Here is a 225,130-nt window from a genome sequence, read left to right on the forward strand (position 1 = left end):
CAGCACGCCGAGCCACAGGCCGCGGCGCGCGTCAGCGGCAGGGTTGGGCGGGCTGGCGTGTTGCATGCGGCCAGTGTAGGCTTCGCACCAGTACAGAAGCAGTACAGATTAGCGGTTCAGCCGTGTTGCTGTACTGCCGAAACCAGTGCCACAGATGGCCGACCCAGGCGACGATGAAGACCCACCTCGCCCCCCTCTCCCGCCACGCCGGCAGCACCCTCACCGAACAGCTCGCGGCGCGCTTTGCGCAGCACATCCGCGAGCGGCTGATGGCGCCCGGCGCGCGCCTGCCCTCGGTGCGCGAATGCGCGCAACAGCATGGCGTGAGCCCGCACACCGTGGTGGCGGCCTACGACCAGCTGCTGGCGCAGGGCCTGGTGGAGGCGCGCGCGCAGCGCGGCTTTTATGTGCGCGCGCCAGCCACGCCAACGCGGCGCGCGGCCGCACCCGCAAGTTCACCTGCCGCCACGCGCCCTCCCATCGACGCCACCGCGCTGATCCGCGGCATGTTCCAGCGCGAAGGTGCCAAGCCCTCGCCCGGCCTCGGCATCCTGCCGCCCGACTGGCTGGACCTGCCCGCGCTGGCCGGCGCGCTGCGCAAGGCCAGCAGCATCACCAACCTGGGCGCGCTCTCGCTGCAATACGGCGACCCGGCCGGTGACCTGCGCCTGCGCGAGGCGCTGACCCACAAGCTGCGCGAGTTCGGCGTGCAGGCCGCTGCCTCGCAGATCATCAGCTCGGTCGGTGCCACACACGGGCTGGACATCGTCTCGCGCACCCTGCTGCAGCCCGGCGACGCGGTGCTGGTGGACGAGCCCGGCTGGGCGGTGGAGTTTGCGCGGCTGCAGCGGCTGGGCATGCGCATCCTGCCGGTGCCGCGCGACGCCGAAGGCCCCGACCTGGCGGTGATGCAGCGCCTGATCGAGGCGCACAAGCCGCGCATGTACGTGACCGTCTCGGTGCTGCACAACCCCACCGGCGGCCACCTCAGCCTGGCGCGCGCGCACCGCCTGCTGACGCTGGCGCAGGAGGCCGACCTGTGGATCGTCGAAGACGACACCTACGCCTGGCTCGCACCGCCGCACCTGCCGCGGCTGGCGGCGCTGGACGGATTGCAGCGCACGCTCTATGTGAGCGGCTTTTCCAAGGTCCTGGCGCCGAGCTGGCGCGTGGGTTTCATCGCCGCGCCGCCGGCGCTGGTGGATGCGCTGGTCGATACCAAACTGCTCGGCACCCTCAGCAGCCCCGCACTGCTGGAGCACGCGGTGGCCATCCTGCTCGAGCAAGGCGCGCTGCGCCGCCACGCCGAGCGCCTGCGCGAACGGCTCGATGGCGCGCGCGCCCGCACGCTGCATCTGCTGGAAGCGGCGGGCTGCCGCGCGGTGACGCCGCCACAAGGGCTGTTCGCGTGGATCGACGTGGGCGCCGACACCGATCGCCTCGCGCCGACGCTGCTGGATGCCGGCTGGCTGACCGCACCCGGATCACTCTTTCACGCCGATCGACGAGCGACGACGCTGATGCGGGTGAATGTGGCGAGCTCGGGGGAGGTGGGGTTCTGGAGGGCGTTGGAGAAGGCGCGGCTGGCCCAACGACGATGAGCGGCAGCAATCGGCCCGGGAGCAGTCATCTACGGGCGACCGCTTTCCCGCCCAAGAGTCAAATGGACCGACGGATGGCAAGCGCTTGCCGAGCGCTGAAGAGTGTCTTGATGCGTTGTGCGCGGTTCGGCATATGGCAAGCTCGTGACCATGTTCCACCGCCTGTTCCCGGTCCGGCGCGACGGATCCGACACCTCTCTCGTAGGCAGGCGGCAATTGCCGCGCGCCGCTCTGGCAGCGATCTTGCTGCCGACGATGTGCCTGCCGGCGCGGCCGGCGCGTGCCGGTCTCAACCTCCTCTTGAACGAGTTCACCGCCACGCGCGATGAACTGCAAGCCGAACTGGCCAGGCGCTTCCCGATCACGCGCCGCTATGGCGAGCTGGCCTCGGTGTCGCTGCACAACCCACAACTGGCGCTGGACGGCAGTGCCAACCGTGCCACGCTGACGTCACGATTGGTGATCGTCAGCCCCTTGCTGCGAACTTCCTCCATGGGCGGGCAGGTGGCTGTGAGCAGTGGCCTGCGCTGGGATGCCTCGGGCCTGTCCGTGCGCCTCCAGGACCCGCGCGCGGAGCAACTGCGCATCGACGGCGTCACCGGGAGCGACGCACAGAACCTGGAGCGCATCAGCGCGGCCGTCGTGCAGGAAGCGCTGCAAGGCTATCCGTTGCACACCTTCCGCCCGGACGAGCTTCGCTTCGGGCTCAAGGTCCGGGGCATCACCATCGGCGTTGACGCGATCAAGGTGCAGTTCGAGTAGCGGCCGGGGAGACCGTGCACGACGGCGCACTTGCTAGCGTTCGGCCTGGTCGCTGACGCCTGTTCATCAGGACGCTACTTGGATGCAGCTGATTCGCTCGTCACGAACGGCGCGTTCGCTCCCGGCCGGGCAGGCCATGTCGATTTGCCTACCTGTCGTTCGTCGATGGGATACGAGGCGCCCTCAGGCGGGCGCGCCGACCGGTCAACCCAACAGGAGTGAAGACATGTCTTACATCGATGGTTTCGTGATCGCGGTCCCCACCGCCAACAAGCAGAAGTTCATCGAGCACGCGCGCCATTTCGACTCGATGTTCATCGAGCTGGGCGCAATTCGCGTGATCGAGGGCTGGGGCGACGATGTGCCCGACGGCAAAGTCACCGATTTCCGCCGCGCCGTCCAGGCCACGGCCGAGGAGACGGTGGCCTTTTCGTGGGTCGAATGGCCGGACAAGGCGACGCGCGACGCCGGCATGAAAAAGATGATGGAAGACCCGCGCATGGATCCGTCCACACCCGGCAACCCGCCCATGCCCTTCGACGGCAAACGCATGATCTTCGGCGGCTTCGAACAGGTGGTCGAAGTGAAGGCTTGAGCGGCGGGGGCGACGCCGCCCCTGGACGTGCCACGCGTCACGGCGGGCGTCTGGCGCAAACTGTCGGCCCGCAGGCAGGTGGCCCCGGGCCGTCGCGCAGGGCGCCCGCCCCGGGGAGCAGCAAGACGCCGCGCGCCTCCCCCGCTACAGTCGCCGCGTGTCGGCTCTCGGGAACCCGCATGGCTTCACACTTGCGGCCAACAGCGGGCATTTGCGACCGGCGGGTCTGGGGTCGTCCAGGGTCAAGCCGAGGGCGACCGACGTGCGGTCGCCCCGTTGTGGCGAGTGGCCCATCACGACCCTCTGCGCCTCATCATGCGTGCGTCGGGCTGTAGCCGAACCGCCGACCAACCGGCTTGCATCTCTCGCGCCGTTCAATCGACTGGTGGCAGGCGCTGCAGTGTCCGGCAGCCCGGGATCTCTACCAGTTCTCTGTCCAGGGGCGCAGCACCACTTCGAACGCCCAGGTCGATCTGTGCTGCCGATGAAGATGCCAATACAGCTCGGCGATTCGATCCGGGTGCGCCATGTTGTCATCCACGGCCTCGCCGGCAAGGCGATGCGCACGCGACCCATCCGGTTGTTCCCAGCCGATCGCAGCATCGATCGGCACGTGGGCCACGTGGATACCCTGCGGCATCAGTTCCCGGGCCATGCTCTGGGCAAGGCCCGCCTTGCCGTGGGAGGCCGCGGCAAACGCACCGCTGCGCGGATAACCCTTCAGGGCAGCGCTGGCATTGGTGAACACGATCGTGCCTCTGTGACCGTCCCTGCCTTCAAGTGACAGCATCGCTTTCGCCGCCTGCTGGCCAACGAGGAACGCGCTGAACGTGGAGTTCGTCAGCGTTGTCAGCACCGCGGCTGGATCGACTTCGATGATCGACTTGCGAAACACATCCCGCGGGCGGCCGTCGATGTTGTGCACCACGAGCCTCGGCGGGCCAAGCGTGCGCGACACCTCGTCGAACATCGCGGCAACCGACTCGGGGACCGAGGCGTCGCATGCAATGAGGGTGATGCCGTGATCTCGAGCGAGCGCCTTCAAGGCGGGCTTGTTCGCGTCCCGCGCCGCGACCGCCACTTTCACCCCCTGCTGCGAGAACAGCCGGGCACAGCTGGCGCTGATGCCAGGCCCAGCGCCCACGATGAGCGCAACTTCTGCTTCGTCCATGCTCGTCCCCTCGAAATGATCCTTCGCCCGGCGTGCATCTATCGCGTCCAGCTGCCGAACTTGATCGCGCCGGCGATGATCAAGCCATAGACAGCCAGGCTGATCGCGACCACGATGAACAAGCCGCTCGCCGAGGTCTGCAGCACGTGCACGCAGAGCCATCCGCCCAGTGCCACGATTGCCAGCCTGGCAACGCTGCCGACCAGCGGCCAGAACATGCGCCCGGCGCCCTGGGAGGCAAAGAACAGTGCCAGTCCAAGGCCATACAGACCGTAGAAGGCACCGACGATGCGCAGGTACGAAGCGCCGAACTCGCGTACCGCCGCATCTTGCGTGAACAGGTTCATCCACAGCGCCGGGGCAATCGCCGTGGCGAGGCCGATGCTGCCGGTGATGGCGGCGACGATCGCCGCGCCCAGCCAGGCAACGCGCAGCGCGCGCGCCGGGTTGCCCGCGCCCATGTTGGTCGCGACCATCGCCGTCAGCGCCGTGCCGAAGCCGAAGGCGATGGGCACCAGGATGTATTCCAGCCGCGCCGCCACGCCATAGCCGGCCAGCGCGGCGGTGCCGAAGCTGCCGACGAAGGCGGTGGTCACCGCGATCGACGCATTGCTGACGATCGGGCTCATCGATGCGGGCACGCCCACGCGCAGGATGTCGCGCACCAGCGCCGTGTGCAGCCGCCAGGGGGATCGGTTCAGCGGCGCCGCCGCGTCACGGCGCAGCAGGTGCGCGGTCAGCACCACCGCGGCGGCGCCGTTGGCGACGAGCAGGCTGACGGCGGCGCCGGGCACGCCCAGGCCGGGTATCGGACCCCAACCGAACACCAGCGCCGGACTGAGCGCCAGATGGATCAGGGCCGTCAGCACCAGCATCAGCGCCGGCAGAATCATGTTGCCCGCGCCGCGCACGACGGCGCCGAGCACGTTGGTGGCCCAGATCACGATGGCGCCGCCGAACAGCACGTTGGAATAGGCCAGCGCCGCGTCGAGCGCCGCGCCGCGACCGCCCATGGCCGCGTACACGCCGCGGCCGAAGCCGAGCAGCACGAGCGTGAACGCTGCCGCCAGCACGCAGGCGATGAACAGCGACTGTTGCGCCAGGCGGCCGGCGTCGTCGTCACGCCCCGCGCCAAGCGCGCGTGCGACGGCGGCGGTGACGGCACCGCCGATACCGCCGCCCGACATCTGCATCATCAGCATCGACAGCGGAAAGACCAGCGCGATGCCGGCCAGCGCGTCGGCGCCCAGCTGGCCGAGGATGTAGCCGTCGTAGCCGATGACGACCGTCATCGCGAACAGGCCCACGACATTGGGTGTGGCCAGGCGCAGCAGCGTCGGCAACAGCGGGCCGTGCAGCATCTGCTGCGTGCGCGACGCGGCAGGCGTAGCGGCGCTTGCGCCGACGGGTGTGATCAGGGCACTCATGCGGGCCTCAGCCAGCGGCTGCTGCCGTGCGCGCGCAGCTCGTGGCGCAGGCCGTTGGTCAGCGCCCAGGCCGCCGACTTGCTGGCGCCATACATCGCCAGCAAGGGAGAGTTGATCCAGCTTGCCGCCGACAGCACGTTCAGGATCGCACCGCCGCCGTTGGCGCCCAGCACCGGTGCAAGGGCCTGGCTCAGGCGCAGCGGACCGAAGAAGTTGGTCCCCAGCTGCGCGCGCGCAGACTGGATGCTGTCGGCGGACAGGAAACCCCCGACGGTGGCGATGCCGGCGTTGTTGATCAGCAGCGCTACGTCGGTGCAGCGGCTGGCCGCTGCGGCAACACCCTCGGGGCGGGTGACGTCGAGCCGGATGGCCTCGACCCCGGCCAGCCTGAGCTTCGAGGGGTCGCGCACGCCTGCGTAGACCTTGCGCGCGCCGCGGCCGAGCGCTTCGCGGGCGAAGGCCAGGCCGAGGCCGGTGGCGTTGTGAAGCTTCATGGTTCAGGGCCTCGTCAGTCGTGAGGGGTGGGAGGAAGGCTGACCCATGATGGTCGTCATATTTTTGTACGAGCTCACAACGACGCGGCAAGCGGTCGTCGTTCAGTCGGACGATTCGCGGTCGTACTGCGCCAGCAGCGCCCGGCGCGATGCCTTCAGCAGCGCCTGGCCTTCGGCGTTGTCGCCAAGAGCACGGGCCAGTTGCAGCGCACCAACCAGCTGGCTGGCGATCGCAGGCCCGCTGTCGGCCGGTGCGTCTTTCGGCAGCGCGCGGCGCACCGCGGCGACCAGGCCACGCACCCGTTGCGCAGCGGCCTCGCGCACCTCGGGGGACTGGCGTGGCATCTCCGAAGCCAGCGCCGCCACCGGGCAACCGGTCTCGATGTCGCCGAGGTGGCGATCGGACAGGTAGCCTTCCACCAGGGCACGCAAGGCACTGGCGCCGCGCGCCTGGCGTGTGGCCGTGGCCTGAATGACGCGGGCCGCACTGTCGTGGCCGGCACGCTCGAGTGCTTCGGCCAGCAAGGCATTGCGTGAGCTGAAGTGGGCGTAGAAGCCGCCGTGGGTCAGCCCGGCTTCTTTCATGATGTCGGCAACGCCCACGCCCTGGAATCCGCCTCGGCGGATCGCACGCGCGGCGGTTGCGACGATGCGCTCATGGCTGAGTTCCTTGCGGCTGGGCGGGCTGTTCATGCTGAACTCTAGCACGCAATATGACGACCGTCATAATCAATGGCGGCCTCAGGGGCGAGTCCAAGCCATGCCGACTCGGAACCGCATAGCAGCCGCCAACCCGACTGGGTCCAGGAGGCGGTCATCTATGTCAGCTTTACCGCCAAGCATTTCGACAGCCCCACCGGCAGCTGCGGGTTGCAAGCAGCCGCGCGATCACGCCCGCAACGTCGCCGAGGTCCCGCCACCCTGCAAGACCGATAGAAATGGGTCAGTGAAAGGCGGCGCCGGCATCTACACCTGCCCCTACGAGTCGGCTGCCGCGTGGCTGAGCTTGGGCGATCGCGAGCGCGCGCTCGATCTGCTGAACGAGGCCGTGGCCAAGCGCTCGAACTGCCTGATCTTCCTGCGCAACGACCCGCGCCTGAAGGTGCTGCACGAGGACGCGCGCTTCGCGGCGCTGCTGACCCGGGTCGGGTTGGACGACACGGCGCTGGCGTCCTACAAGCGCTGAGGCGGTCACGGCCCCTTCCCCGGACGCCGCACCGCGCGCACCGTGCCACTCGGCCCGCCGCCGCAATAGAAGAGCTCGGCGCCGTCGGACTCCATGCCGCTGACGCCGGTGCCGGGCGGCATCTCGAGTCGCTCGAGCACGGCGCCGCTGTCGGGGTCGACGCGACGGATCTCGCTCTCGTCGCCGTCCCAGGTGCCGTGCCAGAGCTCGCCATCGACCCAGGTCACGCCGGTGACGAAACGGTTGGACTCGATGCTTCGCAGGATCGCGCCCGTGGCAGGGTCGATGCGGTGAATCCTGCGGTCGCGATACTGCCCTACCCACAGGCTGCCTTCGGCCCACGCAAGCCCCGAGTCGCGACCGTGGCCGGGCGCAGGGATCGATGCGACGACCCGGCCGCTGGCGGGGTCGATCTTGTCGATCCGTGCTTCGGCGATCTGGTACAGATGCGTTCCGTCGAACGCGCTGCCCGCGTCACAGGCCACCTCCAGCGTGCGCGCGATGGTGCCGCTTGCGGGATCGATCGCGAGCAGCTTCGCGCCCGTGGCGGCCCAGAAGCGCTCGCCGTCGTGCGTAACACCATGGATGTGATCGGCGCCGGCAAAGGGGCCGTACTCGCGGACGACTTCGGCGAGAGCAGCCTGCGCAGGGGCGGGGTGCTTCGTGTTCACGCTGCAGCCTAATGCCAGTTGCTGATCTTCAGGTCATCGGGCGACGGTTGGCCCTGGCCGGTCTCGACGAGGTCGCGCAGGCTCAGCAGGAAAGTCGCCCACTTCGTGCTGCAGTGGGCCATGAACTCACCCTTGTCGCGCCAGTTGCGGTGACCGAACGTCACGATCGTGAAGCCGTCCTGTTGCGACAGCAGGAACTCGATGTCGGTGCCGACCCACTCCGCCGGTCCGTCCAACACGCGCCAGTGCACCCTCTGGTCCGGCGTCAGTTCGAGCACGTCCATGCCGAAGCCGCCGATCTCGTCGCCGGCGGCGGTGTGGAAGCGAAAGTCGACATGGCCGCCGGGCTTCGAGGTGCCGGTCGTATCGCGGGTCCACCAGCCCGCCAGCCCGTCGATGGTCGCGAGCGCCGTGTAGACATTCGATGTCGGTGCCTTGATGCCGATCCTGTGAACGATATCCATCATGCTGAACTCCGGGTGTTGGCGTTGCGGCGCCAGCATTGGCGCCGTGAGGTCACTCTAGGCAAGCGGCAGCGAAGGCGGGAGTAACAAGATCGTCGTGAATCCAGCGAGCGGGACGCTGAGCCAGCGCTGCGAGCGCGCGCGGCCGATGGCGCGCACCTTGCCCGCGGCCTCCAGATCCGCGAGCGCACGCTGCACCGTGCGCTGGCTCTCGCCCAGCGCGAGCGCGAGCGCCGAGGTGGACCACGCCGCGCCGTCGGCCAGCAAGGCCTGCAGCGATGCCTCCTCGCCCTCGATCGGCGGCACGAGCACGACAACGCCCCGCTCGCCACCTGGCACAGGCGCGCAGCCGCTCCTGCCCAACGGGACGAGCGCGTACCCGCGCTCGGTGGCCTCGATGCGCGCTTGCGGCGCAATGAGCGCGCGCAGGCGGCCGATCTCCACGCGCAGTCGAGCGCGGTGCGTCTCGTCGGGCCGCTGAGTGCGGAACGCGCGCGCGATCAGCGCGTCACGATCGACATCGCCGGGCCAACCCTCGGCGAGCGCACGCGCCAGCGAGAAGAGCACCGGCCGGCGCGCCAGCGACCACCAGGCACCGCCGCTGCGCAGGCCGCGCCGGCAGGCGTCGACCACCAGCGCACCCGAGGCGAACAGCGCTTCGACTTCGGCCAGGCGCAGCGGCGCTTCGTCGCCCGCCTGCCAGCGCCGCGCGGCGGGGCGATCGAGCACGGACTGCATCTCGGCCACCTCGGCCATCAGCGCCGGCACGCGGGCGCGTTCGGCCGCCGCCTGTGCGCGCAGCAGCGCCGCATTGGCCGGCCCCGTGCACAGCTTGCGCAACGCGATCTCGGCCGCGGCCAGTTCGGCCACCGCGGTCAGCGACGGCGAGGCGAGGCGGCGTGTATCGAGGCCGGCGAGCGCAGCGGCAGCCTCGTCGATGCGCCCGAGCAGCAGCAGCCGGCGCACCGCGATCAGGCGGGCGTGCGTGGCATTGACGCTGTCGGCGCGCGCGTCGAGCGCGGCCGCCGCGGCGGCCAGCGTACGGGGCGCACCGCCCAGGTCGCGCATCGCGAGCGCCACCTCCGCCTCGGCGACCACGCAGCGCGCGCGCGCCAGCGCCTCGTGGCTGCCGAAGCCGCGCGCCGCACGCCGCAAGAGCTCCCGCGCGCGGGCGAGCTCGCCGAGCTGCGCCATCGCGATGCCGCGCAAGGCCAGGGCCGGTGGGTCGTTGCGCAGCGCCACGCGCTTGAGCGCGCTCAGCGCGTCGCCCGCGGCCAGCGCGCGCCCGGCCGCGGCGATGAGTGAGTCCATGGACGCAGGTTAATGCGTGGCGCGCAGAGGTCGTGGCTTGCGGCTGTGGTGCGAAAGGACGAACCCGGAAGTGATGCCCTTCATCAGCCCGTCGCTGACTGGCCAGTCAAAGCAGCCAACTGCGCGTCGAAGGCACGCTCGTCCGCAGGGCGCGCTTCGCGGCGCTGCTGACCCGGGTCGGGCCGGACGACACGGCGCTGGCGTCCTGCAAGCGCTGAAGCGGGCGCTTCGCTCAGTGCGCGCCGCCGCCTTGGCAGCTCACGAGGTCGGTGTGCCCGAATCCCTTCGTGTAGTCGAGCACGGAGACGATTTCCGGAACGACGCGAAAGAGCGCGACCTCCTCCGGCTCAGGCATCTTCATCTGAGCGGTCAGGGGCGAAGCGTCGGGGTACTTCAGCGGCAGCATCCCGATCACCTTCTGCGCCTCGGCACGGTCGCTCACGCGGTGGGCTCGCGCCGCCATCGACAGGCCGGTGATCGACATGAGGTCCGGCGTGTCATGGTCGATCGTGATCGACACGCGATTGTCGTGCGCGAGGTTCCTGGCCTTCTGGCTGTCCAGGCCGCAGAGGAACCAGAGCGTGAGGCCCTCGTTCACGTAGCCAACCGTCGTTGCCTGCGGCCAGCCGTCCGGCCGCAGGGTCGCAATCGTCATGATCCTGTGAGCCTCGAGCAGAGACAGGATCTTCTGCTTCATCAGATCGTCCATGAGGATCTCCACAGTCGCCAATCGACTGAATGCGGGCCGATCGTGCCGCCGCATCGCATGCCCCACATTGATTGACGTCAACCGAGGGCTCGGCCCGCGCGGGAGCCCGCGCGCTTAGGATGCACGTCCCGGTCACGAGCTGGAGAACGAACATGGTCCCCAAGAACACGATCTGTCTCTGGTACGACGGCACCGCCCTGGAGGCCGCGCAGTTCTACGCCAAGACCTTCCCGGACAGCGCGGTGGGAGCGGTCCTCCGCGCGCCCGGCGACTATCCATCGGGCAAGCAGGGCGACGTGTTGACGGTCGAGTTCACCGTGCTCGGCATCCCTTGTCTGGGCCTGAACGGTGGCCCGGCGTTCAAGCACAGCGAGGCCTTTTCGTTCCAGGTCGCGACCGACGACCAGGCCGAAACCGACCGCCTGTGGAAGGCGATCGTGGGCAACGGCGGCCAGGAAAGCGCCTGCGGCTGGTGCCGGGACAAGTGGGGCCTGTCGTGGCAGATCACGCCACGCGCCCTCACTGCCGCGATCACCGATCCCGATCGCGCCGCTGCCAAGCGCGCTTTCGAGGCGATGATGGAAATGGGAAAGATCGACATCGCGGCGATCGAGGCCGCCCGCCGCGGCTGAGGCTCAGTCAGCGCGCGTTTGCTCAGCCAGCGGCTCAGCTCGCGCTCGACGTCCGCCAGCTACCGCTCACGCGGCGGGTGGGTAGCCCGCCTCGGTGAGCGCCGCGGCCAGCACCGCGCGCGGCTGCGCGCTGCGGATGCTCACGTGCTTGCGCGCGAGGTCGGCCTCGACTTGGGCCTGCGCGTCGAGCGCCTGCGCCACGGCGGTCACGCTCTTCACGCAATGCCCGCAGCTCAGGTCGGGCAGGTCGAATTCATGCTGCTGGGTGGCTGCGCTCATGGTGTCGTCGGCATCGATTGAACAGGGCTCGCAGATGGGGTCGGACCCGCTCGATCACAAGCCCAGAGGCGTCGTGCGCGCGTCGACCAGCGGGATCGCGGTGACCTGCTGCAGCGCCTCGAAACCCAGGCCTTCGACGATGTCGATCACACGCGAGCCGGCGGGGTCGAGGTCGATCACCGCAAGGTCGGTGTAGACACGGCTGACGCAGCCGACGCCGGTGAGCGGGTAGCTGCAGGCCGGCACCAGCTTCGAGGCGCTGGCGTCGACGCCGCCCTTGGTGAGGTGGTCCATCATGATCCAGGTGCGCTTGGCGCCGATGGCGAGGTCCATCGCGCCGCCGACGGCGGGGATCGCATCGGGCGCGCCGGTGTGCCAGTTGGCGAGGTCGCCGTTGGCCGCGACCTGGAAGGCACCGAGCACGCAGACGTCGAGATGGCCGCCGCGCATCATCGCGAAGCTGTCGGCGTGGTGGAAGAAACTGCCGCCGGGCAGCAGCGTCACCGGTTGCTTGCCGGCGTTGATGAGGTCGTAGTCCTCGGCGCCCGCGGCCGGTGCCGGGCCCATGCCGAGCACGCCGTTTTCGCTGTGCAGGATCACTTCCCGGTCGGCCGGCAGGTGGTTGGCCACCAGCGTCGGCAGGCCGATGCCGAGGTTGACGACCATGCCGTCCTCGATGTCGCGCGCCACGCGCCGCGCCATCTGCTCACGCGTCCAGCGATTCATGCTGCACCTCCGGCCTGGGTGATGCGGCGCTCGACCTGCACCACCGCGTGCACGAAGACGCCGGGCGTGACGATCGCCTCGGGGTCGAGCGCGCCGAGCGGCACGATCTCGGGCACCTCGACCACGGTGCGCCGCGCGGCGCTGGCCATGATCGGGCCGAAGTTGCGCGCGGTCATGCGGTAGGTGAGGTTGCCCCAGCGGTCGGCGCGCTCGGCCTTGATCAGCGCCAGGTCGGCGTGGATCGGATGCTCGAGCACGTACATGCGGCCGTCGATCTCGCGCGTCTCCTTGCCCCTGGCGAGTTCGGTGCCGTAGCCGGTGGGCGTGAAGAAGGCGCCGATGCCGGCGCCGGCGGCGCGGATGCGCTCGGCGAGGTTGCCCTGCGGCACCAGTTCGAGCTCGAGCTTGCCGGCGCGGTAGAGGCCGTCGAAGACCTGCGAGTCGACCTGGCGCGGGAAGCTGCAGATGATCTTGCGCACCCGGCCGGCCTTGAGCAGCGCGGCCAGGCCGGTCTCGCCGTTGCCGGCGTTGTTGTTGACGACGGTGAGCTCGCGCGCGCCCTGCTCGATCAGGCCGTCGATCAGGCTCTCGGGGATGCCGGCGGTGCCGAAGCCGCCGATCAGCACGGTGGCACCGTCCTGCACGCCGGCCAGCGCGGCGGCGACCGTTGGGGCGATCTTGTCGATCATCGGTTGGCTCCTAGCTCGCGATCCACGCCAGCACGAAGGTGAGAATCATCGCCAGCACCAGCATCAGCTTGACGACGATGCCGGCCAGCAGGCCGAGCCAGGTGGCGATGCCGACCTTGACCGCCTGCTGCTCGGCGTTCGGTGAGGCGGCCGCGCCCTTGCGGTGCTGGGCGTACCACTCGCCCGCCACCGCGCCGACGAAGGGCATGAACAGCAGGCCGACGAAGCCGGTGAAGATGCCGAGCAGGGTGCCGATCGCGGCGCCGACCAGTGCCTCGCGGCTGGCGCCGACCTGGCGCGCGCCCATGATCGCGGCCACGTAGTCGGTGACCCAGGCCAGCAGCGCGAAGATTGCGATCAGCGTGATCGCCAGCGGCCCGACGCGTGCAAAGCCGTCGATCCACGCCGCGAGCACCAGGCCGGCCAGCACGAAGGCGGTGCCGGGCAGCAGCGGCAGCACTGTGCCGACCAGGCCGATCAGCACCAGCGTCGCCGCGAGCAGCCACCATACAACTGGCGCGACCTGCGGAAACAGCGTGAGCAGCGATTGGGACATTCACTCTCCTGATGGCAGCGACCTCGTCGGCCGCCTAGATTGATCTGGACGACCCCGGTTCAGCCCGATTTGGCCCGAACCCTGCCGGGTCTGGAAGGCCGGCGGTGCCTTCCACTCGCAGCACCGGCTTGTCGACCGCCCGAGGAGCAATTCATGGCTACTTTCGTCGTTCTGATGAACTTCACCGAACAAGGTATCAAGAGCGTGAAGCAGTCGCCGGACCGCGCCGAGGCCTTCACCGCGGTCGCCACCAAGATGGGCGTGACGATCAAGAGCATTCTCTGGACGGTGGGCCACTACGACTTGGTGACCACGGTCGAGGGCAGCGACGAGGCCGTGACCACCTTGCTGCTGACGCTGGGCATGGCCGGCAATGTGCGCACCGAGACGCTGCGCGCCTACACGGCCGGCGAGATGAAGGCCATCATCGGCAAGCTCGGCTAGCGCGGCCATCACAGCCGTTCGACGAACGGCCGCAGGGCGGCCTCGAAGGCAACCGGGTCCTCGAGCACCGAGAGGTGCGAGAGGCCCGGCAGCACCACCAGTGAGCTGCCGGCGATGTGCTGGACGATCGTCTTGCTCATCGCCACCGGGGTGCCGGGATCGATCTCGCCGGCGATCACCAGCGTCGGCAGCCGGATCGCGCCAAGGCGCCCGGTCAGGTCCAGCAGGCGCAGCGCCTCGCAGGTGGCGATGTAGCCCTCGGGTTCGTTGCTGACCACGCGCCGGCGCCAGCGCGCCACGGTGGCCGGCTGGCTGCGGCGGAATTCCTCGCCGAACCAGCGCTGCATCGCGCCGTCGGCGATCGCCTCCAGGCCCTGGGCCCGGATCAGGTCGATGCGCTGCTGCCAGGCCTCGCGCCCGGCGGCGTCGTAGGCGGAGCTGCTGTTGGCGATCACCAGCGCCTTGAGCAGTTCGGGGCGGGCCAGCGCCAGCGCCTGGCCGACCATGCCGCCCATCGACAGGCCGACCCAGACCACCTGGCCGCAGCCGGTGCTTGCCTGCAGTTCCTCGATCAGGCGCGCGGCATCGGCCGCCAGCTGCTCGACCGTGTAGGGCCCGGGCGGCGACTCGGAGCCGCCGTGGCCGCGGTGGTCGTAGCAGATCACGCGATGGCCCTGCGCCACCAGCGAGTTGGCGAGCCGGTCCCACATGCTCACGTCACAACCGAGCGCGTGGCTGAGCACGAAAGTGTGGCGACCCGCGCCCTCGGCTTCGCTCAGCGCGCCCGGCTCGCGCAGCGTGTAGTGCAGGTGCGGCCGGCTCGTCGTGCGATGGCTGCTGCCGCTGCCCGGATGCGCCGCCTGCGCGGCGTCGGCCGGCGGCAGCTCGATGCCGAGCTCGCGCAGCAGCTTGTTGGTGATGCTCATCGCGGTGTTGGCGGCCGGCACGCCGGCGTAGATCGCGGTCTGCATCAGCACCTCGCGCACTTCTTCTGGAGTGAGGCGCGACGCGGGATCGCCGCCCGGTCCACCGCCCGTGAGCGCCGCGCGGGTGTGCAGCTCGAACTCCTCCCAGCGCGAGAGCGCGGCGGTGATCGCCAGCACGATCACGCGCCGGGTGCGCAGCTCCAGCCCCGGCCGGCCCCAGATCTCGTGCCAGGCGTAGCGGGTGATGAAGTTCTGGAAGTCGGCGTTGAAGGCGTTGGCGTTGCTGACCGACTTGTCGACCCAGGCGTCGCCGAGGATCGCGCGGCGGTTGCGCATGCCGCGCTCGATGTCGTGGTCGAAGGGATCGAAGCTCATGATTCGTTCGTTGCAGCCAGCGAGAGGTCGATGGCCGAATTCTGCGCGCGCAGCTCGGCCACGCGCCGGCGCGCCAGCGTCGCGGCGGCCTGCAGGTGGGCCGGCGGCGGCGGCTCCTCGAGCGGGCCGTGCTCGGCCAGGTTGCGCAGCATGCGCACCGGGTCGACCTGCAGCCCGCGCATCGCCTCGAGCAGCGCGGCGAGCGCGCCATGGGCCGAGGTCCACAGCGCCGGCCATTCGGCGATCTCGGCCTGCCAGTCGCCCAGGCCGCGCTCATGGGCCTGGCCCATCGCACCGAGCAGCGCGGCGGCACGCGCCGGTGCGCGCTGCGCGGCGGCCAGCGCCGTCATCGCCGCCACCGGGTTGCGCTTGTGCGGCATCGCGCTCGAGCCGCCGCGACCGGGCGCGCTCGGCTCGGCCAGTTCGGCGACCTCAGCCTGGCTCATCAGCGCGAGGTCGGCGCCGATCTTGCCGAGGCTGCCCGTGAGCACCGCGACTTCGAGGCCGAGCCGCAACCATTCGTCGCGCTGCGTGTGCCAGGGTGCCGGCGGCAGCGCGAGGCCCAGGTCGGCCGCCATGCGCTGCGCCACCGCGCCGGCACGCGGGCCCATCACCGCCAGCGTGCCGACCGCGCCGCCGAGCTGCAGCGCGAGCGAGCCACGCGCCAGCTCATGCAGCCGGGCGCGCGAGCGCACCAGCGGCGCCGCCCAGTTGGCGCATTTCAGGCCGAAGCTGGTCGGCAGCGCCGGCTGCATCAGCGTGCGGGCCAGCAGCGGGGTATCGACATGGGTCTCGGCCAGCGCGAGCAGCGCGTCGATCAGGCCGGCCAGGTCGCGCCCGACCGGCACCAGCGCCCGCTTCGTGCACAGCGCGAGCGCGCTGTCGATCGCGTCCTGGCTGGTGCTGCCGTGGTGCACGTGGCGCGCGGCCTCGGGATCGAACAGCGCCACGCTGCGGCGCAGCTGGTCGACCAGCGGGATCGCCAGGCTGCCGGCGCGGCCGCTGGCGCCGATGATCGCCTCGGCGTCGAAGAGCTCGACCTTGCAGACGCCGGCGATCGCGGTCGCCGCCGAGGCCGGGATCAGGCCCTCGGCCGCCTGCGCCCGCGCCAGCGCGGCCTCGAAGTCGAACATCGCCTGCAACAGCGCGACATCGGAAAAGGCGGCCGCGATCTCGGGCGTGCTCAGGAAGCGATCAAGCGCGGGCAAGGTCATCGGGTCCCCAAGGCGCTGCGGCCTTCATTCGAAATCCAGGAACACGGTCTCGTGCTCGCCCTGGAGGTGGATGTCCCAGCGGTAGCCATTGACGCCGTCGCGGCGCGCGATCAGCGTGGCGCGCCGTTCTTCGGGCAGTTGCGCGAGCAGCGGCGCGGTGGCCAGCGTCGGCGCGTCGCCGAGGAAGACGGCGCTGAACTGGTGCTGCAGCAGGCCGCGCGCGAAGACCGTGATCCACGCGGCCGGCTCGCCGGCCCCGCCCGCCGTGGCCGGCAGCGCCAGGCTGAACTCGCCCTGCGCGCCGGTGGCGCAGCGCACGAAGGCGGGCGCCGCCGCGCCGGGCACGAAGGCCTCGACCCAGCCGTCGTCCACGGGCTGGCCGGCGCCGTCCAGCAGGCGGCCCTGGATGCGCAGCGGGCCGCTGGCGGAGGCCTCGATCGCCCATTGCCACGCCTCGTGCGGGAAGGGGCCGATGGTCTGGGTGGGGGTCAATGCAGGCATCGCGTGCTCCTCACAGGCCGAAGGGCGTGGCGCCACGCCCGCGCAGCACGATGTCGAAACGGTAGCCGAGCATCTCGGCGCCGACCGTCTCGTCCATGTCCAGGTGGGCCGAGAGCCGCAGCCGCGCGGCCGGGTCGGGAATGCTCTGATAGATCGGGTCGTAGTCGAACAGCGGGTCGCCGGCGAAGTACATCTGGGTCACCAGGCGCTGCGCCAGCACGTTGCCGAACAGGCTGAAGTGGATGTGGGCCGGGCGCCAGGCCTTGTCCTGGTTGCCCCAGGGGTACGGGCCGGGCTTGATGCTGACGAAGCGGTAGCGGCCCTCGGCGTCGGTGAAGAACTTGCCGAGGCCGTGGAAGTTGGGGTCGAGCGGCGCGTCGTGGCGGTCCTTCTTGTGCCAGTAGCGGCCGGCGGCGTTGCACTGCCAGACCTCGACCAGCGAGTTGCGCACCGGCCGTCCGTCCTCGTCGCTGACGCGGCCGGTGACGACGATCTTCTCGCCGAGCGGTGCGCCGCGGCCGTGGACGGTGAGGTCGGCGTCATGCGGGCCGAGCAACGTCGGCGCGAATCGCATCCCGTGCTCGGCGGCGGCCGGCGCGTGCACCCGCAGCGGCAACGCCTGCGGGCCGCGCAGCCGGGTCGACTTGTAGGCGGCGTGCAGCAGCTCGGGGTAGCTGCCCGGGGCAACGGGGTCGAATCGCATGCGGTCTCCTCGATCGGCTCTGGCACGCCAATTTGTGCGATTAGCGCGCCATCTTCTAGTAGCCACCCTTGTGGCGCCCGAAAACTAAGCGATATCCTGCCTTGCATCAAGAATGCATGCAGCGAAGTGCGCGAGGAGCGCGCATCTTGCGCGATTAGCGCATCAGGGAGAGCAACTTGTTGGAAGCCCCGCAACCCGCAGACGAGCCCGGTGCCGAGTCGGCCACGGCGAACGACGGCCCGCTCAAGCGCGACCTCATCGCCGGCCTCGAGAAGGGCCTGGCGGTGATCGAAGCCTTCGACCAGGACCGGCCACGGCTGTCGATCACCGAGGTCGCCGAGCGCACCGGCCTGACCCGCGCGGCGGCGCGGCGCTACCTGATCACGCTCGCCTACCTCGGCTACGTGCAGCAGGACCGCAAGCTCTACGGCCTGAGTCCGAAGGTGCTGCGCCTGGGCCAGAGCTACATGCATTCGGCGCGCCTGCCGCGCGTGATGCAGCCGCAGCTGCAGAAGCTGGCCTACGCGCTGCAGGAGGCCAGTTCGGCCGGCGTGCTCGACCACGACGACGTGATCGCGGTCGCCGCGGCCAGCGCCGGGCGGGTGGTCTCGGCCACGCTGCAACCGGGCACCCGGGTGCCGGCCTACTGCACCAGCAACGGCCGGGTGCTGGTGGCGGCGCTGCCCGATGCCCAGCGCGACGCCTGGCTCGCGCGCCAGCCGCTGACGGCGCTAACCTCGCACACCATCACCAATCCCGAGCGGCTCAGGCTCGAGCTGCTGCGCACCCGCGCGCAGGGCTATGCGATGGTCGACCAGGAGCTCGAGCTCGGGCTGCGCACGATCGCGGTGCCGCTGCGCAACTATCGCGGCGACGTCGTCGCGGCGATGAACGTCAGCGTGCATGCCAGCCGCATGCGCATGGAGCAGCTGGTCGAGCAATGCCTGCCGCCGCTGCTGCACGCGCAGGAACAGTTGCGCACGCTGCTCTGACCGATCCGGGGGACCCGACCGCCATGGCCACGCTGCGTACCCAGGTTGCGATCATCGGTGCCGGGCCTTCGGGCCTGCTGCTGGGCCAGCTGCTGCACCGGCATGGCATCGACAACGTCATCGTCGAGCGCTCGGCGGCCGAGCATGTGGCGGCGCGCATCCGCGCCGGCGTGATCGAGCAGACCACGATCGAGCTGCTCGACGAGGCCGGCGTCGGCGCCCGCATGCACCGCGAAGGCCTGCCGCACGAGGGCTTCGACCTCGCCTTCCTCGGTCGTCACCTGCGCATCGACCTGCCCGGCCTGACCGACGGCAAGCATGTGATGGTCTACGGCCAGACCGAGATCACGCGCGACCTGATGGAGGCGCGCCAGGCCGCCGGCCTGCCGAGCTTCTACAGCGCCGCCAACGTGAGCCTGCACGACATCGACGGCAACGCGCCGAGCCTGCGCTTCACCGACGCCGAGGGCCGCGCGCAGGAACTGCACTGCGACTTCATCGCCGGCTGCGACGGCTACCACGGCGCCAGCCGCGCCAGCATCCAGGCCGATCGGCTGCGCAGCTTCGAACGGCTCTATCCCTTCGGCTGGCTCGGCATCCTGGCCGACGTGGCGCCGGTCTCGCACGAGCTGATCTACGCCAACAGCGAGCGCGGCTTCGCGCTGGCCAGCATGCGATCGAGCACGCGCAGCCGCTACTACGTGCAGGTGGGCGCCGAGGAAAAGGTCGAGCAGTGGAGCGACGCGGCCTTCTGGGACGAGTTGCGGCGGCGGCTGCCGCCCGAGACCGCGGCGAAGGTGCAGACCGGCCCGAGCATCGAGAAGAGCATCGCGCCGTTGCGCAGTTTCGTGGCCGAGCCGATGCGCTTCGGCCGCCTGTTCCTGGCCGGCGACGCGGCCCACATCGTGCCGCCGACCGGCGCCAAGGGACTCAACCTCGCTGCGTCTGACGTGCGCTACCTCAGCCGGGCGCTGGTCGAGCATTACCGCGAGCGCAGCGACGTGGGCATAGACCGCTACAGCGAGCGCTGCCTGCGCCGGGTCTGGAAGGCCGAGCGCTTCTCGTGGTGGTTCACCTCGCTGATGCATCGCTTTCCCGAGCCGGGCGGCTTCGGCCAGCGGATCCAGGAGGCCGAGCTGAGCTATCTGGAAGGCTCGGTGGCGGCGCAGACCGCGCTCGCCGAGAACTACGTCGGGCTACCGTTCGAAGCCTGAATGCCGCCTCCGTGCCAGCACGGAGGCGGCATGTCAGAACTTCTGCGCAACCTCACTTGGCGTCGCGGCGCGCGATGCGCATCTCGCTCGCGCTCACCTGGCCGCGTTGCGGCAGGGTGCCGTTGAGCTCGGCATAGGCGAAGTCCATTTCGCCTGCGTTGCGGGCTCGAGCCAGTTCGGCGGTGACTGCCGCTCGCCCGACCGAGCTCGACGCCGGCTTGGCGGTCACGTTCGCCGGCACCGAGGGACCGTAGATCTCGCTTTCGGCATTGCTCATCGTGGCCGTCTGGGCTTCGGCCGGCAGGCTGAGCAGGACCGCCGAGGCGGCGAGGGCGGAGAGAACCAGGTAGGACTTCATCGCGGGCTCCTTTTGGTTGATGACTGCGATGGAGTGAATCTAGGCTGCTGGAATCAAGCGATAAACCCTTGACTTCGAGATGAACCATTTCCAAATTCGAAGCAATGCATCTGAAAGTATTCTCGTCAACCCGCGACAAACACTGCTGTGCCGATCAGGCAGCGCCACGGCGCCGCGGTACAACGCCGGCATGAGCGCCGCCCGGCCGCCCGAAGGGGCGAATTCCCTCTCGGAGGGACGGTGCGCAGCGCCAAGGGTCCACCAATGACCGACGAGTACCAGATCGAGATCCCGCCGTCCTTCTACGCGCTCTACAGCGACGCGCGGCGCCGCCTGACGGCGCCGATGGCGCTGGTGCGCGAGCGCTACGAGGCCTGCGAAGACCTGGCGCAGTTGCTGGTCGACCGGGCCGATGCCAAGCTCTTCGAGCTGGGCTCGGTGGCGCACGAGGACGTGCTGCTGCGCTTTCATGCCGGGCTGTGCGCACCGGGCTCGATGGTGTCGGCACCCGAGGCCGAGTGGGTGATCCGCCGCCTGGCGGAGTTGCTGGGCTGGGCATGCCCGCCGCTGGCGGCGAGCGAATGAAGCCTAGGCCCGGCGCAGCCGGCCCACCTTCTGCAGCAGCTCGATCAGCATCGCCTTCTCGGCCTCGCTGAGCTGGCGGCTCCATTCGCGCTCCATCTCGTGCGACGAGGCCAGCGCCTTGCGCGCGGTGGCGGCGCCGTCGCGCGTCAGGCGCACATGCTGCACGCGACGATCGGCCGCGCTGCGCTCGCGCAGGATCAGGTCGCGCTCGACCAGCTTGTCGAGCAGCAGCGTCAGGTTCGGCGGCGACAGCGCCAGCGCGTTGGCAAGCTGCTTCTGCGTCACGTCGCGGTTGGCCTGCACCAGCACCAGCAGCGAGAACTCCACCGGTCGCAGGCCGAGCGGCTCGCCGATGTGACGGAAGTAGAGCTTCTTGCTCGGTACGTCGGCGACCGAGATGTGGTGGCCGAGCACATGGCGCAGCGCGCTCTGGTCGAGCGGCGCATGGGCGCCCTGCCCTGCCGCCGCGGGCTCCTCGACTTCCGTCTCAGGCGTCTTGCGTGGTGCCATTGCTTCTACCGCTGGCACCGAGGTAGGTCTCGACGATGCGCGCGTCGCCGGCCAGCTCGCGCGCCGGGCCCTGCAGCACGACCTCGCCGGTCTCGAGCACGTAGCCGTGGTCGGCCACCGCCAGCGCGGCGCGCGCGTTCTGCTCGACCAGCAGGATCGTCACGCCGGTCTGGCGCAGCTGCTCGATGGTGCGGAAGATCTCCTTGACCACCAGCGGCGCGAGGCCGAGGCTGGGCTCGTCGAGCATCAGCAGGCGCGGCTGGCTCATCAACGCGCGCCCGAGTGCGAGCATCTGGCGCTCGCCGCCGCTGAGCGTACCGGCCAGCTGCGTGCGCCGTTCGAGCAGGCGCGGGAACAGCGCGTAGACCCGGTCGAGCTCGCCGCGCCAGCCGCGATTGCGCAGCCGCATCTGGCGATAGGCGCCGAGCACCAGGTTGTCCTCGACCGCCATCGAGCCGAACAGCTCGCGCTTCTCGGGCACCAGCGCGATGCCGCGCATCACGCGCTGCTCCAGGCTCAGGCGGCCGATGTCCTCGCCGCCGAAGCGCAGCGCACCGCGCGCCGGCAGCACGCCCATCAGCGCCGCCAGCAGCGTGCTCTTGCCGGCGCCGTTGGGGCCGATCACCGTGACCACGCTGCCGCCGGCGGCCTTCAGCGCAAGGCCGCTGAGCACCTCGGCCTTGCCGTAGCCGGCATGCAGGTCGCTGACGTCGAGGAGGAGTTCTTGACTCATGACGGGCCTAGTGCTCGGTGCCGAGATAGGCAGCGCGCACCGCCGGACTGGCTTGCACCTCGGCCGGCGTGCCGTCCATCAGGCGGGTGCCGAACTCCATCACGACGATGCGGTCGGTCAGGCCCATCACGAAGTCCATGTCGTGCTCGACCAGCAGGATCGACAGGCCCTGGCCCTTCAGCTGGCGCAACACCGCGGCCAGCGCCTGCTTCTCCTTGAGGCGCAGGCCGGCGGCCGGCTCGTCGAGCAGCAGCAGCGCCGGGTCGGTGGCCAGCGCGCGTGCGATCTCGACCATGCGCTGCGGGCCGAGTGCGAGGTTGCCGGCCGGCTCGAACATGCGATCGGCCAGGCCGATGCGCTCGAGCTGCTTGTGGGCCTCGGCAAAGAGCTGGCGCTCCTCGGCCCGGTTGCGACGCAGCATCGCGCTCAGCGTGCCCTTGCCGGAGCGCAGGTAGCCGCCGATCGCGACGTTCTCGAGCACCGTCATCTCGGGAATCAGCTTGACATGCTGGAAGGTGCGCGAGAGCCCGCGCCGCGCGATCTGGCGCGAGGGCAGGCCGTCGACGCGCTGGCCGCGAAAGTGCACCTCGCCGCCGCTCAGGCCCAGCACGCCGGAGACGAGGTTGAAGGTCGTGCTCTTGCCGGCGCCGTTGGGGCCGATCAGGCCGATGATCTCGCCAGCGTGGACCGAGAAGCTCACGTCGTTGACGGCAACCAGGCCGCCGAAGGTCTTGCGCACCGCCTTGGCCTCGAGCAGCAACTCGCCGGCGGCCGGCTTGTCGCGCGCCGGCAGCGCCAGCGCGCCCTGCCAGTCGGCGCGCGGCACCGGCGTCGGCAGCAGGCGCGCGAACAGGCCGCGCAGCCCCGGCCACAGGCCGTCGGGTGCGTACTTCAGCGCCAGCACCAGCGCGATGCCGAAGACGATGATCTCGTAGTTGCCGCTGGTGCCGATCAGCTTGGGCAGCCAGACCTGGAGCTGGTCCTCGACCACCTTGACGACCGCGCTGCCGGTGAACGCGCCCCACACATGGCCGACGCCGCCGACCACCGCCATGAACAGGTACTCGATGCCCATCTTGATGCCGAAGGGCGATGGGTTCACGGTGCGCTGGAAGTGGGCGAACAGCCAGCCCGAGACCGCCGCGTAGAGCGCCGCGATGACGAAGATGATGACCTTGTAGCGGTAGGTGCTGATGCCCATCGCCTCGGCCATCACGCTGCCGCTCTTGAGGGCGCGGATCGCGCGGCCGGCGCGCGAGTCGAGCAGGTTGACCAGCGCCCAGGCGCCGAGCAGCGCCAGTGCCCAGATCAGGTAGTAGATGCTGCGGCCCTGGTTGAGGTCGATGCCGAAAAAGTTGAGCGCCGGCACGCCGAGCAGGCCGTCGTACTTGCCCAGCGCCTCGGTGTTGGCCATCGTGTAGTTGATCGACAGGCACCAGGCGATCGTCGCCAGCGGCAGGTAGTGGCCGCTCATGCGCAGCGTGAGCCAGCCCAGCACCAGCGCTGCCACCAGCGTCAGCGCGAGGCCGACCCACAGGTTGATCCACGGCGACCAGCCGAGCTTGGTGCTGAGGTAGGCCGTGGCGTAGGCACCGATGCCGACGAAGGCCGCCTGGCCGAAGGAGGTGAGCCCGCCGACGCCGGTCAGCAGCACCAGGCCGAGCACGACGATCGAGTACAGCCCGATGTAGTTGAGCTGCGTGATCCAGAACTCGGGCACCGGCAGCAGTGGCAGCGCGGCGAGCAGCGCAAGAAGGAGCCAGGCGGGCTTCTTCATCTCATTCCTCGTCCGAGTGCGGATCGCGCAGCGAGCGCCACAGCAGCACCGGCAGGATCGAGGTGAAGACGATCACCTCCTTCCACGCGCTGGCCCAGAAGGAACCGAAGCTCTCCAGCAAACCGACGCCGATCGCGCCTACCGCCGCCAGCGGATAGCTGGCCAGCCCGGCGAAGACCGCGGCGACGAAGCCCTTGAGGCCGATCAGGAAGCCCGAGTCGTAGAACACCGTGGTCGAAGGCCCGATCAGCAGGCCCGAGAGCGCGCCGATGAAGGCCGCCATCGTGAACGAGAGCTTGCCGGCGCTTTCGCTGGAGATGCCCATCAACCGCGCGCCGAGCCGGTTGACCGCGGTGGCGCGCAGCGCCTTGCCGGCCAGCGAGCGCTCGAAGAAGAGGTAGAGGCTGACGATCAGCGCGCTCGACGCGGCCAGGATGATGAAGGTCTGGCCGCTGATCGTGAGCGGGCCGAGCGAGAAGCGCGCGTCCCAGAAGCTCGGGTTGCGAAAGCCCTCGGCGCCGAAGGCCAGCAACGCCAGGCCGGTGAGCGCGAAGTGCACGCCGACCGAGACGATCAGCAGCACCAGCACGCTGGCACCGGCCAGCGACTGGTAGGCCAGGCGATAGACCAGCGGGCCCATCGGCGTGACCAGCGCCAGCGTGACCAGCGCCTGCACGATCAGGCCGCTGTTGCGCGGCGCGATCCACCAGGCGGCGGCACTGGCCAGCAGCGGCAGCGCCAGCGTGCGCAGCAACTGCCTGAACAGCGCCGACGGCAACTGGCGGGCGCGCAGGCCGTCGAGCAGGTCGAGCAGCGCCACCAGCAGCGCCATTGCCAGCAGCAGCCACACGGTGCCGGGCAGGCGGCCGAGCTGGAACATGCCGACGGTGAGCGCGCCGAAGGCGACGAACTCGCCCTGCGGGATGAAGATCACCCGCGTCACGGTGAACACCAGCACCGTGGCCAGGGCCAGCAGCGCGTAGATCGCGCCGTTGGTCAGGCCGTCGAGCGCGAGGATGCTCGCGATGCTGAGGTCCATGAATCGGGTCGGGAGGATGTGTGAGGAACGAGACGATCATGCCGGCGCCCAGGCGGCGCCGGCAGAGGACTCACCCGCAGCGTTCTTACTCGACCTTCCAGTCGCCGTTCACGACCTTCAGCATGACGCCGGTGTCGGGCGTGAAGCCCCAGTGGTCGTTGGGCTTGTAGTCGAGCACGCCCTGCGAGACCGGCAGCCGCGCGAGCGACTCGAGCTCGTCGCGCAGCGCGGCGCGGAAGGCCGGCGTGCCGGGCTTGCCCTTCTTCAGCGCGCCCGGCACCGCGGCCTCGAGCAGCAGGTAGGCATCGAAGCTGTGGGCACCGAACTGGTTGCGGCTGCCGGGGCCGAAGGCCTTGTCGTAGGCGGCGGCGTAGGTCATGGCCTGCTTCTTGGACGGGTTGCTGTCGGGCAGCGCCTCGGCCACGATCGCCGGACCGGCCGAGACGAAGGTGCCCTCGACCGTCTTGCCGCCGATGCGCATCAGGTCCTTGGTGGCGGCGGCATGGGTCTGGTAGATCTTGCCCTTGTAGCCACGCTCGGCCAGCGCCAGCTGCGGCATCGCGGCACCGCTGCCGGAGGCGACGACCAGGATCGCGTCGGGGTTGGCCGCGGTGAGCTTGAGCGCCTGCGCGGTGACGCCGGTGTCGGAGCGCGCAAAGCGCTCCGTCGCCACCATCTTGATGCCGGCCGCGTCGAGCAGCGGCGTGATGTCGCGCAGCCAGCTCTCGCCGTAGGCGTCGTTGTAGCCGATGAAGCCGATCGTCTTGACGCCCTGCTTCTTCATGTGCTCGACCATCGCCTGGCCCATCACGCCAGCCGAATGGGCGAGCCGGAAGCTCCAGTGGTCCTTGCCCGCCGGCAGCGGGATCGGCGACAGCGCCAGCTGCACCGTCTGCGCCTCGGCCGCGACCTCGGCGATCGGGATCGCCACCGGCGTCGCGATCGAGCCGAGGATCAGGTCGGCCTTGTCCTCGGTGACGAAGCGGCGCGCGTTCTTGACGCCGAGCGTGGGATCGGTGGCGTCGTCGAGCACGATCAGGTTGATCTTCTCGCCGGCCACCGTGGCCGGCCACAGCGTCAGGCCGTTCTTGGCCGGGATGCCCAGGCCCGAGGCCGGGCCGGTGAGCGGCAGCGATACGCCGATCGTGATGTCGGCGCGCGCGGTGCCGACCAGCGTCGCGAGGATCGCGGCGCACAGGAGTTGGATCTTCATCGTCTTCATGCGGCTGTCTCCGGTTTTGTTGTGGTGGTGGGTCAGGAAACCGTGTCTTGCGGTGCGATGCGGTTTGGTGCCGAACCGTCGTAGAGCGCCTCGACCAGCGCCGCGCGATGGGCAAGCACCGCGCGCTGGTTGATCGAGCCCTTGTCGGTCACTTCGCCGCGGTCGATCGACGGCGGCTCGCGCAGCGCGTGCAGCCAGGCCGGGCGCGTCGCGCCGCCGGTGGCCATCGCGCGCAAGCGTTCGAGCAGTTCAGCGAGGAAAGCCTCCACCAACGGGTGCGACAGCACCTGCTCGGCCGAGGCGCCGGCGTCGAGCCCGGCCAGGCGCCGGCACTCGTCGAGGCGCGGGAACAGCAGCAGGCCGAGCGCGTCGCGGTTGAGGCCGGTGACGACCACGTCCTGCACGCAGGGTGCGCCGGCGGCGATGACTCGCGCGCGCAGCGGGCCGACGCTGACGAAGGTGCCGCTGCCGAGCTTGAAGTCCTCGGCGATGCGACCATCGAACAGCAGGCCGCGGCTCGGATCGGCGGGGTCGACCCACTTGCCGGCATCGCCGCTGCAGAGAAAGCCCTCGTCGTCGAAGGCGGCCGCGCTGAGCGCGGGCTCGCGCCAGTAGCCCGGCATCAGGTTCGGACCGCGAAAGCGGATCTCGTGCTTGTCGCCGGAGGGCACCAGCTTGATCTCGACCCCGGGCAGCGGCAGGCCGACGTGGCCGGCCTTGATGTCGGGCCGCCAGGCCAGCGTGCAGGCCGGCGCGGTCTCGGTCATGCCGAGGCTCGAGAGCATGCGGATGCGCTCGCCGACGGTGGCCTCGGCATGCCGGTCGAGCCGGTCCCAGACCGCCTGCGACAGGCCGGCACCGGCGAAGAAGAAAGCCCGCACCCGGCTGAACAGGCGCTCGCGCAGCGCGGCGTCGCTCTCCATCGCGGCAACGATCTCCTCGTAGCCCTTGGGCACGTTGAAGTAGATCGTCGGCGCGATCTCGCGCAGGTTGCGCAGCGTGGTGGCGATGCCGGCAGGCGTGGGCTTGCCGTCGTCGATGTAGAGCGTGCCGCCGTTGAACAGCACCAGGTTCAGGTTGTGGTTGCCGCCGAAGGTGTGGTTCCACGGCAGCCAGTCGAGCAGCACCGGACCTTCGGCGTCGTCGGCGAGGAAGGCGAAGCTCTGCGCCAGCATCTGCTGGTTGGCGCACAACATGCGGTGGGTGTTGACCACGCCCTTGGGCGACTGGGTCGAGCCGGAGGTGAACAGCAGCTTGACGATGGTGTCGGGGCCGACGCTGGCGTGAGCCGCGTCGACCTCAGGACCGGCCGGCTGGGCCAGCAGGTGGTCGAGCGCGTTAGCGCCGAGCAGCACCTCGGTGCGGTCGTCGAACACCGCCTCGATGGCCCGCGCGAAGGCCGGGCCGGCGGCGTAGACCAGGCCCGGCGTGGCCTTGGCAGCGATGTGGCGCAGCTTGCCGAAGTCCTGCGACAGCAGCGAGTAGGCCGGCGAGACCGGCACCACCGGCACCCCGGCCCACATCGCGCCCATCGCCAGCGTCAGGTGCTCGAGGTCGTTGTCGGACAGGATCGCCAGCGGCCGCTCGGGGCCGAGGCCGCGCGCCAGCAGCGCGCCGGCCACGCGCCGGGCGCGATCGAGCATCTGGGCGTAGGAGATGCGGATCCAGTCGCCACCGCCGGGAACACTCGGGTCGCGGCGGGCGGCGAAGACGCGATCCGGCGCCGCCGAGGCCCAATGCGCGAGGCGGTCGCTGAGGCGCGTCGGTGGCGCAGCCAGCGCGTCGGTCGAGCGCAGCCGCTGCACGGCGCCGTGAGCACCCTCGACCACCACCGCGTCGACGCCGCGGATGCTGATCGGGCGGTAGCGCGGCTCCATGCTCAAGCTGCCCCGCCGGGGCGCGCGACCTTGTCGGCGCGCTTGTCGAGGAAGGCCCGCACGCGCTGCTTGGCGGCGTCGTCGCCCTGGGCGATCGCGGCCATCAGCGACTCAAGGAACAGGCCGTCGGACTGCGACATGCCGGCGATGCGCGGCAGCGCCTGCATCACCGCGTAGTTCGACAGCGGCGCGTTGCTGGCGACGCGCGTAGCCAGCGCGATCGCCTTGGCCAGGCCCTCGCCGGGGCCGACCAGATAGTTCGAGATGCCGCGCTGCTGGCCCTCGGTGGCGTCGAGCGAGCGGCCGGTCAGCATCATGTCGGTCATGCAGGCCACGCCGACCAGGCGCGGGATGCGCGCCGCGCCGCCACCGCCGACGAAGATGCCGCGCTGGCCCTCGGGCAGTGCGTAGAAGGTGCCGCTCTCCGCGACCCGCACATGGGCGCTGGCGGCGATCTCGAGGCCGCCGCCGACCACCGCGCCATGCAGCGCCGCGACCACCGGCACCCGGCCGAACTGGATCTGGTCCATCGCCGCATGCCACATGCGCGAGTGCAGCACGCCCTCGGCGACGCTGCGCTCACCGAGCTCCGACAGGTCGAGCCCGGCGCAGAAATGCTCGCCGGCGCCATGCAGTACCACCGCGCCGACCTCGGCCGGCAGGTTGAGGAAGCAGGTCTGCAGTTGCAGCACCAGCGCATCGTTGATCGCGTTGCGCTTGGCCGGGCGCTCCAGGCGCACCAGCGCCACGGCGCCGGAGCGACTGATGCGCAGCAGGTCGAGACTGGCCAGCAGGCCACTGACGGGTTGGAAGTCGGCAGGCTCCAAGGCGGGGCTCCTGGCTGAATTAGTTATTGATATTAAGTGTTATTCGCCACTTCGCACCCGGGCTTTCCCTTAGTGAAGTAGTGGCCGATGGCCTCTACGTTCATTTGGATGATTTAATGAAATCAGCGCAACAGGAGAGACCCTTGGACATCGACGCACTGCTCGCCATCGACATGCACACCCATGCCGAGGTCTCCTGCTGGAACCCCTTCGACAACTACGGCGAGGAGTTCGACCGCGCCGCCGACAAGTACTTCCGTTCGAACCGGCGGCCGACCATCGAGGAGAGCGTGGCGCACTACCGCGAGCAGCGCATCGCGATGGTGATGTTCTGCGTCGACGCCGAGGCCCAGATGGGGCGCCGCCGCATCCCCAACGAGGAGATCGCCGAGGCCGCACGCAAGCACCCCGACGTGCTGATCCCCTTTGCCTCGATCGACCCGCACAAGGGCCGCATGGGCGCGCGCGAGGCGCGCCGGCTGATCGAGGAGCATGGCGTGCGCGGCTTCAAGTTCCACCCCACGGTGCAGGGCTTCCACCCCTACGACCGCATGGCCTGGCCGATCTACGAGGTGATCAACGAGCACAGGCTGCCGGCGGTGTTCCACAGCGGCCATTCGGGCATCGGCTCGGGCATGCGCTGTGGCGGCGGCTTGCGGCTGGAGTACAGCAACCCGATCCACCTCGACGAGGTCGCGGTGAACTTCGGCGACATGCAGATCGTCATCGCGCACCCCTCGTGGCCCTGGCAGGACGAGGCGCTGAGCGTGGCGATGCACAAGCCCAACGTCTGGATCGACCTCTCGGGCTGGAGCCCGAAGTACTTTCCGCCGCAGCTGGTGCAGTACGCCAACACGCTGCTCAAGGACCGCGTGCTGTTCGGCAGCGACTACCCGCTGATCACGCCGGAGCGCTGGATGAAGGACTTCCTCGAGGCCGGCTTCCGCCCCGAGGTGCACCAGGCGATCCTGAAGGACAACGCGGTCAGGCTGCTCGGGCTGCGTTGAGGCTGGCGGCGAGGGAGCCGTCGAACAGCGCATTGCCGGCGATCGGCTCGCCGTCGCGCACGGCGCGTTCGACCAGTGCCGGCTCGTCGAGCGCCGGGTCGGCGCCGCGCAGCGCGATCAGCGCCGGCACGCCGCCAAAACCGAACTCGCGCATCAGGCGCTGGCCGCGCGCGATGCGCTCGCGCGAGCGAGCGGCCAGCGCGGCGTCGGCAAGACCAGCAGCGCCGAACTCGCCGGCCAGCGCCTCGGCCAGCACCGCGGCATCGGCAATGTCGCGCCCGTCGACCCAGCGCGCGCGCTGGATCGCGGCCAGCGCGGCGCGCTCGCGGCTCGGGGCGCGTTCGGCAACGGCAGTGAGCGCGGCGGTCGCCGGCCCCGAGTCGAAGGGCATCGCCGGATTGCGCAGCACGCGCTCCCGATAGGCCTCGCTGAAGGGCTGGCCGGAAAGGTGCGCGATGCGCTGGTCGGCCTGCCAGATATGGGCCTCCATCGCCGGGTCGAGCCGGCGCCGCGGGTCGCCGGCAAAGAGGCCGGTCGGCAGCGGGCGCACGGCCCATTCCTCGCCTTCCAGGCCCGCGAGCGCGGCACCGGCGCCGTAGCACCAGCCGCACAGCGGGTCGTAGAGGTAGATCAGCGTGTCCATGCGCTCAGTAGCCTACGGTGAAGCGACGCCGGATGTGGCGCGGCTGTTCGATCTCGTCGACGATCGCGACGGCGAGGTCGGCCACCGAGATGTCGGAGGGCTTGCCGTCGAGCATCACCGGCTCGTCGGCGCCGAGCCGGTAGCTGCCGCGCCGCTCGCCCGGCACGACGTGCACGGCCGGCGACAGGAAGCTCCAGTCGAGCGTGCCGTCCTTCTGGATCGCCACGAGCGCATCGCGCGCGGCCAGCGCGCCCTGCTTCCACGGCGCCGGGAACTCGGGCGTGTCGACGATCTGCAGGCCCGGCGCGGCATACAGGCTGCCGGCGCCACCGACGATCAGAAGACGCTTCAGGCCCGCCTGCCGGACCCCGTCGACGATGGCCTGGGTGCCCTGCAGGAACAGGCGATAGATCTCGGGCTCCTGCCAGCCCGGGTTGTAGGCGCTGATCACGGCGTCGTGGCCGGCGACGGCGCGCGCGACCTGGCTGGCGTCGAGCACGTCGGCCTGGACGACCGCCAGTCCCGGCTGGGCGGCGATCTTGGACGGCGTGCGCGCCAGCGCGGTGACGGCGTGGCCGCGAGCCAGGGCTTCGGCGAGCACGGCGCTGCCGACGAATCCGGTGGCACCGATCAGGGCGATCTTCATGAGCTGTCTCGTTCAGTGGATTGGGATGAGCAATGATCGACGCTACACAGTCGTCCGACTAGACTGGCTGAATCGCTATCTATGTTTAGCCTGACTTCAGAATGGATCGATACCGGCGCATGGCGGTGTTTGCCGAGGTGGTCGCCCGCGGCTCGCTGACGGGCGCCGCGCGCGGGCTCGGGCTGACGCCGTCGGCGGTCAGCCAGCAGTTGCGCCAGCTCGAGACCGAACTCGGCGTGAGCCTGCTGCACCGCTCGACGCGCCGGCTCGCGCTGACCGAAGCCGGGGCCAGTTTTCACGAGGGCTGCGCGGCGATGGTGGCCGCGGCGCAGTCCGCCGAACAGGCGCTGGCGCGGCTGCGCGACGCACCAGAGGGCGAGCTGCGGCTGGCGGCGCCGGTCGGGCTGGCGCGGCTGATCGCGCCGGCGCTGGCGCCGCTGATGAGCGCCCATCCGGGCTTGAGCCTGCGGCTGCTGGTGGACGACACGCCGATCGACCTGATCGAGCAGCGGGTGGATCTGGCGCTGCGGGTCGGCAGCTTTGCCGACTCGAGCCTGGTCGCGCGCCTGATCGGCCGCTTGCCGGTGCTGCTGGTGGCCGCGCCGGCCTACCTCGCACGGCGCGGCGTGCCAGCGACGCCGGGCGATCTGCTGCAGCATGATTGGCTGCTGATGCAGCCGCGCGCCGGCGGCGTCAACGCGGTCGAACTCGAGCGCGAGGGCTCCGGCGGCACGCCGGGCTCCGAGCGGCTGCGCCCGGTGCCGCGCGCACTCAGCAGCAACCAGCTCGCGCTGCAGCACCTGTGCCTGGCCGGCCTCGGCCTGGCGGTGATGGTGCTGCCCGACATCGCCGAGGACCTGCAGGCCGGGCGCCTGGTGCGGGTGCTGCCGAGCTGGCGCCTGGCCGACTACGGCGTGCACGCGGTGACGCCGACCCGCGACGCGCAGCCGGCCAAGGTGCGCCATGCGATCGAGGCGCTGCGCTTGCATCTGGGCACCGAGGCCGGCGCCGGCCTCGTGTAAGTTAGCGCCCGATGCAGAAGTCGCTCCTCAACCGCCTCCTCGCACCGGCCGCACTGCTGGCGCTGCTGGTGCTGGCCGGCTGCGCCTCGGCGCCCAAGTCCGGCGGCGACGGCGCCCCTTCGAGTCCGCCGGCCGACCTGGCGGCAACCCCCGATGCCGAGCCGCGCGTCGAGACCATCAAGCCCGGCGGCGCCAACAAGCCCTACGAGGTGCTCGGCCGCAGCTACACGCCGCAGACGCGCGACGTGCCGATCAGCGAGAAGGGCCTGGCCAGCTGGTACGGCCGCAAGTTCCACGGCCGGCGCACCGCCAGCGGCGAGGTCTACAACATGTACGCGATGACGGCCGCGCATCCGACCATGCCGCTGCCGAGCTACGCCCGGGTGCGCAACCCGGCCAACGGCAAGGAAGTGGTGGTGCGCGTCAACGACCGCGGCCCGTTCCACCCGGGCCGCGTCATCGACCTGAGCTACACGGCGGCCGTCAAGCTCGGCGCGCAGCGCGGCGTGGCGCCGGTGGAGGTCGAGCGCATCACGAACGACGAAATCCGCAGCGGCTCCTGGAAGCGCGCGGGCGCGGCCGACACGGCCGTGGCGTCGACCCCGGCCCTTGGCGCCGGCGACGCCGAAGCCGCCCCCGTGGCTCTCGCACCGCCGCCCGGCAGCACCGTGCGCGGGGGCACCAGCGCCGAACCCGGCCGCGCCTACACGGTGCCGGCGCGCGGCTACTGGGTGCAGCTGGGCGCCTTCCGCGAACGCGACGGTGCCGAGAACTTCCAGCAGCGCGTCGGCGCTGAACTCGACTGGCTGGCGCCGCTGATGGCGGTGTTTGCCGACGCCTCGCTGTTCCGCCTCCAGGCCGGGCCCTACCCCACGCGCGACGAGGCGCAGGGCGCGGCGCAGCGGGTGCGCGAGGCGCTGTCGCTGGTGCCGGTGGTGGTCGAACGCCGCTAGGCGCTCAGAACGACGCGCGATAGACCAGCGAGACGCCCCTGCGCGAGGTGCGCAGCCCGACGTAGGCGTCCGAGCCGAGGTCCATGCGCAGCATGCGCTGGCGCAGCATCTGCTCGCCGGAGGAACGCGTGCGGAACTCGAAGCCGAGCCGCGGCCGCAGTTCGTCGAAGGGTCGCGCTAGGCCGGCGGCATCGAGCGGCTGCACGTCGAGCACCAGGCTCGAGTCGCCGGACAAGCGGTAGCGCATCGCCAGCACCATCGTCGAGCGCTGCGCGGCGAGCGCGGGCGGCGCGTCGGGCCGGAGGTGCCAGTCGCTGCGGGTGTCGAGGCCCAGGCCGATGCCGGTGCGGCCCGGACCGTCGGCCCAGAGCCGGTAGCTGATGTCGGTGCTGGTCGTGCCCACCCCGGGGACCGGCGGTGAGGCGGCCGGAAGCGCCTGGTTGAGCTCCATCGCGAAACTCAGTTGTGGCGGCGATTCGGTGCGTGCTTCCAGTTCGGTGGCGAGCAGCGGATCGCCGACGCTCGCCAGCAACAGCGCGAGCGACCCGCCCGCGCGGCGGACGCCGTCCGCCAGAACCGCTCGCCGCCGACATGACCGTCGCCTCGACATGACAGGCCTCCGTTGGGCATTCGATCGGCGCCGGCGCCGATCGTTCTGCGCCCACCGAGCATCGCGCGACCAATGCGCGGCGGCGATGCCGCGATCGGGGGAGCAAGCGGCCCCATGGCGCCGCTTGCAGGGCGCGTCCTTGGTCGCGACCTAGGGGGCTCAGCGACCGCCGGCCACGTCGAGCATCGCTCCCGTCACGTAGCTGGCCTCGTCGGACAGCAGCCAGAGGATGGCCTGCGCCACCTCCTCGGCCGTGCCGGCGCGTTGCATCGGCAGCGTTGGCGACATCTCGCGCACGCGATCGGCCAGGCCGGCCGCCGCGTGGATCTCGGTGTCGATGATGCCGGGGCGCACCCCGTTGACGCGCACGCCCTCGGCGGCGACCTCGAGCGCGAGGTCGACGGTGAAGCGATCGATCGCGGCCTTGCTGGCTGCGTAGTCGGCGTAGATGCCGGCCGAGCCGCGCTCGGCGGCACGCGAGGAGAGGTTGACGATCGCGCCGCCGGCGCCGCCGTGGCGGGTGCTCATGCGCAGCACCGCCTCGCGCGCGCAGGCAAAGCTGCCGACGACGTTGACCGCGAAGATGCGTGCCACACGCTCGGCGCTCATCTGCTCGATGCGCGCCGCGACATCGACGATGCCGGCGTTGTTGACCAGGCCGCGCAGCCGGCCGTGGCCGAAGCGCGCATCGACGGCGGCGAACAGCGCATGCACCTGGGCCTCGTCGGCCACGTCGGCGCGGAAGGCCGCGGCCTCGCCGCCGCCGGCCTCGATCTCGCGCACTAAGGCCTCGGCCGCGGTCGCGGCGCTGGCGTAGTTGATCGCCACGGCCCAGCCGCGCCCGGCGGCCAGGCGCACCGTGGCGGCGCCGATGCCACGGCTGCCGCCCGTGACCAGCAACAGCTGTCGGTTTCTGCCTGTGTTCATTGCATCGTCTCCCCGTCGGGCCAAGTATTGCCGAGCGCGCGGCGTGCCGACGTTCCGCGCACGGCCCCCATTCATCGGCCCAGGGCGGCTTTGGTGCCGTCGATCCCGCCTCTCATCTCAAGTGCGTAGGCAACGAATGCCGGCATCACCTAGCCTGAATCCAGGTCGATCAGGTCTCGACCCGCCGAGCGAAGCCGGTCGTCGCTTCGCCGATCCGAACAGGAGCCTCACATGGAAGCCAAGTTCCGCCACCTCGCCGTCGCGACCCTGTGCGCCGCCTTCGGCGCCGGCCCGGTGCTCGCCGCCGACCAGGCCTCGTCCTCGTGCACGCCGCTCAGCACGGTGCAGAAGCGCGTGGTCGAGAAGGCCGACCAGAGCGTCGACGCGCTGCGCAACTACGTGTACATCACGCGCGGCATCCACCAGCTGTACATGGGCGACATCGCCGAATCGCTCGACGGCTGGCGTGCCGATGCGCGCTGCCAGCAACAGCAGAAGGTCGCCAGCGCAACGATTCCGAAGGAATGAGCGGCCAACGCCGCCCAGCCTGATGGCCGGCGCCTCCGGGCTGCGCTCGCGGCCCGGAGGCAGCGGGCAGGTCCGCTACTTCGAGGTCGGCATCACGAACTCGGCGCCCTTGGGCGTGCTCTCGGGCCAGCGCTGCATCACCGACTTCTGGCGGGTGTAGAAGCGCACGCCCTCCTCGCCGTAGGCGTGCATGTCGCCGAACAGGCTGCGCTTCCAGCCGCCGAAGCCGTGCCAGGCCATCGGCACCGGGATCGGCACGTTGATGCCGACCATGCCGACCTCGATGCGGCGGCTGAACTCGCGCGCCACATGACCGTCGCGGGTGAAGCAGGCGACGCCGTTGGCGAACTCGTGCGCGTTGACCAGCTCGACCGCGCTCGCGAAGTCGGGCACCCGCACGCAGCCCAGCACCGGGCCGAAGATCTCTTCCTTGTAGATGCGCATCTGCGGCGTCACGTGATCGAACAGCGTGCCGCCGGTGAAGAAGCCCTTCTCGTGGCCGGGCACCTTCAGGCCGCGGCCGTCGGCCACCAGCGTCGCGCCTTCCTCGACGCCGGTCGCGATGTAGCCCTCGATGCGCTCGAGCGCCTGCCTGGTGACGATCGGCCCCATCTCGGCATCGAGTTCCATGCCGTTCTTGACCTTGAGCGCGCGGGCGCGCTCGGCCAGCTTGGGCACGATCTTGTCGGCCACGTCGCCGACCAGCACCGCGACCGAGATCGCCATGCAGCGCTCGCCGGCGGAGCCATAGGCGGCGCCGATCAGCGCGTCGACCGCCTGCTCGAGATCGGCATCGGGCATCACGACCATGTGGTTCTTGGCACCGCCGAGCGCCTGCACCCGCTTGCCATGCTTGGCGCCGGTCTCGTAGATGTACTGGGCGATCGGCGTCGAGCCGACGAAGCTGATGGCCTTGACGTCGGGGTGGGTCAGCAGCGTGTCGACCGCGAGCTTGTCGCCCTGCACCACGTTGAACACGCCGTCCGGCAGACCGGCCTGCTTGAGCAGGTCGGCGATGAACAGGCTGGCGCTCGGGTCGCGCTCGCTGGGCTTGAGCACGAAGCAGTTGCCGCAGGCGAGCGCCACCGGGAACATCCACATCGGCACCATCACCGGGAAGTTGAACGGCGTGATGCCGGCCACCACGCCGAGCGGCTGGCGCAGCGCCCAGTTGTCGATGCCGGTGCCGACCTGGTCGGTGAAGTCGGTCTTGAGCAGTTGCGGCGCGCCACAGGCGAACTCGACGATCTCGATGCCGCGCGTGACCTCGCCCTGGGCGTCGGTGAAGACCTTGCCATGCTCGGCGGTGATCAGCGCGGCCAGCGTGTCGCGATGCTGGTTGAGCAGCTCGAGGAACTTGTTGAGCACCCGCGCGCGACGCAGCGGGGGCGTCTCGGCCCAAGCCGGAAAAGCCGCCTTGGCGGCGGCAACCGCGGCCTCGACCTCGGCCGCCGAGGCCAGCGCCACTTCGCGCGCCGCGGCGCCGGTCGCCGGGTTGAACACCGGCTGGCTGCGACCGCTGGTCGACACGACGCGGCGGCCGTTGATGTGGTGCGCGACGGTAGTCGAAGTCAGTACGCTGAGGTCGGGTGCGCCCATGCTGTGCTCCTGATGAGATCTCTACAGCTTAGGCAGTGCGGCACGGGCTGAACAGCCCGTCCGGCCGAATGCTTTGTTCGCCATGATGAACAATAGGAAGCCACCAAGCCGGACGATCGCCATGAGCACCGTTGCCGTCTCCGAACTCCGCCCCGACCTGCTGTGGAGCCATGTGCATGCGCTGGGCATGCTGGCCGCGCAGGGCAGCTTCACTGCGGCCGCGCAGCGGCTCGGCCTGTCGAAGGCGGCGATGAGCCAGCGCATCGCCGAGCTCGAGCGCGTAGCCGGCGTGCCGCTGGTGCAGCGCACCACGCGCAGCGTGCGGCTGACCGAGGCCGGCCAGCAGCTGGTCGACGCCACGGCGCCGGCCTATGCCCAGATCGAGCGCGGCTTCCATGGCGTGCGCGAGCGCGCCGAGGCGCCGCGCGGCCTGGTGCGGCTGACGGCGCCGGTGGCGCTCGGCCGCCAGCAGGTGGTCCCGCACCTCGCCAGCTTCCTGCGCGCCCATCCAGAGGTGCGCATCGAGCTCGATCTCAGCGACCGCCTGCTGCCGCTGGCACAGGAGGGCGTCGATCTGGCGATCCGCCACACCGCGCAGCCGCCGGACACCCATGTGGCCTGGCTGCTGTGCGAGACCCGCACGGTGCTGGTCGGGGCCCCGGCCTACCTGCGGCGGGCCGGCACACCGACGCATCCGGCCGAGTTGGCCGAGCATGCGTGCCTGCCCTACCCGCGACCCGGCGCCGCTCCGGTCTGGAGCTTCGAGAGCCGCAAGGGCGAGCGCATCGCCGTGCCGGTACGTGGGCCCTTTGCCGCCAACAACAGCGAAGTGCTGCGCGAGGCGGTGGAGAGTGGCCTCGGCCTGGCGCTGCTGCCCGACTTCAGCGCGCAGGCCGCGCTGCGGGCGCGCAAGCTGTCGGCGCTGTTGCCGCAGTGGCGCGCCCAGGGCAGCTTCGGCGAGCGCATCTACGCGATTCGACCCTACAGCCCGGTGGTGCCGAAGGCGGTGCGGGCGCTCGTCGAGCACCTGCGCACGGCGCTGGCAGCGGGATTCGGAACCTGAGTGAAAAAAAACGCCCGGGCCTTGCGACTCGGGCGTTGGAAGTCCTTGGAAAGGACGTCGTTGGGAGCTGTAGGGCGTGGCAGTGGGCGTCTGTGATGCGCCTGGATCGGTTGCCGGCCCGAATTCGGGATCCATGTCGTGGACTGCGTTCGACTGTAGGTGGCGGCGCAGAGGCCACGAATCCCCCGATCGAGGGAAACCGCGCCGCCCGCCTCAGGCCGGCACCGATCGCCGACCCACCACGCTCGAGGCTTGCGTGCTTGCATCGCCGGCGAAGCCGAACTCCAGCCCCGGCCGCTTGCCACTGAGCAGCAGCGCCAGCGCGCGCCCGGAGCCGGCACCGTGGGTCCAGCCGAGCGTGCCGTGGCCGGCGTTGATCCACAGATTCGCGATCTTGCTGCTGCGGCCGATGACCGGGATGTTGCTCGGCGTGCTCGGTCGCAGGCCGGTCCAGAAGTTGGGTTCGCTGGCGTCGGCGACGCCGGGGAACAGCTCCTCGTAGCGGCGCACCAGCGCCTGGCAGCGCACGCGCGCGGTCGGCGTGTCGAGCGAATGGTCGTAGCCCGCCAGCTCGGCGGTGCCGGCGATGCGGATCTGGTCGCCCAGGCGCGAGATCGCGATCTTGCGCGAGTCGTCGAGCAGGCTCACCGTGCTGGCGTCTTCGGGGCGCTTCAGGCGCAGCGTGGCCGAGTAGCCCTTGGCCGGATAGATGTTGAGATTGACGCCAAGCGGGCGCAGCAACGGCGCCGTGTAGCTGCCGCACGCAGCCACCACCGCGTCGCCACGCAGGGTGCGGCCGACGCCGCTGGCGAGTTCGCGCACGCGCACCGCCTCGATGCGCCCACCCGCCTGCACCAGACCGTCGATCGCGTGGCCATAGATGAAGCTCGCGCCACGCTCGATGCAGCGCTGCGCAAGCCGCTGCGTGAACACGCGCGCGTCACCCGACTCGTCACTTGGCGTGTAGGTGCCTCCGGCCACTTGTTGGCCATACGCGGCCAGCGCCGGCTCGACCGCCAGCACCTGCTCGCGCGACAGCACGCGGCGATCGACGCCGTAGCGCCGCATCAACGCGGCGCCCTGGGCGCCGGCGTCGAGATCAGCCTGGCTGGAGAAGAAGTGCAGGATGCCGCGTTCGAGCCGCTCGTACTCGATGCCGGTCTGCGCGACCAGGCTCTTCAGCGACTCATGGCTGTAGCGACCGAGCGCGACCAGCTGGCGCACGTTGCGCTCGAAGGCGGCATCGCTGCACTGGCCGAGGAAGCTCAGGCCCCAGCGCCACTGGTGGTGATCGAGCCGCGGCCGGAACAGCAGCGGCGAGTCGTCGCGCAGCAGCCACCGGGCGACCTTAAAGGGCGCGGCGGCATTGGCCCAGGGCTCGCAGAAACTGACCGAGATCTGCGCGCCGTTGGCGAAGCTGGTCTCCAGCGCCGCGTCGGGCTGTCGATCGACCAGCGTGACCTCGTGCCCTTCCTCGAGCAGATACCAGGCGGTGCTGACGCCGATGATGCCGGCGCCGAGGACGATGACTTTCATGCGAGCTTCTCCGGAAGACTTCGGTTCAGGCCGGCGGCGCCCACAGCAGCTGGGCGGCGACCCCCAACATCACCAGCGCGATGCCGGCGTCGATCGCCCGCCACGTCGCCGGATGTCGCAGCCAGCGCGAGGCGGCCATCGCGCCGGCGCCGAGCAGCGCGAACCACAGCGCCGAGGCCGCGCAGGCGCCGGCCAGGAAGGCCCAGCGCGCCGCGCCCGCGTGGCGCGCGCCGACGCCGCCGAGCAGCACCACGGTGTCGAGATAGACATGCGGGTTGAGCCAGGTGACCGCGAGCGTGGCGACCAGCGTTGCGCCGAGCGTGGCGGTCGGACGCGCCGTGGCCATTAGCGCGCCCTCGCCCTGCGACGCGCGCCGCGCCGCCTGCAGCGCGCACCAGAGCAGGAACAGGGCGCCGCCGAAGCGAAAGGCCTCCATCAGCGTCGGCTGGCGCGCGATCCAGGCGCCGAAGCCGAACACGCCGGCCGCACTCAGCAGCCAGTCCGACACGATGCACAGCGCCACCACCGGCACCACATGCTGGCGCGCCAGCCCCTGGCGCAGCACCAGCGCGTTCTGCGCGCCGATCGCGAGGATCAGGCCGGCCATCAGCAGCAGCCCCTGCATGGCAGCGGCCGCCAGCATGGCGTGGCTGGCGGTGGCGGCAGGCAACAGGGCTTCCATCGGGTGGCTGGGCATCGCCGCGGATTGTTCGCGCGGGCTCGCCGGACGTGAAGCGTGATTCAACTTGATCCGACTACATTAGCCATGCTGATGTAGAAGCCGCCTCCCGGAGCCCCGATGAGAGACCTAGACCCCGCCGCCCTCGACTGCCTGGCCGCACTCGCCGACGACGGCAGCTTCGAGCGCGCGGCGCAGCGCCTGTCGATCACACAGTCGGCCGTCTCGCAGCGGCTGCGGGCGCTGGAGGCGCAGGTCGGGCAGCTGCTGGTGGTGCGTGCGCGCCCGTTGCGGCTGACCGAGCCGGGCAAGGTGCTGCTGCGCTTCGCGCGCCAGTTGCAGGCGATGCGGGCCGATGTCGCGCGTGAACTGGGCGAGACGGTACTGACGCAGACCCGCCTGCCGATCGCCGTCAACGCCGACAGCCTGGCGACCTGGGTGCTGCCGGCGCTCGACGCGCTGGTACAGCAGGGTCGCGGCGACGGCTTCGGCCTCGAGTTGATCGTCGACGACCAGGACTTCACGCACGAGTGGCTGCGCCAGGGCCAGGTGCTGGGCTGCGTCTCGACGGTGCCCACCGCGCTGCGCGGTTGCCGCATCACGCCGCTGGGCGTGATGCGCTATGCGGCGGTCGCGAGTCCCGGCTTCGTCGAGGCGGCGATGGGTGGTGACGCCGAGGCGGGGCTGCATCGCGGCAACTTCACCCAGCTGCCATTCCTGGTGTTCAACCGCAAGGACGACATGCAGGCGCAGTGGGTCACGCAGGCCTTCGGCGTCAGGGAGCCGCGGCTGGTCGAGCGCTTCGTGCCTTCATCGGAGGCCTACGCGCGGGCCGCGGCGCTGGGCTGGGGCATCGGCGTGCTGCCCGAGTTGCAGGTGCGCGAGGCCATCGGGCGCGGCGAACTGATCGTGCTGCATCCCCAGGTGGCGATCGAGGTTGCGCTCTACTGGCACCAGTGGAAGCTGGGCGACGAGTTCACGGCCGGCGCGCCGCGCGCGGCCCGGCTCGACGAAGTCGGCGCGGCATTGGTGGCCGGCGCCGCGGCGGCGCTGGACCAGCGCCCGGCAGCCGGCCCGGCTCAGCGCCGCACGACAGTGCGCGCGGCTGGCAGCCAGCGCGCCGCGCGGCCGGGCTCGGCGGCGGCCTGAGACGACGACGCCCAGGACGACTCCGGCGACACGGCGGCGGCGAAGAAATCAGCGAGCCAGTCGCTCGGGTAGTCGTCGTCGCCCGCAGCGAGCCACAGCGCGCTCGACAGGGCCGCACTGAGCGTGCCCCAGGTCAGCGCCTTGGTCAGGACGGCAGTTCCGCACAGGCTCATGAACAGACATTAGGTGCCTTCGAAGCCGGCTCCTACCCCTAGGCTATTGCACTGCAACATCCGCTTTCGCAGCGGCGTCGAACCGGGTCGCGCATCGAGGCTGCGCGCGTCGCGAGAATGCCCGGCATGAACAGACGCCGCTTCCTCCAGCAGGGCGCCACCGGCATGACCTGCGGCGTGCTCGGCCGGCGCGCCGCGGCCATGGCGATGAGCCTGCTGTTCGCACCGCGCGGCTTGGCCGAGGACACCGGCGCGACGACACGACCGCGCCTGGATGCCGACCCCTTCACGCTCGGCGTGGCCAGCGGCCTCGCCGGCGGCGCGCGCGTGGTGCTGTGGACCCGCCTGGCGCCCAGTCCGCGCGAACCCTGGGGCGGCATGGCGCCGGAGCCGGTGGCGTTGCACTGGCAGTTGGCCGACGACGAGGGCTTCACGCGCATCGTGCGCGAAGGCCAGGCCCTGGCGCGCCCCGAGCACGCGCACAGCGTGCATGTCGCGCTCGATGCGCTGGCAACCGACCGCTTCTACTACTACCGCTTCCTGGTCGGCGATGCGGTGAGCCCGGTAGGCCGCACGCGCACGCCGCCGGCGCCGGATGCCGATGTCGCGCGACTGCGCGTCGCCCTCGCCTCCTGCCAGCACTACGAGCAGGGCGCCTACGCGGCCCATGCCGACCTCGCGCGACGCGACGTGGACCTGGTGCTCTTCGCCGGCGACTACATCTACGAGGGCAGCAACCCGCGCTTCGTCGTGCGGCCGCACGAGGCCGGCCTGCCGCGTGACCTCGAGGCCTACCGCCAGCGCCACGTCACCTACCGGCTCGACCCCAACCTGCAGGCCGTGCACGCGGCCCACCCCTGGCTGCTGGTCTGGGACGACCATGAGGTCGAGAACGACTACGCCGGGCTGGCCGGCAGCCGCGGCGAGGTGGTCGACGAGGCCAGCTTCCTGGCCCTGCGCACCGCGGCCTACAAGGCCTACTTCGAACACCTACCGGTGGCGCCCGACCTGCTGACGATCGGTGCACCGGGTGGCCTGCGCGGCCAACTGCCCTGGGGCCAGCTGGCCGATCTGTGGACGCTCGACGGTCGCCAGTTCCGCTCGGTGCAGGCCTGCAACCCGCCGGGCCGCGCCGGCGGCCGCGCGTTGGTCAACTGCGGCGAGCTCAACGACGAGCGGCGCACCGTCTTCGGTGCCGAGCAGGAGCGCTGGATCGCCGAGGAGCTGGCGGCCAGCCGGCGCGGCTGGCGCGTCGTCGCCCAGGGCACGCAACTGGCGCCGGCCGGCATCGAGGCACCGATGCTCGGCCGCAGCATCTACAGCGACGGCTGGGATGGCTACCCGCGAGCGCGCGAGCGGCTGCTGCAGGCCTTCGCCGGCGCGCCCGGCGGCGATGTGGTCTGCCTCGGCGGCGATGTGCATCGCCATGTCGCGGCGCGGTTGCGACTCGATCCGGCCGACACCCGCTCGCCGGTCATCGCCAGCGAGTTCTGCTGCAGCTCGATCAGCTCGCGCGGCCTGCCCGAGGCCGCGGCAGCGCTGATGCGTCGCAGCAATCCCGACCTGCTGCACGCGCGCGGCGACGAGCGCGGCTACGCCTTGCTGGAGTTCACGCCGCGCGAACTGCGTTGCGACTTCATGGCGACCGCGTTCCCGGCGGTCGAGGGCGCGACGCTGCACCGGCAGGCGCGCTATGTGGTCGAGCGCGGGCTGGCCGGCCCGCAGCGCGACGCCTAGAAGCGGTAGGTCAGGCCCAGGAGCAGCTGCGTCGCGCCCTTGCTCCTCATGATCGGGCTGTCGTCGATCGCGCTGCCGAAGCGGATCGCGCTGAAGCTGCCGAACGCCGACCACTGCCGCGTGATCGGCCTGAAGCCACCGATGCCAAGCCGGTATTCGCGCCAGCCCGAGGACGGCTCGAACACCGGCAAGCCGGTCTGCACACTCTGCGCCGCGTTGACGCCGAAGTAGCTTTGCAGGTGCTCGCGATTGGCCCATTGCAGCGAGGCCTCGGTGTTCCAGAAGACGCCGAGCCACTCGCCCAGGTGGTAGTTGGCGCCGAGGTCCAGCGTCAGGCCGTCGCGGCTCAGCCCCGAGCCATAGCGCAGCGCCGAGCGCAGCTGCAGTTGCGGGCCGACGCGCAGGTTGGCGAAGGCGCCGGCGACCGCGCGCAGCGGAATGTCGTCGAGGCCGGCGATCTCGTCCTCGGCCTTGCGCGGCAGCAGGCCACCGACGCGCAGGCCAAGGTCCCAGTCCGGGTCGCGCGAGAAGTTGTAGCCAACGCCCTGCACGATGCTCCCGAACCATCCGTTGGCGAAGCGCGCGTCGATGCTGGGCGCGGCAAAGACGCGGTAGCGGTCGCTGCCGTCATAGCGCGGGCCGCCGATGATCACCGCCGAGGCACTGAGCGCGGTCTGCTTCGGTGGCTCGCCGAAGGTGTAGAACGGCACGATCTGGGCCGCGGCAGGCAGCGCCGCCGTCAACGCGGCAAGGGCCAGAAGGGAACGAAGCATTCGGCGCATGGAGCGGGTTGTTGTTCGGACATGCAAAGGGCGGCCCTCAGGGCCGCCCCGCGACACCGGGCTCGAAGGCCCGCACTACTTGGGCATCACGACCGAGTCGATCACGTGGATCACGCCGTTGTCGGCGACGATGTCGGTCTTGAGGACCTTGGCCTGGTCGACCATGACGCCGCCACCGGCGGTGGCGATTGTCAGCTCGCCGCCCTGCACGGTCTTGACCTTGCCGGGCTTGACGTCGGCCGCCATCACCTTGCCCGGCACCACGTGGTAGGTCAGCACCTTGGTCAGCGCCGCCTTGTCCTTCAGCAGCGCATCGAGCTGGTCCTTGGGCACCTTGGCGAAGGCCGCGTCGGTGGGCGCGAAGACCGTGAACGGTCCCTTGCCCTTGAGCGTGTCGACCAGGCCCGCAGCCTGCAACGCGGCAGCCAGGGTCTTGAAGTCGCCGGCGGCGACCGCGGTATCGACGATGTCCTTGGCGTGGGCAGCCATCGTCAGGCCGAGCGTCAGGGCGGCGGCAATCAGGCTCTTCTTCATCGCAGTACTCCTTGGGGCGGTTGGGAAATCGGCCTGGTTCAGAGTGTGGGGATCAGCACCTTGTCGATCACGTGCACCACGCCGTTGCTGGCCTCGATGTCGGTCGCGACGATGCGCGCGGCGGCGGCGGTGGTATCGGCAATCGTCGGCGGCGTGCCGGCGCTGATCGTGATGTTCTGGCCCGCCAGCGTGCCCACCGGCGTGCCGAACGGAATGTCGGCCGCCAGCACCTTGGCGCCGACCACGTGGTAGGTCAGCACAGTGGTGAGCTGCTCCTTGCTCAGCGTCGGGACCACCGAGGCGATCGCGTCGAAGGCGGTGTCGACCGGCGCGAAGACGGTCAGCGGACCGGCGCCCGACAACGCCCCGGCCAGATCGGCCGCGACCACCGCGGCCACGAGCTTGGAGAACACCGGGTTGGCCTGCGCGGTCTGCACGATGTTGAGCACGCCCTCGGGCAGCAGCACGCTGTCGACGACGTGGATCACGCCATTGCTGGCCGCCACGTCGGTGGCGGTGATCCTGCTGTCGCGCAGCAACTCGTCGGCGATCAGCAGATCGGCGCCCGAGGCCCTGACCTGGAACTTGCCGGTCTCCAGCGTCGTGATGTCCGTGGCCAGCGGCACCTGGGCCTTCTTCACCTCGCCGGCGACGACGTGGTAGCTGAGGATCTTGGTCAACTGGTCCTTGCTGAGCGCGGCCACCAGCGCGTTGGCGTCGGCCAGGCCGAGCCGGGTGGCGAGCGCGCCGAAGGCGGCGTCGGTGGGCGCAAACACGGTCAGCTTGTCGGAGCCGGCCAGCACCGAGCCGAGCTCGGCCTTGGCGACGGCGGCCAGCAGCGCATTGAAGCCGTTGGCCCGCGCGACCTCGGCGAGGTTGCCGACGGGCACGGGCGGCGCCACTTCATCATCATCACCGAACGAACAGCCGGCCAGCAGCGCGGCGGCGCCCAGTGCAGCAAACCACTTCATCCAACGGGTCATGGCAATCTCCTGGTCGATGTGGAACAAGATCGTGCCGAAGTTTGAACTGAACAGTTCACCAAGACTACCGTATGGTCTTTTTATAGCCTTTTCAGTCTGATCATTCACTGAACCGTCTGCGTCGCGCGCCCAGCGGCTTACACTTGCGCCATGGCCAAGGTTTCCTTCCGCGAACAGGTTTTGCGCGCCCGCGAGGACGCGCTCATCGAATCCGTCAATCGTCTGCTGGCCGAGAAGGGTTTCGACGCGATGACCGTCGACGAGGTCGCGGCCGATGTCGGCATCGCCAAGGCCAGCCTCTACAAGCACTTCGCGTCCAAGGAGGATCTGGCCGCCGCGGCGATGGTTCGCGTGCTCGACCGGGCGCTGGCCTTCCTGGCGGAGCTCGACGGCCGGCTGGCGGCCGGCGCGACGCCGCTCGACCGGCTCAAGGCAGTGGCACGCTGGACGATGGAGGTGCAGCTGGCCGGCGAGATGCCCGCGCTACCGGCGCAGAACTCGAGCCTGCGCGCGGCGCTGATGGCCAATCGCGCCTACCTCGACCGCCTGTTCGAGGTCAGCGACCGGCTCGGCGCCCTGATCGAGGCCGCGCAGCGCGACGGCCTGATCAGCCGGACGCTGCCGCCCGAGGTGGTGCTCTATACGCTCTACGCGCGCGCCTGCGATCCGGTGCTGGCCCTGCTCAAGGCGGGAGGCCAGCACACCGACGCGCAGATCATCGACTGGCTGCTCGGCACCTGCTTCTCGGGGCTGCAGGGCGCCTGAGTCAGCGCACCAGCAGCACCGGCACCGAGCACTTTGCCAACACGCCGGTGGCGACCGAGCCGAGCACCAGGTTGCCCAGCGCCGAGTGGCCCTGCGAGCCCATCACCACCAGGCCGAAACGGCCGGCAGCGGCGGTCTTGGCAAGGGTCTCGGCCGCCGGACCGACCTTGTGCACGAAGTCGAGCTTCAGGTCTTCGCGCGCCAGGAAGCGGCGCACCGGCTTGAGCACCTTCTCGGCCTCGTCGGCGTAGTACTCGAGCAGCTGCGCGCGCTCGATCACCGCGGCCGCGCGCGCCGGCACGGCCGGCACCACGGTCAGCACCGTGATTTCATGGCCGGCCCCCAGCCATTCGGCGTTGGCGGCGAAGTAGGCCAGCATGCGCTTGGTGAAGGCGCTGCCATCGACGGCCAGAAGGATCTTCATGCTGTGGTTCTCCCGAGGCTGGAGCACAAGAGGTGGCGAACTGCAGTCTTGCACAGCAGGCCGCGCGGCGGCCGGATCAGCGCCTGACGCGGATCAAGGCTCCACGCAAAAAAGTGGGTCGTGCCCCTCGGCCTCGCCGCGCGGCGCGTGGCCGCGCGCGTTGCTGAACACGCGCGTGGTGCCGATCCGGTAGTCGTGCCGGCAATGCAGGTGGCCGTGCAGCCAGAGGTCGGCGCGCGGCAGCAGGTCGTCGTCGGCGTTGCAGAAGCTGGCGGTGCCCGGCTGGCGGCCATAGCGCGGATCGGCGCTGCGCAGGCTGGGCGCGAAATGGGTGATGACCACGGTCTGGTCCCAGCCCGCGGCCGGGCGCGCCAGTTCGGACTCGAGCCAGGCGCGGCAGGCCAGGCCCTCCTCGCGCACCGCGGCGGCATCGAAGACCGCGCCACCGCGCGTGGCGCGCATCACCGCGACGTAGTAGCGCGCGGCGCGCATCGCACGCTCGCGCTGCGATTCGCCGAAGACATCGAAGTCGCTCCAGCGGGTGGTACCGACGAAGCGCACGCGGCGACCGTCGCGCGCCTCGACGATGCAGGTCTCGCGCTGGAGCAGACGGATGCCGAGCGCCTCGCAGCGCGCGCGCAGCGCCGGCCAGGCAAGCTCCAAGTCGCGCCGATCGAACTCGTGATTGCCGGCGACGAACAGCACCGGCACGGGCCAGTTCGCGAAGAGCTCGAGTCCGCGCCAGCTGCTGTCGATGTCGCCGGCCAGCACCAGCAACTCGGCCTGCGGCGCGGGTCGCGGCTCGAAGGCCTCGGTCTCGAGGTGCAGGTCCGACAGCAGTTGCAGGCGCATGCCGGCGCCTCAGTGCCGAAGCCGGCTCAGCGCCCGTGGCACTGCTTGAACTTCTTGCCGCTGCCGCAGGGGCAGGGGTCGTTGCGGCCGACCTTGGGCTCGACGCGGCGCACGGTGTCGACGCTGAACAGCTGGGCCCGGCCGAGGTCGGCCAGCGCGACCACGTTGGCCACCAGGTCCTCGATGCCAGCGTCCAGGCTCTTGAGCGGATGCTCGGCGTCGAGCGCCTTGGCAAAAGCCTGCTCGTCCTCGTCCTCGAGCGGCAGGTGGCGCCGCACGCAGGCCAGCAGGTCGGGCAGGTCCTCGTGGCTCATCGCCTCCAGGCCCGGGAACTGCGTCAGCGCATGCTCGAAACCGGCCACCCACGGCGCCAGCGCCGGCTGCACCGCGGCGGCTCCGGTGATCGGATTGCCGGCCTCGTCTTGCGGCTCCATCACCAGCGGATCGAACCAGGCGTCCTCGCGCAGCTGGCGCTCGAGCGTGGCGTGGTGGCTCATCAGCAGGGCGACCAGCCGCTCGTGCTTGGCGGCATGCCAGCCCTCGCTGTCTGGCCCGAGCGGCTCCTTCGGCGCTTCGCCGTCGGGGTCGCCCCAGTGCCAGTCGAAGACCGGCGGCAGCCACTGCTCGGGCGCCAGCACCTGCGGCTGCGCCAGCACGCCGCAGAGGTAGCCGTCGAGCATCACCGCATCGAGTGATTCACGGGGCGCCGGGATGGCAGCGAGCAGGTCGTCCATCTCGCCGATCTCGGCATCGGACAGCGGGGCGCCGCTGAGGGCTGGAGGATGAGATTTGGCCATTTCCGAATTGTCCTTCGCCAAGCCACCGGCTGGCATCCAGCAGCTCATGCCGGCAAAGCATGACCAAATGAGGGTTTTCCCTGAACTCTGGCAGAATACGGGGATCGGAGGTTCTATGACCACCACCAGCTTCCACCTCGTTCCGGTCGCAACTCCGCGTGCCGCCGGCTTCTTCGGTCGATTGTTTGCGAACGCTTACATCGGCGTCAGATCTTTGTTTTCCAGTGCGCACCGAGATTGATCGCTCAGTCGGACCGCGCCACCACGTCAACCCAGAGTCCACCATGCCTCGCATGAATCCCCTGCGCCAGTCGATCGCCGACTCGGTCAACGCCGTCGGGCGCGCCTTCCGTGAGCTTCACCGGCGCGAGCCGACCGCCGCATCGGTCGGCCCCTGGCTCGGCCAGTTCCCGGTCGCGCCACGACGCGAGCCGCACTCGACGATCGGCTCGGTCGGTCGCTACTGCGCCGCGCAGACCCTCGACTGAGAGCTCGCCGCACAAGTGCCAAGGGCCACCCTCGGGTGGCCCTTGTCGTTTCAGCGGCGCACAGCCGCCTCGATCAGGCCGCCAGCCGTTGCTCGATGCCGGCCTTGGTTGCCGTCAGCGCGGGCGGCAGATGCCAGGCGAGTTGCGTGAACAGCTCGGCGTGCAGCTTGAGTTCCTGCTGCCAGGCCGCCTTGTCGATGCCGATCACGGTCTGATACTGCTCGGCGCTGAAGTTCAGGCCGTTCCAGTTCAGGTCTTCGTAGCGCGGGCTCACGCCGAAGACATGGTCGACACCGGTGGTGCCGCCTTCGACGCGCTCCAGCATCCACTTCAGCACCCGCATGTTCTCGCCGTAGCCGGGCCAGACGAACTTGCCGTCCTCGCCCTTGCGGAACCAGTTGACGCAGTAGATCTTCGGTTGCCTGGCACCCGAGGCCGCGAGCTTCTCGCCGAGTTGCAGCCAGTGCCCGAAATAGTCGCTCATGTTGTAGCCCATGAACGGCAGCATCGCGAATGGGTCGCGCCGGACCACGCCCTGTGCGCCGGCGGCGGCGGCGGTGGTTTCCGAGCCCATGGTCGCGGCCATGTAGACGCCCTCGACCCAGTTGCGGGCCTCGGTCACCAGCGGTACGGTGGTCGAGCGACGGCCGCCGAAGATGAAGGCATCGATCGCCACGCCGGCCGGGTTGTCCCAGTTGGGGTCGAGCGCCGGGTTGTTGGTTGCCGCCACGGTGAAGCGCGCATTCGGATGTGCGGCCTTGGCGCCGCTCTCCTTGGCGATCGCCGGCGTCCAGTCCTTGCCCTGCCAGTCGACCAGGTGCGCCGGCGGCGCGTCGGTCATGCCCTCCCACCAGACATCGCCATCGTCGGTGAGTGCGACGTTCGTGAAGATCACGTCGCGCTTCAGCGAGGCCATGCAGTTGGGGTTGGTCTTCTCGTTGGTGCCTGGCGCCACGCCGAAGTAGCCGGCCTCGGGGTTGATCGCGTAGAGGCGGCCATCGGCGCCCGGCTTGATCCAGGCGATGTCGTCGCCGATCGTCGTGACCTCCCAGCCGGGCAGGCCGGCGGGCGGGATCAACATCGCGAAGTTGGTCTTGCCGCAGGCGCTCGGGAAGGCGGCTGCCACATGGTGCTTCGTGCCCTCGGGACTCTTCACGCCCAAGATCAGCATGTGCTCGGCGAGCCAGCCCTGGTCGCGACCCATGGTGCTGGCGATGCGCAGCGCGAAGCATTTCTTGCCGAGCAGCGCGTTGCCGCCGTAGCCCGAGCCATAGCTCCAGATCTCGCGCGTCTCGGGGTAGTGGACGATGTACTTGGTGGCGTTGCACGGCCAACTCACGTCGGCCTCGCCGGCGGCCAGCGGCTTGCCGACCGTGTGCATGCAGGGCACGAACTCGCCGTCGCTGCCGAGCACGTCGTAGACCGCCTTGCCCATGCGCGTCATCAGGCGCATGTTGACCGCGACGTAGGCGCTGTCGGAGAGCTCGACGCCAATGTGGGCGATCGGCGAGCCGAGCGGACCCATCGAGAACGGCACCACGTACATGGTGCGGCCGCGCATGCAACCGGCAAACAGCGCCGGCGTGCCATCGGCCTGGCCGGTTTGCAGCAGGCGCCGCATCTCGGCCGGCGCCATCCAGTTGTTGGTCGGACCCGCGTCGTCCTTGCTCTGGCTGCAGATGAAGGTGCGGTCCTCGACGCGCGCGACGTCGCTCGGGTCGCTCCAGGCGAGGTAGCTGTTGGGCCGCGTGGCCTCGCTCAGCTTGCGGAAGGTGCCGGCTTCCACCAGTTGCGCGCACAGGCGGTCGTACTCGGCCTCGCTGCCGTCGCACCAGTGGATGCGCTCGGGCTGGGCCAGCGCGGCCATCTCGGCGACCCAGGCGATGAGCCGGGCGTTCTTCACGAAGGTCGGTGCGGCGATGCGCAGCCCTTCCATCACGGGTTGGTTCATGGTTGAAAGCTCCAAAGGGACAAGATCCCGTGGGCGCCGCACGCGACGCCCACGGGATCCGGCCCGGACCACGCCGGGGGACAGGCAGTGTAGGAGTGTGACCCCGGCGTGAAAATGCGGCCTTATGCACGTTGTGCATCGAGCAATGCGCCCGCTGGAGCAAACGGGCGCAAGGCGCGCGAAGCTCTGCGTAAGATGCCCCGCGATGACCGAAGACCCCCAAAACCGGTGCCCGTCACCCCTGCTCCACCGCCGCGACTGGCTGATCCTGAACCTTGGCGTCGCCGCCGGCTTCGGCGCGGTGTCCGCGCCCTCCGCGGCCCAGGCGCCGCCGGCGTCGCGCGCGGCCGAGCGCATGCCGCGCGTCGGCGTCGAAGCCGCGCTGGTGGCCTCGGGCCTGGCCGGCCACCTACGCGAGGCGCTCAAGCGTGACACCGGCCTGCTGCTGCAATGGGTCGCCGACCCTGGCGGCATGCTGCTGCCGGTGCTGGAGCGCGGCGAGCTCGATGCAGCGTTCACCGGGACCCCCGATACCGAGTCCGCGCTCGAGCGCAAGGGCCTGGTCCACGACCGCCGGTTGATCGCCAGCAACGACCACGTACTGGTCGGCCCGACGCCGGTGCGCGCGACCAAGAAGACCGCCGCCAGTGGCGACCCGGCCGGCGTTGCCGGTGGCCGCGACATCGCCGCCGCGCTGGCGCGCATCGCCGAGGCTGGTAGCCGCGGCGAGGCCGGCTACGTCGCCACCGGCGAGGCGAGCGGCACCCGCGGCGTCGAGCAGGCGGCCTGGAAACTCGCCGGGCCGCTGGCGCTCGGCCCCTGGCTGCGCACTGCGGGCGCCGGGCCGCTGGCGGCGCTGCAGCTGGCGCGCGAGAGCGGTTCCTACACGCTGGTCGAGCGCGGCGTCTGGCTTGCCGCCGGCGCCGGTAGCGGCCTGGCGCCGCTGGTCGAGGACCCGGCGCGGCTGGCGGTGCCCTATCACGCGATGCGACCGTTCCGTTCGCAGCATCCGGCGGCGAAGCTGGCCCTGAACTGGCTCGCCGGGCCGAATGGCCAGCGCGCCGTCGCCGGCTTCGGCCGCGGCTACCGGCGCGCAGCCGGCCGATGAAGGTGCCGCGTCGGCACTGTCGTTCCTATCGACGCGGCTGCGCCGGCACGGGGAAGATGGCCGCATGTCGCCTGCCCGATGGCGACGACCGGAGCATCTGAACATGACTTTTCCCGGCGCCTCGCGCGCTCGTCGACTTCTGCTGACCGCGGTCCTGGCCACCGGCGCCTGGCTCGGCGCGGGCTCGCCGGCGGCACATGCGGCCGACGACGAGGTCGTCGTCTTCGCCGCCGCCAGCCTGACCGACGTGCTGCAGGCCATCGCCCGCCGCGGCGGCTTCGAGAAAGTGAAGTTCTCGTTCGCCTCGAGCTCGACGCTGGCGCGCCAGATCGAGCAGGGCGCGCCGGCCCAGCTCTTCATCAGCGCCGACGAGCCGTGGATGGACGCGGTGCAGAAGGCCGGGCTGGTGCAAGCCGGCAGTCGGCGCGACTGGGTCACGAACCGGCTCGCCGTGGTGCGCCCCGGCGCCCAGGAACCCGGCACGCCACCCGAGACTGCCGAGGCGGTGCAGGTGCTGCTGCGATCGGTGCTCAAGCAGCCCGAGGCCCGCATCGCCACCGGCGACCCGGCCCATGTGCCGGTCGGCCGCTACGCGCAGGCCGCACTCACCGGCCTCGGCCTGTGGGACGCGGTCGCGCCCCGCCTGGCGCGCGCCGACAACGTGCGCAACGCGCTGGCGCTGGTCGAGCGCGGCGAGGCGCCGCTCGGCATCGTCTACCGCACCGATGCGCTGGCCTCGCCCAAGGTCCAGGTCGCGGCGCTGTTCCCGGCCGCCAGCCATGCGCCGATCCGCTACCCCTTGGCGCTGCTCAAGGGGGCGACGCCCGAGGCGCAGCGCTTCGCCGCCTACCTGTTCGGCCCCGAGGCCCAGGCGCTGTTGCGCGAGGCCGGCTTCGGCGTCGCGCCCTGAGGCACCATCGGGCCTGCATGACCGAAGTCGAACGCCAAGCCCTGTGGTTGAGCTTCCAGGTGGCGAGCGCCGCCACACTGGCCGCGCTGCCGCTGGCGCTCGGCCTGGCCTTCGCGCTCGGTCGCGGCCGCTGGCCCGGCAAGGCGCTGGTCGAGGTGCTGGTCAACCTGCCGCTGGTGCTGCCGCCGGTGGTGATCGGCTATGCGCTGCTGATCAGCTTCGGCCGCCAGGGCTGGCTCGGGCGCTGGCTCTACGAGACGCTGGGCATCACCTTCGTCTTCAGCTTTCGCGGCGCGGTGCTGGCGGCGGCGGTGATGGCGCTGCCGTTGATGGTGCGCGCGCTGCGCCAGTCGATCGAGGCCATCGACCGCGGCCTCGAGGCGGCGGCGCGCTCGCTCGGCGCCTCGCGCCTCGACGCCTTTCTCAGCGTCACGCTGCCGCTGGCCGCGCCGGGCCTGCTGTCGGCGCTGGTGCTGGGCTTTGCCGCCTCGCTCGGCGAGTTCGGCGCGACCATCACCTTCGTCTCCAACGTGCCGGGCCAGACCCAGACGCTGCCGCTGGCGATCTACAGCGCGCTGCAGAGCCCCGACGGCGAGGCGCTGGCGCTGCGGCTGGTGATGTATTCGGCGCTGCTCGCCTTTGTCGCGCTCGGCTTTGCGCAGTGGAGCCACCGCCGGCTGCAGCGCTGGCTCGGCCAGTCGACCTGAGCGGCGCGCCGTGACGCTGGAGATCGATCTGCAGCTCGCGCGCGGCGAAGCCGTGGTGCAAGCGCGCTTCGAGGTGCCGGCGCATGGCGTGACGGCATTGGTCGGCCGCAGCGGTGCCGGCAAGTCGAGCGTGCTGCTGGCCGCGGCGGGCCTGCTGCGACCACGCAGCGGGCGGGTCGCGCTCAACGGCACGGCGCTGTTCGACGCCGCGCGCGGCATCGACCTGCCGCCGCACGCACGCCGGCTTGGCCTCGTGTTCCAGGACGGCCGCCTGCTGCCACACCGCTCGGTGCGCGCCAACCTGCTCTATGGCGCCGTGCGCGCGCCGCGCGATGCCAGCGGCCCGGAGCTCGACGAGGTGGTCGCGCTGCTCGGCATCGAGCCGCTGCTCGGCCGCCGGCCGTTCCAGCTCTCGGGCGGCGAGCGCCAGCGCGTCGCGATCGGTCGCGCGCTGCTGAGCCGGCCGCGCGCCTTGCTGATGGACGAGCCGCTGGCCTCGCTCGACCCGCCGCGCCGCCACGAACTGCTCGGCTACCTGGCGGCGCTGCCGGCGCGCTGGCAGTTGCCGATCCTGTACGTCACGCACCAGATGGACGAGGTGCTGCGCCTGGCCGACCACGTGGTGCTGATGAGCGAGCACAAGGTGGCCGCCCAGGGCCCGGCGCTGGCGCTGCTGTCCGACCTCAGCCTCGGCCCGCTGGTCGGACGCTTCGAGGCCGGCGCGGTGCTCGAGGGCCGGGTCGTCGAGCAACTCGCCGACTGGCAGCTCAGCGTGGTGCAGGTCGCCGGCCAGGCCGTGACGGTGCCGATGATCGAAGCGCCGCTCGGTGCCGCGGTGCGGCTGCGCATCCGCGCGCGCGACGTGGCACTGCAACGCGCGGTGCTGCCATCGAGCGCGAGCAACCAGCTCAGCGGCACCGTGACGCGCATCGTCGAGCGCGAGGCACCCTATGCCGCCGTCGAGATCGCACTCGGCGCCGCGACCGCGCCCGGCGAATGCCTGTGGGCGCTCGTCACGCGGCGCTCGGTGCAGTCGCTCGGGCTGGCGCCCGGCCAGCCGGCGGTCGCCAGCTTCAAGGCGGTGGCGGTCGAAGGACGGGCAACCTCGCTGCGGCCCTAGCCAGCAAGGCCCTGCGCGCCGCTGCCGGGCCGGCATTGGCGACACTGCCGGCCATGAACGCGCCCGCCAGCAGCACCCAAGGAGCGGCCGCCACCCGCGGCCGCATCGTCAGCCTCAACCTCGCGCGTGCCCAGCCGCTTAGGGCCGGGTCGCGCACCGTGCTCAGCGGCATAGCCAAGCGCCCGGCCGCGGGCCGGGTGCCGGTGCATGCGCTCGGCCTCGACGGCGACGAGCAGGCCGACCCGACGGTGCATGGCGGGCTGGCCAAGGCGGTCTACGCCTACCCGCACGAGCACTACCCGCTCTGGCGCACCATGCGCGCCCAGGCCCGGGTGTCGCTGTGGGACGAAGAGGCAGTGCCCGGCCTGATGGGCGAGAACCTCACCCTCACCGGCCTGCTCGAGGCCGATGCCTGGATCGGCGACGTGCTGCGCTTCGCCGACTGCGCGCTGGCGATCAGCGAGCCGCGCTATCCCTGCTTCAAATTCGAGGCGGTGATGGGCTTCAAGCAGGCCGCCAAGATGATGGTTGCTTCCGGCACCTGCGGCTTCTACCTCGCGGTGCGCGAGCCCGGCAGCCTGGCTGTGGGTGACGAGTACCGGCTCGAGCCGGGGTCGCGCGAGGTGAGCATCGACCAGTTGTTCCGCGCCCGGACCACTGCCCGGCGCTAGCCGAAGCCCGCAGCCGGCGCAGTTCGCGCAACGCCAGAAACGGCGTTGCATGACGCCAACGATGCCCCGCGGCCGGCCTCGGCTTCACGTCGGCGCGCCGTGAGCTTAGTCACGCCGGGATACCGGTTGCGGCCCGTCGCCGCGAGGTGCCGATCGGCGCCGCATGCACCGCGGCGGTGCCGCACCTCGTGGCCGGGCCACGCGCCCGATCCGCGCAATAGCGCCAGACGCGAGAGCGGACGGGCCGCGCGCGCAGCGCCCGATGCCGGTGCGCCTGTCACATCGCTTACCGGTCTACACGCTTCGCGCCGCTTTGACCAGTCGCACCTGCCGGCATGCGTGACGGTTGCGTGACACGCGACGATGACGGCCACAAGTCGCGCGCGGATCCCATCCGATCCGTGCGCCTTGCTCGGGCAGAACGGCGCGGCAACCCCGCGCCGTTCTTTTGCAATTGGCCAGATTGGGCTGGCTTTCAGGAAGAAACAAGAAATGAGCCTTCGATTGAAACAGGTGAGTCTGGCCGTCCTGGCCGTCTGCGCGGGCGGCTTTGCCGCGGGCGCGATGGCGCAGCAGCAGCCACCGCAAAAGCTCGATCGCGTCGAGGTGACGGGTTCCAACATCAAGCGCATCGACGCCGAGACGGTCGCACCGGTCGAGGTGATCACGCGCGACCAGATCCAGCGCTCGGGCCAGCCCAACGTGGCCGAGCTGATCCGCAACCTGCCCGCCAACACCGGCGGCAGCTTCGGCGAGAGCTTCAGCAACAGCTTCGCGCCCGGCGCGGCCGGCGTCTCGCTGCGCGGCCTCGGCCAGAAGACCACGCTGGTGCTGCTCAACAGCCGCCGCGTCGCGGGCTACGGCTTCGCGCAGAACCTCAACGAAAGCTTCGTCGACCTCAACTCGATCCCGACCAGCATGGTCGAGCGCATCGAGATCCTGAAGGACGGTGCCTCGGCGATCTACGGCTCGGACGCGATCGCCGGCGTCGTCAACATCATCCTGCGCAAGGAATACGCCGGCATCGAGGCGAACCTCAGCGGCGGCACCTTCGAAGGCAAGAAGGACTACGGCTTCAACCTGACCGGCGGCTTCGGCGACCTCGCCAAAGACCGCTTCAACGTCTTCGGTGACCTCAGCTACTACAGCCGCGACCTGCTGCAGCTGGCCGACACCGAGTACGGCGCCACGCGCGACATGCGTCGCTTCTCGGGTGGCCGCAACTTCGTCAGCCTGACCGGCGGCGGCACCTGGCGCCAGCTCACGCCGGCCGGTGGCCTGACCAACAACTACCGCGCGATCACCGACTGCGCCGCCGGTGGTGGCACCGTGATGACCGGCCCGCAGGCCGCCGCGGCCGGCCTGATCAACCTGACCCCGCCGACACCCGGCGTTCCCGGCGGCCAGACCGCCGCGGCCTACGCGACCAACGTCGCAATGGCAGCGGCCACCAACTCCTACTGCGCGCGCGACTTCAACGACCAGTTCACCGCCCTGCCGGGTACCGAGCGCCTGGGCCTGCTGACGCGCGGCACCTTCGAGTTCTCGCCGACCACCAGCGCCTACGCCGAACTCGGCCTGAGCCGCAACAAGACCGAGCAGAAGTTCCAGGCTCCGTTCTTCGCCGGCACCACCGGCCTGACGCCGACGGCCGCCGGCCTCAGCCCCTTCACCTACAACATCAACTTCGCACCGGGCTCGGCCGGCAACCCGTACACGAGCAATGCCCGCTATGTCGGCGTGCTCCAGGACATGGGCACGCGCGACAACGAGATCACCTCGGACACGGTTCGCCTGCTCACCGGCCTGCGGTACGAGCTTGCAAGCTGGGAGTTCGACACCGGCCTCGGCTACTCCTACAACGAGGTCACGGCGTTCAACAGCAACCGCCTGACCCTGGCCGGCACCAGCGCGAACTTCAACGTTCCGACCAGCCCGCAGCCGCCGATCCCGGTCTCGAACAGCTCGCAGTACAACCTCGACCAGTTCACGACCAACAGCGCCGCGGCACGCGACGCAATGCGCGCCAACTTCGATCGCAAGTCGAAGTCGGAGCTCGCGTTCTTCGACACCAGGGCCAGCACCCAGTTCCAGTCGCTGCAGCTGCCCGGCGGCGCGCTCGGCGCGGCGGTGGGCGTCGAGTTCCGCCGCGAGACGCTGAAGGACGAGCCGGCACCGATCGCCGCCAGCGGCGGCATCCTCGGCCAGGGCGTCACCGCCACCGACGGCAGCCGCACCAGCAGCGCGCTGTACGGCGAACTGGCGCTGCCGATCACCAAGCAGATCGAGGCCCAGCTCGCGGCTCGCTACGACCGCTACAGCGACTTCGGCGGCAAGACGACGCCGAAGGTCGGCATCCGCTACACGCCGATGGAGACGCTGCTGCTGCGCGCCAACTGGGGCAAGGGCTTCCGCGCGCCGACGCTGCCGGAAATCTCGCCCTCGGTCGCGACCTTCTTCACCACGGTCGTCGACCCCGAGGACGATGCCTCGCGCCAAGTGTCCGGCGTCTACGCCGGCAACCCGAACCTGAAGGCCGAGACCTCCACCAGCACCACGGTGGGCTTCGTCTTCGAGCCGATCAAGAACGTCAGCGCCAGCGTCGACTGGTATCGCATCGACTGGCGCAACGTGGTCGCGTCGCCCTCGTTCCAGGACATCATCGATGCCTCCTGCCCGAGCGGCGCGCCGTGCCCGTCGACGCCGCAGGTGCAGCGTGACCCGCAGACCAACTTCGCGACGACGATCTCGAGCAACTACGAGAACCTCGACCAGCGCCTGACCAGCGGTGTCGACGTCGACCTGCGCTGGATCATCCCGACCGCCGAACAGGGCAAGTGGACGCTGCGCGGCAACGGCACCTACGTCGACTCCTTCAAGGAGAACGGCGTCGAGTACGCGGGCACCAACGGCGGCTCGAACACGATTCCGCGCTTCAAGGGCGCGGCCGTGATCGACTGGGACTACGGCCCGTGGGCGCTGACCTCGCGCCTGAACTACACCCGTGGCTTCGAGCAGACGGCACTGGGCGCTTCGTACTACGCGGTGCAGGATCCGCGCTTCCAGACCGGTGTCTACAAGGCCGACGTGCCGAGCTTCTCGACGGTGGACTTCTCGGCCCGCTACAACGTGAACAAGAACTTCACGATCAGCGGCGCGGTGCTCAACGTGTTCGACCGCCTGCCGAACTACGACCCGGGCTTCACGACGACGTACTTCTACGACTTCAGCCTGTTCGACATCCGTGGTCGTCAGCTGCGCCTGAACCTCAACTACAAGATGTAATTCCTGCGCTCCGCGCAAGACCTCAACGGGCCCTTCGGGGCCCGTTTTTTCTTGTGCCTCGACAATGGCGCCATGCTCGCCTACCGCCACGCCTTCCATGCCGGCAACCACGCCGACGTGCTCAAGCACGTCGTCTTCGCCCAGGTGCTCCAGCACATGGGACAGAAGGACAAGCCCTACTGGCTCATCGACACCCACGCCGGCGGCGGCGGCTATGCGCTCGGCGGCCGCGAGGCACAGACCAAGGCCGAGTACCTCAACGGCATCGCCCGCATCTGGCAGCGCCAGGACGCCCCGCCCGCCGTGGCCGAGTACCTGGCGCTGGTGCGCGACTTCAACCCCGCCGGTGCGTTGATCCACTACCCCGGCTCGCCCGAGATCGCGCGCCGCCTGCTGCGCCCGCAGGATCGACTGCGGCTCTACGAGCTGCACCCGACCGAGGTCAAGATCCTGGCCTCGCACCAGGGCGGCTTCGCCCACACCGAGGTGCACCATGGCGACGGCTTCGAGGGCCTCAAGGCGCAGCTGCCGCCGCCGTCGCGACGCGGCGTGCTGCTGATCGACCCGTCCTACGAACTAAAGACCGACTACGCCAAGGTCATCACCGCGGTGCGCGAGGCGCTGCAGCGCTTTGCCGAATGCGTGATCGTGGTCTGGTACCCGCAGCTCAACCGGCTCGAGGCAGCCCAGTTGCCCAAGCGGCTGCAGGCGCTCGCTCCCAAGAGCTGGCTGCACGCGCGGCTGACCGTGCAGCAGCCCGACGCGCAGGGCTTCGGCCTGGTCGGCAGCGGCATGTTCGTGATCAACCCGCCATGGACGCTGCACGAGTCGCTGAAGCCGGCGCTGCCCTGGCTGCGCGATGCGCTGGCGCAGTACCCCGGCGCGCAGTGCCTGCTGACGCAGCACGCGGTATGACCTCCACGTCGAACGCCGGCCCGCTCGCCGGACTCAAGGTGGTCGAGCTCGGCCAGCTGATCGCCGGCCCCTTTGCCGGCAAGACGCTCGGAGACTTCGGCGCCGAGGTGATCAAGGTCGAGCCCCCCGGCGGCGACCCGCTACGCCAGTGGCGCATGCTGCACGGCAGCACCAGCGTCTGGTGGCAGGTGTCCTCGCGCAACAAGCACAGCGTGGTGCTCGACCTGCGCACCGCCGAGGGCCGGGCCGACGTGCGCACTCTGATCGACGAGGCCGACGTGCTGATCGAGAACTTCAAGCCCGGCACCATGGAGGCCTGGGGCCTCTCCTACGAGGAGCTCGCTCGCAACAACCCCGGCCTGATCATGCTGCGCGTCAGCGGCTACGGCCAGGACGGTCCCTATCGCGACCGGCCCGGCTTCGCGGTGGTCGCCGAGGCCATGGGCGGGCTGCGCCACCTGATGGGCGAGCCGGGCCGGATGCCGGTGCGCGCCGGCATCAGCCTGGGCGACACGCTGGCCGCGCTGCATGGCGTGATCGGCGTGCTGCTGGCGCTGAACCACCGGCACGCGACGATCTCGCCCGAGGCACCCAGGGGCCGCGGCCAGGTGGTCGACGTCGCGCTCTACGAGGCGGTCTTCAACTGCATGGAAAGCCTGCTGCCCGAGTACAGCGCCTTCGGCGCGGTACGCCAGCCCGCCGGCTCGGCGCTGCCGGGCATCGCACCGAGCAACGCCTACGCCTGCAGCGATGGCAAGGTGGTGATCGGCGGCAACGGTGACTCGATCTTCCAGCGCCTGATGCGCGCGATCGGGCGCGATGACCTCGCGGCCGATCCGCAACTCGCCGGCAATGCCGGGCGCGTGGCGCGCGTGGCCGAGCTCGACGCCGCGATCGCAGACTGGACCGCAGCTCTCACGGTCGACCATGTGCTCGCCACCTTGCAGGCGGCGCAGGTGCCGGTCGGGCGCATCTACACCGCCAAGGACATCGCCGAGGACCCGCATTACCGGGCCCGCGGGATGCTCGAGGAACTCCGCATCGAAGGCGGGCTCGCACTCACGGTCCCGGGCGCCGTCCCCAAGCTGAGCGCGACGCCGGGCTCGATTCGCAGCCTCGCACCGAGCCTCGGCCAGCGCGGCGCGAGCACGACGCCCGAACCCCCCGAAGCCCTCGACAGCGAAGGCTGAGCCGATCGGCACCAAGCCTCCTCGCACGCAAGCACGATGCCCAAAGACTTCAGTTTGATGGAAGACAGCAACCGCTCAGCCAACCCGAGCCTGCACCAAGTTTCCGACCCTGCCCGCCGCGTGCTGCTGCGAGGCGCTGCCGGCGCCTCGGCCGCCGCCCTGCTGGCACCTGCCGCCGGCGCGCTCGGCGGCTGCGCCACGCCGACCGACCCGGCCATCGCCTCGCTCGGCCGTCGCATCGGCTTTGCCAGCGTGCCGATGCCAGCCAGCGCGACCGACACCCTGACGGTGCCGCCCGGCTACACCGCCAGCGTGCTCTACCGCTGGGGCGACCCGGTCGGCGTGCCGGGCGCGATGCCGGCCTTCGCCCCCGACGCCTCCAACAGCGCCGCCGAGCAGGCGCTGCAGGCCGGCATGCATCACGACGGCATGCACTACTTCGCCATCGAAGGCTCGTCGCGGCGCGGCCTGCTGGCGCTCAACCACGAGTACACCGACGACGGCCTGCTTCATCCGCAGGGCATGGCGATCTGGGGCCCGGAGCAGGTTGCCAAGTCGATCGCGGCGCATGGGGTCTCGATCGCCGAGGTCGAACGCAAGGCGCCGGGCAACGGCTGGCAGCTGGCGCGCGCCTCGCGCTACGCGCGCCGCATCACGGCCGCCACGCCCTGCACGATCGCCGGGCCGGCGGCCGGCCACCCGCTGCTGCGCACCAACGCCGATCCGGGCGGCACCCGCGTGCTGGGCACGCTCAACAACTGCGCCCACGGCGTCACGCCCTGGGGCACCTATCTCAGCTGCGAGGAGAACTTCGTCTTCTACTTCGAAGGCCCCGTGCGTCCCGACACCCACCAGCGGCGCTGGGGCCTGCAAGCCGGCGGCGGCTTCTTCCGCTGGCACGAGCACGAGAAGCGCTTCGACGCGCGCCTCGAACCCAACGAGTTCAACCGCTTCGGCTGGGTGGTCGAGATCGACCCCTTCGACCCGCAGAGCACGCCGATCAAGCGCACCGCGCTCGGCCGCGCCGCGCACGAGGGTGCCGCGACCGGCCAGACCGACGACGGCCGGGTCGTGGTCTACATGGGCGAGGACGCGCGCTTCGAGTACATCTACAAGTTCGTCTCGCGCGACGCGGTGCGCCGCGGCGGCTTCAAGGCCAACCGCGAACTGCTCAACCACGGCACGCTGTACGTGGCGAAGTTCGAGGCCGACGGCAGCGGCCGCTGGCTGCCGCTGGTACACGGCCAGGGGCCGCTGACAGCCGCCCACGGCTTTGCCGACCAGGGCGAGGTGCTCGTCAAGACGCGCCAGGCGAGCGACCTGCTCGGCGCCACCAAGATGGATCGCGCCGAGTGGACCGCGATCGACCCGATCAACAAGGAGATCTACGTCACGCTGACCAACAACAGCCAGCGCGGCGCCAGCGGCCAGCCGGCGGTCGACGCCGCCAACCCGCGCGCCTACAACACCATGGGCCACATCCTGCGCTGGCGCGAGGACGGCGACCTCGACGCGACTCGCTTCGCCTGGACCCACTTCGTGCTGGCCGGCGACCCGGCCAACGCCCGGCCCGGGGCGCGCGGCAACATCCGCGGCGACATCTTCGGCAGCCCCGACGGCCTCTGGGTCGACCCGCGTGGCGTGCTATGGATCGGCACGGACGTCTCGCCGACCGCGCTCGGCAAGGGCGACTACGCGCGACTGCCGAACAACCAGATGCTGGCCTGCGACCCGAGCACGGCGGCCGCCGAGGGTGGCCCCGACATCCGCCGCTTCCTGGTCGGACCCGCCGGCAGCGAGGTGACCGGCAGCGTCATGACGCCCGACCTGCGCACGCTGTTCGTGAACATCCAGCACCCTGGCGAGTCGCCGAGCGAGCGCGCCGACCCGGCCAACCCGAGCAGGATCTCGAACTGGCCCGACGGCGGCCGGCCGCGCTCGGCGACGGTGGTGATCACCAAGGACGACGGCGGCGTGATCGGCAGCTGAGCCGCCACCGCATCCGCCTACAGGTCCTCGCGTACGGCCACGAAGCTGGCAAAGCGCGGCAGCCCGGCGGGAGTCAGTGCACGGTAGGCGTAGGTCACGGTGGCGCCGAGTGGCGGCGGCTCGCGCCGGAGCGCATCCGGCAGGCCGCTGCCCAGGCGAAAGCGCAGCCCCTGCGGCGTCTGCAGCTCGAGCGCTCCGAGCTGTCCGGCCAGTCGGCCCCGGCCGCCGACGTGGGCCACGATTTGCGCCTCGGCGTCCAGCACCGGCTTGAGCTTGAGCAGGGCGTCGCTGCGGCCGTGGAGCAGCGGCGCGTCGTTGCGATGCAGCATCAGGCCCTCGCCGCCAGCCGCGAGCACGCGGCGCAGCTCGCGCTGCAGTGCCGCGCGATCGGCGACCCGCGTTTGCTCGACCGCGTACAACTGCGGGTGCCGGGCCGCGCCGACCCACTGCTGCAGCTGCGCGTGGCGCTGCGCGAAGTCACCGGCCGCAGCGGGTGCCTCGAACACCATGTAGCGCAGCGCCTGCCACTCGGCAGCGACCGGCACGGCCTTGCGCACGATGGCGGCCAGCGCGTCGAAGCGGCCACGGCCGAGCCACAGCTCGCCATCGAGCGGCTGCGGCGGCAGGCGCGCGACAAGGGCCTCCGGCGCGGGGATGGTGCGGCCGCTGCGAAAGCGCAGTTCGCGCCCGTCCCACAGAGCCCGCACGCCATCGAGCTTCTCGCTGACCAGATAGGGCGCGGGATCGATGTCAGGCGCGGCCACGCGCGCCAGCAGGATCGCGGGTGGCGCGGCGCGAAGGCTCGACGGGGGCAGGCCGAGGCCGGCGGCGGCAACGAGAAGCTGGCGGCGATGAAGAGGCATGGTGGCTACTCCGCAGTTGGCAAGAACCAATCTACGCCGGCGTCGTCGCCGACTGCGCGCGCGACGGGTGGTTCGGCGGGGGCGCCCGAAAGTCGGACGCCGACCTGGCCTGATGGGGTCAAACGCTGAACGGTCAACGCGATGGACTACGGGCCTAGGCGATGGATTGCCACGCTGAGGGCGGCGGGCGTGGCTGGTGCGATGGCGGCGAATCTGGGACCGACCAGCGGAGCGGCGCCACCGCGACTCCATTTGACAACTCGAAGGGCGCCCGAACAGGGGGGCGCCGCCCGGCACCGGCTGCCTGGCAGCGGTCACCCCGAGCATCTCCGGTCGACATCGCGCATCGGTGCGTCGAGCACCGAACCCCTGCGGGCAATCCCGAGTGCGGTTTGCGCCCACTAGCCAGCGAAGGCGGCCGGACCGCTCTTCTTCGTGCAGTTGTTCACGAACGACGATCGCCGGAGCAACGCCACCAGCGCGCGGGCAACCCTGCGGCCTGGCGACGGCAACCCTCCGATGCCGCATCCGGCGACCCGTGGACGCCCACGTGCAGCGCCTCGGCGCCACCCCGATAAGTGATTGACGCTCGCGAGCCCAAATCTAGAGTCGCCGCATGAATACGTTCTGCCAAGCCCGCGGACGCCGAGTGGCGGCTGGCGGATTGCGTTGAGGGCCGCGCATGACATCAATCTCCGATGTTGCTCGACGCCGTCTGCAATCAGCCGGGATGCTGCTCGCCTGCGTGACACTGCTGGCCTGCGGCGGTGGCGAGGAGGACGCAGTCGACGCCCCGCCATCGTCCGGCGTGGCGTCGAGGATCGACACCGGCGTGGACACCGCGACGAAAGCCGCGACGACGCAGCGCAGGGCCAAGCCCTATTCGAGACGGGGAGTCACGGCGCTCGCCATCGCCCCGGAGGGTTCGACGATCGCCGTCGTCAGCCATGACGGCGGGGTTCGCCTGTTCGATGCCGCGACAGTCGAGTTGCGCACGACCTTGCGCGGCCATGGAGCAGACCCAGCCACCGGCGTGCTGTTCAGCGCCGACGGCCGCAAGCTGGCGAGCGTGGGCCGCGATAGCGTGGTGCGCGTCTGGGACGTGGCGTCCGGTCGTGCGGGCGCTGCACTGCACGGCAGCGAGGGCGCGATTCGTGCAGTCGCGGCAACTGCAGATGGCGCGCTCGTTGCCAGCGCGGGCGAGAGCACGCGAGTGATGCTCTGGGATGCCAGGAGCGGCAAGCTCAAGCGAGCCCTCGGCGGCGCCACCGACTTCATCAATGCGCTGGCGTTCAGTCCTGACGGCCGATGGGTCGCCGCCGGAAGCGCCGATGCACGCGTATTGGTGTGGGATGTCATGACCGGTCGACTCGTCCACGCGCTTCGTGGTCATACCGATGAAGTCAACGCGCTCGCCTTCAGCCCGGACGGGCGACTGCTTGCCAGCGCCGGCGAAGATGCCCGCGTATTGATCCGGGACGTCGCCCAGGGCCGGCAGGTGCAGGCACTCGACACGCATCGCTCGGCGGTGCGGGCCCTCGGCTTCAATCGCGACGGCAGCCGGCTCGCGAGCGGCGGCGAGCGCGGAACGCTCCTGCTGTGGGATGCGACGAACTGGCAACTCAGTCGGGGCCTGGTCGGCAGCACGGCCGCGATCAACGCCGTGGTGTTCGATCCGAAGCGCACCGAGTTGCTGTTCGCGGGCGACGAGGACGATCGCGTTGCTCGTTGGGACGTGGTCGCGGGCGCGAAGCAGTAGTCACACAAACAGACCCAGACCCCAGGCGCCACGCAGCGACCTCGGGGCGTCAAGAGAGGCAGAGTCGATGAAGTCGCTATCGCAGAGTGCATGGCCCGACGTCGTCGTGTGCGCCGCCATCGCGGGACTGCGCGTCCTTGCCGCAACGCTGATCGGGCTTGCTGCGCTGATCGGACCGGCGAGTGCGGCGCTGCCTCCAGCACCGGGCGGCCCGGTCCTCGTGATCACTTCGGCCAGTTCAGGCTTCGGGAGCTTCTACCCCGAAATCCTGCGCAACGAAGGTCTCAACCACTTCGCGGTGGCTGACATCGGTGCCGTCAACGCATCGACGCTGTCCGGGTACGACCTCGTCATCCTCGCCAAGATGCCGGTCTCGGCCGCCCAGGCCGATCTGCTTGCGACATGGGTCAGCGGTGGCGGCAACCTGATCGCCATGCAGCCGGACGCGACGCTGTCTGCGCTGCTCGGCATCACGCCCAATGGCAGCACACTGTCGAACGCGTACCTGCGCGTCGACACGTCAAAGCTGCCGGGCAATGGCATCGTCGGCCAGACCATTCAATTCCATGGCAGCGCCGATCGCTATAGCCTGAGCGGCGCAGCAAGCCTTGCAACGCTCTACAGCAACGACTCGGCCGCGACGTCGAATCCGGCGATCACGCTACGTGCGGTAGGTGCCGGCCAGGCCGCAGCCTTTACCTACGACCTCGCAACCTCGATCGTCTACACGCGCCAGGGCAACCCGGCCTGGGCCGCTCAAGAGCGCGACGGCTATGCCCCGATTCGCTCGAGCGACAAGTTCTACGGCGCCGCCAGTGGCGACCCGCAACCGGACTGGATCGACCTCGGCAAGGTCGCCATTCCGCAGGCCGACGAGCAGCAACGCCTGCTGGCCAACCTGGTCATCCAGATGAACGTGGCGCGCAAGCCGCTGCCACGCTTCTGGTACTTCCCGAACGGCAAGAAGGCCGTCGTGATCATGACCGGAGACGATCACGGCAACGGCGGCACCGCGGGCCGCTTCGACCAGTTCAAGGCGCGCAGCGCCAGCGGCTGCTCGGTCACCGACTGGGAGTGCATTCGCGGCACCTCGTACATCTACACCTCGACACCGATGTCGGACGCGCAAGCGGCGACGTACGCCGCTGACGGCTTCGAGGTCGGCATCCACATAAGTACGGGCTGCGCCGACTACACGCCGAGTTCGCTGCAGGACAACTACAGCCAGCAGATACTGGAGTGGCAGGCCAAGTACGGCAGCATCCCCGCGCCGGCGACCCAGCGCCACCACTGCATCGTCTGGAGCGACTGGAGCACCGGTGCCACGGTGCAATTGAGCCACGGCATCCGGCTGGATACCTCGTACTACTACTGGCCCCCGGGCTGGGTCAGCAACACGCCAGGGCTGTTCACCGGCTCGGCGATGCCGATGCGCTTCAGCGCGCTCGATGGCTCGCTGATCGATGTCTACAACGCGGCGACGCAAATGACCGACGAGTCCGGGCAGGCCTACCCGTACACCGTCGACACGCTGCTGGACCGGGCGCTCGGCGCCGAGGGCTACTACGGCGCCTTCGTCGTCAACGCCCACACCGATGCGGTCAGCTCGGATGTCGCCGACGCGGTGGTCGCCTCGGCACAGGCGCGATCGGTGTCGGTGATCTCGAGCCGGCAAATGCTCGACTGGCTGGATGCGCGCAACAGTTCTTCCTTCGGCGCTCTTGCGTGGAACGGCAGCGCACTGAGCTTCAGCTTGACGCGTGCCCCGGGTGCGAACGGGCTGCAAGGCATGCTGCCCAACCGATCGAGCAATGGCGTGCTCGGATCGCTCAGCCGAGGCGGCAACACGGTTTCGTTCACCGTGAGCACGATCAAGGGCATCGAGTACGCGATCTTTGCTGCCGACACCGGCACCTATCTGGCGACCTACGCTGCGGACTCGGCGGCGCCGGCAGTGACCGCATCGACGCCCGGCGGCGGTGCGACAGATGTCGACCTGAACACGACGCCGAGCGCGACGTTCAGCGAGGCCATGAATCCGGCGAGCCTCAACGCCTCGACCTTCGAGTTGCGCGTGGCCGGGGGCTCACTGGTCACGGCCGCAGTGAGCTACGACGCCGCAACACGGCGCGCGACGCTGGTTCCAGGCACCGCCTTGACCGCATCGACCGCCTACACGGTTACCGTCAAGGGCGGCTCCGGTGGTGTCAAGGACTTGGCCGGCAACGCGCTGGTCGCCGACTTCAACTGGTCGTTCACAACGGGCACCGGCGGCGGCTCCTCGAACTGCCCATGCAGCGCCTGGACTCCTGCCTCGGCGCCGGTGATCTCGTCGGTCGACGATTCAGGATCGGTCGAGCTGGGCGTGAAGTTCCGCGCCAACGTCAACGGCTTCATCACCGGCATCCGCTTCTACAAGGGCAGCGGCAACACCGGCACCCACGTTGGATCGCTGTGGACCACCGGTGGCACGAGGCTGGCGACCGCGACCTTCACCGGCGAGACGGCCAGCGGCTGGCAGCAGGTGAACTTCGCCACGCCGGTGGCGATCGTCGCCAACACCGTCTACGTCGCCTCCTACTTCGCGCCCAACGGCCACTACGCCGGTGACAACGGCTTCTTTGCCGCCGCCGGCGTCGACAACGGCCCGATCCGCTTGCTGAGCAACAGCGAGAGCGGCGGCAACGGCGTCTATGCCTACAGCTCGAGCAGCAGCTTCCCGAACTCGACCTACGCCTCGAGCAACTACTGGGTCGACGTGGTGTTCACCACCTCGACCGGCCCGGACACGACGCCACCGACGGTGAGCTCGACAACGCCGGCGGCCGGCGCCAGCGGCGTGGCCACGGCCACCGCGGTCAGCGCGAGCTTCAGCGAGCCGATCGATCCGGCAACGCTTGGCGCCTCGAGCTTCGAGCTGCGCGGGCCGGGCAACGTACTGGTGGCAACCACCCTGAGCTATGACGCCGCGGCCAGTCGTGCGACGCTCTCGCCGTCGGCCGCGCTGAGTGCAGCGACCCTCTACACCGCCACCGTCAAGGGTGGCGCCAACGGTGTCAAGGACTTCGCCGGCAACGCGATCGCCAGCGACGTCGTCTGGTCGTTCACGACCGCCGCCGACGTTGGCTCGGGCTGCCCATGCAGCGCCTGGCCGCCCTCGGCAACGCCGGCCAACCCCACCGATCCGGATACCGGGTCGGTCGAACTGGGCGTGAAGTTCCGCGCCAACGTCAACGGCTTCATCACCGGCATCCGCTTCTACAAGGGCAGCGGCAACACCGGCACCCACGTTGGATCGCTGTGGACCACCGGTGGCACGAGGCTGGCGACCGCGACCTTCACCGGCGAGACGGCCAGCGGCTGGCAGCAGGTGAACTTCGCCACGCCGGTGGCGATCGTCGCCAACACCGTCTACGTCGCCTCCTACTTCGCGCCCAACGGCCACTACGCCGGTGACAACGGCTTCTTTGCCGCCGCCGGCGTCGACAACGGCCCGATCCGCTTGCTGAGCAACAGCGAGAGCGGCGGCAACGGCGTCTATGCCTACAGCTCGAGCAGCAGCTTCCCGAACTCGACCTACGCCTCGAGCAACTACTGGGTCGACGTGGTGTTCACCACCTCGACCGGCCCGGACACGACGCCACCGACGGTGAGCTCGACAACGCCGGCGGCCGGCGCCAGCGGCGTGGCCACGGCCACCGCGGTCAGCGCGAGCTTCAGCGAGCCGATCGATCCGGCAACGCTTGGCGCCTCGAGCTTCGAGCTGCGCGGGCCGGGCAACGTACTGGTGGCAACCACCCTGAGCTATGACGCCGCGGCCAGTCGTGCGACGCTCTCGCCGTCGGCCGCGCTGAGTGCAGCGACCCTCTACACCGCCACCGTCAAGGGTGGCGCCAACGGTGTCAAGGACTTCGCCGGCAACGCGATCGCCAGCGACGTCGTCTGGTCGTTCACGACCGGCACGCCAACCGGCGCCTGTGCGGCACCGGCAAACGCGATCGTCGCCGAGAACTGCCTGGCCGGTGCGCCGGCCAGCGAGTGGGACGTATCCGGGGCCGGCGATGCCAGCATCCAGGGCTTCGCGACCCAGATCAGCGTCAACCGCGGCGAGACGGTGAACTTCAAGGTCGACACCTCTGCGGCCAGCTACCGCTTCGACATTTACCGCATGGGCTACTACGGCGGCCAGGGAGCACGCAAGGTCGCGACCGTGCTACCGAGCGCGACGCTGCCGCAGGCGCAGCCGAGCTGCCTGTACGAGACCGCCACCGGCCTGCTCGACTGTGGCAACTGGGGCGCTTCCGGCTCCTGGAACGTTCCCGCCAACGCCGTCTCGGGCATCTACTTCGCCAAGCTCGTTCGCAACGACACCGGTGGTGCGAGCCACGTGTTCTTTGTCGTGCGTGACGATGCCAGCACCTCCGACCTGCTGTTCCAGACCTCGGACACGACCTGGCAGGCCTACAACGAGTACGGCGGCAACAGTCTCTATGTCGGCGCGCCGGCCGGCCGCGCCTACAAGGTCAGCTACAACCGCCCCTTCACGACCCGAGCGGTCGCCGGCGGCCAGGACTGGGTCTTCAATGCCGAGTACCCGATGGTGCGCTGGCTGGAATCGAACGGCTACGACCTGAGCTACACCAGCGGCGTCGACAGCGACCGCTACGGCAGCCTGCTACTCAACCACAAGGTGTTCCTGTCGGTCGGCCACGACGAGTACTGGTCCGGTGCCCAGCGAGCCAACGTGGAAGCCGCGCGCAACGCCGGCGTCAACCTCGCCTTCTTCAGCGGCAACGAGGCGTTCTGGAAGACACGCTGGGAGCCGAGCATCGACGGCTCCGGAGCGGCCCATCGCACGCTGGTCTCCTACAAGGAGACTCATGCCAACGCGAAGATCGATCCGGATAGCGCGTGGACCGGCACCTGGCGCGACCCGCGCTTCAGCCCGCCGGCCGACGGTGGACGGCCCGAGAACGCGCTGACGGGCACGATCTTCCTCGTCAACAGTGGCACCACATCCATCAAGGTTCCACAGGCCGACGGCAGGATGCGTCTGTGGCGCAACACCAGCGTCGCAACGCTGGCCAGTGGCGCGACTGCGACGATGCCGGATGGAACGCTCGGCTACGAGTGGGATACCGACGCCGACAACGGCTTCCGCCCACCCGGCCTGATTCGCCTGTCGACCACCAGTCTCAGCGGGGCTGACGTATTGCTCGACTACGGATCGACCTACGGCTCTGGCACGGCAACCCACGCCCTGACCCTCTACAAGCACAGCAGCGGCGCGCTGGTCTTCGGCGCCGGAACCATCCAATGGGCCTGGGGCCTCGACAGCTCGCATGACCGCGGCAGCAACCCGGCGGATGCGCGGATGCAGCAGGCCACCGTCAACCTGCTGGCCGACATGCGCGCCCAGCCGGCAACCTTGCAGGCGGGCCTCGTACCCGCCGCTGCGTCGACCGACTCGACGCCACCGTCATCTGCGATCACCTCGCCCGTCGCGGGTGCCGTGCTGCCGGTCAACACGGCAGTGACGATCTCCGGTACCGCAAGCGACACCGGTGGCGGCGTGGTCGGTGGCGTCGAGGTTTCCGTGGACGGTGGCCTCACCTGGCGCCGCGCCAACGGCCGCGCGACATGGACCTACAGCTGGACACCAACGGCCGCCGGACCCGTCACGATCCGCAGCCGTGCCGCCGACGACAGTGCCAACGTGCAATCGCCAGGGGCAGGAACAGCGATCACGATCGGCTCAGATGTCACAGCGCCGACCATCACCGCACGCACTCCCGCCAGCAGTGCCACCGGCGTCAGCCGGTCGACCACGGTGACCGCGACCTTCAGCGAGGCGATGACCGCGTCGACGATCGACACCACCAGCTTCGAGTTGCGAGACGCGTCGAACGCCCTCGTCCCCGCCACGGTCGCGTACAACAGCACCAATCGTCGGGCCACGCTGACACCGAGCAGCACCCTACTCTACGCTCAGACCTACACCGCCACCGTCAAGGGCGGATCGACCGATCCGCGCGTCAAGGACACGGCTGGCAACGCACTGGCTGCGAGTTCGAGCTGGTCGTTCACGACCATCCCGGACATCACTGCGCCGACCGTCTCCTCGATCTCGCCAGCGAGCGGGGCAACCGGGGTCGCGGTCACGGCTGCTCCTTACGCGAACTTCAGCGAGGCGATGGACGTGGCGACGATCAACGCCAGCACTGTCGAACTGCGCGGACCCGGTGGCACGCCGGTGGCCGCCACCGTGACCTATACGACATCGAATCGTCGGGCAACCTTGAGACCGACCGTCAGCCTGGCGCGCTTGACGACATACACGATGGTCGTACGCGGAGGCGGCACCGATCCGAGAGTCAAGGATCTCGCCGGCAACGCGCTTGCGGTCGATCGGGTCTGGTCCTTCACGACCCGTTAAGAAGCGCCCGCCGAACCTGACCTGAGATGCCGATCCGCGCCCCAAGGGGGCGCGTTCCATTGCGAATGACCCGGAGCCCAAGGCTGCAACGAGCGTCCATGTACGAAGCCCAGTTCGCCCTCAGCGGCGCCCCATTCAGGATCAGCCCCGATCCCGCGTTCTACTTCGACGGTCGCGCACATCGCAAGGCCCTTGAGGTCTTGCGTCAAGCGCTCGCCGCCGACTCCGGGTTCGCAGTGCTCGGCGGCGAAGTCGGCGCCGGCAAGACGACGATCGTGCGCAAGTTGCTTCAGGAGCGCTCGCCCGAACTCGGTCCGATCGTGCAACTCTGCAGTACGCAACTGAGTGCAGACGAGTTGCTGTGTAGCGCGGGAATCGGCCTCGGCGTGATCGAGGCCAAGGCAGGTGCCGACGCCGCCCGTCGCGGCCTCGAAGAGCTGTTCGAGGCCCTGGCAGCGCAGGGCCGCCGAGCGCTGCTGGTCGTCGACGAAGCACAGCATCTGCGGCCCGATGCGCTCGCCGCGCTGCGGGCGCTGGCCGGTCGCCGCCCCCAGGCGCCCAGTGCCTTCCAAGCCCTGCTCGTCGGTCAGGGCTCCCTGCACCATCTGCTGGCGGCAGGATTGCCCGGCGCCTCTCCGTCGAAGCTCGGGGTGATGCATCAACTCGGGCCGCTGCAGCAAGACGAGACGACTGCCTACATCCGCCATCGGCTGAGTTGCGTCGGTTGGTCTGGTCAACCGGGTCTTGCCGCCGACGCGGCCGACGAAGTCTTTCGCAGTTCGGGCGGCGTGCCTCGACGGATCAACGTGTTGTTCAGTCGTTTGCTGCTGGCCTGTGCACTCGAGTCGAGGTCGTCGATCGACGCAGCGCTCGTCAGCCGCGTGGCCGCCGAGTTGCAAGCCGAGCTGACGGGGCTCGACATGGTGAGTGCGCCCCAGGCGCCGCGCCCGAGGAAGCGTACTCGTGCGCTCGCGGCGGAGGCCTTGCCGCTGGTTCGGTACACACGGGCCAGGACGAGCAGCCCTCCCGCGTGGCCGCAGACTGCACCAAAGGCGACGGCCGGGCCGCTGTGGTGCGCCGTGGCGTCGGCGGATGACTATGTGCTCGCCGCCCCGCTGCTCCGTGCCCTGCGAGGGCGCGCCGGCCTGCCCCCGGCGCGTCTGCTTCACCTGGGCGCCAAGGCTGCAATGACGCTGCACGCCGGCCTGTTTGCCGACGTCGATCGCGTCGAGAAGCACATCGATCTAGGCGCCGAGGCGGCGCCTGGCGACGACGCCGCACTCGACATCGCCGAGCTTGCTCGTCGATTCGCGGCGGCAGCGGAGCGCCACGAACCCAGCGGGCTGATCGTCTTCGGCGGCCACGAGCCTGGCGTCGTCGCATGCGTCGAGTCCGCGCGTCAGCTCGGGGTGCCCGTCATCGGCATCGGCACCGTTGGCTTCGACAGCGGTGCGAGTGCCGGCGGCGTCCACGCCGAATCCGCACCCGGACCAGGCGAGTTCGCCGACCTGCACTTCGCACCAGACTCCGCGGCAACCGTGGAACTGCGACTGCGCGGTGTGGCGCCGTCTCGCGTCGTCTGCGTCGGCAGCCTGCGGGTCGATGCGGTTCGACTTGCGCTGCAGGCAAATGGCGTGGACTGGGCCGAGTCGGCAGCCGGCGGTCGCCGGGGTGCGGCGTTCGGTGTCCAGCCGGGCTTCGGTCTGGTGGCAATGCACGACCTTGCGAGCTTGAACGACGCGCACGCGTTCATCGAACGGGTTGCGATCCTGCGCGAGATCAGCCGCGACATCGCCATGCTGTGGCCGATCGACCGTCGGCTCGCGCGCCGGCTGGTCGAGCTCGATCTGCAAAGAGCCATCGATAAGGAGCGCATCGTCTGCATGCCGATGCTCGGCTACCCGGCCTTCATCGAGTTGCTTCGGACCGCGCGCTGCGTGCTGACCGACTCGGTCGCCGTCGAGCAGGCGGCGCGAGTGCTTGGCACGGCCAGCGCGCGCCTTGCCGTACCCCCTTCCAGCGCACGCGGGCGCAGCCCGAGCAGTTCCAGCCTTTACCGAGCAACCCGCGACATCTGGAACCTGCTGTTCAACGGTGGTTCGGCAGCAGACCTGCCGCCGTTGTGGGACGGCAAGTCTGCCGAGCGGATCGCAGCCGACCTCGCCCGACGGCCCCTCAGTGGACGTCATCTGCTGTTGCAGCCGACCGGGGCCAGCGGGCAAGGCTTGTCGGCTCAGGGTGTGCCCGTAGCCGTTGGCAACGAAGCAACGCATGGGCACGCTTGACCCCTGCCTGCAGGGGTCGGGAGCCCGCACCTCAAAGGTAGAGTGCTTCGAGGGTGAGCCGCCTTTGCCGCGGCAGTGCTCGATCAGAACGCCGTCGCTCCAGGCCAGGTTCAGGGTCGGTGCCCAAGTCAACAACATCGTTGTCGGGCTCCGTCGGACTTGCTCGGAGACGACGTGCCCGATGCAGCGGAGGCGCACATGACAGCACCATCGATTCAAGACCGGGTGGCGACGAACACCGTTGCGAGATGCATGCTGCGAAGCCTGTGCGCTCTCGCGATCGGAGTTGCACTCGTCGCCTGCGGAACGACCAGCACCTATCCGCCCGCGCCGAAGCTGGTTGACCAGCCGAACCCGCGCTACAAGATCGGGCCGTTGGACACGCTCAACATCGTTGTCTGGCGTCACCCCGAATTGTCGACGACGGTCACCGTGCGGCCCGACGGCTATGCATCGATGCCGCTGGTCGAAGACATCCAGGCGGCCGGGAGGTCGCCTGCCGAGCTGTCGCGTGACGTCGAGGCGCAACTGGCCAAGCTGATCCGTGAACCCGTGGTCAGCATCATCGTCGGTGGCTTCCAAGGTGTGTATTCGGATCAGATCAGGATCGTCGGCGAGGCCGCCAAGCCTCAGTCGGTGCCGTACCGGCAGAACATGACGATCCTCGACGTGCTGATCCAGGTCGGCGGTCTGACCGACTTCGCCGACGGCAACAAGGCGGTGCTTGTGCGCGGCTCCGAAGGGGGCAAGCAGTACACGATCCGACTCGCGGATCTGTTGCGACGAGGCGATATTTCCGCCAATGCCGCGGTACTTCCCGGCGATATCGTGATCATTCCGCAGGGCTGGTTCTGAACACGATCGTCGAGCGATGCCACGAGCGTCGAAGAGCGCCATGATTGGGCTGGTCGAGGCTGCGGTGATGGCCAAGGAAGCAGAGAGGGAGTTGAGGTGACGACCACCAGCCATGACGGTCTGCTCGGCGCCGGCCGTGCCTTGCTGCACGGCGTGTGGCAGCGGCGCTGGCTTGCCGTCGCAGTCGCGTGGAGCGTTGCGCTGCTTGCCGCGATCATCATCCCCCTGGTGCCGCAGCGCTACGAGGCCAGTGCGCGCTTCTATGTCGACACGCAGACCGTGCTCAAGCCGTTGATGGCGGGGCTCGCGCTGCAGCCCGACTTTGACCAACAGCTGCGCATGATGGCTCGAACGCTGATCACGCGGCCTAACGTGGAGCGTGTGCTGCAACGTCCGGAGTTCGCACTCCTCGGCGCCGAAGCGGCAGACCGGGAGCGTGTGATCGACCGCGTGATGTCGCAGCTGAAACTGACACCGGCCGACTCCGGCAACATCTACACGATCAGCTACCGGGATGCAGATCCGCAGCGCGCGCAGCGGGTCGTCTCAGCGATCATCGATCTCTTCCTCGAGCAAAGCTCCGGCGAGAAGAAGCGTGACTCCGAGGATGCGAGCCGTTTCATCGACGAGCAGATCCGCGCACATGAGCTGAAGTTGATCGAAGCGGAGAGCCGACTCAAGGAGTTCAAGCTTCGCAACTTCGGCATGTCCGGCGTTTCCGACAAGGACTATTTCACCCGAATCTCGGCAATGCAGGATTCGCTCAACAAGCTGCGAGCCGACCTGCGCGCCGCCGAGCAGGCACGCGACGCCTATCGCCGCGAGCTGGCGGCAGAGAACCCGCAGTTGCCAACAGCGTCCGACGCTGACGGCGCAATCGCTGCCCAACGCAAGCAACTCGACGATCTGCTGCGCCGCTACACCGATCAGCACCCGGATGTGGTCTTCGCACGCCAGACGCTCGTGGAGCTCGAAGCCAAGCAGCGTGCGGAGCTTGGGCGCGACGGCCTCTCCAGCAAGGGCGCCGCAGCGACCAGCCCGGTCTACCAGCGGATTCGGGTTGCCTTGGCCGAAACCGAAGCCGCAGTTGCCAATCTGCGTGGACGGGTTGGCGCCGAGCAACAACTCCTCGACCAGGTGCGTGCTGCGGCCGGCCGCGTGCCGCAGATCGAAGCCGACTTTGCCCAACTCAATCGGGACTACGAGGTGATCCGCAAGAACTACGAGCAGCTGGTTGCCAGGCGTGAATCGGCCTCGCTTGGCGCCAAGCTCGAGCAGTCGAGTCGACTGGCGGACTTCCGTGTCGTCGAACCGCCCAAGGTGTCTCGTTCGGCGGTGGCGCCCAACCGACTTCAGCTGGCACTGCTAGCGCTGGCGGCAACGCTCGTGGCGGCATTGCTGGCCCCTCATATCCTTGAACGCTTGCGTCCGTCATTCGGCGATGCCAGAAGTTTGCGGGAGGCCACGGGACGGCCAGTGGTTGGCAACCTCCCGCTGGTCATGGCTGCCGGCGACGAGCAGCTCCTGCGACGCGAAAAGTTCAAGCTGGGCGGCATAGCCCTGTTGCTCCTGGCGCTGCAGGCCAGTTGGGTGATATGGATCGCGGCCCGGTCAAGCATGACATGAGTGGCGGACGATGAGCCTGATCGAGCAAGCAACCAAGCGGCTGGAGGAGTTGAGCCGGGCCGGCGTGGCTGTCCCCTGGGCACAGACCGGCCTCACGGCTCCAACGTCCAAGGCAAGGGTCGCCCAGGAGACGGGCGCCAACGGCGTCCACCGTGGCGTTGCCGACGATGCGCAACCTCCCGCGTCACCCGAAGGCGTCCACGTCCTTCCCGGCGCAGCACGACGACTGGCACCGCTCGAGCCCGCACCGACGATCGAGATCGATCTTGAGGCACTCCAGCGCGGCGGCTTCCTGACACCCGACGCCAAGCGCTCGGTCTTGGCCGAGGAAATGCGGCACGTGAAGCGCGCATTGCTGCGCAACATGACGCAGCCGCCGCAGCCAACGGAAATCAGTCCCGCGCTGATCCTCGTCACCAGCGCCGTGCCCGGAGAAGGCAAGACCTTCAGCGCCATCAATCTGGCGCTCAGCCTTGCGGTGGAGATCGACACTTCGGTCGTTCTGGTCGATGCCGACTTCCTGCGCCCCAACGTGCTCGACCGGCTCGGTGTGAGGCGCGAAGCGAGGGGCCTGCTCGATGCCTTGGCCGATCCCGATCTGGATCCCGCGCAACTGGTGCTCGCCACCAACCTGCCGAAGCTCTCGATCCTGCCCACCGGCACCGCCCATCCGCGCGCAGCGGAGTTGCTGTCAAGCACCGGGATGGATCGATTGCTGTTGGCGCTGACCGAGGCCCATCCAGGCCGCGTCGTGATCTTCGACGCTCCGCCGCTGCTGGTGACAGCCGCCGGTGCAGCCTTGGCCGCGCGCATGGGGCAGGTACTGATGGTGGTCGAGGCCGGGCGCACGTCGCGGCACCTGGTGGCGCAGGCCTTCGCGGCAGTTGAGCACTGCCCGATCGTGCTGGCGGTACTCAACAAGACCAGTGGCGGAGGCATCGGCGGCTATGGCTACGGCGACTACTACGGTTGAGCTCGTCGGCTACGCCGGCCCCCGCCCTGGCCCCTGCCGAAACTGCGGCGGTTGTCCAACGCCCGTAGGGCCGTAGATGCGCCGGCGCACCGGGGCCGCTTCTTTCCAGCTGAGTCGCCGCCCCTGCGCGACGGCGGCGCTACTTGCCTTGCTGGGCGGCGTCACAGCGCTGGGGTCAGCCAATGCGACCGCGCAGACCTGGTCAGCCGAGGCGGCCGTCAGTGCCAACCTCACGGCAAGCAGCAATGCCGCGCTGGCGCCCGAGGGCGCCGAGCAGAACGACCTGATCGGGTGGCTCCAGCCGCGATTGCGGCTCGTCGGACGCGGACCGCGCTTTGATCTCAATCTCGATGCCCGGGTAGACCTGCTCGGCTATGCCAGGGACACCCAACCCAATCGCGCGCTGCCCGGGGTCAACGCCGACGTGCAAGCCACGCTGGTTGAACGTCTGCTGTTCATCGACGCAGGGCTTGGCGTGAACCAGGTCGAGTCGAACCCCTATGGCGGCCGGGTCGTCGAAGGCAGCACCGGCAATGAATCCACCGCCGGCTCTTACCGCATCAAGCCGTACCTCGACTACGAGATCTCCTCGCGCGCCTCGGTGCTGGCACTCTACGAAGAGTCCGGCACACGGTCATTCGACGACGACCTCGTCGACGCCAGGTCACGCCTCGCCTTGGTGAGTTACGAATCCAAGCCGCTGCCGCTCGGCTGGGGCATCGAGGCATCACGGCTCGAGAACCTCGGCCAAGTGGGCGACAACCAAGCCTTGTCGAACGATGCGCTGCGAGTGCGTGCCAGCGCCACCTTCGACGGCGAACTGATCGTCGGCGCGGTGATCGGCCGCGAGCACAGCAAGTTCCTCTCGACCGACACCCGCGACACGATCTACGGCCTGCGCGTCGACTGGGCCCCCGGACCCCGTACCCGATTGCTCGCGGTCGTCGAACATCGCTTCTTCGGCGTCGGCGGCGAACTCGGGGTGAGCTATCGCACTCCGCTGATGGCACTGTCGCTCAAGGGTTCTCGCGGGCCGACCACGGCCGCGACGCTGTCCACGCCAATCTCTGGTCGCGCCGATCTCGGGGCATTTCTCGACTCCATCCTGAAGGCACGCTACCCGGAACCAGCCGATCGGGCGCCGATCGTCGGCGATACGGCTGCGCAACGCGGATTCGAGTCGCAGCCCCCGAGCTCGATCTACATCATTGCCGACTACCCGCAACTGCAAACCGGTGGCAATGGCACCCTGGTGCTTCACGGCACACGTACCACGGTGGCACTGACGGCCTACTACCAGCAACTGCGACTGCTCCAGACCAGCGACCAGGCATCGACCGCGCCGACCCTTGTGGCCGACGCCGACAGCCGCCAGGCGGGCGCGAGCATCGAATTCGTGCGGCGCCTGAATCGCCAGATGTCGGCCAGTGCTCTGTTGCGCTGGTCCCAGATCAACGGCCTCGAGGCGCGCTCGGGCGACGAAACGAGTGATCTGAATCTGCGTCTGGCACTCACGCGTCAACTGGCTCCGCGGACCTGGGGCTCGATAGGTGTACAGCAGCGGCTCATCCGGAGCAACATTGGCGGCGAGAATCGCTTCGCCGAGACGGCTGCGCTCATCGGCCTCAACCATCGCTTCTAGGACACGGATGTTCGAGCCGCATTTCGGCTTCAGTGGCCCGCCGTTCCAGCTCAGCCCCGCCCCCGACTGCTACTACGCGAGCCGAGGGCACAGCAGGGCGCTGGCCTACCTCAAGTTTGGCGTCTACCAGGCCGAAGGCTTCATCGTCATCACCGGCGAGGTCGGCGCCGGCAAGACCACCCTCGTGCGCACCCTGCTGCAGGGGCTCGACCAGGCCCAGATCGTTGCGGCCCAGATCGTCAACACCCAGCTCAACTCGGGCGAACTGCTGCAGGCGATCGCGACCGCATTCGGCGTCCCGCTGCAGGGCAGCTCCAAGGCGCAGATGATCGCGACGCTGGAAGCCTTCCTGACTGCGCTCACCGTCGCCGGCAAGCGCGCGCTGCTGGTGATCGACGAGGCCCAGAACCTCGGCGCCCAGGAGATCGAGGAACTGCGGATGCTGTCGAACTTCCAGTTCGGCAGCCAAGCGCTGCTGCAGAGCTTCCTGGTCGGCCAGCCGGAGCTACGTCTGATGCTCCAGTCGAGCGTGATGGAGCAGTTGCGCCAGCGCGTGATTGCGTCGACCCACCTCGGCCCCCTGTCGGCCGCCGAGACACGCGCCTACGTCGAGTACCGGCTTCGACGCGTTGGCTGGGACCAGTTTCCGCAGTTTGAGAGTGCCGCCTTCGCGCAGATCCATGCGCTCACCGGCGGCATTCCGCGTCGGATCAACCTGCTGTGCACTCGGCTGCTGCTGGCTGCCTACCTGGAATCGCTGACGGTGATCGACGATCGGCAGGTGCACACAGTCGCGCGCGAACTCGAGGCCGAACTCGGCACCGCGGCGACCGTACCGACCTGAGCGCGGCCAAGACCAGCTCTGCAGCTGGCGGTCGACCAGGGCCGACTCAAAGCCGCCAGACGCACAGCCCGGCGTCGCGCAGTGCGTCGGCAGGGAAGCGAGACTTGACGTCGGCGAAGACACCGCCCTTGACGATCTTGCGCGAGATGTCTTCGACCGTGAGCTTCTGCAGGCTCTTGTGGGCGACCGCAGCAACGATGGCGTCGGCACGTGGCAGCTCATTCCACGGCAGCAGGCGCAGGCCGTATTCGTGCATCGCCTCGACGGGGTCTGCCTCGTCGTCGTGGACGAACACCTCGACCCCGTAGTTGCGCAGCTCGGCAATGATGTCGACCACCTTGCTGTTGCGCAGGTCGGCGCAGTCCTCCTTGAAGGTCAGGCCAAGGACGTTGACCCTTGAGCCCTTGACGTAGCCACCGCAGGCGATCATCTGCTTGACGGTCTGCTCCGCAACGAACTTGCCCATGCCGTCATTGATGCGGCGCCCGGCGAGGATCACCTCCGGGTGATAGCCGAGCATCACCGCCTTGTGCGTCAGGTAGTAGGGGTCGACGCCGATGCAGTGGCCACCCACCAAGCCTGGCCGGTACTTCAGGAAGTTCCACTTGGTGCCAGCCGCATCGAGGACCTCGGTGGTGTCGATACCGACCTTCTCGAAGATGATGGCCAGTTCGTTCATCAGCGCGATGTTGAGGTCACGCTGAGTGTTTTCGATCACTTTGCAGGCTTCGGCCGTCTTGATGCAACTGACCCGGTGGACGCCAGGCTTGACGATGCGCTCGTACAGCGCGGCGACCCGCTCGAGCGTCTCTGGCCCGTCGCCGGCCACCACCTTGACTACCGTCGTCAGCGTGTGCTCGCGATCACCCGGATTGATGCGCTCGGGGCTGTAGCCCACAAAGAAGTCCTGCCGCCATTTCATGCCCGAGGCCTGCTCCAGCACGGGAATGCAGACCTCTTCGGTAGCTCCGGGGTAGACGGTCGATTCGTAGACAACCGTCGTGCCCTTCTTCATGTGCGCGCCGATCGCGCGACTGGCCGAAACGAGCGGTCCGAAATCAGGGATGTGCGCTCCATCGACCGGGGTCGGCACGGCGACGATGATGATGTCGGCCTCGCCGAGCAGCATCGGATCGTCGGTGTACAGCGCGTGCGTCGCGAGCTGCATCTCCGCGTCCGGAATCTCGCGCGACGGGTCGGTGCCGGCCCGGCACTTCTCGACCTTGTGCTTCAGGATGTCGAAGCCGATGGTTCGACCCAGCTTGCCGAACTCCACAACGAGCGGCAGGCCGATGTAGCCCAGCCCGACAACAGCGACGATTGGCATGATCCACCTCCCCCATGTGGTGCCATCCGCGGCACTCTCTCGCAGAGGATAGGGGCTCGAACATGCTGTCGCGTTTGCCGTAGGCCACACTTGCCCCCCGCGACCGAAGGGCGCCGATGCCTGATTCCATCAAGGCCCGGCAGGGGCTGATGCAACACGCTCGCCAAGCTGACTGGTGTGAATTGGCAACAGGAGGCGCTGAGCGCGTTTCGAGTTACGCCACCTGCCGCTCGCCCTCAGGTGCAGCGCAGCATTGAGCATTAAGTCGCAGTTCGGCCCGGCTTCTTGGCCGGCCGGCAAGTCGGGCAATCGCCAACACCGGAAACACACGGTTACCAGCGGGGGCGGGCACTTACAGCCCTGGAGCACTGCACGGCAATACTGCGACCGGTAGCCCTCAAGTTGGGGGCGACCGTATGCCAGTTCCGCATCACGTCCACCGCTCCGCGCACTTCTTCCGATCATGACCTTTGAGTCTCGTTCGTCCTCCGCCGTGGCAGCACTGCTGTCGACGGTCGCGTTGCTGAGCGGATGCGGCGGCGGCGACGAAAGCACGGACGTCGTTGGCAGCGAGCAGGTCGTGACCCCGGCTCCGGCACCCGCTCCGGCACCCGCTCCGGCACCTGCTCCGGCACCTGCTCCGGCACCTGCTCCGGCACCTGCTCCGGCACCCGCTCCGGCTCCGGCTCCGGCTCCGGCTCCGGCTCCGGCTCCGGCTCCGGCTCCGGCTCCGGCTCCGGCTCCGGCTCCGGCTCCGGCACCTGCTCCGGCACCCGCTCCGGCTCCGGCACCTGCTCCGGCACCTGCTCCGGCACCTGCTCCGGCACCTGCTCCGGCACCTGCTCCGGCACCTGCTCCGGCACCTGCTCCGGCACCCGCTCCGGCACCTGCTCCGGCACCTGCTCCGGCACCTGCTCCGGCACCTGCTCCGGCACCCGCTCCGGCACCCGCTCCGGCACCCGCTCCGGCTCCGGCTCCGGCTCCGGCTCCGGCTGTTTCGACTGCGGCTCTGACATGGAACGCCGCGACTGGCGCGCCCGTCACCGGCTACCGTGTGTACTACGGTGCGACATCAGGGGCCTACGTGCAAGCACGAGGAGCAGGCATCGCAGTGGGCAATGTCACCCAGTACACGGTGACCGCACTTCAGGGCGGTCGTACCTACTACTTCACCGTTACCGCAGTCGACTCCGCTGGTAACGAAAGTCCCTATTCCAACGAAGCGACCAAGCTGATTCCGTAGTCTGGGTCTTGAACGTGAAGCAACTAACCATGAACCGAACTCTCTATCCGTTGCTGATGGCTGCGGTGACCCTGACTGCCGGCGCCGCTGAGGCAGCGACGAAGTACGTCCGCCCGGGCGCGACGGGAAGCAACAACGGAAGCGACTGGACCAATGCCTACACCGCGTTGCCTTCGAGCCTCACGCGCGGTGACGTCTACTACCTGGCGGATGGGAGTTACGGCTCCCGTACGTTCTCCGACGCCAACAGCGGCACAACGGCCATCACGATCAGAAAAGCGACCGAGACCGACCACGGCACGGACACGGGCTGGTCGAGCACCTATGGCGACGGCCAGGCCATCTTCAGCAACTGGCAGATCTACACGGACTACTACGTGTTCGACGGGCAGCGCCGCAACGGCGACTGGCACCTTGGCACCACCTCGCAGTACGGCATTCGTGTTGCCGGTCGCTCTCCCGTGCGCTTGGACAACGGTAGCGGCACTGGCGGCGACAGCCTCACGTTCCGCTATATCGACATCCAGGGCGGCGGTCGCGACACCGGGAGCGGCGACGACGTGATCTACGGCTTGGCCGGTAACAGCAACATCACATTCCAATACTGCGCGCTGCACGACTCCGACCGCACGATCTTCTTGATGCGCGGCAACTGGAAGAACCTGCTGGTCGATCACAGCTACATCGCGCGCAACACAAGCACGCCGGCAATCCATGGCGAGATGCTGTCGATGACAGAGAGCACCGACGTCACGTGGAGCAACAACGTGATGGAGGACATCGAGGGAACGGCGTTCATTGCCGGCCTCAACGGTGGCACCGTTGCGAACTGGAAGATTTTTGGCAACGTCGCGTTCCACTCGGCCGCGTACGCAGCGGATACCGGCCGCAAGTCGGGCCACAACTTCGGAGTCGCCGGCTTCATCTTCATTGCCAACGACGCCAGCAACAACAACACAGGCAACAACTTCCTCGTCTACAACAACACCTTCATGAACCTGAAGGGCAGTTACAGCGGGGTTGTCATTCAGAAGGGCTCCGGGCACGAGGTCAAGAACAACATCTGGTACGGGAGCGTTCGCACGAACAACTCGTTCAGTGGCACGATGAGCCACAACTGGTACTACAACACCCAGCAGGACGGGGATTCGACATCGACCAAGACCGTCTGCACGTCCAACTGCGACGTGTTCAAGTCGATCACGGGCAAGGACTTCCGCCTGAAGAGTGCGACGCCCGCCGGTACCGCACTCGCGGCGACCCCCTACGGCAAGGACGGTGACGGCATCGTGCGCGGCGCCGACGGCACCTGGGATCGTGGTGCCTACGAGTACGGCGGCGCGGTCGTGACGCTGCCGGCCCCGACCAGCCTCACGGTCAAGTGACACATTGAGGCTCGGACCGCAGCAGCTACCTGCCGCGGCCTCGATCGACAAGCAAGGAGGGTCATGCGGTCGTCGCCAAGCGACGACTGCAGGACCCTCCAGTCATTTGCGCGCGCACCACGACCACATCGCGCAACGCCGGCTCAGCGCTGCACAGGCGGAACCTGGACACCCAGCGTCGGAGCCTCGCTGCGCAGCCAGGGGCTGCCCAGCGGCCGGTGGTAGCGGCGCGTGATCACACGACGCGCCGTGCCGATCACGGAGCGCAGCTTGTGGCGCCACGGGATCGCCAGCCAGTTGCGGAACAGCGCGAAGCCTTCAAAGCGCGGCGCCGGTACGGCGAGCGCTCGCATCGTCCAGATACGCCCCCAGATGGCGCCGCGCTTGAGTTGCAGTTCGCGCTGCGACATCTGCAACAGCTCGGGCCGGACCGGCTCGAGTCGCACGTAGCCAGCCTCGATCGCCGCACGCACGATCTCGCGCCCGCGCTGCGTGCGCACGACGACGAGCGACTGACCCGGCTCATCGTCCTCGAGTTCGCGATACCAGGGGTCGCCGCATGCGATGTCGGCGAACTCGCTGGTGCCATCGGGGCAAAGGTGGCAGCGGTAGGGCCGGTACTTCTGAAGAAAGCCCCAAGCCTCGGCATAGGTCGCGAGATCCCGCCAGGCCTCCGGCTCCCGCTTGAGGCGAACTGCGAAGCTTCCGGGCCAGCCACGCCCGCGATAGCGCACATCCTCGACCTCGGCCGGGTCGAGCCCATGCTCATGCAACAGGTCGAGCGTGCCCTGCGTGCTGGGAGTTCCGGCGCAGAAGATCCCGATCGCGAGACCGAGATTGCGCTCCAGGCGCGGCCGGATTGCTCCGGCCTTTCGCACGGCTTCGACGTCGCAGGGCTTGCCGATGAAGACACAAGGTGCCGGTGCATCCTCGATCCACTCGAGGTGGTCGCAGGGCGACGCCGGCGCGTAGCGCGATCCGGTCGCGGCAAGAACTTCATCGCGCGTGCGACTGAGCTGCGTCCGGTTGCGCCAGCGCGCCTTCTCGTCACTGCCGATATGCACCAGGCCGTGCATGCCACCGCGTTCGACGCAGTACAGCGCAAGTGCGCTGGCAAGTCCGCCCGACGAGCCGTCGCGGCGTAGCGCCGCATCGGCGGCGTGCCCCTCCCAGACTTCCAGCACCGGCCCCCAACTCGGCGCCAACGCCTTGTTGAACCCCGCCGTCGCCGGCTGGCTGGCATGTGAGATGCCAATACCCGGGCAGACCGTCAGGCAGTCCGTGCAGTCGCCGCATCCGTTGCCGGTCGACACCGGCCGCAGTCCATCGTCGAGAAGATCAACCATCTGCAGCTTCTTCTCCGGGCAGACCGACACGCACGCGCCGCAACCGATGCACATGCGATGGCGCGCGACATCGGTCGCGTCATTCAACGTCGGAAGAATCGCGATCGAGTGGTTCATGCAACGGAGTCCAGCAGGCCAAGCACGCGTGCGCGCACGGCAGGTATCGCCAGCTCGAGTTGAGCGGCAAGCGTCTCGCGCTCATCGAAGCAGCGTGTGGCGAGTTCCTCGATTGCGGACAACGACTGCCGGCGCGGATCAGCAACGAAGGCGCCGGCGCCAACGCTGTCGAACACGCCGGCGAACTTGTCGCTGTAGGCGATCCCGACGGTCGGCACCGCCTGCGACAAAGCCGCGATGCAGGCGTGCATCCGGGCGCCGACGAACATGTCGCACAACCCGATCACATGCTTGATCTCGCTCTGGTCATACACGCCTCGCGCACGGAACAGCCGCCCCGGATACCTCGCACAGAGGCGTGAGTAGATTTCCTCGATGGCGGCGGTGTCGCACTCGTCGTGCGCGCCGAATACATGCGGGACGAGCAACACGCGCGCCTGCCTGCGTTCGATAAACAGGGCGATCAGCCGTTCGACCAGCGTTGCGTAGTCGACGCCGAGACCGAACATGTTGCTGCCGCTGTAGCCGCCGATCATCAGCAGCCCGCTGACGTTGAGACCGACCAGCGGGCCATCCTCGCTCGAGCGCTCGCAAGCGAGACCATCGAGGTCGAGCGCGACTGGCGCCCGAGGCTCGAGAACGAAGCCCATGTCGGGACAGAAGCGTGCGTGGTCTGTGATCTGGCCGATCTCGGTGACTCCGCCCTCGTCACGCGTATAGACCAGTTGCGCCCGACGCAGCAACGAACGCGCCATCATTCGGACCATGGGCCGCTGAAACGGTCCGATGGTCTGCGGCAACAGCACCAGCGGCTTTCCGAGCAGGAGAATCAGCCACTGCGGCAGCGTCACGTAGAAGAATCGGCCCAGGCCGTAGATGTCGCTGAAGCTGTCGCCGCCCGAGACGGCCAGCGCCAGATCGCAATCGTCGATCAACGCCAGCCAGCGGTTGCGGCCGATCAGGCGCGCACGCATCTTCGGACCGAACCAGCGCGCAATCACCGCTACCAGCAACAGGCGCGCGATGTTGTTGCGGAGATGCGGCTTCCAGGAGAAGCGCAGATTGATCAGCGGCACCTCGACGACGCGGCCACCGATCTGAGGGCGATCCACGGTGGCCTCGCGCCCGTAGTCCAGCAGCAGGACCTCGGCCCGCGGGAAGCGCTGCGCGACGATCGTCAATGCGCCGGCAGCAAGCGCGCCGACGCCCATGTTGCCGGTCCCGAAGCCGGCACCAAGGAGCAGCACTCTCTTGCGGCGCATGGAGCTGCCGGCGACGGCGCCGGTCCGGGGACTCGGCACGACCGTATCCGCCAGTGGAGTTGCAATGTGAGAGGCGTTCATTCGACCTCAGCGCGCCGGAGTACCCCTGAGGCCAAGCGACCAGAGCAGCAGGTCGCCGTGCCTCGCCATGAAGTCGCGCGCCCGCGGCGAGTTCTCGCTCCTGCGCCAGACCCAGAGCGGCAGGCTGGCGGCGCCGACCACGAGGCGCGCGCCGGCGCCGATCGACACCGCGCCGCGGTAGGCGAGCGCGCGCACCGGTCCGAAGTTCTTGCGCAGGAAGTAGTAGTTCGAGGCGCGCTGGAACAGCGGTGCGAAGCTGCGTCCCTTCTTGCGGCTGGCTGCGCCTTCGTGGTGATAGATCACCTCGGTCGCCAGGTAGTAGAGCTGCAATTGAAGACGGCCAAGACGGCAGCAGAGATCGAGATCCTCGCCATACATGAAGAGCTGCTCGTCAAAGCCACCCAACTGCTCGACGAGTTCGCGCCGAACCATCATGCAGGCTCCCGACAGGCAGTCGACCACGCGGCTGTCTTCGTGGTCCCAGTAGCCCAGTTCACGCGCACTGAACAGACGGCTGCTCGGGAACACGCGGTCGAGCAGCAGCATCGAGGACAGCTCGTTGCGCGGCGACGGGAAGGCGCTCGCGCAAGTCAGTTGGATCGAGCCATCGGAGTTCAGGATCCGGCATCCGACTGCGCCGCTCGCGGGGTCGCGCTGCAAGAACTGCCACATGCCGGCCACCGCGTTGGTCACCAGCTCGGTGTCAGGGTTGAGATAGAGAACGAAGTCGCCGGTCGCGTGCCGCGCCGCGAGATTGCTGCCGCGCGCAAAGCCGAGATTGGCCCCCGCCGCCACCAGCTTCACCTGCGGGAACTGTTGGCCCACCATTGCCGCGCTGCCATCGGAGGATTCGTTGTCGACGACGATCACTTCGTAGTCGATGCCCTCGGTGCAGCTCGCGATCGAACGCAGGCACGCGCGCAACAACTCGCGGGTGTTCCAGTTGACGATGCAGATCGAGACGTCCATCACGCGCCCCTCATGAAGCGACGGTGCCACATCTCGAAGGACACCAGCAGATAGATGTGCCGCATGTAGTTTTCTCGACCCTGGCCATGCAGGTCGACCAGCCGACGGACATAGTCGACATCGAAGTACTGGCGGATCGACGAGTCGGCGCTGAACAGCGCCGACTCGACATGCTGAAGCAGCTTCGAGCGCAGCCACTGCTGCACCGGATTGTCGAAACCCTTCTTCTTGCGATGCACGACGGCCGGCGGTAGCCAGCGCTCGAGCGCTTTCTTGTGCAGGTACTTGCCGCTGGAGGAGCGCAACTTGTAGCGCGTCGGCAGCGTCTCGACGAACTCGACCAGGCGGCGGTCGAGGAACGGCACGCGCGACTCGATCGAGTTGGCCATCGACATCTTGTCGTTCACCATCAGCAGGTCGTCCGGCAGGCTCGCTCTGGTGTCCATGTAGAGCATCTGGCTCACCGGGTCCATCGACGCGACATCGCGCTGCAGGTGGGCCAGCGCCTCGCGCGCCTCGTAGGCCTGGTAGCCGATCTCGGCACGCATGTCCTGGCTGAACAGCCGCGAGCGCATTTCCGGCGTGAAGAAGGAGTAGATCTTGGTGAAGCGCGTGAGGTCGTCTGGCTCATCGAGCGTCGCCACGCCGCGCTTGAGCCGCTCGTTGCGCGGCAGCGCCTGCACCGCCGGCTTGATCAGCCCGCCGGTCAGCCAGCGCGGCAGTCGCCGGTAGCTCTCCGACAACTGGACGCCCAGGTGGCGCTGGTATCCGGCCCAGGGCTCGTCGGCTCCTTGGCCGGTGAGTACGACCTTCACCCGGCGGCTCGCGATCAGGCTGACAAAGTAGAACGCCGCCGCGCTCTCGTTGCCGACCGGTTCCTCGAGATCCCACATGTAGCGCTCGAAGTACTGCTCGTAGTCCGAGGCGCCGACGATCATCTGCTCGTGATCGGTGCCGAAGTGCCGGGCGAGGTCGCTCGCATCGTCCGTCTCGTTGCTCTTCTCCCCACCTTCGAAGCCGATCGTGAAGGTGTGGATCCGGCCGGTGAGCTGGCGGCGCATGGCCGACAGCAGCGAGGCCGAGTCGACGCCGGAACTGAGGAACAGACCCACCGGCACGTCGCTGCGCAGTTGCAGGCGCACGGCACTGTCGACCAGCTCGAGGTACTCCTCGATCAGCGCGCCCTCGTTGGGGTCGCTAAGGTGCTTCGGCACCCAGTTCCAAAAGCGCCGGATCGATATGCCGGCCTGGTCGGCGACCATGAAGTGGCCCGGAGGCAGCTTGCTGATGCCCGAGAACAGCGTGCGCGGCGATGGCACGTAGCGGAAAGTGAAAAGTTCGCCGAGCGCACGCAGGTCGACATCGCGCGTGCAGTCCGGGTAGGACAGAAGCGACTTGACCTCTGAGCCGAACAGCAGCGTGTTGCCGGTGCGGTGGTAGTAAAGCGGCTTGACGCCGAGATGATCGCGCGCAAGAAAGAGGCGCCGCTCGCGGCCATCCCACAGCGCGAAGGAGAACATCCCGTTGAACCGGTTCAGGCAGTCCGTTCCCCACTGCTCGTAGGCATGGACGATGACCTCGGTATCGGACCTGGTCTTGAAGCGATGGCCGGCGGCGATGAGCTCGTCGCGGAGTTCGATGAAGTTGTAGATCTCGCCGTTGAAGACGACCTGGATGCTGTCGTCTTCGTTGCCTATCGGCTGGCTCCCGCCTTCGAGATCGATGATGCTGAGCCGCCGGTGGCCGAGCCCGATTGCGCCGTCGACGAACAGGCCCGAACCGTCGGGGCCGCGGTGATGCAGGGTGTCGGTCATCGACTGCAGACGGTCGCGATCGACCGGAGCACCGTCCAGATTGAAGATTCCGCTGATTCCGCACATTGCTTCGCTGCCCTGTCGATTAGCTAGGTTCCTGGGCGCGCGTGCGACCACCCAGCAGCCGACGGTTGAGCATCGACCGGTAGTAGCGCGCTTCGGCATCGCTGACCAGCCGCTGGCGGCGCGCGACGAGCGGCACCAGGTAGCCGGTCAGCATCGCAGCGCCGCCAAGCAGGTAGGGCTTGGCTGTGCAGGCTCGGTGCGCCACTTTCGCGAGCAGGAACATGGGGCCCCCGCCGGTCTGGTAGTAGATCTCGCCGTGGAAGCGATGCGTGCTCAAGCTGCCCATCGCCGCCCCTTCCGGCTTGAGGTGGCGAAAGCGTATGTCGTCAAAGTGACCGGTGCGCCAACCTAGGAGTCCGGCACGGATCTCGTCGACCGTATCCCAGCCCTTCCTGGCGACGAAGCCGCCGATCTGCTCGAAGCACCGGCGCCGCACGACCTTCGATGCACCGGCCGCGTGGTAGGTCGGCATCGAAACGGGCTCCCACCGGCCCTGGTGCTCTTCGCAATAGACGCCAGAGGCGATGCCCCAGCGTGGATCGGCCTGCATGCGCCCGACCACGCGTTCGAAGTAGTCGGGCTCGAGCTCGACGTCGCCGTCGAGCTTGACCACGAACTCGTAGTCGAGCTCGGGATCGAGCGCCGCAAGCCCCAGGCTGAAGGCCTCCACCTCCGCGCTGCCCAAGCGACGACGGGTCGACCCGGTGGAGACGACGTCGATCCAGTCGACGCCGCCCATCATCTCGCGGACGATCTGCGCGGTGCGGTCAGTCGAGCCATCGTCGACGATGAGCCAACGCAGTGGTCGGTGGGTCTGCCCGAGTACCGATGCAACAGTCCTCGCGATGAAGCTCTCCTCATCGCGGACGGGAGTAACGATCACGTACGGAGCCATGCTGTCCTCGGCCTTCAGGCGCCGGCCCGGGAACCAAGCACGGCGCGCGCGCGCTTGCGCAAGCGCTGCCCGGTCCGCAACCAGTCGTAGTGGCCGTCAAGCTTGGCACCGAGCAGCGCGGCATCGTCGCAATCGTTGACAGGCAACCGCGGCAGCAGCCAGGCATCGTCGCCGACACGCGCGCGACCGATCGCCGTCGTGACTCCGGCCCTGTAGCCGGCGCGGTCGAGCTGCTCACGCAAGCGGCCGGTGAAGTGCGCGTCCTCTTCCGGGAAGCGATAAGGGTAGGAGAACAGCGTCACCGCCTGGCCGCTCGCGTCTTCGAGCACCGACTTGGACAAGCGCAATTCGCGAGCGAGAGCGAGTTCGTCGAGCGTGTACAGGCGGCAATGGCTGTGCGAGTGCGAACCGAACTCGACGCCATCGGCAACGAGGCCGCGAATCTCCGCGGCGTCGAGGCAGTCGCGGCCGGTGACGAAGGACTTGCCGATGTAGGCGGTTGGCATGAACACCGTCGCGCCGAAGCCGGCGCGCTGGAGGATGGGCCAGGCCACGGTGCGAAAGTCGCGGAAGCCGTCGTCGAAGGTCAGCACGACCTTGCGCTGCAGCGCGCCCAAGTCCGCGGCGGCCAACAGGCGCATCGCCTCGGACAGCGTGATGCCTTGGAGGCCTCGCTCGCGCAGGCAGCGCACCTGGGCCTCGAAGCTGCGCGGCGTCGTCACGGTGCGGAAGTACGGATGCACGTCGCGATCGATATCGTCGGCAACGCTGTGATACATCAGGAGCGGGATCGTCGGCGCCTCGGCCGAGGCGCCGATGCGCCGCAACGGCGCGAACAGCCCGAGCGTGAGCAGCCGATCGACGCGCAGCCCTGCGAATGCCTCAGCGACCATCGACGAGCTCCTGAACGATCGAGAAATAGCGACTCTTGTTGACGCCCCAGCTGTTGTGCTGCACGTGCTCGAGCGCCCGCGCCGCGAGCTCCTTGCCAAGCGCGCGGTCGCGGTAGGCATCGAGCAGCACACGCGCAAGGTCCTCCTCGTCGCCGGCCCGGAAGTAGCGAAGCAGCGTGGCATCGAAGTAGTGCCGGTCGATGCGCGTGTCCGCGACCACCAGCGGAACGCCGAGCGCCATGAACTCGAGAATCTTGGTGCTGAAGGCCTCGCCTCCGAACTTGTCGTCGCGCTTCGGTACCACGCCAAGATCGGCATTTGCCATCACCGCAGCGACCTCTCGCAGCGGCACCGGTTGGTGCAGCCGGACCCGATCGGCCAGGTCGAGTTCCGCGATGAGCCGCTCGAGTTCCGCGCGCGCCGGACCCTCGCCGTGGATGTGGAATTCCATTCCCGGCGTTTCGTGACGGACCAGCGCAAAAGCCCGGATGGCGATGTCGAGTCCCTGATGCCAGTTCAGCGTTCCGGGGTACGACAGCACGAAGCGGCCATCGTCGGCGGCTCGTGTCCGAAGCTCCGGACGAAACACGTTCAGGTCTGGATAGTTGATGAACGACGAGCACTTTTCGCGCGCTGTCGCGCGCGCCGCGATCTTCTCCAGCCAGAGATCGTTGGCGATGATCACGTGGTCGGCAAATGCCGCCGACCCGCGTTCGACGAGCTTCAGCGCCTTGAATACGAGTGAGTCGTGACCGACGCCGAACTTCGCCGCGTAGAACTCGGGCACGATGTCGTGAATGTCCAGGATGACGCGTGCGCCGCTGAGCTTGGGCAGCAGGGCCGCGAACACCTCGAAGTCCGGCACCGAGTGCACGTGGATCAGGTCATAGGAGCGCGTCCAGTGCCGGCGGCTCAACTCGAACATCGAGCGCAGGAAGAAGCGACCGATGCGAGTCAGGTAGGCAAGCTTGCTGCGTTCGTTCTTCTGCCTTGTCTGGACCCGCAGCACGCGTACGCCATTGATCGACACATCGCGTGGCTGCCCCTCGCGCGCAAGCACGATGGCGTCGACCTCGGCGCCTTCCTGCGCCAGCGCCTCGGCATAGCGCATGACTCGACCGTCGTTCTCGTAGAACGTGTAGGCAACCATGCAGACACGCAGCGGACGACTGCGGTCGCGCACGGTGGCCACGGATCGGCTCGCGCGGACCTCGGAATCCAGGATGGACGGAGTTGCCGTGTTCATTCGAAGCCCAGTCGGCGCGCGATGGCCGCGCTGTCGTAGTTGCGGTCGAGCGTGCGGCGATCGACGCCGGCGTGACGCCACTCACTCAGGCGGTGGCGCAGTCGCAAGCGCAGGTAGCGCGGCCCCGCGGGCAGCAGCGGTGCGGCGCAACTCTCGATTGGCAGGCGGTCGCGCCACTTCGCAGCGACATGGCGGTAGGCCTCGAAGTAGTCCGCCCCCAGGTAGCGGCTTGGGCGCGAGTTATGGATCGCCGGTGCGCAGACGACGAAGGCACCGTGCCCGCCAGCCAGCGCCTGCTGCACGATGTCGGTGCCGTAGACATGGAAGCCAGGCAGCGCATCGTCGAAGCGAATGCCCGAACTCCGTCGCAGCACGATCAGCAACTCGTCGACCGACTGGACGGGAGCGGGCTGTTCGAACTTGCTGCCAAAGACGGCGTTCAGACCGGAACTCCACACCTGTCCGACGTGCCGACCGTCAGTGCCGATGCCATAGATGCCGAGCACCGCCCAGCGCGGCTGCAGCCGTTCGACGCGCTCGATCTGCTCCAAGAGTCGCTCGCTCCAGCCGCTTGGCAGATAGACGTCCTGATGCGCGAACACCACGACGTCGTGGCGCGCCGCCCGCAGCCCCGCGTTGTAGGCGGCGGCCGCAGACTTGCACCCGCGCTGCAGATGCAGGCCTACGCCTGGCAGCGCAAGCACCGGCGACCTGAGCAGGTTCCGCCCGAGGACATCCTCGTCATTGGTGGCCGCAACGATATCGAGCATGGGTAGTTCCGCGCAGTCGGGTGGCTGAAGTTCTAGGCCGGCGTGGCGTGCATCGGCAACTGCGGCGGCCGTGCCGAGAAGCCGAGGCTGCCACGTCGCACGATGACCGCCTCGATGTCCGAACGAAACATCGGCACCTTGGCGATGGCGCGCTTGAGCAGCGCCTTGACGCCGCGCGCGTCGGGCGACTCGGACGAGTACCAGCGAATGCCGACATCGAAGTCCGGCGAGAGCAAGGCGAAGTAGCGCCGGATCTCCCACGCCGAATACTCCTTCCAGTGGTGACCGTAGGTCACGCTGCCCATGATCTCGTCGAGGCCGATGCCGATGCCACGCAAGCGCAGCAGGTCGAGAAGCTGCCGCACGAATGCGGCCGGCCGCAACGCGTTCGGCGTCGACAGATAGATGACGCCACCCGGCTTAAGCAACTCGTAGACGCGGGCCCAGAACCGGACCGGATTGAAGGTGATGTGCTCGAGGATCTCGGTAAAGACGATCAGGTCGAACTGGCCCTCGAGGCCGGGCAGGAATTCGCCCGATTCGATGGCGTTGACGGCGAAGTTCTGGATGTCGTGACGCCGGGCGCGCTCCACGACAAATCCAGCCTCCGCGAACAGGCCGATATCCATGCCAACGACTTCGTAGCCCAACTCGCGCAACAACACGCTCTGGTGGAGATAGTGGCTGCCGATATCCAGCACTTTCCCGCCGGCAGGACACACCTCCGCGATCCGCGCCGCGGCGCGCATGTAGCGCGTGATCTGCCCCTGCAGGTAGTTGTCGTCTCCGCCGTGCTGGCCCTCGACCGTCCTGGCAAGCGCCGCCACGGCCTGCGCCAGGTGGGTGGCGACTACGAGTTCCTCGGCGCCCAGGGTCAGCATCGGTGGCCTCCAACTTGATGGGAAACAGCAGGATCCAGCCGCCCGGTCACTCGGCGCTCACGGTTGCGCCAGGGGTTGGTACCGCCGGCAATGCCGTCGGGAGGCTTCGCCGCCTCGGCTGCGGTGCCGTCCGGCACCAGCGTGCCTGCTGTCGCGAGCATCGCCAGCAGCAGGTACCAGTTCACGATGTTCTGGTCGAAGTACGGCACCGAGATGTAGTTGAAGCAGTGCACCAGCAAGGAGGCGCCAAGCGCCCAGAGGAAGCGCTGCTCGCCGCGATCGGCACTTTCCCAGGCGTGCACGGCACGACCCGCCGAGCCAAAGCCGCGGACGATGATCACGATGAAAAGTACCAGCGAGATCAGGCCACCCTGCACTGCGATCAGCACGTACTGGTTGGTCACGTCGAACATGTAGTAGCCCCAATGCGCGGTCGAGTACGTGCCGACCAGCCACCATTCGGAGAAGCGGTTGACCGCGTGATCGATCAGGATCGCGCGGTGATACGACGTCGAGCCGCCAAAGACGCCGACCCGGGCGAGCAGGAACCACACGGGCGCAGCCATGACCAGGTGCAATGTGAGTACGGTGAGTCCCAGACCCCAGCGCACGGTGCGCATGTGCTGGCGCCAGGGCCACATCGCCAAGGCAATCACGCCAGCGCCGGCCGCCATCACGGGCCCGCTGGAGCCGGAGGTGACGACAATCACCAGCGCCGAGACGATGCCGATGAGCGCCGTCGAGCGCTTGCCATCGCGCTGCCACCAGAGCCCGACGAAGAGCGGCAGCAACGCGCTGCCAAAGGCTCCGGCCAGGATCGGGTGCATGAACGGCCCCTGGCACCGAATGACGCCTTCGCGCACCAGCGCATTGGGCGGCACGCCGCCGAAGGCCGCAAAGGGGTTCTGCCCCGACAATTTCTCGACGATCATGCTGATCGCCACCGGAGCCACCATCAGCGCGAACAGGCGCACAACAAAGCGCATCTCGTCAACGTTGCGCACCAGTACGCGAAACAGGAAGTAGAGACCGAGCGCGTCGTAGGCCAGGCCAAGCCGATTGACGAAGGCAGAGCTTGTCTGCCACAGCGCCGTGTAGGTCACGATGCTCGCAACGACCCACCAGACCATTGCGCGATCAAGCGGACTCGGCTTGTCGAGCTGCGCCTCGCCGCGCATCAGCATGCGCACGAAGCCGAACAGCACCAGCAAGCGGATCAGCGTGAAGTTGAGGTCGAGGATCAGGATGCGCTGGCCCATCGTCATGTAGCAGACCAGCGCGACGATCGGCACCACGGCATGCCGACGCGGCAGCACCAGCATCAGCAAGCACATCAGCAGGCCGAAGATCAGGCCGAAGGCGCTGATGTTGGTGGCGTTGTCGGTGGCGTACACGGCGCGACCTCAGGCGGCTTCCAGGCACCGCTCGACGCTGCGCAGCAGCCTGGGTCCCTGAGCGTCAATGCTGTGCTCGCGCAGTACCCGCTGACGGCCGGCCTCCCCCAGGCGCGCTCCAAGCTCGGGCTGGCATGCCAGTTCCCGCAGTGCCGCGACGAAGGCGGTCAAGTTCAGGTAGGGAACAACGCGCCCGGCGTCGCCGGCCACGAACTCCGGCGTGCCACCAGCCATCGCAAAGCACACCACCGGCAGGCGATGCGTGGCCGCTTCGAGGGCGACCAGCGGAAAGGGATCCTCGCGCGATGTGAGTGCGAAGGCATCCATGGCGCAGTAGTAGGCAGACACATCTGCCGTTGCTGGCACCCTGCAGCAAACCGCCTCCAAGCCCAGTTGCTTGACATCGAAGTCGAACTGCATTGCTTCAGGAGATCCGCACTGCGCACCACCTACCCACAGAAAGTGCACCCGCTGTGCGCCGTCGGCGCGCTGTGCGAGCCGCGCGATCTGCAGGAACAGGTCAGTGCCCTTGCGCCAACCCAGACCGCCACAGCCGCCAACCACGAACGCGTCTTCTGGCAGACCTAGCTGATGGCGAACCTTGGCCCGAAGCTCCGCCCGAATTGCCAAGGACGGGGCTTCGTCGGGAACAAAGCCGTATATCTGGTCGATGCACTCCGGCCTGACGGCGTAGCCGCTGCTCAACGCCTGCGCGACTGCGCGCGAGACCGCGACGACTCTATTGGCAGCACGCAGTGCCCCTCGCGCCCCGTCATCCGGTAGCGTCAGTCCGAGCGCATAGGGAAGCTCGTGGATGTGCCAGATCAACGGTGGGGGCCGATCGCCGAGCGCCGCGACGTACGGCCAGACCGCCGCCGTGTTTGCGTACACCAAGTCGTACCGACGGCCAAGCGTCAATGCACGAAGCTTGGCGCGCAACCAAGCCGACGCGACCGGTCGCGCCCACCTGGACGGCAGCAGCCGAATCGGGTACGGCATGCTCGACACGATGGTCACGGATGCAATAGCGCGGAAGTCCTCGACAAGCGGCCCGTGTCCATCGCTCACGACATCAATCTGAAAGTTGCCGTGCTGCTTGAGCCAGCGCAACATTTGCAGCAACAGCAGGCTTGCGCCGTTGCGCGACATTGCGTGGCTGAACACCAACACGCGCCTCGCAGGCTTGCTGTGCGCCGGCGTTTCGACTGAGTGCGCTTTCGATCGCTCTTGAGTCTCGTGGCCGGCCGAGATCAATGTGCGCAGATGGCGCTGCGCTTGACGGGTTTCGGCGCTGGGGTTCATCGACTCGACACCGTCGCTCAGGCCAAGAGCTCTGATATCCACATGCGCGACACCAAGGAGGCGACGAAACACTACGCGGAGAGCCGCCATGGGGTGGCAAGCGTGCGCAGCGCTCGCCACGCGCGCGGTCCGATCAACTGCTTGAGCGCTAGCTTCTGCCATTGAGGGCTGCGACGTATCGCCGGGTTCAGTTCCTCGGCAAACGAGCAAAGTGCTCTGACCGCTGTATCGTCAGAAGCAAGGACCGCATCTCCAGCCATGCCGACCGCGGTCATGCTCAGCACACGAAGCGCATCGGCGCGCAATGCAACAGCGTGCTCGAGCCTGCCGCCCCAGGCACGGAAGAAGTAGTCGACCGCATCTCGTCGACCGCGGAGATCTCCTAGGCCGTGCCGATCCTGCGAGTACGCGGTCGACATGTTCAGATCATGGCGGCGGTACACGGCCTGAAAGTCGTGAACGAAGCCAACCCCTCCCAGTACGGCCAGTCGCCACCACATCTCCATGTCCGCGGTATGAGGAAGCGAGGCCAGATACCCACCGCTTCCCTTCACCATCTCGGTCGATGTCACGGCCGTCGGTGTTGGAACAATGTTTGTTGCCTTGGACAGCCTGATGAACTGATCGGCGCCGATGACTTCCGTTGCGGCGCCAGTGCCTTCGAGCGCGCTGCAACGCTGGTCAGTCAGGCGGCCGTTCGCCGTCAACACTTTGCTGTTGCCAAACACCAGCCCGAGCCGCGGGTGACGGTCAAAGACGTCGATTGCACGCCCTAGTGCACCGGGGAGCAGATAGTCATCCGCCGACAGCAGCATCGACAGCTGCGCCGCGCACCAATCGATGCCCTCGTTGTAGGTGGCGATGTGCCCCGCGTTCTTCGGATGGCGCACAAAGGTCACTCGCCGATCCGCACGTGCAAGTTCTTGGGCGACATCGGGAGTGTTGTCCTGCGAAGCGTCATCAATGATGAGCACGCGCAAATCGCTGACCGACTGCGACAGAACGCTTTCGACGCATTCACGCAGGAATGCTCCGTAGTTGTAGCAGGGCACTACTACGTCAATGGACTTCACGTGCGTTGTCCCTTTAGCAATGCGCGCAGACGTGCCCAGGGCACGAGGTCTGCTTCAGACAACAGGACCAGCGACCTGACGGCGTAGCCGCTGACGAGCAGCAACGCCGCACCGGACATGAGATGTGCCCAAGCGCTACCGAAGTAGGGCGCGATCCAGGCAAGTGCGGCGCATGCCGCATACGCGAGCAGAAGCCTAGCGTTCGCCTGGCTCCAGGCGAACCCAACAAGTCTGCGAGCCACGACCGCAATCAAAACGAGGTGAAACATGTTGGCTAGCAAGAAGCTGATACCAGCGCCCACCAGACCGAACTTCCCGACTAGTGTCCAGCAGAGCGCGAGATACAGCGCGGTCCAGCCGGCATCAACGGCAACGAAGAGTGCCCGTCGATTTTTAGCAATCACGACATAGCCGATCGGCCAGCTCACCACCCTGACGGCCATTCCGAGGCAGATCCAACGCAGCACGTCGACAGCCGCTGCGAACTGCGGGCTGTAGAACATCGGCACCAGCAGTGGCGCGAGAATCAGCGTACCGATCACACCGGGTCCGCCAAGCAGGACGCTGACACGGGTCTGCTCGTTGACCAGCTGGTTCATCTGGTCGTGTTGCGTCGCCAAGCCCACCAGTCGCGGATAGAAGTCAGCGCTCATTGCGCCGAGGATGAAGCCCACGTACAGCCCACCCAGCGTCCAGGCCGCCTGGAAGTACCCGGCCGACTCGAGACCGCCGTTGTGCAGCACGATCAGGCGCACGACGTACGAAGCCGCCATCATCAACAGGCCGCTTGCCATGAAGGCAAAGCCCAGTTGGAGCAGCGGGCGACTCTCACGCCAGGTGTCAGACCACGCCACCGCAACGCGGCTGATGTCCAGGCGCCGTGCGTAGTGCCACACGATCAGCACTTGGACGGCGGCGCTGGCAACCAGGGCAGGCGCCACGCCGGCCTCGCCCAGCCAGAAAACGATCAACACCGTGGCAACCGCGCTGACGGCAGCGCCCCAGGCCCCAATGCGTGCCAGGTCGGCGATGCGCCTCGCCCCCTGCAGCACGGCCGCGTGGCCACTGGCGATCAGCCTGAGGAATACGGCCAGTGCCAGCAGCGCGACCGCGCCAGCGTGGCGCTCGTCACCAAAGCTGAGTCTTGCGATTGGCGCACTGAGCACTACAACCAGCAACGCGCCACTCAGACCCAGCAGCCACGCAACACGCCTGAGCACGGCGGCGCTTCGGCCCACTCGCTCGGTATCGCCAGCAGCCTGAGCTTCGGCGATCTGCCGCACGCCGCTGTTGTTGATGCCCATGCTCGCCAGGCTGTGAGCCAGGTCGGCGATTGCAGACAACATGCCCATCAGGCCAAAGCCCGCCGGACCCAGCAGCACAGCCACCACCTTCGTGCGCACGATGGAGACGGCAATGTTGATTGCCGAGGACCCGCCCATCAGCATGCAGGCCGAGAGGATCTGCTGATAGCTGCTTTTCACCGGCGCCGCTGGCGCCAGTGCGGCACCCTCCGACGTCGCATGCGCCGTCGATGCCGGTGTCGGGTTCATGCGAAGGCGTTGGTCGTCGCGCACGCCTGCGCCAGCGCTTCGGCCACCTGGCCCTGCTGTTGCGGCGTCATCCCCGGGAACAGCGGCAGCAGAATGCAGCGATCCTGCGCCGCTTCGGAGCGCGGCAGCGGGTGCGGTCGCGTCATGCCGGCATAGGCCGGCTCCCGGTGGCTGCACATGATGCCGCGACGGGTACCAACGCCGGCATCGAGCATCTGTTGCATGACCTGGCGCTGGTCGCAATGCGCGGGCAGTTGCACGCAGTAGCTCTGCCAATTCGTACGCGCCCAGGCGGGCTCCGAGGGCAGCGACAGCCCACGGATGTCGGCCAGCAACGCCGGGTACTGCGCGCCAAGTGCACGACGCTCGCTCACGATGCCCGGCAGGCGCTTGAGCTGCTCGCGGGCCACCGCGGCCTGGATGTCGGTCATGCGGTAGTTGAAGCCGACCTCCGGGTATTGCTCGAAGATGACCTGGGCAGCGCCATGGCGCACCGAGGCCGGCACGCTCATCGCATGCTGGCGCAGCAGTCGGTAGCGCTGATCCCAATCGGCATGACGCGTCGTCAGCACGCCGCCATCGCCGGTGCTGATCACCTTGCGCGGATGCAATGAGAAGCAGGCCACGTCGCCATGCGGGCGGCCGATCGGCTCCCATTGGCCGTTCCAGAGCACCTCGCTGCCGACGGCGCAGGCCGCGTCTTCGACCAGTGGCAACCCGTGCGCGCGCGCCAGCGGCACCAGGGCCGCTAGGTCGCACGGCAGGCCGATCTGGTGGACGCAGAGGATGGCCCGCGTACGCGGCGTGATGGCGGCCTCGACGAGGCGCGGATCGATGTTGTAGCTGTGCGGCTCGATGTCGACGAACACCGGTGTCGCGCCACAGTAGCGAACGCTGTTCGCGGTAGCGATGTACGAATGGCTGACGGTGATGACTTCGTCACCAAGCCCGACACCCGCCACCAGCAACGCAAGGTGCAGCGCGGTGGTGCAGTTGGACACCGCGCAGGCATGCGGCGCACCAACCAGGTTTGCGAACTCGTTCTCGAAGGCCGCGACCTCCGGCCCCTGGGTGGTCCAGCCGCTGAGGATGACGCGGCGCGCGGCCTCGGCCTCGGGCTCGCCCATCAGTGGGCGCGTGATCGGGATCATGCGGCCTCCGCCTTGACGGTCTGCGCCTGCCACCAGGACACGAGGCGCTCGAGCCCTTCGTCGAGATCAGTCTGTGCCTTGAAGCCGAGCTGGCGTTCAGCCTTGGCGGTGTCGGCAAGCCGCCTCGAGACCGGATTGACCTGACGCTCGGGGCCAAACTCGGGGCTATCGTCTGCCCCCATCACACGCGAGAGCGCGGCCGCCAGTTCGCGCAGGCTCGTCTCGGTGCCACTGGCCACATTGAACACCTCGTCGCTGACGTCGGAGGCCAGCGCCAGCACGTTGGCGCGCGCCACGTCGTCGATGTAGACGAAGTCCATGGTCTGCAGCCCGTCGCCCAGGATCAGCGGCGGCTGCCCGGCGGCAATGCGCTCCATCCAGCGGATCAGCACCTCGGTGTACTTGCCGTGAATGTCCATCCGCGGCCCGTAGACGTTGAAGTAGCGCAGCGCCACGTAGGGCAGCCCGTACATCGCGTGGTACGAGCGCAGCAGCCCCTCGAGCATCACCTTGCTGGTGCCGTACCAGGTCTGGTTGTTGTACGGATGGTGGTCCTCGGGAGTCGGAAAGACGGTTGCCAGGCCGTAGATCGACGCCGACGACGCGGCGACCAGGCGCTTGACGCCCGTAGCACGCGCGGCCTCGACAACGTTGAAGCTGCCGTCGCACATGACCTGCAGCGCCTCACGCGTATCGGCCGCGCAGGCGGTGATGCGAAGCGCCGCCATGTGCAGCACGGCGTCGACGCCACGCATCGCCGTCTGCACGGCGTGCGGGTCACGGATGTCAGCCACCGTCAGGCTCACACGCCGGTCGCCCAGTGCGCGCTCGACGTTGTGCAGCGTGCCGCGGCTCATGTTGTCGACGATGTGGATGCGCGCCGGCGAATGCTCGCGCAACAACAGATCGATCGTGCTCGAGCCGATCAGGCCGCAGCCGCCGGTCACGAGGATGCTTGCACCGTCGAGCTTCATTGGGTCACCAACTCCATGTTCAAAGTCTCAGCTCGCACCGTCTCCGCGCAGCACCACGATCACGGTCTTGGCCAGGATCTTCAGATCCATCTTCAACGAGCAGTGGCGGATGTAGCGCAGGTCCATGCGCACCATCTCGTCGAAGGACACGTTGCTGCGCCCGGATACCTGCCACACGCCGGTGATGCCCGGCTGGGCGTCGAGCGTCCGGCGCAGGTGCCAGGCGCGGTAGCGCTCCACCTCGTAGTTCAGCGGCGGCCGGGGGCCGACCAGGCTCATGTCGCCCTTGAGGACGTTCCACAGTTGCGGCAGCTCGTCGATGCTCGTCTTGCGAATGACGTTGCCGACGGCCGTGATACGCGGGTCGGCGCCGATCTTGTAGAGCGGCCCGTCACCTTGCTGCCCGGGTTCATGCTCGCCGGCGATGAGTCGAGCCACGTAGGCGCGGTGAGCCGCGTCGTCGTTGGCAACGAACATCGAGCGGAACTTGAGGAACTCGAACGGCACCCCGCCCTTGCCGAGCCGCGTCTGCCTGAAGATCACGGGCCCCGGCGAGCTGAGCTTGACGGCCAGCGCGGTCAGCAGCATCAGCGGCGAGAGCAGGACCAGCGCGAGTGCGGCGCCGATGACGTCGAGGCTGCGCTTGAGCGGGTAGCCGAAGGCGTCCGGGCCGCGATAGATGTAGGGCGGCAACGTCGAGCGCTCGCCGACCTCGCGACAGTCGCGGATCACCTGGTCGAACAGCGCGTCCGGATAGACCGCACTGACCGCCGAGCGGCCCAGGTCGGCGGCCCGCCGGCCCACGCGCTGGGTGAAGCGCTGCGCCCCACACAGGTCGGTGTCGACCAAAAGCACGGCGGCGCGCTCGCTGTCGAGGTAGCCGAGAACGTCCGAGTCGCGCTTGGCCATGTGCAGCAGTTTGAGCAAGCGGTTTGCCGCACCGATGCTGTTGTGCTTCTCGGGATCGATGCTGAAGACCGCGATTGCCAGCGGCGCGCCGGTACGCTCGCTGTGGCGCACCGTGGCCAGCAGGGTGGCGAAGAAGTCGCTGCGCGAGTGATCGTCATTGCTGTCGATCGGCGCGCCGTCGGCCGCCAGCGGTGCGTCGCTTGCGCGGCGGTGGCGGGCGGCGCTGTCTGACGTCGACGTCTGGCCACGTCCGAGCGGACTGGCTGCACCACTCGGGAAGGCGACGACCCGCGCTGCGGACTCCGGATCGGCCCTGTCCACGGTCGGCCTGCTCGATTCGTCTGCTGCGACGTAGGACATTGCCAGCTCCCGCTACTGTTGCAGGGATCGCGCCGGATTGCCGGCGACGGTCGCGCCAGGCGGGACGCGGTGAAGCACATTGCTGCCAAGACCAACCAGCGCGCCGGCGCCGATCTCGATACCGTTCTTCAAGGAGCTGCCGCTGCCGACGTAGCTGTTGCGACCGAGCGCGACGCCCCCGGCGACCGTCACGTTCGATCCGATCAGGCAACCCTCGCCGATGTGCGCGTCGTGGTGAATGACGGTGTTCGGCAGCACGCAGACGTGGTCGTCGATCACGGCGTTGCTGGTGACCACGACGCCCGCCATGATCAGCACGTTGCGCCCAATGGTGGCGAGCGGCGAGATACGCGCGCTCGGGTGGATCACCGTGGCAAGACGCCGGGGATCGATATCGAGCCCGGCGATCAGTTGCAGTCGAGAGCGAAACGACGCCGGCCCCCCTGGCACCGCCAGAACCAGCGCCTGCGGATGCTCGAGCAACGCGGCGCGGCCGAGCACCGGCAGGCCGCCGACGCGAGCGCCCTGCTTGGCCGGCGTGTCATCGACGAAGCCAATGCAACGGAAGGCGGCGCCCAGGCAGTCGAGCGCCTCCAATGCATTGCCATTGCACGGGAAGATCAGCAGGTCCTGGTTGCTGGCGCTACGCGCCTGAATGGCGGCAGACATCGTGATCGCCGTCGCGTCTGGAGTCTCAAGCCGCGCCGGCCATCGCCAGCGCGGGGCTGTCCACCGGCGCCAGCGCGCGCAGCGCAGCGCACACCGTCTCGCACTGCGCCTCGCTCAACTCGGGGAACATCGGCAGCGACAGAACCTCGGCCGAGGCCCGCTCGGCGTGTGGGAAGGCACCCACGCCGTAGCCGAGATCTGCGTAGGCCGGCTGCAGGTGAACGGGGATCGGGTAGTGCACACCGGTCTGGATGCCGGCGGCAAGCAACTGCTCCTGCCAGGCCTGCCGATGCTGCGTGCGGATCGCATACACGTGGTACACGTGGCGGGCATAGGCGGCGGCCTGCGGCGTCGCGATGCCGCTGCCGGCGAGGTGCCGCTCGTAGCTGGCCGCGGCGCGGCGACGTGCCTCGGTCCATGCCTCGAGATGGCGCAACTTGACCCTCAGCACCGCGCCCTGGATGCCTTCGAGCCGGAAGTTGTAGCCCTTCATCACATGGTGGTACTTCTTCTCGGCGCCCCAGTCGCGCAGCATGCGGATCGTGCGCGCGTACTCGGCGTTGTTGGTGACGACCATGCCGCCCTCGCCGCAGGCGCCGAGGTTCTTGCCGGGATAAAAGCTGAAGCAGCCCATGTCGCCGATGCTGCCGACGCGGCGGCCCTTGTACTCGGCGCCGTGGGCCTGGCACGCGTCCTCGATCACGATCAGGCCGTGGCGACGTGCGATCTCTAGGATCGGATCCATGTCGGCCGGCTGCCCGTAGAGGTGTACCGGCATGATCGCCTTCGTGCGCGGCGTGATCGCCGCCTCGATGGCACCGACGTCGATGGTGAAGGTCTTCGGATCGATGTCGACCAGCACCGGCGTGGCGCCGGCGTACTGGATCGCCGCGACCGTGGCGACAAAGGTGAACGGCACCGTGATGACCTCGTCGCCGGGGCCGATGCCGGCCGCGAGCAACGCCATGTGCAGCGCGCTGGTACCGGTGTTGACGCCGATGCCGTGCTGCCCCTGGCAGTAGGCCGCGAACTCCTGCTCGAAGGCCACGACCTCGCTGCCCAGCGTGAACTGGCAGCTCTCCAGCACGCCCTGGATTGCCGCGTTGACTTCGGTCTTGATCGAGGCGTACTGCGCCTTCAGGTCGACAAATGGGATCACGCTGCCTTCTCCTGCTGACGAAGTTCGACGGTTTCGCCGCGTCGACGCATCGACAGGTTCGCGGCTTCGATCTGCTCGACCACGCGCAGGCCGAGCCGGCCGTCGGTCAACGGGGTCTTGCCGTTGACGATGCAGTCAACGAAGTGTTCGCCCTCGACGCGGAGCGCCTCGGTGGCCGCGAGCATCGGTGCCCACATGTCGCCGCTGCGGTAGCCGATGCGCATGGCCTGGATGTGCTGCGGGTCGTCGGTGAAGCTGACGCCCTTGTCGTAGACCTTGATCTTTTCGCTCGGCTCGAGGTCGTCGTAGGTGATCATCTTCTGGCTGCCGCCGACATGGATCTGGCGCACTTTCACCGGCGCCAGCCAGCTGACGTTGGCGTGCGCGATCATTCCGGACTCGTAGAACAGCGTGACGTAGGCCAGGTTCTCCGGCGTACCGGGGAAGTGGTTCGTGCCGCTGGCCGAGATGGCAACCGGACTCTCGCCGAAGACGTAGTCGAGGATCGAGAAGTCGTGCACGGCCAGATCCGAGATCACGCTCACGTCGCGCTGGAACAGACCGAGGTTCACGCGCATCGAGTCGTAGTAGTAGATGCGGCCGAGTTCGCCAGCCCGCACCAGGTCCGCCATCTTGCGTACCGCGGCGGTGTAGACGAAGGTGTGGTCGACCATCAGCACGCGATTGCGCCGCTGGGCCTCGTCGACCAGGCGGCGCGCCTGGACCGAGGTCTCGGTCATCGGCTTCTCGAGCCACAGGTGCTTGCCGGCCATCAGCACCTCGAGCCCGAGCTCGTAGTGGGTGCGAACCGGCGTGGCGATTGCGATCGCGTCGATCGTCGGGTCGGCAAGCAACTCGCGCACGTCGGTCGTGGTCTGGATCGTGGGGTAGCGCTTGCGGACCAGCTCGAGCTTGGCCGGGTCGAGGTCCGAAACAGCGGCGACCGTGGCCCCCGGTGTCTCCATGAAGTTGCGCACCAGGTTCGGCCCCCAGTAGCCATAGCCAACCACACCGATCTTGATCATGTTCCTGCCCTCCGCTCGTGTCTTAAGCAACGGCGCGCATGAGTGCGCCGTCCGGCTCGATGGATCGGGCCGCGCACTGTTCGTCGCCGACGGCGGCGCCATCGCGGTGCGTACGCACGTCGCCGACGATTCGCGCCGGAACACCGGCGACGATGGCGTGGTCGGGCACGTCGCGCGTGACCACGGCGCCGGCACCGACCAGCGCGCGAACTCCGATCGTCACGCCGCAGACGATGGTCGCGTTGCTGCCGATCGAGGCGCCGCGCTTGAGAAGGGTGGGCTCCAGGCTCCAGTCCTGCCCGGTCTGCAAAGCACCGTCGGCGTTGGTGGCGCGCGGGGCGCGGTCGTTGGTGAACATGACGCCGTGGCCGACGAAGACCTCGTCCTCGATCGTCACGCCATCGCAAACGAAGCTGTGCGAGGAAATCTTGCAGCGCGCTCCGATGCGGGCTCCCCGCTGGATTTCGACGAAGGCCCCGATCCGCGTTTCGTCGCCGATCGAGCAGCCATAGAGATTGACCAGCGAAGGCTGGAAAATCTTGACATCCCGTCCCAACTCGACCGAGTCGTCAACCGGCATCACGGCCTCCCTGTTGTCGGACAAGCCGCTTGTGCGACGTGCCGTATTGGCTTGGCAACAGGGAGCAAGGCTGCCGGCGGCAGCAGCGCCGATCGATCAAACGACCCGCCAGCCATCACTCTGCCTCGCCCCCTAGTTCAAGGCCAATGTAACGAGGAGTTAGAGGAGCGTCGATGACTTGCGCCCCCCGCGACCTGAGGTTTTCCTCTGATCGGGGGGACGGGGCAGAGCGCATCGGAAGGGGATCGAAGGGCGGGGCGCTACGCCCGTACGGCAGCGTCACGCAGGGCGAGGCCAGATGCGCTCACCCCGTGATCGAGACGAGCAGTCGCGTTGCTGCGCCGCGACAGGAAATGGCGTCCGCAGGCTCTGGGCGCCATGCCGTCCGTCCTAGCCGCCGGAAGCGCCCGACGCAGCCGCCTCCGGACCCGGACCGGAAGCGCCGGCCGGCGCGACGCCGTCGACGCCGGTACGTCTTCTCTGAGGTGCCCTACTTCAGGTAGGCAGACAGCGGCGAGTTGGCATAAGTCGCACCCACCGACCAGCTCGCGGGCAGGGTCGTGAGGTTGGTCTGCTGGGTCGTGACGGCGCCTCCGCCACCGGACGCCACGTCCCTGAACTTGATGGTGCCCGAGCCCGGCGGCGTCAGCAGCGCGATCCAGTAGCGAGTACCGGACTTCACACTGAGCGTCGGAATGCCCAAGGCGTTCCAGGCGCCGGATTTCGGCGCGGCCAGCGTGGCGCTGGCAAGCAATGCTCCCGGCTTGCCGGCCGCATCGGCGTAGACACCGGCGATCACCTTGGTCGCGGTGCTGCCGGCGTCCAGGTAGAGGTTGAGCGAGGTCGCGGATCCGCTTGCGCTGGCGGTGTAGATGAACGCCTCGGCCATGCCCGAAGGATTGGAGTCGACTGTCGCCTGGATCGTGCTCACGCCCATCAGCAGCGCGGGTGCCGGGGCAGGCGCAGGTGCCGGCGCGGGCGCTGTGCTCACGGACACGAGGTAGGCCGACACCGGCGAGTACTTGGCGGTCGTGCCGACCGACCAGCTCGTCGGCATGGCGGTCAGGTTGGTCTGGCTGGTCGTCACCGACGCGGCCGTGCCCGATGCGCCCGAACTCCTGGTCCTGAACTTGATGGTTCCCGACCCCGTCGGCGCCATCAGCCCGATCCAGTAGCGTGTCCCGACGGTCAAGCTGATGTTGCTGGGAAGGCTGACAGCATTCCACGCGTTCGCCTTCGGCGCGCTGATCGTCGCGGTCGCCAGCCGCTGTCCGGGTTTGCCGGACGCGTCGGCATAGACGCCGACGATCACCTTGGTCGCGGTGCTGCCGGTGTCAAGGAAGACGTTGAGCGCGTTGGCCGTTCCGCTTGCCTTGGCGGTCAGTGAGAAGGCCTCGGCCATGCCCGCGGGATTGGTGTTGACGAACGACTCCGTGGTCTTCGTCCCGAGAAGCAGCACGCCTGCGGGTGCCGGTGCCGGTGCGGGCGCGGGCGCGGGTGCGGGTGCGGGCGCGGGTGCGGGTGCGGGTGCGGGTGCGGGTGCGGGTGCGGGTGCGGGTGCCGGTGCCGGTGCCGGTGCCGGTGCGGGTGCCGGTGCGGGTGCCGGTGCCGGTGCCGGTGCCGGTGCGGGTGCGGGTGCGGGTGCGGGTGCGGGTGCCGGTGCGGGTGCGGGTGCGGGTGCGGGTGCGGGTGCGGGTGCGGGTGCGGGTTCCGGGATCGCCTTGCTCGCTTCGTTGGAGTAGGCGCTTTCGCGGCCCTGCGCGTCGACCGAAGTCACCGCGAAGTAGTAGGTGCGGCCGGTGGTCAGACCGGTCAGCTTGAAGCTGGTCGCGCTGCCGGCGGCAACGCCGGAGCCGAGCGGCTGCACGTAGGAGCGCGGTGCCGCGCCGTAATAGATGCGGTAGCCCGTCACGCCGCCGCTCGACGCGGCCGTCCAGGCGAGGTCGGCGGTCCCGGTGGTGGCGGCGGTGGCGATGCCCGATGACATCGCGGCCGCCGTCAGCATGCCCGCGCCGAGCAAGACCCGAGTCTTGGCGGCGGCCGCGCCGGCAAAGAGCGCGGCGAGGCGATCGAGGGCCAGCGATTCGACGACCGGGTTGAGCTTGAGAGAAGTCTCGGCGGCGGGCAGAGCAGCGGCAGACGGCTGACGCCGTGAATCGGAGTGCATGGGATAGGACCGGAAACGGGGGATCTCGAGAACGCCGACGACCGAATGCAAGCAGGCCGGCCTGGCACGACACGCCCGAGTCTGAGCCCCCCCTCGGACCGGGGGTAACCACCTGCCGCTCCCGTTACCAAACGCAGCGGCCCGGCGCCTTGCCTGGCGAACCGCGGCTGGCGCGCATTGAGTGGCTGCCATGCGGCGGGTCGCCGGCGCCGCGCGCCATCTCGGGCCGGCTGCAGTGGGCGCCTGCGTTACCACTTCTCGCACTTTGCTTCGGCCGCAATTTCCTTCTTGGGGGGGTTCGCTCGATCCCGGGGGTGGGCGCCGCGCTGTGGGCACTAGCTTGACGATGAGGTCGCGCGCACGGTCAGGCCGTTGTCGCCACGCTCCATCGCCCGCAACCGAGGAGACACCATGAAGAAGGATCTGCTGCAACTGCTCGTCGTCGCGACGATCACCGTGCTCGCCGCGACCGGCTCGCGCCTGGCGCATGCCGAGGTCACGGCCTCGGCCTCGCTCACCGACCTACGCTTCTGGCTGGTTGACCTGAAGCCCGACGACGGCATCGCGCCGTCAATGGTGTTCTCCGAAGACGGAGAGGGGCCGTACTTCAGCTCTGCGGGGGCTCACGTGTCCCTGCCCTTCGGTCCAAATGCCTCGGACGTCAACTCCGGCGCAACCAACTTCACTTCGGTCGCCGCTGCCGCGGAGCTGACTGGCGTCTCCGCACGCGCGACCCTCGTCGGCAACGGATCGCCGGCAGGACCGACCGAACTGAGCGTCTCGGGCCACGCCGACGCGCCGGGCGCCTCGTTCTACGCGGGCGCGACGCCAAGCTACAACGAGTGCTGCAACCCGGCCTACAACTTCTTCACCTTGTCGCCGTACACCCGAGTTTTCGTCACCGCGGACTTCTCTCTCCATACCTCGTCGTCTCTGCCGGCCCCGGGCCAGTCCTGCGAGTCCTTTGCGTGCGACGCCGTGATGGCATCGGTTCTGCTGACCTTCACCGACCCCGAGGCCTACGAACCCGGCAAGTCGCTGCGGTACCTCGCCGGCACCGACTGCCAGGGAGAGTCAAACGACGGCTCTCCCTTCAATTGCGACCGCCTGGATGGGCTCATGAGCAGCTCGGGCGTTGCAGTCATCACCGACGTCAACGCGAGCGATCAGCCGAAGCTGATGGTCTTCACGATCAACGCCAATGTCGGGGGTCGGGTCGGCTATGCGACCGCGGTCCCCGAGCCGGGCACCGTGCCGCTGTCGCTGGCCGGCCTGTGCCTCGTTGCGCTGCTGGCCCGCCGCCGTCGCACTTCTCGCTGACCAGGTGCGGCGCCGGGCAAGGTGCAGGCCTTGCCTCCCTACACGCCGCGCGCCCGGTCGGCGTGGAACTGTTTCCTGAAGGTCTCGAAGCGCCCCTCGTCGAGCGCCTCGCGCATCTCGCGCATCAGGTTCAGGTAGTAGTGCAGGTTGTGGATGCTGGTCAGCATGCCGCCCAGCATCTCGCCGCAGCGATCGAGGTGGTGCAGGTAGGCGCGACTGAAGCCACCGGCGTGGCCGGCGTGGCCGGCGCAGGAGTAGCAGCTGCAGCTCTCGTCGATCGGCCGCTCGTCGCTCTTGTAGCGCGCGTTGCGGATGCGCAGGTCGCCGAAGCGGGTGAACAGGTGGCCGTTGCGCGCGTTGCGGGTCGGCATCACGCAGTCGAACATGTCGACGCCCTGCGCCACGCCTTCGACCAGGTCCTCGGGCGTGCCCACGCCCATCAGGTAACGCGGCTTGTTGGCCGGCAGCCGGTGCGGCGTGTGGGCCATGATGCGCAGCATTTCGTTCTTGGGTTCACCGACCGAGACGCCGCCGACAGCGTAGCCGGGCAGGTCCATCTCGACGAGCTTCGCCAGCGACTCCTCGCGCAGGCTCTCGAACATGCCGCCCTGCACGATGCCGAACAGCGCGTTCGGGTTCTGCAGCTTCTGGAACTCGGTCTTGCAGCGCGCGGCCCAGCGCAGGCTGAGCTCCATCGAGGCGCGCGCCTCGGCCTCGCTCGTCAGCTTGCCCTTGCTCTCGTAGGGCGTGCACTCGTCGAACTGCATGACGATGTCGCTGTTGAGCACGGTCTGGATCTGCATCGAGACCTCGGGCGTGAGGAACAGCTTGTCGCCGTTGACCGGCGACGCGAACTTGACGCCCTCCTCGCTGATCTTGCGCATCTCGCCGAGCGACCAGACCTGGAAGCCGCCGCTGTCGGTGAGGATCGGCTTGTCCCAGGCCTCGAAGCGATGCAGCCCGCCGAAGGTCTGCAGCACCTCGAGCCCGGGCCGCAGCCAGAGGTGGAAGGTGTTGCCGAGGATGATCTGCGCGCCCATCTCCTCGAGCGAGCGCGGCATCACGCCCTTGACAGTGCCGTAGGTGCCGACCGGCATGAAGATCGGCGTCTCGACGATGCCGTGGTTGAGCGTGAGGCGACCGCGCCGGGCGTGGCCCTCGGTCTTGAGCAGGTCGAAGCGCAGCATCGGTCGATTGTCGCCTCGGGTTGCTGCGGTCGCGGCCGCGCGGCGTCGAGCCTCAGAATCCGGCGTCGCCCCACGAGGGCATCCCTTCCCGCTAACTCACGATGGCCTCCCTGCCGACCCCGCGATTCGACAGCTTCTACCGCTACCCCGAACTCACCGAGCTGCTGCAGGCCTACGCGCAGGCGCGGCCCGACCTGGTGCAACTCCGCTCGATCGGAAAGAGCCACGAGGGGCGCGAGCTCTGGCTGCTGGTCGTCACCAACCTCGCCACCGGCGCCGACACCGACAAGCCGGCGTTCTGGGCCGACGGCAACATCCACGCCGCCGAGCTGACCGCCAGCACTGCGGTGCTGTACTACCTGCACGCACTGGTCAGCGGATACGGCAGCGATCGCGAGATCACCCACCTGCTCGACACGCGCACGATCTACCTGTGCCCGCGCCTCAATCCCGACGGCGCCGAGTTGGCGCTGGCGGAAAGGCCGCGCCACATCCGCTCCTCGACCCGGCCCTACCCCTTCGACGAAACGCCGGTCGACGGCCTCACGCTGGAAGACGTGGACGGCGACGGCCGCATCCTCAGCATGCGCATCAAGGACCCGCATGGCGCCTACAAGCCGCACCCGAGCGAGCCGCGGCTGATGGTGGCGCGCGAGCCGGGCGAGTTCGGTGGCGAGTACTACCGCGTCATTCCGGAAGGAACGCTCGCCAACTACGACGGCGTCGAGATCCGCCTCAACAAGGATCGCGAAGGCCTCGACCTCAACCGCAACTTCCCGGGCGGCTGGCGCCAGGAGTTCGAGCAATGGGGCGCCGGCCCTTACCCGACCAGCGAGCCCGAGGTGCGGGCGATGGTCGAGTTCTTCGTCACCCACCCCAACATCGGCGCGGCGATCAGCTATCACACGCACAGCGGCGTGATCCTGCGGCCGATGGGCAGCAGCTGCGACGACGACATGATTCCCGAGGACCTGTGGTGCATCAAGCGCTTCAGCGAGCTCGGCGCGCGCCTGAGCGGCTACCCGGCGATCAGCATCTGGCACGAGTTCAAGTACCACCCCAAGGACATCATCAGCGGCACCCAGGACTGGGTCTACGAGCATCTCGGCGCGCTGTTCTGGGTGGTCGAGATCTGGTCGCCCAACAAGGAGGCCGGCGTCGAGGACTACAAGTGGATCGACTGGTTCCGCGAGCACCCGGTCGAGGACGACCTCAAGCTGCTCCGGTGGAGCGACGAGCAATGCGACGGTCGCGCCCACGTGGACTGGAAGCCCTTCGATCACCCGCAGCTCGGCGCGGTCGAGATCGGCGGCTGGGACAAGATGAACTACTGGCGCAACCCGCCGCCGCAACTGCGCGAGCGCGAGGCGGCGCGCTTTCCCAAGTGGATGACGCAGCTGGCGCTGAGCCTGCCGCGGCTGGAGCTGCTGCGCACCGAGGTGGAACCGCTCGCTGCTCCTGCCGATGCCACCGCTGGTGGCAACACCTGGCGCGTGCGCCTCGTGGTGGGCAACTCGGGCTGGCTGCCGGCCTACGTCAGCAAGCGCGCGCTCGAGCGCAAGGTCGTGCGCGGCCTGATGTTCGAGATCACGCTGCCGGAGGGCGCCACGCTGGTCGGCGGCGAGTTGCCGCGCTTTGAGGGACCGCAACTCGAGGGCCACGCGCCGAAGCAGTCACCGCTGGCCTTCCTGCCCGACCCCGAACTCAGCGCCGATCGTGCGATGGCCGAATGGATCGTGCGCGCACCGGCCGGCACGCGCCTGGCCTTGAGCGCGCGCGCCGACCGCGCCGGCGCGGTGCGCTGCGAGGTGGTCCTCGAATAGGCCCGGCATGACCCCGCCGATCCACCCGGGCCAGCCGCTGCAGCGGGTCTGGGCGCGGCTGACGCGGCAGGCGGTCACCGACCGCAGCCTGACCGTGCTGACGCTGCTGCTGCTGGCCGAGGTGGTGCTGGTGCCGCCGCTGGTGCAGACGGGCTGGCTCAACCGGCATGCGGCCGACCTGGTGTTTGTCGGCCTGCTGATGCTTGGCGTCTGGATCCTGGCCGATCACACCGTGCCGGGCCGCATGTTCATCTGGACCGCGATGGCCACGCTGCTGCTGCGGCTGGCCAACATCTGGCTGCCCGACGAGTCGCTGCGCGCCGCCGATGCCGGCTTTGCCGCCGTCAACGCGATCGCGCTCGGCTGGCTGACGATGGTCTACACGCTGGCCGCGGGTCGCATCAACGTGCACCGCGTGCTCGGCGCGGTGGCGGTGTTCCTGCTGATCGGCATCGCCTTCACGCAGCTGCACCGGCTGGTGGCGATGCACGCGCCCGGTGCCTATCTGGTGCTCGGCACGCCGGCCTCGTATGGCCAGATCGTCAGCGAGCTCAACTACTACTCCTTCGTCACGCTGAGCTCGCTCGGCTATGGCGACATCACGCCGGCGCATCCGGCGGCACGCGCGCTGGCGGTGCTCGAGGCACTGATCGGCGTGCTCTACCCGGTTGCGCTACTGGGCTGGCTGGTGTCGCTGGTGACGCGGCCGGGCGACGGCGCCCCGCGTTGATCGCACGCTGTCGCACCAATGCGACAAGTTCTCATTTACAATTGGGAATCATTCGCATGTGATTCGCCGCCCTGACGCGGCGGGTCGCTGCACCCAACGCCAAGCGCGTCCCCCGCCAGCCCCGGTGCTGCCGCCGCCCCGGTGGTCGCGCCTCCTGTGCCAGCCAACGGACCGTCCCGGCCCCACCGAGACCCATCCAGGCTTTTGCAGGAGAAGCGTGACCATGCGCGCACGATCGAAGCGTTCCACTCCCTCGTCCACCACCGTCCGGCGCCCGACCCGACTGCTGCCGCTGGGCGCGCTGGCCGCCGGCTTCGGTCTGGCGGCGCCGGCCGTCTGGGCCCAAGCCACGACCGCCGCCACCGACGAGCCGCCGGCGGCGCAGGCCACGCCCGGCGCGCTGAAGCTGCAGCGCGTCGAGGTCCACGGCAACGGCGAACGCCAGGGCAAGGACGCCTACAAGGCCGACCAGACCCGCATCGGCAAGAGCCAGCAGGACCTGAAGGACATCCCGCAGTCGGTGACGGTGATCACCGAGAAGCTGATCGACGACACCAACGCCGACACGCTGCGCGGCGCGCTGCACCGTGCGATCGGCGTCACCTTCGAGGCCGGCGAGGGCGGCGGCGTTGGCGACCTGGTGCGCATTCGCGGCTTCTCGGCGCGCGGCGACATCTACCAGGACGGCATGCGCGACACCGCGCAGTACAACCGCGACACCTTCAACATCGACCGCATCGAGGTGCTGCGCGGATCGGCCTCGATGCTGTTCGGCCGCGGGTCGACCGGTGGCGTGGTCAACCAGGTCAACAAGCAACCGTTCCTGATGAACCAGAACGAGGTCGCGCTGACTGCTGGCACCGATGACTACTACCGCCTGACCGGCGACTTCAACCTCAAGACCGGCGAGAGCGCCGCCGTGCGGCTGAACGTCATGAAGACCGACGCCGACAGCTTCCGCAACGGCCCGACCACCGACCGCACCGGCTTCGCGCCGACCTTCCGCTGGGGCATCGGCACCAGCGACGAGTTCTCGATCGGCCTCTACCACCTGCGCTACGAGGATCGCCCCGACTACGGCTTCGGCTGGCTCGACGGCCGACCGGTGCCCGAGGCGCGCGATCGCTGGTTCGGCTTCGAGAGCGACTACCAGAAGGACTCGGCCACCTACGGCACCTTCTCCTGGCTGCACCGCTTCGGCGCCGAGATGGGCGGCGCCGAGCTGCGCACGGCCTTCCGCGACGGCAAGTTCAAGCGCGACCTTTGGGCCACCACCGCGCGCGCCGGCGCCGGCGCCCCGCCGATCAGCGACAGCACGACCGTCACGCGCGGCAACCAGACCCGCGCCGCCGAGGACCGCCAGCGCCTGCTGCAGAGCGACCTGTCGGCCAAGGCCGGATGGTTCGGCATGAAGCACGACCTGGTCACCGGCATCGACCTCACCGACGAAGCCACGCAGACCTACACCTACGCCGGCACGCCGGCCAAGCCGCCGACGCTGTTCGGCACCCCGGGCGTCTCGCCGGCGCTGGTCGACACCCGCGTGCGGGCGCCGAGTGTCAACTTCACGGCGCGCAACCTCGGCGTCTACGCGCAGGACACGGTCGAGTTCATCCCGAGCTGGAAGGCGCTGCTCGGCCTGCGCTACGACAGCTTCCGCGCCGAGTACACCAACACCGACGCGCAGCCGGTGACCTGGTCGCGCGAGGACAACCTGCCGAGCTACCGCGCCGGCCTGATCTGGCAGCCGCAGGCCAACGCCAGCTACTACGCCTCCTACGGCACCTCGTTCAACACCACCGGCGACCTCTACCAGTTCGGCGTCGCCGGCGCGACGCAGGCGCAGCGCCAGGCCTCGGCCGACCGCAGCGCCAACACCCCACCCGAGAAGAGCCGCAACGCCGAGATCGGCGCCAAGTGGGAGCTGCTGGACAACAACCTCGCGCTGCGCACCGCGCTGTTCCGCAGCGAGAAGTTCAATGAACGCAACACCGACGTCGACACCGCCAACAACGCCTTCCTGCTCAGCGGCCGGCGCCACACCGACGGCATCGAGCTCGAGGGCGCCGGGCGACTGCTGCCGGAGCTGGAGCTCTTTGCCGGCGTGGCCTACATGCGCGGCAACATCGACGAGGCCGGCAGCGTCAATCAGGCCTCGGTCGGCCAGACCCCGGGCCTGACGCCGCGCTGGACCGGCAACCTCTGGCTGGCGTGGCGCGCGACGCAGAAGCTGCGTCTCGGCATCGGCGCCGACGGCATGAGCTCGCGCAAGCCTGCCGACGCCGAAACCTCGCCCAACGAGGCGCCGGGCTACGTCAAGGCCGACGCGATGGTCGAGTACAGCTGGGCCAACTACGCGGTGCGACTGAACCTGTTCAACCTGTTCGACAAGAACTACGCTGACGGCCTCTACCGCGGCCACACGGTGCCCGGCGTGCCGCGCTCGGCCCAGCTGACGCTGACCGCCACCCTGTGATCGACCGGCCGGGAGTCCTGCGATGGTGCTGATCCTTCCCGACGTTCTCACCGGCAGCGCGCTCGCCCGCGCCCAGGCGCTGCTCGCGCAGGCACCCTGGGCCGACGGCAAGCGCACCGCCGGCAGCCAGTCGGCGCCGGTCAAGAACAACCAGCAGTTGCCGGAGGACTCGCCCGCCGCGGCCGAACTGCGCGAGATCGTGCTCGAGGCGTTGGCCACGCACGCCGGCTTCTTTGCCGCCGCGCTGCCCAAGCGCATCTACCCGCCGCTGTTCAACCGCTACGGCGGCAGCAGCAACGCCTTCGGCGATCACATCGACAACGCGATGCGCATGCTGCGCCACGGCCCGCACCGCGGCACGCAGGTGCGCACCGACCTCTCGGCGACGCTGTTCCTGGCCGAGCCGGCCGACTACGACGGCGGCGACCTGGTGATCGAGGAACCGGGCGGCGCCACGCGCCGCATCAAGCTGGCGGCCGGCCACATGGTGCTCTACCCGGGCACCCGCGTGCACCGGGTCGAACCGGTCACGCGCGGCGCGCGGCTGGCGAGCTTCTTCTGGATCGAGAGCATGGTGCGCGGCGAGGAGCAGCGCGCCTTGCTGCACGACCTCGACCAGCGCGTCACCGCGCTGCGCGAGCGGCTCGGCGACACGCCCGAACTGGTGGGGTTGACCGGCACGTATCACAACCTCTTGAGGATGTGGGGCGACTCCTGAGCCCGGTCAGCTGACGCGACGGTCCAGCAGCATCGCATCGCCGTAGCTGAAGAAGCGATAGCGCTGCGCGATCGCATGCGCGTACAGCGCGTGCATGTGCTCGAAGCCGGCAAAGGCGCTGACCAGCATCAGCAGCGTGCTCTTCGGCAGGTGGAAGTTGGTGACGAGCCGGTCGACCACGCGGAAGTCGAAGCCCGGCGTGATGAAGATCTCCGTCTCGCGCGCGCCGACGGCGGGCAGCCGATCGGCGCGATCGAGCGCGGCCGACTCGAGCGCCCGCAGCGTGGTCGTGCCCACCGCCACCACGCGGCCGCCGCGCGCGCGCGTCTGCGCGATGGCGTCGACGGTGACCGCCGGCACATCGAACCATTCGCTGTGCATGCGGTGCTCTTTGATGCGCTCGACCCGCACCGGCTGGAAGGTGCCGGCCCCCACGTGCAGCGTGACGCTGGCGCGCTGCACGCCGCGCGCGGCAAGCTGCTCGAGCAGCGCCTCGTCGAAGTGCAGCGAGGCGGTCGGCGCGGCCACGGCGCCCGGCTTGTCGGCGAACACGGTCTGGTAGCGGCGCACGTCCTCGGCCGCGTCGGCGTGCGTGATGTAGGGCGGCAGCGGCACATGACCGCTGCGTTCGAGCAGCACGAAGGGGTCCTCGGGGAAGCGCAGATGGAACAGCGCGTCCTCGGCCCCGCAGCGGCCGAGCACCTCGGCATCGAAGGCGTGCGCCTCGTCGTCGCCGAAGCGGACGACGCTGCCGGCCCTGGGCGACTTGCTCGCACGCAGGTGGGCCCAGACCTCCCGCGTGCCGGGCAGCACGCGCTCGATCAGCGCCTCGACCCGCCCGCCGCCGGCACCGCCGCGCACGCCGGCCGTCGTCTTGCGTCCGAACAGCCGCGCCTTGATGACGCGGGTGTCGTTGAAGACCAGCAGGTCGCCGGGGCTCAGCAGCGCCGGCAGCTCGCGGAATACGCGGTCGACCGGCAGCGCGCCGCGGCCGTCGAGCAGGCGCGAGGCGCTGCGTTCGGGTGCGGGGTGTTGCGCGATCAGTTCGGGCGGGAGCTCGAAGTCGAAGTCGGCGACCGACCAGTCGCGGGTGGCCGAGGGCTCGCTGGCAGAGGGTTGCATGGCAGACACGCAGGCTGTACCGGCCTGGAGAAAAGACAGAAGCGGGCGGGCAGAATTGTTCCATGCCCGCCTCCTCCGCCGCCGCGCCATCGCCCACCGACGCGGCAGCGGCGACCGCGACGGCGGCACGCCCGAAGTCGGCGCCGCAGAAGTCGATGGAGAAGCTCGGCCTGCGGCGCGACATCGATCTCGCGCTGCACCTACCGCTGCGCTACGAGGACGAGACCCGCGTCGTGCCGATCGCCGCCGCGCGGCCCGGTGTGGCGGTACAGGTCGAGGGCGTCGTGCGCGAGGCCCAGGTCGAGTTCAGGCCGCGTCGGCAGCTGGTCGTCCGGATCGAGGACTCGGCCGGCGACGAACTGGTGCTGCGCTTCCTGCACTTCTATCCCTCGCACCAGAAGAGCTTCGCGCCGGGGCAGCTGGTACGCGTGCGCGGCGAGCCGCGCGGCGGCTTCTTCGGGCTGGAGATGGTGCATCCCACCTTCAAGGCCGTGCAGCCCGGCGCGCCGCTGGCGGCCTCGCTGACCCCGGTCTACCCGGCCAGCGCGCAGCTGCCGCAGGCCTACCTGCGCAAGGCGATTGCCGCAGCGCTGGCGCGCGCACCGCTGCACGAGCTGCTGCCGCCGGGCAGCGTGCCGCGCGGGTTGCCGCCGCTGCGCGAGGCCCTGAACTACCTGCACCATCCGCCGCCAGACGCCAGCCTCGCGGCGCTGGAAGAGCACGCGCATCCGGCCTGGCAGCGGCTCAAGTTCGAGGAGCTGCTGGCGCAGCAGCTCTCGCAGGCGCAGGCCCGCCAGGAGCGCGAACTGCTGCGCGCGCCGCCGCTTCGTGCGGGCGCCGGCGGCCTGCACGAGAAGCTGCTCGCCGCGCTGCCCTTCCAGCTGACCGGCGCGCAGCAGCGCGTGGCCGAGGAGATCGCCCAGGACATTGGACGCGGCGTGCCGATGCACCGCCTGCTGCAGGGCGACGTGGGCTCGGGCAAGACCGTCGTCGCGGCGCTCGCCGCCGCGGTCGCGATCGACGCCGGCTGGCAATGCGCGCTGATGGCGCCGACCGAGATCCTCGCCGAGCAGCATTTCAGAAAGCTGGTCGGCTGGCTCGAGCCGCTCGGCATCCGCGTTGCCTGGCTCACCGGCAGCGTCAAGGGCAAGGCGCGCAAGCAGCAGCTCGAGGCGGCGGCCTCGGGCGAGGCGGGGCTGATCGTCGGCACCCATGCGGTGATCGAAGACAAGGTCCGCTTCGCCAGGCTCGGCCTGGCGATCGTCGACGAGCAGCATCGATTCGGCGTTCAGCAGCGGCTCGAACTGCGCCGCAAGCTGGCGCATGACGGGCTCGAGCCGCATCTGCTGATGATGAGTGCCACGCCGATCCCGCGCACGCTGGCGATGAGCTACTTCGCCGATCTCGCGCTCTCCACCATCGACGAGCTGCCGCCCGGCCGCACGCCGGTCGTGACCAAGGTCTTCGGCGACGCACGGCGCGAGGACGTGATCGAGCGCATCCGCGACGAGGTCGCGCAGGGCCGGCAGGTCTACTGGGTCTGCCCGCTGGTCGAGGAATCCGAAGCGCTCGACCTGCAGAACGCCACCGACACCCACGCGCAGCTGAGCGCCGCGTTGCCCGGCGTGATGGTCGGGCTGCTGCACGGCCGCATGCCGGCGGCCGAGAAGGCGGCGGTGATGAGCCTGTTCACCGGCGGCTCGATGTGCCTGCTGGTGGCGACCACGGTGATCGAGGTCGGCGTCGACGTGCCGAACGCGAGCCTGATGGTGATCGAGCATGCCGAGCGCTTCGGCCTCTCGCAGCTGCACCAGCTGCGCGGACGCGTCGGCCGCGGCGCGGTGGCCAGCGTCTGCGTGCTGCTCTACACCGCGCCGCTGTCCGAGACCGGCAAGGCGCGGCTGCGCGCGATGGCCGAGACGACCGACGGTTTCGAGATCGCCCGGCGCGACCTCGAGATCCGCGGTCCCGGCGAGTTCATGGGCGCGCGCCAGAGCGGCAGCGCGCTGCTGCGCTTTGCCGACCTGCAGGAAGACAGTGCGCTGCTGCAGCAGGCCCGCGCGCTGGCGCCGCGCCTGCTGCTTGAGCAGCCCGCGGCGGCGCAGGCCCAGGTCGATCGCTGGCTCGGCGGCAAGGCCGAGTTCCTGAAGGCCTGATCAGCCGCTCGCGGAGTTCGCGTCCTTCACCTGCGGGTCATGCCGCTCGCAGAGCTCGCGTCCTTCGTGCCGTCCAAGCCCGAACTCTCGGGCTTGGAGCCGCGGCACTCAGCCCTTGAGCTTCTCGGCCCAGTAGGTCACGACGTCTTGGCGCGGGCGGTTGTTGGCGTCGACGGACACGGCCTTGATCTTGTCGACCACAGCCTGGCCGGCGATGACGGTGCCGAAGACCGCGTAGCCGGCCGGGTCGCCACCGGTGCAGGTGTTGCCGTAGTCCAGGCAGGGGTTGTCGACGGTGTTGATGTAGAACTGGGCGGTCGCGGTGTTGGGCGCCGCCTGGCGTGCCATGCCGATGCTGTAGCGCAGGTTCTTCAGCCCATTGTTGCTCTCGAGCGAGATCGGCGTGAAGGTCGGCTTCTCGACCAGGCTCGCGGTGAAGCCCGCGCTGAGGTTGGCCGCGTAGCCGCCGCCCTGGATCACGAAGTCGCTGATCACGCGGTGGTACAGCGTGTTGGTGTAGTGACCGGCGGCGACGTACTGCAGGAAGTTGGCGACCGTCACCGGCGCCTTGGCCGAGTCGAGCGCGAGCACGATCTCGCCTTGCGTCGTGAGCATGCAGATGGTCACCGGCGCGCTGCTGGCGGTCGAGGCATCGCGGCCGGCCTGGCTGCAGGTGGCATAGGGCGCGGGTGTCGTCGGCGGCGGCGGCACCGCCGGCTGCAGCGCGGAGCCGCCGTCGTCACCACCGCCGCAGGCGGCCAGCAGCAGCGCGCCGGTCAGGGCCGGCAGCAGGGCAAAAAGGCGGGAAATCGGAGTCGAACTCATGGTGGATCAGGACGGGCAAAAGCGTTGAACCTTGGAGTATCCCTTGCGCGCCCTCGAGGCGCACAATCGAAACAGATGCTTTCATCGCTGCCTTCAATGGGAGCCTCCCGATGACCCTGACCGAGCTTCGCTACATCGTCGCCGTTGCCCGCGAGCGGCACTTCGGCCGTGCCGCCGAGGCCTGCTTCGTCTCGCAACCCACACTGAGCGTGGCGGTGAAGAAACTGGAGGAGGAACTCGACCTCAAGATCTTCGAGCGCGGCAGCACCGAGGTCTCGGTCACGCCGCTGGGCGAGGCGATCGTGCGCCAGGCGCAGGCGGTGATCGAGCAGGCGTCCTCGATCAAGGAGATCGCCAAGCGCGGCAAGGACCCGCTGGCGGGCCCGCTCAAGCTCGGCGTGATCTACACGATCGGCCCCTACCTGCTGCCCGAGCTGGTCAAGCACGCGATCGAGCTGTTCCCGCAGATGCCGCTGATGCTGCACGAGAACTTCACCGTCAAGCTGCTCGAGATGCTACGCACCGGCGAACTCGACGCGGCCATCATGGCCGAGCCCTTTCCCGATGCCGGACTCGCGATCGCCCCGCTCTACGACGAGCCCTTCGTCGTCGCGGTGCCGGCCTCGCATCCGATGGCCCGGCGCAGCAGCGTCTCGACCACCGAACTGAAGCAGGAAACGATGCTGCTGCTCGGCACCGGCCATTGCTTTCGCGACCATGTGCTCGAGGTCTGCCCCGAGTTCGCGCGCTTCTCGAGCGACGCCGAGGGCATCCGCAAGAGCTTCGAAGGCTCCTCGCTCGAGACCATCAAGCACATGGTGGCCTCGGGCATGGGCATCACGGTGGTGCCGCAGCTCAGCGTGCCCTCCGGGCCGAACCAGACGCCCGACCCGCATCTGCGCCACATCCCGTTCAGCGACCCGGTGCCGAGCCGGCGCGTGGTGCTCGCCTGGCGCCGCACCTTCACCCGCTACGAGGCGATCGCGGCCTTGCGCAACGCGGTCTACGCCGGGGACCTCAAGGGGGTCAACAGGCTCACGGCCTGAGAAGCAATCGAGTTGGCCAGTTCGATAGTCGCTATCGAACTAGTGGTGCGAATCAATTCGACCGTGCTATCAGCCGATCCTAGGATGCAAAAGCTCACTGAGGAGTCCTCGACAAGCCTTCATCGGCGACCAGTCGAGTCGCGCAGCGCAACCCACCAAAGGAGAGAGCCATGTCGACAGAAGCCAAGTGCCCGTTCAACCACGCGGCCGGTGGCGGTACCACCAACTACGACTGGTGGCCCAACCAGTTGCACCTGGATCTGCTGAGCGCGCACTCCAGCAAGTCCGACCCGCTGGGCGGGAAGTTCGACTACGCCGAAGCGTTCAAGAAGCTCGACTACTACGCGCTGAAGAAGGACCTGCTGGCGCTGATGACCGACTCGCAGGACTGGTGGCCGGCCGACTTCGGCCACTACGGCCCGCAGTTCATCCGCATGACCTGGCATGCCGCCGGCACCTACCGCACCTCCGACGGCCGCGGCGGCGGCGGTCGCGGGCAGCAGCGCTTCGCGCCGCTGAACAGCTGGCCCGACAACGTCAACATCGACAAGTCGCGCCGCCTGCTATGGCCGATCAAGCAGAAGTACGGGCAAAGCATCTCCTGGGCCGACCTGCTGATCCTCACCGGCAACGTCGCGCTGGAGTCGATGGGCTTTCGCACCTTCGGCTTCGCCGGCGGCCGCGAAGACGTCTGGGAGCCCGACAACGACGCCAACTGGGGCAACGAGGCCGTCTGGCTCGACACCGGCAAGCGCTTCACCGGCGATCGCGACCTGGACCAGCCGCTGGGCGCGACCCACATGGGCCTGATCTACGTGAACCCGGAAGGCCCGAACGCCAGTGGCGACCCGGTGGCCGCCGCCAAGGACATCCGCGCCACCTTCGGCCGCATGGCGATGGACGACGAGGAAACCGTCGCGCTGATCGCCGGCGGCCATACCTTCGGCAAGGCGCATGGCGCCGCGCCCGAGTCGCACAAGGGCCCCGAGCCCGAAGGCGCGCCGCTCGAGCAGCAAGGCCTGGGCTGGACGAGCAACTACGGCACCGGCCACGGCAAGGACACCATCTCCAGCGGCATCGAAGTGACCTGGACGACCACGCCCGCGCGCTGGAGCAACGACTTCTTCGAGCACCTGTTCAAGTTCGAGTGGGAGCTGACCAAGAGCCCCGCCGGCGCCAAGATGTGGGTGGCCAAGGACGCGCCGGAGATCATTCCCGACGCCCACATCCCCGGCAAGATGCACAAGCCGACGATGCTGACCACGGACCTGACGCTGCGCCTGGACCCCGAGTTCGAGAAGATCTCGCGCAAGTTCCTCGAGAACCCGCAGGCCTTTGCCGACGCCTTCGCGCGCGCCTGGTACAAGCTGACGCACCGCGACATGGGCCCGCTCGCCCGCTACCTCGGCCCCGAAGTGCCGAAGGAAGAGCTGATCTGGCAGGACCCCCTGCCCGCGGCCACGCTCAATCCCACCGCAGCCGACATCGCCGACGCGAAGGCGAAGATCGCAGCCTCCGGCCTCACGGTGTCGCAGCTCGTATCCACCGCCTGGGCTTCGGCCTCGACCTTCCGCAGCGGCGACAAGCGCGGCGGCGCCAACGGTGCACGCATCCGCCTGGCTCCGCAGAAGGGCTGGGAAGCCAACACGCCGGGCGAACTCGCCAAGGTGCTGGCCAAGCTCGAGGAGATCCAGAAGGCTTCGGGCAAGCTCTCGCTGGCCGACCTGATCGTGCTGGCCGGCGGCGTCGGCGTCGAGCAGGCGGCCAAGGCCGCGGGTGTCGCGGTCGACGTGCCGTTCGCGCCCGGCCGCGTCGATGCCTCGCAGGAGCAGACCGACGTCGACTCCTTCGGCGTGCTCGAGCCCATCGCCGACGGCTTCCGCAACTACTTCAAGGGCTCGACCGCCGTGCCCGTCGAGCACCTGCTGGTCGACAAGGCGCAGCAGCTCGCGCTGACCGCGCCCGAGATGACGGCGCTGGTCGGGGGCCTGCGCGTGCTGGGCGCCAACAGTGGCGGCAGCAAGCATGGCGTGTTCACCGACAAGGCGGGCGTGCTCTCGACCGACTTCTTCGTCAACCTGCTCGACATGGGCACCGAGTGGAAAGCAGCCGGCGGCAACTACGAGGGCACGGACCGCAAGAGCGGCCAGATCAGGTGGACCGCCACGCGCGTGGACCTCGCCTTCGGTTCGAACTCGGTGCTGCGCGCGCTGGCCGAGGTGTACGCAAGCGCCGACGCGAAGGAAAAGTTCGTGCTGGACTTCGTCGCCGCGTGGACGAAGGTGATGAACCTGGACCGCTTCGACCTGGCCTGATCCCGGGCTAGCAGGCTCGAAGGCCCGTCCGCCGCACGGCGGCCGGGCCTTCTTCGCTGCAGTCGATTGCAGTTCCCCCGAACCACTCCCAGGAGCAAGCGATGGCCAAAGCCAAGGACAGCGCGCCGCCGATCAGCATCGGCATCAACGAGAAGGACCGTGCCGCGATCGCCAAGGGACTCAACGCCCTGCTCGCCGACACCTACACGCTGTATCTGACGACCCACAACTTCCACTGGAACGTGACGGGGCCGATGTTCAACTCGCTGCACGCGATGTTCATGGCCCAGTACACCGAACTGTGGAACGCGGTCGACCCGATCGCCGAGCGCATCCGCGCGCTCGGCTTCCCGGCCGCCGGCAGCTACGCGCAGTTCGGCAAGCTCAGTTCGCTGAAGGACGCGCCGGCCGTGCCGCCGAAGGCGCTCGAGATGGTGCGCATCCTGTGCGAAGGCCACGAAGGCGTGGCGCGCACCGCGCGCGGCGTCTTCGCCGCCGCCGCCAGGGCCGACGACCAGCCCACCGCCGACCTGCTGACCCAGCGCCTGGACATCCACGAGAAGACGGCCTGGATGCTGCGCTCGCTGCTGGAGGGCTGAGCCCGCGGCGCTTCGGATAATCGGCGGCGATGAACACCGCCACCGATTCGCCGCCCGCGCCCTCGCGCCTGGCGCTCTACCTCGACCTGATCCGCTGGAACCGCCCGGCCGGCTGGCTGCTGCTGCTGTGGCCCACGCTCGCCGCGCTGTGGTTGGCAGCGGGCGGCTTTCCGGGCTGGCATCTGCTGATCGTCTTCACGCTCGGCACGATCCTGATGCGTAGCGCCGGCTGCTGCGTCAACGACGTGGCCGACCGCGACTTCGACCGCTTCGTGAAGCGCACCGCGCAGCGCCCGGTCACCTCGGGCGCGCTGCCGGTGAGGAACGCGCTGGCCTTCGGCGCACTGCTCGCGCTGGCGGCCTTCGGCCTGGTGCTGACGACGAATGCGCTGACCATCGCGCTGTCCTTCGCAGCGCTGGCGATCACGATCGCCTACCCCTACGCCAAGCGCTTCGTGTCGATGCCGCAGGCGGTGCTCGGCGTCGCCTTCAGTTTCGGCATCCCGATGGCCTTTGCCGCCGTGCAGGGCGCGGTGCCGGCGCTGGCCTGGTGGCTGCTGTTCGGCAACCTGTTCTGGGTGCTGGCCTATGACACCGAGTACGCGATGGTCGACCGCGACGACGACCTGCGCATCGGCATCAAGACCTCGGCCATCACGCTCGGGCGCTTCGACGTGGCGGCGGTGATGGGCTTCTACGGGCTCTACCTGCTCACGTGGGGCGTGCTCGGCTTCGGGCAGGGGCTGGGCTGGGTCTTCGCGCTCGGCCTGGCCGCGGCGGCGGCGCAGGCCGCGTGGCACTGGACGCTGATCCGTGACCGCGCGCGCGAGGGCTGCTTCAAGGCCTTCAGGCTCAACCACTGGGTCGGCCTGGCGGTATTCGCCGGCATCGTGACCGAGCTGGCACTTCGCGCCGCCTGAAGGCCGTACACCACAGCCTCAGTACGCGCCGAATTCGGTCGGCTCGGAGCGGGCAATGAGCCGCACGCCGGGCCGCAGGTCGTCCCAGGCGACCGAACTGAAGCGCCAGCCCGCCTGCGTCAGCACGAACTGCGCGAACAGCATGCCGCGCGACTCGAAGCGCTCGCCCGCCGCCATGCCCTCGCGTGCGATGACACCCTGCCGATGCGCTACCTTGCCGAAGCTGACCGAGTCGGCGTCGAGCTCGAGCACCCGATAGCGCGTGACCGTGCCGGCCTCGAAGCTCGCCATCCGGGTCTCGATGAAGCGGTCGACGCCGAAGACCTCGGGCGTCGCGCCGGTCGCGTTGACCAGCACACCGGCCTCGATGAACAGATCGTGCAGCCTGCGGTACCGAGGCGTCTGGCCCGCGTCGAACGAGACCGCCCCCAGGAGCTGCGCGATCAGCTGGTCCAGTTCCCGCTTGAGTTCGGCCGCACCGGCCGGCGCGGTCGCGTTCATGTCGTCGGCGCCGCCCTGGGGCCTCTGACCAGCCGCCCGGGCAGCGAGCCGCTCGGCACGCCGCGGCGATGGACGACGACGCCGTCGACGATCGTGCACTCATAGCCATCGGCGCGTTGCACGAGACGCCGGCCGCCGCTCGGCAGGTCGTGCACGACCTCGGGCGCGTGCAGACGCAGTCGATCCGGGTCGAACACGTTCAGGTCGGCCTTGTAACCGGGCATGACGAGGCCACGGTCCTCCAGGCCCACGGTCCGGGCCGGATCGCTGCTCAGCCACTTGACGACCAGCGGCAGCGGCACCCGCTCGCCGCGGGTGCGGTCGCGCACCCAGTGCGTCAGCATGAAGGTCGGGTAGCTGCCATCGCAGATCGTGCCGCAATGCGCACCGCCATCGCCCAGGCCCAGCACCGAGCCGGCGTGGCGCATCATGGCCAGCGAGGTGTCGAGCGAGCCGCATTCGTAGTTGCAGAGCGTGGCGTAGAGATTGTTGCGCCCCTCGCCCTCCAGCATCAGGTCATAGGCCAGTGCCTGCGGCCGCACGCCCAGGCGCCGGGCGCGCGCTGCGATGCTCTGCTCGAAGGGCTGCTCGTAGTCCGGCGGATCGCCGAGCAGGTACATGTGCTCGAACTCCTGCGCCAATCGCCCCAGCACGATCGTCGGGTCCGGGTCGACCGCCTCGGCCAGGATGCGGGCCCGCGTGGCGGGCTGCCTCAGCGCCTGGATCTTCTGCTCGAACGGCAAGGCCGACAGCGCCGCGTAGGAGTCACAGGTGTAGAACGGGTTCAGCGTCAGCTCATGGCCGAGCATCACGCCGATGGCCCGCCCGAGCACCTGGGCCTTGATCGGCACGCCCTCGGCGCTGGCCTGCGCGGCCCAGTCGAGCACCTCGTGCCAACGCAAGGTCATCGGGCCATAGGTGCCCTCGAGCAGCGACACCGTCAGCGGCCGGCCGCAGTGTTCGACCAGCCGGCGCAGCAGCGTGAAGACCTCTTCGGGTTGATCGAAATCGGTGATGAGCTGGAGCGCACCCCTGCCGGCCGCCTTCAGCGCACCGGCGAGCGCGGTCAGTTCGCGCTCGGCCGCCTCGAAGCTCGGCGTCGACTTGCCATCGGCCGAGCGGTGGAAGAAGGTGCGCGAGGTCGATACGCCCATCGCGCCGGCCAGCATGGCGTCGTGGACGATGCGCTCCATCTGCGCCAGATCGGCCGGCGTGGCCGGCTCGCGGTCGGCGCCGCGCCGACCCATGACGAACACGCGCACCGGCGCGTGCGGCACATAGGCGCAGACGTCCATGTCGAAGCGACGCCCGTCGAGGAAGTCGAGGTACTGCGGAAAGCTCTCCCAGGTCCAGGGCAGGCCGTCGGCCAGCACCGGGTGCGGGATGTCTTCGACGCCTTCCATCAGCCCGATCAGCAACTCGTGCTGATCCGGCCTGCATGGCGCGAAGCCGACGCCGCAATTGCCCATCACGACCGTGGTCACGCCATGACTCGACGAGGGCAGCAGCCGCTCGGACCAGGTGACTTGGCCGTCGTAGTGGGTGTGGATGTCGACAAAGCCCGGCGTGACGACCAGCCCGGCCGCATCGATCTCCGTACCGGCCGAGCGCGCGACGGCGCCGACTTCGACGATCTTGCCGTTCCGAATCGCGACGTCCGCCTCGAAGGGCGGAGCGCCGCTGCCGTCGACGACGCGTCCCCCGCGCAGCACCAGATCGATGGCTTGCAACATGGCCGCTCCTCCGCGAGCACCGCGTCGCGCGTGCCGCGCGCCGCCCGTCCAATGCTACTGCGGGCCCGCTCCGCGGGCAGGCCCGGCCCGCACCCGCTCAGGGATACAGCCCGCGCTCCTCGCGCGCGATCAGGATCCGCTCGCAGGCCACCGCGAAGGTCGCGGTGCGCAGCGTGATCTTGTGGTGGTCGGCGGTGTCCCAGATGTGCTTCAGGGCACCGGTCATGATCTTGTCCAGGCGCACGTTGATCTCGTCCTCGCTCCAGAAGAAGCTCGAGAAGTCCTGCACCCACTCGAAGTAGCTGACGGTCACGCCGCCGGCATTGCAGATCACGTCGGGCACCACCAGCACGCCGCGCGCGGCGAGGATGTCATCGGCCTCGGTCGTGGTCGGGCCGTTGGCGCCTTCGAGCACCAGCTTCGCCGTGGTGCGGCGGGCGCGCTCCACCGTGATCTGGGCCTCGAGCGCGGCCGGGATCAGGATGTCGCACTTGACGTCCCAGAAGCTCTCGCCGTCGATCGCCTCTGCGCCCTTGAAGCCGCCGACACCGCCCGTGCGCTTGACGTGCGCCACCAGGTCGGCGATGTCGAAGCCGCGGTCGTTGAAGATGCTGCCGGTGTGGTCCTGCGCCGCGACGATCTTGCTGCCGGCCTGTGCAAACAGTTCGGCCGCCGAGCCGCCGACGTTGCCGAAGCCCTGCACCGCCACCCGTGCGCCGTCGAGGTTGAGGTGCAGGCGCCGCGCCGCCTCGCGCCCGGTGACAAACACGCCGCGGCCGGTGGCCTTGACGCGGCCGAGCGAGCCACCCAGGTGGATCGGCTTGCCGGTGACGACGCCGGTCGCGGTGGCGCCGGTGTTCTGCGAGTAGGTGTCCATCATCCACGCCATGATCTGGGCGTTGGTGTTGACGTCCGGCGCCGGGATGTCGCGCTGCGGCCCGATGATGATGCCGATCTCGCTGGTGTAGCGGCGGGTGAGCTTCTCGAGCTCCTTCTGCGACAGCAGCTTGGGGTCGACGCGTATGCCGCCCTTGGCGCCGCCATAGGGCAGGTTTACCGCAGCGCACTTCACCGTCATCCAGGCCGACAGCGCCATCACCTCCTCGAGGTTCACATCGGGGTGGTAGCGCACACCGCCCTTGCCCGGGCCGCGGCTGAGGTTGTGCTGGACGCGAAAGCCTTCGTAGTGGCGCACGCTGCCGTCGTCCATCTCGATCGGCACGTCGACGATCAGCGCGCGCTTGGGGCGCTTGAGGGTCTCGGCCCAGCGGCCGAGGTGGCCGAGGTAGGGCACCACGCGGTCGACCTGCGAGAGGTAGGTGCCCCAGGGGCTGGTGGCCGTGGGCTGCACGTAGGACAGCGTCGAGTCGTTGGGAACGGTAGCGGTCATGCGATGTTTTCCTTGAGCTTCGTCAGCCCTCGTGGGGCCGGGTCCGACGGCGGCGCCGGCGCGCGCGAATCACATCGGCGCGGCGCTCGCCACGGGGTGCGCGCACTGTAGGCGCGTGCACCGTGGCAGGCGATGCGTCTTGTGCATGACCCGCTGCCGGGCGTGAATGGCGGCGACCCGAACTTACCCGCGCTGCCGCGAATCAGCCGCCGCGGCCGAGTTCCGCGGCGCGTGTCTGCGCCGCCAGCACCGCCCGCACGATCGCCTCGCCGACGCCGTCGGCGCGCATCGACTCGAGCGCGGCGAAGGTGGTGCCGCCCTTGGAGGTCACGCGCTCGCGCAGCACGGCGGGCGGGTCCTCGGAGCGCATGGCCAGCTCGGTGGCGCCGGCAAAGGTCCGCAGCGCGAGCGCGCGGCCCTGCGCGTCGCTCAGCCCCATCCGGCGTGCGGCCTCCATCATCGATTCGATGAACAGGAACACGTAGGCCGGCCCCGAGCCCGACAGCGCGGTGACGGAATCGAGGTCGTCCTCGCGATCGACCCACAAGGTCTGGCCGGTCGGCGCCAGCAGCGCCTCGACGTGGGCGCGCTCGTCGTCGCTGACCTGCGGCCGAGCGTAGAGCCCGGCAATGCCCTGACCGATCAGCGCCGGCGTGTTGGGCATCGCGCGCACCACGCGTTGCGATCCGGTGGCGGCCGCGATTGTCTCGCTGCGGATGCCGGCCATCACGCTGAGCTGAAGCGCACCGCCCACCTGCGCGGCGCAGGCCGCGGCGGCCTCGGCAAAGCTCTGCGGCTTGACCGCCCAGACCACCAGCGCGGCGCGCGCCAGCGAGGCATCGGCCGCCGGCAGCGCCGTCACGCCATGTTGTTGCGCGAGTCGCTCGCGCTGCTCGGCCCAGGGCTCGATGACGAGGATGTGCTCGACCGCCTGCCCGCTGCGGCGCAGCCCGCCGATCAGCGCGCCGGCCATGTTGCCGCCGCCGATGAAGGCGATCGTGGTGGGTGAAGGCATCGGCTGGTCCTTGCAGTGATGGTTCGATGATCCGACAACGGCCTGACTATGATCCGGCGCAGGGTCCGCGCCGCGCGCGGTCGGGAGGATAGCCATGCATCGTTCACGCCGCCGCGGTCAGCGCACCGCAGCGCTCCTTGCGGCCCTTGCCACCGCGCTGGCGCTCGCCAGCGGCTGTGCGTCGTGGACCACCGAGAGCAAGAAGGTTGCCGAGTCGCCCGACCCGCGGCCGCGCATCGTGTTTCGCTTCGACAGCCGGGACGATCTGGTCCCGACCGCGCGAGTGCTGGTCGACGAGCGCGACGTCGGCGCCCTCGGCGACTTCGGCGAGCTGCGCGCCCCGTTGCGCGTGAGCGCCGGCACCCACCGCGTCAAGGTGACCTTCTTCGACAAGGTGATGCTCGACACCCAGATCACGGTCGACGACGGCAGCCTGACGCGGCTGACGGTGCGTTGATGCTTCATGCCTCTCGCAGAGCTCGTGGCCTTCGTCCCGTCCAAGCCTGCGCAGGCAGGCTTGGAGCCGCGGGACTCAGTGGGCGCCGCCGGCCAGCAGCTCGGCGTTGCCGCCGGCCGCCGCGGTGTTGATCGTCACCGTCTGCTCGCCACAGAAGCGCGGCAGGTAGTTCGGGCCGCCGGCCTTGGGGCCGGTGCCGCTGAGGCCCTCGCCGCCGAAGGGCTGCACGCCGACCACCGCGCCGATCATGTTGCGATTGACGTAGACGTTGCCCACCCTCGCCAGCTCGGCGATGCGCTGCGCGCGGCTGTCGATGCGGGTCTGCACGCCGAGCGTGAGGCCGTAGCCGAGGGCGTTGATCTGCGCGACCAGGGTCTCGACATCCGGTGCCGCGGTGCCCGGACCCCAGCGCACGACGTGCAGCACCGGGCCGAAGACCTCCTCCTTCATCGCGCTGACGCCGGCGAGCTCGAACATCGCCGGCGCGATGAAGTGGCCCCGTTCCGATCCTCCCGGCGCGCCGCGCTCGGCCAGCAGCTTCGCCTCGCGCCCGAGGCGCTCGACATGGCGGCTCAGGTTGGCATGGGCCTCGGCGTCGATCACCGGGCCGACGTCGGTCGCCAGATCGGCCGGGTCGCCGACCTTGAGCTCCTGCAGCGCGCCATCGATCATGTGCAGCACGCCGTCGGCGATGCCCTCGTGCACGCACAGGAGGCGCAGCGCCGAGCAGCGCTGGCCAGCCGAGCGGAACGCGCTCTGCACGACCGCGTCGACCACCTGCTCGGGCAGCGCCGAGCTGTCGACGATCATCGCGTTGAGGCCGCCGGTCTCGGCGATCAGCGGCACGATGGGGCCGTCCTTGGCCGCCAGCGTGCGCTGGATGATCTTGGCGACCTGCGTCGAGCCGGTGAAGCAGACGCCTGCCGTGCGCGGGTGCGCGACCAGCGCGGCGCCGACCGTCTCGCCCGGGCCGTGCAGCAGGCATAGCGCCTCGCGCGGCAGGCCGGCCTTGTGGAGCAGTTCGACGAAGCGCGCCGCCACCGCCGGCGTCTGCTCGGCCGGCTTGGCGGCCACGGTGTTGCCGGTGACCAGCGCCGCGACCACCTGCCCCGCGAAGATCGCGAGCGGGAAGTTCCACGGGCTGATGCAGACGAAGGCGCCGCGGCCGTGCAGGTGCAGCGTGTTCTTCTCGCCGGTCGGGCCGGGCAGGGCCACCGGCGCCAGGCGGTGCAGCGCCTGTTGCGCGTAGTAGCGGCAGAAGTCGACAGCCTCACGAACTTCGGCCACCGCGTCCGGCCAGGTCTTGTGGGCCTCCTTGACCAGCAGTGCGCAGTACTCGGGCAGCGCGGCGTCGAGCGCTGCGGCGGCACGATCGAGGATGGCGCAGCGCTCGGCCAGCGGCGTCGCGTTCCAGCCGGCCCAGGCGGCATCGAGCCTGTCCATCGCGGCGGCGGCGCCCTTCGAGCTGGCCTCCGGCACCGACGGGATGCTCGTCAGCGCGCGGCCGGCCGCCAGCAGCGGCGCGCGCTCGGCGATCACCGCCAGGTCGACGCCGCTCGAGTTGCGGCGTTCGGCGCCATAGAGCTGCGGCGGCAGCGGCTGGCCGCTGAGCTTGCTTGGCGCCAGCGGCGAGGCCAGCAGCAGGTCGGGGTCGACGCTCGGGTCGGCGAGCTGGTGCACGAAGCTGCTGTTGGCGCCGTTCTCGAGCAGGCGCCGCACTAGGTAGGCCAGCAGGTCGCGGTGCTCGCCGACCGGCGCGTAGATGCGCAAGGGGATGCCGCCGGCCTTGAGCACCTCGCGATAGACGCCTTCTCCCATGCCATGCAGGCGCTGCATCTCGTAGCGCGCGCCGGCCGCCTCGGCCAGCTCGGCGATCGCCGCGATGGTGCCTGCGTTGTGGGTCGCGAACTGCGGATAGATCACGTCCGCATGGTCGATCAGCGCCTTGGCACAGGCCAGGTAGGCGAGGTCGGTGTGGTGCTTGTGGGTCCAGACCGGGTAGGCCGCCAGGCCTTGCTCCTGCGCGCGCTTGATCTCGGCGTCCCAGTAGGCACCCTTGACCAGGCGCACCATGAAGCGCAGGCCCTTGCTCTTGGCGATGCGCGCCACCTCGTGCACCAGCGCGAGCGAGCGGGTCTGGTAGGCCTGCAGCGCGAGGCCGAAGCCGCGCCACTGCGGATGGTGCTGCGCGATGTGCGCGGCCAGCGCCTCCAGCACGTCGAGCGAGAGCTCGAGGCGCTCGCTCTCCTCGGCGTCGATCGTCAGGTTGAGGTTGGCGCGCGCGGCGGCATCGACCAGCGGCAGCAGGCGTGGCACCAGCTCGCGCAGCACGCGCTCGCGCTGGCCGTCCTCGTAGCGGGCGAACAGCGCCGAGAGCTTGATCGAGATGCCGTCCTTGTCCTCCGGGCCGGCTTCGGCGGTGGCCGGCTGCGCGGCCAGCTGCTCGATCGCGTCGGCATAGCTCTTGAGGTAGCGCAGCGCGTCGGCGTCGGTGCGCGCGCCCTCGCCGAGCATGTCGTAGCTGAAACGCAGCGCGCGCTGTTCCTTGCGCTGCGCGTTGGCTTCCTTGATCGCCTCGGCCAGCGTCTGGCCTAGCACGAACTGGCGGCCGAGCAGCTGGATCGCGCGCACGGTCGCGCTCACCACGGTCTGCGCACCCAGGCGCTGGAGCATGCCGGGCTGCTCGTTGTTGTCGGGCAGGAATTTCTTGGACAGCGCGATCGCGCTGGTCGACAGGCTCGCCATCAGCTTGTGCGGACCGTCGGAGCCACCTTCGAAGTCGGCGCGACCAAGCTGGTCGGCGGTGAGCGCGATCGCGGTCTGCGCATCGGGCACGCGCAGCAGCGCCTCGGCCAGCCGCATCAGCGCCAGGCCCTCGGCGCTCGAGATCGGGAACTCGCGCAGCAGCGACTCCATCGCCCAGAACGGCGCCGGCTGCGAACGCACCGCCTGCACCCAGGGCTTGGCGCGCTGCTGCGCGCGTTGCCAGTCGAAGCCCGCGGCCTGGCCGGCGAGCAAGGCGCTGCAATCGGCCAGGGCCTCCTGCTCGGGGCGCAGCGGCGACGGAAGGCGGGCCACGGAGGGCGGCACGGCAGGCAGATCGGGATTCATCGGGAACCTCTTGGACAGAATTTCCGATAGCCTAGTCGCCATCTCACCGAATTAATGACCAAGCTGATGGCTGATCGCCGCACAAAATCCAGCGAAACTACCATCGAGACCGACGCGTTGCCGGGCCTTGACCGCACCGACCTGCGCATCCTGCACGCGCTGCAGCGCGATGGCCGCATCAGCAACGTGGATCTGGCGCAGGCGGTGCATCTGTCGCCGACCGCGGCGCTGGAGCGCGTCAAGCGTCTAACGCGCGATGGCTTCATCCTCGGCTACGAGGCGCGGCTCAACCCGGCCAAGCTCGGCGCCGGGATGCTGGTGTTCATCGAGATCGTGCTCGACCGCACCACACCCGAGGTGTTCCGCAGCTTCCAGGCGGCGGTGCAGGCGCGGCCCGAGATCCTCGAATGCCATCTGGTGGCGGGCGGCTTCGACTACCTGATCAAGACCCGCGCCGCCGACATGAACGCCTACCGCGAGATGCTGGCCAGCGTCATCTGGTCGCTGCCCGGCGTGCGCGAGACCCGCACCTACGCGGTGATGGAGGAGGTCAAGAACACGACCCACCTCCCGCTTACCGGCACCTGACCCGCGTTGGTGCATACGCGAGCCCACGTAGGGTGATCCCCGCCTGTTGCGCCGCAACAGGGGTCCTGACAATGGCCGGTCCACGTCAGCCGGATCGGCATGAGCGACTTCATCCTCCAGACACAAGGGCTCACCAAGGAATTCAAGGGCTTCACCGCCGTTGACAACGTGAACCTGCAAGTCCAGCGCGGCCACATCCACGCGCTGATCGGCCCCAATGGCGCCGGCAAGACGACCTGCTTCAACCTGCTGACGAAGTTCCTGCCGCCCACGCGCGGCACGATCCTCTTCAACGGGCACGACATCACGCACGAGAAGTCGGCGCAGATCGCGCGCCGCGGCGTGATCCGTTCGTTCCAGATCTCGGCCGTGTTCCCGCACCTGACGGTGCTCGAGAACGTGCGCATCGGGCTGCAGCGCTTCACCGGTACCTCGTTCCACTTCTGGAAGAACCTCACCGGCCTGCAGCAGCTCGACGCCAAGGTGCTCGCGCTGCTCGAACTGGTGGACCTGCGCGAGATGGCGCACCTGAGCGCCGCCGACCTGCCCTACGGCCGCAAGCGCGCGCTCGAGATCGCCACCACCATGGCGATGGAGCCCGAGCTGATGCTGCTCGACGAGCCGACCCAGGGCATGGGCCACGAGGACGTGGACCGCGTCACCAAGCTGATCAAGCGCGTGGCCGAGGGTCGCACGGTGCTGATGGTGGAACACAACATGAAGGTGGTCTCGACCATCGCCGACCGCATCACCGTGCTCGCGCGCGGCGCGGTGCTCGCCGAGGGCGACTACGACACGGTGAGCAAGCACCCGGCAGTGCTCGAGGCCTACATGGGCAGCGAGGCCACCGAGCTGCAGGGAGCGCATTGATGGCGGAGCTTGCCCTCGAGATCAAGGACCTCCACGCCTGGTATGGCGAGAGCCACATCCTGCACGGCATCAGCCTCGCGGTGCCGCGCGGCCAGGTCGTCACGCTGCTCGGCCGCAACGGCGCCGGCCGCACCACCACGCTGCGCGCGATCATGGGCCTGACCGGCGACCGCAAGGGCTCGATCAAGGTGCATGGCACCGAGAGCGTCGGCATGGCGACGCACCGGATCGCCCAGCTCGGTCTCGGCTACTGCCCGGAGGAGCGCGGCATCTTCGCCTCGCTCAGCACCGAGGAGAACCTGCGCCTGCCGCCGCAGCTCAAGGCCGGCCGCGGCAAGGCTATGGGCGAGGCGCAGATCTACGCGATGTTCCCCAACCTCGCCGAGCGCAAGAACAGCCCCGGCACGCGGCTTTCGGGGGGCGAACAGCAGATGCTGGCGGTCGCGCGCATCCTGCGCACCGGCGCCGACATCCTCTTGCTCGACGAGATCTCAGAAGGCCTCGCGCCGGTGATCGTGCAGGCGCTGGCCCGCATGATCAAGGCGCTCAAGGCCGAGGGCTTCACCATCCTGATGGTGGAGCAGAACTTCCGCTTCGCGGCGCCGCTGGCCGACCATTTCCACGTGATCGAGCATGGCCAGGTGGCCTTGTCCTTCGCCGCCAGCGAACTCGCCGCCAAGCAGGCGGTGCTCGACGAACTGCTCAGTGTTTGACCCCCGTTTTGCCTTCGATCGACAACCAGGAGACAGCATGGCCCTTCATCTCAAGCGCATCGCCCTCGCCACCGCCGCCCTTTGCGGGCTCGGCGGCTTCGCCGCCGCCCCGGCCCACGCCCAAGTCTCGGGTGACGTGATCAAGATCGGCATCATCACCGACATGTCGGGCCTGTATGCCGACATCGACGGCGCCGGCGGCGTCGAGGCGATCCGCATGGCGATCGCCGATGCCAAGGGCATGGCGGCCGGCAAGAAGGTCGAGGTGGTCTATGCCGACCACCAGAACAAGGCCGACGTCGCCGCCAGCAAGGCGCGCGAATGGTTCGACACGCAGGGCGTGGACATGCTGATCGGCGGCACCAACTCGGGCGCCAACCTGGCGATGGCCAAGATTGCGGCCGAGAAGAAGAAGCCCTTCATCTCGGTCGGCGCCGCCAGCTCGCGCCTGACCAACGAGGACTGCACGCCCTACACGATTCACTACGCCTACGACACCGTGGCGCTGGCCAACGGCACCGGCAATGCGGTGGTCAAGTCGGGCGGCAAGACCTGGTACTTCCTGACCGCCGACTACGCCTTCGGCGCCTCGCTGCAGAACGACACCACCGCGGTGGTGCAGAAGGCGGGCGGGCAGGTCGTCGGCTCGGTCAAGCACCCGTTGTCGGCCAGCGACTTCAGCAGCTTCCTGCTGCAGGCGCAGAGCAGCAAGGCGCAGATCCTGGGCCTGGCCAACGCCGGCGGCGACACGATCAACTCGATCAAGGCCGCCAACGAGTTCGGCATCACCAAGACGATGAAGCTCGCCGGCCTGCTGATGTTCATCAACGACATCCACTCGCTGGGCCTGAAGGCGACCGAGGGCATGTACCTGACCGAGGCCTGGTACTGGAACCAGAGCCCCGAGTCGCGCGTCTGGTCGCGTCGCTTCTTCGAGAAGTTCAAGCGCATGCCCTCGATGCTGCAGGCAGCCAACTACTCGGCGACCGGCCATTACCTGAAGGCGGTCGAGGCGGCGAAGTCCGATGACGGCGACAAGACCCTGGCCCAGATGCGCGCCACCAAGGTCAACGACATGTTCTCGCAGAACACCGTGATCGGCCCCGATGGCCGCCACCGCAACAACATGTACCTGATGCAGGTGAAGTCGAGCAAGGACTCGGGCGAGCCCTGGGACTACTACAACGTGGTGCAGAAGATCCCCGGCGACGAGGCCTTCACGCCGCTGGCCAGCAGCAAGTGCCCCCTGCTCAAGAAGTGAGCAACCCCAGAGCGCAGCGAGTGAAGTGAACAGAGCATGACGGAGATCTTCGGCATTCCGGTGCAGGCGTTGCTCGGGCAACTGCTGCTCGGCCTCGTGAACGGATCGTTCTACGCGATCCTTTCGCTGGGCCTGGCGGTGATCTTCGGCATGCTCAACATCATCAACTTCGCCCACGGCTCGCTCTACATGATGGGCGCGTTCCTGGCCTGGATGGGCCTGGAGTACCTGGGCCTGAACTACTGGGTGATGCTGCTGGTGGCGCCGCTGATCGTCGGCGTCATCGGCATCGTGATCGAGCGTTCGATGCTGCAGTGGCTCTACAAGCTCGACCACCTCTACGGGCTGCTGCTGACCTTCGGCATCACGCTGGTGATCGAGGGCATCTTCCGCTCCTTCTACGGGGTCTCGGGTCAGACCTATCCGGTGCCCGAGGCGCTGCAGGGCGCCACCAACCTCGGCTTCATGGTGCTGCCGAACTACCGCGCCTGGGTCGTGGTGGCCTCGATCGTGGTCTGTATGGCGGTCTGGGCCCTGATCGAGAAGACCTCGCTCGGCGCCACGCTGCGCGCCGGCACCGAGAACGCCAAGCTGGTGCAGGCCTTCGGCATCAACGTGCCGCGCATGATCACACTGACCTATGCCGGCGGCGTGGCGCTGGCCGCCTTTGCCGGCGTGCTGGCGGCGCCGATCCTGCAGATCACGCCGCTGATGGGCAGCAACCTGATCATCGTGGTGTTTGCGGTCGTCGTGATCGGCGGCATGGGATCGATCCTCGGCTCGATCCTCACCGGCCTCGGCCTCGGCGTGATCGAGGGCCTGACCAAGGTGTTCTATCCGGAGGCTTCGAGTACCGTGGTGTTCGTGATCATGGCGATCGTGCTGCTGATCCGCCCGGCCGGGCTGTTCGGCAAAGAGAATTGAGATGAGCGCCCCGACCACCCCTTCCGTTCCGGCCGGCGCTGCCGTGCCCCTCGCCCGTTCGCCGCTGCTCGGCTACGCGATCATGTTCGGCGTGATCGCCGCGCTGCCCTTCTTCGGCGCGTACCCGATCTTCGTGATGAAGGTGCTGTGCTACGCGCTGTTTGCCTGCGCCTTCAACCTGCTGATCGGCTTTACCGGCCTGCTGAGCTTCGGCCACGCGGCCTTCCTCGGAACCGCGGCCTATGCCGCCGGCCACGCGCTCAAGGTCTGGGGCCTGCCGGCCCCGCTCGGACTGGCCTTCGGTGCCGGCGCCGCGGCGCTGGTCGGCCTGGCCTTCGGCTGGCTCGCGATCCGCCGCAGCGGCATCTATTTCTCGATGATCACGCTGGCGCTGAGCCAGATGCTGTTCTTCTTCTTCCTGCAAGCGCCCTTCACCGGCGGCGAGGACGGGCTGCAATCGGTGCCGCGAGGCCGCTTCCTCGGCCTCGACCTGGCCAACGACCTCACGCTTTACTACGTCGTGCTCGGCATCTTCATCGCCGCCTTCTGGCTGATCTACCGCACCGTGCACTCGCCCTTCGGCCAGGTGCTCACCTCGATCCGCGAGAACGAGCCGCGCGCAATCTCGCTCGGCTACGACACCGACCGCTTCAAGCTGGTCGCCTTCGTGCTGTCGGCCGCGCTGGCCGGCCTGGCCGGCGCCACCAAGACCCTGGTGCTCGGCTTCGCGACACTGACCGACGCGGTCTGGACCACCTCCGGCGCCGTGATCCTGATGACGCTGGTCGGCGGCATGGGCACGATGGTCGGGCCGATGGTCGGCGCGCTGGTGATCATCGCGCTCGAGAACAAGATCGGCGACCTCGGCAAGGCCTTGGCCGAGATCACCGGCATCGCCTGGTTCAACGGCCTCGGCGAATCGGTGACGCTGGTCACCGGCCTGATCTTCATCGTCTGCGTGCTGGCCTTCAGGCGCGGGCTGGTGGGCGAGCTGGCGCACTTCATCAAGCGCAAGCGCGGCTAAGCCTCGTCAGGCGCGCGCTCCGAAGAGCGCGCTGCCCACGCGCACGATCGTTGCGCCTTCGAGCACAGCCGCCTCCAGGTCGGCGCTCATCCCCATCGACAGCGTGTCGAGTCCGAGGCCGTGCCGGCAGTTGAGTTGCGCCAGCAGCTCTCTGAGCATGCGATGCGGCGCGCGCTGCGCCTCGATGCTGGCGGCCGGCTCCGGGATCGCCATCAGTCCGCGCAGCCGCACGCGCGGCAGCCGCGCGACCTCGACCGCCACGGCCGCCGCTTCGTCGGGCGCGAGGCCGCTCTTGCTCGCCTCGCCGCTGGTGTTGACCTGCAGGCAGAGCTGAAGCGGGGCCAGCGCCGCGGGTCGTTGCTCGCTCAGGCGCTGCGCGATCTTTAGTCGGTCGACGCTGTGGACCCAGTCGAAGGCCTCGGCAACCACGCGCGTCTTGTTGCCCTGCAGCGGCCCGATCAGGTGCCACTCGATCGCGTCGCGCAACTCGGCCAGCGCGGCCATCTTCTCGAGCGCCTCCTGCACGTAGTTCTCGCCGAAGGCGCGCTGGCCGGCAGCGGCCGCGGCGCGCACCGCTTCGGCGCCGAAGGTCTTGCTGACCGCCAGCAGCGTGACGCTGTCCACGCTGCGTTGCGCCTGCACACACGCGCGGACGATGCGCGCGATCACTTGTTGTCGGTTGTGAGCTATCGTCGCCATAATCTTTTGATCCCCTCCCGCCGCGCTTCATGGACATCACCCAACTGCTGGCTTTCTCGGTCAAGAACAAGGCCTCCGACCTGCACTTGTCCGCCGGACTGCCACCGATGATCCGCGTGCATGGCGACGTTCGCCGCATCAATGTCGACCCGCTGGACCACAAGAACGTCCACGACATGGTCTACGACATCATGAACGATGCGCAGCGCAAGGCCTACGAGGAGACGCTCGAGTGCGACTTCTCCTTCGAGATCCAGGGCCTGGCGCGCTTTCGCGTCAACGCCTTCAACCAGAACCGCGGCGCCGGCGCCGTGTTCCGGACCATTCCCAGCAAGATCCTCACGCTCGAGCAGCTCAACGCGCCGAAGATCTTTGCCGACCTCGCGCTCAAGCCGCGCGGCCTGGTGCTGGTCACCGGCCCCACCGGCTCCGGCAAGTCGACCACGCTGGCCGGCATGGTCAACCACCTCAACGAGAACGAGTACGGCCACATCCTGACCGTCGAGGACCCGATCGAGTTCGTGCACGAGTCCAAGCGCTGCCTGATCAACCAGCGCGAGGTCGGCCCGCACACGCTCTCCTTCTCCAACGCACTGCGCTCGGCGCTGCGCGAGGACCCCGACGCGATCCTGGTCGGCGAAATGCGTGACCTCGAGACCATCCGCCTGGCGCTGACCGCCGCCGAGACCGGTCACCTGGTGTTCGGCACGCTGCACACCAGCAGCGCCGCCAAGACCATCGACCGCGTGGTCGACGTGTTCCCGGCCGCCGAGAAGGACATGGTGCGCGCGATGCTCTCCGAGTCGATGATCGGCGTGATCTCGCAGACGCTGTGCAAGCTCAAGGACGGCACCGGCCGCGTCGCGGCCCACGAGATCATGCTGGGCACGCCGGCCATCCGCAACCTGATCCGCGAGAACAAGATCGCGCAGATGTACAGCTCGATCCAGACCGGCAACTCGGTGGGCATGCAGACGCTCGACCAGAACCTCGCCGACCTGGTGCGGCGCAACCTGATCACGCCGGCCGAGGCTCGCGGACGCGCCAAGTCGCCCGAGAATTTCCCCGGCTGAAGCCCAGCGGACCGGCGCTGTGAAGATGCTGTTCGAGCGCCTGAGTGGCCGCGTCGCCAACGTCGTCGAGCCACGCGGCATCGACGACGAGTTGGCGCCGGCGCGGCCCGTCAACGGCGAGTCGACCTTCTTCTCGACGATGTTCCTCGAGCGCAGCGACGACGCGCCGCGCTCGGTGGCCTGGCGCCAGCGCGTGATCGAGATCGGCGCGGTCGAGTTCGACCTGCGCGTCGGCACCGAGCTCTTCGCACGGCTGTGGGCCGCCGACCCGCACGTGGTGACGCTTTCCACCGCCGAGCTGGTGCGCTTTGCGCAGTACTTCGATTTCGTCGCCGTGGCCGAGGGCCAGGAAGTGATCGGCCAGGACGAGCAGGGCGACTACATGGCGATCGTGCTCGACGGCACGCTCGCGGTCGACCGCATCCAGCCGGTCGGCGGCCGCGCGCGGCTGGCCGAGGCGCTGGCCGGCGACATGCTCGGCGAGATGTCTCTGCTCGACGCGGGCGAGCGCTTCTCGGCCTGCACCACGCTCACCCCGAGCGTCCTGGCGGTGCTCGATGCACAGCGCCTGGACCAGATGGTGCTCAACGACCCGCGTCTGGCGCTGGCCCTGCTGGCCTCGCTCGGGCGGCGTCTTTCGCTGCGGCTGCGCCAGGTGAGCGCGCGGCTGTCGGCGCTGCTTTCGGGCGGCTGAATCTACTGAGAGTGACAAGATGGAACGCGACCAGGCATCCAAATTCATCAACGACCTGCTGCGCCTGCTGGTCTCGCGCAACGGCTCCGACCTGTTCCTGACCTCCGACTTCCCGCCGGCGATCAAGGTCGACGGCAAGATCACCAAGGTCTCGCCGCAGCCGCTGACCGGGCAGCACACGGTGGCGCTGGCGCGTTCGATCATGAACGACAAGCAGGCCGCCGAGTTCGAGAAGACCAAGGAGTGCAACTTCGCGATCGCGCCGACCGGCATCGGCCGCTTCCGCGTCAATGCCTTCGTGCAGCAGGGCCAGGTCGGCCTCGTGCTGCGCACGATCCCCCAGACGCTGCCTACCATCGACAGCCTGAACCTGCCCTCGGTGCTGAAGGAAGTGGCCGCCACCAAGCGCGGGCTGGTGATCTTCGTCGGCGCCACCGGCTCGGGCAAGAGCACCTCGCTGGCGGCGATGGTCGACCATCGCAACGAGAACAGCTACGGCCACATCATCACGATCGAGGATCCGGTCGAGTTCGTGCACCCGCACAAGAACTGCATCGTGACCCAGCGCGAGGTCGGCATCGACACCGACGACTGGGGCATCGCGCTGAAGAACACGCTGCGCCAGGCGCCCGACGTCATCCTGATGGGCGAGATCCGCGACCGCGAGACCATGGAACACGCGGTGGCCTTCGCCGAGACCGGCCACCTGTGCATGGCCACGCTGCACGCCAACAGCGCCAACCAGGCGCTCGACCGCATCATCAACTTCTTCCCCGAGGAGCGTCGCGCCCAGCTGCTGATGGACCTGTCGCTGAACCTCAAGGCGCTGGTCTCGCAACGACTGATTCCGCGCCAGGAAGGCAAGGGCCGCGCCGCCGCGGTCGAGATCCTGCTCAACACGCCGCTGATCGCCGACATGATCTTCAAGGGCGAGGTCGGCGACATCAAGGAACTGATGAAGCGCTCGCGCGAACTCGGCATGCAGACCTTCGACCAGGCGCTGTTCGACCTCTACGAGGGCCAGATGATCACCTTCGAGGACGCGCTGCGCAACGCCGACTCGGTCAACGACCTGCGCCTGCAGATCAAGCTCAACAGCCATCGTGCCCGCAACACCGACCTCTCGGCCGGCACCGAGCACATGAGCATCGTCTGAGCCCGGGGCCCGCCTTGACGACCATCCTCGCCGCTCCCCGGACCTACGAGCCGACCGCACCGTTACGGGTGGCGTTCCTGGGCCTCGGCGTGATGGGCCAGCCGATGGCCGGCCACCTCGCGCGCGCCGGCCACCAGGTCACGGTCTACAACCGCACCGCCGCGCGCGCCGACGAATGGGTCGCGAGCTACGGTGGCCGCTCCGCACCGACGCCGCGCGAGGCCACGGCCGGCGCCGACATCGTCTTCGCCTGCGTCGGCAACGATGCCGACCTGCGCTCGGTCACGCTTGGGGTCGATGGCGCCTTTGGCGGCATGGCCGCCGGCGCGGTCTTCGTCGACCACACCACCGCCTCGGCCGACATCGCGCGCGAGCTCGACGCCGCGGCGCGCGCGCGCGGCCTTCACTTCATCGATGCGCCGGTCTCGGGCGGCAACCTGGGCGCCATCAACGGCGCGCTGACCGTGATGTGCGGCGGCGACGCGGCCGCCTTCGATCGCATCCGGCCGGTGGCCATGAGCTATTCCAAGGCCGTCACGCTGCTCGGCCCGGCCGGCGCCGGCCAGCTCGCCAAGATGGTCAACCAGATCGCGATCGCCGGCTTGGTGCAGGGCCTGGCCGAGGCGATCGCCTTCGGCGAGAAGGCCGGGCTCGACATGAAGGCCGTGCTCGGCGTGATCGGCAAGGGCGCCGCGCAGAGTTGGCAGATGGACAACCGCGGGCCGACGATGGTCGACGCCAGGTTCGACTTCGGCTTCGCGGTCGACTGGATGCGCAAGGACCTCGGCCTCTGCCTCGACGAGGCGCGCCGCAATGGCGCCCGGCTGCCGGTGACGGCGCTGGTCGACCAGTTCTATGCCGACCTGCAGGCGCAGGGCGGCAATCGCTGGGACACCTCGAGCCTGGTCAAGCGCCTGCGCGGTTGAGGACGGCGACTGCGGCCAGGAAGCCGCAGCGCAAGGTTCAGCGCTGGCTGCCCGCAGCGCCCGAGGCGGCCGGCGCCACCGGCTTGACCGCGTACTGCGCGAGTTCGTCCTCGCTGATGATCTCGAACACGCGGATCACCTTCACCACGCCGCTGACGCCGCGCGCGATCTCGACCGCGCGTGCGGCCTCGCGCTCGGTGACGCGGCCCATCAGGTAGACCACGCCGCGCTCGGTAACGACCTTGTAGGCGTTGGCGAAGATGTCGCGCGCATCGACGAAGCTGGCCTTGACCTTGCTGGTGATCAGCGAATCATTCGAGCGCTGCGTCATTGAGCTGTTGGGGGCGACCACCAGCTCGTTGATGACGTTGCGCAGGTTCTCGATGCCGGCCATGGCCGCCTCGACCGCGGCGCGATCGGACTCGCTCGGCACCTCGCCGGTCAGCAGCAAGACGCGGTTGTAGCTCGTGACGTTGACATGGCCACGGTCGCCGATGGTCTGCTGGATGCGCGTGTTCGCCTTGTTCTCGATGCCCTGGTCCTCGACCACGGTGCCCGAGGTGCGGCGGTCGGACACCATCAGCACGCTGCCGACGGCGGCGCCACCGACCAGGATCGGCGCGCAGGCGCTCAGACCACCACCGAGCAGCGCCACGGCCAGCGTTGCCACCGTCGAGAGCCTGAGCAGAGGTTGTCGTTGCGGATGCGTAGGGCGGGAAGCGCGGAGCAGGTTGGAGTTCACTGGGTCGAGGTTCTTTGTTCGTTGATTCACTGGCCGCGGTCGCGAGGGACCGGGCTCAGGCGGGGTCCTGCTCGCCGAGCAGCTGGGTATCCACCGCATCGCAGATGCAGTGCAGCGCCAGCAGGTGCACTTCTTGGATGCGCGCCGTGCGCTCGTGCGGCACGCAGACGTTGACGTCGGTCTCGCGCAGCTGCGCGGCAAGCTTGCCGCCGCCGCGGCCGCTGAAGGCAATGACGGTCATCTCGCGCTCGTGGGCGGCGGCCACCGCGGCTAGGATATTGCCCGAGTTGCCGCTGGTGCTGATGGCGATCAGCACGTCGCCGGGGTGGCCGAGCGCCTGCACCTGCTTGCTGTAGATCGAGTTGAAGTCGTAGTCGTTGCCGATCGCGGTGAGGATCGAGGTGTCGGTGGTCAGCGCCACCGCGGCCAGCCCCGGCCGCTCGCGCTCGAAGCGACCGACGAACTCGGCCGCGAAATGCTGCGCGTCGGCGGCCGATCCGCCATTGCCGCAGACCAGCACCTTGCCGCCGGCGGTGATGGAGCCCAGCACCGCCTGCGCGGCCTCGGCAATGGGTTTGGTGAGCACTTCGGCGGCCTGGTACTTCAGGTCGGCACTGTCGAAGAACTGCTGCTGGATGCGTTGCTCGATCATCATGGGATGATAAGACAAGGGTCTTGTCGATCGGTTCCGCGACCGTCTCGAACTGTGTCCTGCGGTTGCGAGCTCAGCTCGCCCTGCCGGCCGCGTGCTCGCTGAGCTCGCACCCCTCGTGAGGCGCCAGGCCGTGCGCAGGCACGCCCTGTGGTCCTCACTCGGCATCGAAGGCGGCGCGCAGCCACTCGAGGCGTTCGCCGTCGATCGCCACCACGTCGAAGCGGCATGGCGGCGGCGCGCCGCCGCGGCGCTGCAGGTAGTGCTGCGCCGCCAGGACCAGGCTGGCCCGCTTGGCGGCCGAGACACTGGCCGCGGCGCCGCCATGCGAGGTGCTGGCCCGCGCCCGCACCTCGACGAAGACCAGCGTGCCGTCGCGCTCGCGCAGGATCAGGTCGACCTCGCCGGCGCGCCGCCCGGGTCCGGCCGCGACCCGATAATTGCGCTGCACCAGCACCAGGCCGGCGCGCTGCAGATGATCCAGCGCCCGCGCCTCGCCCGCAGCGCCGGCTGCGTTCTTCCCGTCGCCTGAAGCGCTGCCGCCAGTGAGCATCGATGCCCCGCTCGTCCTGCAAGCGGCCGCCAGCGCGGCCGGTGCGCAGCAGTATCCCAAAGCCACGCTCTACGTGGTGGCCACGCCGATCGGCAACCTGGCAGATATCAGCCTGCGCGCGCTGCACCTGCTGGCGATCTGCGACGCGGTGGCCTGCGAGGACACCCGCGTCAGCTCCGGCCTGCTGCGCGCCTTCGGCCTCGACAAGCCGCTGCTGGCGGTGCACGAGCACAACGAGAGCGAGGCGGCTGGCCGCGTGATCGAGCGCTTGGCGCGCGGCGAGCGCGTGGCCTACGCCAGCGACGCCGGCACGCCGGCGATCAGCGACCCCGGCGCGCGGCTGGTGGCGCTGGTGCGCGCGGCCGGCCATCGCGTGATGCCGCTGCCGGGGGCCAGCAGCGTGGTGGTCGCGCTCAGCGCGGCGGGCGACGTGCAGGCCGCCGGCTTTCGCTTTGCCGGCTTCCTACCGACCAAGTCCGGCGAGCGCGAGTCCGCGCTGCGCGCCCTCGCCGCCTACGAAGGCAGCACCGTGATCTTCGAGGCGCCGCATCGGATCGAGGCCGTCGCCTTGGCGCTGGCGGCGGCATTCGGACCACGATCGCTCACGGTCTGCCGCGAGCTGAGCAAGCAGTTCGAGCAGATCGAGACCCTGGCGGCCGAAGCGCTGCCGGCCTGGCTGGCAGCCGATCCGCAACGGCTGCGCGGCGAGTTCGTGCTCGTCCTTCATGCACCGGCACCGGCCGTCGCGCAGGCCGACGCGCTCGACGCCACCACCGAACGCCTGCTCGCCGCACTGGTGGCCGCGCTACCGCTCAAGCAGGCCGTGGCGATCGCGACCGAGGCCACCGGAGCGCCGCGAAACGCGCTCTACGCGCGCGCCCTGGCGCTACGGCAGTCCGCGGCCGGCGACGAGGAGTAGACCGCCGCGAGCTTCAGCTCCTGGTCGCGACGCGCTGCGCGTCGTGCTTCTGGCGCCGGATGCTGCGACTGCCGTGGTGCTGCGCCTTGGCCAGGTGGCGGCGCTCGACCCGGGTCACGCTGCCATCGGCCTTGGCGCGGTTTTCCATGGTGTCGATGTGATCCTGTTGCCGGTCCATGCGCGCCGCCTCCCTGGTCGTCAGCGCGCCCGAGGCGATACCCTGGTCGATGCGCTGCTCCTGGTTCGCCAGGCGCTGGTCGATGCGAGGCGTGTTCGCACCGGGGACGGCGCCGGCAGCTTGCGCCGTCGCGCTGCCGGCCATCAGCACCGAGACGATACCGAGCAGATAGATCGGAAACCGGGTCTGCGACATGTTGACTCCTTGGTTGTTGAATCAAGCTGAGGTGGCGGTCGCCACCAGCCCACAACGCGCCAGCCCGCGCCGGCAAGGACAGGCCGGCATATCGCAGTGGTAAAGAAAGGTGAACGACCCTGCCGCCCTCTGGCGGCGATCGCCTGCCTAAAATCGCAGCATGATCTCGCGCGAACCCACCCTCGAACGCCTCGCCACCGCCCGCTCGCTGCTGCTCGAGCCCTACGGGCTCGACGAGACGCACCTGGCCAACGCGCTGCGCGTGATCGGCGAACACCGCATCGACGACGCCGACCTCTACTTCCAGTACACCCGCAGCGAGGGCTGGAGCCTGGAGGAAGGCATCGTCAAGAGCGGCAGCTTCGGCATCGACCAGGGCGTGGGCGTGCGCGCGGTGGCCGGCGAGAAGACCGCCTTTGCCTACAGCGACGACATCTCGGACGCCGCGCTGCTCGATGCCGCGCGCACCGTGCGCAGCATCGCCGCCAGCGGCCAGAGCCGGCGCGTCAAGCTCGCCGGTGGCGCCAGCAGCGTGGCCGGCAGCCGCATGCTCTACGCGCCGATGGACCCGATCGCGACGCTCGACTCGGCGCAGAAGATCGCGCTGCTCGAGCGCGTGGAGAAGCTGGCCCGCGCCAAGGACCCGCGCGTGGTGCAGGTCATGGCCGGCCTCGCCGCCGAGTACGACGTGGTACTGATCGCGCGCGGTGGCAAGGACGGCATGCTGCTTGGTGCCGACGTGCGGCCGCTGGTGCGGCTGAGCGTCACGGTCATCGCCGAGCAGAACGGCCGGCGCGAGGTCGGCAGCGGCGGCGGCGGCGGCCGCTTCGGCCTCGGCTACTTCCACGAGCAGATGATCGAAAGCTACGTCGACCAGGCGGTCAACGCGGCGCTGACCAATCTCGAAAGCCGCCCCGCACCGGCCGGCGAGATGAGCGTGGTGCTCGGCCCGGGCTGGCCCGGCGTGCTGCTGCACGAGGCGATCGGCCACGGCCTCGAGGGCGACTTCAATCGCAAGGGCTCGAGCGCCTTCTCGGGCCGCATCGGGCAGCGCGTCGCGGCCAAGGGCGTGACGGTGCTCGACGACGGCACCCTGCCCGACCGCCGCGGCAGCCTCAACATCGACGACGAAGGCGCGCCGAGCCAGCGCAACGTGCTGATCGAGGACGGCATCCTCAAGGGTTACATCCAGGACAGCCTGAACGCGCGCCTGATGAAGGTCGCGCCCACCGGCAACGGCCGTCGCGAGAGCTACGCCCACCTGCCGATGCCGCGCATGACCAACACCTACATGCTGGCCGGCAACCGACCCAAGGAAGAGATCGTCGCGTCCATCAAGCGCGGCCTCTACGCCACCAACTTCGGCGGCGGCCAGGTCGACATCACCAGCGGCAAGTTCGTGTTCTCGGCCAGCGAGGCCTTCTGGGTCGAGAACGGCCGGATCCAGTACCCGGTCAAGGGCGCGACGATCATCGGCAACGGGCCCGATGCGCTGACGCGCGTCAGCATGATCGGCAACGACCTCGAACTCGATACCGGCGTCGGCACCTGCGGCAAGGAAGGCCAGAGCGTGCCGGTCGGCGTCGGCCAGCCGACGCTGCGCATCGACGGGCTGACGGTCGGCGGCACGGCATAGGCGCAACAGCAGCGCTTGACGCACCGCACAACGCGCGTGCTACATTCCACTCATGCGCCTCAACGCCTACTTTTTTGGCTACTTTTGGTTCTCGCACCGCCCCGGCGGAGGAGAGGCCAGCGTGTTGCCAAGCTAAGCAAACAGCGCAGACCGAATCCCCAAACCGCCGGGCCCACAGCCCGGCGGTTTTTTTTCGCCCGGGCCCCGGCAGCACCACGAGCTCAACGATGAACGCCATCCCCGTCACCGCCCCCGAAGGCTGGACCCCGCCGGTCGACCGCACAAGCCAGACCGACGACGAACGCATCGTCGACGTCACGCCGCTGCCGCCGCCCGAGCACCTGATCCGCTTCTTCCCGATCCGCGGCACGCCGGTCGAGGACCTGGTGGTCAACACCCGTCGCCGCATCCAGGACATCCTGCATGGCCGCTCAGACCGGCTGCTGGTGGTGATCGGCCCCTGCTCGATCCACGACCCGGCCGCGGCGATGGAGTACGCGCGCAAGCTCAAGACCGAGCGCGAGAAGTACGCCGACACGCTCGAGATCGTGATGCGGGTCTACTTCGAGAAGCCGCGCACCACGGTCGGCTGGAAGGGGCTGATCAACGACCCCTACCTCGACCAGAGCTTCCGCATCGACGAGGGCCTGCGCATCGCGCGCCAGTTGCTGCTCGAGATCGGCCGCCTCGGGCTGCCGGCCGGCAGCGAGTTTCTCGACGTGATCTCGCCGCAGTACATCGGCGACCTGATCGCCTGGGGTGCGATCGGCGCCCGCACCACCGAAAGCCAGGTGCACCGCGAGCTGGCCTCGGGGCTGAGTGCGCCGATCGGCTTCAAGAACGGCACCGATGGCAATATCCGCATCGCCACCGACGCGATCCAGGCCGCGGCACGCTCGCACCATTTCCTGTCGGTCCACAAGAACGGCCAGGTCGCGATCGTCGAGACCAACGGCAACCGCGACTGCCACGTGATCCTGCGCGGCGGCAAGGCACCGAACTACGACGCCGCGAGCGTGGCGTCCGCCTGCGCCGAGTTGCAGAAGTCGGGGCTCGAGCCACGCCTGATGGTCGACTGCTCGCACGCCAACAGCAGCAAGCAGCACCAGAAGCAGATCGAGGTGGCGCGGGACATCGCCAAGCAGATCACCGGCGGCGCGCGCCAGATCTTCGGCGTGATGGTCGAGAGCCACCTGCAGGCCGGCAACCAGGGCTTCACGCCGGGTAAGGACGACCCCTCGCAGCTGGTCTACGGCCGCAGCATCACCGATGCCTGCCTCGGTTGGGACGACTCGACCGGCGTCCTCGAGACGCTGAGCGCGGCGGTCAGGGCGCGCCGCGGCTGACGGGGTCTGTCAGCGCGGCGCCGCTACCATCGGGGCTCCTGCGGTCAGACCCCGGAGCCCACCATGCGCAGCGAAGTCCTGGTCCGTTTCGGTCCCGAAGTGGAGATCACGCTGCCGCTCGACGGCCTCGAGCCGATGCCGGCCGACGTGGCGCGCTGGTGGCTCGACGAGCAGTTCGTCAAGCACGAGTGCACGCCCTTCAAGCCGACCGGCAAGGTGCTGATCGCCGACAAGGTGCTGGCGATTCCGGTCGCGGTCGGCGCCCAGCAGTTCGAGGACGTGGCCTGGGCGCGCGACTATGCGCGCGCCACCGTTTCGGCACTGGGCAAGCCGGCGGTGCGGATCGACGTCGCCGCGCTGACCGTCTCGTTTTGAGCGGCGCCCTCGCGTGCAAGCAGCGGTGAGCGCGACGCGCCAGATGTAACGCGCGCAAGCGAGGGCAAGGGTGCTGGCTCGCCGGCACGGATCGGGCTGCAATGTGTATCCGTCATTCGTGAAGGAATTCACATGAAGCACCCTCGCTCGATGCAGGCCCAGGCCCGTCACATCATCGAAGTCAGCGTCGCCCACCTGGCGCTCGCCGGTGCCGCTGCCGTCAGCCCGCCGCTGCACGCCCAGACCGCGCCGGCGGCGCCGGCGACGTCGATGGAGGCACAGCTGAAGTCCAGCTTCGCGCGCGCCGACACCAACACCGACGGCAAGCTGAGCAAGGAGGAGGCCAAGCGCCTGCCCGAGGTCTCGGCCCGCTTCGAGGAGCTCGATACCGACAAGGACGGTTCGCTGAGCTACGCCGAGTTCGCGGCCGGTGTCAGCAAGGGCTGAGCGCGCCGCCCGCCGCGGCTAGCCGCAACCACCGCTGCGTTGGCTCTTCGGGTCGCGCAGCAGGGTGATCGTCGGGAAGTCCGGCAGCGCACCGCCGACCCGCGTCAGCACCAGCGTGTTGTCGTCGGTGAAGCGGCCGGTGTACTGCGCCGCGATCGGAGAGACCGGGTTGCCGCCGACGTTGAGCGCGATGTTGCACTGATCGAAGCTGCCGGTGGCGGCGTAGGAGTCGCCCCCCTCGACCGAGAGGCTCGCACTGCTGAACGTGCCGCTGCTGCTGCTCGGATTGCTTGGATTGCTGGCGCTCGGGTTGCTCGGCGTGAACGAGGCGCTGACGGTATAGGTGGTGGCGCCGACCACCACGTTGTTCGCGCTGAAGATGAACTCGAACAGCGGAATGATCAGCACCTCGGCGCCGCCGCAGGCGGCCAGGGCCAGAACGGCGGCCAGCAGCAGCGGCCGCAGCGGCCGCGAGAACCCGGGTTGGTGTAGCGACATCCTCATGGTGTTGACTCCTTGGGTGGGCCGAGGGCGCGCAGGAACTGCGCGATGTCGCCCTGCAGCGTCTGCAGGGCGGGTTCGAGATCCTTCATGCGGGCGACCACCGCCGGCGGCACCGCCTGCGTTTCGTAGATCGTGCGCGCATCGGCGTTGGTTTCCCAGAAGCGCAGGTGCACGTCCCACAGCTCGTCGCGCAGCCGCTGCCACGCGGACAACACCGCCGGCGGCCAGTGCTGGGCGAGTGCGCCGTCGTACTTGTCGCGCGCATCGCGGAAGCGGCCGAGCGCGCGGTTGTAGTGCGCAACGTAGTCGGCGTAGGTGGCACGCGCCACCTTCGGCTGCAGCAGCAGGCCATGGGCGTTGCGAACCGCGAACAGGTAGCGATTGAGCGTCTCCGCGAGGTCGATGCGCGCCGCGGCGGGGTCGGTGGGCGGGATGTTGCGCGCGTCCTCCAGCCACCACGGCAGCCCGAGCGCGCGCAGCCGCTGCTGCACCGGCGCCAGGCTGTAGGCGGTGACCATGATCGCGTCGGAGCCGGTCACCAGCGCGGCCACGCCCTCGCCGACCAGCAGCGGCCCGCCGGAGCTGCCGCCGCGCACGCCGGGCTGGCGAACGCGCAGGTTGTCGCGTTCATCGCGCGCCGATTCGACCGCACCCGCGGACGCCACGGTCTCGCAGCGCTGCTCGAAGCCGATGACCCAGCTCGCGCCGCCGGGCCGGATCTTCGGCTCCGGCGCCAGCGCCCGCCGCTCGGGCGCGTAGCCGGCCGGTCGCGCCACGCGCAGCAGCGCGATGTCGGCGCCGTCGGCCGTGAAGGCCTCGACCGCTTGCGCCGGCACCGGAGCGGCCTGCGGCGACGCGCAGAAGTCGATCTCGATCTGCCGGCTCGGCCGCACCGGCCCCTCGAGCCCGGCCGGCGGACGGCGCGCGATCACATGCTGCGCGGTCAGCACGTAGAGCGACTCGGCATCGCCGCCAACCACGAGGCCGAAGCCCTGCTCGTTGATGTCGCGCGCCTCGATCCGCACCAGGTTCGGCAGCAGCCGCAGCGCCAGCTCGGGACCGTCGAGGAAGGTGGTGCCGTCGTCCGCGGCCGCGGCGGGCATGGCGGCGGCCAGCGCCATCACGAGCCAGCCGGCGCCTAGGCGGCAAAGAGCTTGCGCAGCCACGCACCGATCCCCCAGAGCAGCCCGGCCGCCGTCCAGAACAGCGCCAGCGCGTGGTTGCGCGCCAGGAACTCGAGCACGCTCGGCTTGAGCGAGCGCTCGAAGGAGCCGGTGCGCGCGACCAGCTCCCGCGCCGAGCCCGACAGGCGCAGGCCGAGCTCGCCGCCGAGCGCGAGCTCGCAGCGCTCGAGCACCAGGCCGTCGAGCTCGAGCCCGTCGCCGGCGCGCAGCTGGACTTCGGCGCCGGTGGCCGGCAGGCTGATCTGGGCCTGTTTGAGGCTCGACAGATAGACCGGCGGCGCCGCGCCGCGCGCCTGCCGTTCGACAAAGCGCAGCGACACCGGCTGCAGGCCGATCCAGCTGTAGCTGCGCTCGGCGCCACGCCCGAGTTGCAGCGTCAGCGGCGCCGGCCGCCGCTCGGTCGGATCGGCGTCGGCGCCCGCGAGCCGCAACCACTCGCCGGGGCCGAAATCGAAGCGGCGCGGCGCGGCACCGAGCGCCACCTCGCTTGCGCCGGCCACCTCGAGCTCGACCACCGCCTTCGGTTGCGGCGCCTCGACCACCAGCCGCACCGCGTCGGCGCCGGCCTCGGCCCGCACCAGGCTGCCGTGCGGGAAGCGCAGCCGCTGCAGCCGCAACGATTCCGAACGCAGGTCGATGCGGCTGCCGCGCACCTGTTCGTCGCGTGACAGCTTCAGCAGCGCCGCGTCGGCGCTCTCCAGCGTCGCGAAGCCTTCGACGCCCAGTTCGCGATCCACCACCTGCTCGCCGAACTCGCCGGCCGCTTCCATCTGCAGCGCGGCACTGCCGGCGGTCAGCTCGAGCGAGAACGGCACCGAAGGCATCTTCAACACTGCCGCCAGCGTACACAGCAGCGCCACCACCAGCAGCGCAATGGCCGCGGCGCGGCGCTGCAGCAGCGGATCGGCAAGCGCGGCGTCGGCCAGCCGGACCCGCTCCTGCAGTTCGCGCAGTTCGGGCAGCGGCGCATCGCCGGCCTGCATGCGCTGCAGGAACTGGCGCGCGGCCGCATCGCGCAGGTCGCGCAGGCGGCGAATCTCGACGCTGCTCACTGGCGCACCCTACGGCCTGCGGCCGGTCCCGCCCAGCGGGAGCATTCGCACTTGGGGCGGCCCGGCGTGCTCATGGCTGCGCGCCGACCACGATGAAGCTGAGCAGCGGCAGCGTGCGCCCCTTGGCGTCGAGCGCGCGCACGTCGACGCGCAGCGCGCGGCCGGCCGCGGGCAACTCGATCGGCAGCGACACCGGCTGCCAGGCGTAGCTGGCAACGCCGCTGCGCGCGCGCCACGCGGCGTCGGCGCCGGCCTCCGGCGGATAGCTGCGCCAGTGCAGCGAAGACAGGGCCACCGATGCACGCAAGGTCGCAAAACCTGCGTCGCTGTCGGCCTGCTCGGGAGTCAGCGAGACCGGCACGGCGCGCAGCGGCTCCTCGGCGGCGCCGGCGGCCAGCGCGAGAAAGCCGAGCTCATCGGGCCGCAGGCCGGTGGCGACCAGCATCGGCCGCGGGTCCCAGGTCCAGGGCTGGCCGTCGCGCAGCGGCGCATCGACCCGATAGAACGGCGCCGCGGCCAGCGGCTGGATTAGCAGCCGCTGCGATCCGGCCGCGGCCGCGCGCAAGGCGACCGCGCCCGCCGCCTCCAGCCGCGGCTGCCCGCGCGTCAGCGACACCAGCTCGACGAAGGGCTGGGCGATGCTCTGTTCGAAGAAGCCCTCGCAGCGGGACTGGCCGGCGACCGGTCCGTAGGCCGGCGCCTGCGTCGCACTCGGCTTCAGCGCGGCGCAGCCGAACGCGCCCTGGGCCCCGGCGGCGCCCGCCGCCAGCAGGCCCGCGATCGCGGCCAGCGCCGCGATCGAACGATGGCATCCGGCCCAGACTCCCGGCATTGCTGGTGCTCCGTTGGACTCGCGCCCGACGGTTGCTTATAGGCTCTTAAGCGAACGTCGCGGCGCGCGCGCCGCGCGCAAACTAGGGACTCGTCGAGCCGCGCAACTTCGGGCTCTGCCAGTACACGTCGTCGCCACCGAGGCCGTCGAGGTTGGCGCGGTTGAGCACGCGCGCCAGCACGAACAGCAGGTCGGACAGGCGGTTCAGGTACTGGCGTGCCGCCGGCCGTACGCCACCGGGCTCGGCATGGTCGAGCGCCACCACCGCGCGCTCGGCGCGCCGCGCGACGGTGCGCGCCACATGCGCGATCGACGCGCTGCGGGTGCCGGCCGGCAGGATGAACTCCTGCAGCCGCGGCAGCGCGGCGTTGTGGGCGGCGAGCGCGGCGTCGAGCGCGGCCACCGCCTCGTCCTTGAGCAACGCGTAACCCGGAATCGACAGCTCGCCGCCGAGGTTGAACAGCTCGTGCTGGATCTCGACCAGCAGCACCCGCACCGCGTCGGGCAGCGGCTCGCAAAGCAGCAGGCCGAGCGTGGAGTTGAGTTCGTCGACGTCGCCCATCGCCTGCACGCGCAGGTGGTCCTTCGCGACGCGGGTGCCGTCGCCGAGGCCGGTGCTGCCGTCGTCGCCGGTGCGGGTGGAGATCTGCGTGAGGCGGTGTCCCATCGGGCGATGATGCCTCAGCCGCGTAGAGCGCTACTTCCTACAATCAATTGCGGCTGCCGCCCGGCGGCCGCGGGAGATGTCGATGAATGCTCCTGCCGAATTCGCACCCCACCTCGAACCCCGCCCGCTGCCGGCACCGATGCTGGACGCCCTGCGGGCCCGCTTCGGCGAGCGCTGCGTCAGCAGCCTCGCGGTGCGCGAGCAGCATGGCCGCGACGAGTCGCCCTTCGACGTGCCTCCGCCGGAGGTGGTGGTCTTCTGCGAGAGCAACGACGATGTCGTCTTCGTCGTGACGCTGGCCAACCGGCACGCGGTACCGGTTATCCCCTTCGGTGCCGGCTCCTCGCTCGAAGGCCACCTGCTCGCGGTGCAGGGCGGCGTCTCGATCGACCTCACGCGCATGAACCGCGTGCTGCGCGTCAACGCCGAGGACCTCACGGTGACGGTGCAGGCCGGCGTCACGCGGATGCAGCTCAACCGAGAGATCAAGGACAGCGGGCTGTTCTTTCCGATCGACCCCGGCGCCGACGCCACCCTCGGCGGCATGAGCGCCACCCGCGCCAGCGGGACCAACGCGGTGCGCTACGGCACGATGCGCGAGAACGTGCTCGGGCTGACGGTGGTCACCGCCAGTGGCGAACTGGTCCACACCGGCACCCGCGCGCGCAAGAGCAGCGCCGGCTACGACCTGACCCGGCTGCTGGTCGGCAGCGAGGGCACGCTCGGCGTGATGACCGAGATCACGCTGCGCCTGGTGCCGCTGCCGGAGGCGGTGAGCGCGGCGGTCTGCTTCTTCGACAGCGTCGATGCCGCGGTGCGCACCACCATCGAGACGATCCAGCTTGGCGTGCCGATCGCGCGCTGCGAGCTGCTCGACGCGCACGCGGTGCGCGCCGTCAACGCGCACGACAAGCTCGGCCTGCGCGAGCAGCCGATGCTGCTGATGGAGTTTCACGGCAGCGCCGCCAGCGTGCAGGAGCAGGCCGAGACGGTGCAGGCGCTGGCGCGCGACAACGGCGGCGCCGACTTCCAGTGGGCCACGACGCCGGAGGAGCGCACCCGCCTGTGGACCGCGCGCCACCACGCCTACCTGTCGGGCCTGCAGATGCGCCCCGGCTGCCGCGCGGTGACCACCGACTGCTGCGTGCCGATCTCGCGCCTGGCCGAATGCATCAACGCCACGGTGGCCGATGTCGACGCCAGCGGCCTGCCCTACTTCATCGTCGGCCATGTCGGCGACGGCAACTTCCATGTCGCCTACCTGATCGACCCGCTGCAGCCGCCAGAGCGGGTGCTGGCCGAAAAGCTCAACCACCAGCTGGTGGCACGCGCATTGCAGATGGAAGGCACCTGCACCGGCGAGCACGGCATCGGACTGCACAAGATGGGCTTCCTGCTCGATGAGGCCGGTGCCGGTGCGGTGGAGCTGATGCGCACCATCAAGCGGGCGCTGGACCCGAACAACATCATGAACCCCGGCAAGATCTTCGCGTTGTGACTGAAGGCAGCAAGATCAACGGCGCCGCTGCCGGCCTTGGCCGGACGCTGCGCGACGCGACCTTCGTGCATTCGGCGGTGCTGAGCCCGGCGCTGGTCGGCGCGATGCTGCCGTCATCGCGCTGGCTGGCGCACTCGATGGCGCGCAGCGCGCGCGGCGCGCACCTGCTGGTCGATCTCGGTGCCGGAACCGGTGCGATCACCGCGGCCCTCGTCGAGCACCACCCGGGCGTGCCGCTGGTGGCGGTCGAGATGCAGGCCCGGCTGGCCTCGCTGCTGGCGCGGCGCTTTCCGCAGGTGGATGTGCGCCACGCCGCCGCGCACGACGTGCTCGACTCCCTGCACGATGCGCCCGCCGACACCGTGCTCGTGTCCTCGCTGCCCTTTCGTTCGCTGCCGGAACCCTGGCGCCAGCGCAGCATGGCGGCGATCGAGGCCTTCCTCAACGCCGACTCGACGCGCCGGCTGGTGCAGTACACCTACCAGCCACGTGCGCCCTTTGCGCCACTCAGCAACGGCCTGCGCTGGCACCGCGAGCACATGGTGTGGCGCAACGCGCCGCCGGCGGCGATCTGGACCTTGCAGCGGCACTGAGCGGCAGGCCTGGCCGTCGCGCGCATGGAGCAACGCCGATGACAGCCGCAGAAATCCTCCAGACCGACTACAAGCTGAAGACCGACTACCTCGTCGCGCATCTTGCGCGGATGTGGACGCGCTTCGGCTTCTTCCTGACCATCCAGTCGGCGCTGTTCGGCTACTCGCTGCAGCTTGCCAACGCCGAGTACCTGCGTCTGCTCGCCGGCTTCGGCCTGATCCTGGCCCTGCTGTGGTGGCACTTCGCGGCCACCGACAATTACCTCGTCACCGTCTACCGCGCCCAGGTGGCGCAGGTCTTCCACCTGATGCGTGCGGCCCGCGCGGCCGCGTTCGTCGAAGCCGGGCTGCCGCCGGACCCGCCCGGCTATTCCTACGTCGGCAGCACGGCGAGCGAGGCCTTCGACGCGCGCTCGGGCGAGGTGCGGCCGGTGGCCCGCGGGCTGCTGCAATGGCGCTCGGAGCGGCTCAGCGCCACCGAGCTCGGCGTGGTGTTCGCCCTCTTCTTCGTCGCGCTGTGGCTGCTGCGCCTGGTGACATAGCCGCGTCAGGCCACGGCCCTGCCTTTGCGCTTCAGTGCTTGGCGCCGGCGACGCTCCAGCGTTTGCCGACGTGGCCGCGTCCGTCGACGCTCTCCAGGTGCGCATCGAAACCCCACAGCCGCGCAACGTGCTTGAGCACCTCGGGCGTGGCGTCGCCGAGCGGGCGGTCGTTGTGCTGCACGTGGCGCAGCGTCAGTGAACGGTCGCCGCGCAGGTTGACGTTCCAGACCTGGATGTTGGGCTCGCGCGAGCCCAGGTCGTACTGGCGGCTGAGCGCCTCGCGCAAGCGGCGGTAGCCGGTTTCGTCGTGGATCGCGCTGACCTCGAGCTCGGTCTCGGCCTCGTCGTCGCGGATCGCGAACAGCCTGAAGTCGCGCATCAGCTTGGGGCTGAGGTACTGGCCGACGAAGCTCTCGTCCTTGAAGTTGCGCATCGCATGGTTGATGGTCTCGAGCCAGTCGGCGCCGGCGATCTCGGGGAACCAGTGGCGGTCCTCGTCGGTCGGCTGCTCGCAGATCCGCTTGATGTCGGTGTACATCGCGAAACCGAGCGCGTAGGGATTGATGCCGCTGTAGGCCGGGTGCCCGACCGGCGGCTGGAAGATCACGTTGGTATGTGACTTGAGCCATTCGACCATCATGCCGTCGGAGAGCAGACCGTCGTCGTAGAGCGTGTTGAGCAGGCGGTGGTGCCAGAAGGTGGCCCAGCCCTCGTTCATGACCTGGGTCTGGCGCTGCGGATAGAAGTACTGCGCCACCTTGCGCACGATGCGCACCACCTCGCGCTGCCAGGGTTCGAGCAGCGGCGCGTTCTTCTCGATGAAGTACAGGATGTTCTCCTGCGGCTCGTCGGGAAAGCGCAGATTGGCCGCCTCCTGCGCCTTGGCCGCCTTCTTGGGCAGCGTGCGCCAGAGGTCGTTGACCTGGCGCTGCGCGTAGGCCTCGCGCTCCTCGCGCAGGGTTTTTTCCTGCGCCAGACTGAGCTTGCTCGGCCGACGGTAGCGGTCGACGCCGTGGTTCATCAGCGCGTGGCAGCTGTCGAGCGTGTCCTCGACCGCATCGACGCCGTGGCGCTCCTCGCACTCGGCGATGTAGTTCCGCGCGTAGACCAGGTAGTCGATGATCGACGAGGCATCCGTCCACATGCGGAACAGGTAGTTGCCCTTGAAGAAGCTGTTGTGGCCGTAGGCCGCATGGGCGATCACCAGCGCCTGCATCGCCAGCGTGTTCTCCTCCATCAGGTAGCTGATGCAGGGATTGCTGTTGATGACGATTTCGTAGGCCAGGCCCATCTGGCCGCGCTTGTAGCTCTTCTCGGTGCTGATGAATTCCTTGCCGAAGCTCCAGTGGCGGTAGTTCACCGGCATGCCGACGCTGGCGTAGGCATCCATCATCTGCTCGGCGGTGATCACCTCGAGCTGGTTCGGGTAGGTATCGAGACCGTAGCGCTTTGCCGTCTCGCGGATCGCCGCGTGGTACTCCTCGATCAACTCGAAGCTCCAGTCGCTGGAGGCCGGCAGCGTGCGGCTGGCACGTGGCGGATGGACGATCTCGCTGGCCTTGCGCACGCGTCCGGGCGCGGCGGCGTCGAGCCCGTCGAAGAGGTCCGGCGTCGGGTCGGGCGCACGCGGCGCGGACTCCTCGCGGGCGGGGTCGGACTTGCGCGCCATGGCTCAACAGCTCCTTGGGCAGCGCTCAGGCTGCCTCGGCGGTGGGCGCGCCTTCCTTGCGGAACAGCTCGCGGAACACGGGGTAGATCTGCGAAGGCTCGAGCACCTTGCGCATCGCGAAGTGCCGGTGCGCGGCCGCGATCTGCGCGTACTCCTCCCACAGGTTCTGCTCGGCCTCGGCCACCTGCACGTAGGCGAAGTAGCGCACCAGCGGAAGCAGCTGCTGCTCGACCATCTCGCGGCAGCGGCCGCTGTCGTGGTGCCAGTTGTCGCCGTCGCTGGCCTGGGCCGCGTAGATGTTCCATTCGCTGGTCGGGTAGCGCGCGTCGACGATCTCCTTCATCAGCACCAGCGCGCTGCTGACCACCGTGCCGCCGGTCTCGGTGGCGTGGAAGAACTCCTGCTCGTTGACCTCCTGCGCCTGCGTGTGGTGGCGGATGAAGACCAGGTCGATGTGGTCGTAGTGGCGCGTGAGGAACAGGTAGAGCAGGATGTAGAAGCGCTTGGCGAGGTCCTTGCGCGCCTCGTCCATCGAGCCGGAGACATCCATGAGGCAGAACATCACCGCCTTGGTGGTCGGCACCGGCACCCGCACCCGGCTGCGGTAGCGCAGGTCGATCGGGTCGAGGTAGGGGATGCGCGCCACGCGCTCGCGCAGCAACACGATCCTGGCCTCGAGCTCCTTGATCTCGCGCTGGCGCATCTCGCGGCCGGGGTCGAGATCGGCGTCGCCGCGGACATGGTGCTGGAGATGCGCAAGCTGTGCCTCGAGATGGCGCAATTCGCGTCGCGCTTCGGCACCGATCGCGATGCGGCGACCGATCGCGCCGCGCATCGAGCGCAGCACATGCAGGTTGTTCGGCGTGCCATCGCTGGTCAGGCCGGCGCGCTGCATCTTGTATTCCGGCACCTCGGCGAGCTGGGTCTTGACGAGGTTGGGCAGCGCCAGGTCCTCGAAGAAGACCTCCATGAACTCCTCGCGGCTCAGGTGGAAGACGAAGTCGTCCTCGCCCTCGCCGGAATCGCTGGCCTGGCCACCGCCGCTGCCCTGCCCCGCGCCACCCTGCGGCCGCTCGATGCGGTCGCCGGCCACGTACTCGCGGTTGCCCGGATGCACCAGCTCGCGCTTGCCGCCGCTGCCATGCTGGAACACCGGCTCCGAGACGTCGCGCTTGGGCAGCGTGATGTCCTCGCCCTGCTCGATGTCACGGATGCCGCGCCCGTTGATGGCCTTGCGCACCGCCTCTCGGATCTGGTCCTTGTGGCGGCGCAAAAAGCGCTCCCGATTGCCGACCGACTTGTTCTTGCCCTGCAGCCGGCGATCGATGATCTGTTGGAGCGCCATGGACAGCTCTTGCCCTGGTTGCGTTCAGCCGCGTGTCGTCATGAACTCTTGCGCACCCGCAGGTACCACTCGCACAGCAGGCGCACCTGCTTGGGCGTGTAGCCCTTGTCGACCATGCGCTGCACGAAGTTCTCGTGCTTGCGCGCCTCGTCAGCACTGGCCTTGGCGTTGAAACTGATCACCGGCAGCAGTTCCTCGGTATTCGAGAACATCTTCTTCTCGATCACCACGCGCAGCTTCTCGTAGCTGGTCCAGAGCGGGTTCTTGCCGGCGTTGTTGGCGCGCGCGCGCAGCACGAAGTTGACGATCTCGTTGCGGAAGTCCTTGGGGTTGCTGATGCCGGCCGGCTTCTCGATCTTCTCGAGCTCGCCGTTGAGCGAGCCGCGGTCGAAGACCTCGCCGGTATCGGTGTCGCGGTACTCCTGGTCCTGGATCCAGTAGTCGGCGTAGGTGACGTAGCGGTCGAAGATGTTCTGGCCGTACTCGCTGTAGCTCTCCAGGTAGGCGGTCTGGATCTCCTTGCCGATGAACTCGGCGTAGCGCGGCGCCAGCAGCTCCTTGACGAAGCCGACGTACTTCTGCTCGAGCTCGGGCGCGAACTGCTCGCGCTCGATCTGCTGCTCGAGCACGTACATCAGGTGCACCGGGTTGGCGGCGACCTCGGAGCTGTCGAAGTTGAAGACCTTGGACAGGATCTTGAAGGCGAAGCGCGTCGAGACCCCGCTCATGCCCTCGTCGACGCCGGCGTAGTCGCGGTACTCCTGGTAGCTCTTGGCGCGCGGGTCGGTGTCCTTGAGCGAGTCGCCGTCGTAGACCAGCATCTTGGAATAGAGGCTGGAGTTCTCGGGCTCCTTCAGGCGCGTGAGGATCGCGAACTGCGCCATCATCCGCAGCGTGCCCGGCGCGCAGACGGCCTGGCCGAGCGAGGAGCTGCGGATCAGCTTCTCGTAGATCCGGACTTCCTCGCTGACGCGCAGGCAGTACGGCACCTTGACGATGTAGATGCGGTCGAGGAAGGCCTCGTTGTTCTTGTTGTTGCGGAAGGCCTTCCACTCGCTCTCGTTGCTGTGCGCGAGGATGATGCCGTCGAAGGGGATCGCGCCGAAGCCCTCGGTACCCTTGAAGTTGCCTTCCTGGGTGGCGGTGAGTAGCGGGTGCAGCACCTTGATCGGCGCCTTGAACATCTCGACGAATTCGAGCAGGCCCTGGTTGGCCAGGCACAGGCCGCCGGAGTAGCTGTAGGCGTCCGGGTCGTCCTGGGCGTAGGTCTCGAGCTTGCGGATGTCGACCTTGCCGACCAGCGAGCTGATGTCCTGGTTGTTCTCGTCGCCCGGCTCGGTCTTGCTGACCGCGATCTGCTTGAGGATGCTCGGGTGGCGCTTGACCACCTTGAAGCGGCGGATGTCGCCGCCGTACTCCTCGAGCCGCTTGACGGCCCAGGGGCTGAGGATGCGCTGCAGGTAGCGCCGCGGGATGCCGTATTCCTTCTCGAGGATCGGCCCGTCCTCGTCGGGGCTGAACAGCCCCAGCGGCGACTCGTTGACCGGCGAATCCTTCAGCGCATAGAACGGCACCTGCTCCATCAGCTGCTTGAGCCGCTCGGCGATGCTGCTCTTGCCGCCGCCGACCGGGCCGAGCAGGTAGAGGATCTGCTTGCGTTCCTCGAGGCCCTGCGCCGCGTGGCGGAAGTAGGAAACGACCTGCTCGATCGATTCCTCCATGCCGTAGAACTCGGCGAAGGCCGGGTAGCGCTTGATCACCTTGTTGGCGAACAGGCGCGACATGCGCGGGTCGTTGCGCGTGTCGACGAGTTCCGGCTCGCCGATCGCCTTGAGCATGCGCTCGGAAGCGCTTGCGTAGGCCAGCGGCTCGCGCCGGCAAATCTCGAGGTACTCCTCGAGCGAGATTTCCTCTTCGCGATTGCGCTCGTAGCGCTGCGCGAAGCTGCTGATCACGTCCATCCACGACCTCCTTTCAACTGCCGGAGGCGGCGTCGCCACGCGGGCCGGTCCTGCCAACCGCGCGTGCAGCGCTGCCCGATATCCGATCCCTCATTTCCGAGCCCGCCGCTGCCGGCCCGGCGCCCGTGGTCGACCCCGATATCGGGATGAGGCCGAAGACCACGCATCGGTTCCGTCGACGGTGCGATTCAGATGCAGCCGTCGCAGGACAAGGATGCTCCGCTTCGCCGCCCTCCGCCACCACCCGATGCGTCAACCCGACAGCGCCAAGGAATTTGTTCGCGATTCGATGCGCTACTGACACGCAACTTTGGGGCCATGCCGCTTCAACGCCGCAGCCGCCACCTCGGCGGACACCTGCCGGTGACGGATGCCTCGGTAGTCGCCCTAGCTATCTCGATGCGAGATCGCTCACCGTCCGAATATTGAACTTGGCGCCCCGGCAACCCAGCCCCTACGCTGCGCGGGCTGTGGCGTGCGGCCGGGTGGTCGACACGCGATGTTGGCAAGCACTTCCTATAACGGAGACACAAGACCATGGCCAATTCAAGTCGCGTGCGCCGCCTCGGCGCCGTCACCATCGCCGCTGCGATCCTGGGCGGCTCCGCCCTTGCAGCCGGTCCGCTGCAGAAGATCGGCAAGCCTGAGGGGCAGGTGGACATCGTCGCCTGGCCCGGCTACATCGAACGCGGCGAAACCGACAAGAAGTTCGACTGGGTGACGGCCTTCGAGAAGAAGACCGGCTGCAAGGTCAACGTCAAGACCGCCGGCACCTCCGACGAGATGGTCGCGCTGATGAACGAGGGCGGCTTCGACCTCGTGACCGCCTCGGGCGACGCCTCGCTGCGCCTGATCGCCGGCAAGCGCGTGCAGCCGGTCAACGTGGCGCTGGTGCCGAGCTTCAAGACGGTGGACGAGCGGCTGCAGAAGGCGCCCTGGCACACCGTTGCCGGCCAGCACTACGGCGTGCCCTACCAGTGGGGCTGGAACGTGCTGATGTACAACACCAACGCCTTCAAGGGCCAGACGCCGCCGAGCTGGAAGGTGGTGTTCGAAGAGACGACGCTGCCCGACGGCAAGAGCAACAAGGGCCGGATCCAGGCCTTCGACGGCCCGATCTACATCGCCGACGCCGCGCTGTTCCTGATGAAGAACCGGCCCGAGCTCGGCATCAAGGATCCCTACGAACTGAACGAGGCGCAGTACAAGGCCACGCTCGACCTGCTGCGCCAGCAGCGCAAGCTGGTCGGCCGCTACTGGCACGACGCCTTCGTGCAGATCGACGACTTCACCAACGAGGGCGTCGTGGCCTCCAGCAGCTGGCAGTTCCAGGCCAACGTGCTGAAGAGCAAGAACCGGCCGATCGCGACCACGGTGCCGGTCGAGGGCGCCACCGGCTGGGCCGACACGACCATGCTGCACGCCGAGGCCAAGCACCCGAACTGCGCCTATCTGTGGATGGAGCACTCGCTGAGCCCGCAGGTGCAGGGCGACCTGGCGGCCTGGTTCGGCTCGGTGCCCTCGGTGCCGGCGGCCTGCAAGGGCAACGCGCTGCTCGGCGAGGACGGCTGCGCGCGCCAGGGCTTCAACAGCTTCGACCGCATCTCGTTCTGGAGGACGCCGACCACCAAGTGCGCGACGCAGAAGGACCAGTGCATCCCGTATCACAAGTGGGTCTCTGACTTCATCGCGATTCTGGGTGGCAGGTAAGGCATCTGGCTGCTGCGCGGGTCGATCTGAGCCCTGCGGTGCTCGCCGTACATGAGTACGGCTGCGCTCCTCGAACTCACCTCGGCCCGCTCGCGACGCCAGCTGCCTCACCTGCGGCTCGCTGCCCTGCGGGGTCGCGAGCCGCCTCAAGCAAGGTTGCTGCATGACCGCCGCCGTCACCCTCGAACAAGTCTCCTGCGCCTTCGGCCCGGCCGGTCGCGAGGTGCGCGCCGTCGACGGCGTGGATCTCACGATCGAGGCTGGCGAGTTCTTCACATTGCTCGGGCCCTCGGGCTCGGGCAAGACCACCTGCCTGCGCATGATCGGCGGCTTCACGCTGCCCACCGCCGGCCGGATCCTGATCGGCGGCCAGGACGTGAGCCGCCTGCCGCCCTATGCGCGGCCGGTGAACACCGTGTTCCAGGACTACGCGCTGTTCCCGCACATGAGCATCCGCGACAACGTCGCCTACCCGCTGATGGTGCGGGGGCTGCCGAAGACCGAGCGGCTGCGGCGCGCCGACGAGCTGCTGGCGCTGGTGCGCCTGCCCGAGGTCGGCGAGCGGCGACCGGCCCAGCTCTCCGGCGGCCAGCGCCAGCGGGTGGCGCTGGCGCGCGCGCTGATCGGCCAGCCGCAGGTGCTGCTGCTCGACGAGCCGCTCGGCGCGCTCGACCTCAAGCTGCGCGAGCAGATGCAGGTCGAGCTCAAGAGCCTGCAGCGCCAGCTCGGCATCACCTTCCTGTTCATCACCCACGACCAGCACGAGGCGCTGTCGATGAGCGACCGGGTCGGCGTCTTCAACCGCGGCAGGCTCGAGCAGGTGGACGCGCCGCGCGCCATCTACGAGCGGCCGGCGACCCGCTTCGTCGCCGAGTTCGTCGGCGCCGCCAACGTGCTCGACGGCGAGCTGGCGCAGCGCCTCACCGGCCACCGCTGCGCGATGCTGCGGCCGGAGCGCATCAGCCTGGGCGACGGCGCGGCGGCCGGCAACCACCGCGCGCGCGGCACGGTGGAGGACCTGCAGTACTACGGCGCCTCGGTGCGCGTGCGCATCGCGCTCGAGGGCGCCGGCGGGTCGCTCAGCGTCGACCTGCCGGCGGCGCTGCCGACGCCCGAGCGCGGCGCCGGCGCGCGCCTGCACTGGGACGACGCGGCGGTGCACCCGCTGCGGGAGGCCGCGTGAGCGCCGCACGGCCGCTCCGAAGGCGCTCGCGCCGTGCCCGAGACGGGCACGTCCTTCGGCCCGTCCAAGTCCGCGCAGGCGGACTTGGAGCCGCGGCCCTCAGCCCCCTCGGGGGGACGGCCCGCAGGGCCAAGGGGGCCCCATGAACGTGGCAGTCGCTGCCCCGCTGCCGGCCTCGCCGCGGCGGCGGCTGAGCGACCAGCTCGCGACCCGTCCGCGCCTGCTGCTGCTGGCGCTGCTGGCGCCGCCGCTGCTGTGGTTCGGCGTGATCTACCTCGGCTCGCTGTTGACGCTGCTGGCCAACGCCTTCTTCCAGCTCGACGACTTCTCCGGCCTGGTGGTGCGCGAGCCGACGCTCAAGAACTTCGTCGCGCTGCTCGAGCCGGCCAACCTCGACGTGGTGCTGCGCACCACGCTGATGGCGCTGGCGGTCACGCTGGCCTGCGCGGCGATCGGATTCCCGATCGCCTACTACATGGGGCGCTACGCGCGCGGCTGGACCAAGGCCTTCTTCTACATCGCGGTGATGCTGCCGCTGTGGAGCAGCTACCTGGTGCGGCTCTACGCGTGGAAGCTGCTGCTGGCCAAGGAGGGCGCGATCTCGTGGCTGGCCGAGCGGCTGCACCTGACGTGGGCACTGGACGGACTGCTGGCGCTGCCGCTGGTCGGCGGCCCGTCGCTGAGCTTCTCGCCGCTGGGCACCTTCCTGGTCTTCGTCTACATGTGGCTGCCGTTCATGATCCTGCCGATCCAGGCCGCGGTCGAGCGCATCCCCGCCTCGCTGATCGAGGCCTCGGGCGACCTCGGCGCCGGTCCGGCGCAGACCTTCCGCCGCGTGATCCTGCCGCTGGCCTGGCCGGGCCTGGTGGCCGGCTCGATCTTCACCTTCTCGCTGACGCTGGGCGACTACATCATTCCGCAGGTGATCGGCGACTCCACGCTGTTCATCGGCCAGGTCGTCTACATGCAGCAGGGCACGGCCGGCAACGTGCCGTTCGCGGCCGCGTTCTCGATCGTGCCGATCGTGCTGATCGCGACCTACCTCTGGTTCGCCAAGCGCCAGGGAGCCTTCGATGCGCTCTGAGCGCGCCTCGCTCGGCCTGCGCGCCGCCGCCTGGGGCGGCTTGGCCTTCCTGCACATCCCGCTGGCGCTGATCGTGCTGTACGCCTTCAGCGCCGAGGACAAGAGCTACGTGTTCCCGCCGCCGGCGCTGACCACCCAATGGTTCGCGGTGGCCTTCGGGCGCGAGGATGTCTGGCGCGCGATCGGCCTGTCGCTGCAGGTGGCGGCGTGGAGCACGCTGATCGCGCTGGTGCTGGGCACGCTGGCCGCCGGCGCGCTGGCGCGCCACCGCTTCTTCGGTCGCGACTCGATCAACCTGCTGCTGATCCTGCCGATCGCGCTGCCCGGCATCATCACCGGCATCGCGCTGCGCAGCGCCTATGGCAGCTTCGAGATCCCGTTCTCGTTCTGGACCATCGTCATCGGTCACGCGACCTTCTGCGTCGTCGTGGTCTACAACAACGCGGTGGCGCGGCTGCGCCGGCTCAGCCCCTCGCTGATCGAGGCCTCGATGGACCTCGGCGCCGACATGTTCCAGACCCTGCGCCACGTGATCGCGCCGCAGCTCGGCTCGGCGCTGCTGGCCGGCGGCCTGCTGGCCTTCGCGCTGAGCTTCGACGAGGTGATCGTCACCACCTTCACCGCCGGCCAGCAGACCACGCTGCCGATCTGGATGCTGCAGGAGCTGATCCGCCCGCGCCAGCGGCCGGTCACCAACGTCGTGGCGGTGCTGATCATCGCGCTGACCTTCGTGCCGATCCTGCTGGCCTACACCCTCACCCGCGCCGACGAAGCCCCTGCGTCGCGCTGACCCTCGGAGAGACAACGATGAGCCTGAGCCTTCATACCGAACTGCTGATCGACGGTGCCTTCGTCCCCGGCGAGGGCGAGGTCGAGAAGATCCTCAACCCGGCCACCGGCGAGACCATCGCCAGCGTGGCCGAGGCCTCGCTGGAGCAGGTCAACCGCGCGGTCTCGGCCGCGGCGCGCGCCTTCGAAAGCTGGAGCGAGACCACGCCGGCCGAACGCTCGCGCCTGCTGCTGACGCTGGCCGACCGAATCGAGGCCGACGCCGAGGCCTTCGCCCGCACCGAGGCGCTGAACTGCGGCAAGCCCTACGCGCGCGCCCTCGGCGACGAGATCCCGGCGGTGGCCGACTGCTTCCGCTTCTTCGCCGGCGCGGTGCGCGGCCTGACCGGCGCGCTGGCCGGCGAGTACCTGGCCGGCCACACCAGCATGATCCGGCGCGACCCGGTCGGCGTGGTCGCCAGCATCGCGCCCTGGAACTACCCGCTGATGATGGCGGCCTGGAAGCTGGCGCCGGCGCTGGCCGCCGGCAACACGGTGGTGATCAAGCCCAGCGAGCAGACCCCGCTGAGCACGCTGCGCCTGGCGCGGCTGATGGCCGAGATCCTGCCGAAGGGCGTGGTCAACGTGCTCTGCGGCCGCGGCGGCAGCGTCGGCCAGCCGCTGGTCGAGCATCCGAAGGTGGCGATGGTCTCGATCACCGGCGACGTCTCGACCGGCAAGAAGATCCTGCAGAGCGCCGCCACCAACGTCAAGCGCACCCATCTGGAACTCGGCGGCAAGGCGCCGGTGATCGTCTTCGACGACGCCGACCTGGATGCGGTGGTCGAGGGGCTGCGCACCTTCGGCTACTACAACGCCGGCCAGGACTGCACCGCCGCCTGCCGCATCTATGCCGGCGCCAGGATCCACGACAAGCTGGTGGCCGACCTCACGAGCGCGGTGCGCGGCATCACGCTCGGCGCCGGCGACGACGAGGGGGCCGAGGTCGGCGCGCTGATCAGCGACCGCCAGCGCAACCGCGTCGCCAGCTTCGTCGAGCGCGCGCAGATGACCGGCCACATGGAGATCACCACCGGCGGCAAGCTCAAGGCCGGCGCCGGCTTCTTCTACGAGCCGACGGTGATCGCCGGCGCGCGCCAGGACGACGAGATCGTGCGGCGCGAGGTCTTCGGCCCGGTGGTCAGCATCACCCGCTTCAGCGACGCCGACCAGGCCATCGCCTGGGCCAACGACAGCGACTACGGTCTGGCCTCGAGTGTCTGGACGCAGGACGTGGGTCGCGCGATGCGGGTCGCGCGCAAGCTGCGCTACGGCTGCACCTGGATCAACACCCACTTCATGCTGGTCAACGAGATGCCGCACGGCGGCCTCAAGAGCAGCGGCTACGGCAAGGACCTGAGCATCTACGCGCTCGAGGACTACACGGTGCCGCGGCACGTGATGGTCAAGCTGTAGGCGTGCGATCGGCGCGGCTTGCGCGGCTGGCGGCGCTCATACGGTTGCGCGATCAATAGTCAAGAACTTCACAGCCGCAACGCCCGCCTTCGGCGCATCGCCGAACTTCAACGTTTGCCGTCGAACACACTCTCTCGGCCAGGAGCGGCCACTCGAGTCGTGGCCGGAAGCCGTCACTGACTGCCATTCGCATGGATGGCGTGAGCCGACACACCAGCAGTGGAGCACGTATGGGCCGTTCAACTCGGGACACCGCCTGGGTAAGCCAATGTAGTAGGCCTATGCCGGCATCTGCATCCGCTTGCGCAAGCTCTTGTCGAACGCCGACGTCGGTACGAAGCGTCTGAGCAGACTGACCGTTGTGGCGTCACGTCCAGCCGTGTAGCGCAGCTGCGGCTTCGCGGCGATGGCGGCGGTGACGACTGTCCCGGCCACCACTTCCGGTAGGTCGGCTTTCGCTGCCTCTTTGCGCATCACGGCTTCGGCGTTCGCTCGCGCCAGCGCATAGTGTTCGATGTTCTGGTCGGCTGCCAGCGCGTTGCTCTCGAACGTGGTGCGGGTGTAGCTCGGTTCGACGAGAACGACCCTGATCCCGCAGACTCTGACCTCGTGGTCCAGCGCCTGCGAGTAGCCCTCCACTGCGTGTTTGCTCGACGAGTACAGTGCCATGAAGGGCGAGGGAATCAGGCCCATTACCGAGCTGATGTTGACGATGCGTCCCGACCGCTGCTGGCGCATCGCGGGCAGAACAGCGTTGGTCATGCGAATCACGCCGAAGAGGTTGACATCGAAGAGGGACCGGGCCTGTTCGAGCGAAGACTCCTCCGCGGCGCCGATCAAGCCAACGCCCGCGTTGTTGACCAGCAGGTCGATGCGGCCTGCCTTGGCAAGCACCTCGCGCACCGCCGCTTCAACCGTCAGGTCGTTGGTCACGTCGCAGGCCACGTAGTCGATGCCGGGTATCCCCGTCGCCGGGGGCTTGCGGTAGGTCCCGAAAACTCGGTACCCCGCGGCATGCAGCGCGCAGGCGGTTGCTGCACCAATGCCTGCCGTCGCCCCGGTGACGATCGCCACGGGCTGCTGTTTCTGATCTGTTGACATTGAGATCTCACTTTCCATTTGAATCTGACACTACGGGGAACCTGCTGAGGCATGCTTTGAACGCCGAATCGAGATGTCTGTCGAAGCTGCAATTGACCGAGCCGGCTGCTAGGGCGGCCTCTCCGGTGGGCGCTATGAAATGGCTGTTGATTTACCGTACTTCTAAGTACAGTAAGTGTAGTGGCATATAATGGACTATCAAGTACAGAAATAAGCCGATGCCCCAAACCGAGGACGATGTCGCGCCCCAGCCGCGTCGCGGCCGGCCGCGCGACCCCGAGCGCTTGCGGCGCATCATGGAAGCGGCGCGCAGCCACTTCGATGGGCACGGTTTCGAGCGGGCCAGCGTCGACGCCATCGCCGCCAAGGCCGGCGTCTCGAAGATGACCATCTACAGCCACTTCGCTTCGAAGGAAGGGCTGTTCGAGGCAGTGATTCGCGATCGCACCGATCGCGTGATGGGCGGGCTGGCCGGCGTCGAAGCGCTGGACCCGAAGCAGCCTCAGAAGGCGCTGCTGGCCATCGGAGAGCAATTCCTCACGCTGGCGCGTGAGGAGGACACGCTAGGCCAGTTTCGTTCGCTATACGGCGCCGCCGGGACGCAGCGCGAGGCGTGCTTGGCCTTCTACAGGCAGGGGGCCGACAGGCTGATCGGCGACTTGGCTGCCTATCTGCGCCGCGCTGATGCGCAGGGCACGCTGCACATACGGCACCCGCGTCAGGCGGCGGACCTGTTCCTGTCGATGTTCCTTGGCGATGGCCACATCCGCGGGCTGCTGATGCTCGACATGCACGATGCGCGGGAGAACAGAGCGCTGCTGCGGGAGGCGGTGCGGGTGTTCATCGCGGCCTACGCGAAGGCACCGTGACGAAGGGAGTACGAGCTGAGATGAACTCACAGGCTGCGACAGAGAATCGTACGTGGTGGCCTGTCCATAGGCACTTTGAACGAATCTCCTCGGTCGAGCGCCCCCAAAGGAATGTCCGCTTTCCACGCATCCCGGAGTCTGCAGTGGGTCGGGAGCGCGAGTTCACCGCTCGAAGTTGAACTTCAGCAATGCGCCGCAAGCGGCCCAGCACTTTTGAGTTCGAAAGCGAGCTGGCCTCAGGCCCGTGCCCGTCGCGCCCGCGCCTGGGCCTGCTCGCGCGCCAGCTCGATGAACTCGGCGGCCGCGGGCTTCAGCGCCAGCCCGCGGCGCCAGACCAAGCCCACGTCCACCGTCGGCACCGCGTCGCGCAGCGGACGCGCCACCACGTGCTCGGCGTCCAGCGTCCACGGCCGGTACAGGAAGTCCGGCAGCACCGCGATGCCGGCACCCACGCCGACCAGCGAGCGCACCGCCTCCAGCGAGGAGGTGTGCAGCAGCGTGCGCGGCTTGAGCTGGTAGCGCGCCCAGACCGCGCGCATCAGGTCGTCGATGCGGTCGGCGTCGAGCACGATCACGTCGTGCGCCGCCGCCTGCGCCAGGCTCAGTTCCTCGACCTCGGCCAGCGGGTGGTTGGCGGCGAGCCAGACCCGGTTCGGCGAGCGCGTCAGCGTCTCGGCCACCAGCGCCTGCGGCTCGCCGAGCGCGTTGCTGACCATGATCGCGACCTCGAGCTCGCCGTTGATCAGCAGGTGCTCGAGGAAGGGCGGCGAGTCCTCGACCACCTGCAGCCGCACCTGCGGGCAGCTGCGCTGGAAGCGCGACAGCAGCTCGCTGAGGTAGTAGCCGGCGACCAGCGAGGTCACGCCCACCGCCAACGTGCCCGAGAGGCCCTCGGGCTGCGCGCGGTTAAGCCGCGTGGCCTCGGCCACCGCCGACAGCACCTTGTGCGCGCTGGCCAGGAAGCGATGGCCATCCGGCGTCAGCTGCATGCCGCGCGCCGAGCGCTCGAAGAGCCGCTCGCCGAGCGTGGCCTCGAGCTCGAGGATGCTCTTGGTGACCGCAGACTGCGCGATGCTGAGCATGCGCGCCGCGGCCGCCACCGACTGCGTCTCCGCCACCGCCACGAAGTAGCGGAACTGGCGCAGCGTGATGTTGCGGTTCAAGGCTCGGCGCGTTCGCCGCGCAGGCGCTCGATCAGGCCGTCGAGCTCTTCCAGCGAGCCGAAGGCGATCGCCACCTCGCCCTGCTCGCCACGCTTGGTGCGCTTCTTGATCCGGATCTCGACCGCCGCGGTCAGCAGGTCGGCCAGCTCCTCCTCGAGCCGCACCACGTCGCGCGGCTTGGCCGCCTTGCCGCGCAGCAGTTGGGTCTGGCGGCCGCCGGCGGTGGCGCGGGCGACCAGCTTCTCGGCATCGCGCACCGTCAGCTTCTTCGCGACGATCTCGTGGCCGGCGGTGATCTGCTGGACCCGCTCCAGCGACAGCAGCGCACGCGCGTGGCCCATGTCGAGGTCGCCCGCCATCAGCATCTGCTGCACCGGCTCGGCCAGGTTCAGCAGGCGCAGCAGGTTGCTCGCCGCGCTACGCGAGCGGCCCACCGCCTGCGCCGCCTGCTCGTGGGTCAGGCCGAAGTCGTCGGTCAGGCGCTTGAGGCCCTGCGCCTCTTCCAGCGGGTTGAGATCCTCGCGCTGGATGTTCTCGATCAGCGCCATCACCGCGGCCGACTCGTCGGGCACGTCGCGCACCAGCACCGGTACCTCGTCGAGACCGGCCAGCTTGGCCGCGCGGGTGCGGCGTTCGCCGGCGATGATCTCGTAGCGCGCCGCGCCGCTGCCGCCGACCGGCCGCACCAGCACCGGCTGCATGATGCCCTGGCTCTTGATGCTCTCGGCCAGCTCGTAGAGCGAGCCCTCGTCCATGCGCGTGCGCGGCTGGTACTTGCCGGGCTGCAGCGCGGCGAGCTTCAGGGTCGTCGGGTAGCCATCGCCGGCGCCGCTGTTCTGCGTCTCGCTGACCTTGGGGCCGAGCAGGGCTTCAAGGCCGAGGCCCAGGCCCTTGGGTTTCTTGGTTGCCATGGGTCGATTGTCCCTGATGGTTCGGTGCCGCCGGCCGTGAGTCTCTGACCGTCGGCGGCGGTGCGGTCGGCGGCCGCGGCGGTGCGGTGTGATGGGCCAGCGGGCTAGCGGCGTCGCGCCCTGCACGACGCGCGGCCGGGTGCACGATGTCGCGCTCGATGTGCTTGCGGATGCGGCCCCACAGCGGGTCGGCGGCCTGCGGCTGGCGCGCCATCCAGGCCACGGCGGCGTCGCCGCGCACATGCGGCACCAGCGGGCCGCGAGCGCGCTCGGGCAGCGCGCGCCAGCGGCCGCGGAACTCGGCGACCAGGCTCTCGTCGTCGAGCCCCTTGCTGTCGAGGCCGAGCGCGCGGCGCAGGTCGTGCAGGTGCAGCCAGGCGTCGGCGCCCTCCTCGATCACGCGCAGCGGCCGCCCGGCCACGCTGTGGTGGCGACCCTCGAACTCCGACCAGGCGGCGGCGCGGATGCCGCGCACGAGTTCGGCCGTGACGTCCATCAGCGGCCGCGCGAGCAGGTAGCCCCACAGCGGCAGGCTGAGCACCATCGTCGCCGCTCCGAAGAGCCGGTAGACGCCGAGCGACAGGCCGAGGCAGAAGCCGCCGCGCAGCAGCAGTTGCCACCAGGGCGCGGCAAGCGTCTCGCGCAGGCTCATCGTCGGCCGCTCAGGCAGGCGCCGCCAGCGCCTCGAGCAGCGCCCGCCCTTCGGCCCAGTCGCCGAGGCCGGAGTCGCCGTTCAGATGGCCGCAGGCACCCGCCAGCACCAGCGCGGCGCCCCAGTCGGCGGCGAGGCCGGTGCTGCGATCGAGCGCGCAGTAGGGGTCGTCGCTGCTGGCGACCAGCGTCGCGGCAAACGGCAACCGCGCGCGCACCATCGGCCGCCAGTTGTGCAGCTGCGGCGGCATGTCGGCGCGCTCGGTATCGGGCGCCGCCACCAGCAGCGCGCCGCGCACGCGCGAGGTGTGCCGCGAATGCGCGGCCCAGGCCGCGACCGCCTGGCAGCCAAGGCTGTGGGCAACCAGCAGCGCCGGTCGCGGATCGGCCAGCAGTTCCTCGTCGAGGCGCGAGATCCAGTCGCCCCGCCGGGGCCAGTGCCAGTCGTCCTGCTCGACCCGGTGATCGCCGTGCAGCGCCTGCCAGCGGCTTTGCCAGTGGTCGGGGCCGGAGTTCTGCCAGCCGGGCAGCAGGAGGACGCGTGTGTCGTGCATGGCGCGCCATTGTGCGGGGCGCCGCGCCTGGTCAGCGTTGCAGCGGCACCAGGAAGCGGTTCTCGCGCGTCGGCCCGCGCACCAGCCGCGGCTCGGACGTCCCGGCCTTCGGCCGCACCGAGAGCGGCGTGGCCGGCACCGGCGGGCAGCTGCCGGTACTGCGCAGGTGCAGCGCGGCCGCGAGCCGCCCCTCGGCCGGGTCGCCGAGCGCGTGGTTCATGTCGTCGGCCGCCGCGCACTGGGCGCCGAAGCCGTCGGCGTAGTCGCCGAAGCCCTTGGCGTTGACGCCCTGGAACTCGATCGGGAAGTAAGAGATGCCGCAGTTGTCGCGCGCGGTGAAGCCGTAGGGCTTGCCGCAGGTGCTGCCACCGATGAGCCTGACATCGACGTCGACACCGCGCAGGCCGTTGACGATCGACTCGCTGGCCGAGCAGGTCGAGCCGCCCGCAAGCACGTAGACCCGCGCCAGATCCAGCGTCGGCAGGGGCTGCGAGGTGCTGCAGCGGAAGTTGGCGTCCGGCAGGCAGGCCTTGGCGTAGAACGGGGTGTCGCCGTCGGCGGTGTCGGCCGTGCGCTTGTCGTTGTATTGCAGGCGCTCGAAGGGTCGGCCGGCGACGCGCGTCGGCCCGGCGATCATGTAGGCCAGCTCACTGGCGATGTAGAGATAGCCGCCGCCGTTGTAGCGCAGGTCGAGCACCAGGTCGCTGATGCCGGCCGCGCGCAACTCCTCGATGGCCGCGATCAGTTGCGCTTCGGCCGGCACGATGTGGTCGTTGAAGACGATGTAGCCGACCTTCTGCCCGTCGACCTCGAGCACCTTGGTCAGCAGCACCGGCCGGCGCGTGATCTCGGTGCCGGCCAGCAACGCGTAGACCTCGGGCGCTCCCTGGCGGCCGAAGCGGAACTGGTAGTTCTGGCCAGCCCGAGGCCCGAAGACGGCCTCGTTGAGGACACCGACACCGTAGCTGCTGCCGTCGTCGGCCGAGACGCCGTTGACGGAGAGCAGCGTGTCGCCGCGCTGGAGCCCGGCGACCGCGGCCGGCGAGCCGGGCTCGACAAAGGCGATGCGGATGTTGCGCGGCGGCGTTGGCGAACCCATCGACCATTCGATGCCGTAGCCGAGCGAGACGCCGGACTGCGTGAGCTCCTTCCAGGCCTTGGTCGGGTAGGTGAAGCTGAACTGGTCCTTGCGCTTGCCGCTGGCGGTGGTGGCCGGGGTCAGCAGCGCCTCGAAATAGCTCGCGATCGAATCGGGCACACCGGCCTGCGTGTCGACGCTATAGGCTGCAGCTGTTGAATCCACATTGCCTATCTCTCGATACCAGAGGTAGGCGGCGTCGAGGTAGGCGCGAACCCAGCGCTTTTCATCCGCGAGCGTGCCGAGCGTCGTCGCCGCCGCGGCATCGACGCGATGCGGGTTGTTCGGCGAGCACTGCTGGGCCTGCGCCGCGACCAGCGGTGCAGCGCGCTGCGCCGTCGCCGGGGCATCGGATCCGCCACCGCAGCCGGCAAGCATCAAAAAAAACGCGACGGCCAGCGTCGCGCGCAACGGATTGCGGTTTTTCATGTTGTTCTCGACCCTCCCCGGCAGGGCCTGTGCTCTGGCCAAGGAGTTTAGAGGCCCGCCCTCGATCTAGGGGGTGGGTTGGCCCGTAGTGCACCGCGCAAGCGACAGCGGACTCAGACCGCCTCGGGGTCCTGGCTGCGGTAGTGGTAGGCGTAGCCGTCGATGAAGCCGAGCGCCGCGTAGATGGCGCGGGCCGGGGCGTTGTCGGCATCGACCTGGAGGTAGGCGCTGCGGGCACCGGCCGCGCGCGCCTCGAGCAGCAGTCGCGTACAGAGCCAGCGTGCGTGGCCGCGGCCGCGATGTGCCGGCGCGGTGTAGACGTCGTAGAGACCGACCAGGTCACCCTCGGTGGCGATCTGCGCGCAGGCCAGCAACTCGCCATCCGCGCCCTTGAGCAGCACGCCGCGGTAGGGCACGGCCGAGCCGCGCAGACGCTCGGCATGCGCCTCGCGTTGAGCCAGCGGCGAGTTGCGCAGGCGCCCGACGGCCTCGGCAAAGCCGCCGTGGCCGGGGCTGTCGAGCGTGCAGCCGGGCGGCAGCGGCAGCGCGGCGAGCGGCGCGGCGCCGAGGTCGGCGCAAACCATGACCCGCGTGTCGTCGAAGCGGCGCCAGCCGCGCAGCGCAAGCAGCGTGTCGAGCACGCGCGGGTGCGAGAAGGGCGTGATGCGCACGATCAGCGGCAACCCGGCCTCGCGGTAGACGGCGCCGATGCGGCCGAGCAGCTGCGCCAGCGGCTCGGACGGCGTGGCGACCGCATTGACGCAGCGTGCCCGCTTGGCCTTGCCGGGCGACAGCCGCACCAGCCAGCCACCGACCAGCCGCTGCGCCGGCGGCGCCGAGGCGTTGAGGCCGGCCTCTTCGACCCGCGCCAGCAACGCCGCGTCCAGCGCAACGCTGGGGGCGGTGGCGGGCGTGGCGGTGGCGTCCATGCCCAAGCTTCTAGCGCATGGTCTCGATGCGCGCCACCATCTCGCGCGCGAAGTCGACGAAAGCCTGCGCCCCCTTGGACGCCGGATCGAACACCACGCCGGGCAGGCCGTAGCTGGGCGCCTCGGCCAGGCGCACGTTGCGCGGGATCACGGTCTCGAAGACCTTGTCGCCGAAATGCGCCTTGAGCTGCTCGCTGACCTGCTGCTGCAGCGTGATGCGCGGATCGAACATCACGCGCAGCAGGCCGATGATCTGCAGATCCTTGTTGAGGTTGGCGTGGACCTGCTTGATGGTGTTGACCAGGTCGCTCAAGCCCTCGAGCGCGAAGTACTCGCACTGCATCGGCACGATCACGCCGTGGGCCGAGGTCAGGCCGTTGAGGGTGAGCATCGACAGGCTCGGCGGGCAATCGATCAGCACGAAGTCGTAGTCGGCCTCGATCTCGGCCAACGCGCCCTTGAGCCGCCGGTCGCGCCGCTCGAGCTCGACCAGTTCGACCTCGGCACCGGCCAGCTCGCGGTTGGCGCCGAGCACGTCGTAGCCGGCCTTCTCGGCGCGGGTGCGGGCCTCGCCGATCGAGGCGCTCTCGAGCAGCACGTCGTAGACGCTGAGCTCCAGCTTCCGCTTGTCGACGCCCGAGCCCATGGTCGCGTTGCCCTGCGGGTCGAGGTCGACCACCAGCACCCGTTGGCCGATCTGCGCCAGCCCGGCTGCCAGGTTGACGGTGGTGGTCGTCTTGCCGACGCCGCCCTTCTGGTTGGCGATGCAGAAGATCTTGGCCATGGATTCAGGATTCGAGAGGCAGCGAGTGGCGAGACGGGGTTGCCGGCGTGGTCGAGACCGCCATCGCCGGGGTCGGTCTCAACAAACATCGAGAAACGGTCACTACAGATTCTCGCGTTGTTTCATCCAGATCAAGCAGCGTTCTGCGTTCAGATTCGGCACGCGGAGCTGTTCCACGTGAAACACGTCGATGTCGGCGGGCAACGCAGCAATTTCCTCCGCCGGATGCTGGCCCTTCATCGCCATCCACACGCCGCCTGGCGCCAGCAACGGCCGGGTCAGCAAGACCAGGTCCGCCAGCGAGGAGAAGGCGCGCGCGGTAATGATCTGCCACGGCAGCGCGTCGAGCGCTTCGACGCGTGCGTGCAACGCCCGCAGATTGGACGCCGGCAACTCGGCCGCGACCTGGCGGATGAAGCTGGCCTTCTTGGCCACCGTGTCCACGCAACTGACCGCCAGTTCCGGGCAGGCGACCGCGATCGTCACCCCCGGCAGGCCGGCGCCGCTGCCGACATCGAGCACCGCTGCGGCCGCGCCGCCCGTGTGGCGGCGCAGCGGCGCGATCACGCTCAGGCTGTCGAGCAGGTGCTGCACCAGCATCTGGGCCGGGTCGCGCACCGCGGTCAGGTTGTAGACCTTGTTCCAGCGCTCGATCAGAGCCAGATGGGCAAGCAGGCGCCGCTGCTGGTCGGCATCCAGCTCCAGGCCGAGGGCGGCCGCGCCCTGCTCCAGCACGCGCTGGAAGTCCGGCGCCGCCGTCATGCGGCTGAGGCGGAAGACGCCTCGTTGGCGGCCTTGTCCGAGGCTGCCGCGAAGCCTTTGAAGCGGCCCTTGCGCAGGTGCACCAGCAGCAAGGAGATCGCCGCCGGCGTCATGCCCGACAGGCGCGAGGCCTGGCCCAGCGTCTCCGGCCGGAAGCGGCTGAGCTTCTGGCGGACCTCGTGGCTAAGCGCCGTGACCTGCGCGTAGTCGAGTTCGGCCGGCAGCCGCAGGTGTTCGTAGTGGGCGGCACGCTCCACTTCCTCGTTCTGCTTGTCGATGTAGCCGGCGTACTTGGCACCGATCTCGACCTGCTCGATCACCGCGTCGGCCAGCGGCTGCCCGAACTCGGCCACCAGCGCTCCGCGTGACACCGCCTGGTCCGGCTTGGCCAGGCTCACGATCTCGGCCACCGCGTCCCAGTGCACCGCCGGGCGCCGCAGCAGGTCGACCAACGCGTACTCGCGCTCCAGCGCCTTGCCCACAAGTCGCTCGGAGTCGGCTGCCGCCACGATCGAAGGATGCACCCAGGTCGAGCGCAGTCTCTCTGTTTCACGTGAAACAGCCTCGCGCTTTCTGCAGAAAGCGCTCCAGCGCACATCGTCGATCAAGCCAATTTCGCGACCAAGCTCGGTCAGCCGCAGGTCGGCGTTGTCCTCGCGCAGCTGCAAGCGGAACTCGGCGCGGCTGGTGAACATGCGGTAGGGCTCGCTGACGCCCTTGGTGATCAGGTCGTCGACCAGCACGCCGAGGTAGGCTTGGTCGCGACGCAGTGCGAAGGCATCGCGCTCGCGTGCCTGCAGTGCCGCGTTGATGCCGGCAAACAGCCCCTGCGCCGCTGCCTCCTCGTAGCCGGTGGTGCCGTTGATCTGGCCGGCAAAGAACAGGCCGCCGATCGCCTTGGTCTCGAAGCTGCTCTTGAGCTCGCGCGGGTCGAAGTAGTCGTACTCGATCGCGTAGCCGGGCCGCAGGATGTGCGCGTTCTCCAGCCCCGGAATCGAACGCACCGCCTCGAGCTGCACGTCGAAGGGCAGCGAGGTCGAGATGCCGTTGGGATAGAACTCGTTGGTCGTCAAGCCCTCGGGCTCGAGGAAGATCTGGTGCGAGTCCTTGTCGGCGAAGCGGTTGACCTTGTCCTCGATGCTCGGGCAGTAGCGCGGGCCGACGCCCTCGATGACGCCGGTGAACATCGGGCTACGGTCGAAGCCGCCGCGGATGATCTCGTGGGTGCGCTCGCTGGTGTGGGTGATCCAGCACGGCACCTGGCGCGGGTGCTGATCGGCCGAGCCCATGAAGCTGAACACCGGCAGCGGACCAACGCCGTTGAGGCCATCGCCCGGCTGCTCGGTGCACTTCGAGAAGTCGATCGTGCGGCCATCCAGGCGCGGCGGCGTGCCGGTCTTGAGCCGGCCTTGCGGCAGCTTGAGCTCCTTCAGCCGTGCCGACAGGCTCACCGCCGGCGGATCGCCGGCGCGGCCGCCGCTGTGGTTCTGCAGCCCGACGTGGATGCGGCCATCGAGAAAGGTGCCGGCGGTCAGCACCACGGTCTTCGCGCGAAAGCGGATGCCGACCTGGGTCACGGCGCCGACCACGTGGTCGCCCTCCACCATCAGGTCATCGACCGCCTGCTGGAACAGCGTCAGATGCGGCTGGTTCTCGAGTCGCCGACGGATCGCCGCCTTGTAGAGGATGCGGTCAGCCTGGGCACGGGTCGCGCGCACCGCCGGACCCTTGGAGCCGTTGAGGATGCGGAACTGGATGCCCGACTCGTCGGTCGCCGCCGCCATCGCCCCGCCCAGCGCATCGACCTCCTTGACCAGATGGCCCTTGCCGATGCCGCCGATCGAGGGGTTGCAGCTCATCTGGCCGAGCGTCTCGATGTTGTGCGTCAGCAGCAGCGTCTCGCAACCCATGCGCGCAGCGGCGAGCGCGGCCTCGGTGCCGGCGTGGCCGCCGCCGACCACGATCACGTCGAACTGCTTGGGAAAGAGCATGGGAGCCTCGCTGAAAGGAGCTGGTGCCGACGCGGTCGGCGTGCGGCAACAAGCCCCGCACCGCGAAAAGCCTTGAATTTTAGGTTCTATGCCGTGCCGCGTCTTGGCCGGCGGCCCAAGGCCGGAGCCTCCCGCGCCAGCCGGCGACAATCACCGCATGTCTGTCTCCTGCCGATCCGGCTGCGGCGCCTGCTGCATCGCGCCGTCGATCTCTACGCCGCTGCCCGGCCATCCCTTCGGCAAGCCGGCCGGCGAGCGCTGCGCGCAGCTCGACGCGTCGATGCGCTGCCGGCTGTTCGGCAAGCCGGAACGGCCCGCCGTCTGCGGCTCGCTGCAGCCCTCGGCCGAGATGTGCGGCCCGGATCGGGCGCACGCCATGCGCTGGCTCGGCGCACTCGAACGGGCGACCCGACCTTCTTCATCTGCCCAAGCAGAAACAACGTTGTGAGTGATAACTTCTCTTTGGAAGGCCGCCGAATATTGATCACCGGCGCCGGGCGCGGGCTGGGACTGGCGATCGCGAAGGCCGCTGCCGCGGCCGGCGCCGAGATCTGGCTGAACGGCCGCGACCGTGACGCGCTGGAGGCCGCCGCGCGCGGCATCACGGGCGCACGCACCCTGCCCTTCGACATCGCCGATCCGGCCGCAGTCGACGCGGCGTTCGCGACGCTCGCCGAACTTCCCGGCGGCCTGCATGGCCTGGTCAACAACGTCGGGCAGCGCGACCGGCGCCCGCTCGACGCCTTCACGCTCGAAGAGGTGCGACGCCTGCTCGACGTCAACCTTGTTGCGCCCTTCGACCTGGCGCGCCGCGCCGCGCGGCTGATGGACGCCGGCGGGCGGATCGTCAATATCAGTTCGATTGCGGGCCAGATCGCGCGCGACGGCGACCCGGTCTACACCGCCAGCAAGGGCGGGCTCGACGCGCTGACGCGGGCGCTGGCGGCCGAGTTCGGCGCCCGTGGCATCACGGTCAACGCGATCGCGCCCGGCTTCTTTGCCACCGAGACCAACGCCGCCATCAACGCCGACCCGCGCACCCACGAGTGGCTGTCGCAGCGCACCTCGCTCGGCCGCGCCGGCGCACCGCACGAGGTGGCGGGCGCAGCGGTCTTCCTGCTGTCGCAGGCGGCCAGCTACATCACCGGCCACACGCTGGCCGTCGACGGCGGCTACCTAGCGCACTTCTGAGGACAGCGCCGGGCGCCGCCGCAGGCGCGCCAGCCGGCCGCGCAGGCCCGGGTGGTCCCAGTACTTGTCGAAGAAGTAGTGCAGCACCGTGTTGACCAGCGGCTCGACGAAGGTGATCGCGCCGGCAATGGCGAGATTGCCGGTCAGCAGGTAGCCCACCGTGAACGAGACGGCGAGGTGCATGACGCCAAAGCTTGCGGTCTTGGCCAAGAACGGCCCCCTTGTTGAGAATGATTCTCAATAGTGTGAGGATTTGCGGCGCCGGGCCAATCGGCGCGTTCAATGACGTCGATCGAGCGCGGCGCGGCCCGCGGCTAGTGCAGAACGGCCGCCTGCGGCGCTTCGCCCGGCGCGGCCTCGGGCACCGCGGTCTCGGCCGGCGCGGCGGCCCGCAACAGGCGCACGTCCTGCTCGATGCGGCCGCCCTGCAACACGATCATGCGGTCGGCCGAGGCGATGGTCTCGGGCCGATGTGCCACGACGATGCGCGTGATCGAGAGCTCGCGGATCGCCTCGTTGACCTGGCGTTCGCGGTCGACGTCGAGTGCGCTGGTGGCCTCGTCGAGCAGCAGGATCTGCGGCTGCTTGTACAGCGCGCGCGCGAGCAGGATGCGCTGGCGCTGGCCGCCCGAGAGGCTGGCGCCGAGATCGCCGACCAGCGTGTGATAACCCATCGGCAGCGCGGCGATCTCGTCGTGCACCGCGGCGCGCCGGGCGCAGGCCTCGATCCACGCCATGTCGGGTTGCGGGTCGAAGAAGCCGATGTTGTCGGCGATCGAACCGGTGAACAGCGGATCGTCCTGCATCACGGTGCCGACCTGGTCGCGCCACTCGCGCATGCCGGCCGGGCCCAGCACCCGGCCACCGACGCGGATCTGGCCGTCCGAGGGCGCATGCACCCCGAGCAGCAGCTTCATCAGCGTGGTCTTGCCGCAACCCGAGGCGCCGACGATCGCGACCGATTCGCCCGGCTCGATCGCGAAGCTGCAGCCCTTGAGCACCCAGGGCTCGCCGTCGGCGTAGCGAAAGCTCATGCCCTCGACCTCGATGCCCAGCGGCGGCCGGTTGGTGGCGTCGACCATCGACGGCAGCGCCGCCGGCTCGGGCTCGGCGAGCACGATGTCGGCCAGCCGCTCGCACTGCAGGCGCAGCATCTTGAGCTCGACCGCCTTATCGATCAGCGCCGAGCAGCGCTGCGCGAACTGCTCCTTGTAGGCGAGGAACGCGAACAGCATGCCGACCGAAAACTGCTGATCCATCACGAGCAGCGCGCCGACCCAGACCACCGCCACCCGCTCGAGGCCGAACAACGTCTTGTGCAGCACGCCCATTGCCAGCTCGAGCTTGCGCGCGCCGAGTTGCGCGTTCATCGCGTCGACCACCAGGTTCATGAAGCGCGCCTGGCGATCGGCTTCGCGGTTGTGCAGCTTGATGGCCGTCACGCCGCGCAGCGACTCCAGGAAATGCGAGGCGCTCTTGGCGTCGTGGACGATCGCCTCCTCGGTGGCACGCTTCTGCGGTGCATAGAAGGCCGCGCGCAGCAATGCATAGACCGCCACCGCCGCCAGCGCGATCAGCGCCAGCGTCGGGCTGTAGATCCACATCACCGCCAGCGTCACCACCACCAGCAGGCCGTCGAGCAGCGCCTCGATGAAGCTGGTGGTCAGCGTCTGCTGGATCTTCTGCACCGCGCCGAAGCGCGACATCACGTCGCCCGCGTGTCGCTTCTCGAACCAGGCCACCGGCAGCCGCAGCAGGTGGGCGAAGACATTGCCCATCCACTGCAAGTTGAGCGTGCTGGAGAGATGCAGCACGGCCCACGAGCGCAGCGCGCCACTGGCCACCTGCAGCAGCACCAGGCCGCCGAAGCCGATGCCGAGCGTGACCAGCAGGTCGCGATCCGCACTGACCAGCGCGCCGTCGACCACCCATTGCAGGAAGAACGGGCTGAGCAGCAGGAAGGCCTCGAGCGCCAGCGCCAGCAGGAAGATCTGGAACAGCGAGCGCTTGAGCCCGCTGACCTGGCCGAGCAGCTGAGTCAGCGAGACGGATTGCTTCTCGGTGCGCGGGCTGAAGTCGGCCGCCGGAGACAGCTCCAGCACGACGCCGGTGAAGTGGCGCGACAACTCGGCCAGCGCGATCTTGCGCACGCCGCGCGCCGGATCGTGGATCACCGCGTGGTCGCGCCCGACCGAGGCCAGCACGACGAAGTGGTTCAGGTCCCAGTGCAGGATGCAGGGAGTGCGCAGCTGGGCCAGGTGGCTCATCTCGGCGCGCAGCGGGCGCGACTGCAGCTGCAGCTCGCCGCCGATGCGAACCAGGTCGGCCATCGTCATGCCCTTGAGCGAGACCGAAAAGCGCTGGCGCAGCGTGGCCAGGTCGATGCGGTGGCCGTGATGCGCGGCCACCATCGCCAGGCAGGCGAGGCCGCACTCGGCGGCCTCGGTCTGCAGCACCATCGGCAGGCGGTTCAGGCCCAGGCCGGTGCGCAATTGCGCTAGCGGTTCGAACATCGGATCAGCTCAAGCATCAGACACGCCCGGCCAGGCCAAGCACCGGCTCGAACAGCCATTCGATCAGCCGCCGCCGGTCGAGCAGCACGTCGGCATCGACCGCCATGCCGGGCGACAGGGTCTGCGGCTGGCCATAGGCAGCGACGGTCTGCTGGTCGAGCGCAACCGTGATGCGATAGAGCGGCTCGCCGGCGGTGTCGCCGCGCGCCGCACTGCCGAGCGCAGCCACTTCGGCTGGCGCCAGCGGCGTGCGCGCCACCTCGAGCACCCGGCCCTGCTGCAGGCCGAACTTCTGGTACGGATAGGCCGGGTAGCGCAGCTGCACTTTCTGCTCTGGCCGGACGAAGCCGAGCGCGCTCGACGGCGCGTAGAGGTGCGCCTGCAGGCTGGCGTTGGCGGGCAACACGGTCGCCAGCGCCGCGCCGGCAGCGATGTTCTGCCCCGGCTGGGCCGTCACCGCGCTCAGCACGCCATCGGTCGGCGCGCGCACCACCAGCCGCTGGCGCGCCGAGCTCTCGGCTCCCTGCTGGGACAGCTCGGCCAGTTCGCGCTCGAGTTCGCCCTGGCGAACCTGGGCCTGCAGCGGCAGCTCGCGCCGCTGTGCCTCGACCGCGCCGATCTCGCGCTGCTGCGTGGCGTGCTGGCGCTCGAGCGCCTGGGTCTGGGCCTGCAGGCCCAGCAGCTCTTCGTTCTTGAGCTGTACCTGGGCCGGCGAAATGAAGTTGTCTTTCTGCAACGACTCGAGCCGTGCCAGCGACTGCCGCGCCAGCACCAGGCGCTGGCGGTGCAGGTCGATCTCGGCGCCGATCTGCGCGAGCTCGCGCCGCATGTCGGCCAGGCGGCGATCCAGCGCCGCGCTTTGTTCCTGCGACAGCAGGCTGTGCTGTGCCAGCGAGCCCTGCAGGCTGCGTTCGCGGGTGGCAAGCGATCGCTGCACGCCGTCCTGCGCATCGCCGGTGGCGGTGCTGCGGTCGACCGAGAGCACGAACAGCGGCTCACCGGCCTTGACCAGCTGGCCCTCGCTGGCATGGCGTTCGACCACCGTGCCGGCCTCGGTCGGCGTGAGCCGGATCAGGCCGCGGTCCGGCGCCAGCCAGCCGCTGACGCGCGCCTTGCGGGTGTACTCACCCAGATACAGGTAGGCCCCGACCGCCACCGCCGCTGCCACCGCCGCCGCGGTCAGGACCGTCAGCGACAGGGGGCGAATCAGATGGATCGGTCCAAGCCAGGCTTCGCGCTGGGCGTCTAGGGATTCGGGGCGGAACATTGATCAACCAAACGGCAGAACCTGCCGCCGGCACTCATTCCGCGACGGCTTACCAGCCGGTACGCGGCGAATCGGTAGCGCCCGCCGTACCGCCGCCAACTCGCTTGAGGAGGTCGGCATCGAGCATCTTCGGAGCATCTGCTGCCTGCTGCGCATGGGGCTTGTTGGATTGCGCCAGCTTCTTCGACTGGGACAGGGCGCGGTGGGCAAGCTTGAACATGGAAGGCTCCTGATGGGCTGGTTGCGATTGCGTGCAGCAATTCAATCAGCCCCCCCTCAAAGTGGGTACTGTCAGGTCTTACAGGTTCCGGCCCACCGTCAACGGATCAGTCCGAGCCGGAGAGCCTTCAGGACGGCTTGGTGCTTGTTCGTCGCGTCGAGTTTGTGCATCGCGTTGTTGATGTGCAGCACAGCCGTTCGCTCACTGATGCCCAGAATGGCCCCAACCTCCCAAGCGGTCTTTCCTTCCATGGTCCAGCGGAGGGTCTCGAGCTCACGCGGCGTCAGACGCGGCCGCTCGGCCTCGATCACATCGGGTATCAACAGTCGCAGCGCCGTGTCTTGTGCATACACAGCGAACAGTTGGAGGTCAGCGACCATTCGAGAGACCTCAAACGGCTGGCGCGGCAATCCCTCTGCTCGGTCGACCCCGATAACAAAGTGACGCGCGTCGGGCAGGTGCAACGCAAGGCAAATGCCCGTGTTGTAGCCAAACTGGGCCTGCTGCTCCCACATGGGGCCGAGGCTCTTGCTCGTGTACGTGCCCTGGTCCCAGATGATCGGGACACTGTGGCGCTTCACGTGCTGCATGACGGGGTCAATCTTGGCCCCCTCTCGATCGTCGGTGAACTCAATGAACGCTGACGGAGCGTTGTGGACCGAAAAGAACTCCGCGCTCGTGCCGGGTTGGTCGACCACGGCCGTCGCTGTCACCGTTTCGAACCCCAAGTTCTGCGCAAAGCGCACCACCTCCCCGCGAAACTCATCGCGAGTCTTCGCTTCAAGGACGGAGGTGTAACTGGCAGGCAGCATTTGGTTTCTAAATTCTCGACGATCGCGGCCCTTTGCCAACGGGCGGCGCCTCTAGACGCCGCATCGGGTCGGCTCCAAGGCCACAGCCCGATCCTCTCCCACGTTTCACAGACCCCCCCCTGACAGCTCTTACAGGTCTGACAGAGCTTACAGATGCCATCGTGATTTCCGTCGCTCAGACTGAGCCCCATCCCTCGCGCGGCGTACCGGCCGCAAGGGCTCCAGATCAACTCACGACGAAGGCTGTGTCATGTCGAACTTCATCCAACAAACGCCTGCCTGGACGGTCGTCGCCTGGCGTCCGCAATTGTGTCAGGCACGCTCCGCGCCCAAGTTGCAGTTCACGCACCTGGGCACCACCGTGCAGCGCAGCTTCGATGCCGACGCGCCGCGCAGCGGCCAGACGGTCTGGGGTCTGACAGGCGCCGACAGCCAGACCGAAGGCCCGGCCGGCGTGGCCTGGGACTGGATCGAGATCACGCAGGGCGTGGTGGCGATCGCCGACCCGATGGCGATGATCACCAACCTGCGCCTGATCGGCGCCCACGGCGAGGTGCTGACCGCGCCCGAGGCGGCACTGCACCTCAACGAGCTGGTCCATGCGTTGCCGTGGCAGGACGAGGTCCAGCGCGCCATGAGCAACGGCTTCAGCCCGACCATTCACTGAGCGAGGTCCGTCGACCGTCCACCGCGGCCGGTCGCGCCTGCACGCGCGTCGGTCGACGGTCACCGCCGCCAGCCTCAGGCCTTCGCCGCCGCCGCGCGCAGACGGCCGGCGATGAAGGCCAGGCTCGCCGCGGTGAGCAGCGCGGCGACCGCCAGCGGCAGTAGCAGCTCGAACGCGCCGAGTGCTTCGCCGCGCAGCACGCGGTTCATCAGCGTGCTTTGCGCGAGCGCGGGCACCGCCAGGAACCAGCGCTGCTCGCCGCCCTGGTTGAACACGGTGACCAGCGGCAGCAATGACGCGGCCAGGATGACGATGGTGTTGTTGGCCTGCGCTTCCTTGAAGCTCTTGCAGCGGATCGCCACGGCCATCATCAGCGCCGACAGCGCGGCCGCCAGCGGCACCAGCACCATCAAGAAGGCCGCGGCCTCGCGCAGCCCGAACTGGAACAGCGAGCGCAGCGTCTCGCTGGCGATGAGCCACTGCGCCGGCAGGAAGCTCAGGACCGACAGCAGCGCGATGCCCATCGCCAGCGATGCGACCGCGCCCCACTTGCCGAGCGTGATCGCCAGCGGCGAGGCCGGCGTGGCCAGCAGCGGCTCGAGCGAGCCGCGCTCGCGCTCGCCAGCGGTGGTGTCGAGCGCAGCGCCCAGCGCGCCGTAGAGCACCGCCATGATCACGAAGAAGGGCAGCATGCCGGTGAACTGCGCGGCCCGGCTCTGGTTGCTGGCCAGGTCGCGCTCGTGCAGCGTGCTGACCTGCAACACCGAGGTGCTGACGCCGCGCAGCGCCAGCGCGAGCATGCCGCGCTCGCGGTTGAAGCCATCGACCAGACGCTCCACGCGACGGGTGCCGGCCTCGGCCTGGCGGTTGGCGCTGTCGCTCACCAGTTCCAGCTCCGGCATCTCGCCGCGCGCAAGGAGCCCCTCGAAGTCCCGGGGCACCACCAGCACCGGATCGCCCAGGCGCGACTTGCGCAGTTGCTCTTCGTAGTCGGCCGGTGCCGGCTCGATCGTCACGCTCTGGCGCTCGATGAAGTTGGCCAGCGTCGGCGCGTGCTCGATGCCGACCGCCACCACCACGCGTCGCTCGGCGCGGGTCTCTAGCGACGACACCAGGCCCGACAGCAGCACCAGCACCAGCGGCCCCATCGCCACCGAGCTGACCAGCACCACCGCCAGCGTACGACGGTCGCGCAACGCGTCCACGAGTTCCTTCTTCAGCACCGACCAGGCGCCGGCCAGGCGTGAGCGTCGGGCCGCGTTCATGCCGCCACCTCCGCGTTCAGTTCCTCGGCAAACGCCAGCTTCACGAAGGCCTCCTCGAAGTCGCTCTCGCCGGCGCGCTCGCACAGCGCCGGCACGGTGCCGCTGGCCACCGTGCGGCCGTGGGCGATGATCACCACCTCGTCGCAGAGGCGCTCGACCTCCTGCATGATGTGACTCGACAGCACCACGCACTTGGCGCCGCCCGCAGGGCTCGCCAGGTGATGCAGCACCTCGCGCAGTGCACGCGTCGAGAGCACGTCGAGTCCGTTGGTCGGCTCGTCGAGGATGATGTTGTCGGGGTCGTGGACCAGCGCGCGCGCGAGCGCGGTCTTCATGCGTTCACCCTGGCTGAAGCCCTCGGTGCGGCGCTCCAGTAGCGGCCGCATGTCAAGCACCTCGGCCAGCGTTTCGGCGCGCGCGTGGGCGGCGTCGCGACCCAGGCCGTGCAGCGCCGCGTGGTAGACGATGTTCTCGCGCGCCGTGAGCCGCGGATAGAGCCCGCGCGCGTCGCCCAGCACGCCCATGCGCGCCAGCGCCGCCGCCGGATCGCTCGCGACGTCGAGGCCATCGACCTCGATGCGCCCGGCGTCCGGCACCACCAGCCCGGCCACCATGCGCAGCGTGGTGGTCTTGCCGGCGCCGTTGGGGCCGAGCAGGCCGGTGATGCGGCCGTTGCCCGCCTCGAAGCTCACCTGCTCGACCGCCACCACTTCGCGCGCGGCGCCACCGGCGCCGGCGAAACCCCAGCGCCGCTTGGTGGCGGCTGCGCGGAAGCGCTTGCCGAGTTGTTCGACGCGGATCATCGGGCGGCTCCGGTGGTGGTCGCCGCCGGACTCAGCGGGTCGGGTGGGATGAAGGGCAGCGGCGGCGGAATCCGCTTGATGCAGCTCGCGTCCAGATCGAGTGCCGCCGCGCTCGACTCGTCGTCAATGAAGCGATGCAGCAGGTCGCGTGTACAGCCTTGCGCCATCAGGCCATGGCCGGCCGCGGGCACGACGACGTGTCTGGCGTTGGCGCCGAGCGCCTTGGCCATGCGCTCGCCATGGCGCGGCGGCGTGACCGGATCGAGGCCGCCGCTGAGCAGCAGCACCGGCACCGGACTCGGCGCCACCGTGTAGAACGCCGGCGCCACGGCACCGCGCGGCCATTGCGCGCAAAGCGCGCGATAGGGCTGCAGGAAGGCGTCGCCGATCATCGACGGCGGCGCGGCCGCGGGCTTGGCTGCTGCGCCCTCGACCTGCGGCCAGTCCTCGGCGCAGATCACCGAGAAATGCTGGCCCTCGGCCAGGCGCGTCGCCGCGCTGCCCTGGCCCACCGAGGCCAGGCCGAACAGCGGCTCGTAGCGCGCGCTCGCGGCGGCCCCCAGCGCCTCGGGCAGGGCCGCGGCCAGCGCCGGCGCGTAAAGCGGTCCGCGCAGCGCGGACAACAGGGCTTCGCGAGTCATCGTCAACGAGCTCGACACGCCGTTGACCGGATCGGTCACCACGGCGCTTTGAGGCAGCGCGTCGAGCCGGGCCTTGAAGCGCTGGCCCAGGTCGGGGTGGCGCGCCTTGCAGGCGGCGTCGCTCGCGCAGGCCGCGAGCGTTGCGTCGAGCGCGGCCTGCGCGTCCTCGGCCATCACCAGCGGCAGCGCCATGTCGGGCGGCGCTACGCCGTCGAGCACCAGGCGCCGCACCTGCTGCGGAAACAGCCGCAGGTACTCGAGCCCGGCGCGCGTGCCGTAGCTGCCGCCGACCAGGTTGATGCGTTCGGCGCCGAGCGCAGCGCGCACCGCGTCGAGGTCGGCCATCGCGATCGTGGTCGTGTACTGGCGCAGGTCGCCGTGCGGCAGCTTCTGCAGGCGGGCGCGGCAGTCCTCGAGCCGGCGGATGCCTTCGGCCAGGTCGATGCGCCGCGCCAGCGGCAGACGTTCGCTCTCGCTGTCGCACAGCAGCGGCGCGCTGCGACCGGTGCCGCGCTGGTCGACGAATACCAGGTCGCGCCGGTTCGACAGACGCGAGAACAGGTTGGCCAAGTCCGGCGCCAGCGCGATCGCGCTCTGGCCCGGCCCGCCGGCCAGGAAAAACACCGGGTCGGGCGCCTTGCGCCGGGCGGTGGCCGGAATCACGACGTAGTGCAGCTCGATCTGCGGGCCTTCGGCGCGCGCCGGGTCGAGTGCGCGCTTGACGCTGCCGCACAGCGCCTCGTGGCGCAGGCCCTCGATGCGGCAAGGGGTTGGCGAAAGGCTGGTGGTGGCGTTGGCGCTCAGCGCCAGGGGCAGCAGGGCCACCGGGGCCCAGCGACGAAGAAGATTTCTCATGCGGCGGCATTCTGCGGGCGCCGGCAGCACCCGCCCCCCGGTGGCAACGCGCGATCAGCGCAGGAAAGCGTCATAGCCCGTCTTCAGGATCAGCGCTGAGACCACGACGATGAACGCAGCACGCACGAAGCCGGCGCCATGCTTGAGCGCGAGCCGGGTGCCGATCAGGCTGCCGATCACATTGGCCACCGCCATCACCAGCGCCAGGTGCCACCACACGTGGCCGGTCAGCGCGAAGGTCAGCAGCGCTGCGAGGTTGGTCGCGGTGTTGAGCAGCTTGGCGCTGGCCGAGGCATGCAGGAAGTCGTAGCCGAGCAGTCGCACGAACAGGAAGACGAGGAAACTGCCGGTGCCTGGGCCGAAGAAGCCGTCGTAGAAGCCGATCACGACGCCGATCGCGCTGGCGACCAGGGCCTCGCGCGATCCCTGCCAGCGCGGCACGTGGGCCCGGCCCAGGTCCTTGCGCACCAGCGTGTAGACCAGCACCGCGGCCAGCACGAAGGGCAGTGCGCGGCGCAGGCCGGAGCCGTCGACCTGGGTCACGGTCCACGCGCCGAGCGCGCTGCCAACCAGCGCCGCGGCCGCGGCCGGCAGCAAGGCGCTCCACTTGAGCGTGACGCGGCGCGCGAACTGCACCGTGGCCCAGGCGGTGCCCCAGACCGCGGCGCCCTTGTTGGTACCGAACAGCGTTGCCGGCGGCGCGTTGGGAAAGGCGCTGAACAGCGCCGGCACGAGGATCAGGCCGCCGCCGCCGACGATCGCGTCGATGGTGCCGGCCAGCAGCGAGGCCAGCGTGACGAAGACCAGGTCGAAGGACATCGGACGGGAGCAAATGCGAGCGGCAAAGAAAAAGGCGCCGGGGATACCGGCGCCTTCAGCATCCGTCGCTGGTTTGCAGCGAGCATGCCCTCGTTTCCTTGTCGCGACCTGTACACCCCGGCACGCGCGGAACGCTTGTCTCCTCAGTCCCCCGCCAGGGCGGACCGGAGTCCGCCGCGAGTGGCGCGACTGTAGGGGCCGGCCCGCGCTGGTGCATCGGTACTTTCCTGCACCAAGCTGGCGCGTTTGCGTCGCGTCAGCTTCACGCGAAGTCGGCCGCGATCCACGCGGCCGCCTTCTCCGCGACCATCAGTGTCGGGCTGTTGGTGTTACCGCTGGTGATGGTCGGCATCACGCTGGCATCGACCACGCGCAGGCCGCGAATCGCGCCACCAGGCCCGCGCACGCGCAGCCGCGCGTCGACCACGGCCTGCGGGTCATCGGTGCGGCCCATGCGGCAGGTGCCGACCGGATGGAAGATCGTGGTCGCGATGTCGCCGGCCAGCCGCGCCAGCTCTTCGTCGGTCTGGAACTGAAGGCCCGGCCGGTACTCCTCCGGGCTGAACTTCGCCAGCGCCGGCTGGGCAACGATGCGGCGCGTCACGCGCAGGCTCTCGGCCGCGACCTTGCGGTCCTCGGCGGTCGAGAGGTAGTTCGGCGCGATCGCCGGCGCATCCTCGGCCCGGCCGCTGCGGATCCGCACCGAGCCGCGCGACGTCGGGTTGAGGTTGCAGACGCTGGCGGTGAAGGCGTCGAAGCCGTGCAGCGGCTCGCCAAAGGCGTCGAGACTGAGCGGCTGCACGTGGTACTCGAGGTCGGGCCATTCCAGCTCGGGCCTGCTGCGCGTGAAGGCACCGAGCTGCGAGGGCGCCATGCTCATCGGTCCGCTGCGCGTCAGCGCGTACTCGAGCCCGATGCGCGCCTTGCCGAGCAGCGAGGCGGCCAGCGTGTTGAGCGTGCGCGCGCCCTGCACCTTGAACACGGCGCGGATCTGCAGGTGATCCTGCAGGTTCTCGCCGACGCCGGGCAGTTCGTGCAGCAGCTCGACGCCGGCACCGCGCAGCGCCTCGGCGCCACCGATGCCGGACAGCTGCAGCAATTGCGGCGAGCCGATCGCGCCGGCGGCCAGGATGACCTCGGCGGCGGCGCCGACGGTCTCGACGCCGCCCGGCGTGCGCACCCGCACGCCACTGCAGCGCAGGCCGCCATCGCCGTCGCGCTCGAACAGCAGACGCTCGACCTGGGCCCCGGTCCAGAGTTCGAAGTTCGGGCGGCCGTAGCAGGCCGGGCGTAGGAAGGCCTTGGCCGTGTTCCAGCGCCAGCCGGCGCGCTGGTTGACCTCGAAATAGCCCACGCCCTCGTTGCTGCCGCGGTTGAAGTCGTCGGTGGCCGGGATGCCGGCCTGCTGCGCGGCCTGCGAGAACGCGTCGAGGATGTCCCAGCGCAGGCGCTGCTTCTCGATGCGCCACTCGCCGCCATGGCCGTGGAAGCGTCGGAAGCCGGCATCCGCGGCCTCGCTCGCGTCACCGCGCCAATGGTCCTCGTGACGCTTGAAGAACGGCAGGCAGGCGTCCCAGCGCCAGGCATCGTCGCCGGTGATTTGCGCCCATTGCTCGTAGTCGCGCGACTGGCCTCGCATGTAGATCATGCCGTTGATGCTCGAGCAGCCGCCGAGCACCTTGCCGCGCGGATAGCGCAGGCTGCGGCCGTTGAGCCCGGCGTCGGGCTCGGTGTTGAACATCCAGTCGGTGCGCGGGTTGCCGATGCAGTGCAGATAGCCGACCGGAATGTGGATCCAGTGGTAGTCGTCCTTGCCGCCGGCCTCGATCAGCAGCACGCGCTTGCGCGGGTTGGCGCTCAGGCGGTTGGCGAGCAGGCAGCCGGCGGTGCCGGCGCCGATGATGACGAAGTCGAAACCCGGGATGGCGGCAGTCATCCGCCGAGACTAGCAGCCACCCGGGCTCGCAAGCAGCGGCAAAGCCCCGTAGCATCGGCGCCAGATCACGCCGGCACCCCATGGGAGAACTAATCACCGCCTTCGCCAAGGGCCTGCTGCTGGCACCGCTGACCCTTTTGCCGATCATCAATCCGATCGGCGTCGCGCCGATGTACCTAGCGCTGCTCGGGCCGGTCGACGAGACCACCGGCAAGCGTGTGGCCAAGCGGGTTGGCATCAATGCCGCGCTCGTGCTGCTGGGCGCGATGTTCATCGGCGCCCAGTTGCTGCGGATGTTCGGCATCTCACTGCCGATCGTGCGCGTGGCCGGCGGGCTGATCGTCGCCGCAACCGCCTGGAAGCTGCTCGGCGATCCGCAGGTCGACCGCGCCACCGAATCGGTCGGCCACCATTCGGTGCGCGACCCGGCCGTGTTGATGGAGCACAGCTTCTACCCGCTGACCTTTCCGTTCACGGTCGGGCCCGGCAGCATCGCGGCCTCGATCACGCTCGGCGCCACGCTGTCGTTCAGCAAACCGGTCGGCATCGCCAACGGTGCCGCGATGGCGGTCGGCGTCGGGCTCACCGCCTACACGATCTACCTCTGCTACCGCTTCGCGCCGCGCCTGGTGCGCGTCCTGGGCAGCGTCGGCACCACGGTGCTGCTTCGCTTCTCGGCCTTCATCCTGCTGTGCGTCGGCGTCCAGATCGTCTGGGACGGGCTGGCCGACCTGGTGCTCGAGGTTTCGCGCGAGGTCCGGCAGCAGGCCCGTTGAGGCGGTCAGCGGCCGCCATCAGGCTTGCTGCGCCAGATGCCCGAGGTAGCGCAGCCCGGTCGCGGCGCGTGGCCCGTACCAGCTCAGCAGCTCGCCATCGACCAGCAGCACCCGCGCCTGCGGCGCCAGTGCCTGCACCTCGGCCAGATGGCGCTCGCCAAAGCGATAGGGCTCCGAGCTCAGCAGCACCAGCTCGGCCTCGCGCCATTCCGGCGCGTCCGGCGCCAGCGCCGGGTAGCGACCGGCGCCGGACGACCCGCCGTGCTGCGCCGGCAGCGTCTGCCAGTTCACGCTCGCGAGCATGCTGGCGATGTAGGTGTCGCGCGCGACCGACATCCACGGCGCGCGCCAGATCAGGTACAGCACCGACCGCGCCGGCCACGCCCGCCCGGCCAGCGCGGCGCAGGCGGCGTCGAAGTCGGCACGCAGCGCGGCCGCCCGCTCCGCCACGCCGGGCTGGTCGGCGAAGGTTTGCACCAACTGCTCCAGCAGCACCAGGTTGTCGGCCACCGCGCAGGGATGGGTGGCGATCACGTGCGGAACGAACTGGCGCAGCGCCAGCACCGTCTCGAGCCGGTTCTCGTCGACGTTGACCAGCACGTGGGTTGGCGCCAACTCGCGCAGGCGACTCAGATCGGGATCCTTGGTGCCGCCGACCTTGGCGACGTCGACCACCTCCTTGCGGGGGTGGATGCAGAAACCGGTGCGCGCCACCAGCCGACCACCGAGGCCCAGCGCGCAGAGCAACTCGGTCAGGCTGGGCACGAGGCTGGCGATTCGGGGCACAGACATCGGCGCAACAGTGGGGGTGCGGAGTTCACAGTTTTTCACGCAAATCCGGCGCATGGTTGATAATGCAAGAGTCTGGCTGCGGCGCCTTCTCGTGATGAATGTAGATAGGTTGAAGCTCCACAGGCGGGTTGCGGGTGCATCGGGCACCCGTTTTTGACAGTGACAGAGAAAGGCGCTCTTCCATGGGCAACAAGCTTTACGTGGGCAATCTTGCCTACAGCGTGCGCGACGAGGACCTCCAGGAGGCTTTCGCACAATTCGGCGCAGTGACCTCCGCCAAGGTGATGATGGACCGCGAAACCGGCCGCTCGAAGGGCTTCGGCTTCGTCGAGATGGGTACGGACGCCGAGGCCCAGTCGGCCATCAACGGCATGAACGGCCAGTCGATGGGCGGCCGCGCCCTGGTGGTCAATGAGGCACGTCCGCGCGAAGAGCGTCCGGGCGGCTTCCGCGGCCCGTACGGCGGCGGCGGTGGCGCCGGTGGTGCCGGCGGCGGCTACAACCGCGGCCCGCGCGAAGGTGGTGGCGGCGGCTACGGTGGTAGCGGCGGTGGCGGCTACGGCGGTGGCGGTGGCGGTGGCCGCAGCGGTGGCGGCGGCTACGGCGGTGGCGGTGGTGGTTACGGCGGTGGTGGCGGCGGCTACGGCGGCGGCGGCGGAAGCCGCAGCGGTGGTGGCGGCGGCTACGGCGGTAGCGGCCGCGGCGGCTACTGATCGCTCCCCGGCCTCGTCGAGGCCGGAACCAGAAAGCGGTGCTTCGGCACCGCTTTTTCGTTGGCGGTCGCTGTTGCGACCGCGCCCTGCTCCGCCTTACTCGCTTGCCCGCTTCTTGCGACCACGGCCGGCAAACAGGCGGTCGAACAGCGGATTCGGCAGCACGCGCATCAGCTTGGCCACGACGCCCATCTGCCAGGGGATCACGCGGTAGCTCGCGCCGGCCCGGACCGCACCGAAAGCGCGGTCGGCAAAGGCCTCGGGCGTCAGCAGGAAGGGCATGCTGTAGCTGTTGCGCGCGGTCAGCGGCGTCGCCACGTAGCCCGGTACCACGGTGAGCACCTTGACGCCGAAGGGCCGACACTCGCCGCGCAGGCTCTCGCAGTAGCTCACGACCGCGGCCTTGCTCGCGCAGTAGGCCCCATGACCCGGCAACCCGCGGATCGCGGCGACGCTGGCGATGCCGACCAGCGTTCCGCTGCGCCGCTCGCGCATCTGCTTGATGAAGGGCTGGAAGCTCGCGGCCATGCCAAGCACATTGGTCTCGAGCGTGCTGCGCATCGTCTCCAGGTCCTCGAACTCCGCGCTGTCCATGCCAACGCTGATGCCGGCGTTGGCGATCACGACCTCGGGCAGGCCTTGGCGCTCGAGGCACGCGCGGCCGGCGGCGGTGATCGACTCCACGTCGCGCACATCGGCCGCGTAGACCGCGAAGCTCGCCTCGGGCCAGCCCTGGGTGCGGCACCAGGCCTCGATCTCGGCGGCGCGGCGCGCCACCAGCGCGACCCGCCAGCCCGCGGCACGGTAGCGCGCCGCCAGCGCCTGGCCAATGCCGCTCGAGGCGCCGGTGATGAAGACCAGGGGTGCTGTCATTTCTTCTTCCCGGACGCCTGCGCGCCCTCGCCGTCGGTCGGCTCCGCCGCCTTCGTGCCCGGCGGACGGAACACGCCGCTCACGCGGCCACCAAACTGGGCCACGCGCTGCAGATGGTCGTAGTCGAGACTGCCGGCCTGCAGTTCGCCGCGACCACTGAGCACCTGCACCGGGCGGCTCGAGTGGAGTTGCTCGGTGCGCGTGAAGAACTCGAGTTGCTCACCGCGAAACTCGAGCCGATCGGCACCGACGGCCTCGCGCAGCACGCGCGCGTCGCCGCTCAAGCGCACCTGGCTGCCATCGCCGTTGGACAGGCCGCTGCGCGCGCTGGCCACCAGCACCCGGCCCTGGGCGTCGACGCGCCGCACGCGCGGGCCGTCGATCTCGTAGGTGTCGGTGTCGGGGAAGTGGCGCGCCGCGTCGCCATCCAGACGCGTCAGCAGTTCGCCTTCGCGGTCGTGGCTGTTGAGCGAGAAGCCGTGCATGACAGCGTCTGGCACATGCTGCGGCGGCGCCTTCGGCCGCGCCTCGCCCGGCACCGGCGTGTTCTTCACCAGCCACCAGGTCACCGCGGCCAGCAGCGCCATCAGCAGCACCGGCACCGCATTGAGCAGCCGGTCCCAGAGGTGCCGGGTCCACGGGCCGTGTTCCGCCCGTGCGGGCGTGCCGCGCACCGCCAGCGGCGCCAGCGGCGTCAGATCGGCAAACGGCGCCTCGGCTTCATCGGCCGCGACGCCCACGTCCGCCCGCTCGGAACCGCTGATGGCCGCGCCCCTATCGCGGCGCGACGGCAACGCCGTCGTCGAGCGTGCCGAGGTGGCCTTGCAGCAGCGCCGCGTAGTGGCCGCCGGCGACCAGCAGCAGATCACAGAACTCGCGCGCTGCACCATAGCCGGCCGCCGCCGCGGTGACATAGCGCGCCAGCGCGCGCACCTCGACGTGCGCGCCCGGTGGCGCGGCGGCAAAGCCCGCGCGCAGCATCAGCGGCAGGTCGGGCCAGTCATCGCCGATCGCGGCCAGCTCGGCCCATTCGAGGCCAAGCTGCGCGCGCAGCGTCTCGGCCGCCGCCAGCTTGTCGTGCACCCCGTAGATCGCGCGCGCGATGCCCAGGTCGCCGACGCGCCGGCGCACCGCCGCCGAGTCGCGACCGGTGATGACGATCGGCTCGATGCCGGCCCGCGCCAGCAGCTTGAGGCCATGACCGTCGAGCGTCGAGAAGGCCTTGAAGCTCTCGCCTTGCTCGCCGATGTAGATGCGGCCGTCGGTGAGCACACCGTCGACGTCGAAGATCGCGGCACGCATGCCCTGCGCCGCCAGCAACAGTTGCGGCGCGAAGCCGAGCACCGGCCGGATGGCGGTGTCGCTCGCCATCAGATCACCTTGGCCCGCATCAGGTCGTTGGTGTTGAGCGCGCCGACCAGCCGCCCCTCATGGTCGACCACCAGCACGCTGGTGATGCGATGCGCTTCCATCAGGTCGGCCGCCTCGGCCGCCAGCGCGTCGGCGCCGATGGTGCGCGGGCCGCGCCGCATCACCTCGCCCGCACTCATCGCACGCAGGTCGCGGCCGGCCTCGATCAGGCGCCGCAAGTCGCCGTCGGTGAAGATGCCGAGCACGCGCTGCGCGCCATCGACCACCGCCGTGGCGCCCAGGCCCTTGGCGCTCATCTCGCGCATCATGTCGCCGAAGGCGGCGTCGGAGCTCACGCGCGGCACGGCATCACCACTGCGCATCACGTCGCGCACGTGGGTGAGCAGCTTGCGCCCGAGCGAGCCACCGGGATGCGAACGCGCGAAGTCTTCCTCGCGAAAGCCGCGCGCGTCGAGCAGGGCCACCGCGAGCGCGTCGCCGAGCGCGAGCTGCGCCGTGGTGCTGGCGGTCGGCGCCAGGTTCAGCGGACAGGCTTCCTGCGCGACGCTCGAATCGAGCACCACGTCGGCGTGGCTGGCCAGCGTGCTGTCGGCACGCCCGGTGATCGCAATCAGCGTCGCGCCCAGGCGCTTGAGCACCGGCAGGATCGCGGTCAGTTCGTCGCTCTCGCCGCTGTTGGACAGCGCGATCACCACGTCCTGCGGCGTGACCATGCCGAGGTCGCCGTGACTGGCCTCGGCCGGATGGACGAACAGCGCCGGCGTGCCGGTCGAGGCCAGCGTGGCCGCGATCTTGCGACCCACGTGGCCGCTCTTGCCCATGCCCATCACGACCACGCGGCCGCGGCAGGCCAGCAGCCGCGCGATCGCGTTGCCGAAGGCCTCCGCCATCGGCCCGCGCAGGCGCGCCTCGAGTGCGAGCAGTGCCTGGGCCTCGATCGCGAGAGCCCCGGAGCCGAGCGTGACGGCGCGCGCAGTGGTGTCGCTCATGGGATGGGTCGGATGGTCACGCGCGAGGCCGCGTGGAGCCCTTCGGTAGCATCGGGCGATTCTAGGCGGCGCGTTCCTTGCGGGCGCTGTCCGTTCGACAACCCGTCGCGCAACCCACTGCCGCATGGCCTCCTCGCTCGATATCGCGCTGCTCTACCTGGTCGCCGCCGTGATCGGCGTGGTGCTCAGCCGCTCGCTGAAGCTGCCGCCGATCCTGGGCTACCTCGTGATCGGCGTGCTGATCGGACCCCACGCGCTGGCGCTGGCCGGCGACACGGCCGGCATGAGCTACCTGGCCGAATTCGGCGTCGTGTTCCTCATGTTCGTCATCGGGCTCGAGTTCAACCGCCCCAAGCTGCGCGCGATGCGCACGCTGGTGTTCGGCCTCGGCCTGAGCCAGGTGGCGCTGACGATCATCGCCGCGGTGGCCGGCAACGCGCTGCTCGGCTGGGCGCTGGCCGCACTCGGCCGCGACTGGGGCCTCGCCTGGCCGAGCGCCATCGCGCTCGGCGCCGCGCTGGCGATGAGTTCGACCGCGATCGTCGTCAGGCTGATGGCCGAACGGCTCGAGCTCGAAAGCGAGCATGGCCGGCGCGTGGTCGGCGTGCTGCTGTTCCAGGACTTGGCGGTGGTGCCGCTGCTGGTGCTGATCCCGGCGCTCGGCCCCTTCGCCAACGGTGGCGGCGATGGCGCCGACGCCATGAGCCTCACCTCGGTGCTGGCCTTCGCGGCGCTCAAGGCCGGCGTGCTGCTGACGCTGCTGCTGGTCGGGGGCCCGCGCCTGATGCGCTGGTGGCTGACGCTGGTCGCGCGCCGCAAGAGCGAGGAACTGTTCATCCTCAACGTGCTGTTCGTGACGCTCGGCCTGGCCTGGCTGACCGAGCACGCCGGGCTGTCGCTCGCGCTCGGCGCCTTCGTCGCCGGCATGCTGATCGCAGAGACCGAATACAAGCACCAGGTCGAGACCGACATCCGGCCCTTCCACGACGTGCTGCTCGGCCTGTTCTTCATCACCGTCGGCATGAAGCTCGAGCTGCGCGCGGTCTTCGAGCAATGGGCGCTGGTGCTGGCGCTGCTGGTGCTGCCGGTGGGCTTCAAGCTCGGCCTGGTGACGGCGCTGGCGCGCGCCTTCGGCGCCGCGCCCGGCGTGGCGCTGCGCACCGGGCTCTACCTGGCGCAGGCCGGCGAGTTCGGCTTCGTGCTGCTGGCGCTGGCCTCGCAGCAGAATCTGCTGCCACCGGCCCTGCGCAGCCCGGTGCTGGCGGCGATGGTGCTGTCGATGCTGCTGACGCCGCTGATCGTGACCTATAGCAACCGCATCGTCATGAAGTTTGCCGCGAGCGACTGGCTGCTGCAGTCGGTGCAGCTGACCTCGATCGCCAAGAAGGCGATCCTGGCCGAGGAGCACGTGATCATCTGTGGCTACGGTCGCAGCGGCCAGAACCTGGCGCGCTTGCTCGAGGACGAGCACATTCCGTACATGGCGCTCGACCTCGACCCCGACCGCGTGCGCCAGGCCGCCGCCGCCGGCCAGAGCGTGGTCTTCGGCGACGCGGCCCGGCTCAAGAGCCTGATGGCGGCCGGCCTCGCGCGCGCCACCGCGGTGGTGGTGAGCTACCACGACACGCCCTCGGCGTTGCGCATCCTCGACCTCGTGCGCGCGCACGCGCCGCAGGTGCCGGTGATCGTGCGCACCATCGACGACACCGATCTCGAGCGCCTGCGCACCGCCGGTGCCACCGAGGTGGTGCCCGAGGCGATCGAGGGCTCGCTGATGATGGCCTCGCACGTGCTCGCGCTGGTCGGGGTGCCGATGCGCCGCGTGATCCGCGTCGTCCAGGACCAGCGCGACGCGCGCTACGGCCTGTTGCGCGGCTACTTCCACGGCGCCGATGACGATACCGTCGAGGAACTCGAGCAGGCGCGGCTGCGCTCGATCACGCTGCCCGAGAACAGCCCGCTCGCCGGCCAGTTGCTCGACCAGGTGCCGCTCGAGGCGATCGGCGTCGCCGTCGCCTCGGTGCGGCGCGCGCAGGGTGCGGTGCTGCGCCCGCACCAGGGGCTGGCGCTCGCGGGCGGCGACACCATCGTGCTCTCCGGCCGACCCGAGGCGCTGGCGCTGGCCGAGAAGCACCTGCTGGAGCGTTGACGCAATGAGTACCCTGCCTGCATTGCCGTCGCGCCGCGCTCTGCTGCGTGCGCTGGCAGCAGTGGTCGCCACCCAAGCGCCGTGGAGCCAAGCCGCGGACGACGCGCCGTGGCCACCGGCAGCCATCGACGCGCTGCGCCGCGGCGGCGTGGTGGCAGCGTTCCGTCACGCCAACGCGCCCGGCACCTTCGACCCGCCCGGCTTTCGCCTCGGCGACTGCAGCACCCAGCGCAACCTCGACGAGGCCGGCCGCGCGCAGTCGAAGCGCCTGGGCGAACGCTTCGCCCGTCTCGGCCTGCAACCGGCCGTGGTGCGCGCCAGCCCCTGGTGCCGGACGCTGGACACCGCGCGACTGGCCTTCGGTCAGGCACAGCCCTGGGCCGCGCTCGGCTCGGTCCGCGCCGCCGGTACCGACGAGGCGCAACAGCTCGCCGAGTTGCGCGCGGCGCTGGCCGCGGTCGGCGCGGGCCGCTTCGAAGTCTGGGTCAGCCACCAGTTCACACTCACGGCGCTGGCGGGCGAAGGCCTGGCCTCGGGTGCCGGCCTGCTGCTGCGCACCGGCGCCGACAGCCGGCCGCAGATCGTGGCGCGCCTGAGTGCCGACTGAAGCACCATGAACGACATCGAGCTCATCCGCCGCACCATCCGCACCGTGTCCGACTGGCCGGAGCCGGGCGTGCAATTCCGCGACATCACGCCGCTGCTGCAGGACCCGCGCACGTTTCGCGTGCTGATCGACCAGTTCGTGCACCGCTACTTCGATGCCCGGCCCGATGCCATCGCCGGCCTCGACGCGCGCGGCTTCATCATCGGCTCGGTGCTCGCCTACGAGCTGAACGTCGGCTTCGTGCCGATCCGCAAGAAGGGCAAGCTGCCGTTCACCACCGTCGCCGAGAGCTACGAGCTCGAGTACGGCAGCGCCACCGTCGAGATGCACACCGATGCGGTGAAGGCCGGCGACCGCGTGCTGCTGATCGACGACCTGATCGCCACCGGCGGCACGATGATGGCCGGCAAGCGCCTGCTCGAGAAGCTCGGCGCGACGGTGATCGAGGGTGCGGCCATCGTGGACCTGCCCGAGCTCGGTGGCTCGGACCGCCTGCGCGCCTCGGGGCTGGCGCTGTTCACGCTGGTCGACTTCGGGGGCCACTGAGGACCGTGGCCCGAAACGACAAGGCCGCCCGCAGGCGGCCTTGCAGCGCGACGTGCGTCGGTCTCAGGTCACCGGCAACTGGCGCGACAGGTTGGCACGCATGCGCGTGGCCATGATCGCTCCGGCGGCGCGCAGCGCCTCGAGTGCGACGGCCGGCACGCGGGCGCCGAGTTCCTCGAAGCGCGGCAGGCGCAGCGCCCAGACCACGCAGGGCGTCATCGCCTCGACGTTGGCGGTGCGCACGCCATCGGCAAACAGCCCCGGCTCGCCGCAGATCGATCCCGGCCGCAGGATCGCGATCTTGCTGCTGCCCGGCGCGCCACCGACCGTGTAGACCTGCAACGAACCCTGGCCAAGAAAGTACACGGTGCGGTCGAGCTCGCCCTGCTTGAGCAGCATGTCGCCGGCGCGCACTTCGTGCCGCGTGAGGTACTGGGTGAAGGTACGCCACTGCGCCGGGTCGAAACGCGGGCGAAAGGCATCCTCCGCGTTGAGCGACTGGATCGCGCGCACAAGTTCGTCGTGGGTCATGGCTCGGCGGATCGGTCTTCTTCTGTGTGGGCCGGCGCTTGCTTACCGGCAGCCCCCATTATCGGCGCCGCACCGAGCCCGCAGCATCGGCGATGTCGGGGGGCTGTGGCGCCCAGCCTGTGAAGTCCGTCACGCCTTACTTTCCAATGCAGAAACTTTCTTCAGCCGCTAAGTCCGCGTGCCCAAAGGGATGTTGGCATTCGCTGCGCCGCCATGGACACGATCATGGACATAAACAGTGGGGATGTCGCTCGTCAGCGACTCCGACAAGCGTGAATCGACGCCGCGCTTGCCTGCCTGCAGGACGTGCCCCATGAGTGCGCAGGCGAGCGGCCTTGCTCCGCTCTCTAGGGGGCCTGCAGGAATTCCTGCAGGCCCCCACCACGGGTGGACCGAACACCGAACGCGTCGTCGGCGTGGCAGCGCTAACGGGCGCGCCGGAGCCTCGGCCAGCGTTTCCGATCCCGATCGAAAGCGCGGCTAGTAGTTCAAGGCGACAACCGCTGCGCGCACCGCCGCCCAGCAATGCGGCGGATACCGTGAGTTCATGGTGTGACTGCGATGGACCGCAACCGCTGCATCGCTGTCAGTTGCCCGACGAGTCTGAACTGCCGCTCCAGACTGGCCCAGCCTGCTGCGGCAGCAACTTCAGGCGCCGGGTGGCTTGCCGGTATCGGTCGGCGCCTGACCGCGCAGCTCGGCATCGCGCGCAACGGTAGTCGGTCGAACACAAGACACAGCTGGGGGTTGTCAGAGAATTTCCGGGGCGGCTCTGACAAGTTTTGGAGCGACTTTCGGAGCCAGTTTCTCGATCGCCCAGCCAGCCGAACCGGAACGGCTGTGAGGAAATTCTGATCTGCGACAAGGACTTGCGCGCGTGGCACCTCGCGGATTTGCGGCTTGTCGTCGCGCAACCCCTCGGACTTGTCAGCGGCCTTGCGGACAGCGCAACTTGCGAGCTTTGCAACTACCTTGCAACACCGATGGCGACGGCGAGGTTCACTGCAGAACCCTGTGGCGAAGGGGCCTCCCGGAATTCCGGGAGGCCCCTTCATCACGCCGGAGCAAGGCACGAGTTCCTGCTCGCCCAGGATTGCGCTGAGCCATCGGCCCATGAGCCCACTTCGCAAGTTGCGCCGCGCTCGTCTCTTCAGCGACCGACCTGCTTTCCGCGGTTCACGGGGGCATGCAGGAAACTCCTGCAGGCCCCCTCCTCGCCCTTCGCTTCGGATGCCGCCACGCCGCTAGCTGGTCCTTGGCCCTGTCGGCATACTCCGGCCGGTTCGACAGGGGAGGCGACAAACGTGGTTGATGGTCTTGGCAGATCGGCGTCGATGAGATCAAGCAGGGCGCAGCCGGTGCTGAAGAACGCGGGCAAGTACCTTGGCGACCCAACGGTCGTGTCCGAGCTCGTGCGCGGCTTCGTCTCGCGCGTCGTCGGTCTGCGCGCCACGTGGCATGAGTCTGGTGGTGCAGCCGACCCGACGGAAGAGATTCGCCAGCTCGTACGCGACATGGGCGACGTGTTCCTCGGGCGCGATGCTCGCTATGTCCCCCAGCCGTTCAACGCGCGGCACCGGCTCGGCGTGATGATCCGGGTCGCGCTCTCGAGCGGGGACAAGGATCCTGGCGAGGCCTTCTTCGACTTGCTCGCGCGCTGCGCGCTGCAGTCCTCGATCGACCTGGACGCCGGCAAGCCGGCCGCGCAGGTGCAGGCCGAACTCGAGGTCAAGGTGCAGGCGGCCATTGAGTTCCTGCTCGGGCGCTCGCAACCGGCAGCATGGACCGACGGTGAGAAGGCAACTCCGTAGGCCTGACAGCCCCACCGAAGCCCGGGCGCGGCTGCACAGGGCCGCCGCTTGCGGAGAAGCGCGAAGAGTGGCTAACACTCATTGTCAATACGACCGCGATCTTCTTGGAGAAGCCCGGTAGCAACTCGTGGCTGCTGACCGGGGGTGAACTGGTGCCTGACGGCAAGGCGCGGGTTGCGTCGCGCACCCTCCCCTAACGCAACACGCCCCGACACGCACTCGCGATGAACTGAGAGAGGGCCGCGATGCTCCTGGCGATCTGTGCACTCCGCGGCACGCCGACGCGAGTCAAATCAGACACCTCCGCCGGCTGAGTGCGGCCAACGCTTCGTCGACCGACCGTTGCGCACAAGCCTTCAGCTCGCGGCTAACCGCCGGCCGAGGATTGATTTCTCCCGTATCGCCATCCCAGCACGCAGCGCCCGTGGCCTCGTCACGCCCCCTCGTGAAGGCTAATCGAGGCTCTGCATCGACCAGTGGCGCAGACTTGCCCGAGGCCGGCGTCGGCGTCGTCGACTCGCGAACTGCTGCCGCCTTGCTAGCGCCAATGGCGAGATGAATCCCCGATGCCGACGGCGCGGCTAAACCTACACAGGATAGGCTTCGGTCCTTGTCCTTATCGCCGATCTGAAAGCCTACAGCTTTCGTGAGCGGCACGGCATCGCGCTCGCGGCTCGGTCCCTTACCCTTGCTGATCATGATCTGGGTGAAGGTACGCGACCTCTTTGCCCTTCCTAGCGGTGGCGGTAGGCTCACCTGAAGCGCCGTCACCATTGACACCGGATCGGCTTCGATCATGTCCCTGATCTCCGGCCAGACCTTGCTCCCCAGCACGAGATCTCCGCGCCGCTTCAGCGCATCAATGACAAGGGCGGCGGCTTGTGCCTTGGCGTTGCCCTGCAAACGCCTCGGAGGACGCAGCAACCCGAACTTGGACGCAACGTCTGCGTGAAACCGCTCGTGGTGCTCGGCCAGCTTCTGGCGATCTCCGACGAGGCTTGAGCCGCGCATGCGACCGTCGACCATCGGCAGTAGCAACACGTGGCAATGTGGCTGCGCTTCATCGAGGTGAATATCGCTGCTGAGCACCGGGCACCCGAAATGCGCTTCCGCCCATTCAGTGCACGCGGTGAAGTAGCTCGCGGGGTCAACCTCTGAGCGGACTGGCAGGCTGAACACAATCTCCACGCACGCAACCGCATCCTTGCGTACGAGGCGCGCCCCGCCAGCGGCCATCAGGTCCTTTGCGAACTGCACGACCGCCTCCGGCGTATCCGGACCTCGAAGCACGATGTTCCTGTGCGAGCTTGAACAATCGATGCGCAGGCTGCGTGCGTTCTCGGTTGCGATGGCGCGGCGGTTGTGGCGAGCAGCGGGAAGAAGCGTGGTCGACGGCAACTTCTTCATTCTCATGAAGCCTTGACTACTCATCACCGACAGCCCTCGCCGCAGCCGTTCCCGGTGACTGCGCAGCCCGCCGGTTCAGCTGCGCGTCCATCCATGCATCGACCTCCGTCGACAACCAACCGACCGAGCGGCCACCCAGCGGCACCGGCGCCGGAAAGCGCCCCTCGGTGATCCAGCGACGGATCGTTGGTCCGGACAAGCCGGTGCGCGCCTTCACGACCGGCAAACGCAAAAACACGTGATTCATCAAGAGCACTCCTGAGCACAGTTGGGACACTCAGAAGGTTTGCGTCACGACCAGATGCGCGGTTGGTCGTCAACATGACCGTCGCATGCGGGCGACACCTTGCGCGCATGAAGCGGCCCGTGTCGCCAAGTGCATTAGCGCGTTCTTGACCTCGCCCGTGGAATCACTTTGCTTTGCGCGTCGATCGGGTGCGCGAGCAGGGACATCTCGGCTATCACGCGGGGAGCCACCCTCGTGATTGCGCGTCTTCGAGCTGCCCTTGGCGGTAGCAGCTTGGCCTGCATGCTGGCGGGCAGGTCGAGCGAATCCGCCGAGAAGTTGAGCCTAGACACCATGCGATCGTCATTCGGCTCCCCGCTGGGACATTTGCTCTCGCTTCGGCTAGGCTTACGCCATGTCGTTTCGGTGCGCCAATCGGCGCGGACTTTCGAGCTGGCTGATCGCGGCGATTCTGTTCATTCAGATCGCCACGTCCGCCTACGCCTGCCCGATGAACCGGTTGCCAGCGGACGACGGTCAGGACGCCATGGCCGGGATGCCTTGCGCAGAGGCGGTATCCGGGGGCGTGGCCCTGGATGCCGATCAACCCGGCCTGTGCCAGCAGCATTGCCAGCAGGGCACCACCCAACAGCCAGTCGATCAAACTCCGCTGCCTCTGGTCCAACCAGCAGCGATGGTGCCGCTCTTCTCGCTGGATCCACCGGTTCCTGCTGGCGCTGACCACGCTCAGTTCGCCGCCCATGAGCGGCGGCGCGATCACGCGCCACCACCGGCGCGCAGCATCCTCCTCTGCTGTTATCGCATTTGATCTCCTGAAGCACTCGGCCTGATGGCCGCGGGCCTAGCAGCCCGCGCCGCCGTGTTGATTTTCGGGAGTTCCCATGAGTTCGTATTGCTTGTCGAGGCCAGTGCGCCTCTTCTTGTGGTGCCTGATCGCCGGCATCACGTTGGCCGGCGGCGCGCCGGCTCGAGCGCAGGCCGTGCCGCTCTCGCTCGATGAAGCCGTTGCGCTGGCTACCGGTCAGTCGGCACGGGTGAAGGCAACCGAGGCCCAGGCCGACGCCGCGCGGCAGATGGCCGTTGCCGCCGGCCAGCGTCCCGACCCGGTGCTCAAGCTCGGCATCAACAACCTGCCCGTGGACGGTCCGGATCGCTGGAGCCTGACGCGCGACTTCATGACGATGCGCTCGGTGGGATTGATGCAGGAACTCACCCGCGCCGACAAACGCCGGGCCCGCGCTGCCCGTGCCGCCGGCGAGGCCGATGCCGCCGCCGTGGCCCAGCGCCAGGTCACGGCCGAGTTGCAGCGCGACGCCGCTTTGGCCTGGCTCGAACGCTCGTTCCAGCAATCCATGCGCGAGTTGCTGGTGACGCAGCGCATCGAGGCCGAGTTGCAGTTGCAGGCGGCCGAGGCGGCCTATCGCGGCGGCAAGGGCATGCAGGCCGACGTGCTTGCCGCGCGTACCGAAGTCGAGACGATGCACGACCGCATTGCGCAGGTCGACCGGATGCTGGCGGTGAGCACCATCCAGCTCGGTCGCTGGATCGGCGATGCCGCCGCACGCCCCGTTGCCGCGCGCCCCGCCTTCGCGCCACCGCCGTGGGCCGAGGGTGACCTCGCGATGCACCTGACCGGACATCCACAGATTGCCGGAGCGACGCAGCAGGTGGCGCTGGCTCAGGCCGAGGCATCGATTGCTCGCGCCGAGCGGCAGGCCGACTGGAGCGTCGAGCTGATGTACAGCCAGCGTGGCCCGGCCTATTCGAACATGGTGTCGTTGAACCTGTCGGTGCCCCTGCAGTGGGACCAGAAGCAGCGGCAGGACCGCGAACTGGCCGCGCGCCAGTCGCAGGTGAACCGCGCCGCCGCCGAGCTCGACGATCTGCTCCGCGCCCATGAGGCGGAGGTGCGCGCCTTGCTGCAGGAGTGGCAGAGCGAGGCTGGGCGGCTGCGCCGCCATGACGAGAAACTGCTGCCGCTGGCCAGGCAGCGCGTCGAAGCCGCGCTCAGCGCATACCGCGCCGGCAGCGGCAGTCTGACGGCGGTGCTCGAAGCGCGCCGCACCGAGATCGACACCCGAATGGAGCGTCTTCGCATCGAGATGGAGATCTCCCGCCGCTGGGCGCAGCTCGAGTTTCTCGATCTCGCGGTGCCCACCGCCGCATCGCCCGCTCGGCACCAGATTGCCGATGCGCCGAGGAGCCGTCCATGAACCGCAAACCTAGCCTCATCGTCGCGATATTGGTTGCCTGCGTCGCGGCCGGCGGCCTGTACTTCGCGTATCGGCTCGGCCTGCAGCGCGGCTCGACCCAGGAGCCCGTTGCGTCCGCCAGCGCGATTGACGCACCGCCGGCGGCCGGCGCCGTACCTCAGAGCATCGCCCAAGGCGAAGAAGCCACCCGCCGCCACATCTCGGCCGGACTTAAGGCAGGCGACGTCGATCCGAACACCGGCAAGAAGATCCTCTACTACCACGACCCCATGGTGCCGGGGAACAAGTTCGACCAGCCGGCCAAGTCGCCGTTCATGGACATGATGCTGGTGCCGGTCTATGCCGATGGCGGCGATGGCGACGCCAGCAAGGTCACGGTGAGCCCGCGCACCCAGCAGAACCTGGGCCTGCGCACCGCACCGGTGGTCGAGGGCATGCTCTCGCCGCAACTCAGCGCGGTCGGCAACATCGCCTTCAACGAGCGCGACCAGGCCCTGGTGCAGGCACGCGCGACCGGCTATGTCGAGCGTCTGCACGTACGGGCCATGCTCGATCCGGTGGCCAAGGGCCAGCCGCTGGTGGATCTCTACGTGCCCGACTGGATTGCGGCACAGGAGGAGTTCCTCGGCGTGCGCCGCATGCAAGGCAACGACCTGGCGCCACTGGTCGACGGTGCGCGCCAGCGCATGCGCCAGGTCGGCATGAGCGAGGCCCAGATCGCGCTGGTCGAGAGCAGCGGTCGCACCCAGCCACGCATCACCCTGAGCTCGCCCATCAATGGCGTGGTTACCGAACTGATGGCGCGCGAGGGCATGACGGTGATGCCCGGAGCGACGCTGTTCCGCATCAACGGTCTCGCCAGCGTCTGGGCCCACGCCGAGGTGCCCGAGAGCCAGGCCGCACTGCTGCGGCCCGGTGCCAAGGTGCAGGCGCGCAGCGCGGCCCTGCCAGGTGCCCGCTTCGACGGCAAGGTGCAGTCCCTGCTGCCCGAGGTGAACGCCGCGACCCGCACGATCAAGGCCCGGATCGAACTGGCCAACCCTGGCCGCCAGCTGGTGCCCGGCATGTTCGTGCAAATGCAGTTCATGGACCAGCGCGCCGGCAAGGCGCTGCTGATCCCCACCGAGGCGGTGATCCAGACGGGCAGGCGCAGCGTCGTGATGCTGGCCGAGGAGGGCGGCCGCTTCCGCCCGGTCGAAGTCGAGATCGGCATCGAAAGCGGCGGCCAGACCGAGATCAGGCGTGGCCTGCAGCTCGGGCAGAACGTGGTGGTGTCTTCGCAATTCCTGATCGACTCCGAGGCGAGCCTTAAGGGCATCGAGGCCAGGTTGAACGACGAGCCCAGGCCGAGCATCGCCGCTGTCGCCCCGCGTCACGTGGGAACCGGGCGCATCGAGGCCCTGGGTCGCGACGCGTTGACGCTGTCGCATGGCCCGATCCCATCGCTGAAATGGGGTCCGATGACGATGGACTTCAAGCTCCCGCTGCACGGCATCCCGCGCGGGCTCGAGCCCGGTGACCGCGTCGACTTCGAGTTCTACATGGACGCCGACGACCTGCCGCAGCTCACCAGCGTGACGTTGCTGGCGGCGCAGCTCAAGCCGACAGCTCCGGCGTCGGGTGCCGCATCGGCCGGGAGCAAGCCATGATCGGCGGCCTCATCCGCTGGTCGATCGCCAACCGCTTCCTGGTGCTGCTGGCCACGCTGTTCGTCGCCGCCTGGGGTGTGGTCTCGGTGCTGCGCACGCCGCTCGACGCGCTGCCCGACCTGTCGGACGTGCAGGTCATCATCCGCACCACCTACCCGGGCCAGGCGCCGCGCATCGTCGAGAACCAGATCACCTACCCGCTCACCACGACCATGCTGTCGGTGCCCGGCGCGAAGACGGTGCGCGGCTACTCCTTCTTTGGCGACAGCTTCGTCTACGTGCTATTCGAGGATGGCACCGACCCGTACTGGGCGCGCTCGCGGGTGCTCGAGTACCTCAACCAGGTGCAGTCCAGGCTGCCGCCCGGCGCCAAGGCCTCGCTCGGGCCAGATGCGACCGGCGTCGGCTGGATCTACCAGTACTCGCTGATCGACCGCAGCGGCAAGCAGGACGCTGGCCAGTTGCGCGCGCTGCAGGACTGGTTCCTGAAATACGAGCTGAAGACGGTGCCGAACGTGGCCGAGGTCGCCTCGGTCGGTGGCATGGTGCGCCAGTACCAGGTGCTGCTCGACCCCGACAAGCTCGCCGCCTACGGCATCGCCCACACCAAGGTGATCGCGGCCCTGCAGAAGGCCAACCAGGAGGCCGGCGGCTCGGTGCTCGAACTCGGAGAGGCCGAGTACGTGGTGCGCGCCTCGGGCTACCTGCAGTCGCTCGACGACTTCCGCAAGGTGCCGCTGCTCACCACCGATGCCGGCACCTCGGTGCGGTTGGGCGACGTGGCGCGCATCCAGCTCGGCCCCGAGATGCGGCGCGGCATCGGCGAGCTCGATGGCGAGGGCGAGGCCACCGGCGGCGTGATCGTGATGCGCTCGGGCAAGAACGCGCTGGAGACAATCGCCGCGGTGAAGGCCAAGCTGGAAAGCCTCAAGCCCAGCCTGCCGCCCGGCGTCGAGATCGTGCCGGTCTACGACCGCTCGGGGCTGATCGAGCGTGCGGTCGAGAACCTCGGTCACAAGCTGATCGAGGAGTTCCTCGTCGTCGCGGTGGTGTGCTTCATCTTCCTGTTCCACATGCGCTCGGCCTTCGTGGCGATCGTCTCGCTCCCGCTCGGCATCCTGGCCGCGTTCATCGTGATGCGCTGGCAGGGCGTCAACGCCAACATCATGTCGCTCGGCGGCATCGCGATCGCGATCGGCGCGATGGTCGACGCGGCGGTGGTGATGATCGAGAACGCACACAAGCACCTGGAACGCTGGGAGCACGAGCATCCCGGCCGGGCACTCGATGGCGAGGCGCGTTGGCGCGTGATCGGCGAGGCCGCGGTCGAGGTCGGGCCGGCGCTGTTCTTCTCGCTGCTGATCATCACGCTGAGCTTCATCCCGGTCTTCACGCTGGAGGCGCAAGAGGGCCGGCTGTTCTCGCCGCTGGCCTTCACCAAGACCTACGCGATGGCGGCCTCGGCGGCGCTGGCGGTGACGCTGATCCCGGTGCTGATGGGCTACCTCATCCGGGGCCGCATCCCGAGCGAGCAGCGCAACCCGCTCAATCGCGGGCTGATCGCGGCCTACCGGCCGCTGCTCGATGTGGTGCTGCGCTGGCCACGACTGACACTGGTGGCCGCAGGCGCGATCGCGCTGGCGAGCCTGTGGCCGTTGCAGCGGCTTGGATCCGAGTTCATGCCGCGGCTGGACGAGGGCGATCTGCTCTACATGCCGTCGGCGCTGCCGGGCCTGAGTGCCGGCAAGGCGGCCGAGCTGCTGCAGCAGACCGACCGCCTGATCAAGACCGTGCCCGAGGTGCTGAGCGTCTACGGCAAGGCCGGCCGCGCCGAAACCGCCACCGACCCGGCGCCACTGGAGATGTTCGAAACCACCATCCAGTTCAAGCCGAAGAGCGAATGGCGCGCCGGCATGACGCAGGACAAACTGGTCGAGGAACTCGACCGCATCGTCAAGGTGCCGGGCCTGGCCAACATCTGGGTGCCGCCGATCCGCAACCGCATCGACATGCTGGCCACCGGCATCAAGAGCCCGGTCGGCGTCAAGGTGGCGGGCACCGATCTGGCGGTGATCGACCGCATCACCGGCGAGATCGAGCGTGCGCTCAAACCGGTGCCGGGTGTCAGCAGCGCCCTGGCCGAACGGCTCACCGGCGGTCGCTACGTGGATGTGACGATCAATCGCGATGCCGCGGCGCGCTTCGGCATGAACATCGCCGACGTGCAGTCGGTCGTCGCCTCGGCGGTCGGAGGTGACAACGTCGGCGAGGTGGTCGAGGGTCTGCAGCGCTTTCCAATCAACGTGCGCTACCCGCGCGAGACGCGCGACTCGCTGGACAAGCTGCGCACGCTGCCGATCGTGAGCGAGCGCGGCGCCCGGCTGGTGTTGGGCGACGTGGCCGACATCCGCATCAGCGACGGCCCGCCGATGCTGCGCAGCGAGAACGCGCGCCTGGCCGGCTTTGTCTATGTCGACATCCGCGGCCGCGACCTGAAGTCGGCAGTAAACGACATGCAGAAGGTGGTGGCCGAGCAGGTGCAGCTGCCGCCCGGCTACTCGGCGTCGTGGTCGGGCCAGTTCGAGTTCCTGGAGCGCGCAACGGCCAAGCTGAAGGTGGTGCTGCCGTTCACACTGCTGATCATCTTTGTGCTGCTCTACCTGTGCTTCAAGCGCGTGGACGAGGCCGCCTTGATCATGGCGACGCTGCCCTTTGCGCTGATCGGCGGCGTCTGGCTGCTCTGGCTGCTCGGCTACAACCTGTCGGTGGCCGCAGCCGTCGGCTTCATCGCACTGGCCGGGGTGGCGGCCGAGTTCGGCGTGATCATGCTGCTCTACCTGAAGCAGGCCTGGGACGCGCGCGTGGCGCTGGGCCGCACCAGCGAGGCCGATCTGCTCGACGCCATCCGCGAAGGCGCCGTGCTGCGCGTGCGGCCCAAGGCGATGACGGTGGCGGTGATCCTGGCCGGGCTGCTGCCGATCATGTGGGGCGGCGGCACCGGCTCCGAGGTGATGCAACGGATCGCCGCGCCGATGGTCGGCGGCATGATCAGCGCGCCGCTGCTGTCGATGTTCGTGGTGCCGGCGCTGTACCTGCTGATGCGCAGGCGGACATGTGACGATTCGTCCAGCGCGCTGTGCACGGATCCGATGCAGATCCCGGCGCCGAACGCGTCATGAGGCGCCCGGCCCACTACCAGTCCTCGGAGGTGACTCCGGTCAAACCGGGATGTTGCGCCGCAAGGCCAATGGGTTGGCGATCATGGTGATCACATTGCTGCTGCAGCGGCTTGTCGACCGCGAAGTCGCAGGAGCGGCAACGGAAGGCGCCTTTGATCCTCATCAATCCACTGAGGCCAGCATCCCTCTAAGGTGATGCCGTGCATGTGCCGCTGGCATGCGCCAGTGTGAATGCGCCGAACTCCAGCGGAGTCCACCGAAGGAGGCATTCCATGAAGCTTTCCATTCTTGCGGTCCCCGCGGTCGCCCTGATGATCGCGTTTCAGCCGGCACTGGCGCAGACGTCCAAGCCCGCGGACAAGTCCTCGCAGGTCAAACCACCTGCCCTGAGTGTGGAGGACTTCGACAAGCAGCTTGCACGGATGCAGGATCACATGAAGCAGATGCAGGCGCAGATGGACAAGATCGCGCAGACACAAGACCCGCAGGAGCGCCAAAGGCTGCTGCAGGAGCACTGGACGTCAATGCAGGCGGCAATGTCCAGCATGCGCGGCATGTGGGGCCCAGGGGGTGCGGGTTGCTGCGGAGGCAGTCCGGGCGCGATGGGGCCGGGAATGATGATGGGCGGGCCGATGATGGGCTGGGGCCATATGCGGGGCTACTACAGCGACCTCTCGCCAGAGCAGTTGAGGCAGCGCCAGTACATGATGGATCAGTATCTGCCGATGCAGCAGATGATGATGGATCACATGATGTGGCATCAGCGCTGGATGAACCCGCCCGCAGCTACGAAGTAGTTCGCCGGTCTGCTGTTGCCGGGCGCGATACGCGCGCACAAACGCGAAGAATTGGTACGGCCGGCCGACGGCTGCCGCGGCAGCCTTCGGCCTATCGCTTCGCCTTCGCCACTTCCTCCGCCACGAGGGCAGCGAGTTGATCTGGCCCGAAACTGGGCAGGCTGCGGCCGTTGACGAAGAAGGTGGGTGTCCGGCTGACCTGCAGGGCGGTGAGGTCTTCGACATCCTGGCTCAGCAGCGCCTGCATTTCGGGTCGAGCCATGTCCTCCCGGGCCCGCTCGATGTCCAGGCCGGCGGCCTGTGCGATCTCGAAAGTGAGGTCGGGGTTGGGCCGGCCGTGGTCGGCCCAGGTCGGCTGGGCTTGCAGCACCGCTTCCAGCACCGGTTGGAACTTGCCCTGGCGCTTGGCCGCTTCGAGCAGCTTCACCACCTGATCGGAGCCCTGGTGGAACGGCGCGTAGCGAATGACGAGCCGGACCTCCTGCGGATACCGTGCCATCAGGCTCTTGACGAACGGATAGAACGCGCGGCAGGTCTCGCAGGCCGGGTCGAAGAACTCAACGATCGTGACCGGCGCGCCCTGAGGGCCGAGTACCGGCGAGTGCATGCGCACGAGGCGGGTCTGCTCGGCGCGGACCGTCTGGTCCTGCGCGCTCTGTGTCTGCTTTCGGTACACGCTCACGCCGACGACGAAAGCGGCGACCATGAGGATCAGGATGCCGGCGACGGCCACCTTCTTGGTGTTCATGGACGGGTCCTTCGCAGGTATACGAGCAGCAGAGCCGCGATGGCAGTGAAGGCCAGCAGGGACAGCCACGGGATCTGGATGCCGCCGAGGATCACCAGCTTCTGGTCACTGCAGGATGGGCCGGCGCCGCAGGGGATCCACCACTGCGGTACCCAGCCCGCAATCAGCGCCGTGTGATAACCCGCCACCGCAACGCCGCCCAGCGCCAGGGGCAAGGCGTAGATGGCTCCGCGGCGGTCATTGCCAAAGGCCGCCATGCCGAGGATCACGGCCAGCGGGAACATCAGGATGCGCTGGTACCAGCACAGCTGGCAGGGCGTCATGCCCATCACCTCGCCAATGAACAACGCGGCGAAGGTCGAGACCAGTGCGACGGCCCAGGCGGCGGACAGCCAGACCCATCCGGTGCTCGACCGGGTGGATGATGGGCCGTCGCGTTCGCCGTTCGCGCTGTTCATGACGCGCGCAACCTTACTTCAGCGTGAAGCGGGCGGTCGCCGGCTTGCCCGCGACGGTCACGACGGCCACGGCCTTGGTTCCAGGACCGACCTTGAAGCTGCCGGTGGCCTCGAGCTTGTCGCCAGCAGGCTTGAGTTCGACCTCCTGCTTCTCGGTGCCGGTCAGCAGCGTGACCTTGGCAGTGGCCTTGGATACGTCAGCTGCCTTGCCGTGGTCGCGCAGGTGGAGCTGAATGACAGTGGGTTTTGCCACCAGTTCGAAGTCCACGTCCTTGACCTCGACCACGACGCCGCCGTGCAGCGGCTTGTGCTCGTGCGCGTGGTCGTGCTTGTCGTCGGCGGCCCATGCCGCGCCGCCGGTGGCAATCAGGCCGGCCGCAATCAGGTTCAATGCTTTCATCGTGAGTCCTTTCGGTTGGAGGAACAGTCAAAGCGCGTCACCGGCGCTGTCGTTGGCCAGGCTCTCGGCATCCCTGCGGCCGAACAGCCAGAACATGGCGGGGGTGAGGAAGGTGTCGAGCAGCGTGGAGCTGATCAGGCCCGAGAAGATCACCACCGCCACCGGGTGCAGCACCTCGGTGCCGGGCCGCTCGGCCTCGAACAGCAGCGGTGCCAGCGCAAAGGCGGTGACCAGCGCGGTCATCAGCACCGGGCTGAGCCGCTCCAGCGATCCGCGCACGATCATCTTGTGGTCGAAGTTCTCGCCCTCGAAGCGCATGAGGTTGATGTAGTGGCTGACCTTCAGGATGCCGTTGCGCACCGAGATGCCGGCCAGCGTGATGAAGCCGACCAGCGCCGCGATCGACAGCGGCTGCCCCGACAGCCACAGGCCGAGCACCGCACCGACCAGTGCCAGCGGAATGTTGCTCATGATCAGCAGCGACAGCGTGGTCGAGCGGTAGCGGCTGTAGAGCACCACGAACATCAGCGTCAGCGACACCAGGGACAACAGCCCCACTAGCCGCGACGCCTCCTCCTGCGCCTTGAACTGCCCGCCGAGCGTGACGAAGTAGCCCTCTGGAAACTTGGTGTCGGCCACCACCTTGCGGATGTCGGCCACGATCTCGGACAGCGCGCGGCCTTCTGCGTTGGCCGACAGCACGATTCGCCGCTTGCCGTCGTCGCGGCTGATCTGGTTGGGCCCGTCGCCGTCCTCGATGGTGGCGATCTTCGACAGCGGAACGCGTCCGCTGGGTGTCTCGATCAGGATCCGGGCCAGGCCGTCGGTCGAGCGCGCCGACTCGGGCAGTCGCACGACCAGCGCAAATCGACGACCGCCTTCGACGATCTGCGCCACCTTCTCGCCCTCGACCAGACTCTGCAGCGTGGCCAGCACTTGTGGTGCCGGTACGCCGTACTGCGCCGCCGCCGCGTAGTCCACGCGGATCTTGATCTGTGGTGCCAGCACCTGCTTCTCGATCTGCAGATCCGCGATGCCGGGGATCGCAGTCAGCTTGCCGCGCAGCACGTCGGCCTGGCCGCGCAGCGTATCCAGGTCCTCGCCGAAGATCTTGATCGCGATCTGCGAGCGCACGCCCGAGAGCATGTGGTCGATGCGGTGCGAGATCGGCTGGCCGATCTCGATGGCCGCCGGCAGGTTGACCAGACGCCCCCGGATGTCGGCCTTGACCTCCTCCATCGGGCGGGTCAGCTCGGCGGTCGGGATCAGGCCGACATCGAGTTCGCTGACGTGCACGCCCTCGGCGTGCTCGTCGAGCTCGGCCCGGCCGCTGCGGCGGCCCACGTGCGTGACCTCGGGCACCTGCTTGACCAGCACTTCGGCCTGGCGCGCCAGCGCCGTGGTCTCAGCCAGCGTCACGCCCGGATTCAGCCGCATGCCGATCAGCAGCGTGCCCTCGTTGAACGGCGGCAGGAAGGTGGTCGGAAAGAACGGCACCGCCACCGCGGCCAACGCCACCGCTGTGCCGGCCGCGACCAGGGCGGCCTTTGGCCTATCGAGCACCGCCTGCAGGCTGCTCGCGTAGCGCGCCTTGAGCCAGGCCAGCACCTTGGTGTCGCCATGCTCCAGCGACTTCATGCTGGGCAGCAGGTAGAAGCTCATCACCGGCGTCACCGTCACCGAGACGATCAGCGAGGCCAACGTCGAGACGATGAAGGCGATGCCCAGCGGCACGAACAGCCGCCCCTCCATGCCCGGCAGCGCAAACAGCGGGATGAACACCAGCACGATGATCACGGTGGCGTAGAGGATGGCCGAGCGCACTTCCATCGTGGCCCGCGCCACGACCTCGATCGGGTGCAGCCGGTGATCGGGATGCTTGGCGCGGTCTTCCTTGAGCCGGCGCAACACGTTCTCGACGCCGACGACCGCATCGTCAACCAGGCCGCCGATGGCGATCGCCAGGCCGCCGAGCGTCATGGTGTTGATCGACAGCCCGAAGTAGCGAAACACCAGTGCGGTGATGAAGATCGAGACCGGAATCGCGGTCAGCGCGATGATGGTCGGCCGCAGCGTGCCGAGGAAGAAGAACAGGATCGCGGCGACGAAGACCGAGGCACCGATCAGCTTGCCCTGCAGCGTGGTGATCGAGGCTTCGATGAAGGTGGCCTGGCGGAACGTGACCTGCGGCGCCTCCATGCCGGTCGGCAACGAGGTCTTCATGCCGACCAGCGCCTCTTCGATCGCTCGCGTCAGTGCGATCGTGTCCGCAGTCGGCTGCTTCTGGATGCCCAAAATCACCGCCGGCTTGCCCTCGAATCCCGCGTCGCCGCGCTTGAGCGCGGCGGCAAAGCTCACGTCGGCGATCTGCCGCATCAGGATCGGCTGACCGTCACGCGCGGTGAGCGCCAGGTTCTTCAGGTCGTCGAGCCGTGATGTGCGGCCGAGGTTGCGGATCAGGTACTCGCGGCCGTTGAGCTCCAGAAAACCGCCCGAGGTGTTGGACGAAAAGCCCTTGAGCGCGGCCTCCATCTGCTCGTGCGTGATGCCGAGCTCGGCCATGCGCGCGGTGTTGGGCTGCACCTGGAACTGGCGCACCTCGCCGCCGATCGGGATCACCTGCGCGACGCCGGGAATGGCCAGCAGCCGCGGCCGCAGTACCCAGTCGGCGTACTCGCGCACGGCCATCGGCGAAATCCTCGCCGTGTCGACCGGGATCGCGATCTGCATGATCTCGCCCATGATCGAGCTGATGGGGCCCATGCGCGGGATCACGCCCTCGGGCATGCCTTCTTCCATCGACGACAGACGCTCCGATACGAGCTGCCGCGCACGGTAGATGTCGGTGCTCCAGTCGAAGGTGACGTAGAGGAAAGACAGGCCGGCAGAGGACACCGAGCGCACCGATTCCACCCCCGGCAGACCATTCATGGTGGTCTCGAGCGGGAAGGTGATGAGCTGCTCCACCTCCTCGGCGGCCATGCCACCGGCCTCAGTCATGATGGTGACGGTCGGCTTGTTGAGGTCGGGAAAGACATCGACCGGGGTGCGCGAGAGCGTGAAGGCGCCGTAGGCCATCAGTACCAGCGCGCCGATGATCACCAGCAGCCGGTTCGCCAGGCTGTTGTCGAGTAGCCACTTGAACATGCGTGACTCCTCAGCGGACCTGGTTGATCAAGGTGGCGCCCTGCGTGGCCACTCGATCACCGGCTTGCAGTCCCGAGGTCACCGCGACGTTGACGCCGTCCAGCGGCTCGGTCGTCACCGTCCGGGGCTCGAAGCGCTCGGGCGCCGTCTTGACCCAGACGATGGTCTGGTTCGACGGGCTCCTCAGCAGCGACGCCGCGGGCACCGCGATGCCCTTGACCTGAGAGCGGGTCTGCACGAAGACGCGCACCGGTTGACCGACCGCGAGCTTGCCCAGGGCCGCGCCCTCGGCACCAAAGCTCAACGGCAGCGCTTGTTCGCGCAGGCTGCGCGCGGCACCCAGAAAGCTCAGCGGCACGCGCTCGCTGCCCACCGCCAGCGTGGCGCCGGCGACATCGCCTGCCAGCGCGGCGTCGAAGGCCAGGGCCTCGATGCGCAGGCGCTTCGGATCGACGATCTCGAACACCAGTTCGCGCGCGTCCACCACCTGGCCGGCGACCGCGCCGGTCGAGGCGATCACGCCGCTGACCGGGGCGACAAGCGTGTCGCGGTTGCTCAGGCCGCCGCTGACGGCGGCGATGCGTTGCGACAGGCTGGCCGCTTCGCTCTCGGCGGCCTCGATCTCCTTGCGCGGCACGGTATCGGCCAGGTCCCTCAGCCGCGCGACGCGCTTGTCGGCCAGGTCACGCGCGGCGCGCAGCTCGGCCAGTTGCGCGGCCTGGTTGGAGCGGTCGATCGGCGCGGCCGACGGCACCACGTAGGCCAGGATCTCACCCTTGCGCACCGTCTGACCCGCGTTCGGCAGGCCGCGTGGGCCGGCTTCGATGCGGCCCGGCACCACGGCCTGCACACGGCCGCCGGCGTTGGGGTCCATCACGACCCGGCCGTTGAGCTCGATCGAACGTGGCAGCTCGCCGGCCTCGGCCACCATGGTGCGCAGTCCCAGTTGGCGCTGCGCCGGCTTGGGCAGGAACACGCTGCCGTCTGGCAGGCGCTGCGGGCCGTTGCTGTTGGTGGCGGCCTGAGCGTCGCCATGGTCATGGCCTTCGCCGGCCATCGAGCTCGTGGCTGCCAGCGCCAACAGCAGGCTGCTGATGAGGAAGCGCGCCTTCATGCCGCACCTCCCATGCGCAGCGGACGCTGCGTGCTTGCACGGCGGATGGCCCAGGCCAGCAGGCCGAGGGTGACGAGGCCGCCGGCGACCCAGATGCCGATGCGCTGCCAACCCTGTGCGGCTGGCGCTTCGTCGGCGTGCTCGTCGTGGATGTCGAGTTCGCCGGCCAGCAGATCGGTCTCGGCACCGGCAATGACAGTCGCCGTGACCGGCAGCACGCCCGGCTTGGGAGCCTCGGCCAGCGTGGCCTCGAACTCGCCTTCGGCATGAGTTTCGGTCTTGATCTTGGCGCCGCCGATCTCGAGTTCGAGCTGAGCGCCCCTGACTGGGCTGTTGTCGGCAAAGCGGTCGAGGTAGAGCGTGAGCTGCTTGCCATCGAGTACGCCGACGAGTTCAAAGGCTTCTGAAATCGCGGTGAAGCGCGGCAGCGCCGAGCCGGCCGCGGTCGGCGCCGCGTCGCCATGGTCGTGGCCGTCGCCGGCACGCGCGCCGGTCACCAGCAGCAGGCCAGCGGCCAAGGTGAGCGCGATCAGTGGCCGCAGTGAGATGTGTTGCATCGGTGTGTCCTTGATGGGTGCCGCAGCGCGGTCTTATTCGGGCAGCAGGCCCAGGGCCTGGCGAAGTTGTGACAAGGCCAGCGCCTGGTCGATGCGGGCACGGGCGCTCTGGCGTTCGGCCTCGACCGCTTCGAGGTCCACCCGCAGGCGGGTCGGCAGGTCGGTTTCGCCCAGGCGGAATGACTTCTCGAAGAAGCCCCGTGACTCGTGCGCCAACGCGGCGCGACGGTCCGCGGCGGCGACGACCAGCGCTGCCGAGGCCACGCGGGCCCGGGCCGCGTCGATCTCGGCGGCCAACCGCTCACGCTCGATGCCAAGCAACTGCTCGGCCTCGATCTGGTCGGCGGCGGCCGACGCCACCTTGGCCCGGCTGCGGCCGTCGGAACCGAAGGGGATGCGCACGCCGACCGTGATCGACTGGTCGTAGGGCACGCCGCTGATGCCGCGCTCGCGCGTGGTGGCCAGATTCAACTCTGGATTCGCGCGCGACTGCGTACCGGCCAGCTCTCGCGTGCGACGGGCGAGTTCGGCGCGATCGCCAAGCTCGCGCAGCACCGGGTGGGAGGGATCGGCCGCCGTCTCGGCAGGTATCGCTTCGGGCGTCTCGGCCAGGCGGCCATTGGGTACCGGGCCGGTGACCGAGCGCAGGGCCTGCATCGCCGTCGCCTCGGCGGCCACGGCCTCGGCCAGCGCCGCCTGGGCACCCGCCATCGCGCCATCGGCCTGGTGCTGGTCGGCGCGCGACAGATCGCCGGCCTTGGTGCGTCGGGCCACATCGGTGGCCAGTTGCTCGGCGTTGGCGAGCCGCGCCTTGGCCAGGGTCACGTCCTGCCGGCTGCGGTGCACTGCCCACCAGGCCTCGCGCACGCTGCCGGCCACGCGCCACTGGGCGGCGCTCAATCGGCTGTCGACGGCGCCGCGCTCGGCCTCGGCGACGGCCTGGGAGTGCGCGCGCTGGCCGGGCAGCCAGAGCGGAATGGCAACGCCGGCCACGTACTCACGGTTGCCGTTGTCGCGATTCAGGCGATCGGACTTGGCGGAGAGCTCCACCGCGAGTGGCTCGGCGATCCAGCTGGCCGCCACATCGCGCTGTGCTTGAGCCGCGTCGCGGCGCGCATCGGCGCCTCGGGCTTCCGGGTGGCGCAGCCAGGCTGCTTCGGTCGCCTGCTTCAGCGTCAGCGTCGTGGCAGTGGCGTCGGTCTGCGCGGACGCGAGCGGGGCAAGGAGCAAGGCACCCGAGGCCGCAAGCGTCAGGGCGAGAAGGGGCAAGCGTCGCCCCGGGCCTTGGCCATTGCAAGGTCTTGAAGTCATGGGAATCCTCGTCGAGAGCAGCCGCAAGGGCTGTCAGAGCCGACGGGCACGAGGCCCGTGGCGTCACCGAACGACGAGGAGACGCGCCTTCAGCGCGTGGTGGGCAAGCTGTGCGGCAGCGTTCCTCGCCGGGATCAGGCGAGGACGGCGCGTGGTGGCCGCAGCGGATGGTCGACGGACCGATCCGCGAAAGACGCCGAGTGGTGGCTCGGCACATAGCCCGCTTCGAGGCTCGAAGGCATGACGCCCATCGGCATCAGGATCGAAGCGCAACTGCCGTGGCAGGTGTGGCAGTCCGCGTCGAAGGTGGGCTGCTGGTCACCAGCTGCGGCCGTCAGGTCCTGGTCGGCATCGGGGCCGGCCTGTTCGTGGACGTGCTCGTGATGCCCGACATGCTGGGCCGCGACGCCCGTCTCGTGCTGGCAGGCGCTGGCCACAGCGGCCCAGGTCCACTGGGTCGGCAGCAGCAGCATCAGGAAGATGATCAGCAGGCGTCGCACGGCCGGAAGTCTATCAACGGTCAGCAGAAACGGTCAGTTACCCGACCGTGTCCGCAGCAGCCGCAGGCCATTGCCGACGACAAGCAGGCTCGCCCCCATGTCGGCAAACACCGCCATCCACATGGTGGCGTGGCCCAGCAGCGCGAGCACCAGGAACACCGCCTTGATGCCGAGCGCCAGGCTGATGTTCTGCCACAGCACGCGATGGGTGCGCTGCGAAAGACGCACCGTCTCGGCAATGCGGCGCAGGTCGTCGTTCATGACCACCACGTCGGCGGCTTCCATCGCGATGTCGGTGCCGGCCGCGCCCATCGCCACGCCGATGTCGGCCTGGGCCAGTGCGGGCGCATCGTTGATGCCGTCGCCGGTCATCGCCGTGGGGCCATGTTCGGCCTGCAGCGCCTTGATGGCGGCCAGCTTGTCTTCTGGCAGCAGGTTGCCGCGGGCCTCGTCGATGCCCGCCTGGCTGGCAATGGCGGTGGCGGTGGCCTGGTTGTCGCCGGTCAGCATGACCGGCTGGATGCCGAGCGACTTGAGATCGGCGACGGCCTCCCGCGACGAGGGCTTGATGGTGTCGGCGACCGCGAACAGCGCGAGCACCGCCTCCTGCGACGCCAGCAGCGTGACGGTGCGGCCGGCTTGCTCATGCTCGAGCAACTGCGCTTCGAGCGCCGACGAGCATTGGCCGCGCTCGTGGATGAGCCGGTGATTGCCGAGCACGTAGGTGGCACCGCCGACGCTGGCCTCGACACCGCGGCCGACCAGCGCCTTGAACTCTTCGATTGCCAGGGCTGACGACTCCAGTCCCTGGGCGATGGCCTTGGACACCGGATGATCGGAGTGGCCCGCCAGTGCGGCGGCCACGGCCTCCGCGCGAGCACGATCGATCGCCGCGCCCAGTGTCTCCCAGGCCACCAGCTTGGGCTTGCCTTCGGTGATGGTGCCGGTCTTGTCGAGCGCGATCGCCTTGAGCTTGCGCGCTTCTTCGAGGTAGACGCCGCCCTTGATGAGGATGCCGCGTCGTGCGGCAGCGGCGAGACCGCTGACCACGGTGACCGGGGTCGAGATCACCAGCGCGCAGGGACAGGCAATGACCAGCATCACCAGCGCCTTGTAGGCCGCGTCGAGCCAGGCCCAGCCCATGACCAGCGGACCCAGCAGGGCCACCGCCAGCGCGATGGCAAAGACCGCCGGCGTGTAGACCGCCGTGAAGCGATCGACGAAGCCCTGCGTTGGCGCACGCGTGCCCTGGGCCTGCTCGACCGCATGGATGATGCGGGCCAGCGTCGAGTTCGACGCCGCCGCCGTCACGCGCATCTCAAAGCTGCCGGTCTGATTGATGGTGCCGGCAAAGACGGGATCTCCCGCCGCCTTGTCGACCGGAATGCTCTCGCCGGTGACTGGCGCCTGATCGATGCTGGTGCTGCCGCTGATGAGCATGCCGTCGAGCGGGACGCGCTCGCCCGGGCGGACACGAACCACCGCGTCGAGCGCAACTGAGGCGACACCGACCGTCTGCCAGCTGCCATCGGCCTGGCGCACGTCGGCCTGTTCGGGGGCCATCGCCATCAGGCCTTGGATGGCATTGCGGGCACGGTCGACGGCGCGAGCCTCGATGAGTTCGGCGATCGCATACAACGCCATCACCATCGCCGCCTCGGGCCATTGGCCGATCAGCACGGCACCGGTCACCGCGACCGTCATCAGTGCGTTGATGTTGAGGCGGCCGCGCAGCAGCGCATTCAGGCCCTTCTGGTAGACATCGAAGCCGGCCAGCCAGATGGCCGTGGCGGCCAAGCCGAGGCCGAGTGCCTTCGCGGGCAGCGTGTCCGGCAGGAAGAAGGCAGCGAGTTCGGCGCATACCGCCAGCCCTAGGGCAAGGCCCAGCCGTTTGAGACTGGAGTTGGCGTCGTGCTGATCGTCGTGATCGTGGCCATGGCCGACGCTGGCTTCCGCGCTCACCTCTTCAGCAAAGGGCTGAGGATCAAAGCCGATGCGACGGATGGCTGCCACGGCTTGAGCCATGACATCGGGCGGCGCATCGATGGCGAGGCTGCGCTCGCCGACGCGAAAGTTCAGGTTGCGGATACCCGGGATCCGATCGAGCTCCCGACGGATCTCGGCTTCCTCGGTCGCGCAGTCCATCGTGGCGATGCGAAAGCGCGACCCAACGCCGGCATTGCTGGCTTGCGCCGTGGGTGCGGCGCAAGCGGCGGATCCGCAGGCTTCTCGATCGCAATGGTCGCCATCTTGCGCCGGGTTGGCAGAGGGCTTCGCTTCGGTCGTGGAGATGTGCTGAGGCATGACCCGCATTGGAAACCCTGTAGCAGGTGTAGAGTCAATCGAACCGATTCAAGGGTGTTGAACGATGAGGATTGGCCAGCTTGCGAGTGTCACCGGTACGCCGGTCGAGACGATCCGCTTCTACGAACGTGAGGGGCTCTTGCCCGCACCGGATCGGACAGAAGGCAACTACCGCGTCTACACGGCCAAGCACGCCGACCGGCTCGTCTTCATTCGCAACTGCCGGCACCTCGATATGGCGCTCGACGAGGTGAGAGTGCTGCTGAAGTTCAGGGACGCACTTCAGACGGACTGTGGCGAGGTCAACGCGCTGCTCGACGAGCACATCGAGCACGTGTCAAGGCGGATCCGCGAGCTCAAGGTTCTCGAGAAGGAGATGAAGGCCTTGCGCGCGCGATGCTCGATGCCGCACGCATCGGCGGAGTGCGGGATTCTTCAGGGCTTGGAGCACGGCGACGGGGCGCCCGGTGCTCGCGGCAGAGCCGCACCGCGCCATGTCCGCGGATCACATTGATCGGTCGCCTCGCAATTGGAGAGCGGCTCTCAGCCTCCGGTCTCGCAGGAGGTTGCCGGGGCGCCCCGGGGGTTCGCCGTTCGACGCTGGCTGGGGCGCTGTCCGGCCGGGATTGGCCGCTTGGGCGTCGCCACGGTGCGCAGCGGGGGTCGGGAGCGCCGGCTGGTGCCCCTCGGTAGCCGCCCAGCACCACTGAGCGTCGCATGGAGCGACTAGCTCAAGCCGCCACCGCGAGGCGCACCGCAGCCATGCGTTCGCCGCGCACCGCGGCGTCGACAAAATCGCCCCAGAACTGCAGCATCGCCTTGCGTTGCTCGGCGTACTCGGCCCGGTTGTAGATCCCGCGCACGCCGCCGATCGTGTGGTTCAGCGCCTTCTCCACCACGTCGGACGGCCAGCCGTTCTCGTGCAGCAAGGTTGAGGCCGTGCGGCGCAGATCGTGGATGGTGAAAACCGGGATCGGCTG

210 protein-coding genes and 1 pseudogene (2 of these 211 only partly in view) are annotated in these 225,130 nt (G+C 69.1%); 88 read left to right on the forward strand and 123 right to left on the reverse strand.

Features of this window, described 5'->3' with window-relative positions; translation table 11 throughout:
- Positions 1 to 66, reverse strand: partial view of a DMT family transporter gene (locus EV670_RS07090; protein WP_130431143.1) — the 5' end (the start) only. 888 nt of this gene lie to the left of the window's left edge; the window shows 66 of its 954 coding nt (coding positions 1–66); it begins with the start codon at positions 64 to 66; its stop codon lies beyond the left edge, outside the window.
- A gap of 107 nt (positions 67 to 173) precedes the next feature.
- On the opposite strand from EV670_RS07090, the gene EV670_RS07095 reads away from it, so the two are divergent.
- The 3 genes from EV670_RS07095 (at position 174) to EV670_RS07105 (ending at position 2,958) form a co-directional block, all read left to right on the forward strand.
- The gene (locus EV670_RS07095; RefSeq protein WP_130431144.1) at positions 174 to 1,601 is read left to right on the forward strand and encodes an aminotransferase-like domain-containing protein; all 1,428 of its coding nucleotides are present in this window, start codon (positions 174 to 176) and stop codon (positions 1,599 to 1,601) included.
- A gap of 144 nt (positions 1,602 to 1,745) precedes the next feature.
- Positions 1,746 to 2,363 carry a DUF1439 domain-containing protein gene (locus tag EV670_RS07100; protein ID WP_207225020.1) on the forward strand — a complete coding sequence of 206 codons (618 nt, stop codon included), beginning with the start codon at positions 1,746 to 1,748 and terminating at the stop codon, positions 2,361 to 2,363.
- A 226-nt stretch (positions 2,364 to 2,589) separates the two neighbouring features.
- Positions 2,590 to 2,958, forward strand: a complete 369-nt coding sequence (locus EV670_RS07105) for a DUF1428 domain-containing protein (protein ID WP_077036243.1) — start codon at positions 2,590 to 2,592, stop codon at positions 2,956 to 2,958.
- A gap of 421 nt (positions 2,959 to 3,379) precedes the next feature.
- Here EV670_RS07105 and EV670_RS07110 read toward each other — a convergent pair whose 3' ends face one another.
- The 4 genes and pseudogenes from EV670_RS07110 to EV670_RS07125 form a co-directional block, all read right to left on the reverse strand.
- Positions 3,380 to 4,129: an SDR family oxidoreductase gene (locus EV670_RS07110; protein ID WP_130431146.1), complete on the reverse strand. Its 750-nt coding sequence runs from the start codon at positions 4,127 to 4,129 to the stop codon at positions 3,380 to 3,382.
- Between the two features lie 38 nt (positions 4,130 to 4,167).
- Complete coding sequence (locus EV670_RS07115) at positions 4,168 to 5,556, reverse strand: MATE family efflux transporter (protein WP_130431147.1); 1,389 nt, start codon at positions 5,554 to 5,556, stop codon at positions 4,168 to 4,170.
- A 29-nt stretch (positions 5,557 to 5,585) separates the two neighbouring features.
- Positions 5,586 to 6,050: pseudogene (locus tag EV670_RS07120) on the reverse strand (SDR family NAD(P)-dependent oxidoreductase); the annotation flags it as partial.
- 102 nt (positions 6,051 to 6,152) lie between these two features.
- A complete protein-coding gene (locus tag EV670_RS07125) occupies positions 6,153 to 6,743 on the reverse strand; it encodes a TetR/AcrR family transcriptional regulator (protein ID WP_130431149.1) in 591 nt (196 codons plus the stop codon).
- 253 nt (positions 6,744 to 6,996) lie between these two features.
- On the opposite strand from EV670_RS07125, the gene EV670_RS07130 reads away from it, so the two are divergent.
- Positions 6,997 to 7,236 carry a TPR end-of-group domain-containing protein gene (locus EV670_RS07130; RefSeq protein WP_130431150.1) on the forward strand — a complete coding sequence of 80 codons (240 nt, stop codon included), beginning with the start codon at positions 6,997 to 6,999 and terminating at the stop codon, positions 7,234 to 7,236.
- Between the two features lie 5 nt (positions 7,237 to 7,241).
- Here EV670_RS07130 and EV670_RS07135 read toward each other — a convergent pair whose 3' ends face one another.
- The 4 genes from EV670_RS07135 to EV670_RS07150 all read right to left on the reverse strand — a co-directional run bounded on the left by EV670_RS07135 (position 7,242) and on the right by EV670_RS07150 (position 10,391).
- Positions 7,242 to 7,907, reverse strand: coding sequence for a Vgb family protein (locus EV670_RS07135; protein WP_130431151.1), 666 nt, complete (start codon positions 7,905 to 7,907; stop codon positions 7,242 to 7,244).
- An 8-nt stretch (positions 7,908 to 7,915) separates the two neighbouring features.
- Positions 7,916 to 8,374, reverse strand: a complete 459-nt coding sequence (locus EV670_RS07140) for an SRPBCC family protein (RefSeq protein WP_130431152.1) — start codon at positions 8,372 to 8,374, stop codon at positions 7,916 to 7,918.
- Positions 8,375 to 8,428: 54 nt separating this feature from the next.
- Complete coding sequence (locus EV670_RS07145) at positions 8,429 to 9,682, reverse strand: helix-turn-helix domain-containing protein (RefSeq protein WP_130431153.1); 1,254 nt, start codon at positions 9,680 to 9,682, stop codon at positions 8,429 to 8,431.
- Between the two features lie 232 nt (positions 9,683 to 9,914).
- Positions 9,915 to 10,391: a pyridoxamine 5'-phosphate oxidase family protein gene (locus EV670_RS07150; RefSeq protein WP_130431154.1), complete on the reverse strand. Its 477-nt coding sequence runs from the start codon at positions 10,389 to 10,391 to the stop codon at positions 9,915 to 9,917.
- A 152-nt stretch (positions 10,392 to 10,543) separates the two neighbouring features.
- Between EV670_RS07150 and EV670_RS07155 the strand changes: the two genes are divergently transcribed.
- Positions 10,544 to 11,023, forward strand: a complete 480-nt coding sequence (locus EV670_RS07155) for a VOC family protein (RefSeq protein WP_130431155.1) — start codon at positions 10,544 to 10,546, stop codon at positions 11,021 to 11,023.
- Between the two features lie 66 nt (positions 11,024 to 11,089).
- Here the strand turns inward: EV670_RS07155 and EV670_RS07160 are convergent, their stop codons facing one another.
- The 4 genes from EV670_RS07160 to EV670_RS07175 are packed head-to-tail and all read right to left on the reverse strand — an operon-like array spanning position 11,090 to position 13,273.
- Positions 11,090 to 11,302, reverse strand: coding sequence for a heavy-metal-associated domain-containing protein (locus EV670_RS07160; RefSeq protein ID WP_130431156.1), 213 nt, complete (start codon positions 11,300 to 11,302; stop codon positions 11,090 to 11,092).
- Positions 11,303 to 11,356: 54 nt separating this feature from the next.
- On the reverse strand, positions 11,357 to 12,028 hold the full coding sequence (locus EV670_RS07165) for a 3-oxoacid CoA-transferase subunit B (protein WP_130431157.1): 672 nt from the start codon (positions 12,026 to 12,028) through the stop codon (positions 11,357 to 11,359).
- Entirely contained in the window at positions 12,025 to 12,717 is a 693-nt protein-coding gene (locus EV670_RS07170; protein WP_130431158.1) for a 3-oxoacid CoA-transferase subunit A, read from the reverse strand. The genes EV670_RS07165 and EV670_RS07170 overlap by 4 nt, the downstream gene beginning before the upstream one ends.
- Positions 12,718 to 12,727: 10 nt before the next feature.
- Complete coding sequence (locus tag EV670_RS07175) at positions 12,728 to 13,273, reverse strand: DUF456 domain-containing protein (RefSeq protein WP_130431159.1); 546 nt, start codon at positions 13,271 to 13,273, stop codon at positions 12,728 to 12,730.
- 153 nt (positions 13,274 to 13,426) lie between these two features.
- Between EV670_RS07175 and EV670_RS07180 the strand changes: the two genes are divergently transcribed.
- Positions 13,427 to 13,717, forward strand: a complete 291-nt coding sequence (locus EV670_RS07180; protein ID WP_130431160.1) for a GYD domain-containing protein — start codon at positions 13,427 to 13,429, stop codon at positions 13,715 to 13,717.
- Positions 13,718 to 13,725: 8 nt separating this feature from the next.
- On the opposite strand, the gene pcaCD is transcribed toward EV670_RS07180, so the two are convergent.
- The 4 genes from pcaCD to pcaH are packed head-to-tail and all read right to left on the reverse strand — an operon-like array spanning position 13,726 to position 17,436.
- Positions 13,726 to 15,018, reverse strand: coding sequence for a bifunctional 4-carboxymuconolactone decarboxylase/3-oxoadipate enol-lactonase PcaCD (gene pcaCD, locus EV670_RS07185; RefSeq protein ID WP_130431161.1), 1,293 nt, complete (start codon positions 15,016 to 15,018; stop codon positions 13,726 to 13,728).
- On the reverse strand, positions 15,015 to 16,232 hold the full coding sequence (pcaB, locus tag EV670_RS07190) for a 3-carboxy-cis,cis-muconate cycloisomerase (protein ID WP_207225021.1): 1,218 nt from the start codon (positions 16,230 to 16,232) through the stop codon (positions 15,015 to 15,017). Before pcaB ends, pcaCD begins: the two co-directional genes overlap by 4 nt.
- Positions 16,233 to 16,256: 24 nt before the next feature.
- Positions 16,257 to 16,733 (reverse strand): peptidase associated/transthyretin-like domain-containing protein, encoded by a 477-nt coding sequence (locus EV670_RS07195; RefSeq protein ID WP_130431163.1) that lies wholly within the window; start codon positions 16,731 to 16,733, stop codon positions 16,257 to 16,259.
- 10 nt (positions 16,734 to 16,743) lie between these two features.
- Positions 16,744 to 17,436 (reverse strand): protocatechuate 3,4-dioxygenase subunit beta, encoded by a 693-nt coding sequence (gene pcaH, locus EV670_RS07200; protein WP_130431164.1) that lies wholly within the window; start codon positions 17,434 to 17,436, stop codon positions 16,744 to 16,746.
- Between the two features lie 179 nt (positions 17,437 to 17,615).
- On the opposite strand from pcaH, the gene EV670_RS07205 reads away from it, so the two are divergent.
- Both EV670_RS07205 and pobA read left to right on the forward strand, forming a co-directional pair.
- Positions 17,616 to 18,428: an IclR family transcriptional regulator domain-containing protein gene (locus EV670_RS07205; RefSeq protein ID WP_130431165.1), complete on the forward strand. Its 813-nt coding sequence runs from the start codon at positions 17,616 to 17,618 to the stop codon at positions 18,426 to 18,428.
- 32 nt (positions 18,429 to 18,460) lie between these two features.
- A complete protein-coding gene (gene pobA / locus EV670_RS07210; RefSeq protein WP_130431687.1) occupies positions 18,461 to 19,642 on the forward strand; it encodes a 4-hydroxybenzoate 3-monooxygenase in 1,182 nt (393 codons plus the stop codon).
- Positions 19,643 to 19,694: 52 nt separating this feature from the next.
- On the opposite strand, the gene EV670_RS07215 is transcribed toward pobA, so the two are convergent.
- Positions 19,695 to 20,000: a hypothetical protein gene (locus EV670_RS07215; protein WP_130431166.1), complete on the reverse strand. Its 306-nt coding sequence runs from the start codon at positions 19,998 to 20,000 to the stop codon at positions 19,695 to 19,697.
- Positions 20,001 to 20,264: 264 nt separating this feature from the next.
- On the opposite strand from EV670_RS07215, the gene EV670_RS07220 reads away from it, so the two are divergent.
- Positions 20,265 to 20,585: a hypothetical protein gene (locus EV670_RS07220; protein WP_130431167.1), complete on the forward strand. Its 321-nt coding sequence runs from the start codon at positions 20,265 to 20,267 to the stop codon at positions 20,583 to 20,585.
- Positions 20,586 to 20,588: 3 nt separating this feature from the next.
- Here the strand turns inward: EV670_RS07220 and EV670_RS07225 are convergent, their stop codons facing one another.
- The 7 genes from EV670_RS07225 to EV670_RS07255 all read right to left on the reverse strand — a co-directional run bounded on the left by EV670_RS07225 (position 20,589) and on the right by EV670_RS07255 (position 28,570).
- A complete protein-coding gene (locus EV670_RS07225; RefSeq protein WP_242616870.1) occupies positions 20,589 to 21,095 on the reverse strand; it encodes a MarR family winged helix-turn-helix transcriptional regulator in 507 nt (168 codons plus the stop codon).
- Positions 21,073 to 21,828: an ABC transporter ATP-binding protein gene (locus EV670_RS07230; RefSeq protein WP_130431168.1), complete on the reverse strand. Its 756-nt coding sequence runs from the start codon at positions 21,826 to 21,828 to the stop codon at positions 21,073 to 21,075. The genes EV670_RS07225 and EV670_RS07230 overlap by 23 nt, the downstream gene beginning before the upstream one ends.
- A 7-nt stretch (positions 21,829 to 21,835) precedes the next feature.
- Positions 21,836 to 23,605 (reverse strand): branched-chain amino acid ABC transporter ATP-binding protein/permease, encoded by a 1,770-nt coding sequence (locus EV670_RS07235; RefSeq protein WP_130431169.1) that lies wholly within the window; start codon positions 23,603 to 23,605, stop codon positions 21,836 to 21,838.
- A gap of 1 nt (position 23,606) precedes the next feature.
- The gene (locus tag EV670_RS07240) at positions 23,607 to 24,644 is read right to left on the reverse strand and encodes a branched-chain amino acid ABC transporter permease (protein ID WP_130431170.1); all 1,038 of its coding nucleotides are present in this window, start codon (positions 24,642 to 24,644) and stop codon (positions 23,607 to 23,609) included.
- 85 nt (positions 24,645 to 24,729) lie between these two features.
- Entirely contained in the window at positions 24,730 to 25,866 is a 1,137-nt protein-coding gene (locus EV670_RS07245; RefSeq protein WP_130431171.1) for an ABC transporter substrate-binding protein, read from the reverse strand.
- A gap of 32 nt (positions 25,867 to 25,898) precedes the next feature.
- Complete coding sequence (locus EV670_RS07250) at positions 25,899 to 27,743, reverse strand: feruloyl-CoA synthase (protein WP_130431689.1); 1,845 nt, start codon at positions 27,741 to 27,743, stop codon at positions 25,899 to 25,901.
- A 2-nt stretch (positions 27,744 to 27,745) separates the two neighbouring features.
- Entirely contained in the window at positions 27,746 to 28,570 is an 825-nt protein-coding gene (locus EV670_RS07255) for a crotonase/enoyl-CoA hydratase family protein (RefSeq protein WP_130431172.1), read from the reverse strand.
- 173 nt (positions 28,571 to 28,743) lie between these two features.
- Here EV670_RS07255 and EV670_RS07260 point away from each other — a divergent pair, with 173 nt between their 5' ends.
- On the forward strand, positions 28,744 to 29,577 hold the full coding sequence (locus EV670_RS07260; RefSeq protein ID WP_423213574.1) for an amidohydrolase family protein: 834 nt from the start codon (positions 28,744 to 28,746) through the stop codon (positions 29,575 to 29,577).
- On the opposite strand, the gene EV670_RS07265 is transcribed toward EV670_RS07260, so the two are convergent.
- Positions 29,555 to 30,220: a DsbA family protein gene (locus tag EV670_RS07265; RefSeq protein ID WP_130431174.1), complete on the reverse strand. Its 666-nt coding sequence runs from the start codon at positions 30,218 to 30,220 to the stop codon at positions 29,555 to 29,557. The two genes, EV670_RS07260 and EV670_RS07265, sit on opposite strands and share 23 nt — an antisense overlap.
- A gap of 4 nt (positions 30,221 to 30,224) precedes the next feature.
- On the reverse strand, positions 30,225 to 30,866 hold the full coding sequence (locus EV670_RS07270) for an NAD(P)-dependent oxidoreductase (protein WP_130431175.1): 642 nt from the start codon (positions 30,864 to 30,866) through the stop codon (positions 30,225 to 30,227).
- A gap of 101 nt (positions 30,867 to 30,967) precedes the next feature.
- Here EV670_RS07270 and EV670_RS07275 point away from each other — a divergent pair, with 101 nt between their 5' ends.
- Both EV670_RS07275 and EV670_RS07280 read left to right on the forward strand, forming a co-directional pair.
- Complete coding sequence (locus tag EV670_RS07275; protein WP_130431176.1) at positions 30,968 to 31,888, forward strand: LysR family transcriptional regulator; 921 nt, start codon at positions 30,968 to 30,970, stop codon at positions 31,886 to 31,888.
- Between the two features lie 11 nt (positions 31,889 to 31,899).
- Entirely contained in the window at positions 31,900 to 32,841 is a 942-nt protein-coding gene (locus tag EV670_RS07280; RefSeq protein ID WP_130431177.1) for a septal ring lytic transglycosylase RlpA family protein, read from the forward strand.
- A 4-nt stretch (positions 32,842 to 32,845) separates the two neighbouring features.
- On the opposite strand, the gene EV670_RS07285 is transcribed toward EV670_RS07280, so the two are convergent.
- Complete coding sequence (locus EV670_RS07285; protein WP_130431178.1) at positions 32,846 to 33,373, reverse strand: hypothetical protein; 528 nt, start codon at positions 33,371 to 33,373, stop codon at positions 32,846 to 32,848.
- A 237-nt stretch (positions 33,374 to 33,610) separates the two neighbouring features.
- A complete protein-coding gene (locus EV670_RS07290; protein WP_130431179.1) occupies positions 33,611 to 34,378 on the reverse strand; it encodes an SDR family oxidoreductase in 768 nt (255 codons plus the stop codon).
- A gap of 231 nt (positions 34,379 to 34,609) precedes the next feature.
- Between EV670_RS07290 and EV670_RS07295 the strand changes: the two genes are divergently transcribed.
- Complete coding sequence (locus tag EV670_RS07295) at positions 34,610 to 34,906, forward strand: hypothetical protein (RefSeq protein ID WP_130431180.1); 297 nt, start codon at positions 34,610 to 34,612, stop codon at positions 34,904 to 34,906.
- A gap of 75 nt (positions 34,907 to 34,981) precedes the next feature.
- Here the strand turns inward: EV670_RS07295 and EV670_RS07300 are convergent, their stop codons facing one another.
- On the reverse strand, positions 34,982 to 36,505 hold the full coding sequence (locus EV670_RS07300) for a CoA-acylating methylmalonate-semialdehyde dehydrogenase (RefSeq protein ID WP_130431181.1): 1,524 nt from the start codon (positions 36,503 to 36,505) through the stop codon (positions 34,982 to 34,984).
- A 121-nt stretch (positions 36,506 to 36,626) separates the two neighbouring features.
- Between EV670_RS07300 and EV670_RS07305 the strand changes: the two genes are divergently transcribed.
- A complete protein-coding gene (locus tag EV670_RS07305; protein ID WP_130431182.1) occupies positions 36,627 to 37,568 on the forward strand; it encodes a LysR family transcriptional regulator in 942 nt (313 codons plus the stop codon).
- Positions 37,569 to 37,781: 213 nt separating this feature from the next.
- On the opposite strand, the gene EV670_RS07310 is transcribed toward EV670_RS07305, so the two are convergent.
- Together EV670_RS07310 and EV670_RS07315 are read right to left on the reverse strand one after the other, a co-directional pair.
- The gene (locus EV670_RS07310) at positions 37,782 to 39,104 is read right to left on the reverse strand and encodes a D-amino acid dehydrogenase (RefSeq protein ID WP_130431183.1); all 1,323 of its coding nucleotides are present in this window, start codon (positions 39,102 to 39,104) and stop codon (positions 37,782 to 37,784) included.
- A gap of 25 nt (positions 39,105 to 39,129) precedes the next feature.
- Positions 39,130 to 39,801: a LysE/ArgO family amino acid transporter gene (locus tag EV670_RS07315; protein WP_242616871.1), complete on the reverse strand. Its 672-nt coding sequence runs from the start codon at positions 39,799 to 39,801 to the stop codon at positions 39,130 to 39,132.
- A gap of 102 nt (positions 39,802 to 39,903) precedes the next feature.
- On the opposite strand from EV670_RS07315, the gene EV670_RS07320 reads away from it, so the two are divergent.
- Complete coding sequence (locus EV670_RS07320) at positions 39,904 to 40,932, forward strand: LysR family transcriptional regulator ArgP (RefSeq protein ID WP_130431184.1); 1,029 nt, start codon at positions 39,904 to 39,906, stop codon at positions 40,930 to 40,932.
- Here EV670_RS07320 and EV670_RS07325 read toward each other — a convergent pair.
- A complete protein-coding gene (locus EV670_RS07325) occupies positions 40,863 to 41,105 on the reverse strand; it encodes a hypothetical protein (protein WP_130431185.1) in 243 nt (80 codons plus the stop codon). The genes EV670_RS07320 and EV670_RS07325 overlap by 70 nt on opposite strands.
- A gap of 126 nt (positions 41,106 to 41,231) precedes the next feature.
- On the opposite strand from EV670_RS07325, the gene EV670_RS07330 reads away from it, so the two are divergent.
- Positions 41,232 to 42,842 carry an alkaline phosphatase D family protein gene (locus tag EV670_RS07330; protein ID WP_242616872.1) on the forward strand — a complete coding sequence of 537 codons (1,611 nt, stop codon included), beginning with the start codon at positions 41,232 to 41,234 and terminating at the stop codon, positions 42,840 to 42,842.
- On the opposite strand, the gene EV670_RS07335 is transcribed toward EV670_RS07330, so the two are convergent.
- The 3 genes from EV670_RS07335 to EV670_RS07345 form a co-directional block, all read right to left on the reverse strand.
- Positions 42,839 to 43,615 carry a MipA/OmpV family protein gene (locus EV670_RS07335; protein ID WP_165393258.1) on the reverse strand — a complete coding sequence of 259 codons (777 nt, stop codon included), beginning with the start codon at positions 43,613 to 43,615 and terminating at the stop codon, positions 42,839 to 42,841. The genes EV670_RS07330 and EV670_RS07335 overlap by 4 nt on opposite strands.
- 84 nt (positions 43,616 to 43,699) lie before the next feature.
- Positions 43,700 to 44,158: a fasciclin domain-containing protein gene (locus EV670_RS07340; protein WP_130431188.1), complete on the reverse strand. Its 459-nt coding sequence runs from the start codon at positions 44,156 to 44,158 to the stop codon at positions 43,700 to 43,702.
- Positions 44,159 to 44,196: 38 nt separating this feature from the next.
- Positions 44,197 to 45,141 (reverse strand): fasciclin domain-containing protein, encoded by a 945-nt coding sequence (locus EV670_RS07345; protein WP_242616873.1) that lies wholly within the window; start codon positions 45,139 to 45,141, stop codon positions 44,197 to 44,199.
- A gap of 150 nt (positions 45,142 to 45,291) precedes the next feature.
- On the opposite strand from EV670_RS07345, the gene EV670_RS07350 reads away from it, so the two are divergent.
- The gene (locus tag EV670_RS07350; RefSeq protein ID WP_130431189.1) at positions 45,292 to 45,906 is read left to right on the forward strand and encodes a TetR/AcrR family transcriptional regulator; all 615 of its coding nucleotides are present in this window, start codon (positions 45,292 to 45,294) and stop codon (positions 45,904 to 45,906) included.
- A 1-nt stretch (position 45,907) separates the two neighbouring features.
- Here the strand turns inward: EV670_RS07350 and EV670_RS07355 are convergent, their stop codons facing one another.
- The 3 genes from EV670_RS07355 to EV670_RS07365 form a co-directional block, all read right to left on the reverse strand.
- Positions 45,908 to 46,330 (reverse strand): universal stress protein, encoded by a 423-nt coding sequence (locus EV670_RS07355; RefSeq protein WP_130431190.1) that lies wholly within the window; start codon positions 46,328 to 46,330, stop codon positions 45,908 to 45,910.
- Between the two features lie 93 nt (positions 46,331 to 46,423).
- Positions 46,424 to 47,182, reverse strand: coding sequence for a metallophosphoesterase (locus tag EV670_RS07360; protein ID WP_130431191.1), 759 nt, complete (start codon positions 47,180 to 47,182; stop codon positions 46,424 to 46,426).
- A 26-nt stretch (positions 47,183 to 47,208) separates the two neighbouring features.
- Positions 47,209 to 47,979: a UPF0149 family protein gene (locus tag EV670_RS07365; protein ID WP_130431192.1), complete on the reverse strand. Its 771-nt coding sequence runs from the start codon at positions 47,977 to 47,979 to the stop codon at positions 47,209 to 47,211.
- A gap of 293 nt (positions 47,980 to 48,272) precedes the next feature.
- Here EV670_RS07365 and EV670_RS07375 point away from each other — a divergent pair, with 293 nt between their 5' ends.
- The gene (locus tag EV670_RS07375) at positions 48,273 to 48,467 is read left to right on the forward strand and encodes a hypothetical protein (protein WP_130431194.1); all 195 of its coding nucleotides are present in this window, start codon (positions 48,273 to 48,275) and stop codon (positions 48,465 to 48,467) included.
- A gap of 73 nt (positions 48,468 to 48,540) precedes the next feature.
- Here the strand turns inward: EV670_RS07375 and EV670_RS07380 are convergent, their stop codons facing one another.
- On the reverse strand, positions 48,541 to 50,418 hold the full coding sequence (locus tag EV670_RS07380) for a phosphoenolpyruvate carboxykinase (GTP) (protein ID WP_130431195.1): 1,878 nt from the start codon (positions 50,416 to 50,418) through the stop codon (positions 48,541 to 48,543).
- A 205-nt stretch (positions 50,419 to 50,623) separates the two neighbouring features.
- Between EV670_RS07380 and EV670_RS07385 the strand changes: the two genes are divergently transcribed.
- The 9 genes from EV670_RS07385 to EV670_RS07425 all read left to right on the forward strand — a co-directional run bounded on the left by EV670_RS07385 (position 50,624) and on the right by EV670_RS07425 (position 62,313).
- Positions 50,624 to 51,526 carry a substrate-binding domain-containing protein gene (locus EV670_RS07385; RefSeq protein ID WP_130431196.1) on the forward strand — a complete coding sequence of 301 codons (903 nt, stop codon included), beginning with the start codon at positions 50,624 to 50,626 and terminating at the stop codon, positions 51,524 to 51,526.
- Positions 51,527 to 51,629: 103 nt separating this feature from the next.
- Positions 51,630 to 52,436, forward strand: coding sequence for a molybdate ABC transporter substrate-binding protein (gene modA / locus EV670_RS07390; protein ID WP_130431197.1), 807 nt, complete (start codon positions 51,630 to 51,632; stop codon positions 52,434 to 52,436).
- Positions 52,437 to 52,453: 17 nt separating this feature from the next.
- The gene (gene modB, locus EV670_RS07395; RefSeq protein ID WP_130431198.1) at positions 52,454 to 53,143 is read left to right on the forward strand and encodes a molybdate ABC transporter permease subunit; all 690 of its coding nucleotides are present in this window, start codon (positions 52,454 to 52,456) and stop codon (positions 53,141 to 53,143) included.
- A 10-nt stretch (positions 53,144 to 53,153) separates the two neighbouring features.
- Entirely contained in the window at positions 53,154 to 54,263 is a 1,110-nt protein-coding gene (gene modC, locus EV670_RS07400) for a molybdenum ABC transporter ATP-binding protein (RefSeq protein WP_130431199.1), read from the forward strand.
- A 53-nt stretch (positions 54,264 to 54,316) separates the two neighbouring features.
- Positions 54,317 to 54,934: an MOSC domain-containing protein gene (locus EV670_RS07405; RefSeq protein ID WP_130431200.1), complete on the forward strand. Its 618-nt coding sequence runs from the start codon at positions 54,317 to 54,319 to the stop codon at positions 54,932 to 54,934.
- Between the two features lie 513 nt (positions 54,935 to 55,447).
- Positions 55,448 to 58,219, forward strand: a complete 2,772-nt coding sequence (locus EV670_RS07410) for a TonB-dependent receptor (RefSeq protein ID WP_165393259.1) — start codon at positions 55,448 to 55,450, stop codon at positions 58,217 to 58,219.
- Positions 58,220 to 58,291: 72 nt separating this feature from the next.
- Positions 58,292 to 59,134 carry a 23S rRNA (adenine(2030)-N(6))-methyltransferase RlmJ gene (locus EV670_RS07415; RefSeq protein ID WP_130431202.1) on the forward strand — a complete coding sequence of 281 codons (843 nt, stop codon included), beginning with the start codon at positions 58,292 to 58,294 and terminating at the stop codon, positions 59,132 to 59,134.
- Positions 59,131 to 60,324, forward strand: coding sequence for a CaiB/BaiF CoA transferase family protein (locus EV670_RS07420; RefSeq protein ID WP_130431203.1), 1,194 nt, complete (start codon positions 59,131 to 59,133; stop codon positions 60,322 to 60,324). Before EV670_RS07415 ends, EV670_RS07420 begins: the two co-directional genes overlap by 4 nt.
- Before the next feature lie 57 nt (positions 60,325 to 60,381).
- Positions 60,382 to 62,313, forward strand: a complete 1,932-nt coding sequence (locus EV670_RS07425) for a PhoX family protein (RefSeq protein ID WP_242616874.1) — start codon at positions 60,382 to 60,384, stop codon at positions 62,311 to 62,313.
- Between the two features lie 17 nt (positions 62,314 to 62,330).
- On the opposite strand, the gene EV670_RS07430 is transcribed toward EV670_RS07425, so the two are convergent.
- Positions 62,331 to 63,176 carry a DNA ligase gene (locus EV670_RS07430; protein ID WP_130431205.1) on the reverse strand — a complete coding sequence of 282 codons (846 nt, stop codon included), beginning with the start codon at positions 63,174 to 63,176 and terminating at the stop codon, positions 62,331 to 62,333.
- A gap of 682 nt (positions 63,177 to 63,858) precedes the next feature.
- Here EV670_RS07430 and EV670_RS07435 point away from each other — a divergent pair.
- From EV670_RS07435 to EV670_RS07470, 8 genes are all read left to right on the forward strand, one after another.
- Entirely contained in the window at positions 63,859 to 64,935 is a 1,077-nt protein-coding gene (locus EV670_RS07435; RefSeq protein ID WP_130431206.1) for a WD40 repeat domain-containing protein, read from the forward strand.
- Between the two features lie 67 nt (positions 64,936 to 65,002).
- Complete coding sequence (locus tag EV670_RS07440) at positions 65,003 to 71,371, forward strand: Ig-like domain-containing protein (protein ID WP_130431207.1); 6,369 nt, start codon at positions 65,003 to 65,005, stop codon at positions 71,369 to 71,371.
- Between the two features lie 98 nt (positions 71,372 to 71,469).
- Entirely contained in the window at positions 71,470 to 73,656 is a 2,187-nt protein-coding gene (locus EV670_RS07445; protein ID WP_165393260.1) for a UDP-N-acetylglucosamine 2-epimerase, read from the forward strand.
- Between the two features lie 252 nt (positions 73,657 to 73,908).
- A complete protein-coding gene (locus EV670_RS07450; RefSeq protein ID WP_130431209.1) occupies positions 73,909 to 74,511 on the forward strand; it encodes an XrtA/PEP-CTERM system exopolysaccharide export protein in 603 nt (200 codons plus the stop codon).
- A gap of 96 nt (positions 74,512 to 74,607) precedes the next feature.
- Positions 74,608 to 76,137 (forward strand): XrtA system polysaccharide chain length determinant, encoded by a 1,530-nt coding sequence (locus tag EV670_RS07455; protein WP_130431210.1) that lies wholly within the window; start codon positions 74,608 to 74,610, stop codon positions 76,135 to 76,137.
- A 10-nt stretch (positions 76,138 to 76,147) separates the two neighbouring features.
- On the forward strand, positions 76,148 to 77,110 hold the full coding sequence (locus EV670_RS07460) for a P-loop NTPase family protein (RefSeq protein ID WP_130431211.1): 963 nt from the start codon (positions 76,148 to 76,150) through the stop codon (positions 77,108 to 77,110).
- A gap of 76 nt (positions 77,111 to 77,186) precedes the next feature.
- On the forward strand, positions 77,187 to 78,752 hold the full coding sequence (locus tag EV670_RS07465) for a TIGR03016 family PEP-CTERM system-associated outer membrane protein (RefSeq protein ID WP_130431212.1): 1,566 nt from the start codon (positions 77,187 to 77,189) through the stop codon (positions 78,750 to 78,752).
- A 7-nt stretch (positions 78,753 to 78,759) separates the two neighbouring features.
- On the forward strand, positions 78,760 to 79,596 hold the full coding sequence (locus tag EV670_RS07470) for an XrtA/PEP-CTERM system-associated ATPase (RefSeq protein ID WP_130431213.1): 837 nt from the start codon (positions 78,760 to 78,762) through the stop codon (positions 79,594 to 79,596).
- Between the two features lie 46 nt (positions 79,597 to 79,642).
- Here EV670_RS07470 and EV670_RS07475 read toward each other — a convergent pair whose 3' ends face one another.
- A complete protein-coding gene (locus tag EV670_RS07475; RefSeq protein WP_130431214.1) occupies positions 79,643 to 80,923 on the reverse strand; it encodes a nucleotide sugar dehydrogenase in 1,281 nt (426 codons plus the stop codon).
- A 461-nt stretch (positions 80,924 to 81,384) separates the two neighbouring features.
- Positions 81,385 to 81,939 (reverse strand): hypothetical protein, encoded by a 555-nt coding sequence (locus EV670_RS18810; protein WP_242616875.1) that lies wholly within the window; start codon positions 81,937 to 81,939, stop codon positions 81,385 to 81,387.
- A gap of 38 nt (positions 81,940 to 81,977) precedes the next feature.
- On the opposite strand from EV670_RS18810, the gene EV670_RS18990 reads away from it, so the two are divergent.
- A complete protein-coding gene (locus EV670_RS18990; protein WP_423213570.1) occupies positions 81,978 to 82,166 on the forward strand; it encodes a fibronectin type III domain-containing protein in 189 nt (62 codons plus the stop codon).
- Between the two features lie 29 nt (positions 82,167 to 82,195).
- A complete protein-coding gene (locus EV670_RS07485) occupies positions 82,196 to 83,551 on the forward strand; it encodes a hypothetical protein (protein ID WP_130431216.1) in 1,356 nt (451 codons plus the stop codon).
- A gap of 143 nt (positions 83,552 to 83,694) precedes the next feature.
- On the opposite strand, the gene EV670_RS07490 is transcribed toward EV670_RS07485, so the two are convergent.
- The 21 genes from EV670_RS07490 to EV670_RS07590 all read right to left on the reverse strand — a co-directional run bounded on the left by EV670_RS07490 (position 83,695) and on the right by EV670_RS07590 (position 108,207).
- A complete protein-coding gene (locus EV670_RS07490) occupies positions 83,695 to 85,014 on the reverse strand; it encodes a Coenzyme F420 hydrogenase/dehydrogenase, beta subunit C-terminal domain (protein WP_130431217.1) in 1,320 nt (439 codons plus the stop codon).
- On the reverse strand, positions 85,011 to 86,357 hold the full coding sequence (locus EV670_RS07495; RefSeq protein ID WP_130431218.1) for a polysaccharide pyruvyl transferase family protein: 1,347 nt from the start codon (positions 86,355 to 86,357) through the stop codon (positions 85,011 to 85,013). The genes EV670_RS07490 and EV670_RS07495 overlap by 4 nt, the downstream gene beginning before the upstream one ends.
- Positions 86,358 to 86,363: 6 nt before the next feature.
- Entirely contained in the window at positions 86,364 to 87,326 is a 963-nt protein-coding gene (locus EV670_RS07500; protein ID WP_130431219.1) for a glycosyltransferase family 2 protein, read from the reverse strand.
- Positions 87,326 to 89,305, reverse strand: coding sequence for an asparagine synthase (glutamine-hydrolyzing) (gene asnB, locus EV670_RS07505; RefSeq protein ID WP_130431220.1), 1,980 nt, complete (start codon positions 89,303 to 89,305; stop codon positions 87,326 to 87,328). The genes EV670_RS07500 and asnB overlap by 1 nt, the downstream gene beginning before the upstream one ends.
- Positions 89,226 to 90,101 carry a glycosyltransferase family 2 protein gene (locus EV670_RS07510; protein WP_130431221.1) on the reverse strand — a complete coding sequence of 292 codons (876 nt, stop codon included), beginning with the start codon at positions 90,099 to 90,101 and terminating at the stop codon, positions 89,226 to 89,228. Before EV670_RS07510 ends, asnB begins: the two co-directional genes overlap by 80 nt.
- A 14-nt stretch (positions 90,102 to 90,115) precedes the next feature.
- Positions 90,116 to 90,994 (reverse strand): polysaccharide deacetylase family protein, encoded by an 879-nt coding sequence (locus EV670_RS07515; RefSeq protein ID WP_165393262.1) that lies wholly within the window; start codon positions 90,992 to 90,994, stop codon positions 90,116 to 90,118.
- The gene (locus EV670_RS07520; protein WP_130431223.1) at positions 90,984 to 92,321 is read right to left on the reverse strand and encodes a glycosyltransferase family 4 protein; all 1,338 of its coding nucleotides are present in this window, start codon (positions 92,319 to 92,321) and stop codon (positions 90,984 to 90,986) included. Before EV670_RS07520 ends, EV670_RS07515 begins: the two co-directional genes overlap by 11 nt.
- The gene (locus tag EV670_RS07525; RefSeq protein ID WP_130431224.1) at positions 92,237 to 93,010 is read right to left on the reverse strand and encodes a glycosyltransferase; all 774 of its coding nucleotides are present in this window, start codon (positions 93,008 to 93,010) and stop codon (positions 92,237 to 92,239) included. Before EV670_RS07525 ends, EV670_RS07520 begins: the two co-directional genes overlap by 85 nt.
- 32 nt (positions 93,011 to 93,042) lie before the next feature.
- The gene (locus EV670_RS07530) at positions 93,043 to 93,837 is read right to left on the reverse strand and encodes a class I SAM-dependent methyltransferase (RefSeq protein ID WP_165393263.1); all 795 of its coding nucleotides are present in this window, start codon (positions 93,835 to 93,837) and stop codon (positions 93,043 to 93,045) included.
- Between the two features lie 47 nt (positions 93,838 to 93,884).
- On the reverse strand, positions 93,885 to 95,285 hold the full coding sequence (locus tag EV670_RS07535) for an O-antigen ligase family protein (protein WP_130431226.1): 1,401 nt from the start codon (positions 95,283 to 95,285) through the stop codon (positions 93,885 to 93,887).
- 9 nt (positions 95,286 to 95,294) lie between these two features.
- On the reverse strand, positions 95,295 to 96,587 hold the full coding sequence (locus tag EV670_RS07540; RefSeq protein ID WP_165393264.1) for a glycosyltransferase family 4 protein: 1,293 nt from the start codon (positions 96,585 to 96,587) through the stop codon (positions 95,295 to 95,297).
- A 71-nt stretch (positions 96,588 to 96,658) separates the two neighbouring features.
- Entirely contained in the window at positions 96,659 to 97,660 is a 1,002-nt protein-coding gene (locus EV670_RS07545) for a glycosyltransferase family 2 protein (RefSeq protein ID WP_130431228.1), read from the reverse strand.
- The gene (locus tag EV670_RS07550) at positions 97,657 to 99,213 is read right to left on the reverse strand and encodes an O-antigen translocase (protein ID WP_130431229.1); all 1,557 of its coding nucleotides are present in this window, start codon (positions 99,211 to 99,213) and stop codon (positions 97,657 to 97,659) included. Before EV670_RS07550 ends, EV670_RS07545 begins: the two co-directional genes overlap by 4 nt.
- A complete protein-coding gene (locus tag EV670_RS07555; protein WP_130431230.1) occupies positions 99,210 to 100,364 on the reverse strand; it encodes a DegT/DnrJ/EryC1/StrS family aminotransferase in 1,155 nt (384 codons plus the stop codon). The genes EV670_RS07550 and EV670_RS07555 overlap by 4 nt, the downstream gene beginning before the upstream one ends.
- On the reverse strand, positions 100,361 to 101,338 hold the full coding sequence (locus EV670_RS07560) for an NAD-dependent epimerase/dehydratase family protein (protein WP_130431231.1): 978 nt from the start codon (positions 101,336 to 101,338) through the stop codon (positions 100,361 to 100,363). Before EV670_RS07560 ends, EV670_RS07555 begins: the two co-directional genes overlap by 4 nt.
- Positions 101,339 to 101,365: 27 nt before the next feature.
- On the reverse strand, positions 101,366 to 102,607 hold the full coding sequence (locus EV670_RS07565; protein ID WP_207225022.1) for a sugar transferase: 1,242 nt from the start codon (positions 102,605 to 102,607) through the stop codon (positions 101,366 to 101,368).
- Between the two features lie 12 nt (positions 102,608 to 102,619).
- Positions 102,620 to 103,276, reverse strand: coding sequence for a NeuD/PglB/VioB family sugar acetyltransferase (locus EV670_RS07570; RefSeq protein WP_130431232.1), 657 nt, complete (start codon positions 103,274 to 103,276; stop codon positions 102,620 to 102,622).
- A 25-nt stretch (positions 103,277 to 103,301) separates the two neighbouring features.
- Entirely contained in the window at positions 103,302 to 104,435 is a 1,134-nt protein-coding gene (locus tag EV670_RS07575; RefSeq protein ID WP_130431233.1) for a DegT/DnrJ/EryC1/StrS family aminotransferase, read from the reverse strand.
- Positions 104,432 to 105,460 carry a Gfo/Idh/MocA family protein gene (locus EV670_RS07580; RefSeq protein ID WP_130431234.1) on the reverse strand — a complete coding sequence of 343 codons (1,029 nt, stop codon included), beginning with the start codon at positions 105,458 to 105,460 and terminating at the stop codon, positions 104,432 to 104,434. Before EV670_RS07580 ends, EV670_RS07575 begins: the two co-directional genes overlap by 4 nt.
- A 22-nt stretch (positions 105,461 to 105,482) precedes the next feature.
- On the reverse strand, positions 105,483 to 106,040 hold the full coding sequence (locus EV670_RS07585) for an acyltransferase (RefSeq protein WP_130431235.1): 558 nt from the start codon (positions 106,038 to 106,040) through the stop codon (positions 105,483 to 105,485).
- A gap of 490 nt (positions 106,041 to 106,530) precedes the next feature.
- The gene (locus EV670_RS07590) at positions 106,531 to 108,207 is read right to left on the reverse strand and encodes a choice-of-anchor R domain-containing protein (protein ID WP_165393265.1); all 1,677 of its coding nucleotides are present in this window, start codon (positions 108,205 to 108,207) and stop codon (positions 106,531 to 106,533) included.
- A gap of 411 nt (positions 108,208 to 108,618) precedes the next feature.
- Between EV670_RS07590 and EV670_RS07595 the strand changes: the two genes are divergently transcribed.
- Positions 108,619 to 109,527, forward strand: coding sequence for a PEP-CTERM sorting domain-containing protein (locus EV670_RS07595; RefSeq protein WP_130431237.1), 909 nt, complete (start codon positions 108,619 to 108,621; stop codon positions 109,525 to 109,527).
- A gap of 38 nt (positions 109,528 to 109,565) precedes the next feature.
- Here the strand turns inward: EV670_RS07595 and tgt are convergent, their stop codons facing one another.
- Positions 109,566 to 110,714 carry a tRNA guanosine(34) transglycosylase Tgt gene (gene tgt / locus EV670_RS07600; protein ID WP_130431238.1) on the reverse strand — a complete coding sequence of 383 codons (1,149 nt, stop codon included), beginning with the start codon at positions 110,712 to 110,714 and terminating at the stop codon, positions 109,566 to 109,568.
- A 101-nt stretch (positions 110,715 to 110,815) separates the two neighbouring features.
- On the opposite strand from tgt, the gene EV670_RS07605 reads away from it, so the two are divergent.
- The 4 genes from EV670_RS07605 (at position 110,816) to EV670_RS07620 (ending at position 116,461) form a co-directional block, all read left to right on the forward strand.
- Complete coding sequence (locus EV670_RS07605; protein ID WP_130431239.1) at positions 110,816 to 112,537, forward strand: M14 family metallopeptidase; 1,722 nt, start codon at positions 110,816 to 110,818, stop codon at positions 112,535 to 112,537.
- A gap of 7 nt (positions 112,538 to 112,544) precedes the next feature.
- Positions 112,545 to 113,267: a potassium channel family protein gene (locus tag EV670_RS07610; protein ID WP_130431240.1), complete on the forward strand. Its 723-nt coding sequence runs from the start codon at positions 112,545 to 112,547 to the stop codon at positions 113,265 to 113,267.
- Positions 113,268 to 113,490: 223 nt separating this feature from the next.
- A complete protein-coding gene (locus tag EV670_RS07615; RefSeq protein ID WP_130431241.1) occupies positions 113,491 to 115,743 on the forward strand; it encodes a TonB-dependent receptor in 2,253 nt (750 codons plus the stop codon).
- 22 nt (positions 115,744 to 115,765) lie between these two features.
- Positions 115,766 to 116,461: a Fe2+-dependent dioxygenase gene (locus tag EV670_RS07620; RefSeq protein ID WP_130431242.1), complete on the forward strand. Its 696-nt coding sequence runs from the start codon at positions 115,766 to 115,768 to the stop codon at positions 116,459 to 116,461.
- Between the two features lie 6 nt (positions 116,462 to 116,467).
- Here EV670_RS07620 and queA read toward each other — a convergent pair whose 3' ends face one another.
- Complete coding sequence (queA, locus tag EV670_RS07625; protein WP_130431243.1) at positions 116,468 to 117,583, reverse strand: tRNA preQ1(34) S-adenosylmethionine ribosyltransferase-isomerase QueA; 1,116 nt, start codon at positions 117,581 to 117,583, stop codon at positions 116,468 to 116,470.
- 62 nt (positions 117,584 to 117,645) lie between these two features.
- Here queA and recG point away from each other — a divergent pair, with 62 nt between their 5' ends.
- On the forward strand, positions 117,646 to 119,739 hold the full coding sequence (gene recG, locus EV670_RS07630; RefSeq protein WP_130431244.1) for an ATP-dependent DNA helicase RecG: 2,094 nt from the start codon (positions 117,646 to 117,648) through the stop codon (positions 119,737 to 119,739).
- Positions 119,740 to 119,847: 108 nt separating this feature from the next.
- On the opposite strand, the gene EV670_RS07635 is transcribed toward recG, so the two are convergent.
- Entirely contained in the window at positions 119,848 to 120,564 is a 717-nt protein-coding gene (locus tag EV670_RS07635) for a peptidylprolyl isomerase (protein WP_130431245.1), read from the reverse strand.
- Positions 120,565 to 120,674: 110 nt separating this feature from the next.
- On the opposite strand from EV670_RS07635, the gene EV670_RS07640 reads away from it, so the two are divergent.
- The 4 genes from EV670_RS07640 to ubiA all read left to right on the forward strand — a co-directional run bounded on the left by EV670_RS07640 (position 120,675) and on the right by ubiA (position 125,444).
- Entirely contained in the window at positions 120,675 to 121,610 is a 936-nt protein-coding gene (locus tag EV670_RS07640; RefSeq protein WP_130431246.1) for a hydrogen peroxide-inducible genes activator, read from the forward strand.
- 170 nt (positions 121,611 to 121,780) lie between these two features.
- Positions 121,781 to 123,925 carry a catalase/peroxidase HPI gene (katG, locus tag EV670_RS07645; RefSeq protein ID WP_130431247.1) on the forward strand — a complete coding sequence of 715 codons (2,145 nt, stop codon included), beginning with the start codon at positions 121,781 to 121,783 and terminating at the stop codon, positions 123,923 to 123,925.
- A gap of 101 nt (positions 123,926 to 124,026) precedes the next feature.
- Positions 124,027 to 124,524 carry a Dps family protein gene (locus EV670_RS07650; protein WP_130431248.1) on the forward strand — a complete coding sequence of 166 codons (498 nt, stop codon included), beginning with the start codon at positions 124,027 to 124,029 and terminating at the stop codon, positions 124,522 to 124,524.
- Between the two features lie 29 nt (positions 124,525 to 124,553).
- Positions 124,554 to 125,444 carry a 4-hydroxybenzoate octaprenyltransferase gene (gene ubiA / locus EV670_RS07655; protein ID WP_130431249.1) on the forward strand — a complete coding sequence of 297 codons (891 nt, stop codon included), beginning with the start codon at positions 124,554 to 124,556 and terminating at the stop codon, positions 125,442 to 125,444.
- Between the two features lie 18 nt (positions 125,445 to 125,462).
- On the opposite strand, the gene EV670_RS07660 is transcribed toward ubiA, so the two are convergent.
- The 4 genes from EV670_RS07660 to proC all read right to left on the reverse strand — a co-directional run bounded on the left by EV670_RS07660 (position 125,463) and on the right by proC (position 130,083).
- Complete coding sequence (locus EV670_RS07660; protein ID WP_130431250.1) at positions 125,463 to 125,945, reverse strand: hypothetical protein; 483 nt, start codon at positions 125,943 to 125,945, stop codon at positions 125,463 to 125,465.
- Complete coding sequence (locus EV670_RS07665) at positions 125,942 to 127,678, reverse strand: N-acyl-D-amino-acid deacylase family protein (RefSeq protein ID WP_130431251.1); 1,737 nt, start codon at positions 127,676 to 127,678, stop codon at positions 125,942 to 125,944. Before EV670_RS07665 ends, EV670_RS07660 begins: the two co-directional genes overlap by 4 nt.
- A 97-nt stretch (positions 127,679 to 127,775) precedes the next feature.
- Positions 127,776 to 129,068, reverse strand: a complete 1,293-nt coding sequence (locus EV670_RS07670) for a Glu/Leu/Phe/Val family dehydrogenase (RefSeq protein WP_130431252.1) — start codon at positions 129,066 to 129,068, stop codon at positions 127,776 to 127,778.
- Between the two features lie 202 nt (positions 129,069 to 129,270).
- On the reverse strand, positions 129,271 to 130,083 hold the full coding sequence (proC, locus tag EV670_RS07675; RefSeq protein WP_130431253.1) for a pyrroline-5-carboxylate reductase: 813 nt from the start codon (positions 130,081 to 130,083) through the stop codon (positions 129,271 to 129,273).
- Between the two features lie 94 nt (positions 130,084 to 130,177).
- Here proC and EV670_RS07680 point away from each other — a divergent pair, with 94 nt between their 5' ends.
- On the forward strand, positions 130,178 to 130,540 hold the full coding sequence (locus EV670_RS07680) for a hypothetical protein (protein WP_130431254.1): 363 nt from the start codon (positions 130,178 to 130,180) through the stop codon (positions 130,538 to 130,540).
- A 75-nt stretch (positions 130,541 to 130,615) separates the two neighbouring features.
- Here EV670_RS07680 and EV670_RS07685 read toward each other — a convergent pair whose 3' ends face one another.
- Positions 130,616 to 133,651 (reverse strand): L-glutamate gamma-semialdehyde dehydrogenase, encoded by a 3,036-nt coding sequence (locus EV670_RS07685; RefSeq protein WP_130431255.1) that lies wholly within the window; start codon positions 133,649 to 133,651, stop codon positions 130,616 to 130,618.
- A 66-nt stretch (positions 133,652 to 133,717) separates the two neighbouring features.
- On the opposite strand from EV670_RS07685, the gene EV670_RS07690 reads away from it, so the two are divergent.
- The 6 genes from EV670_RS07690 to EV670_RS07715 all read left to right on the forward strand — a co-directional run bounded on the left by EV670_RS07690 (position 133,718) and on the right by EV670_RS07715 (position 139,031).
- Positions 133,718 to 134,239, forward strand: a complete 522-nt coding sequence (locus EV670_RS07690; protein ID WP_130431256.1) for an Lrp/AsnC ligand binding domain-containing protein — start codon at positions 133,718 to 133,720, stop codon at positions 134,237 to 134,239.
- Between the two features lie 99 nt (positions 134,240 to 134,338).
- Positions 134,339 to 135,109, forward strand: a complete 771-nt coding sequence (locus tag EV670_RS07695) for an ABC transporter ATP-binding protein (protein WP_130431257.1) — start codon at positions 134,339 to 134,341, stop codon at positions 135,107 to 135,109.
- On the forward strand, positions 135,109 to 135,822 hold the full coding sequence (locus tag EV670_RS07700; protein ID WP_130431258.1) for an ABC transporter ATP-binding protein: 714 nt from the start codon (positions 135,109 to 135,111) through the stop codon (positions 135,820 to 135,822). The genes EV670_RS07695 and EV670_RS07700 overlap by 1 nt, the downstream gene beginning before the upstream one ends.
- 37 nt (positions 135,823 to 135,859) lie before the next feature.
- Complete coding sequence (locus EV670_RS07705; protein WP_130431259.1) at positions 135,860 to 137,083, forward strand: ABC transporter substrate-binding protein; 1,224 nt, start codon at positions 135,860 to 135,862, stop codon at positions 137,081 to 137,083.
- Positions 137,084 to 137,119: 36 nt separating this feature from the next.
- Positions 137,120 to 138,007 (forward strand): branched-chain amino acid ABC transporter permease, encoded by an 888-nt coding sequence (locus tag EV670_RS07710; RefSeq protein WP_130431260.1) that lies wholly within the window; start codon positions 137,120 to 137,122, stop codon positions 138,005 to 138,007.
- Between the two features lie 82 nt (positions 138,008 to 138,089).
- A complete protein-coding gene (locus EV670_RS07715; protein WP_130431693.1) occupies positions 138,090 to 139,031 on the forward strand; it encodes a branched-chain amino acid ABC transporter permease in 942 nt (313 codons plus the stop codon).
- A gap of 6 nt (positions 139,032 to 139,037) precedes the next feature.
- Here the strand turns inward: EV670_RS07715 and EV670_RS07720 are convergent, their stop codons facing one another.
- The gene (locus EV670_RS07720) at positions 139,038 to 139,730 is read right to left on the reverse strand and encodes a YggS family pyridoxal phosphate-dependent enzyme (RefSeq protein ID WP_130431261.1); all 693 of its coding nucleotides are present in this window, start codon (positions 139,728 to 139,730) and stop codon (positions 139,038 to 139,040) included.
- A gap of 29 nt (positions 139,731 to 139,759) precedes the next feature.
- On the opposite strand from EV670_RS07720, the gene EV670_RS07725 reads away from it, so the two are divergent.
- The 4 genes from EV670_RS07725 to EV670_RS07740 are packed head-to-tail and all read left to right on the forward strand — an operon-like array spanning position 139,760 to position 143,579.
- Positions 139,760 to 140,803 carry a type IV pilus twitching motility protein PilT gene (locus tag EV670_RS07725; protein WP_130431262.1) on the forward strand — a complete coding sequence of 348 codons (1,044 nt, stop codon included), beginning with the start codon at positions 139,760 to 139,762 and terminating at the stop codon, positions 140,801 to 140,803.
- Between the two features lie 25 nt (positions 140,804 to 140,828).
- A complete protein-coding gene (locus tag EV670_RS07730; protein WP_130431694.1) occupies positions 140,829 to 141,497 on the forward strand; it encodes a cyclic nucleotide-binding domain-containing protein in 669 nt (222 codons plus the stop codon).
- Positions 141,498 to 141,516: 19 nt separating this feature from the next.
- A complete protein-coding gene (locus EV670_RS07735) occupies positions 141,517 to 142,653 on the forward strand; it encodes a PilT/PilU family type 4a pilus ATPase (RefSeq protein ID WP_130431263.1) in 1,137 nt (378 codons plus the stop codon).
- A gap of 23 nt (positions 142,654 to 142,676) precedes the next feature.
- Positions 142,677 to 143,579, forward strand: coding sequence for an NAD(P)-dependent oxidoreductase (locus EV670_RS07740; RefSeq protein WP_423213575.1), 903 nt, complete (start codon positions 142,677 to 142,679; stop codon positions 143,577 to 143,579).
- Positions 143,580 to 143,616: 37 nt separating this feature from the next.
- On the opposite strand, the gene EV670_RS07745 is transcribed toward EV670_RS07740, so the two are convergent.
- From EV670_RS07745 to EV670_RS07755, 3 genes are all read right to left on the reverse strand, one after another.
- On the reverse strand, positions 143,617 to 144,249 hold the full coding sequence (locus tag EV670_RS07745) for a BON domain-containing protein (RefSeq protein ID WP_242616876.1): 633 nt from the start codon (positions 144,247 to 144,249) through the stop codon (positions 143,617 to 143,619).
- 127 nt (positions 144,250 to 144,376) lie between these two features.
- Positions 144,377 to 144,973 (reverse strand): phosphoheptose isomerase, encoded by a 597-nt coding sequence (locus EV670_RS07750; protein ID WP_130431266.1) that lies wholly within the window; start codon positions 144,971 to 144,973, stop codon positions 144,377 to 144,379.
- Positions 144,974 to 145,130: 157 nt separating this feature from the next.
- On the reverse strand, positions 145,131 to 145,526 hold the full coding sequence (locus EV670_RS07755) for a YraN family protein (RefSeq protein ID WP_130431267.1): 396 nt from the start codon (positions 145,524 to 145,526) through the stop codon (positions 145,131 to 145,133).
- Between EV670_RS07755 and rsmI the strand changes: the two genes are divergently transcribed.
- Positions 145,519 to 146,445: a 16S rRNA (cytidine(1402)-2'-O)-methyltransferase gene (gene rsmI, locus EV670_RS07760; protein ID WP_130431268.1), complete on the forward strand. Its 927-nt coding sequence runs from the start codon at positions 145,519 to 145,521 to the stop codon at positions 146,443 to 146,445. The two genes, EV670_RS07755 and rsmI, sit on opposite strands and share 8 nt — an antisense overlap.
- Positions 146,446 to 146,458: 13 nt before the next feature.
- Here rsmI and EV670_RS07765 read toward each other — a convergent pair whose 3' ends face one another.
- Positions 146,459 to 146,818: a hypothetical protein gene (locus EV670_RS07765; RefSeq protein WP_130431269.1), complete on the reverse strand. Its 360-nt coding sequence runs from the start codon at positions 146,816 to 146,818 to the stop codon at positions 146,459 to 146,461.
- A gap of 160 nt (positions 146,819 to 146,978) precedes the next feature.
- On the opposite strand from EV670_RS07765, the gene tldD reads away from it, so the two are divergent.
- The 4 genes from tldD to EV670_RS07785 all read left to right on the forward strand — a co-directional run bounded on the left by tldD (position 146,979) and on the right by EV670_RS07785 (position 150,622).
- Positions 146,979 to 148,454: a metalloprotease TldD gene (gene tldD / locus EV670_RS07770; protein WP_130431270.1), complete on the forward strand. Its 1,476-nt coding sequence runs from the start codon at positions 146,979 to 146,981 to the stop codon at positions 148,452 to 148,454.
- Positions 148,455 to 148,681: 227 nt separating this feature from the next.
- Positions 148,682 to 149,800 (forward strand): 3-deoxy-7-phosphoheptulonate synthase, encoded by a 1,119-nt coding sequence (locus EV670_RS07775; protein WP_130431271.1) that lies wholly within the window; start codon positions 148,682 to 148,684, stop codon positions 149,798 to 149,800.
- Between the two features lie 63 nt (positions 149,801 to 149,863).
- Positions 149,864 to 150,175 (forward strand): hypothetical protein, encoded by a 312-nt coding sequence (locus EV670_RS07780; RefSeq protein WP_130431272.1) that lies wholly within the window; start codon positions 149,864 to 149,866, stop codon positions 150,173 to 150,175.
- 132 nt (positions 150,176 to 150,307) lie between these two features.
- On the forward strand, positions 150,308 to 150,622 hold the full coding sequence (locus tag EV670_RS07785) for an EF-hand domain-containing protein (protein WP_130431273.1): 315 nt from the start codon (positions 150,308 to 150,310) through the stop codon (positions 150,620 to 150,622).
- Between the two features lie 18 nt (positions 150,623 to 150,640).
- Here EV670_RS07785 and EV670_RS07790 read toward each other — a convergent pair whose 3' ends face one another.
- From EV670_RS07790 to EV670_RS07810, 5 genes are all read right to left on the reverse strand, one after another.
- Complete coding sequence (locus tag EV670_RS07790; protein ID WP_130431274.1) at positions 150,641 to 151,126, reverse strand: hypothetical protein; 486 nt, start codon at positions 151,124 to 151,126, stop codon at positions 150,641 to 150,643.
- A complete protein-coding gene (locus tag EV670_RS07795) occupies positions 151,123 to 152,292 on the reverse strand; it encodes a S1 family peptidase (protein ID WP_130431275.1) in 1,170 nt (389 codons plus the stop codon). Before EV670_RS07795 ends, EV670_RS07790 begins: the two co-directional genes overlap by 4 nt.
- Positions 152,265 to 153,362 (reverse strand): hypothetical protein, encoded by a 1,098-nt coding sequence (locus EV670_RS07800; RefSeq protein WP_130431276.1) that lies wholly within the window; start codon positions 153,360 to 153,362, stop codon positions 152,265 to 152,267. Before EV670_RS07800 ends, EV670_RS07795 begins: the two co-directional genes overlap by 28 nt.
- A gap of 70 nt (positions 153,363 to 153,432) precedes the next feature.
- Positions 153,433 to 154,194 carry a hypothetical protein gene (locus EV670_RS07805; protein WP_130431277.1) on the reverse strand — a complete coding sequence of 254 codons (762 nt, stop codon included), beginning with the start codon at positions 154,192 to 154,194 and terminating at the stop codon, positions 153,433 to 153,435.
- Positions 154,195 to 154,276: 82 nt separating this feature from the next.
- Complete coding sequence (locus EV670_RS07810; protein ID WP_130431278.1) at positions 154,277 to 154,861, reverse strand: cob(I)yrinic acid a,c-diamide adenosyltransferase; 585 nt, start codon at positions 154,859 to 154,861, stop codon at positions 154,277 to 154,279.
- 82 nt (positions 154,862 to 154,943) lie between these two features.
- Here EV670_RS07810 and EV670_RS07815 point away from each other — a divergent pair, with 82 nt between their 5' ends.
- Genes EV670_RS07815 through EV670_RS07825 form a run of 3 tightly spaced genes read left to right on the forward strand, consistent with a single transcriptional unit; the run spans position 154,944 to position 157,494 of the window.
- On the forward strand, positions 154,944 to 156,359 hold the full coding sequence (locus EV670_RS07815; RefSeq protein WP_130431279.1) for an FAD-binding oxidoreductase: 1,416 nt from the start codon (positions 154,944 to 154,946) through the stop codon (positions 156,357 to 156,359).
- On the forward strand, positions 156,356 to 156,952 hold the full coding sequence (locus tag EV670_RS07820; RefSeq protein ID WP_207225024.1) for a class I SAM-dependent methyltransferase: 597 nt from the start codon (positions 156,356 to 156,358) through the stop codon (positions 156,950 to 156,952). Before EV670_RS07815 ends, EV670_RS07820 begins: the two co-directional genes overlap by 4 nt.
- Before the next feature lie 38 nt (positions 156,953 to 156,990).
- Positions 156,991 to 157,494, forward strand: a complete 504-nt coding sequence (locus EV670_RS07825) for a RipA family octameric membrane protein (RefSeq protein WP_130431280.1) — start codon at positions 156,991 to 156,993, stop codon at positions 157,492 to 157,494.
- Between the two features lie 31 nt (positions 157,495 to 157,525).
- On the opposite strand, the gene EV670_RS07830 is transcribed toward EV670_RS07825, so the two are convergent.
- The 3 genes from EV670_RS07830 to EV670_RS07840 are packed head-to-tail and all read right to left on the reverse strand — an operon-like array spanning position 157,526 to position 162,469.
- Positions 157,526 to 159,163 (reverse strand): SpoVR family protein, encoded by a 1,638-nt coding sequence (locus EV670_RS07830; RefSeq protein WP_130431281.1) that lies wholly within the window; start codon positions 159,161 to 159,163, stop codon positions 157,526 to 157,528.
- Positions 159,164 to 159,188: 25 nt separating this feature from the next.
- On the reverse strand, positions 159,189 to 160,508 hold the full coding sequence (locus EV670_RS07835; RefSeq protein WP_130431282.1) for a YeaH/YhbH family protein: 1,320 nt from the start codon (positions 160,506 to 160,508) through the stop codon (positions 159,189 to 159,191).
- Positions 160,509 to 160,546: 38 nt separating this feature from the next.
- The gene (locus EV670_RS07840; RefSeq protein WP_130431283.1) at positions 160,547 to 162,469 is read right to left on the reverse strand and encodes a PrkA family serine protein kinase; all 1,923 of its coding nucleotides are present in this window, start codon (positions 162,467 to 162,469) and stop codon (positions 160,547 to 160,549) included.
- Between the two features lie 537 nt (positions 162,470 to 163,006).
- On the opposite strand from EV670_RS07840, the gene EV670_RS07845 reads away from it, so the two are divergent.
- The 5 genes from EV670_RS07845 (at position 163,007) to EV670_RS07865 (ending at position 168,690) form a co-directional block, all read left to right on the forward strand.
- Positions 163,007 to 164,179 (forward strand): ABC transporter substrate-binding protein, encoded by a 1,173-nt coding sequence (locus tag EV670_RS07845; RefSeq protein WP_130431284.1) that lies wholly within the window; start codon positions 163,007 to 163,009, stop codon positions 164,177 to 164,179.
- Positions 164,180 to 164,342: 163 nt separating this feature from the next.
- Positions 164,343 to 165,362: an ABC transporter ATP-binding protein gene (locus EV670_RS07850; RefSeq protein ID WP_130431285.1), complete on the forward strand. Its 1,020-nt coding sequence runs from the start codon at positions 164,343 to 164,345 to the stop codon at positions 165,360 to 165,362.
- A 142-nt stretch (positions 165,363 to 165,504) separates the two neighbouring features.
- Positions 165,505 to 166,446, forward strand: coding sequence for an ABC transporter permease (locus EV670_RS07855; protein WP_130431286.1), 942 nt, complete (start codon positions 165,505 to 165,507; stop codon positions 166,444 to 166,446).
- A complete protein-coding gene (locus EV670_RS07860; RefSeq protein WP_130431287.1) occupies positions 166,436 to 167,236 on the forward strand; it encodes an ABC transporter permease in 801 nt (266 codons plus the stop codon). The genes EV670_RS07855 and EV670_RS07860 overlap by 11 nt, the downstream gene beginning before the upstream one ends.
- Before the next feature lie 41 nt (positions 167,237 to 167,277).
- Positions 167,278 to 168,690: a gamma-aminobutyraldehyde dehydrogenase gene (locus EV670_RS07865; protein ID WP_207225044.1), complete on the forward strand. Its 1,413-nt coding sequence runs from the start codon at positions 167,278 to 167,280 to the stop codon at positions 168,688 to 168,690.
- Positions 168,691 to 168,969: 279 nt separating this feature from the next.
- On the opposite strand, the gene EV670_RS07870 is transcribed toward EV670_RS07865, so the two are convergent.
- A complete protein-coding gene (locus EV670_RS07870; protein WP_130431288.1) occupies positions 168,970 to 169,791 on the reverse strand; it encodes an oxidoreductase in 822 nt (273 codons plus the stop codon).
- Between the two features lie 218 nt (positions 169,792 to 170,009).
- Between EV670_RS07870 and EV670_RS07875 the strand changes: the two genes are divergently transcribed.
- On the forward strand, positions 170,010 to 170,660 hold the full coding sequence (locus EV670_RS07875) for a TetR/AcrR family transcriptional regulator (protein WP_130431289.1): 651 nt from the start codon (positions 170,010 to 170,012) through the stop codon (positions 170,658 to 170,660).
- Positions 170,661 to 170,896: 236 nt separating this feature from the next.
- Here the strand turns inward: EV670_RS07875 and EV670_RS07880 are convergent, their stop codons facing one another.
- The 9 genes from EV670_RS07880 to mnmG form a co-directional block, all read right to left on the reverse strand.
- A complete protein-coding gene (locus EV670_RS07880) occupies positions 170,897 to 171,823 on the reverse strand; it encodes a LysR family transcriptional regulator (protein WP_207225025.1) in 927 nt (308 codons plus the stop codon).
- Positions 171,820 to 172,734 carry a ParB/RepB/Spo0J family partition protein gene (locus EV670_RS07885; RefSeq protein WP_130431290.1) on the reverse strand — a complete coding sequence of 305 codons (915 nt, stop codon included), beginning with the start codon at positions 172,732 to 172,734 and terminating at the stop codon, positions 171,820 to 171,822. The genes EV670_RS07880 and EV670_RS07885 overlap by 4 nt, the downstream gene beginning before the upstream one ends.
- On the reverse strand, positions 172,694 to 173,386 hold the full coding sequence (locus EV670_RS07890; protein ID WP_130431291.1) for a Rossmann-fold NAD(P)-binding domain-containing protein: 693 nt from the start codon (positions 173,384 to 173,386) through the stop codon (positions 172,694 to 172,696). Before EV670_RS07890 ends, EV670_RS07885 begins: the two co-directional genes overlap by 41 nt.
- Positions 173,387 to 173,396: 10 nt before the next feature.
- Entirely contained in the window at positions 173,397 to 173,939 is a 543-nt protein-coding gene (locus EV670_RS07895) for an RBBP9/YdeN family alpha/beta hydrolase (protein ID WP_130431292.1), read from the reverse strand.
- A gap of 31 nt (positions 173,940 to 173,970) precedes the next feature.
- Positions 173,971 to 175,506: a S41 family peptidase gene (locus EV670_RS07900; RefSeq protein WP_130431293.1), complete on the reverse strand. Its 1,536-nt coding sequence runs from the start codon at positions 175,504 to 175,506 to the stop codon at positions 173,971 to 173,973.
- A 113-nt stretch (positions 175,507 to 175,619) separates the two neighbouring features.
- A complete protein-coding gene (locus EV670_RS07905; protein WP_130431294.1) occupies positions 175,620 to 176,435 on the reverse strand; it encodes a GNAT family N-acetyltransferase in 816 nt (271 codons plus the stop codon).
- Positions 176,436 to 176,445: 10 nt separating this feature from the next.
- On the reverse strand, positions 176,446 to 177,219 hold the full coding sequence (locus EV670_RS07910) for a ParA family protein (protein WP_130431295.1): 774 nt from the start codon (positions 177,217 to 177,219) through the stop codon (positions 176,446 to 176,448).
- A 102-nt stretch (positions 177,220 to 177,321) separates the two neighbouring features.
- Positions 177,322 to 177,981: a 16S rRNA (guanine(527)-N(7))-methyltransferase RsmG gene (gene rsmG / locus EV670_RS07915; protein ID WP_130431296.1), complete on the reverse strand. Its 660-nt coding sequence runs from the start codon at positions 177,979 to 177,981 to the stop codon at positions 177,322 to 177,324.
- A complete protein-coding gene (gene mnmG, locus EV670_RS07920; RefSeq protein ID WP_130431297.1) occupies positions 177,978 to 179,972 on the reverse strand; it encodes a tRNA uridine-5-carboxymethylaminomethyl(34) synthesis enzyme MnmG in 1,995 nt (664 codons plus the stop codon). The genes rsmG and mnmG overlap by 4 nt, the downstream gene beginning before the upstream one ends.
- A 157-nt stretch (positions 179,973 to 180,129) precedes the next feature.
- Here mnmG and EV670_RS18815 point away from each other — a divergent pair, with 157 nt between their 5' ends.
- Both EV670_RS18815 and EV670_RS07925 read left to right on the forward strand, forming a co-directional pair.
- Positions 180,130 to 180,420, forward strand: a complete 291-nt coding sequence (locus EV670_RS18815; RefSeq protein ID WP_242616877.1) for a YkgJ family cysteine cluster protein — start codon at positions 180,130 to 180,132, stop codon at positions 180,418 to 180,420.
- A complete protein-coding gene (locus tag EV670_RS07925) occupies positions 180,417 to 181,163 on the forward strand; it encodes an SDR family oxidoreductase (protein ID WP_341274604.1) in 747 nt (248 codons plus the stop codon). Before EV670_RS18815 ends, EV670_RS07925 begins: the two co-directional genes overlap by 4 nt.
- Here the strand turns inward: EV670_RS07925 and EV670_RS07930 are convergent.
- The 5 genes from EV670_RS07930 to EV670_RS07945 all read right to left on the reverse strand — a co-directional run bounded on the left by EV670_RS07930 (position 181,149) and on the right by EV670_RS07945 (position 185,975).
- On the reverse strand, positions 181,149 to 181,373 hold the full coding sequence (locus tag EV670_RS07930) for a DUF2061 domain-containing protein (protein WP_130431298.1): 225 nt from the start codon (positions 181,371 to 181,373) through the stop codon (positions 181,149 to 181,151). The genes EV670_RS07925 and EV670_RS07930 overlap by 15 nt on opposite strands.
- Before the next feature lie 104 nt (positions 181,374 to 181,477).
- The gene (locus tag EV670_RS07935; protein WP_130431299.1) at positions 181,478 to 183,676 is read right to left on the reverse strand and encodes a peptidase domain-containing ABC transporter; all 2,199 of its coding nucleotides are present in this window, start codon (positions 183,674 to 183,676) and stop codon (positions 181,478 to 181,480) included.
- A 16-nt stretch (positions 183,677 to 183,692) separates the two neighbouring features.
- Positions 183,693 to 184,943, reverse strand: a complete 1,251-nt coding sequence (locus EV670_RS07940; RefSeq protein ID WP_130431300.1) for an HlyD family secretion protein — start codon at positions 184,941 to 184,943, stop codon at positions 183,693 to 183,695.
- A gap of 49 nt (positions 184,944 to 184,992) precedes the next feature.
- Positions 184,993 to 185,163, reverse strand: coding sequence for a hypothetical protein (locus EV670_RS18655; RefSeq protein WP_165393266.1), 171 nt, complete (start codon positions 185,161 to 185,163; stop codon positions 184,993 to 184,995).
- A 98-nt stretch (positions 185,164 to 185,261) separates the two neighbouring features.
- Complete coding sequence (locus tag EV670_RS07945; protein ID WP_130431301.1) at positions 185,262 to 185,975, reverse strand: helix-turn-helix transcriptional regulator; 714 nt, start codon at positions 185,973 to 185,975, stop codon at positions 185,262 to 185,264.
- Between the two features lie 250 nt (positions 185,976 to 186,225).
- Between EV670_RS07945 and EV670_RS07950 the strand changes: the two genes are divergently transcribed.
- Positions 186,226 to 186,642, forward strand: a complete 417-nt coding sequence (locus EV670_RS07950) for a hypothetical protein (RefSeq protein ID WP_130431302.1) — start codon at positions 186,226 to 186,228, stop codon at positions 186,640 to 186,642.
- 74 nt (positions 186,643 to 186,716) lie between these two features.
- On the opposite strand, the gene EV670_RS07955 is transcribed toward EV670_RS07950, so the two are convergent.
- From EV670_RS07955 to EV670_RS07975, 5 genes are all read right to left on the reverse strand, one after another.
- A complete protein-coding gene (locus EV670_RS07955; protein ID WP_130431303.1) occupies positions 186,717 to 187,907 on the reverse strand; it encodes an ABC transporter permease in 1,191 nt (396 codons plus the stop codon).
- Positions 187,904 to 188,710: an ABC transporter ATP-binding protein gene (locus EV670_RS07960; protein ID WP_130431304.1), complete on the reverse strand. Its 807-nt coding sequence runs from the start codon at positions 188,708 to 188,710 to the stop codon at positions 187,904 to 187,906. The genes EV670_RS07955 and EV670_RS07960 overlap by 4 nt, the downstream gene beginning before the upstream one ends.
- The gene (locus EV670_RS07965; RefSeq protein WP_130431305.1) at positions 188,707 to 190,206 is read right to left on the reverse strand and encodes an alpha/beta hydrolase; all 1,500 of its coding nucleotides are present in this window, start codon (positions 190,204 to 190,206) and stop codon (positions 188,707 to 188,709) included. The genes EV670_RS07960 and EV670_RS07965 overlap by 4 nt, the downstream gene beginning before the upstream one ends.
- Positions 190,207 to 190,260: 54 nt before the next feature.
- A complete protein-coding gene (locus EV670_RS07970; protein ID WP_130431306.1) occupies positions 190,261 to 191,025 on the reverse strand; it encodes a TSUP family transporter in 765 nt (254 codons plus the stop codon).
- 262 nt (positions 191,026 to 191,287) lie between these two features.
- Complete coding sequence (locus tag EV670_RS07975) at positions 191,288 to 192,961, reverse strand: GMC family oxidoreductase (protein ID WP_130431307.1); 1,674 nt, start codon at positions 192,959 to 192,961, stop codon at positions 191,288 to 191,290.
- An 80-nt stretch (positions 192,962 to 193,041) separates the two neighbouring features.
- On the opposite strand from EV670_RS07975, the gene EV670_RS07980 reads away from it, so the two are divergent.
- The gene (locus EV670_RS07980; protein ID WP_130431308.1) at positions 193,042 to 193,737 is read left to right on the forward strand and encodes a MarC family protein; all 696 of its coding nucleotides are present in this window, start codon (positions 193,042 to 193,044) and stop codon (positions 193,735 to 193,737) included.
- 18 nt (positions 193,738 to 193,755) lie between these two features.
- Here the strand turns inward: EV670_RS07980 and EV670_RS07985 are convergent, their stop codons facing one another.
- The gene (locus EV670_RS07985) at positions 193,756 to 194,529 is read right to left on the reverse strand and encodes a helical backbone metal receptor (protein ID WP_130431309.1); all 774 of its coding nucleotides are present in this window, start codon (positions 194,527 to 194,529) and stop codon (positions 193,756 to 193,758) included.
- Positions 194,530 to 194,711: 182 nt separating this feature from the next.
- Here EV670_RS07985 and EV670_RS07990 point away from each other — a divergent pair, with 182 nt between their 5' ends.
- Entirely contained in the window at positions 194,712 to 195,242 is a 531-nt protein-coding gene (locus tag EV670_RS07990; RefSeq protein ID WP_130431310.1) for an RNA recognition motif domain-containing protein, read from the forward strand.
- Positions 195,243 to 195,338: 96 nt separating this feature from the next.
- On the opposite strand, the gene EV670_RS07995 is transcribed toward EV670_RS07990, so the two are convergent.
- From EV670_RS07995 to EV670_RS08010, 4 genes are read right to left on the reverse strand one after another with little or no spacing between them, the layout of a single operon-like run.
- Positions 195,339 to 196,115, reverse strand: coding sequence for an SDR family oxidoreductase (locus EV670_RS07995; protein WP_130431311.1), 777 nt, complete (start codon positions 196,113 to 196,115; stop codon positions 195,339 to 195,341).
- On the reverse strand, positions 196,112 to 196,855 hold the full coding sequence (gene lptC, locus EV670_RS08000; protein WP_165393267.1) for an LPS export ABC transporter periplasmic protein LptC: 744 nt from the start codon (positions 196,853 to 196,855) through the stop codon (positions 196,112 to 196,114). The genes EV670_RS07995 and lptC overlap by 4 nt, the downstream gene beginning before the upstream one ends.
- A 34-nt stretch (positions 196,856 to 196,889) precedes the next feature.
- Positions 196,890 to 197,486: a KdsC family phosphatase gene (locus tag EV670_RS08005; protein ID WP_130431313.1), complete on the reverse strand. Its 597-nt coding sequence runs from the start codon at positions 197,484 to 197,486 to the stop codon at positions 196,890 to 196,892.
- Positions 197,486 to 198,475, reverse strand: a complete 990-nt coding sequence (locus EV670_RS08010) for a KpsF/GutQ family sugar-phosphate isomerase (RefSeq protein ID WP_130431314.1) — start codon at positions 198,473 to 198,475, stop codon at positions 197,486 to 197,488. The genes EV670_RS08005 and EV670_RS08010 overlap by 1 nt, the downstream gene beginning before the upstream one ends.
- Positions 198,476 to 198,599: 124 nt before the next feature.
- On the opposite strand from EV670_RS08010, the gene EV670_RS08015 reads away from it, so the two are divergent.
- Genes EV670_RS08015 through EV670_RS08025 form a run of 3 tightly spaced genes read left to right on the forward strand, consistent with a single transcriptional unit; the run spans position 198,600 to position 201,777 of the window.
- Positions 198,600 to 200,624 (forward strand): monovalent cation:proton antiporter family protein, encoded by a 2,025-nt coding sequence (locus EV670_RS08015; protein ID WP_130431315.1) that lies wholly within the window; start codon positions 198,600 to 198,602, stop codon positions 200,622 to 200,624.
- 4 nt (positions 200,625 to 200,628) lie between these two features.
- On the forward strand, positions 200,629 to 201,231 hold the full coding sequence (locus EV670_RS08020) for a histidine phosphatase family protein (RefSeq protein ID WP_130431316.1): 603 nt from the start codon (positions 200,629 to 200,631) through the stop codon (positions 201,229 to 201,231).
- A gap of 6 nt (positions 201,232 to 201,237) precedes the next feature.
- On the forward strand, positions 201,238 to 201,777 hold the full coding sequence (locus EV670_RS08025; RefSeq protein ID WP_130431317.1) for an adenine phosphoribosyltransferase: 540 nt from the start codon (positions 201,238 to 201,240) through the stop codon (positions 201,775 to 201,777).
- 63 nt (positions 201,778 to 201,840) lie between these two features.
- On the opposite strand, the gene EV670_RS08030 is transcribed toward EV670_RS08025, so the two are convergent.
- Complete coding sequence (locus tag EV670_RS08030; RefSeq protein ID WP_130431318.1) at positions 201,841 to 202,308, reverse strand: cyclic nucleotide-binding domain-containing protein; 468 nt, start codon at positions 202,306 to 202,308, stop codon at positions 201,841 to 201,843.
- A 1,358-nt stretch (positions 202,309 to 203,666) separates the two neighbouring features.
- On the opposite strand from EV670_RS08030, the gene EV670_RS08035 reads away from it, so the two are divergent.
- Positions 203,667 to 204,119 (forward strand): hypothetical protein, encoded by a 453-nt coding sequence (locus tag EV670_RS08035; protein ID WP_130431319.1) that lies wholly within the window; start codon positions 203,667 to 203,669, stop codon positions 204,117 to 204,119.
- Between the two features lie 288 nt (positions 204,120 to 204,407).
- Here the strand turns inward: EV670_RS08035 and EV670_RS08040 are convergent, their stop codons facing one another.
- Together EV670_RS08040 and EV670_RS08045 are read right to left on the reverse strand one after the other, a co-directional pair.
- Positions 204,408 to 205,532, reverse strand: coding sequence for a plasmid recombination protein (locus EV670_RS08040; RefSeq protein WP_207225026.1), 1,125 nt, complete (start codon positions 205,530 to 205,532; stop codon positions 204,408 to 204,410).
- A gap of 10 nt (positions 205,533 to 205,542) precedes the next feature.
- Positions 205,543 to 205,773, reverse strand: coding sequence for a helix-turn-helix transcriptional regulator (locus tag EV670_RS08045; protein ID WP_130431321.1), 231 nt, complete (start codon positions 205,771 to 205,773; stop codon positions 205,543 to 205,545).
- Between the two features lie 394 nt (positions 205,774 to 206,167).
- Here EV670_RS08045 and EV670_RS08050 point away from each other — a divergent pair, with 394 nt between their 5' ends.
- From EV670_RS08050 to EV670_RS08070, 6 genes are all read left to right on the forward strand, one after another.
- Positions 206,168 to 206,581, forward strand: coding sequence for a hypothetical protein (locus tag EV670_RS08050; protein ID WP_130431322.1), 414 nt, complete (start codon positions 206,168 to 206,170; stop codon positions 206,579 to 206,581).
- Between the two features lie 139 nt (positions 206,582 to 206,720).
- Entirely contained in the window at positions 206,721 to 207,986 is a 1,266-nt protein-coding gene (locus tag EV670_RS08055) for a TolC family protein (RefSeq protein WP_242616878.1), read from the forward strand.
- The gene (locus EV670_RS08060; RefSeq protein WP_130431324.1) at positions 207,983 to 209,635 is read left to right on the forward strand and encodes an efflux RND transporter periplasmic adaptor subunit; all 1,653 of its coding nucleotides are present in this window, start codon (positions 207,983 to 207,985) and stop codon (positions 209,633 to 209,635) included. The genes EV670_RS08055 and EV670_RS08060 overlap by 4 nt, the downstream gene beginning before the upstream one ends.
- Positions 209,632 to 212,814, forward strand: coding sequence for an efflux RND transporter permease subunit (locus EV670_RS08065; RefSeq protein ID WP_130431325.1), 3,183 nt, complete (start codon positions 209,632 to 209,634; stop codon positions 212,812 to 212,814). Before EV670_RS08060 ends, EV670_RS08065 begins: the two co-directional genes overlap by 4 nt.
- A 49-nt stretch (positions 212,815 to 212,863) precedes the next feature.
- On the forward strand, positions 212,864 to 213,010 hold the full coding sequence (locus EV670_RS18720) for a hypothetical protein (protein WP_207225027.1): 147 nt from the start codon (positions 212,864 to 212,866) through the stop codon (positions 213,008 to 213,010).
- Positions 213,011 to 213,086: 76 nt separating this feature from the next.
- Complete coding sequence (locus EV670_RS08070; protein WP_130431326.1) at positions 213,087 to 213,611, forward strand: hypothetical protein; 525 nt, start codon at positions 213,087 to 213,089, stop codon at positions 213,609 to 213,611.
- A 91-nt stretch (positions 213,612 to 213,702) separates the two neighbouring features.
- Here EV670_RS08070 and EV670_RS08075 read toward each other — a convergent pair whose 3' ends face one another.
- The 9 genes from EV670_RS08075 to EV670_RS08115 all read right to left on the reverse strand — a co-directional run bounded on the left by EV670_RS08075 (position 213,703) and on the right by EV670_RS08115 (position 224,150).
- Positions 213,703 to 214,359: a DsbA family protein gene (locus tag EV670_RS08075; RefSeq protein ID WP_130431327.1), complete on the reverse strand. Its 657-nt coding sequence runs from the start codon at positions 214,357 to 214,359 to the stop codon at positions 213,703 to 213,705.
- Positions 214,356 to 214,817 (reverse strand): disulfide bond formation protein B, encoded by a 462-nt coding sequence (locus EV670_RS08080; protein ID WP_130431328.1) that lies wholly within the window; start codon positions 214,815 to 214,817, stop codon positions 214,356 to 214,358. The genes EV670_RS08075 and EV670_RS08080 overlap by 4 nt, the downstream gene beginning before the upstream one ends.
- Positions 214,818 to 214,830: 13 nt before the next feature.
- Positions 214,831 to 215,217 (reverse strand): hypothetical protein, encoded by a 387-nt coding sequence (locus EV670_RS08085; RefSeq protein ID WP_130431329.1) that lies wholly within the window; start codon positions 215,215 to 215,217, stop codon positions 214,831 to 214,833.
- Positions 215,218 to 215,244: 27 nt separating this feature from the next.
- Positions 215,245 to 218,364, reverse strand: a complete 3,120-nt coding sequence (locus EV670_RS08090) for an efflux RND transporter permease subunit (protein ID WP_130431330.1) — start codon at positions 218,362 to 218,364, stop codon at positions 215,245 to 215,247.
- A 10-nt stretch (positions 218,365 to 218,374) separates the two neighbouring features.
- On the reverse strand, positions 218,375 to 219,478 hold the full coding sequence (locus tag EV670_RS08095) for an efflux RND transporter periplasmic adaptor subunit (protein WP_130431331.1): 1,104 nt from the start codon (positions 219,476 to 219,478) through the stop codon (positions 218,375 to 218,377).
- A complete protein-coding gene (locus tag EV670_RS08100) occupies positions 219,475 to 220,035 on the reverse strand; it encodes a hypothetical protein (RefSeq protein WP_130431332.1) in 561 nt (186 codons plus the stop codon). The genes EV670_RS08095 and EV670_RS08100 overlap by 4 nt, the downstream gene beginning before the upstream one ends.
- 33 nt (positions 220,036 to 220,068) lie before the next feature.
- Positions 220,069 to 221,373, reverse strand: coding sequence for a TolC family protein (locus EV670_RS08105; RefSeq protein ID WP_242616879.1), 1,305 nt, complete (start codon positions 221,371 to 221,373; stop codon positions 220,069 to 220,071).
- A gap of 107 nt (positions 221,374 to 221,480) precedes the next feature.
- Positions 221,481 to 221,846: a hypothetical protein gene (locus EV670_RS08110; RefSeq protein ID WP_130431333.1), complete on the reverse strand. Its 366-nt coding sequence runs from the start codon at positions 221,844 to 221,846 to the stop codon at positions 221,481 to 221,483.
- 33 nt (positions 221,847 to 221,879) lie between these two features.
- On the reverse strand, positions 221,880 to 224,150 hold the full coding sequence (locus tag EV670_RS08115) for a heavy metal translocating P-type ATPase (protein ID WP_130431699.1): 2,271 nt from the start codon (positions 224,148 to 224,150) through the stop codon (positions 221,880 to 221,882).
- Positions 224,151 to 224,214: 64 nt separating this feature from the next.
- Between EV670_RS08115 and cadR the strand changes: the two genes are divergently transcribed.
- Complete coding sequence (gene cadR / locus EV670_RS08120) at positions 224,215 to 224,664, forward strand: Cd(II)/Pb(II)-responsive transcriptional regulator (protein WP_130431334.1); 450 nt, start codon at positions 224,215 to 224,217, stop codon at positions 224,662 to 224,664.
- A 217-nt stretch (positions 224,665 to 224,881) separates the two neighbouring features.
- Here the strand turns inward: cadR and EV670_RS08125 are convergent, their stop codons facing one another.
- A protein-coding gene (locus EV670_RS08125) for a tyrosine-type recombinase/integrase (protein ID WP_242616881.1) crosses the window boundary here: on the reverse strand, positions 224,882 to 225,130 show its 3' end. Its footprint extends 966 nt past the window's final position; 249 of the gene's 1,215 nt are visible here — the last part of the coding sequence; its start codon lies beyond the right edge, outside the window — the gene reads right to left on this strand; the stop codon is at positions 224,882 to 224,884.

It is taken from the genome of Rivibacter subsaxonicus, assembly GCF_004217215.1.
Classification (GTDB): Bacteria; Pseudomonadota; Gammaproteobacteria; order Burkholderiales; family Burkholderiaceae_C; genus Rivibacter; species Rivibacter subsaxonicus.

Coding starts and splice junctions, on each gene's coding strand:
- EV670_RS07840 (WP_130431283.1), bottom strand. CDS start 162,469: ATGGACGTGATCAGCAGCTTCGCGCAGCGCTACGAGCGCAATCGCGAA.
- EV670_RS07715 (WP_130431693.1), top strand. CDS start 138,090: ATGTTCGGCGTGATCGCCGCGCTGCCCTTCTTCGGCGCGTACCCGATC.
- EV670_RS07515 (WP_165393262.1), bottom strand. CDS start 90,994: ATGGTCGCTGAGGCATTCGCAGGGCTGCGCGTCGATCGGCTGCTCACG.
- EV670_RS07435 (WP_130431206.1), top strand. CDS start 63,859: ATGACATCAATCTCCGATGTTGCTCGACGCCGTCTGCAATCAGCCGGG.
- EV670_RS07095 (WP_130431144.1), top strand. CDS start 174: ATGAAGACCCACCTCGCCCCCCTCTCCCGCCACGCCGGCAGCACCCTC.
- EV670_RS07445 (WP_165393260.1), top strand. CDS start 71,470: ATGTACGAAGCCCAGTTCGCCCTCAGCGGCGCCCCATTCAGGATCAGC.
- EV670_RS07350 (WP_130431189.1), top strand. CDS start 45,292: ATGGCCAAGGTTTCCTTCCGCGAACAGGTTTTGCGCGCCCGCGAGGAC.
- pcaB (WP_207225021.1), bottom strand. CDS start 16,232: ATGACCTTGCCCGCGCTTGATCGCTTCCTGAGCACGCCCGAGATCGCG.
- EV670_RS07325 (WP_130431185.1), bottom strand. CDS start 41,105: ATGAGCCTGTGCGGAACTGCCGTCCTGACCAAGGCGCTGACCTGGGGC.
- pcaH (WP_130431164.1), bottom strand. CDS start 17,436: ATGCGATTCGACCCCGTTGCCCCGGGCAGCTACCCCGAGCTGCTGCAC.
- EV670_RS07585 (WP_130431235.1), bottom strand. CDS start 106,040: ATGCCGGTTGACGACTCGGTCGAGTTGGGACGGGATGTCAAGATTTTC.
- EV670_RS07615 (WP_130431241.1), top strand. CDS start 113,491: ATGCGCGCACGATCGAAGCGTTCCACTCCCTCGTCCACCACCGTCCGG.
- EV670_RS07750 (WP_130431266.1), bottom strand. CDS start 144,973: ATGATCGAGCAACGCATCCAGCAGCAGTTCTTCGACAGTGCCGACCTG.
- EV670_RS07340 (WP_130431188.1), bottom strand. CDS start 44,158: ATGAAGAAGAGCCTGATTGCCGCCGCCCTGACGCTCGGCCTGACGATG.
- EV670_RS07595 (WP_130431237.1), top strand. CDS start 108,619: ATGAAGAAGGATCTGCTGCAACTGCTCGTCGTCGCGACGATCACCGTG.
- EV670_RS07345 (WP_242616873.1), bottom strand. CDS start 45,141: ATGACCCGTTGGATGAAGTGGTTTGCTGCACTGGGCGCCGCCGCGCTG.
- EV670_RS07245 (WP_130431171.1), bottom strand. CDS start 25,866: ATGAAGACGATGAAGATCCAACTCCTGTGCGCCGCGATCCTCGCGACG.
- EV670_RS07440 (WP_130431207.1), top strand. CDS start 65,003: ATGAAGTCGCTATCGCAGAGTGCATGGCCCGACGTCGTCGTGTGCGCC.
- EV670_RS07605 (WP_130431239.1), top strand. CDS start 110,816: ATGGCCTCCCTGCCGACCCCGCGATTCGACAGCTTCTACCGCTACCCC.
- EV670_RS07945 (WP_130431301.1), bottom strand. CDS start 185,975: ATGCTGCCTGCCAGTTACACCTCCGTCCTTGAAGCGAAGACTCGCGAT.
- EV670_RS07540 (WP_165393264.1), bottom strand. CDS start 96,587: ATGAACCCCAGCGCCGAAACCCGTCAAGCGCAGCGCCATCTGCGCACA.
- EV670_RS07970 (WP_130431306.1), bottom strand. CDS start 191,025: ATGTCCTTCGACCTGGTCTTCGTCACGCTGGCCTCGCTGCTGGCCGGC.
- EV670_RS07950 (WP_130431302.1), top strand. CDS start 186,226: ATGTCGAACTTCATCCAACAAACGCCTGCCTGGACGGTCGTCGCCTGG.
- EV670_RS07705 (WP_130431259.1), top strand. CDS start 135,860: ATGGCCCTTCATCTCAAGCGCATCGCCCTCGCCACCGCCGCCCTTTGC.
- EV670_RS07730 (WP_130431694.1), top strand. CDS start 140,829: ATGCTGTTCGAGCGCCTGAGTGGCCGCGTCGCCAACGTCGTCGAGCCA.
- EV670_RS08095 (WP_130431331.1), bottom strand. CDS start 219,478: ATGAAGGCGCGCTTCCTCATCAGCAGCCTGCTGTTGGCGCTGGCAGCC.
- rsmG (WP_130431296.1), bottom strand. CDS start 177,981: ATGACGGCGGCGCCGGACTTCCAGCGCGTGCTGGAGCAGGGCGCGGCC.
- EV670_RS08100 (WP_130431332.1), bottom strand. CDS start 220,035: ATGCAACACATCTCACTGCGGCCACTGATCGCGCTCACCTTGGCCGCT.
- EV670_RS07555 (WP_130431230.1), bottom strand. CDS start 100,364: ATGATCCCGATCACGCGCCCACTGATGGGCGAGCCCGAGGCCGAGGCC.
- EV670_RS08040 (WP_207225026.1), bottom strand. CDS start 205,532: ATGAGAATGAAGAAGTTGCCGTCGACCACGCTTCTTCCCGCTGCTCGC.
- EV670_RS07260 (WP_423213574.1), top strand. CDS start 28,744: ATGCACACCCATGCCGAGGTCTCCTGCTGGAACCCCTTCGACAACTAC.
- EV670_RS07975 (WP_130431307.1), bottom strand. CDS start 192,961: ATGACTGCCGCCATCCCGGGTTTCGACTTCGTCATCATCGGCGCCGGC.
- EV670_RS07385 (WP_130431196.1), top strand. CDS start 50,624: ATGACCGAAGACCCCCAAAACCGGTGCCCGTCACCCCTGCTCCACCGC.
- EV670_RS18810 (WP_242616875.1), bottom strand. CDS start 81,939: ATGTCAGAGCCGCAGTCGAAACAGCCGGAGCCGGAGCCGGAGCCGGAG.
- EV670_RS07610 (WP_130431240.1), top strand. CDS start 112,545: ATGACCCCGCCGATCCACCCGGGCCAGCCGCTGCAGCGGGTCTGGGCG.
- modB (WP_130431198.1), top strand. CDS start 52,454: ATGACCGAAGTCGAACGCCAAGCCCTGTGGTTGAGCTTCCAGGTGGCG.
- EV670_RS07405 (WP_130431200.1), top strand. CDS start 54,317: ATGAACGCGCCCGCCAGCAGCACCCAAGGAGCGGCCGCCACCCGCGGC.
- EV670_RS07885 (WP_130431290.1), bottom strand. CDS start 172,734: ATGGCAACCAAGAAACCCAAGGGCCTGGGCCTCGGCCTTGAAGCCCTG.
- EV670_RS07305 (WP_130431182.1), top strand. CDS start 36,627: ATGAGCACCGTTGCCGTCTCCGAACTCCGCCCCGACCTGCTGTGGAGC.
- EV670_RS07775 (WP_130431271.1), top strand. CDS start 148,682: ATGAACGCCATCCCCGTCACCGCCCCCGAAGGCTGGACCCCGCCGGTC.
- EV670_RS08050 (WP_130431322.1), top strand. CDS start 206,168: ATGTCGTTTCGGTGCGCCAATCGGCGCGGACTTTCGAGCTGGCTGATC.
- EV670_RS07465 (WP_130431212.1), top strand. CDS start 77,187: ATGCGCCGGCGCACCGGGGCCGCTTCTTTCCAGCTGAGTCGCCGCCCC.
- EV670_RS18720 (WP_207225027.1), top strand. CDS start 212,864: ATGTTGCGCCGCAAGGCCAATGGGTTGGCGATCATGGTGATCACATTG.
- EV670_RS07175 (WP_130431159.1), bottom strand. CDS start 13,273: ATGTCCCAATCGCTGCTCACGCTGTTTCCGCAGGTCGCGCCAGTTGTA.
- EV670_RS07180 (WP_130431160.1), top strand. CDS start 13,427: ATGGCTACTTTCGTCGTTCTGATGAACTTCACCGAACAAGGTATCAAG.
- EV670_RS07295 (WP_130431180.1), top strand. CDS start 34,610: ATGGAAGCCAAGTTCCGCCACCTCGCCGTCGCGACCCTGTGCGCCGCC.
- EV670_RS07265 (WP_130431174.1), bottom strand. CDS start 30,220: ATGGACACGCTGATCTACCTCTACGACCCGCTGTGCGGCTGGTGCTAC.
- EV670_RS08015 (WP_130431315.1), top strand. CDS start 198,600: ATGGCCTCCTCGCTCGATATCGCGCTGCTCTACCTGGTCGCCGCCGTG.
- EV670_RS07780 (WP_130431272.1), top strand. CDS start 149,864: ATGCGCAGCGAAGTCCTGGTCCGTTTCGGTCCCGAAGTGGAGATCACG.
- EV670_RS07850 (WP_130431285.1), top strand. CDS start 164,343: ATGACCGCCGCCGTCACCCTCGAACAAGTCTCCTGCGCCTTCGGCCCG.
- EV670_RS07990 (WP_130431310.1), top strand. CDS start 194,712: ATGGGCAACAAGCTTTACGTGGGCAATCTTGCCTACAGCGTGCGCGAC.
- EV670_RS08030 (WP_130431318.1), bottom strand. CDS start 202,308: ATGACCCACGACGAACTTGTGCGCGCGATCCAGTCGCTCAACGCGGAG.
- EV670_RS07430 (WP_130431205.1), bottom strand. CDS start 63,176: ATGCCTCTTCATCGCCGCCAGCTTCTCGTTGCCGCCGCCGGCCTCGGC.
- EV670_RS07250 (WP_130431689.1), bottom strand. CDS start 27,743: ATGGAGCCGCGCTACCGCCCGATCAGCATCCGCGGCGTCGACGCGGTG.
- EV670_RS07300 (WP_130431181.1), bottom strand. CDS start 36,505: ATGGGCGCACCCGACCTCAGCGTACTGACTTCGACTACCGTCGCGCAC.
- EV670_RS07140 (WP_130431152.1), bottom strand. CDS start 8,374: ATGATGGATATCGTTCACAGGATCGGCATCAAGGCACCGACATCGAAT.
- EV670_RS07240 (WP_130431170.1), bottom strand. CDS start 24,644: ATGGACCTCAGCATCGCGAGCATCCTCGCGCTCGACGGCCTGACCAAC.
- EV670_RS07680 (WP_130431254.1), top strand. CDS start 130,178: ATGCATCGTTCACGCCGCCGCGGTCAGCGCACCGCAGCGCTCCTTGCG.
- EV670_RS07640 (WP_130431246.1), top strand. CDS start 120,675: ATGACCCTGACCGAGCTTCGCTACATCGTCGCCGTTGCCCGCGAGCGG.
- EV670_RS07660 (WP_130431250.1), bottom strand. CDS start 125,945: ATGAACGCGACCGCGCCGGCCGGTGCGGCCGAACTCAAGCGGGAACTG.
- EV670_RS07335 (WP_165393258.1), bottom strand. CDS start 43,615: ATGCTTCGTTCCCTTCTGGCCCTTGCCGCGTTGACGGCGGCGCTGCCT.
- EV670_RS07230 (WP_130431168.1), bottom strand. CDS start 21,828: ATGAGTCAAGAACTCCTCCTCGACGTCAGCGACCTGCATGCCGGCTAC.
- EV670_RS07145 (WP_130431153.1), bottom strand. CDS start 9,682: ATGGACTCACTCATCGCCGCGGCCGGGCGCGCGCTGGCCGCGGGCGAC.
- EV670_RS07275 (WP_130431176.1), top strand. CDS start 30,968: ATGGATCGATACCGGCGCATGGCGGTGTTTGCCGAGGTGGTCGCCCGC.
- EV670_RS07415 (WP_130431202.1), top strand. CDS start 58,292: ATGCTCGCCTACCGCCACGCCTTCCATGCCGGCAACCACGCCGACGTG.
- EV670_RS07290 (WP_130431179.1), bottom strand. CDS start 34,378: ATGAACACAGGCAGAAACCGACAGCTGTTGCTGGTCACGGGCGGCAGC.
- EV670_RS08005 (WP_130431313.1), bottom strand. CDS start 197,486: ATGGCGAGCGACACCGCCATCCGGCCGGTGCTCGGCTTCGCGCCGCAA.
- EV670_RS07670 (WP_130431252.1), bottom strand. CDS start 129,068: ATGACCGCTACCGTTCCCAACGACTCGACGCTGTCCTACGTGCAGCCC.
- EV670_RS07365 (WP_130431192.1), bottom strand. CDS start 47,979: ATGGCCAAATCTCATCCTCCAGCCCTCAGCGGCGCCCCGCTGTCCGAT.
- EV670_RS07170 (WP_130431158.1), bottom strand. CDS start 12,717: ATGATCGACAAGATCGCCCCAACGGTCGCCGCCGCGCTGGCCGGCGTG.
- EV670_RS07225 (WP_242616870.1), bottom strand. CDS start 21,095: ATGGCACCACGCAAGACGCCTGAGACGGAAGTCGAGGAGCCCGCGGCG.
- EV670_RS07235 (WP_130431169.1), bottom strand. CDS start 23,605: ATGAAGAAGCCCGCCTGGCTCCTTCTTGCGCTGCTCGCCGCGCTGCCA.
- EV670_RS08090 (WP_130431330.1), bottom strand. CDS start 218,364: ATGTTCAAGTGGCTACTCGACAACAGCCTGGCGAACCGGCTGCTGGTG.
- EV670_RS07805 (WP_130431277.1), bottom strand. CDS start 154,194: ATGCCGGGAGTCTGGGCCGGATGCCATCGTTCGATCGCGGCGCTGGCC.
- EV670_RS07985 (WP_130431309.1), bottom strand. CDS start 194,529: ATGTCTGTGCCCCGAATCGCCAGCCTCGTGCCCAGCCTGACCGAGTTG.
- EV670_RS07195 (WP_130431163.1), bottom strand. CDS start 16,733: ATGCCTGCATTGACCCCCACCCAGACCATCGGCCCCTTCCCGCACGAG.
- EV670_RS07560 (WP_130431231.1), bottom strand. CDS start 101,338: ATGAAGCTCGACGGTGCAAGCATCCTCGTGACCGGCGGCTGCGGCCTG.
- EV670_RS07785 (WP_130431273.1), top strand. CDS start 150,308: ATGAAGCACCCTCGCTCGATGCAGGCCCAGGCCCGTCACATCATCGAA.
- EV670_RS07320 (WP_130431184.1), top strand. CDS start 39,904: ATGAGAGACCTAGACCCCGCCGCCCTCGACTGCCTGGCCGCACTCGCC.
- EV670_RS07380 (WP_130431195.1), bottom strand. CDS start 50,418: ATGAACCAACCCGTGATGGAAGGGCTGCGCATCGCCGCACCGACCTTC.
- EV670_RS07460 (WP_130431211.1), top strand. CDS start 76,148: ATGAGCCTGATCGAGCAAGCAACCAAGCGGCTGGAGGAGTTGAGCCGG.
- EV670_RS07150 (WP_130431154.1), bottom strand. CDS start 10,391: ATGGACGATCTGATGAAGCAGAAGATCCTGTCTCTGCTCGAGGCTCAC.
- EV670_RS07825 (WP_130431280.1), top strand. CDS start 156,991: ATGACAGCCGCAGAAATCCTCCAGACCGACTACAAGCTGAAGACCGAC.
- EV670_RS07470 (WP_130431213.1), top strand. CDS start 78,760: ATGTTCGAGCCGCATTTCGGCTTCAGTGGCCCGCCGTTCCAGCTCAGC.
- EV670_RS07890 (WP_130431291.1), bottom strand. CDS start 173,386: ATGAGCCTGCGCGAGACGCTTGCCGCGCCCTGGTGGCAACTGCTGCTG.
- EV670_RS08025 (WP_130431317.1), top strand. CDS start 201,238: ATGAACGACATCGAGCTCATCCGCCGCACCATCCGCACCGTGTCCGAC.
- EV670_RS18655 (WP_165393266.1), bottom strand. CDS start 185,163: ATGTTCAAGCTTGCCCACCGCGCCCTGTCCCAGTCGAAGAAGCTGGCG.
- EV670_RS07650 (WP_130431248.1), top strand. CDS start 124,027: ATGGCCAAAGCCAAGGACAGCGCGCCGCCGATCAGCATCGGCATCAAC.
- EV670_RS07360 (WP_130431191.1), bottom strand. CDS start 47,182: ATGCGCCTGCAACTGCTGTCGGACCTGCACCTCGAGACCGAGGCCTTC.
- EV670_RS07330 (WP_242616872.1), top strand. CDS start 41,232: ATGAACAGACGCCGCTTCCTCCAGCAGGGCGCCACCGGCATGACCTGC.
- EV670_RS07475 (WP_130431214.1), bottom strand. CDS start 80,923: ATGCCAATCGTCGCTGTTGTCGGGCTGGGCTACATCGGCCTGCCGCTC.
- EV670_RS07895 (WP_130431292.1), bottom strand. CDS start 173,939: ATGCACGACACACGCGTCCTCCTGCTGCCCGGCTGGCAGAACTCCGGC.
- ubiA (WP_130431249.1), top strand. CDS start 124,554: ATGAACACCGCCACCGATTCGCCGCCCGCGCCCTCGCGCCTGGCGCTC.
- EV670_RS07500 (WP_130431219.1), bottom strand. CDS start 87,326: ATGGACGTCTCGATCTGCATCGTCAACTGGAACACCCGCGAGTTGTTG.
- EV670_RS07910 (WP_130431295.1), bottom strand. CDS start 177,219: ATGGCCAAGATCTTCTGCATCGCCAACCAGAAGGGCGGCGTCGGCAAG.
- EV670_RS07315 (WP_242616871.1), bottom strand. CDS start 39,801: ATGCCCAGCCACCCGATGGAAGCCCTGTTGCCTGCCGCCACCGCCAGC.
- EV670_RS07375 (WP_130431194.1), top strand. CDS start 48,273: ATGAATCCCCTGCGCCAGTCGATCGCCGACTCGGTCAACGCCGTCGGG.
- EV670_RS07690 (WP_130431256.1), top strand. CDS start 133,718: ATGGCTGATCGCCGCACAAAATCCAGCGAAACTACCATCGAGACCGAC.
- katG (WP_130431247.1), top strand. CDS start 121,781: ATGTCGACAGAAGCCAAGTGCCCGTTCAACCACGCGGCCGGTGGCGGT.
- EV670_RS07220 (WP_130431167.1), top strand. CDS start 20,265: ATGACCGACGAGTACCAGATCGAGATCCCGCCGTCCTTCTACGCGCTC.
- EV670_RS07695 (WP_130431257.1), top strand. CDS start 134,339: ATGAGCGACTTCATCCTCCAGACACAAGGGCTCACCAAGGAATTCAAG.
- EV670_RS07755 (WP_130431267.1), bottom strand. CDS start 145,526: ATGCTCACTGGCGGCAGCGCTTCAGGCGACGGGAAGAACGCAGCCGGC.
- recG (WP_130431244.1), top strand. CDS start 117,646: ATGCCCGCCTCCTCCGCCGCCGCGCCATCGCCCACCGACGCGGCAGCG.
- EV670_RS07955 (WP_130431303.1), bottom strand. CDS start 187,907: ATGAACGCGGCCCGACGCTCACGCCTGGCCGGCGCCTGGTCGGTGCTG.
- EV670_RS07710 (WP_130431260.1), top strand. CDS start 137,120: ATGACGGAGATCTTCGGCATTCCGGTGCAGGCGTTGCTCGGGCAACTG.
- EV670_RS07355 (WP_130431190.1), bottom strand. CDS start 46,330: ATGAAGATCCTTCTGGCCGTCGATGGCAGCGCCTTCACCAAGCGCATG.
- EV670_RS07620 (WP_130431242.1), top strand. CDS start 115,766: ATGGTGCTGATCCTTCCCGACGTTCTCACCGGCAGCGCGCTCGCCCGC.
- EV670_RS07490 (WP_130431217.1), bottom strand. CDS start 85,014: ATGAACCACTCGATCGCGATTCTTCCGACGTTGAATGACGCGACCGAT.
- EV670_RS07765 (WP_130431269.1), bottom strand. CDS start 146,818: ATGTCGCAGACCCGGTTTCCGATCTATCTGCTCGGTATCGTCTCGGTG.
- EV670_RS07310 (WP_130431183.1), bottom strand. CDS start 39,104: ATGAAAGTCATCGTCCTCGGCGCCGGCATCATCGGCGTCAGCACCGCC.
- EV670_RS07665 (WP_130431251.1), bottom strand. CDS start 127,678: ATGTTGCAAGCCATCGATCTGGTGCTGCGCGGGGGACGCGTCGTCGAC.
- EV670_RS07830 (WP_130431281.1), bottom strand. CDS start 159,163: ATGGCGCGCAAGTCCGACCCCGCCCGCGAGGAGTCCGCGCCGCGTGCG.
- EV670_RS07105 (WP_077036243.1), top strand. CDS start 2,590: ATGTCTTACATCGATGGTTTCGTGATCGCGGTCCCCACCGCCAACAAG.
- EV670_RS07790 (WP_130431274.1), bottom strand. CDS start 151,126: ATGAGGATGTCGCTACACCAACCCGGGTTCTCGCGGCCGCTGCGGCCG.
- EV670_RS08075 (WP_130431327.1), bottom strand. CDS start 214,359: ATGAACACCAAGAAGGTGGCCGTCGCCGGCATCCTGATCCTCATGGTC.
- EV670_RS07860 (WP_130431287.1), top strand. CDS start 166,436: ATGCGCTCTGAGCGCGCCTCGCTCGGCCTGCGCGCCGCCGCCTGGGGC.
- EV670_RS08020 (WP_130431316.1), top strand. CDS start 200,629: ATGAGTACCCTGCCTGCATTGCCGTCGCGCCGCGCTCTGCTGCGTGCG.
- EV670_RS07870 (WP_130431288.1), bottom strand. CDS start 169,791: ATGTCAACAGATCAGAAACAGCAGCCCGTGGCGATCGTCACCGGGGCG.
- EV670_RS07835 (WP_130431282.1), bottom strand. CDS start 160,508: ATGGCGCTCCAACAGATCATCGATCGCCGGCTGCAGGGCAAGAACAAG.
- tldD (WP_130431270.1), top strand. CDS start 146,979: ATGATCTCGCGCGAACCCACCCTCGAACGCCTCGCCACCGCCCGCTCG.
- EV670_RS07815 (WP_130431279.1), top strand. CDS start 154,944: ATGAATGCTCCTGCCGAATTCGCACCCCACCTCGAACCCCGCCCGCTG.
- EV670_RS07160 (WP_130431156.1), bottom strand. CDS start 11,302: ATGAGCGCAGCCACCCAGCAGCATGAATTCGACCTGCCCGACCTGAGC.
- EV670_RS07980 (WP_130431308.1), top strand. CDS start 193,042: ATGGGAGAACTAATCACCGCCTTCGCCAAGGGCCTGCTGCTGGCACCG.
- EV670_RS07900 (WP_130431293.1), bottom strand. CDS start 175,506: ATGAAAAACCGCAATCCGTTGCGCGCGACGCTGGCCGTCGCGTTTTTT.
- EV670_RS08115 (WP_130431699.1), bottom strand. CDS start 224,150: ATGCCTCAGCACATCTCCACGACCGAAGCGAAGCCCTCTGCCAACCCG.
- EV670_RS08070 (WP_130431326.1), top strand. CDS start 213,087: ATGAAGCTTTCCATTCTTGCGGTCCCCGCGGTCGCCCTGATGATCGCG.
- EV670_RS07685 (WP_130431255.1), bottom strand. CDS start 133,651: ATGAATCCCGATCTGCCTGCCGTGCCGCCCTCCGTGGCCCGCCTTCCG.
- EV670_RS07510 (WP_130431221.1), bottom strand. CDS start 90,101: ATGGCTCCGTACGTGATCGTTACTCCCGTCCGCGATGAGGAGAGCTTC.
- EV670_RS08085 (WP_130431329.1), bottom strand. CDS start 215,217: ATGAAAGCATTGAACCTGATTGCGGCCGGCCTGATTGCCACCGGCGGC.
- EV670_RS07550 (WP_130431229.1), bottom strand. CDS start 99,213: ATGAACCCGACACCGGCATCGACGGCGCATGCGACGTCGGAGGGTGCC.
- EV670_RS07635 (WP_130431245.1), bottom strand. CDS start 120,564: ATGAGTTCGACTCCGATTTCCCGCCTTTTTGCCCTGCTGCCGGCCCTG.
- EV670_RS07855 (WP_130431286.1), top strand. CDS start 165,505: ATGAACGTGGCAGTCGCTGCCCCGCTGCCGGCCTCGCCGCGGCGGCGG.
- EV670_RS08060 (WP_130431324.1), top strand. CDS start 207,983: ATGAACCGCAAACCTAGCCTCATCGTCGCGATATTGGTTGCCTGCGTC.
- asnB (WP_130431220.1), bottom strand. CDS start 89,305: ATGCCGAAGCGCGCTACTACCGGTCGATGCTCAACCGTCGGCTGCTGG.
- EV670_RS07215 (WP_130431166.1), bottom strand. CDS start 20,000: ATGAAGTCCTACCTGGTTCTCTCCGCCCTCGCCGCCTCGGCGGTCCTG.
- EV670_RS08010 (WP_130431314.1), bottom strand. CDS start 198,475: ATGAGCGACACCACTGCGCGCGCCGTCACGCTCGGCTCCGGGGCTCTC.
- EV670_RS07420 (WP_130431203.1), top strand. CDS start 59,131: ATGACCTCCACGTCGAACGCCGGCCCGCTCGCCGGACTCAAGGTGGTC.
- EV670_RS07875 (WP_130431289.1), top strand. CDS start 170,010: ATGCCCCAAACCGAGGACGATGTCGCGCCCCAGCCGCGTCGCGGCCGG.
- EV670_RS08045 (WP_130431321.1), bottom strand. CDS start 205,773: ATGAATCACGTGTTTTTGCGTTTGCCGGTCGTGAAGGCGCGCACCGGC.
- EV670_RS07270 (WP_130431175.1), bottom strand. CDS start 30,866: ATGAAGATCGCCCTGATCGGTGCCACCGGATTCGTCGGCAGCGCCGTG.
- EV670_RS07845 (WP_130431284.1), top strand. CDS start 163,007: ATGGCCAATTCAAGTCGCGTGCGCCGCCTCGGCGCCGTCACCATCGCC.
- EV670_RS07995 (WP_130431311.1), bottom strand. CDS start 196,115: ATGACAGCACCCCTGGTCTTCATCACCGGCGCCTCGAGCGGCATTGGC.
- EV670_RS07450 (WP_130431209.1), top strand. CDS start 73,909: ATGCTGCGAAGCCTGTGCGCTCTCGCGATCGGAGTTGCACTCGTCGCC.
- EV670_RS07125 (WP_130431149.1), bottom strand. CDS start 6,743: ATGAACAGCCCGCCCAGCCGCAAGGAACTCAGCCATGAGCGCATCGTC.
- queA (WP_130431243.1), bottom strand. CDS start 117,583: ATGCAACCCTCTGCCAGCGAGCCCTCGGCCACCCGCGACTGGTCGGTC.
- EV670_RS07165 (WP_130431157.1), bottom strand. CDS start 12,028: ATGAATCGCTGGACGCGTGAGCAGATGGCGCGGCGCGTGGCGCGCGAC.
- EV670_RS07485 (WP_130431216.1), top strand. CDS start 82,196: ATGAACCGAACTCTCTATCCGTTGCTGATGGCTGCGGTGACCCTGACT.
- EV670_RS07810 (WP_130431278.1), bottom strand. CDS start 154,861: ATGGGACACCGCCTCACGCAGATCTCCACCCGCACCGGCGACGACGGC.
- EV670_RS07940 (WP_130431300.1), bottom strand. CDS start 184,943: ATGTTCCGCCCCGAATCCCTAGACGCCCAGCGCGAAGCCTGGCTTGGA.
- EV670_RS07110 (WP_130431146.1), bottom strand. CDS start 4,129: ATGGACGAAGCAGAAGTTGCGCTCATCGTGGGCGCTGGGCCTGGCATC.
- EV670_RS07565 (WP_207225022.1), bottom strand. CDS start 102,607: ATGTCCTACGTCGCAGCAGACGAATCGAGCAGGCCGACCGTGGACAGG.
- EV670_RS18815 (WP_242616877.1), top strand. CDS start 180,130: ATGTCTGTCTCCTGCCGATCCGGCTGCGGCGCCTGCTGCATCGCGCCG.
- EV670_RS07720 (WP_130431261.1), bottom strand. CDS start 139,730: ATGGCGACGATAGCTCACAACCGACAACAAGTGATCGCGCGCATCGTC.
- EV670_RS07155 (WP_130431155.1), top strand. CDS start 10,544: ATGGTCCCCAAGAACACGATCTGTCTCTGGTACGACGGCACCGCCCTG.
- EV670_RS07425 (WP_242616874.1), top strand. CDS start 60,382: ATGGAAGACAGCAACCGCTCAGCCAACCCGAGCCTGCACCAAGTTTCC.
- EV670_RS07590 (WP_165393265.1), bottom strand. CDS start 108,207: ATGCACTCCGATTCACGGCGTCAGCCGTCTGCCGCTGCTCTGCCCGCC.
- EV670_RS07965 (WP_130431305.1), bottom strand. CDS start 190,206: ATGAGAAATCTTCTTCGTCGCTGGGCCCCGGTGGCCCTGCTGCCCCTG.
- EV670_RS07700 (WP_130431258.1), top strand. CDS start 135,109: ATGGCGGAGCTTGCCCTCGAGATCAAGGACCTCCACGCCTGGTATGGC.
- EV670_RS07570 (WP_130431232.1), bottom strand. CDS start 103,276: ATGTCTGCCGCCATTCAGGCGCGTAGCGCCAGCAACCAGGACCTGCTG.
- tgt (WP_130431238.1), bottom strand. CDS start 110,714: ATGCTGCGCTTCGACCTGCTCAAGACCGAGGGCCACGCCCGGCGCGGT.
- EV670_RS07960 (WP_130431304.1), bottom strand. CDS start 188,710: ATGATCCGCGTCGAACAACTCGGCAAGCGCTTCCGCGCAGCCGCCACC.
- EV670_RS07495 (WP_130431218.1), bottom strand. CDS start 86,357: ATGAACGCCTCTCACATTGCAACTCCACTGGCGGATACGGTCGTGCCG.
- modA (WP_130431197.1), top strand. CDS start 51,630: ATGACTTTTCCCGGCGCCTCGCGCGCTCGTCGACTTCTGCTGACCGCG.
- EV670_RS07525 (WP_130431224.1), bottom strand. CDS start 93,010: ATGCTCGATATCGTTGCGGCCACCAATGACGAGGATGTCCTCGGGCGG.
- EV670_RS07725 (WP_130431262.1), top strand. CDS start 139,760: ATGGACATCACCCAACTGCTGGCTTTCTCGGTCAAGAACAAGGCCTCC.
- EV670_RS07735 (WP_130431263.1), top strand. CDS start 141,517: ATGGAACGCGACCAGGCATCCAAATTCATCAACGACCTGCTGCGCCTG.
- mnmG (WP_130431297.1), bottom strand. CDS start 179,972: ATGCTCTTTCCCAAGCAGTTCGACGTGATCGTGGTCGGCGGCGGCCAC.
- EV670_RS08080 (WP_130431328.1), bottom strand. CDS start 214,817: ATGAACAGCGCGAACGGCGAACGCGACGGCCCATCATCCACCCGGTCG.
- EV670_RS07280 (WP_130431177.1), top strand. CDS start 31,900: ATGCAGAAGTCGCTCCTCAACCGCCTCCTCGCACCGGCCGCACTGCTG.
- EV670_RS08065 (WP_130431325.1), top strand. CDS start 209,632: ATGATCGGCGGCCTCATCCGCTGGTCGATCGCCAACCGCTTCCTGGTG.
- EV670_RS07905 (WP_130431294.1), bottom strand. CDS start 176,435: ATGGACGCCACCGCCACGCCCGCCACCGCCCCCAGCGTTGCGCTGGAC.
- proC (WP_130431253.1), bottom strand. CDS start 130,083: ATGCCTTCACCCACCACGATCGCCTTCATCGGCGGCGGCAACATGGCC.
- pcaCD (WP_130431161.1), bottom strand. CDS start 15,018: ATGAGCTTCGATCCCTTCGACCACGACATCGAGCGCGGCATGCGCAAC.
- cadR (WP_130431334.1), top strand. CDS start 224,215: ATGAGGATTGGCCAGCTTGCGAGTGTCACCGGTACGCCGGTCGAGACG.
- EV670_RS07115 (WP_130431147.1), bottom strand. CDS start 5,556: ATGAGTGCCCTGATCACACCCGTCGGCGCAAGCGCCGCTACGCCTGCC.
- EV670_RS07935 (WP_130431299.1), bottom strand. CDS start 183,676: ATGTTCGAACCGCTAGCGCAATTGCGCACCGGCCTGGGCCTGAACCGC.
- EV670_RS07580 (WP_130431234.1), bottom strand. CDS start 105,460: ATGATCAAGATCGGTGTGGTTGGCTATGGCTACTGGGGGCCGAACCTG.